The 230,686-nt window shown below is 46.0% G+C and carries 180 protein-coding genes, 1 tRNA gene and 2 pseudogenes (1 of these 183 only partly in view); 104 read left to right on the forward strand and 79 right to left on the reverse strand.

Annotated features, from left to right (window positions below; all coding sequences use genetic code 11):
- From HMPREF0999_RS14990 to HMPREF0999_RS15025, 8 genes are all read right to left on the reverse strand, one after another.
- Nucleotides 1–498, reverse strand: the beginning of a protein-coding gene (locus HMPREF0999_RS14990) for an MFS transporter (RefSeq protein ID WP_005855557.1). The gene continues 882 nt to the left of window position 1, outside the view; 498 of the gene's 1,380 nt are visible here — the first part of the coding sequence; it begins with the start codon at nucleotides 496–498; its stop codon lies off the left edge, out of view.
- A gap of 112 nt (nucleotides 499–610) precedes the next feature.
- Entirely contained in the window at nucleotides 611–1,720 is a 1,110-nt protein-coding gene (locus tag HMPREF0999_RS14995) for a hypothetical protein (RefSeq protein WP_010184701.1), read from the reverse strand.
- Nucleotides 1,717–4,569 (reverse strand): aminomethyl-transferring glycine dehydrogenase, encoded by a 2,853-nt coding sequence (gene gcvP / locus HMPREF0999_RS15000; protein ID WP_009276289.1) that lies wholly within the window; start codon nucleotides 4,567–4,569, stop codon nucleotides 1,717–1,719. Before gcvP ends, HMPREF0999_RS14995 begins: the two co-directional genes overlap by 4 nt.
- Nucleotides 4,570–4,581: 12 nt before the next feature.
- Complete coding sequence (locus HMPREF0999_RS15005) at nucleotides 4,582–5,220, reverse strand: MBL fold metallo-hydrolase (RefSeq protein ID WP_009276290.1); 639 nt, start codon at nucleotides 5,218–5,220, stop codon at nucleotides 4,582–4,584.
- On the reverse strand, nucleotides 5,217–5,909 hold the full coding sequence (rsmG, locus tag HMPREF0999_RS15010) for a 16S rRNA (guanine(527)-N(7))-methyltransferase RsmG (protein WP_011966023.1): 693 nt from the start codon (nucleotides 5,907–5,909) through the stop codon (nucleotides 5,217–5,219). Before rsmG ends, HMPREF0999_RS15005 begins: the two co-directional genes overlap by 4 nt.
- Nucleotides 5,910–5,929: 20 nt before the next feature.
- A complete protein-coding gene (locus tag HMPREF0999_RS15015) occupies nucleotides 5,930–6,781 on the reverse strand; it encodes a DUF3298 and DUF4163 domain-containing protein (protein WP_005855566.1) in 852 nt (283 codons plus the stop codon).
- A gap of 201 nt (nucleotides 6,782–6,982) precedes the next feature.
- The gene (locus tag HMPREF0999_RS15020; RefSeq protein WP_009017719.1) at nucleotides 6,983–7,417 is read right to left on the reverse strand and encodes a hypothetical protein; all 435 of its coding nucleotides are present in this window, start codon (nucleotides 7,415–7,417) and stop codon (nucleotides 6,983–6,985) included.
- A 663-nt stretch (nucleotides 7,418–8,080) separates the two neighbouring features.
- A complete protein-coding gene (locus tag HMPREF0999_RS15025; RefSeq protein WP_009276291.1) occupies nucleotides 8,081–8,539 on the reverse strand; it encodes a Lin1244/Lin1753 domain-containing protein in 459 nt (152 codons plus the stop codon).
- A gap of 395 nt (nucleotides 8,540–8,934) precedes the next feature.
- On the opposite strand from HMPREF0999_RS15025, the gene HMPREF0999_RS15030 reads away from it, so the two are divergent.
- The 8 genes from HMPREF0999_RS15030 (at nucleotide 8,935) to rseP (ending at nucleotide 17,258) form a co-directional block, all read left to right on the forward strand.
- Nucleotides 8,935–10,749: a glycoside hydrolase family 2 protein gene (locus HMPREF0999_RS15030; protein WP_009276292.1), complete on the forward strand. Its 1,815-nt coding sequence runs from the start codon at nucleotides 8,935–8,937 to the stop codon at nucleotides 10,747–10,749.
- A 95-nt stretch (nucleotides 10,750–10,844) separates the two neighbouring features.
- A complete protein-coding gene (locus tag HMPREF0999_RS15035) occupies nucleotides 10,845–11,342 on the forward strand; it encodes a GNAT family N-acetyltransferase (protein ID WP_009276293.1) in 498 nt (165 codons plus the stop codon).
- Nucleotides 11,343–11,408: 66 nt separating this feature from the next.
- Nucleotides 11,409–12,014: a DUF4290 domain-containing protein gene (locus HMPREF0999_RS15040; RefSeq protein WP_008771685.1), complete on the forward strand. Its 606-nt coding sequence runs from the start codon at nucleotides 11,409–11,411 to the stop codon at nucleotides 12,012–12,014.
- Entirely contained in the window at nucleotides 12,011–13,315 is a 1,305-nt protein-coding gene (murA, locus tag HMPREF0999_RS15045; RefSeq protein WP_008780928.1) for a UDP-N-acetylglucosamine 1-carboxyvinyltransferase, read from the forward strand. The genes HMPREF0999_RS15040 and murA overlap by 4 nt, the downstream gene beginning before the upstream one ends.
- A gap of 12 nt (nucleotides 13,316–13,327) precedes the next feature.
- Nucleotides 13,328–13,849, forward strand: coding sequence for a ribosome maturation factor RimM (rimM, locus tag HMPREF0999_RS15050; RefSeq protein WP_008780929.1), 522 nt, complete (start codon nucleotides 13,328–13,330; stop codon nucleotides 13,847–13,849).
- Nucleotides 13,850–13,877: 28 nt separating this feature from the next.
- The gene (locus tag HMPREF0999_RS15055) at nucleotides 13,878–14,741 is read left to right on the forward strand and encodes a M23 family metallopeptidase (protein WP_008780930.1); all 864 of its coding nucleotides are present in this window, start codon (nucleotides 13,878–13,880) and stop codon (nucleotides 14,739–14,741) included.
- Nucleotides 14,742–14,747: 6 nt separating this feature from the next.
- Nucleotides 14,748–15,899: a 1-deoxy-D-xylulose-5-phosphate reductoisomerase gene (locus HMPREF0999_RS15060; RefSeq protein ID WP_009276294.1), complete on the forward strand. Its 1,152-nt coding sequence runs from the start codon at nucleotides 14,748–14,750 to the stop codon at nucleotides 15,897–15,899.
- Nucleotides 15,900–15,929: 30 nt separating this feature from the next.
- Nucleotides 15,930–17,258: an RIP metalloprotease RseP gene (rseP, locus tag HMPREF0999_RS15065; RefSeq protein WP_008780932.1), complete on the forward strand. Its 1,329-nt coding sequence runs from the start codon at nucleotides 15,930–15,932 to the stop codon at nucleotides 17,256–17,258.
- Between the two features lie 91 nt (nucleotides 17,259–17,349).
- Here the strand turns inward: rseP and HMPREF0999_RS15070 are convergent, their stop codons facing one another.
- The 6 genes from HMPREF0999_RS15070 to HMPREF0999_RS15095 form a co-directional block, all read right to left on the reverse strand.
- Nucleotides 17,350–18,093: a tetratricopeptide repeat protein gene (locus HMPREF0999_RS15070; protein WP_005855602.1), complete on the reverse strand. Its 744-nt coding sequence runs from the start codon at nucleotides 18,091–18,093 to the stop codon at nucleotides 17,350–17,352.
- A gap of 155 nt (nucleotides 18,094–18,248) precedes the next feature.
- A complete protein-coding gene (ald, locus tag HMPREF0999_RS15075; RefSeq protein ID WP_005855604.1) occupies nucleotides 18,249–19,343 on the reverse strand; it encodes an alanine dehydrogenase in 1,095 nt (364 codons plus the stop codon).
- Nucleotides 19,344–19,439: 96 nt separating this feature from the next.
- Nucleotides 19,440–22,820 (reverse strand): preprotein translocase subunit SecA, encoded by a 3,381-nt coding sequence (secA, locus tag HMPREF0999_RS15080; RefSeq protein ID WP_005855607.1) that lies wholly within the window; start codon nucleotides 22,818–22,820, stop codon nucleotides 19,440–19,442.
- 132 nt (nucleotides 22,821–22,952) lie between these two features.
- A complete protein-coding gene (locus HMPREF0999_RS15085) occupies nucleotides 22,953–24,539 on the reverse strand; it encodes an alkaline phosphatase family protein (protein WP_009276295.1) in 1,587 nt (528 codons plus the stop codon).
- A complete protein-coding gene (locus tag HMPREF0999_RS15090; protein ID WP_010184683.1) occupies nucleotides 24,536–25,723 on the reverse strand; it encodes a DUF4105 domain-containing protein in 1,188 nt (395 codons plus the stop codon). Before HMPREF0999_RS15090 ends, HMPREF0999_RS15085 begins: the two co-directional genes overlap by 4 nt.
- Before the next feature lie 361 nt (nucleotides 25,724–26,084).
- A tRNA-Gly gene (locus HMPREF0999_RS15095) sits at nucleotides 26,085–26,157 on the reverse strand.
- A gap of 77 nt (nucleotides 26,158–26,234) precedes the next feature.
- On the opposite strand from HMPREF0999_RS15095, the gene argB reads away from it, so the two are divergent.
- On the forward strand, nucleotides 26,235–27,002 hold the full coding sequence (gene argB, locus HMPREF0999_RS15100; protein WP_005855613.1) for an acetylglutamate kinase: 768 nt from the start codon (nucleotides 26,235–26,237) through the stop codon (nucleotides 27,000–27,002).
- A 51-nt stretch (nucleotides 27,003–27,053) separates the two neighbouring features.
- Here argB and HMPREF0999_RS15105 read toward each other — a convergent pair whose 3' ends face one another.
- A complete protein-coding gene (locus tag HMPREF0999_RS15105; protein ID WP_005855615.1) occupies nucleotides 27,054–27,722 on the reverse strand; it encodes a DUF1080 domain-containing protein in 669 nt (222 codons plus the stop codon).
- Between the two features lie 560 nt (nucleotides 27,723–28,282).
- On the opposite strand from HMPREF0999_RS15105, the gene HMPREF0999_RS15110 reads away from it, so the two are divergent.
- The 3 genes from HMPREF0999_RS15110 (at nucleotide 28,283) to HMPREF0999_RS15120 (ending at nucleotide 34,650) form a co-directional block, all read left to right on the forward strand.
- Nucleotides 28,283–31,528: a SusC/RagA family TonB-linked outer membrane protein gene (locus HMPREF0999_RS15110; RefSeq protein WP_005855618.1), complete on the forward strand. Its 3,246-nt coding sequence runs from the start codon at nucleotides 28,283–28,285 to the stop codon at nucleotides 31,526–31,528.
- A gap of 25 nt (nucleotides 31,529–31,553) precedes the next feature.
- Nucleotides 31,554–33,041 carry a SusD/RagB family nutrient-binding outer membrane lipoprotein gene (locus tag HMPREF0999_RS15115; RefSeq protein WP_005855620.1) on the forward strand — a complete coding sequence of 496 codons (1,488 nt, stop codon included), beginning with the start codon at nucleotides 31,554–31,556 and terminating at the stop codon, nucleotides 33,039–33,041.
- Nucleotides 33,042–33,177: 136 nt separating this feature from the next.
- Nucleotides 33,178–34,650, forward strand: coding sequence for an ATP-binding cassette domain-containing protein (locus tag HMPREF0999_RS15120; RefSeq protein WP_010184676.1), 1,473 nt, complete (start codon nucleotides 33,178–33,180; stop codon nucleotides 34,648–34,650).
- A gap of 77 nt (nucleotides 34,651–34,727) precedes the next feature.
- Here the strand turns inward: HMPREF0999_RS15120 and HMPREF0999_RS15125 are convergent, their stop codons facing one another.
- Nucleotides 34,728–36,098 carry a RagB/SusD family nutrient uptake outer membrane protein gene (locus HMPREF0999_RS15125; RefSeq protein ID WP_009276298.1) on the reverse strand — a complete coding sequence of 457 codons (1,371 nt, stop codon included), beginning with the start codon at nucleotides 36,096–36,098 and terminating at the stop codon, nucleotides 34,728–34,730.
- 20 nt (nucleotides 36,099–36,118) lie between these two features.
- Nucleotides 36,119–38,953 carry a SusC/RagA family TonB-linked outer membrane protein gene (locus HMPREF0999_RS15130; RefSeq protein ID WP_080504959.1) on the reverse strand — a complete coding sequence of 945 codons (2,835 nt, stop codon included), beginning with the start codon at nucleotides 38,951–38,953 and terminating at the stop codon, nucleotides 36,119–36,121.
- A 606-nt stretch (nucleotides 38,954–39,559) separates the two neighbouring features.
- On the opposite strand from HMPREF0999_RS15130, the gene HMPREF0999_RS15135 reads away from it, so the two are divergent.
- The 5 genes from HMPREF0999_RS15135 (at nucleotide 39,560) to HMPREF0999_RS15155 (ending at nucleotide 46,191) form a co-directional block, all read left to right on the forward strand.
- Nucleotides 39,560–39,775: a carboxypeptidase-like regulatory domain-containing protein gene (locus tag HMPREF0999_RS15135; RefSeq protein ID WP_009276299.1), complete on the forward strand. Its 216-nt coding sequence runs from the start codon at nucleotides 39,560–39,562 to the stop codon at nucleotides 39,773–39,775.
- Nucleotides 39,776–39,837: 62 nt separating this feature from the next.
- Nucleotides 39,838–42,780: a SusC/RagA family TonB-linked outer membrane protein gene (locus HMPREF0999_RS15140; RefSeq protein ID WP_009017730.1), complete on the forward strand. Its 2,943-nt coding sequence runs from the start codon at nucleotides 39,838–39,840 to the stop codon at nucleotides 42,778–42,780.
- 27 nt (nucleotides 42,781–42,807) lie between these two features.
- Nucleotides 42,808–44,280 (forward strand): SusD/RagB family nutrient-binding outer membrane lipoprotein, encoded by a 1,473-nt coding sequence (locus HMPREF0999_RS15145; protein WP_005855630.1) that lies wholly within the window; start codon nucleotides 42,808–42,810, stop codon nucleotides 44,278–44,280.
- 43 nt (nucleotides 44,281–44,323) lie between these two features.
- Nucleotides 44,324–44,824 carry a lipid-binding protein gene (locus HMPREF0999_RS15150; RefSeq protein ID WP_008780938.1) on the forward strand — a complete coding sequence of 167 codons (501 nt, stop codon included), beginning with the start codon at nucleotides 44,324–44,326 and terminating at the stop codon, nucleotides 44,822–44,824.
- Between the two features lie 188 nt (nucleotides 44,825–45,012).
- Nucleotides 45,013–46,191: a site-specific integrase gene (locus HMPREF0999_RS15155; protein ID WP_005855634.1), complete on the forward strand. Its 1,179-nt coding sequence runs from the start codon at nucleotides 45,013–45,015 to the stop codon at nucleotides 46,189–46,191.
- Between the two features lie 90 nt (nucleotides 46,192–46,281).
- On the opposite strand, the gene HMPREF0999_RS15160 is transcribed toward HMPREF0999_RS15155, so the two are convergent.
- Together HMPREF0999_RS15160 and HMPREF0999_RS15165 are read right to left on the reverse strand one after the other, a co-directional pair.
- Entirely contained in the window at nucleotides 46,282–47,811 is a 1,530-nt protein-coding gene (locus tag HMPREF0999_RS15160; protein WP_009276300.1) for a SusD/RagB family nutrient-binding outer membrane lipoprotein, read from the reverse strand.
- A 15-nt stretch (nucleotides 47,812–47,826) separates the two neighbouring features.
- Complete coding sequence (locus HMPREF0999_RS15165; RefSeq protein WP_009276301.1) at nucleotides 47,827–51,000, reverse strand: SusC/RagA family TonB-linked outer membrane protein; 3,174 nt, start codon at nucleotides 50,998–51,000, stop codon at nucleotides 47,827–47,829.
- Between the two features lie 691 nt (nucleotides 51,001–51,691).
- On the opposite strand from HMPREF0999_RS15165, the gene HMPREF0999_RS15170 reads away from it, so the two are divergent.
- The 8 genes and pseudogenes from HMPREF0999_RS15170 (at nucleotide 51,692) to HMPREF0999_RS15205 (ending at nucleotide 64,867) form a co-directional block, all read left to right on the forward strand.
- Entirely contained in the window at nucleotides 51,692–54,889 is a 3,198-nt protein-coding gene (locus tag HMPREF0999_RS15170) for a SusC/RagA family TonB-linked outer membrane protein (protein WP_005855640.1), read from the forward strand.
- A gap of 22 nt (nucleotides 54,890–54,911) precedes the next feature.
- Nucleotides 54,912–56,480: a SusD/RagB family nutrient-binding outer membrane lipoprotein gene (locus tag HMPREF0999_RS15175; RefSeq protein ID WP_029257228.1), complete on the forward strand. Its 1,569-nt coding sequence runs from the start codon at nucleotides 54,912–54,914 to the stop codon at nucleotides 56,478–56,480.
- A gap of 481 nt (nucleotides 56,481–56,961) precedes the next feature.
- Nucleotides 56,962–58,233: a replication-associated recombination protein A gene (locus tag HMPREF0999_RS15180; RefSeq protein WP_005865358.1), complete on the forward strand. Its 1,272-nt coding sequence runs from the start codon at nucleotides 56,962–56,964 to the stop codon at nucleotides 58,231–58,233.
- A 132-nt stretch (nucleotides 58,234–58,365) separates the two neighbouring features.
- Complete coding sequence (gene serC / locus HMPREF0999_RS15185; RefSeq protein WP_005855647.1) at nucleotides 58,366–59,433, forward strand: 3-phosphoserine/phosphohydroxythreonine transaminase; 1,068 nt, start codon at nucleotides 58,366–58,368, stop codon at nucleotides 59,431–59,433.
- 17 nt (nucleotides 59,434–59,450) lie between these two features.
- Complete coding sequence (locus HMPREF0999_RS15190) at nucleotides 59,451–60,374, forward strand: NAD(P)-dependent oxidoreductase (RefSeq protein WP_005855649.1); 924 nt, start codon at nucleotides 59,451–59,453, stop codon at nucleotides 60,372–60,374.
- A gap of 71 nt (nucleotides 60,375–60,445) precedes the next feature.
- Nucleotides 60,446–61,693 (forward strand): DUF1015 domain-containing protein, encoded by a 1,248-nt coding sequence (locus tag HMPREF0999_RS15195; RefSeq protein ID WP_009276303.1) that lies wholly within the window; start codon nucleotides 60,446–60,448, stop codon nucleotides 61,691–61,693.
- Nucleotides 61,694–61,815: 122 nt separating this feature from the next.
- Nucleotides 61,816–62,447, forward strand: a pseudogene (locus tag HMPREF0999_RS15200) (HAD family hydrolase).
- A gap of 38 nt (nucleotides 62,448–62,485) precedes the next feature.
- Complete coding sequence (locus tag HMPREF0999_RS15205) at nucleotides 62,486–64,867, forward strand: hybrid sensor histidine kinase/response regulator (protein WP_009276304.1); 2,382 nt, start codon at nucleotides 62,486–62,488, stop codon at nucleotides 64,865–64,867.
- Between the two features lie 68 nt (nucleotides 64,868–64,935).
- On the opposite strand, the gene galE is transcribed toward HMPREF0999_RS15205, so the two are convergent.
- From galE to HMPREF0999_RS15250, 9 genes are all read right to left on the reverse strand, one after another.
- Entirely contained in the window at nucleotides 64,936–65,976 is a 1,041-nt protein-coding gene (galE, locus tag HMPREF0999_RS15210; RefSeq protein WP_005855657.1) for a UDP-glucose 4-epimerase GalE, read from the reverse strand.
- 25 nt (nucleotides 65,977–66,001) lie between these two features.
- Entirely contained in the window at nucleotides 66,002–66,574 is a 573-nt protein-coding gene (gene rsxA, locus HMPREF0999_RS15215; protein WP_005855659.1) for an electron transport complex subunit RsxA, read from the reverse strand.
- Nucleotides 66,575–66,586: 12 nt separating this feature from the next.
- Nucleotides 66,587–67,171, reverse strand: a complete 585-nt coding sequence (locus HMPREF0999_RS15220) for an RnfABCDGE type electron transport complex subunit E (protein WP_005855661.1) — start codon at nucleotides 67,169–67,171, stop codon at nucleotides 66,587–66,589.
- A gap of 17 nt (nucleotides 67,172–67,188) precedes the next feature.
- Complete coding sequence (locus HMPREF0999_RS15225) at nucleotides 67,189–67,803, reverse strand: RnfABCDGE type electron transport complex subunit G (protein WP_008771710.1); 615 nt, start codon at nucleotides 67,801–67,803, stop codon at nucleotides 67,189–67,191.
- 2 nt (nucleotides 67,804–67,805) lie between these two features.
- Nucleotides 67,806–68,774, reverse strand: a complete 969-nt coding sequence (locus HMPREF0999_RS15230; protein ID WP_008780943.1) for an RnfABCDGE type electron transport complex subunit D — start codon at nucleotides 68,772–68,774, stop codon at nucleotides 67,806–67,808.
- Between the two features lie 12 nt (nucleotides 68,775–68,786).
- Entirely contained in the window at nucleotides 68,787–70,118 is a 1,332-nt protein-coding gene (gene rsxC, locus HMPREF0999_RS15235) for an electron transport complex subunit RsxC (RefSeq protein ID WP_005855665.1), read from the reverse strand.
- Between the two features lie 11 nt (nucleotides 70,119–70,129).
- Entirely contained in the window at nucleotides 70,130–71,062 is a 933-nt protein-coding gene (locus tag HMPREF0999_RS15240) for a Fe-S cluster domain-containing protein (protein WP_005855666.1), read from the reverse strand.
- 9 nt (nucleotides 71,063–71,071) lie between these two features.
- Nucleotides 71,072–71,488 (reverse strand): SoxR reducing system RseC family protein, encoded by a 417-nt coding sequence (locus HMPREF0999_RS15245; protein ID WP_009276305.1) that lies wholly within the window; start codon nucleotides 71,486–71,488, stop codon nucleotides 71,072–71,074.
- Nucleotides 71,489–71,589: 101 nt separating this feature from the next.
- Nucleotides 71,590–73,134 (reverse strand): DUF3078 domain-containing protein, encoded by a 1,545-nt coding sequence (locus tag HMPREF0999_RS15250; RefSeq protein ID WP_010184649.1) that lies wholly within the window; start codon nucleotides 73,132–73,134, stop codon nucleotides 71,590–71,592.
- Nucleotides 73,135–73,551: 417 nt separating this feature from the next.
- On the opposite strand from HMPREF0999_RS15250, the gene HMPREF0999_RS15255 reads away from it, so the two are divergent.
- From HMPREF0999_RS15255 to HMPREF0999_RS15270, 3 genes are all read left to right on the forward strand, one after another.
- Complete coding sequence (locus HMPREF0999_RS15255; RefSeq protein ID WP_005855672.1) at nucleotides 73,552–75,159, forward strand: CTP synthase; 1,608 nt, start codon at nucleotides 73,552–73,554, stop codon at nucleotides 75,157–75,159.
- 10 nt (nucleotides 75,160–75,169) lie between these two features.
- Nucleotides 75,170–77,071, forward strand: coding sequence for a membrane protein insertase YidC (gene yidC / locus HMPREF0999_RS15260; RefSeq protein ID WP_009276307.1), 1,902 nt, complete (start codon nucleotides 75,170–75,172; stop codon nucleotides 77,069–77,071).
- 248 nt (nucleotides 77,072–77,319) lie between these two features.
- Complete coding sequence (locus tag HMPREF0999_RS15270) at nucleotides 77,320–79,044, forward strand: DUF6057 family protein (RefSeq protein ID WP_009276308.1); 1,725 nt, start codon at nucleotides 77,320–77,322, stop codon at nucleotides 79,042–79,044.
- A 16-nt stretch (nucleotides 79,045–79,060) separates the two neighbouring features.
- On the opposite strand, the gene kdsB is transcribed toward HMPREF0999_RS15270, so the two are convergent.
- Complete coding sequence (gene kdsB, locus HMPREF0999_RS15275) at nucleotides 79,061–79,813, reverse strand: 3-deoxy-manno-octulosonate cytidylyltransferase (protein WP_005865386.1); 753 nt, start codon at nucleotides 79,811–79,813, stop codon at nucleotides 79,061–79,063.
- Nucleotides 79,814–79,830: 17 nt separating this feature from the next.
- Entirely contained in the window at nucleotides 79,831–82,101 is a 2,271-nt protein-coding gene (locus tag HMPREF0999_RS15280; protein ID WP_008780950.1) for a cation:proton antiporter, read from the reverse strand.
- Between the two features lie 70 nt (nucleotides 82,102–82,171).
- On the opposite strand from HMPREF0999_RS15280, the gene HMPREF0999_RS15285 reads away from it, so the two are divergent.
- On the forward strand, nucleotides 82,172–82,807 hold the full coding sequence (locus HMPREF0999_RS15285; RefSeq protein WP_005855682.1) for a helix-turn-helix domain-containing protein: 636 nt from the start codon (nucleotides 82,172–82,174) through the stop codon (nucleotides 82,805–82,807).
- 6 nt (nucleotides 82,808–82,813) lie between these two features.
- On the opposite strand, the gene HMPREF0999_RS15290 is transcribed toward HMPREF0999_RS15285, so the two are convergent.
- Nucleotides 82,814–84,193 carry an NfeD family protein gene (locus tag HMPREF0999_RS15290; RefSeq protein WP_005855684.1) on the reverse strand — a complete coding sequence of 460 codons (1,380 nt, stop codon included), beginning with the start codon at nucleotides 84,191–84,193 and terminating at the stop codon, nucleotides 82,814–82,816.
- A 265-nt stretch (nucleotides 84,194–84,458) separates the two neighbouring features.
- Between HMPREF0999_RS15290 and HMPREF0999_RS15295 the strand changes: the two genes are divergently transcribed.
- A complete protein-coding gene (locus tag HMPREF0999_RS15295; protein ID WP_005855686.1) occupies nucleotides 84,459–84,968 on the forward strand; it encodes an RNA polymerase sigma factor in 510 nt (169 codons plus the stop codon).
- A gap of 50 nt (nucleotides 84,969–85,018) precedes the next feature.
- Here HMPREF0999_RS15295 and HMPREF0999_RS15300 read toward each other — a convergent pair whose 3' ends face one another.
- Entirely contained in the window at nucleotides 85,019–86,677 is a 1,659-nt protein-coding gene (locus HMPREF0999_RS15300) for an AMP-binding protein (protein WP_005855687.1), read from the reverse strand.
- A gap of 140 nt (nucleotides 86,678–86,817) precedes the next feature.
- Between HMPREF0999_RS15300 and mtgA the strand changes: the two genes are divergently transcribed.
- The 3 genes from mtgA to HMPREF0999_RS15315 are packed head-to-tail and all read left to right on the forward strand — an operon-like array spanning nucleotide 86,818 to nucleotide 89,163.
- Nucleotides 86,818–87,618: a monofunctional biosynthetic peptidoglycan transglycosylase gene (gene mtgA / locus HMPREF0999_RS15305; RefSeq protein ID WP_005855689.1), complete on the forward strand. Its 801-nt coding sequence runs from the start codon at nucleotides 86,818–86,820 to the stop codon at nucleotides 87,616–87,618.
- Nucleotides 87,564–88,229, forward strand: coding sequence for a lipoyl(octanoyl) transferase LipB (lipB, locus tag HMPREF0999_RS15310; RefSeq protein ID WP_005855691.1), 666 nt, complete (start codon nucleotides 87,564–87,566; stop codon nucleotides 88,227–88,229). Before mtgA ends, lipB begins: the two co-directional genes overlap by 55 nt.
- A gap of 1 nt (nucleotide 88,230) precedes the next feature.
- Complete coding sequence (locus tag HMPREF0999_RS15315; RefSeq protein ID WP_005855693.1) at nucleotides 88,231–89,163, forward strand: tRNA-dihydrouridine synthase family protein; 933 nt, start codon at nucleotides 88,231–88,233, stop codon at nucleotides 89,161–89,163.
- Here HMPREF0999_RS15315 and HMPREF0999_RS15320 read toward each other — a convergent pair.
- The gene (locus HMPREF0999_RS15320; RefSeq protein WP_009276309.1) at nucleotides 89,120–93,583 is read right to left on the reverse strand and encodes a translocation/assembly module TamB domain-containing protein; all 4,464 of its coding nucleotides are present in this window, start codon (nucleotides 93,581–93,583) and stop codon (nucleotides 89,120–89,122) included. The two genes, HMPREF0999_RS15315 and HMPREF0999_RS15320, sit on opposite strands and share 44 nt — an antisense overlap.
- A gap of 139 nt (nucleotides 93,584–93,722) precedes the next feature.
- Between HMPREF0999_RS15320 and tsaD the strand changes: the two genes are divergently transcribed.
- Both tsaD and HMPREF0999_RS15330 read left to right on the forward strand, forming a co-directional pair.
- Nucleotides 93,723–94,742 carry a tRNA (adenosine(37)-N6)-threonylcarbamoyltransferase complex transferase subunit TsaD gene (gene tsaD, locus HMPREF0999_RS15325; RefSeq protein ID WP_008780953.1) on the forward strand — a complete coding sequence of 340 codons (1,020 nt, stop codon included), beginning with the start codon at nucleotides 93,723–93,725 and terminating at the stop codon, nucleotides 94,740–94,742.
- A gap of 64 nt (nucleotides 94,743–94,806) precedes the next feature.
- Complete coding sequence (locus HMPREF0999_RS15330; RefSeq protein ID WP_005855698.1) at nucleotides 94,807–95,343, forward strand: CinA family protein; 537 nt, start codon at nucleotides 94,807–94,809, stop codon at nucleotides 95,341–95,343.
- Between the two features lie 12 nt (nucleotides 95,344–95,355).
- On the opposite strand, the gene HMPREF0999_RS15335 is transcribed toward HMPREF0999_RS15330, so the two are convergent.
- Nucleotides 95,356–97,095, reverse strand: coding sequence for an SGNH/GDSL hydrolase family protein (locus HMPREF0999_RS15335; protein WP_009276310.1), 1,740 nt, complete (start codon nucleotides 97,093–97,095; stop codon nucleotides 95,356–95,358).
- An 82-nt stretch (nucleotides 97,096–97,177) separates the two neighbouring features.
- On the opposite strand from HMPREF0999_RS15335, the gene HMPREF0999_RS15340 reads away from it, so the two are divergent.
- The 7 genes from HMPREF0999_RS15340 to HMPREF0999_RS15365 all read left to right on the forward strand — a co-directional run bounded on the left by HMPREF0999_RS15340 (nucleotide 97,178) and on the right by HMPREF0999_RS15365 (nucleotide 103,835).
- On the forward strand, nucleotides 97,178–99,172 hold the full coding sequence (locus HMPREF0999_RS15340) for a glycoside hydrolase family 97 protein (RefSeq protein ID WP_008780956.1): 1,995 nt from the start codon (nucleotides 97,178–97,180) through the stop codon (nucleotides 99,170–99,172).
- A gap of 99 nt (nucleotides 99,173–99,271) precedes the next feature.
- On the forward strand, nucleotides 99,272–100,294 hold the full coding sequence (locus HMPREF0999_RS15345; RefSeq protein WP_009276311.1) for a sensor histidine kinase: 1,023 nt from the start codon (nucleotides 99,272–99,274) through the stop codon (nucleotides 100,292–100,294).
- Nucleotides 100,291–101,001, forward strand: coding sequence for a LytR/AlgR family response regulator transcription factor (locus tag HMPREF0999_RS15350; protein WP_009276312.1), 711 nt, complete (start codon nucleotides 100,291–100,293; stop codon nucleotides 100,999–101,001). Before HMPREF0999_RS15345 ends, HMPREF0999_RS15350 begins: the two co-directional genes overlap by 4 nt.
- A gap of 129 nt (nucleotides 101,002–101,130) precedes the next feature.
- Nucleotides 101,131–101,670, forward strand: a complete 540-nt coding sequence (locus HMPREF0999_RS15355) for an NlpC/P60 family protein (RefSeq protein ID WP_009276313.1) — start codon at nucleotides 101,131–101,133, stop codon at nucleotides 101,668–101,670.
- A 47-nt stretch (nucleotides 101,671–101,717) separates the two neighbouring features.
- Nucleotides 101,718–102,992, forward strand: coding sequence for a serine--tRNA ligase (gene serS, locus HMPREF0999_RS15360; protein ID WP_009276314.1), 1,275 nt, complete (start codon nucleotides 101,718–101,720; stop codon nucleotides 102,990–102,992).
- Between the two features lie 138 nt (nucleotides 102,993–103,130).
- On the forward strand, nucleotides 103,131–103,289 hold the full coding sequence (locus HMPREF0999_RS22760) for a hypothetical protein (protein WP_009276315.1): 159 nt from the start codon (nucleotides 103,131–103,133) through the stop codon (nucleotides 103,287–103,289).
- Nucleotides 103,290–103,298: 9 nt separating this feature from the next.
- Entirely contained in the window at nucleotides 103,299–103,835 is a 537-nt protein-coding gene (locus HMPREF0999_RS15365) for a GNAT family N-acetyltransferase (protein WP_009276316.1), read from the forward strand.
- Between the two features lie 104 nt (nucleotides 103,836–103,939).
- On the opposite strand, the gene HMPREF0999_RS15370 is transcribed toward HMPREF0999_RS15365, so the two are convergent.
- From HMPREF0999_RS15370 to HMPREF0999_RS15390, 5 genes are all read right to left on the reverse strand, one after another.
- Nucleotides 103,940–106,408, reverse strand: coding sequence for a DsrE/DsrF/DrsH-like family protein (locus HMPREF0999_RS15370; protein ID WP_009276317.1), 2,469 nt, complete (start codon nucleotides 106,406–106,408; stop codon nucleotides 103,940–103,942).
- A gap of 67 nt (nucleotides 106,409–106,475) precedes the next feature.
- Entirely contained in the window at nucleotides 106,476–106,841 is a 366-nt protein-coding gene (locus tag HMPREF0999_RS15375) for a MarR family winged helix-turn-helix transcriptional regulator (RefSeq protein WP_005855716.1), read from the reverse strand.
- Between the two features lie 209 nt (nucleotides 106,842–107,050).
- Nucleotides 107,051–108,028 (reverse strand): dihydroorotate dehydrogenase-like protein, encoded by a 978-nt coding sequence (locus tag HMPREF0999_RS15380; protein WP_005855718.1) that lies wholly within the window; start codon nucleotides 108,026–108,028, stop codon nucleotides 107,051–107,053.
- Nucleotides 108,029–108,057: 29 nt separating this feature from the next.
- On the reverse strand, nucleotides 108,058–108,726 hold the full coding sequence (locus HMPREF0999_RS15385; protein ID WP_008771730.1) for a YggS family pyridoxal phosphate-dependent enzyme: 669 nt from the start codon (nucleotides 108,724–108,726) through the stop codon (nucleotides 108,058–108,060).
- Nucleotides 108,727–108,730: 4 nt separating this feature from the next.
- Nucleotides 108,731–109,234 (reverse strand): DUF4494 domain-containing protein, encoded by a 504-nt coding sequence (locus tag HMPREF0999_RS15390; RefSeq protein ID WP_005855722.1) that lies wholly within the window; start codon nucleotides 109,232–109,234, stop codon nucleotides 108,731–108,733.
- A gap of 155 nt (nucleotides 109,235–109,389) precedes the next feature.
- Between HMPREF0999_RS15390 and HMPREF0999_RS15395 the strand changes: the two genes are divergently transcribed.
- From HMPREF0999_RS15395 to HMPREF0999_RS15410, 4 genes are all read left to right on the forward strand, one after another.
- Entirely contained in the window at nucleotides 109,390–110,322 is a 933-nt protein-coding gene (locus tag HMPREF0999_RS15395) for a tyrosine-type recombinase/integrase (RefSeq protein WP_009276318.1), read from the forward strand.
- 508 nt (nucleotides 110,323–110,830) lie between these two features.
- Nucleotides 110,831–111,943, forward strand: coding sequence for a transcription termination/antitermination protein NusG (locus HMPREF0999_RS15400; protein ID WP_009276319.1), 1,113 nt, complete (start codon nucleotides 110,831–110,833; stop codon nucleotides 111,941–111,943).
- A gap of 5 nt (nucleotides 111,944–111,948) precedes the next feature.
- Nucleotides 111,949–112,356, forward strand: coding sequence for a hypothetical protein (locus tag HMPREF0999_RS15405; protein ID WP_009276320.1), 408 nt, complete (start codon nucleotides 111,949–111,951; stop codon nucleotides 112,354–112,356).
- Nucleotides 112,353–113,024, forward strand: coding sequence for a sugar transferase (locus HMPREF0999_RS15410; protein ID WP_009276321.1), 672 nt, complete (start codon nucleotides 112,353–112,355; stop codon nucleotides 113,022–113,024). The genes HMPREF0999_RS15405 and HMPREF0999_RS15410 overlap by 4 nt, the downstream gene beginning before the upstream one ends.
- A gap of 2 nt (nucleotides 113,025–113,026) precedes the next feature.
- Here the strand turns inward: HMPREF0999_RS15410 and HMPREF0999_RS15415 are convergent, their stop codons facing one another.
- Nucleotides 113,027–113,473: an N-acetylmuramoyl-L-alanine amidase gene (locus HMPREF0999_RS15415; protein ID WP_008778242.1), complete on the reverse strand. Its 447-nt coding sequence runs from the start codon at nucleotides 113,471–113,473 to the stop codon at nucleotides 113,027–113,029.
- A 33-nt stretch (nucleotides 113,474–113,506) separates the two neighbouring features.
- Nucleotides 113,507–113,602 (reverse strand): smalltalk protein, encoded by a 96-nt coding sequence (locus HMPREF0999_RS22515; RefSeq protein WP_005855736.1) that lies wholly within the window; start codon nucleotides 113,600–113,602, stop codon nucleotides 113,507–113,509.
- A gap of 25 nt (nucleotides 113,603–113,627) precedes the next feature.
- Here HMPREF0999_RS22515 and HMPREF0999_RS23175 point away from each other — a divergent pair, with 25 nt between their 5' ends.
- Nucleotides 113,628–113,756, forward strand: a complete 129-nt coding sequence (locus HMPREF0999_RS23175) for a hypothetical protein (protein ID WP_009276322.1) — start codon at nucleotides 113,628–113,630, stop codon at nucleotides 113,754–113,756.
- A 103-nt stretch (nucleotides 113,757–113,859) separates the two neighbouring features.
- Here HMPREF0999_RS23175 and HMPREF0999_RS15420 read toward each other — a convergent pair whose 3' ends face one another.
- Complete coding sequence (locus HMPREF0999_RS15420) at nucleotides 113,860–114,357, reverse strand: HU family DNA-binding protein (RefSeq protein ID WP_005855743.1); 498 nt, start codon at nucleotides 114,355–114,357, stop codon at nucleotides 113,860–113,862.
- Nucleotides 114,358–114,586: 229 nt separating this feature from the next.
- On the opposite strand from HMPREF0999_RS15420, the gene HMPREF0999_RS15425 reads away from it, so the two are divergent.
- A complete protein-coding gene (locus HMPREF0999_RS15425; RefSeq protein WP_005855745.1) occupies nucleotides 114,587–114,826 on the forward strand; it encodes a DUF4248 domain-containing protein in 240 nt (79 codons plus the stop codon).
- A gap of 133 nt (nucleotides 114,827–114,959) precedes the next feature.
- Here the strand turns inward: HMPREF0999_RS15425 and HMPREF0999_RS15430 are convergent, their stop codons facing one another.
- Both HMPREF0999_RS15430 and HMPREF0999_RS15435 read right to left on the reverse strand, forming a co-directional pair.
- Nucleotides 114,960–116,792: a DUF3987 domain-containing protein gene (locus HMPREF0999_RS15430; protein ID WP_009276323.1), complete on the reverse strand. Its 1,833-nt coding sequence runs from the start codon at nucleotides 116,790–116,792 to the stop codon at nucleotides 114,960–114,962.
- Nucleotides 116,793–116,847: 55 nt separating this feature from the next.
- On the reverse strand, nucleotides 116,848–117,411 hold the full coding sequence (locus HMPREF0999_RS15435) for a BT4734/BF3469 family protein (RefSeq protein WP_005855750.1): 564 nt from the start codon (nucleotides 117,409–117,411) through the stop codon (nucleotides 116,848–116,850).
- A gap of 137 nt (nucleotides 117,412–117,548) precedes the next feature.
- Between HMPREF0999_RS15435 and HMPREF0999_RS15440 the strand changes: the two genes are divergently transcribed.
- The 13 genes from HMPREF0999_RS15440 (at nucleotide 117,549) to HMPREF0999_RS15500 (ending at nucleotide 132,495) form a co-directional block, all read left to right on the forward strand.
- The gene (locus HMPREF0999_RS15440; protein ID WP_005855752.1) at nucleotides 117,549–117,977 is read left to right on the forward strand and encodes a hypothetical protein; all 429 of its coding nucleotides are present in this window, start codon (nucleotides 117,549–117,551) and stop codon (nucleotides 117,975–117,977) included.
- A 69-nt stretch (nucleotides 117,978–118,046) separates the two neighbouring features.
- Nucleotides 118,047–118,340, forward strand: coding sequence for a nucleotidyltransferase family protein (locus HMPREF0999_RS15445; RefSeq protein WP_005855753.1), 294 nt, complete (start codon nucleotides 118,047–118,049; stop codon nucleotides 118,338–118,340).
- Nucleotides 118,333–118,707 (forward strand): DUF86 domain-containing protein, encoded by a 375-nt coding sequence (locus tag HMPREF0999_RS15450; RefSeq protein WP_005855755.1) that lies wholly within the window; start codon nucleotides 118,333–118,335, stop codon nucleotides 118,705–118,707. The genes HMPREF0999_RS15445 and HMPREF0999_RS15450 overlap by 8 nt, the downstream gene beginning before the upstream one ends.
- A gap of 219 nt (nucleotides 118,708–118,926) precedes the next feature.
- A complete protein-coding gene (locus HMPREF0999_RS15455; protein WP_029257227.1) occupies nucleotides 118,927–120,474 on the forward strand; it encodes a lipopolysaccharide biosynthesis protein in 1,548 nt (515 codons plus the stop codon).
- Nucleotides 120,475–120,574: 100 nt separating this feature from the next.
- Nucleotides 120,575–121,513, forward strand: coding sequence for a glycosyltransferase family 2 protein (locus HMPREF0999_RS15460; protein ID WP_009276325.1), 939 nt, complete (start codon nucleotides 120,575–120,577; stop codon nucleotides 121,511–121,513).
- Nucleotides 121,514–121,559: 46 nt separating this feature from the next.
- A complete protein-coding gene (gene wzy / locus HMPREF0999_RS15465) occupies nucleotides 121,560–122,741 on the forward strand; it encodes an oligosaccharide repeat unit polymerase (protein ID WP_005855761.1) in 1,182 nt (393 codons plus the stop codon).
- The gene (locus HMPREF0999_RS15470; protein WP_009276326.1) at nucleotides 122,738–123,820 is read left to right on the forward strand and encodes a glycosyltransferase family 4 protein; all 1,083 of its coding nucleotides are present in this window, start codon (nucleotides 122,738–122,740) and stop codon (nucleotides 123,818–123,820) included. Before wzy ends, HMPREF0999_RS15470 begins: the two co-directional genes overlap by 4 nt.
- 347 nt (nucleotides 123,821–124,167) lie before the next feature.
- On the forward strand, nucleotides 124,168–125,163 hold the full coding sequence (locus HMPREF0999_RS15475) for a glycosyltransferase family 4 protein (RefSeq protein ID WP_009017765.1): 996 nt from the start codon (nucleotides 124,168–124,170) through the stop codon (nucleotides 125,161–125,163).
- Between the two features lie 2 nt (nucleotides 125,164–125,165).
- Nucleotides 125,166–127,283 carry a bi-domain-containing oxidoreductase gene (locus HMPREF0999_RS15480; RefSeq protein WP_029257226.1) on the forward strand — a complete coding sequence of 706 codons (2,118 nt, stop codon included), beginning with the start codon at nucleotides 125,166–125,168 and terminating at the stop codon, nucleotides 127,281–127,283.
- Entirely contained in the window at nucleotides 127,265–128,851 is a 1,587-nt protein-coding gene (locus HMPREF0999_RS15485) for an alginate lyase family protein (RefSeq protein ID WP_008780274.1), read from the forward strand. The genes HMPREF0999_RS15480 and HMPREF0999_RS15485 overlap by 19 nt, the downstream gene beginning before the upstream one ends.
- A gap of 61 nt (nucleotides 128,852–128,912) precedes the next feature.
- Nucleotides 128,913–130,118 (forward strand): UDP-N-acetyl-D-mannosamine dehydrogenase, encoded by a 1,206-nt coding sequence (wecC, locus tag HMPREF0999_RS15490; RefSeq protein WP_008780275.1) that lies wholly within the window; start codon nucleotides 128,913–128,915, stop codon nucleotides 130,116–130,118.
- A gap of 29 nt (nucleotides 130,119–130,147) precedes the next feature.
- Entirely contained in the window at nucleotides 130,148–131,308 is a 1,161-nt protein-coding gene (gene wecB, locus HMPREF0999_RS15495; RefSeq protein WP_010184604.1) for a non-hydrolyzing UDP-N-acetylglucosamine 2-epimerase, read from the forward strand.
- A complete protein-coding gene (locus HMPREF0999_RS15500) occupies nucleotides 131,305–132,495 on the forward strand; it encodes a glycosyltransferase family 4 protein (protein ID WP_009276330.1) in 1,191 nt (396 codons plus the stop codon). The genes wecB and HMPREF0999_RS15500 overlap by 4 nt, the downstream gene beginning before the upstream one ends.
- A 195-nt stretch (nucleotides 132,496–132,690) precedes the next feature.
- Here HMPREF0999_RS15500 and ndk read toward each other — a convergent pair whose 3' ends face one another.
- Nucleotides 132,691–133,152 carry a nucleoside-diphosphate kinase gene (ndk, locus tag HMPREF0999_RS15505; protein ID WP_009276331.1) on the reverse strand — a complete coding sequence of 154 codons (462 nt, stop codon included), beginning with the start codon at nucleotides 133,150–133,152 and terminating at the stop codon, nucleotides 132,691–132,693.
- Between the two features lie 224 nt (nucleotides 133,153–133,376).
- A complete protein-coding gene (locus HMPREF0999_RS15510; RefSeq protein ID WP_005855789.1) occupies nucleotides 133,377–134,006 on the reverse strand; it encodes a master DNA invertase Mpi family serine-type recombinase in 630 nt (209 codons plus the stop codon).
- Nucleotides 134,007–134,214: 208 nt separating this feature from the next.
- Between HMPREF0999_RS15510 and HMPREF0999_RS15515 the strand changes: the two genes are divergently transcribed.
- Both HMPREF0999_RS15515 and HMPREF0999_RS15520 read left to right on the forward strand, forming a co-directional pair.
- Entirely contained in the window at nucleotides 134,215–137,064 is a 2,850-nt protein-coding gene (locus HMPREF0999_RS15515; RefSeq protein WP_009017771.1) for a bifunctional fucokinase/fucose-1-phosphate guanylyltransferase, read from the forward strand.
- Between the two features lie 222 nt (nucleotides 137,065–137,286).
- Entirely contained in the window at nucleotides 137,287–139,845 is a 2,559-nt protein-coding gene (locus HMPREF0999_RS15520) for a DUF5686 and carboxypeptidase-like regulatory domain-containing protein (protein WP_005855793.1), read from the forward strand.
- Between the two features lie 8 nt (nucleotides 139,846–139,853).
- Here HMPREF0999_RS15520 and dinB read toward each other — a convergent pair whose 3' ends face one another.
- From dinB to HMPREF0999_RS15535, 3 genes are all read right to left on the reverse strand, one after another.
- Entirely contained in the window at nucleotides 139,854–140,939 is a 1,086-nt protein-coding gene (gene dinB, locus HMPREF0999_RS15525) for a DNA polymerase IV (protein WP_009017772.1), read from the reverse strand.
- Between the two features lie 66 nt (nucleotides 140,940–141,005).
- On the reverse strand, nucleotides 141,006–141,770 hold the full coding sequence (locus HMPREF0999_RS15530) for a peptidylprolyl isomerase (RefSeq protein WP_005855798.1): 765 nt from the start codon (nucleotides 141,768–141,770) through the stop codon (nucleotides 141,006–141,008).
- A 5-nt stretch (nucleotides 141,771–141,775) separates the two neighbouring features.
- A complete protein-coding gene (locus tag HMPREF0999_RS15535; protein ID WP_005855801.1) occupies nucleotides 141,776–142,447 on the reverse strand; it encodes a peptidylprolyl isomerase in 672 nt (223 codons plus the stop codon).
- Nucleotides 142,448–142,644: 197 nt separating this feature from the next.
- On the opposite strand from HMPREF0999_RS15535, the gene HMPREF0999_RS15540 reads away from it, so the two are divergent.
- The 3 genes from HMPREF0999_RS15540 (at nucleotide 142,645) to HMPREF0999_RS15550 (ending at nucleotide 146,222) form a co-directional block, all read left to right on the forward strand.
- Nucleotides 142,645–143,919, forward strand: coding sequence for an MBL fold metallo-hydrolase (locus HMPREF0999_RS15540; RefSeq protein WP_009276333.1), 1,275 nt, complete (start codon nucleotides 142,645–142,647; stop codon nucleotides 143,917–143,919).
- Between the two features lie 96 nt (nucleotides 143,920–144,015).
- Nucleotides 144,016–145,179: an aldo/keto reductase gene (locus HMPREF0999_RS15545; protein WP_009276334.1), complete on the forward strand. Its 1,164-nt coding sequence runs from the start codon at nucleotides 144,016–144,018 to the stop codon at nucleotides 145,177–145,179.
- A 17-nt stretch (nucleotides 145,180–145,196) separates the two neighbouring features.
- Entirely contained in the window at nucleotides 145,197–146,222 is a 1,026-nt protein-coding gene (locus HMPREF0999_RS15550; protein WP_005855807.1) for an alpha/beta hydrolase, read from the forward strand.
- Nucleotides 146,223–146,424: 202 nt separating this feature from the next.
- Here HMPREF0999_RS15550 and HMPREF0999_RS15555 read toward each other — a convergent pair whose 3' ends face one another.
- Together HMPREF0999_RS15555 and HMPREF0999_RS15560 are read right to left on the reverse strand one after the other, a co-directional pair.
- Nucleotides 146,425–147,327, reverse strand: coding sequence for a nucleotidyltransferase (locus tag HMPREF0999_RS15555; RefSeq protein WP_005855808.1), 903 nt, complete (start codon nucleotides 147,325–147,327; stop codon nucleotides 146,425–146,427).
- Between the two features lie 82 nt (nucleotides 147,328–147,409).
- Entirely contained in the window at nucleotides 147,410–148,945 is a 1,536-nt protein-coding gene (locus HMPREF0999_RS15560) for an alpha-N-arabinofuranosidase (protein ID WP_009276335.1), read from the reverse strand.
- A gap of 182 nt (nucleotides 148,946–149,127) precedes the next feature.
- On the opposite strand from HMPREF0999_RS15560, the gene HMPREF0999_RS15565 reads away from it, so the two are divergent.
- On the forward strand, nucleotides 149,128–151,170 hold the full coding sequence (locus tag HMPREF0999_RS15565; RefSeq protein ID WP_009276336.1) for a M13 family metallopeptidase: 2,043 nt from the start codon (nucleotides 149,128–149,130) through the stop codon (nucleotides 151,168–151,170).
- Between the two features lie 146 nt (nucleotides 151,171–151,316).
- A complete protein-coding gene (locus tag HMPREF0999_RS23180; protein WP_009276337.1) occupies nucleotides 151,317–151,442 on the forward strand; it encodes a hypothetical protein in 126 nt (41 codons plus the stop codon).
- Nucleotides 151,443–151,449: 7 nt separating this feature from the next.
- Here HMPREF0999_RS23180 and HMPREF0999_RS15570 read toward each other — a convergent pair whose 3' ends face one another.
- A complete protein-coding gene (locus HMPREF0999_RS15570) occupies nucleotides 151,450–152,319 on the reverse strand; it encodes a helix-turn-helix domain-containing protein (RefSeq protein ID WP_008778253.1) in 870 nt (289 codons plus the stop codon).
- 195 nt (nucleotides 152,320–152,514) lie between these two features.
- Between HMPREF0999_RS15570 and HMPREF0999_RS15575 the strand changes: the two genes are divergently transcribed.
- On the forward strand, nucleotides 152,515–152,736 hold the full coding sequence (locus tag HMPREF0999_RS15575; RefSeq protein WP_005855817.1) for a winged helix-turn-helix domain-containing protein: 222 nt from the start codon (nucleotides 152,515–152,517) through the stop codon (nucleotides 152,734–152,736).
- Nucleotides 152,737–153,011: 275 nt separating this feature from the next.
- On the opposite strand, the gene HMPREF0999_RS15580 is transcribed toward HMPREF0999_RS15575, so the two are convergent.
- The 3 genes from HMPREF0999_RS15580 to HMPREF0999_RS15590 are packed head-to-tail and all read right to left on the reverse strand — an operon-like array spanning nucleotide 153,012 to nucleotide 158,687.
- Nucleotides 153,012–154,121: a SusE domain-containing protein gene (locus HMPREF0999_RS15580; RefSeq protein WP_005855818.1), complete on the reverse strand. Its 1,110-nt coding sequence runs from the start codon at nucleotides 154,119–154,121 to the stop codon at nucleotides 153,012–153,014.
- A 28-nt stretch (nucleotides 154,122–154,149) separates the two neighbouring features.
- Nucleotides 154,150–155,697 carry a RagB/SusD family nutrient uptake outer membrane protein gene (locus HMPREF0999_RS15585; protein ID WP_008780288.1) on the reverse strand — a complete coding sequence of 516 codons (1,548 nt, stop codon included), beginning with the start codon at nucleotides 155,695–155,697 and terminating at the stop codon, nucleotides 154,150–154,152.
- A gap of 20 nt (nucleotides 155,698–155,717) precedes the next feature.
- Nucleotides 155,718–158,687, reverse strand: coding sequence for a SusC/RagA family TonB-linked outer membrane protein (locus HMPREF0999_RS15590; RefSeq protein ID WP_009276338.1), 2,970 nt, complete (start codon nucleotides 158,685–158,687; stop codon nucleotides 155,718–155,720).
- Between the two features lie 200 nt (nucleotides 158,688–158,887).
- Between HMPREF0999_RS15590 and HMPREF0999_RS15595 the strand changes: the two genes are divergently transcribed.
- Together HMPREF0999_RS15595 and HMPREF0999_RS15600 are read left to right on the forward strand one after the other, a co-directional pair.
- On the forward strand, nucleotides 158,888–159,901 hold the full coding sequence (locus HMPREF0999_RS15595) for a LacI family DNA-binding transcriptional regulator (RefSeq protein WP_005855821.1): 1,014 nt from the start codon (nucleotides 158,888–158,890) through the stop codon (nucleotides 159,899–159,901).
- Between the two features lie 127 nt (nucleotides 159,902–160,028).
- Nucleotides 160,029–161,393 carry an MFS transporter gene (locus HMPREF0999_RS15600; protein ID WP_009276339.1) on the forward strand — a complete coding sequence of 455 codons (1,365 nt, stop codon included), beginning with the start codon at nucleotides 160,029–160,031 and terminating at the stop codon, nucleotides 161,391–161,393.
- A gap of 146 nt (nucleotides 161,394–161,539) precedes the next feature.
- On the opposite strand, the gene HMPREF0999_RS15605 is transcribed toward HMPREF0999_RS15600, so the two are convergent.
- Complete coding sequence (locus HMPREF0999_RS15605; RefSeq protein ID WP_005855829.1) at nucleotides 161,540–161,734, reverse strand: hypothetical protein; 195 nt, start codon at nucleotides 161,732–161,734, stop codon at nucleotides 161,540–161,542.
- A gap of 393 nt (nucleotides 161,735–162,127) precedes the next feature.
- The gene (locus HMPREF0999_RS15615) at nucleotides 162,128–162,529 is read right to left on the reverse strand and encodes a hypothetical protein (RefSeq protein ID WP_009276340.1); all 402 of its coding nucleotides are present in this window, start codon (nucleotides 162,527–162,529) and stop codon (nucleotides 162,128–162,130) included.
- 93 nt (nucleotides 162,530–162,622) lie between these two features.
- Between HMPREF0999_RS15615 and HMPREF0999_RS15620 the strand changes: the two genes are divergently transcribed.
- Nucleotides 162,623–163,513: a 1,4-dihydroxy-2-naphthoate polyprenyltransferase gene (locus HMPREF0999_RS15620; protein WP_008780291.1), complete on the forward strand. Its 891-nt coding sequence runs from the start codon at nucleotides 162,623–162,625 to the stop codon at nucleotides 163,511–163,513.
- On the opposite strand, the gene HMPREF0999_RS15625 is transcribed toward HMPREF0999_RS15620, so the two are convergent.
- Nucleotides 163,499–164,431 (reverse strand): DMT family transporter, encoded by a 933-nt coding sequence (locus tag HMPREF0999_RS15625; RefSeq protein ID WP_005855838.1) that lies wholly within the window; start codon nucleotides 164,429–164,431, stop codon nucleotides 163,499–163,501. The two genes, HMPREF0999_RS15620 and HMPREF0999_RS15625, sit on opposite strands and share 15 nt — an antisense overlap.
- Nucleotides 164,432–164,583: 152 nt before the next feature.
- A pseudogene (locus HMPREF0999_RS15630) lies at nucleotides 164,584–164,811 on the reverse strand (SDR family NAD(P)-dependent oxidoreductase); the annotation flags it as partial.
- 107 nt (nucleotides 164,812–164,918) lie between these two features.
- Between HMPREF0999_RS15630 and HMPREF0999_RS15635 the strand changes: the two are divergent.
- Entirely contained in the window at nucleotides 164,919–165,995 is a 1,077-nt protein-coding gene (locus HMPREF0999_RS15635) for a linear amide C-N hydrolase (RefSeq protein ID WP_009276341.1), read from the forward strand.
- A gap of 127 nt (nucleotides 165,996–166,122) precedes the next feature.
- On the opposite strand, the gene HMPREF0999_RS15640 is transcribed toward HMPREF0999_RS15635, so the two are convergent.
- The 5 genes from HMPREF0999_RS15640 to HMPREF0999_RS15660 are packed head-to-tail and all read right to left on the reverse strand — an operon-like array spanning nucleotide 166,123 to nucleotide 169,452.
- The gene (locus HMPREF0999_RS15640) at nucleotides 166,123–166,668 is read right to left on the reverse strand and encodes a DJ-1 family glyoxalase III (RefSeq protein WP_005855842.1); all 546 of its coding nucleotides are present in this window, start codon (nucleotides 166,666–166,668) and stop codon (nucleotides 166,123–166,125) included.
- Nucleotides 166,669–166,677: 9 nt separating this feature from the next.
- Nucleotides 166,678–167,532 carry an energy transducer TonB gene (locus HMPREF0999_RS15645; protein ID WP_009276342.1) on the reverse strand — a complete coding sequence of 285 codons (855 nt, stop codon included), beginning with the start codon at nucleotides 167,530–167,532 and terminating at the stop codon, nucleotides 166,678–166,680.
- A gap of 5 nt (nucleotides 167,533–167,537) precedes the next feature.
- The gene (locus HMPREF0999_RS15650; protein WP_005855860.1) at nucleotides 167,538–167,948 is read right to left on the reverse strand and encodes an ExbD/TolR family protein; all 411 of its coding nucleotides are present in this window, start codon (nucleotides 167,946–167,948) and stop codon (nucleotides 167,538–167,540) included.
- 23 nt (nucleotides 167,949–167,971) lie between these two features.
- A complete protein-coding gene (locus HMPREF0999_RS15655; RefSeq protein ID WP_005855862.1) occupies nucleotides 167,972–168,682 on the reverse strand; it encodes a MotA/TolQ/ExbB proton channel family protein in 711 nt (236 codons plus the stop codon).
- Between the two features lie 53 nt (nucleotides 168,683–168,735).
- Nucleotides 168,736–169,452 carry a pyridoxine 5'-phosphate synthase gene (locus tag HMPREF0999_RS15660; protein WP_005855864.1) on the reverse strand — a complete coding sequence of 239 codons (717 nt, stop codon included), beginning with the start codon at nucleotides 169,450–169,452 and terminating at the stop codon, nucleotides 168,736–168,738.
- A gap of 84 nt (nucleotides 169,453–169,536) precedes the next feature.
- On the opposite strand from HMPREF0999_RS15660, the gene HMPREF0999_RS15665 reads away from it, so the two are divergent.
- From HMPREF0999_RS15665 to HMPREF0999_RS15720, 12 genes are all read left to right on the forward strand, one after another.
- Entirely contained in the window at nucleotides 169,537–170,196 is a 660-nt protein-coding gene (locus tag HMPREF0999_RS15665; RefSeq protein WP_005855866.1) for a CBS domain-containing protein, read from the forward strand.
- Nucleotides 170,197–170,211: 15 nt separating this feature from the next.
- On the forward strand, nucleotides 170,212–171,087 hold the full coding sequence (locus tag HMPREF0999_RS15670; protein WP_005855867.1) for an NAD kinase: 876 nt from the start codon (nucleotides 170,212–170,214) through the stop codon (nucleotides 171,085–171,087).
- Nucleotides 171,088–171,332: 245 nt separating this feature from the next.
- Nucleotides 171,333–172,295, forward strand: coding sequence for a glycosyltransferase (locus HMPREF0999_RS15675; RefSeq protein ID WP_009276344.1), 963 nt, complete (start codon nucleotides 171,333–171,335; stop codon nucleotides 172,293–172,295).
- Between the two features lie 19 nt (nucleotides 172,296–172,314).
- Nucleotides 172,315–173,004: a hypothetical protein gene (locus tag HMPREF0999_RS15680; RefSeq protein WP_005855871.1), complete on the forward strand. Its 690-nt coding sequence runs from the start codon at nucleotides 172,315–172,317 to the stop codon at nucleotides 173,002–173,004.
- Nucleotides 173,005–173,915: 911 nt separating this feature from the next.
- Nucleotides 173,916–174,566 (forward strand): AraC family transcriptional regulator, encoded by a 651-nt coding sequence (locus HMPREF0999_RS15685; protein ID WP_226769897.1) that lies wholly within the window; start codon nucleotides 173,916–173,918, stop codon nucleotides 174,564–174,566.
- 141 nt (nucleotides 174,567–174,707) lie between these two features.
- Nucleotides 174,708–176,276, forward strand: coding sequence for an ATP-binding protein (locus tag HMPREF0999_RS15690; RefSeq protein ID WP_009276347.1), 1,569 nt, complete (start codon nucleotides 174,708–174,710; stop codon nucleotides 176,274–176,276).
- Between the two features lie 287 nt (nucleotides 176,277–176,563).
- On the forward strand, nucleotides 176,564–177,103 hold the full coding sequence (locus HMPREF0999_RS15695) for an FHA domain-containing protein (protein ID WP_009276348.1): 540 nt from the start codon (nucleotides 176,564–176,566) through the stop codon (nucleotides 177,101–177,103).
- Between the two features lie 339 nt (nucleotides 177,104–177,442).
- On the forward strand, nucleotides 177,443–178,642 hold the full coding sequence (locus tag HMPREF0999_RS15700; RefSeq protein WP_008771772.1) for an MFS transporter: 1,200 nt from the start codon (nucleotides 177,443–177,445) through the stop codon (nucleotides 178,640–178,642).
- A 61-nt stretch (nucleotides 178,643–178,703) separates the two neighbouring features.
- Nucleotides 178,704–180,146, forward strand: coding sequence for a TolC family protein (locus tag HMPREF0999_RS15705; protein WP_009276349.1), 1,443 nt, complete (start codon nucleotides 178,704–178,706; stop codon nucleotides 180,144–180,146).
- A gap of 34 nt (nucleotides 180,147–180,180) precedes the next feature.
- On the forward strand, nucleotides 180,181–181,167 hold the full coding sequence (locus tag HMPREF0999_RS15710; RefSeq protein ID WP_009276350.1) for an HlyD family secretion protein: 987 nt from the start codon (nucleotides 180,181–180,183) through the stop codon (nucleotides 181,165–181,167).
- A gap of 62 nt (nucleotides 181,168–181,229) precedes the next feature.
- Nucleotides 181,230–182,405: an ABC transporter permease gene (locus tag HMPREF0999_RS15715; protein ID WP_009276351.1), complete on the forward strand. Its 1,176-nt coding sequence runs from the start codon at nucleotides 181,230–181,232 to the stop codon at nucleotides 182,403–182,405.
- The gene (locus HMPREF0999_RS15720) at nucleotides 182,389–183,597 is read left to right on the forward strand and encodes an ABC transporter permease (RefSeq protein ID WP_005855888.1); all 1,209 of its coding nucleotides are present in this window, start codon (nucleotides 182,389–182,391) and stop codon (nucleotides 183,595–183,597) included. The genes HMPREF0999_RS15715 and HMPREF0999_RS15720 overlap by 17 nt, the downstream gene beginning before the upstream one ends.
- Here HMPREF0999_RS15720 and HMPREF0999_RS15725 read toward each other — a convergent pair.
- Nucleotides 183,589–184,314 (reverse strand): MBL fold metallo-hydrolase, encoded by a 726-nt coding sequence (locus HMPREF0999_RS15725; protein WP_009276352.1) that lies wholly within the window; start codon nucleotides 184,312–184,314, stop codon nucleotides 183,589–183,591. The genes HMPREF0999_RS15720 and HMPREF0999_RS15725 overlap by 9 nt on opposite strands.
- Before the next feature lie 125 nt (nucleotides 184,315–184,439).
- On the opposite strand from HMPREF0999_RS15725, the gene HMPREF0999_RS15730 reads away from it, so the two are divergent.
- The gene (locus HMPREF0999_RS15730; protein ID WP_009276353.1) at nucleotides 184,440–186,167 is read left to right on the forward strand and encodes a tetratricopeptide repeat-containing serine protease family protein; all 1,728 of its coding nucleotides are present in this window, start codon (nucleotides 184,440–184,442) and stop codon (nucleotides 186,165–186,167) included.
- A 74-nt stretch (nucleotides 186,168–186,241) separates the two neighbouring features.
- Here the strand turns inward: HMPREF0999_RS15730 and HMPREF0999_RS15735 are convergent, their stop codons facing one another.
- The 3 genes from HMPREF0999_RS15735 to HMPREF0999_RS15745 all read right to left on the reverse strand — a co-directional run bounded on the left by HMPREF0999_RS15735 (nucleotide 186,242) and on the right by HMPREF0999_RS15745 (nucleotide 189,321).
- A complete protein-coding gene (locus HMPREF0999_RS15735; RefSeq protein ID WP_008780305.1) occupies nucleotides 186,242–186,952 on the reverse strand; it encodes a phosphatase in 711 nt (236 codons plus the stop codon).
- Nucleotides 186,949–188,568, reverse strand: coding sequence for a ribosomal protection-like ABC-F family protein (abc-f, locus tag HMPREF0999_RS15740; protein ID WP_009276354.1), 1,620 nt, complete (start codon nucleotides 188,566–188,568; stop codon nucleotides 186,949–186,951). Before abc-f ends, HMPREF0999_RS15735 begins: the two co-directional genes overlap by 4 nt.
- A gap of 300 nt (nucleotides 188,569–188,868) precedes the next feature.
- Nucleotides 188,869–189,321: a copper resistance protein NlpE gene (locus HMPREF0999_RS15745; RefSeq protein WP_008771778.1), complete on the reverse strand. Its 453-nt coding sequence runs from the start codon at nucleotides 189,319–189,321 to the stop codon at nucleotides 188,869–188,871.
- A gap of 163 nt (nucleotides 189,322–189,484) precedes the next feature.
- Here HMPREF0999_RS15745 and HMPREF0999_RS22060 point away from each other — a divergent pair, with 163 nt between their 5' ends.
- Entirely contained in the window at nucleotides 189,485–189,661 is a 177-nt protein-coding gene (locus tag HMPREF0999_RS22060; protein WP_005855899.1) for a DUF4250 domain-containing protein, read from the forward strand.
- Between the two features lie 137 nt (nucleotides 189,662–189,798).
- Here HMPREF0999_RS22060 and HMPREF0999_RS15750 read toward each other — a convergent pair whose 3' ends face one another.
- The 7 genes from HMPREF0999_RS15750 to HMPREF0999_RS15780 form a co-directional block, all read right to left on the reverse strand.
- The gene (locus tag HMPREF0999_RS15750) at nucleotides 189,799–190,659 is read right to left on the reverse strand and encodes a nitroreductase family protein (RefSeq protein WP_009276355.1); all 861 of its coding nucleotides are present in this window, start codon (nucleotides 190,657–190,659) and stop codon (nucleotides 189,799–189,801) included.
- Between the two features lie 94 nt (nucleotides 190,660–190,753).
- Nucleotides 190,754–191,755, reverse strand: coding sequence for a GGGtGRT protein (locus HMPREF0999_RS15755; RefSeq protein ID WP_005855903.1), 1,002 nt, complete (start codon nucleotides 191,753–191,755; stop codon nucleotides 190,754–190,756).
- Nucleotides 191,756–191,764: 9 nt separating this feature from the next.
- Nucleotides 191,765–191,956 carry a hypothetical protein gene (locus HMPREF0999_RS15760; RefSeq protein ID WP_005855905.1) on the reverse strand — a complete coding sequence of 64 codons (192 nt, stop codon included), beginning with the start codon at nucleotides 191,954–191,956 and terminating at the stop codon, nucleotides 191,765–191,767.
- Nucleotides 191,949–192,641: an iron-sulfur cluster assembly scaffold protein gene (locus HMPREF0999_RS15765; protein ID WP_005855907.1), complete on the reverse strand. Its 693-nt coding sequence runs from the start codon at nucleotides 192,639–192,641 to the stop codon at nucleotides 191,949–191,951. The genes HMPREF0999_RS15760 and HMPREF0999_RS15765 overlap by 8 nt, the downstream gene beginning before the upstream one ends.
- Nucleotides 192,642–192,765: 124 nt before the next feature.
- The gene (locus HMPREF0999_RS15770; protein ID WP_009276356.1) at nucleotides 192,766–194,721 is read right to left on the reverse strand and encodes an alkyl/aryl-sulfatase; all 1,956 of its coding nucleotides are present in this window, start codon (nucleotides 194,719–194,721) and stop codon (nucleotides 192,766–192,768) included.
- A complete protein-coding gene (locus HMPREF0999_RS15775; protein ID WP_005855911.1) occupies nucleotides 194,711–195,157 on the reverse strand; it encodes an OsmC family protein in 447 nt (148 codons plus the stop codon). The genes HMPREF0999_RS15770 and HMPREF0999_RS15775 overlap by 11 nt, the downstream gene beginning before the upstream one ends.
- 18 nt (nucleotides 195,158–195,175) lie before the next feature.
- Nucleotides 195,176–196,300, reverse strand: coding sequence for a TlpA disulfide reductase family protein (locus HMPREF0999_RS15780; protein WP_009276357.1), 1,125 nt, complete (start codon nucleotides 196,298–196,300; stop codon nucleotides 195,176–195,178).
- A gap of 421 nt (nucleotides 196,301–196,721) precedes the next feature.
- Between HMPREF0999_RS15780 and HMPREF0999_RS15785 the strand changes: the two genes are divergently transcribed.
- The 5 genes from HMPREF0999_RS15785 (at nucleotide 196,722) to HMPREF0999_RS15805 (ending at nucleotide 211,610) form a co-directional block, all read left to right on the forward strand.
- Nucleotides 196,722–201,692: a DEAD/DEAH box helicase gene (locus HMPREF0999_RS15785; protein ID WP_009276358.1), complete on the forward strand. Its 4,971-nt coding sequence runs from the start codon at nucleotides 196,722–196,724 to the stop codon at nucleotides 201,690–201,692.
- 358 nt (nucleotides 201,693–202,050) lie between these two features.
- Entirely contained in the window at nucleotides 202,051–203,694 is a 1,644-nt protein-coding gene (locus tag HMPREF0999_RS15790) for a diphosphate--fructose-6-phosphate 1-phosphotransferase (protein WP_005855923.1), read from the forward strand.
- Between the two features lie 120 nt (nucleotides 203,695–203,814).
- Nucleotides 203,815–206,121 (forward strand): beta-galactosidase, encoded by a 2,307-nt coding sequence (locus HMPREF0999_RS15795; RefSeq protein WP_009276360.1) that lies wholly within the window; start codon nucleotides 203,815–203,817, stop codon nucleotides 206,119–206,121.
- 440 nt (nucleotides 206,122–206,561) lie between these two features.
- Nucleotides 206,562–209,792: a SusC/RagA family TonB-linked outer membrane protein gene (locus tag HMPREF0999_RS15800; RefSeq protein WP_048926868.1), complete on the forward strand. Its 3,231-nt coding sequence runs from the start codon at nucleotides 206,562–206,564 to the stop codon at nucleotides 209,790–209,792.
- Nucleotides 209,793–209,831: 39 nt separating this feature from the next.
- Nucleotides 209,832–211,610, forward strand: coding sequence for a RagB/SusD family nutrient uptake outer membrane protein (locus HMPREF0999_RS15805; protein WP_009276362.1), 1,779 nt, complete (start codon nucleotides 209,832–209,834; stop codon nucleotides 211,608–211,610).
- A 532-nt stretch (nucleotides 211,611–212,142) separates the two neighbouring features.
- Here the strand turns inward: HMPREF0999_RS15805 and HMPREF0999_RS15815 are convergent.
- Both HMPREF0999_RS15815 and HMPREF0999_RS15820 read right to left on the reverse strand, forming a co-directional pair.
- Nucleotides 212,143–212,640, reverse strand: a complete 498-nt coding sequence (locus tag HMPREF0999_RS15815; protein ID WP_009276363.1) for a glucosaminidase domain-containing protein — start codon at nucleotides 212,638–212,640, stop codon at nucleotides 212,143–212,145.
- Nucleotides 212,641–212,681: 41 nt separating this feature from the next.
- Complete coding sequence (locus tag HMPREF0999_RS15820; RefSeq protein WP_009276364.1) at nucleotides 212,682–213,134, reverse strand: DNA-binding protein; 453 nt, start codon at nucleotides 213,132–213,134, stop codon at nucleotides 212,682–212,684.
- A 141-nt stretch (nucleotides 213,135–213,275) separates the two neighbouring features.
- Here HMPREF0999_RS15820 and HMPREF0999_RS15825 point away from each other — a divergent pair, with 141 nt between their 5' ends.
- The gene (locus HMPREF0999_RS15825; RefSeq protein ID WP_005868065.1) at nucleotides 213,276–213,497 is read left to right on the forward strand and encodes a DUF4248 domain-containing protein; all 222 of its coding nucleotides are present in this window, start codon (nucleotides 213,276–213,278) and stop codon (nucleotides 213,495–213,497) included.
- A gap of 301 nt (nucleotides 213,498–213,798) precedes the next feature.
- Here HMPREF0999_RS15825 and HMPREF0999_RS15830 read toward each other — a convergent pair whose 3' ends face one another.
- Nucleotides 213,799–215,955 (reverse strand): BT4734/BF3469 family protein, encoded by a 2,157-nt coding sequence (locus HMPREF0999_RS15830; protein WP_009276365.1) that lies wholly within the window; start codon nucleotides 215,953–215,955, stop codon nucleotides 213,799–213,801.
- Nucleotides 215,956–216,074: 119 nt separating this feature from the next.
- The gene (locus HMPREF0999_RS22525; RefSeq protein WP_005855952.1) at nucleotides 216,075–216,419 is read right to left on the reverse strand and encodes a hypothetical protein; all 345 of its coding nucleotides are present in this window, start codon (nucleotides 216,417–216,419) and stop codon (nucleotides 216,075–216,077) included.
- A gap of 163 nt (nucleotides 216,420–216,582) precedes the next feature.
- Between HMPREF0999_RS22525 and HMPREF0999_RS15840 the strand changes: the two genes are divergently transcribed.
- The 11 genes from HMPREF0999_RS15840 to HMPREF0999_RS15890 all read left to right on the forward strand — a co-directional run bounded on the left by HMPREF0999_RS15840 (nucleotide 216,583) and on the right by HMPREF0999_RS15890 (nucleotide 230,512).
- Nucleotides 216,583–217,275, forward strand: coding sequence for a hypothetical protein (locus HMPREF0999_RS15840; RefSeq protein ID WP_009276366.1), 693 nt, complete (start codon nucleotides 216,583–216,585; stop codon nucleotides 217,273–217,275).
- Nucleotides 217,272–220,025 carry a TonB-dependent receptor gene (locus HMPREF0999_RS15845; RefSeq protein ID WP_009276367.1) on the forward strand — a complete coding sequence of 918 codons (2,754 nt, stop codon included), beginning with the start codon at nucleotides 217,272–217,274 and terminating at the stop codon, nucleotides 220,023–220,025. Before HMPREF0999_RS15840 ends, HMPREF0999_RS15845 begins: the two co-directional genes overlap by 4 nt.
- Before the next feature lie 12 nt (nucleotides 220,026–220,037).
- Complete coding sequence (locus HMPREF0999_RS15850) at nucleotides 220,038–221,198, forward strand: DUF4249 domain-containing protein (RefSeq protein WP_009017809.1); 1,161 nt, start codon at nucleotides 220,038–220,040, stop codon at nucleotides 221,196–221,198.
- Between the two features lie 10 nt (nucleotides 221,199–221,208).
- Nucleotides 221,209–222,891, forward strand: a complete 1,683-nt coding sequence (locus HMPREF0999_RS15855; protein WP_009276368.1) for a hypothetical protein — start codon at nucleotides 221,209–221,211, stop codon at nucleotides 222,889–222,891.
- A gap of 52 nt (nucleotides 222,892–222,943) precedes the next feature.
- The gene (locus HMPREF0999_RS15860; RefSeq protein WP_008771798.1) at nucleotides 222,944–223,192 is read left to right on the forward strand and encodes a hypothetical protein; all 249 of its coding nucleotides are present in this window, start codon (nucleotides 222,944–222,946) and stop codon (nucleotides 223,190–223,192) included.
- Nucleotides 223,193–223,370: 178 nt separating this feature from the next.
- Nucleotides 223,371–224,393 carry a threonine aldolase family protein gene (locus HMPREF0999_RS15865; protein ID WP_005868076.1) on the forward strand — a complete coding sequence of 341 codons (1,023 nt, stop codon included), beginning with the start codon at nucleotides 223,371–223,373 and terminating at the stop codon, nucleotides 224,391–224,393.
- Nucleotides 224,394–224,407: 14 nt separating this feature from the next.
- Nucleotides 224,408–226,294 carry an endonuclease/exonuclease/phosphatase family protein gene (locus HMPREF0999_RS15870; RefSeq protein ID WP_009276370.1) on the forward strand — a complete coding sequence of 629 codons (1,887 nt, stop codon included), beginning with the start codon at nucleotides 224,408–224,410 and terminating at the stop codon, nucleotides 226,292–226,294.
- A gap of 8 nt (nucleotides 226,295–226,302) precedes the next feature.
- A complete protein-coding gene (locus HMPREF0999_RS15875; protein WP_009276371.1) occupies nucleotides 226,303–227,628 on the forward strand; it encodes a nucleobase:cation symporter-2 family protein in 1,326 nt (441 codons plus the stop codon).
- 6 nt (nucleotides 227,629–227,634) lie between these two features.
- A complete protein-coding gene (xpt, locus tag HMPREF0999_RS15880) occupies nucleotides 227,635–228,201 on the forward strand; it encodes a xanthine phosphoribosyltransferase (protein WP_005855972.1) in 567 nt (188 codons plus the stop codon).
- A 10-nt stretch (nucleotides 228,202–228,211) separates the two neighbouring features.
- Nucleotides 228,212–228,625, forward strand: coding sequence for a PaaI family thioesterase (locus HMPREF0999_RS15885; RefSeq protein WP_005855973.1), 414 nt, complete (start codon nucleotides 228,212–228,214; stop codon nucleotides 228,623–228,625).
- Nucleotides 228,626–228,652: 27 nt separating this feature from the next.
- Nucleotides 228,653–230,512, forward strand: coding sequence for a serine hydrolase (locus tag HMPREF0999_RS15890; protein ID WP_009276372.1), 1,860 nt, complete (start codon nucleotides 228,653–228,655; stop codon nucleotides 230,510–230,512).
- The last annotated feature ends 174 nt before the right edge of the window (nucleotides 230,513–230,686 follow it).

Consider the following 230,686-nt stretch of genomic DNA (forward strand, 5'->3'; position numbering starts at 1 on the left):
GATAGAGAAGCCCTTCGCACGGGTTTCCGGCGTAGTCTCTTTAGCGACCGTGCCGGAGATAACGCTCTTGATAAAAGCCCCGCCGCATACGATCAAGGCCATGATAGGGATAATGCCGTACTGAAGATTGCTCTCCAGCAATCCCGTAAAGGTAGTCGTCGTGCTGTATTCAACCAGTCCGGCGGATTGAAGCCAAGTAGGGTAAACAGCCAGTCCTAGATAGCCACAAGTTAACAAAGTGAAAGCCAGTAGCATCGAGTTGCGGAAACCGATCTTATCGGCCAACGCTCCGGCGAATGTGGGCAGCAGATACAGACAAGCGGAAAAGATACCGGCGATGCTGGCGGCCTGAATATCGTTAAAGCCTAAGATGCGGCTAAGATAAAGGGTGATGACGATAAATACGCCGTAATAAGCGGCTCGCTCGAACAACTCGACGGTGTTCGCTACCCAGAATGCTTTACTGAATTTGATTTTCTCTTGTTTCTTAGTTGTCATGATATTATTTATTAGTAAGATAGATTAGATGGATAAGTCAAAGAGGAGGCGCAGGCGAGAAAATGAAGAGCTGCGCCTCCTCGTCTTTGTTTTATCGTATAGTAATTACGAATTAGGGCTTTACGGTATACGGTTGGTGGATCGCCTTATCGAAAGCTTTCCAATGCTCATCCGTCATGTTGCCCGGCGTAAACAACGCCACGCCGGCCGCTCCGTTCTCCATGGAGCCTCTTACGGCCTCCTCGATCTCGGACGGGATCAGTCCATGGCCTTCCGGGTCCTTGATATTCGCCTTGTTCTGCCAATCCTCGCAGATGAACAGACCGCTATAAACCGGCTTCTTGCCTTGCACGGCGGCTACTTCCTCTTTCACGATCGGAGCCAGCCAAGAAGCGTCCTCCAGATAGAAATCGTTATAATTCATCGGGAAGAAAGCGTCGATATTCCATTTATTCCATTCTTGGCGAACCATCCACTTGGCGTGAGAGTCCGGCCCCGGGAATACGGCGGCGCTCACTTTCTTGCCTTTGCCGTGAACCTCGTCAGCGATGCGATTTACCAATTTCGTGATCAGGTCGCAACGGAACTGCGCCCATTCCGCGCATTTGGAAGGATCCTCTACGGATTTGATATCGATACCGGTAGCGGCCTTGAAATCGGCCACGCATTTGTCACAGTAGCAATAGTCCGCCGTAGGATATTCCTCGTCCATCACCAAGCCGTATTTTTCCCAAAGTCCGCGGGCCAGGATGACATCCACGTAACGGATATAATCCAGATGGATATAATCCACCTCCGGGATATCGGCTACCTTGCCATATAGATTCAGCAAGAACTCAGCCGTGCCTTCTTGGTTCGGGCACAGGCATTTGTAATAAGGGACATATGCCTGTACGGAATAGGCCGACTCGCCTTTCCGGTTTACGGCGTAGAGGGTGGAGTCCAATCCATGTTGCAACATGGCAGGAATCCACGCATGGTATTCCATGCCATTGGCATGGGCCGCTTTGGCGGCACGCTGGATTTTCTCCGTGTCGTGGCCGGCGTTGTAGCACATCCCGTCTACACCGTGGGCATGCCATTTACTAAAGTCCGCTTGTAAGGTTTGCTCGGTGGTATTCTCACCTTCGCCTTGCCATGCGTAGACCTTGACTGTTTTCTCGGGCGCCTTGACGCAAGCCGTCAGAGCGACGGCCGCCAAAGCGATAAAGAGCTTCTTCATATCTCGCAAGCGCATAAAGTCGGGATCAAGTTACGATCGCCATAAGCGTTATCTACACGGGCTACGTTAATCCAGAACTTGCTGTCGTGCAACCATTCCAGCGGGAAGGCGGCCTTCGTGCGGGGATACGCGTGTTTCCACTCGTCGGCGGTCACCTCGTATTCCGGATGCGGGGCGTTCTTCAAGACGTTGTCCTCCTTCGAAGCCTTGCCTTCCTCCACCTCCTTGATCTCGTTCCAGATACATTCCATTACCTCTACGAAACGATCCAGCTCGGCCTTGCTCTCGCTCTCGGTCGGCTCTACCATCAAGGTGCCGTGTACCGGGAAAGATAGGGTAGGAGCGTGGTAGCCGAAGTCCATCAAACGCTTGGCGATATCGCCCTCGTCGATGCCCGAACGCTCTTTTACCGTACGGCATTCCAAGATCAACTCATGACCTACACGGCCTGTCGCTCCGGTATAGACGATACCGTACGTATCCTTGAACTTAGCGGCCAAGTAATTGGCGTTCAAGATGGCCGTCTTCGTCACCGTCTCAAGACCTTCCGTACCCAGCAAGCGGATGTAAGCGTACGTGATCGGCAGGATACCGGCGCTACCATAAGGAGCCGCGGATACCGTATTCAAGTCGCTGCCCCAAAGCACCGGATGCTGCGGCAAGAACGGAACCAGATGCTCGGCCACGCAGATCGGGCCTACGCCGGGACCACCACCTCCGTGAGGAGAAGAGAAGGTCTTATGCAGGTTCAAGTGACATACATCGGCGCCGATCGTACCCGGATTTGTCAATCCAACCTGCGCGTTCATGTTGGCGCCATCCATATAAAGCTGTCCTCCGCAAGCGTGAACGATGTCGCACATCTCCTTGATGTCCACCTCGAAGATACCATGCGTAGACGGATAGGTAATCATGCTGGCAGCCAAACGCTCCTTGTTCTCCTCGGCTTTCGCACGGAAATCTTCCAGATCGATATTACCATTCTCGTCGCATTTAACGGTTACGGTCTTATACCCGCATTGGATAGCGCTGGCCGGGTTGGTTCCGTGGGCGGAAGCCGGAAGCAAAACGATATCACGATGGCCTTGGCCGATGCTTTCCTGATAAGCACGGATCACACGAAGACCCGTGTACTCGCCAGCGGCGCCGGAGTTCGGTTGCAACGTACAGCCCTTGAAGCCCGTGATCGTGCATAAGTAAGAAGACAGGTTCTCGATCAGCTCCGTATAGCCTTCCACTTGCTCCTCTGGAGCGTACGGGTGGATATTCATGAATTCCGCACGGCTAAGCGGCAACATCGTAGAAGCCGGGTTTAGCTTCATCGTGCAAGATCCCAGCGAGATCATGGATTGGGCCAAGGAAACATCCTTTCGTCCCAAACGGGTGATGTAACGCATCAACTCGGTCTCCGTATGATATTTCTTGAATACGTCTTGCTGCAAGAAATCGGAGGTACGGGCGAATTTAGCGTCGAAATAAGTCTGGGCGGGGATAGACTCGTCCAGCATATAGTCTTTACCTGCGGCGCCGGCGAAGATGTATAATAATACGCCTATGTCCGTAGGCAATGTCGTCTCGTCTATGCTGACGCCTACTTGTCCGGCCTCGAAGTAACGCAAGTTCACCTTGCACTCCAAGGCGATCTCACGCAGTGCGTTCACCGACACGTGCGCGGGAAGCTGTATCTTCAAGGTATCGAAATAATCCTTGTTTAATTGCGTATATCCCAGTTTCTCCAACTCCTTGGCCAAGAATCCGGCCGTGGAATGAATCCGTCCGGCGATGTTACGCAACCCCTCCGCTCCATGATATACGGCGTAGAATCCGGCCATGGTAGCCAACAACGCCTGAGCCGTACAGATATTGGACGTTGCCTTCTCACGTTTGATATGTTGCTCGCGGGTCTGCAAAGCCAAGCGATAAGCCGGATGGCCGTAAGCGTCCTTGGAGATACCGATGATACGTCCCGGGATCGTACGTTTATAATCGTCCTTCGTAGCGAAGAAAGCGGCGGAAGGACCCCCGTAGAACATCGGGATACCGAAGCGCTGGCTGCTACCGAATACGACATCCGCTCCCCATTCTCCCGGAGGAGTCAACAATACCAAGCTCATCAAGTCGGCGGCTACGCCTACCTTGGTTCCGGCGGCGCCCGCACGGGCTACGAATTCCTTATAGTCCTCGATCGAACCATCCGCGTTCGGGAACTGTACGATGGCGGCGAACACGTCCGGCGTGAACTCGAATTTCTTATAATCGCCCACTACCACCTGGATGCCCTGCGGGATCATGCGGGTGTGGATGACGGCCAGCGTAGAGGCGAACACGTTCTCGTCAACGAATACCGTATTGGCTTCCGCTTTCACCTGCGCACGGCTGCGTGAACCATGAAACATGGTAACCGCCTCGGCTGCCGCTGTCGCCTCGTCGAGTAGCGAGCAGTTCGCCAAGGGCAATCCGGTCAGTTCGCAGATAACAGTCTGGAAGTTCAGCAACGCCTCCAAGCGTCCTTGGGATACTTCCGCCTGATACGGCGTATAGGAGGTGTACCAAACCGGGTTCTCGAATACGTTACGTTGGATCGGGGCCGGGCAAACCGTGTCGTACCAACCCATACCGATATAAGAGGTGAATACCTCGTTCTTGGAAGCCAGCTCGGCGATATGCTCGGCGAACTCACGTTCCGTCATGGCCTCCGGGAGGTTCAACGGCTCTTTCAAACGGATGTTGGCCGGAATGGTCTGATCGATCAACTCGTCCAAAGACTTCACGCCAATCGTCTCCAACATAGCGGGAATATCTTCCGCTGAGATGCCCACGTGGCGGTTTACAAACTTATTTGTGTCCATAATTCTAGTATTTTATAAATAAGGATTATTTAATTTCTCATCAATGATTCGTGTCTCGGGGCCATGGCCGGGGTATACCACGGTCTCGTCCGGCAACGACAGTAATTTGTCCTTGATAGCGGCAAGCAGTATATCTTGGTTGCCTCCCCATAAATCGGTACGGCCGATGCTTCCGGCGAACAAGGAATCCCCGACGATCACGAAACCGTTCTTCTTGTTATAGAAAGCCACGCCTCCGGGCGAATGACCGGGAACGCTCAATACCGCCAGCTCGGATTTCCCGAACTTTATGATTTCCCCGTTTACCAGATATTTCCCTACCGGGACGCTTTTCGCCTTCATCGACAGGCCGAACGCCTTGGCTTGCTCCTCGGGGGAGGGAAGGCCCTCCACGTCCGCTTTATGGGCTTCCGGGCTCAACCCGTAGGTGTTATGGACGAATTCGTTGCCGAATATGTGATCCAGATGGAGGTGCGTACAAAGGTAACGTTTCAGCGTCAGCCCGTTCTGGGCGATAAAGTCGCTTACTTCTTTTTGTTCCTCTTTGCGCAGGCAGCCGCAATCGATAAGGACTGCCTCCTTGGTATCATCGTATAGCAAGTAAGTATTCTCGGAGAAATAGTTTACTTCGAAAGATTTTATCGTAATCATAAGGGTACGTACACTACTTTTTTAGTTTCAAAAAACTCTTCTTTAAAATGGTCTTTCAGATCCATGCTTATCGCTTGGTTCCGGAAAGGCAATATCTCGTGCGCCAGCTCTCCACCTTTCAGACAAATCAATCCGTTGGGCAATGCGTTGATCTGTTCTTTCTTTATATTCTTGCGGACGATCTTTACCAGATCCGCCAGAGGCATCACGGCACGGCTTACCACGAAATCGAAAAGCTGCTTTTCCTCCTCGCCCCGGCAATGGCGGAAGGATACGTTCTCCAGCCCGATCGCCTCGGCCACGGCTTGTCCCACCTTGATTTTTTTCCCGATGCTGTCTACCAGATGGAAATGGGTCTCAGGGAATAAGATCGCCAAGGGGATGCCGGGAAAACCGCCTCCCGTACCCAGATCCATCACCGAGGAACCCGGCTTGAAACGCAGCATATCGGTGATACCCAGCGAGTGAAGCACGTGATGCGGATATAGGTTCTCGATATCCTTCCGTGAGATCACGTTGATCTTGGCGTTCCAATCCGTATATAGGTCATATAGGGCGGCGTATTGCTCTTTTTGCCGGTCGGTGAGATCGGGGAAATAAGATGTGAGAATTGAAAATTGAGAATTGGGAATTGAGAATTTCTCTGTATTTTGTTCCATAGGACATCTGTTTATAGGTTTATCTATCATTAATTTTCAATTTTCAATTTTCAATTTTCAATTAACTGACTTATCGGGCTGTCATCCCGCAGCAAATAGCGGATTTCCTTGTAAGGGAGATGGACGTTCGTGACGCCTACCACGTATGCCGCTATCTCATATTCGTTGAAAGAATAGGTGATGCCCGTCTCGTCTACGAGGAAGTTGCCGTTCGGGAAGATCTCGTCCACGCTAAAGAAACCGATATTTTCCAGTTCCTTGGCGTCGGATACGTTGTTTTGCTTGGCGATCTGATCTACCAATATTCGCGCCAGATTGTCTTGATAGTTGTCCACGAATATCTCCTCCTCGGTGATCGGCTTACCGGTCTTGAGGTTCACTACATGGTTATTGTAGGAATGTGCGCCATGCGCTCCGCCCGTATAGTTCTCGAAGCTTACCGTATAGCTGATGATATCGTCTTGGTTGAAGGCGATATCATCCGACGACATCTCATAGTAAGAGAACCAAGAGCCCACCGGTGTCTCGTCGGATTTCGCCACCTCAGCCTTGTAATCCTCTTCCAGATCCTTATAAGCGGCCAGATAGTCGTCGGTATATTTCCGTACCGCCTCCTCGGGGGATAATTGCTCATAATTCTCGCCGAAATAAGAGGAGACGAACTGTCTCTGTAGATTCTTAAGAACCTCTTTATCCGAATATTTCCGGGGATAAACGAACTTGATCTCTAGATTGCAATTGGGATTATCCGGATTATCTAACAAATGGTAAGTCTTTTCCACGCTGATAGAATCAAACGTGATACTGTTTTCAGAAGCCTTCTTCGTTCCGGTATCGCAACCCGTGGCTAAGATACCTATCAAAAGAAGCGCCAGCATGCTTTCGCGTAAATGCGTTCTCATCGGACTACAGATTTAATTTATTTGTACGCGAATGTACGTTATTAAATTGTATAATCAAATTGCACGATGAAGTTTAATAAGAGGACAATCTTTCCTCGGTGGTTTTCGGGTTGAGTTGTCTATTTGTCCGATACTTTCCGGGTGTTCTCTTGCGTGAGAAGAATAGTTCCCATTTTATATCACCTAGGGGCGTACCCAGCCTTATGAGAATACAAATGTTATTTTCATGCTTTCATCTAGATGAAAGCAAACTGTATAGGTTATCATATTTGGAAAATAAGAGCTTTCTGCCACTATAGACATCACATCCATAGGCTTTAGATCAAAAACAGTCTTTCCTAAATAATCTGTATATAAAACAGAATCTGGCTTAATGACTGTATTATACCTTTTATACTTTAATATTCCATTTCCTTCATAAGATGCAAGGCCACCAAACTCTGTCGTTATATTAATGTCATAATACAAATACACTTTTGCGCCTGCATCAGGTTTTCTTGAGCTTGTACTTTCTTGGTCATAATAAACCTCTATTTCGGCTTGAGGATCTTCTGGTTTTTCCCCTTCATCGATAATGTCATTTTCACTACAACCAATAAAAATGACCATGAAAAATATGAATAAAGAAGTTCTCATGTTTCTGAATCAGTTTTAATTAGTTAACAACTAAAATAGGATTGCCCTAAATGTACAATTAGTTTTTATCATACCATTATAGTTTGAAGGAAATTATGGGTAATGATGATAAAATTTAACTATAGCCTATTGGCACAAGTCTACCATCAATAGGATGTGAACGCATTAAAAAGGTTAAACAATAGTGAGCTACCTATATTCTCACGAACGAGATAGCTCTTTTCTTTATTTAACTAAATAACCAAGCTTTTCCTCCGAAAAGCCATGTTGTTAAATTCGATTAATTATAGGCCAAATGTATAATTATTGGAGAAATAGAGTTTTTATGGGCAGACACAAAAAAAAGCGTGAAGCTGCCGTTATATTGTTATGTGTCTTTTAGGTATCCCCATACCCTTTCAGCCATAACAAACGACAGCTCACGCCTATATTATATTTGAGATAATACAACAGCGTGAGCATGAAGTTTGTTATTCTGGCTGAGTTAAATGGGGAATTTTAAAAGACACAGAATAACACTCGATGCTCTAATACATAATATGTCGCCATGCTTTTCGGCTAACGCTATAGCCACATGACGATGCAAATATAACTATATATTTTGTAAATCAATGTTTTTATTGGCGAATTATTAACAGATAGGCAAGTGTATACTACTCGTTCTTATGCTTTCTCTTTAGCTATCAGCCCATCGAAATACCTCCGCAGCAACCACGCCATGGCTTGCTGTCGCACCATCGTCAGCCGATAGTCCTCGCTGATGGGCAGGTGACCCGGTGGTCTCCAATGGGCGAAGAGGCTCATGGCGTGGCGTTTCTCCTCGGGGGTATCGTGTATCAATCCCCGCTCTTGCAAGGACTGGTAGACACGGGCGGGATAAAGGCGTTCCAGCGGGTAACCGGCCTTGTATTGCTGGAATACCTTGCGGAGGAAGGCACGCTCACGCTCTTCCTTGTAAGCCGTGATATAATAGCCATTGGCATAGATGTCACAAAGCAGGGCAATACATAATAGAAAAGTGTCAGATCCGTATTTGCGCTTTATTTGACGGATTTTACGGTTGCTTAGTAAATCCGTGTCGAGCGGGACATAATCCGGCTCCTTTTTAATAGGTCGTGCCATTACTCCTCCTTTTCCGGGTATCCTTGAATAAGAAGATTTTTACAATAAGCAGAAAATCAGGTCATGTTTTCAAGGGGTTGAAAATCAGAGTCGTAAAAACATCGTAATGTTTGCGTCGAAACACGTACATGTTTTTCCGAAAAGTCGTACGTGTTTTGGGAAATTCACGTACGTGTTTTTCCGGAAATGATATTGATGTAAAATAGGAACATTAAAAAAAGACAATAACCTTACCTTGTGAGATTCTGTCACAAGAGATATTCCGGGTATTTGATGGTTAGATCGATTTGGGTACGGTTCTCCTATTGGTATCCGAGGACGATGTGGATTTTGGATATTTTCTATTATCTTTGTCTGCTGAAAGTGTATTATCAATTCAAAATGTAAATAATATCATGAGAAAATTATTGTTAGCCTTTTGTGCGTTCGCAACGATTTGTAGCGCCGGGGCGCAGTGGAAGCCCGCCGGAGACAAGATCAAGACGGACTGGGCTGAGAAAGTAGATCCCCGGAATGTATTGCCAGAATATCCACGCCCCGGGATGGAACGTGCGGATTGGCAGAATTTGAACGGCGAGTGGGAATACGCTATCCTTCCAAAAGGACGGGCAGAGCCGACGAGTTTCGATGGGAATATCTTGGTGCCGTTCGCCGTGGAATCCTCCTTGTCCGGCGTGCAAAAAGAAGTGGGGGAGAAGAATGAGTTGTGGTATAAACGAACCTTTACGGTGCCCTCCTCATGGAAAGGAAAAGATATCTTGTTGAACTTCGGCGCCGTGGATTGGAAAGCGGACGTGTTCGTGAATGATATCCTGATCGGTTCCCACACGGGAGGCTTTACCCCGTTTTCCTTGAATATCACTCCCTATCTGAATGGCAAAAGTACGCATAAGCTGGTGGTGCGTGTATGGGACCCGAGCGATAAAGGCTACCAACCCCGTGGAAAGCAAGTGGCCAACCCGGAGGGAATCTGGTATACGCCGGTCACCGGAATCTGGCAGACCGTATGGCTGGAGCCGGTCGCTTCCTCGCATATCACCTCTATCAAGGCGATCCCGAATATCGATAATGGCGTGATGAGCGTGACGGTCGGGGCTTGTTCCGACTCCCCGGTGTCGGACATCGTGGAGGTCAGCTTGCTCGATAAGGGGCAGGTGGTTGCTACCGCCAAGGGCGTACAAGGGACAGAATTACGCTTGGCCGTGCAAAATCCTACGTTGTGGGAACCTTCCAATCCTTATTTATATGATATGAAGGTGAGCTTGTCGAAGAATGGCAAGAAGGTGGACGAGGTGAAATCGTACACCGCCTTCCGTAAGATATCCGCCGAGCGTGACGCCAACGGCATCATGCGTATGCGCTTGAACAACAAGAACCTGTTCCAATACGGCCCGCTGGATCAAGGCTGGTGGCCCGACGGGCTTTACACGGCTCCCACGGACGAGGCGTTGCTGTATGATATCGTGAAGACGAAAGCGTGGGGCTTCAACATGATCCGCAAGCACGTGAAGGTAGAGCCGGCCCGCTGGTACTATCATTGCGATAAGGAAGGTATGCTGGTTTGGCAGGATATGCCTAGCGGCGACATGGGTAACCAATGGGCGCCTCATACGTATAACGGTGGAACCGACAAGGAGCGTACCGAGGAGTCTATCCGTAATTATTACAAGGAGTGGAAGGAGATCATGGACCTGTGCGTCTCGAATCCTAGCGTAGTAGTATGGGTGCCCTTCAACGAGGCTTGGGGCCAGTTCGATACCGAGAAGGCTGCCGAGTGGACAAAAACATACGATCCTTCCCGTCTGGTGAATCCGGCCAGTGGCGGTAATTTCCGTGCGTGCGGCGATATCTTGGATTTGCATAATTACCCGGCCCCGGCGATGTACCTGTTCGATCCGGTGCGTGTAAACGTATTGGGCGAGTATGGTGGTATCGGCTTGGCCGTGGAGAACCATTTGTGGTGGAATAAACGCAACTGGGGCTATGTACAGTTTAAGAATAGCGATGAGGTGACCGCCGAGTACGTGAAGTACGCCAAGGAGTTGAAGGCGATGGTCCCGAAGGGTTTCTCCGCCGCTGTCTACACGCAAACCACGGACGTGGAGGGCGAGGTGAACGGCCTTATGACCTACGACCGTAAAGTGATCAAGATCAACGAGGCCGAGGTGCGCAAGGCGAACCAAGAGGTGATCAAGGCCTTGTCTGAGTAGAAGGCTTAGAAAAAATAGTTATTTGACTCGATGATAGATCCGGTCCGGGCAAAGAGAGATTCTTTCCCGGATCGGATTGTTTTAGCGAAATGAATATGATTCGGAATGTGAGTTTGCGAGACGCCAAGGCGATCGTGGATATATACAATGAATATGTCGTGAATAGCGTGGCTACGTTTGAGACGGAACCTTTGCGGGTGGAGGAGATGGAGGGTCGCATAGCCGGGATCTCGGCGAGCTATCCTTATCTGGTGTACGTGGATCAGGATGAGGTCGTGGGATATTGCTATGCCCATACGTGGAAAGAAAAGGCAGCTTATAAATATACGCTTGAGACCACCGTTTATTTATCCCCGAGATACAAGGGCAAGGGGATCGGCCGGCAGCTTATGGAAAGGCTGATCGAGGAATGTCGGGCAGGCGGCTACCACGCCCTGATCGCCTGCATCACTGAGGGGAATGAGGCCAGCTACTCGCTGCATGAGAAGCTGGGGTTCAGAAAAGTATCCCACTTCGAGAAAGTAGGGCTGAAATTCGGGCGGTGGCTGGACGTGGTAGATTATGAATTGATAATTAAGCCTAACGAGAGGTAACTTTCGAATCTCAATTTTCAATTCTCAATTAATATACCTATCTTCGCGATAAACAAAATGTAAAGAATGAAATACAATACAGAAGGAAAAAGATTGACTTTGCCCGAATACGGACGCAATATCCAAAATATGGTGGACTATTGCGTGACTATCCAAGACAGGGAAGAGCGTAAGCGTTGCGCCAACACGATTATCAACATCATGGGAAACATGTTCCCGCACTTGCGTGACGTAAACGACTTTAAGCATATCCTTTGGGATCATCTGGCGATCATGGCCGATTTTAAGCTCGATATAGACTATCCGTACGAGATCATCAAGAAGGAGAACCTGTATAGCCGTCCGCCTCGTATCCCGTACAACAATAACCGTATACGCTACCGCCATTACGGAAAGACCTTGGAGCTGATGATCCGCAAGGCCACGGAGCTGCAACCCGGCATGGAGAAAGACCAGCTCGTGCGACTGCTGGCCAACCAGATGAAGAAATCGTTCCTTACTTGGAACAAGGAAAGCGTGGACGACCGTAAGATCTTCAAGGATCTGGACGAACTCTCCGGCAGCAAGATCGTATTGAGCGAGGAGGAACATAAACTGGCCGAGAGCCGTGATATATTGGCCCGTAATAACAGTGGCGCCCACAAAAGAAACTTTACGCGTAAAGGCAGATGAGCTCGTTCGTTATAGAAGGTGGTTATCGCTTGTCCGGCGAGATCGTCCCGCAAGGCGCCAAGAATGAGGCGCTGGAGGTGATCTGTGCGACATTGCTAACACCGGAGAAGGTGACCATACACAATGTGCCCGATATCTTGGACGTGAATAACTTAATCCAGCTCCTTAGGGATATGAGGGTCAAGGTGGAGCATCCGTCCGCCGATACCTATACCTTTCAGGCGGACGACGTGGACATGGAGTATTTACGTACCGAGGAGTTCCTGCGCAAGAGTGGTAGCCTGCGGGGTTCCGTGATGATCGTAGGCCCGTTGGTAGCCCGCTTCGGCAGGGCGCTGATCCCGAAACCGGGTGGCGACAAGATCGGGCGACGCCGGCTGGATACGCACTTCGTGGGAATCCAGAAGCTGGGCGCTTGCTTTAGCTACGACGCCGAGCGGCAAGTATACGAGATAGAGGCACGCCAGTTGAAAGGCGCTTATATGCTGCTCGACGAGGCTTCCGTGACCGGAACGGCGAATATCTTGATGGCTGCCGTGCTGGCCGAGGGGGTGACGACGATCTATAACGCCGCCTGCGAGCCTTACCTGCAACAACTTTCCACGATGCTGAACCGCATGGGAGCGAGAATCTCAGGTGTCGGTTCTAACCTATTGACAATAGAAGGTGTACGGTCGCTTTCCGGCACGGAGCATACCATCCTCCCCGATATGATCGAGGTGGGTAGCTTTATCGGTATGGCCGCTATGACCGGATCGGAGATCACCATCAAGAATACAGGATATGATAAGCTGGGGATCATCCCGGACGCTTTTCGCCGCTTGGGTATTACCGTGGAGCAGCGAGGCGATGATATTTATATCCCCCGGCATGATTCCTACGAGATCGATACGTTTATCGATGGTTCTATCATGACCATCGCCGACGCTCCTTGGCCGGGGCTTACACCGGACTTGCTGAGCGTATTTCTCGTAGTGGCTACGCAATCCGTGGGAAGCGTGCTGATCCACCAGAAAATGTTTGAGAGCCGCTTGTTCTTTGTGGACAAGCTAATCGATATGGGAGCCCAGATCATCCTTTGCGACCCGCACCGGGCTACGGTGATCGGGCTGGGCAACCGCTTCAAGTTACGGGGCTCTACGATGGTATCCCCGGATATCCGTGCGGGTATCGCCTTGCTGATCGCCGCCATGAGCGCCGAGGGCACCAGCACGATCCATAATATAGACCAGATCGACCGGGGATATCAAGGGATCGATAAGCGATTGAACCGGATCGGGGCACGTATCACGAGGATTTAAAGATTTTAGGCGATGATTAGAGAAGAAGAGGTTTTCAAGATCGGGCAGTTTGCCAAGCCCCATGGCATCAAGGGGGAGTTGTCGTTGGTGACGAATAGCGATGTGCTGGAAGATGCCGAGGACCCGTACATTGTTTGCGAGATGGATGGTATCTTGGTACCGTTCTTCGTGGAGGATTTCCGCTATAAGACCGATACGGTGGTCTTGGTGAAACTGGAGGACGTGAATTCCGAGGAGGATGCTCGTATGTTTGTGGGCAAGGAGGTGTTTTATCCTTTGGACGCCGTGGACGAGGAGGATCTCGTGGGGGATATGACGTGGGACAGTTTTATCGGTTATACCGTGACGGACGTACAGAAAGGCTATTTAGGAGAGATAACAGACGTGGATGAGACGACAATCAACGTCCTTCTGCGTGTCGATCATAAAGGCGAGGAGCTGTTGATCCCAGCCGTGGAGGAGTTGATCACCGAGGCCGACCATGAGGCCCGTAGCCTCACTGTGTCTTTGCCGGAGGGACTGATTGATTTATAATTGAGAATTTATAATTGAAGATTAGGGGTTGAAAAAGAAGAATACGAAATCGTTTTGGCACCGGATCCGGTTTAAATATAAACTTTCCTTCATCAATGAGGGGACGTTGGAGGAGGTGTGGTCTTTCCGGCTTTCGCAGTTATCGGCGTTTGTCACTTTGGCGGTGTTCGCCTTTTTCTTGATCGCCGTTACCGCTTTTATCATCATCAAGACACCGATTCGCAACTACTTGCCGGGTTATCTCGACGTGGAGGTTCGCAAGGAGATTATGCAGAATGCCTTGCGGGCGGATTCGTTGGAGCGTATGATCGAGATCCAGTCCCTTTATCTGGATAACGTGGCCGGAATCATTTCCGGTACGATGCCCTTGGACTCGATCCGCCAGATAGATTCTTTGGCTAGCAACGATATTAACTATGAGATTCCTCGTAGCAAGGAAGAGACTCGCTTCGTGAAAGATTACGAGGAAGAGGAGAAATATAATTTATCGGTATTGACCGACCCGGGCAAGGTCCCGACCGAGGGGGTCTTTTTCTATAAGCCCGTGAATGGCGTGGTCACCTCTCATTATGAGACGGATGTCCATCATTATGGCGTGGATCTGGCCGCGGCCCCGAAGGAGAGTGTCTTGGCTACGTTGGATGGTACGGTGATCTATACCGGTTTCGATCCGAACCACGGAAACGTAATTCAATTACAACATAAGAACGGATTCATCTCGGTTTATAAGCACAACGAATTGTTGCTAAAAGAGGTGGGAGACCATGTGGTAGCCGGTGAGGCGATCGCTTTGGTCGGGAATACGGGAGAGTTGTCTACCGGGCCGCACCTGCATTTCGAGTTGTGGTATAAGGGCAATCCTGTGAATCCGGAAGAATATATAGCTTTTTGATATTCCATGAAAAAAAGACAGTTAGCGATATTAGGCTCGACCGGTTCCATCGGAACCCAAGCCTTGGAGGTAGTGAGCGAGCATTCCGATCTTTTCGAGGTGTATGCCTTGACCGCGAATAACCAAGTGGACTTATTGATCAATCAGGCCCGGAAATATATGCCGGAGGTGGTGGTGATCGCCAACGAGCGGAAATATCCCGAGCTGAAAGAGGCCTTGGAGGACTTGCCGATCAAGGTATGGGCGGGTGCCGACGCTATCGCCCAGATGGTGCAGTCGGAGCCGATCGATATGGTGCTGACGGCGATGGTGGGTTATTCCGGCTTGCGACCGACGATCTCGGCGATCAAGGCGGGAAAGGCGATCGCCTTGGCGAATAAGGAAACTTTGGTCGTGGCCGGCGAGCTGATCATGAAGCTGGCCGCCGAGCATAAGGTGCCTATCTTGCCGGTGGACTCGGAACATTCGGCCATTTTTCAATGTTTAACAGGTGCGTACGATAATTCGATCGAGAAGATCTTGCTGACGGCTTCCGGCGGTCCGTTCCGGCGGAAGACGCTGGAGGAGCTGGCTACCGTGACGAAGGCGCAGGCCTTGAGGCATCCGAACTGGACGATGGGGGCGAAGATCACGATAGACTCGGCCTCGATGATGAACAAGGGCTTCGAGATGATCGAGGCGAAATGGTTGTTCGATGTCACGCCGGATCAGGTACAGGTGGTGGTGCACCCACAGTCGGTGATCCACTCGATGGTGCAGTTTGAGGATGGCGCCGTGATCGCCCAGCTGGGAATTCCCGACATGAAATTGCCGATCGCCTACGCTTTCTCGTTTCCGACACGTATGAGGAGCATGGCGCCCCGTCTGGATTTTAACCAATATTCGACTTTGACGTTCGAGGAGCCGGATATGGAACGTTTCCGCAACTTGGCTTTCGCTTTCGAGGCGGCCCGCCAAGGAGGGAATATGCCCTGTATCTTGAATGCCGCCAATGAGGTGGTGGTGGCTGCCTTCCTGCAAGATCGTATCGGCTTCTTGCAAATGAGCGACGTGATCGAGCGGACTATGCGGAAAGCCTCGTTTATCGTCAATCCCTCGTATGAGGATTACGTGGCTACCGACACCGAGGCTAGGCGGTTGGCGGCCGAGTTATTTTGAAATAATTTAAAACAGAACAAACAATAGTAGATGGAAACTTTTTTGATTAAGGCGTTACAGCTCATCTTGAGCTTATCGATACTGGTGATTGTCCACGAGTTCGGGCATTTTATCTTCGCCCGGATTTTCAAGGTGCGGGTAGAGAAGTTCTACCTCTTCTTCGATCCGTGGTTCTCGCTATTCAAGTACAAGCCGAAAAACAGTGACACGGAATACGGTGTAGGCTGGCTTCCGTTGGGAGGATATTGTAAGATCTCCGGTATGATCGACGAGAGTATGGACAAGGAGGCGATGGCCCAGCCGCCCAAGCCTTACGAGTTCCGCTCCAAGCCGGCCGGACAGCGTTTGATGATTATGGTAGCGGGCGTGGTGTTCAACTTCTTGCTGGCTTTGTTTATTTATTCCATGATCTTGTTTACGTGGGGCGATACGTACTTGCCCTTGAAGAACATGAAGATGGGTATGAATTATAGCGAGACGTTCCAGAACGTCGGTTTTCAGGACGGTGATATCTTGCTGAGAGCGGACAATGAGGAGTTGGAGCGTTTCGGTAGCGACAGTTTCCGCAAGGTGGTGGAGGCAAAGACCGTGACGGTGCTCCGTGACGGGCGGGAGACCGTGATCTCCATACCGGAGGATATGATGCAACGTTGCATGCGTGACGGAAAAGGCTTCGCCGATCCTTTGCGTATCCCGATGGTTGTTCGTGAGCTTCCCGACAAGAATGCCCCGGCGGCTCTTGCCGGCATGCAGCCGAAGGATAGCGTGGTGGCTATTAACGGTGTGGCTACCCCGACGTTTTATGATGCCTCTGGGTTATTGTCAGAGAATAAGGGTGAAGAGGTGACAGTAGATTTCTACCGGAACGGCCAGTTGGAGTCCTTGACCATGAGGACGGACTCGGCCGGGAAAATTGGCGTAGCGGTGATGTTGCCTACGGATCTCTATCAGACCGTGACCCGCAAATACGGTTTCTTCGAGTCGTTCCCCGCCGGTATTAAATTAGGTATTAATACCTTGAAGGGATATGTGAACGACATGAAATATGTGTTTACGAAGGAAGGTGCCTCCAGTTTGGGCGGTTTCGGTACGATCGGCGGATTGTTCCCGTCTGTCTGGGATTGGCGGATTTTCTGGGAACGTACGGCTTTCCTATCTATCATCTTGGCGTTCATGAATATCTTGCCGATTCCGGCCTTGGATGGCGGACACGTGATGTTCTTGATCTATGAGGTAGTGGCCCGTCGCAAACCGAGCGATAAATTCCTAGAGTATGCCCAAATGGCAGGTATGTTTATCCTGTTCGCTTTATTGATCTATGCGAATGGAAATGACATCTTCCGCTTCTTCTTCAAGTAGCGTATGTCTCTACAGCTAGATACAAAAAACCTCCCGGATCACTTTTCTATGTGATCCGGGAGGTTTTTTTGTATGAATAAAGTCCTCTTTCTTATTTCAGGATGTCGTTGATAGAAGCGAGGATCTTCTTGGAGTTCTCGTCTTTCGGGTCGAGTTCGACAGCCTTTGTCAAATATTCTTTCGCTTGCTTGAAGTCTTTGTCGGCTTTCGCTTTCTCGGCGTTGTATTTATCCGGCTCGGAAGTAGCGATCGGGGTAGCGGCCTGTAATATCTTCGCTCCGTTGCCATACAGCATGGCGCCAAGGCTGTAGTAAGCGTTGCTCTGGTAATCCTTGTTCGATACGGCTAGGACCTCTTTGTACATTTTCTCGGCACCGGCCAGATCTCCCTTCTTTTGGGCGGCTTGTCCTTGTTTGATGCAGTAACCGTAAAGCAACTTTTCCAGATTGGTCTTATTCTTGTTTCCATCGGGAATCACTTTTAATCCCTCTTTTACCGTAGTCAGGAATTCTTCAGTCTTGTTTAAGTTACGGTAAGCCATAGCCTCGCCTACATAAGAGTCGTCTACGTTGTAGTTCATCTTAACGGCCATGTCGAAGTATTTGGCGGCCTCGGCGTAGTTCTTCGCTTGATTAGCGGCGTATCCGCAATTGAAGATACGGGCGGTGTCTTGGTAATTGTTTTGTTTCAAGTATTCGCCGTATTTTGTTACGACGGTAGCGTAATCTTTTGCTTTCAAAGCAGCGTCACCTTCATCTCTTAATTTGTCAGCGTCTTGTGCGAATAGGTTTCCGACACATAGGCATAAAGCCACTAATAAAACAATTTTCTTCATGGTAATTATTAAATTTGATTGATTTTGTGCTCTAAGTTAAGGCGTGCGGGAAAAGAAGCCAAGATATTTTACGTTTTTTAGAAAACAATAAAAATAGAAAACATAAAAAAGGGATTGCTTACGGCAATCCCTACTGATGAAAGATTCTTTGAAACTTATGCTTTGAGTGAAGGAAAAGCCTCAGCCACGGCGGGGTAGACAATCTTTCCTTCCACGATGTTTAATCCCAGTTCTAGGCCCGGATCTTCTTCGCAGGCTTTTTCCCAACCTCTGTCGGCAAGCTTGATCACGTACGGCAGGGTAGCGTTGGTCAAGGCTAACGTGGAAGTCTGCGGGACCGCTCCCGGAATGTTGGCTACGCAGTAATGGAGGATATCGTCTATCTCATAAACCGGATTGGCGTGCGTAGTCGGATGGGAGGTCTCGAAGCAACCGCCTTGATCGATGGCTACGTCTACCAATACGCTGCCCGGTTTTAATAACTTCAACATATCCCGGGTGATCAAGTGCGGGGCCTTGGCTCCGGGGATTAATACGGCGCCGATCACTAAATCGGTTGTGGGTAATTCCTGTTCGATCGTATGCGTGGAAGAGAACAATGTCTTCACGTTTTTCGGCATCGTCTCGGACAGATAGCGCAAGCGGGGAAGCGAGATGTCGGCAATCGTGACATCGGCGCCTAGCCCGGCGGCCATCAAGGCGGCGTTGTGGCCTACCACACCACCGCCTAAAACTAATACCTTACCCGGTTTCACGCCTGGCACGCCACCTAGCAATACGCCTTTGCCACCTTGCGGTTTCTCAAGGAAACGGGCGCCTTCCTGTACGGACATGCGTCCGGCCACCTCACTCATAGGAATCAAAAGGGGTAACGTATGATCTGGGTTCTCCACGGTCTCGTAAGCCAGACAGATGGAGCCGCTCTTTATCATGGCAAGGGTGAGAGCCTCGTCGGATGCGAAATGGAAGTAGGTGAAGACAAGCTGTCCTTTGCGTACCAAGGGATATTCGCTGGCGATCGGCTCTTTTACTTTTACGATCATTTCGGCAATTCCATATACATCCTCAATGGCCGGGAGTATCCGGGCCCCTGCCGCCACATAGGCGTCATCGGCGAAACCACTGTTTATACCAGCCGTGTGTTGCACATACACGGTATGACCTCTTTTCACCAACTCTTTGGCTCCGGCGGGAGTAAGAGCTACCCTGTTCTCGTTGTTCTTGATTTCTTTTGGAATTCCAATAATCATAATGGTAGCATTTAATGGGTTTATATGCCTGCAATATACAAAAAAGAGGAACAGATTGGTATTCTGTCCCTCTTTTTTTATCTTATTTCTTGTTCCTTATAAACCTTGTCCGTGGCAGTTCTTGTATTTCTTGCCACTTCCGCAAGGACATGGATCATTGCGTCCTACTCGTTTCTCGGCACGGACCGGAGCTTGCTTCGGTTGAGGTGCCTCGGCTTGGGTGTTGTTTCCGCTCAAGTCTGTTTTCTCCGTGCGGTAACGGCTCATATCCTCGTGCTTCTCCGGGGCGGCCTCTTGTACGGCGATACGTTGACGGGCTCTTTCCTCGGCGATCGCTTGGGCGGCTTGCTGGGCTACGGCCGCTTGACGGGCTTGCATGGCTTGGCGTTGCTCCTCGGTCGGCTCCTCACGTACCGGGATCTGTCCACGCATCAAGATGGCGGCTGTCTTACGGTTCATGTTGTCTACCATTGTCTTGAACAGGTTGTAAGATTCAAGTTTGTAGATCAACAAAGGATCCTTGTTCTCGTAGCTAGCGTTTTGTACGGAGTGGCGCAGCTCATCCATCTCACGTAGATGCTCTTTCCATCCCTCGTCGATCATATGCAATACGATTGATTTCTGGAAGGATTTAACGATTGCCTTACATTCCGTGTCGTAAGCCTCTTTCAGGTTGCAAGATACATTATACATGCGCTTGCCGTCCGTGATAGGGATCATGATATTCTCGTACATCGCTCCTTGATTCTCGTACACTTGCTTGATGACCGGGTGAGCGACTTGCGTCATGCGTTCCATACGACGTTTATAAGTCTTCAATGCCTCCTCGAACAATTTCTCTACGAGTTGCTCCGGTTTCATGCTCTTGAATTCGTCTTCCGTGAACGGGCTTTCCATGGCGAATGTCTTGAACAATTCCAACTTGAAGCCCTCGAAGTCCTCGGCGTGTTGATCGGCGATAGCTGTAGAAGTATCGTAAATCGTGTTCAATACGTCCAGACCGATACGCTCTCCCATCAAGGCGTGGCGACGGCGGGTGTAGATTACGTTACGTTGCGAGTTCATCACGTCGTCGTATTCCAACAGACGTTTACGGATACCGAAGTTGTTTTCCTCTACCTTCTTCTGGGCACGTTCTACGGACTTGCTCAACATATTGTGCTCCAGAACCTCGCCTTCCTTGAAACCAAGCTTATCCATCAAGCCGGCGATCTTCTCGGAAGCGAATAAACGCATCAAGTCGTCTTCCAGTGAAACGAAGAATACGGAAGAACCCGGGTCTCCCTGACGTCCGGCACGACCACGTAACTGACGGTCTACACGACGGCTCTCATGGCGTTCCGTACCGATGATAGCCAAACCGCCTGCGTCTTTCACGTCCTTGGACAGCTTGATATCGGTACCACGACCGGCCATGTTGGTAGCGATCGTAACCGTACTCTTTTGACCCGCCAAGGCCACGATCTCGGCCTCTTTCTGGTGCAACTTAGCGTTCAATACATTGTGCTGGATCTTACGCATCGTAAGCATACGGCTCAATAGCTCGGAGATCTCTACGGATGTTGTTCCCACCAATACCGGACGGCCTGCTTCCGTCAGCTGAACGATTTCCTCGATAACAGCGTTATATTTCTCACGTTTTGTCTTGTAGATACGATCGTTCATATCGTTACGGGCGATCGGTCGGTTGGTCGGGATCACTACTACGTCCAATTTGTAGATATCCCAGAACTCGCCTGCTTCCGTCTCCGCCGTACCGGTCATACCGGACAACTTATGGTACATACGGAAGTAGTTCTGCAAGGTGATCGTGGCGAATGTTTGTGTAGCGGCCTCTACCTTTACACGTTCCTTAGCCTCGATCGCTTGGTGCAGGCCATCGGAATAACGACGTCCGTCCATGATACGACCCGTCTGCTCGTCAACGATCATGACCTTGTTGTCCATAACCACATACTCATCATCCTTCTCGAATAAGGTGTAAGCTTTCAATAATTGGTTGATGGTATGTACACGCTCGCTCTTGACGGAATAGTTCGCCAATATCTCGTCCTTTTGGGCCTGTTTCTCTTCCTCGGTTCCTGTCATATTCTCCAATTGGGATAATTGGGAAGTGATATCGGGAAGTACGAAGAAGGTCGGGTCGTCCGTCTTACCGGTCAATAGGTCGATACCTTTATCCGTCAATTCGATACTGTTGTTCTTCTCGTCGATCACGAAATACAACTCATCGGTCGCCTCGTGCATATGGCGCATGTTCTCGGACATGAAATATTCTTCCGTCTTCAACATTTGGGCCTTTACGCCTTGCTCGCTTAAGAACTTGATCAACGCCTTGTTGCGGGGATATCCCTTGAAGGAGCGGTACAGAAGGATAGAGCCTTCCTCAACGACCTTCTGGTCGTCGCTAGCCATTTTCTTCTTGGCCTCGATCAATAGTTTGGAGCAAAGGTCTTTCTGCGCGTTCACGACAACCTCCACGTTCGGGCGGAATTGCTCGAATAATTGTTCCTCGCCACGAGGGATCGGTCCGGAGATGATCAGCGGCGTACGAGCGTCATCGATCAATACGGAGTCCACCTCATCGACGATGGAGTAGTTATGCTTGCGTTGTACCAAGTCTTTCGGGCTGATCGCCATATTGTCGCGCAAGTAGTCGAAACCGAACTCGTTGTTCGTACCGAACGTGATATCCGCCTCATAAGCCTTACGGCGAGCCTCGGAATTCGGCTGGTGCTTATCGATACAGTCTACGGAAAGCCCGTGGAACATATAAAGCGGTCCCATCCACTCGGAGTCACGTTTTGACAAGTAATCATTCACGGTTACCACGTGTACACCGTTACGTGTCAAGGCGTTCAAGAATACCGGAAGGGTAGCCACCAAGGTCTTACCTTCACCGGTAGCCATCTCGGCGATCTTACCTTTATGAAGAACGACGCCACCGAATAGCTGAACGTCGTAATGGATCATATCCCAAGTGATCTCGTTACCACCGGCTTTCCAGTGATTGGCGTAGATCGCCTTATCGTCCTCGATGCGGACAAAGTCGAAACGAGCGGCCAGATCCCGGTCGAATTGGTTAGCGGTAACTACCACTTCCTCATTCTCGGCGAAACGGCGGGCCGTATCTTTCATGATGGCGAATACCTCGGGCAAGGATTGCTCCAGTACTACTTCCATCTTGTCCGTGATGGCTTTCTCAATTTTATCTACCTCGGCCCAGATCGCCTCACGTTCTTCCAGTTCCTTATCCTCGATGCCTTTGCGAAGCTCTTCCACTTGCGCTTTCTCCTCGGCTACGTAGTCTTGGATACGTTGTTTGATCTCATCTGTTTTCGCACGCAACTCATCGTTCGAGAGTGCCTTGATTGACGGATATACGGCCTTTACCTTATCTACGTAAGGTGTGATTTCTTTAAGGTCACGCTGCGACTTATTGCCGAACAGCTTCGTCATAAACTCATTAAATCCCATGATTCTTATGTTAATGGATAGTTGAGCAACTATCGTCTGTTATTACTTTGTTGTTTGAATAATTAGATAATAATAAATAGAAAGAAGAGCCACAACCCTTGATAATTATCAACTTTAATAATCAATTCTCTATTATATGGTTGTCAGCTCCCAGAGCGGCAAGCTTTGCGTAGCGTTTGGTGGCCTGATTCTTAGCACATGGGTTACCGTGGGGGCTACCTCAGTGGCCTTGACTTCGCGGTAGATATGTTGGGGTTTCAACCCGTTGCCCATAAATACCAGCGGGGTGATAACAGCATTATTGCGTATAATCTTGACTTTTTCTTTCGGATTGTCGAGGTTCACTTTCCAACCGGGTTGCAACTCGATGATCAGATCGCCCCGTCTCAAATGGTGCGTACCTTGACGGAATTTGGCGGTTCCCTCGTTCCAGTCGCCCGTAAGCAAGCTTCTGCCCGTGGTGACGAGTTGTACGCCACTAAATTCCTGTATGAATTCGGCGGCCTTGTTCTGTAAAGTCGTCAAATCCAGCTTGGCGTCTTCTATCGCCTTGCGGTTCAAGTAGATCTGGTTGTTGTAGTATCCTTGTACCCAACTGGTATGTTGGCCGTAAATGGCCATCAAGTACATATTAAGCAGGGCCAGACAACGTTTCGGGTGGAACTCGCCACCGTTCACCATCAGGCCGTCCGGATAAGACTCCTCGCTTTTATAATAACCGGAACCGGTGAAGACTACCAATGTATTGGCCAAGCCCACTTTCTTGTCGATCGTATCCAGTAGCTTCTCGATATCTTGATCGAGTTGATAATACGTATCTTGAATCTCCCGGGTGTATTCCTTGCTCATCGTACCCCGGTAATTGCCCGCGTAGTACGTGATAGACAACATATCCGGGCAACTGCGTGTACCAAACCCTCCGTACTCTAGGAACTGGAGGGCCAAGCGATTGATCTCCTTATTGATGAACGGAGAGGTCTTTAGGTTCGGATAGCAGTTCGCGAACTTCTCGCTGAACGTATAGCGGAAAGGAAGATCATCCAATACGTAAGGAAAGGCATCGTATTTCTCCATCGGAAGGGTAGGAGTCCATACCATGGTTTCTAAGCGTGACGCCAAGGATTCCGGGCCGTTATTATAGCGGTCTACGTACCAAGGGATTCCCTTGTAGTACGTCGTGGTAGCCCATTTCCCGTTGGTGTTATCCATCCAGAAAGCTCCGTTGGCCGCATGTCCGGCGGAAAGGATGGCGCTCTCGGCATCCGGGGCGATGGAATATACGTCGCTTCTTCCTTGAGAGGCGATTTTCAACTCGTCGCCGATCGTGGAACTGAATAAATTCTTGGGCGAATAATTCTCTTTCGTGTAATTACCCAGATATTCAGGATCATTTAAGATCGAGACCTCTTTCTCTTTCTCGAAATCAAACGTCTTATCTCCGGCGATACCGCTGAAGCAAGGGTTGCTTCCGGTAAAAAGAGTCGCGAACGCGCTGGCTTGGTCTATGTCGGAGAACTCGAAGCGGATATTGTTATACACCAACCCCTCGTTCATCAAACGCTTGAAGCCACGTTCGCCAAATGTATTATAAAAGTATTCTATATAGTCGCCCCTTAGCTGATCCACAGTAATACATACCACCAATTTGGGGGTACGTTGCTGCGCCTCAAGGTTTGTTACCACGAGGATAGCGATAAGTGACGTTATAATTTTTCTCATCCGATTCTCCATATCTTTCTGTAAACACCCCAACCCGAACGAACCCAAATCGAGGCTACAAGCGGAATAAAGGCACTGTTTAGATGTTGCGGAATGAAATACCATCCCAGTAACATCAGCGTAAGCGCCGCAAAGTTAATAAAATGATAGTAATATGCAGCCTTCTTCAGCTTTTTTACGCAAAACAAAATAACAGCGATCAAATCGAGCGGCTGTAACCATACCAAAGACCAGTTCGGCCACGTGCAGGGATGGACGGATATGAAGCTAAGAAAGAAGAGGATGACACCTCCGGCTCCGGCTACCGAGAAAAGGACACAATCCACCCACAAGAAGTATTTTTTTTTGCGCCATTCGATCCAAGTAAGCCCTAAAACGATTCCGAACAGAAGCCAAGCGCAGACTAAAGGGGTGAATAAATCCCAGATATCTTTTTCCAGCTCGTCGGCTTCCCCGGCTCCGATCACGTGGGTCTCGCTCACCAATGGGCGGATTGTCCCGTCCGGGCCCGTGATGGTGGCTTTAGAGAACGCTTCTTTTAGATAAGGGGGGAGGAAGAGCATCTCGTGCTGGGTGGCCTCCCGGTCGGTGGGGCTGCCTAGCGCTAGGTCGCATCCGAATGTGAGCCACGGATGGTTTCGGGTACAATAATTAATAAGATCCCGGAAGGTCTGGGATTGATAGGGATACTGATAATCGATGCTCCCGTTGATCTCCTTTTCCAATATCGCGGCAGGGCGGGTAGCGCAATTATCGAAGAAGAAGTTATAACGATATACCCTGTTCTCCGGCCTGTAATTAATAAGCAGGGCATCCCATATATGTTCTTTCTCTTCTTGGGTGAGGTTCAATACTTGTTCCGTGATATCGCTGCCCCGCATTTGGTACTCGATCACGTAGTCTTGGAAATCGGCTACTCCCAGTTTATAATCCGTCTCTCCTTTAGCGAATCGGTAGATAAAATTAGGTTTGGAGAAATCAAATATACCGTAATTGAATATATAATCTATATTTTGCTTGGGATCGTATATGCGTAGAGCGGCATGCCCGTACACGGTGAATACCTCTTCATCGTATGGTGCGCTGGTCATCAGACTGATACGGGCTTCCTCGCTCAGTTTGGGTTGCGCTATCGCCGATAGGGAAAGAATCCCCAGCAGGAATAGAAATATGCTTTTTGTCATTCTCTTCTTGATTATTTGACGCAAAGGTAGATTATTTTTCTTAAACAGTATAGATCGTTTAAGCATAACATATGGCTTTATGTCGAGAAAAGAGATAGCTTTGTTTTTATTATAAAGGGAAAAGGAAACTTGGTTACGTCTTTGATTATAAGAGTGTTGCAGTTTTTGTGGATTTTTTTTAAGAAACTTTAGTTTCTTCTAGGGAAAACAAAAGTTTTCCTATGAGGAAACAGAAGTTTCCCTTGCACAAAACTCTAGTTTCTAGCTAGAGAAACAGACGTTGTTTTTAGAAGGAGCATTGAGGAGATAAAACAAAATTAGGCGACCATCCTTATTTGGATAATCGCCTAATGCCTGATAGAGCGGTAGGCGAGGCTCGAACTCGTGACCCTCAGCTTGGGAAGCTGATGCTCTACCAACTGAGCTACTACCGCATTGCGAGTGCAAATGTATACAAATCTTTCTTTTTTTAGTAACTTTGGCGAGAAAATTTTATAAAAAAGAATTAAGTATGGAAAAACTAGTCTTGATAAAGGTAGGAGGGAAGATCGTTGAGGAAGAAGAAACGCTTCGTCAATTATTGAACGATTTCGCTGCTATCGAGGGATATAAGGTCTTGGTGCATGGGGGAGGACGCTCGGCTACCAAGCTTGCCGCCCAACTAGGGATCGAGAGCAAGATGGTGAACGGTCGCCGTATTACAGATGCCGAGACCTTGAAGGTCGTGACAATGGTCTATGGCGGGTTGGTGAATAAAAACATCGTAGCGGGCTTGCAGGCGTTGGGCGTAAACGCTTTAGGATTGACTGGTGCGGACATGAATTTGATGCGCTCCGACAAACGTCCCGTGGCAGAGGTGGATTATGGTTTCGTAGGCGACGTGAAAGAGGTGAATGCCGATTTGCTAGCCTCTCTTATCCATCAAGGTATCGTGCCGGTACTGGCTCCTCTTACACATGATAAGCAAGGCCATATGTTGAATACGAACGCTGATACGATAGCGGGAGAAGCCGCTAAAGCGTTGGCGAAACATTTTGAGGTGACATTGATGTTCTGTTTCGAGAAAAAAGGCGTTTTGTTGGACGAGAACGATGATGAGAGCGTGATACCGGAAATCGATCGTATAGCGTTTAAGGGATATGTAGAACAAGGAATTATCCAAGGGGGCATGATCCCGAAGCTGGAAAACGCTTACCAAGCGATAGACGCCGGGGTGAAGCAAGTGATTATTACGCAAGCCTCGGAGATTCACCAAGGAAAAGGGACGAGAGTCTTTTAAATAGATGAGGGGCTGTTTATGGCCCCTCACGTACATTATATAATAGGTCTATCAAAGACTCCGAATCTTGATATTACGGAACCAGATTAATGAATCTCCATGTTTTCCTTGTAATCCGATAAATCCTTTGGTCGGTAATTCGGCGAAAGGTTTGGGCAACCAACTTGGGATATCGCTTCCATCCGGGTTCTTGGTGCCGGAAGTCCATTTGCTCATATCCATTTCGGTAACTTTCTTTCCATTGAGGATAACCATGATATGTTGTCCGGCGCATTTGATACGCATATGATTCCACTCTCCGGGTTTTTTGACTACCTTGTCTTGCACGGCGCCTAGATGTCCGTAAATGGCTCCGCATTTCTCATACGGCTTGCCGTTTCCCCATTTTTCACAATGGTCGTCCGCTATCTGTATTTCTACCGAGTTGGGTATCCAATCCTTCGTGTCCGTACAGTAAACGACTACTCCGCTGTTCGTGCCCACGTCGGTCTTAAAATCAAGATCCAGCTCGAAGTTCTCATATTCATCCTTTGTCCAGATAGACTCGTCCTTCACGGCACCTAACACGCCATCAGTCTCGCTCCAAACTTCCGGATTGTAGTTGGCGTTTTCCAGATTTTTACCGAAGAGAGGCTTCCATTTATTGTTATCCGCCGCGAATGAGGAGAATGTACTTGCCACACACCATAAAGTAGCCATGGCTAAAAGAAAATGTTTCATGCTATTAGTTTTAAAGATTTACGTGAGGCAAATGTATTCATTTATTTTGGAAGGAACATAGTCTACGAAGAACGATTTTATTTACAAGTGAAAGCGAAATAGGTTGAAATGCTATGATTCTTAAGGAAATCTTCTTTTTTTTATCAAAGATCAAATAGTTTGTTAAAATGATATTAAAATCTTGTATAATCTTTATTGTTGTAAAATAGATTAACTAAAAAACACCTATTGCTTGATTGGTTTTGTGTTATTATGATATTGCTTATGTGTCAAAATATACATTTAATAGGTCTGGAAATGACGTTATGAAATATATTTGACTGTTTTAATGACACAAAATCATGGTATTATTTGTTTTTAACAGAAAATATTCTTTATATTTGCAGTGTGAGGATTAGGTGTATGTGTGATTGTATGTAAAAGTAAAGTAAATATTTTAATGTAATTTTATATATGTGCATGTATAATCCTGCTGTTTTAAACTAAGTTCTTCGTAAACTATGGTAAGTTATGTGTGAAATTTGATTTAAATAATTAATTGTTAAATAAAAAGCGTGTTTATGAGAAGGTTGACTTTTTTGTTATTATGCTTGTTTATAGGCATAGGAGTCGCAACGGCACAGACGATGAAGATAACAGGTAATGTTATATCATCGGAAGATCAGCAACCCGTGATCGGTGCGGCTGTCGTTGTGAAAGGCACTACGATTGGTACGGTTACGGACTTTGAGGGAAACTTTAGTTTAGATGTACCGAGAGACGCTAAGATGATCTTTATTTCTTATGTAGGATTGAAAACGAAGGAAGTACCTGTGGCATCCGTGATCAACGTTGTTTTGGACTCGGATTCAAAAGCGTTGGATGAGGTGGTTGTAACCGCTATGGGTTTGACTCGTGAGAAGAAAGCCTTGGGTTATGCCCTGCAAGAGGTGAAATCTGATGAGTTGACAAAAGCTGGCCAACAGAGCTTGGCGACCTCACTTTCCGGTAAGATCGCCGGTGTGCAGATTACTTCTCAAGGTGGACAGGTTGGTGCGTCGCAGAATATCGTGGTTCGCGGTAATTCCTCTTTTGGTAATAACCAACCGTTGATCGTTGTGGACGGTGTGCCTATCGCTAATGATAATGCGAAAGGTGCCACTGTAAACTTGGGTTCCGGCTTGAATGATATTAATCCGGAGGATATAGAGTCCATCTCTGTGTTGAAGGGTGGATCTGCCGCTTTGTATGGTATGCGTGCCGGTAATGGCGTTATCTTGGTTACTACTAAATCCGGTAAGAAAGACAAGGGTGTATCTATCTCTTATGAGGGTGATATCACGATTGACCGGGTTTATAATTTGCCTAGATTGCAGAATAAGTACGGACAAGGCTATTACGCTTCCGAGTATGATTGGAAGGAAGCGCAAGCGGGGGGATATTCTGGCGATTATCAAACTTTTGCCTTGGAGAATGGTTACAATTATGTAGATGGTATGGGTAGTGGTATCAACGATAACGCGGATGAGTCTTGGGGACCTCGCTTGGATATCGGATTGAATTTGCCGCAATACAATAGCCCGGTGATCGATGGCGTGCGTCAGGCTACTCCTTGGGTTTCCTGCCCGGACAATATCAAGAATTTCTTCCAAACGGGTTATTCAATGAATCATACGGTGGCTTTGTCTGCCTCTACGGATAAAACGTCTACACGCGCATCTTTATCTTTCCGTGATCAAAGCGGTACGACCCCGAACACTGATCAGAAGCGCTATGCTATGGCGGTGAACACGAAAATGACGTTTAATAAGTATATTGATTTCGACTTGTCTGCGAATTATATTCGCACGAAAAGCGCGAACTTGCCGGGTACGGGATATAACAGTACGAATGCTTTGCAGTCTATCATGCAGTGGTTTGGTCGTCAAGTTGATTTGAAGGATTTGAAGAATAATTGGGATCAAGTGGATGAGTATGGAAAATATACGCATTATAACTGGATACAGTCTTTCCATGCGAATCCGTATTGGACATTGAATAAGAATACCAATAGTTATGATCGTAATCGTTTCTATGGCAAGACCTCTTTGTATATCAAACCGACCGATTGGTTAAAGTTTGAAGGTCGTATGGGCTTGGATCATTACGATTCTAATCAGTTCTCTCGTATTTTATGGAATATCGACTATCCGAATGGATATTTCCGTAGCTTCGACCGTTCGATGACTGAGTTTAACGCGGACTTTATCGCCTACGTGAACAAGAACTTCGGTGATTGGGCCTTGAATGGTTTGGCTGGAGCCAACTATCGTGATTATCAAACAGCTATCATGGGGACAGGTGCGGACGAATTGACCGCAGAGGGGTTGTTTACCGTAGCGAACGCTCATGGAACCCCGTACACCTTGAACGACCATGAGAAACGTCGTTCAAACTCTGTATACGCTAATGCCTCTATCGGCTACAAGAATATGGCTTATGCCGAGGTAAGTGTCCGTAATGACTGGGACTCTACGATCAAGGACGCTTTCTTCTATCCTTCTTTCAGTGGTAGCTGGATCTTGACCGAGACATTCCCCGGATTGCAAAATGGCGATTATTTGAATTTCTTGAAATTGCGTGGTGGTTGGGCAAAGATCGGTTCCGCAACGGACCCGTATCGTTCGAACGCTTATTATTCATTGATCAGTTCTTCGTTCAATGGTACTACATTGTTCTATAATCCGACAATCCTTCCTCCTACAAATCTTCGTCCGGAGAGCGTAAAGACTTGGGAAGTTGGTGTTGAGGCTAATTTGTTCAACAATCGTTTGCATATTGATGCCGCATATTATAATAAGGTGACGAGCGATCAGATCATGAATGCGAATGTGGCTACCTCTACCGGTTATACCTCTATGTATATCAACGCTGGAAAGATCAGCAACAAGGGTGTCGAGTTGCAGGTATCCGGTGATATCATCAAGAATCCGAAGGGATTCAACTGGACGGCTACGTTGAACTGGGCGAAGGATAAGAGCCGAATCGATGAGCTTTATACAGATCCCGTTACCGGACAGTCCTTGGACGCTTACCAAATCGGTAGTAGCTGGAGCGTGAAGAACTATGCTATGGTCGGTAAGAGCTGGGGTACTTTGGTAGGTACTGGTTACGTATATAATGAGGATGGCTCGATCTTGGTAGAGGATGGTATTCCTGTGTACGAGGCCGGAAAAGAGATCGGTGATGTTACGCCGAAGTGGTTGGCTGGTTTCAGCAATGAGTTCTCTTATAAGGATTGGAGCTTCGGTTTCTTATTGGATTTCCGTTTGGGTGGTGACATATATTCTGTTACACAAGCATTCGGTTCTCAGACGGGTATCTTGAAACACACGGCAGAAGGCGATTTGCGTGAGAATGGCGTCGTACTTGGCCAGAATTATATGACGGACAAGGTCTTCAAGACCGCAGATGGTAAGATTAATGATGTCGCTGTCAACGCGGAGGACTTCTTCTATAATTATTATACGATTTGTGAGATGTCTGTATTCGATGGTTCTTACTTGAAATTGCGTGAGGCTCACCTGACATATAATTTCCCGAAATCAATTCTAGAGAAGACTAAATGTATCAAGGCCGCTCATGTATCATTGGTTGGTACGAACTTGGCGTTGCTTTGGGTGCATAAGTCAAATATCGCTCATATTGATCCGGAGTCTACAAGTACCGGTGGTGATGATCCCGAGACTGCGGCTACAAGCAGAGGATTCAACTCTGGTGTAGGTTTTGAGTCCAACTCTTATCCTCCTTCTCGTAGTTTTGGTCTTAAGTTAGGTGTAACATTTTAATCAACATTAATCTGAGGAATTTAATATGAAAAGATATATCAAGAATTTCATGATGGCTATGATGGTCGGCGCTACTGTATTCGGTAGCTCGTGTACCGATTCGTTTGAGGAGGTCAATACAGACCCAGATAGCCCTACGGATGTGCCTACGACGAATCTTCTGGCGTATTCTTTATATTACACATCCTATCGTCTGTATGATCGGTGGTTCGCAATGGATGAGCCGATGACTTTCTGCGGATATGCTTCGAAGATGACTTATATCGACGAGTCCCGCTATAATTTCCGTACGGGTGTACAGGATACGAACTGGGAGTATTTGTATCGTATATTGAATAACCTGAAAGATATCGAGAAGCGTGCCACGTTTAATGAGACTCCTAATATGCTGAACGTATCGAAGGTTATGCAGGTTCATTTGATGCAGGTGGCCACGGATCGTTGGCGTGATGTCCCTTATACGGATGCCGCTAAGATGACGGATGGAATCTTGCAGCCGAAATACGATAAGCAAGAGGATATTTATCCGGGCTTATTGGCTACGTTGAAGGAAGCAGCGGATGGCTTTGCCGATGGTGGTAGTGATGACTTAGGCGAGGGAGACCTGTTATTCGGTGGTGATATCGAGAAGTGGCAGAGATATTGTAATTCTATGCGTCTTCGTTTAGCGATGCGTATCTCAGAGGTTTCCCCGGCGTTGGCTAAGGAGACCGTAGAGGAAGTTATGGGTAATCCCACTAAGTATCCGATCATGGAAAGCAACGATGATAATGCTTTCTTCTGGTGGATCGGAACAGACCCCAACTATTACGAACCGATGGCAGACGGTTATCGTACACGTAAGACGGAGTATTGTGCCGCAGACGTGATCGTGGATCATATGAATACACGTGAGGACCCTCGTCGCTCATCTTATTTCCAACCCACAAAAGAAAGTGTGGAGGCCGGTGAGCCTAAGTATGTAGGTTATACGATCGGGGCGAAAGCGAATGCGGTAGCTTCTAAATATTCCATTTGGGGAGCACGTTTCTTTACGGACTTGGCTGGTTTTTCTCCTTATATGCGTGTCGCTGAGCCTTGGTTCTGTGTCGCTGAGGCATCTATGTTGGGATGGAATACCGGAATCTCCGCAGAGGACGCATACAATAAGGCTGTTACCTATTCCATGGAAGAGAATAGCGTATCTGCCGAAGATATAGCGGATTACCTTGCGAACGCGGGTAAGTTCACGAATGATAAGAAACAGATTTATTATGAGGAATGGGTTGCCATGTTCAAGCAAGGAATGGAAGGTTGGTCATTGTATCGCCGTACAGGCGTGCCAGACAACTTGTATCCGGCTCCGGGCCGTCCGGCAAACTATTCTAATCATAACGTACCTCCATTCCGCTCTCCGTATCCTGATAAGGAACGTAATTTGAACAATGCGAATTGTGCTCCCTTCGATGCGGAAGTCGTGGATAATTTGTGGGGTAAACAAATGTGGTGGGATACACGTACAGGCGTTCATTAACTACTAGTTAACATAGACATACCAAGTGCCTGTATACTATAGAGGGGCTGCTCGTGATGAGTGGCCCCTTTTTTTGTCATTATGCTGTCATTTTTTAATAAACTATGTATCTTTGTCCGGCTTATTTAGAAAAAAGATGGAAAAAGAAGGAATGATGGTGGTCGATATTAAGAATATCGTTACTCGTTTGCCGGAATTGCGGTTTACGGCACCCGTGAATTGGAGAATTGATGAAGGACAGCAATGGGCTGTAATCGGTCCGAATGGCGCTGGTAAAACCTTGATAGCGGATATTATGCAGCGTAAATTCGCTTTTAAGGAAGGTGAGGTCGTGTTCTCCGGGGATGGTAAGGTGAGTGACTTTATCAAGAGCATAGCGTTTAAGGATATTTATTCGTTGGCGGATTGCCGGAATTCTTATTACCAACAGCGTTGGCATTCGACAGAGACGGAGGAGATGCCTATTGTCGAGGAATTGTTGAAGGAATATGCCGGCTCTGATAATTTAGCGAAGATATTGACTCTTTTCGGTATAGAGGATTTATTGCCTAAGCGGTTGATCTTCTTATCAAGTGGTGAATTACGAAAATTCTTGATTGTCCGGACGTTGCTTAGCCGTCCTCGTGTCTTGATCTTGGATAATCCTTTTATCGGCTTAGACGCTCCATCCCGGGATTTATTGGTAGAGATGCTGGGGCAAATGACAAAATTGAATGGCGTTCAAGTTGTCTTGTTATTATCTAACCCCAATGACATACCGGCAATGATCACGCATGTATTGCCTATCCATGATCGTACTTGCCTGCCTCCGCTGACTCGAGAGGAGTTTATGTCGGATACGGAATTAATCGCCCGTCTTTTTCCAACGGAAGGCATTCATGCATGCGAGGAAGTTGGTAAGGTTCGTTTACCTGTGGATATGAACAAGATAGCCTCTTTACATGAGGTGACTTTACGCATGGAGCATGTGAAAATACGCTATGGTAGCCGTACGATCTTGAAAGATTTGGATTGGGAAATCAAGAACGGGGAGAAGTGGGCGTTATTCGGTCCGAATGGCGCTGGTAAATCTACCTTGCTGAGTTTGGTTTACGCGGATAATCCCCAGTCGTATGCGAATACGTTGTATTTGTTTGATAGAAAGAGAGGTTCCGGGGAAAGTATTTGGGATATCAAGAAGCGTATCGGATATGTATCGCCGGAGATGCACTTATATTATAAGGAGAATGTCCCTACCTTGAATATTGTCGGTTCCGGCTTTTTCGATTCGATCGGCTTGTTTCGTAAGTGTAATGCGGAGCAAGAAACGGTAGCCTTGGAGTGGATGAAAGTTTTTGGTATCGAACATTTGAAAGACCGTTTATTCTTGACCTTATCATCGGGAGAACAACGTTTGGCTTTATTAGCGAGAGCTTTCGTGAAAGATCCCGATTTAATTATATTAGATGAGCCTCTCCACGGTCTGGATGTGAGCAATAAGAAAAAGGCGGCTGCTATTATCGAGCAATTCTGCGATCGCCCGGGAAAAACCTTGATTTACGTAACCCATTACCCGCATGAATTACCTGCTTGTGTAGACAAGCGGTTCGAGCTAGTGAAGCACTCGTGAGCGTACAAAGAAAAAGAGGATGTGCCGTGGTGAAGTGGCACATCCTCTAAAATCAATAAATACTTATGGATAAAGGATTAATATCCTGGGTTCTGTATCAACTGACCTCTTGATACGGTGATTTCTCCGATAGGAATTGCCATGATCGTACGGTAATCGCCCGGCTTAACCTCACCTACGAATTTATTGTTGACAGACTTGCCGTTACGCCAAGCGTCCCAAGCGGTATGTCCTTCCGTGAATAATTCTAGGCGTCTTTCCAGTAAGATATCATCCAACGTGATAGAAGCGACACCGGTATAATTCTCAATACGATTCTTGCGTAACGTATTCATATATCCGGCGGCCGCGGAGGTATCCCCTGCTTTTAGTGCGGCCTCGGCCGCTATTAGGTAAACTTCGGAAAGGCGCACGACCTTTGGATTGTTTACATAGATTTGCCCGTCACGTCCCTTATACTTTTGCGGATAGGTCCCGTCATAGCCATTATCGGTCTCTTTTGCGAATAATTCCGTACGGATATCTCCCGGATGCTTAGCCAGCTCTTCCAGGAAAGATTCAGTAGCGGCACATTCACCGTAGCCGGAGGCATGTGTAAAATAACCGATAGAGTTACGTTGCGCGTTATAATTTGGGGTAACTAAGATCTCGAATATAGCCTCGTTCGTTCCTTCCTTATCCCATGCGCCTATATATTCATCCCGTGTGTATAACTTATAAGGAGAGGAAGCGATAATCTCCTTACAGTCAGCCAGTGCCTCTTTATTCTTTTCTAAGTAAAGGTAAGCGCGTGCGCGGATCGCTAAAGCCCCCCAATAATTGATGTGTCCGGTTTGTTTATCTTTACTCAAAAGAGGCAATGCGGTCTCGATATCTTTCAATATCTGGTCGTATGTCTGCTGTAAGGTCGCCCGGGTCCCGATATAATCCGTGGGATAAACCTCTGTGGAGAGTACGATGCCCAGATCGTTCATATCTGTTGTTGATGGTAATTTAGCGAATACTCTGGCTAAATCGAAATGATACAAGGCGCGCATAGCGTATAGTTCTCCTTTCAATATGTCTACATCCGCACCTTCAAGATTCTCGGCGGCGGCTAATACATTATTAAGGCGAGCTAGACTATTGTAGAATAATTTATAGAAACTATAAACCATCTCATCGTTTTTACCTGTTTGGTAACGATACATGGGGCCGGCATGATTCACCGTGGAGATAGATTGGAAATCCCCACTTCGTAAATCGGCCAGCAATGTGAATTCCGCTCCATACGAGCCTACCTCTGTAGCCTGTTGCTCGTATACGCCATTCACGGCATTTGTCAAATCGGCTACGGAAGAGATTGCGTCTATCGTAGGTAATTGGGTAGATGATGTCTTTTCTAGGACATCATCGCAGGAGGCCGTTAATAAGGCGAACGCTAGACCTACTAAATATATCTTTTTCATATAGATTCTATTTTAATAAATTATAATGTGATGTTTACACCAAAGACAAAGCTTTTAGAGACCGGGGTATCTACCTGGCGATAACCATTCAAGGGAACATCCGGGTCGATGCCTTTTGTCTTTGCCCAGATCATGAACGGATTATTCGCACGGAAGTACACACGCAGATTACTGAATATGTTTTTCAATACCGGTACATTGTATCCCAAGGTGATTTCACGCATACGGATATTGTCAGAAGATACGATGGTACGACTGGAGAAGCGATCCGAGCGATATGGATTCTGGTAGATAGGCTTCGGGTATAAGGCGTTGTCGCCCGGGTTCATCCAATAATTACCCGCTACGCTCTTTTCTAGGTTGAATGAACCTAAACGGAATCCGTCATGATGGAAGAAGTAGTTCGGATAATCGAATATATCGCCACCAAATTGATAGGTAATCAAGAATGAAAGATCGAAATCATATAACCGGAACGTGTTTGTCAAACCTCCCGTTACGTCGGGAATGGCTTTGCCTACGATTCCTTTTTCAGCCTCATCGTACTTGTTCACTACTCCTTTGCTATGATCGTTTGGATCTTTCCAGAATTCTCCTAGTCCTGTATCCGGATTCACGCCTTTCCATTCCGGCAGATAGAAAGTATACATGGATTCTCCCTCTCGGTGCAGATACATATCGCCGTCTCCATATTCGATGTCGTTATGGTTCGGCAATTCCTTGATCGTCGCCTTCTGGAATGTAAGGTTGAAATTCGTGTCCCATGAGAAGTGCTGATTCTTGATGTTTTGGGAATTTACCTCTATCTCGATACCGCTATTGCGTAGCTTACCAAGGTTTTGCCAGTTTTTCTCAAAACCTGTGACGATAGAAGTCGGGATCTCGAATAACAGGTCGGTCGTTGTTTTGTTGTAATATTCTACTGTCAGATTTACTCGGTTGAATAAGTTCCAGTCAAAACCCACATTCATGTTTTTGGACTTCTCCCAACCTAATTCCTCATTTCCTGCTTGATTCCAATAGATGGCGGAAGAGGGGCCATAACCACCAGAGAACGCATATAACGCTTGGTTCGCGTAATATGAGCCCGGCAAGTTTCCATTTGTACCGTAAGAGAAGCGAACTTTTAGATCAGAGAACAATTCATTGTCTTTAAGGAAATTCTCGCCACTGATGCGCCATGCGCCAGATACGGACCAGAAATTCGCCCAGCGATTATCGGTTCCCAAGCGAGAAGAACCATCCCGACGGAAACTGGCAGACAGATAGTATTTATTGTCGTAATTATAGTTGCCGGTAGCCAAGTAGGATACGATTCCGGAGCCAAATACTTCGCTGGATGCGCCATCTGGTTGTCCGTTTCCTAATTCCGGTAACTTGTCGGTTGAGTATTGTTTTGCCGTAGTATAGATGGCTGTCAGTTCGTCTTCTGTTACCTCGAAACCACCTAGGATGTCAAAATTATGAACATCGTTCCATGTATTAGCGTAGCGTAACGTGGAAGAACTTGTTAAATTGCGGTTCTCGTAAGTATAGCGAGATCCCAAGCCGCCTACGGCCTTACCGTCCACGCTGTTGGGAGACCAATACTCAAAGTGTTTCGTATCGATATAGTCGTAACCAAAAATCGTCTTGAACGATAATTGCTTGGAGAATTTTACGCCTAAATCAATGTTAGACATACTACGCATTACACGGGATTTAATCCATTGTTCCTTGCCCAACATTAGATGCGGATTGGAAGCGGCACCCCAGTTTGAGTCGGCGTTGTATGTACCGTCCGGATTCTTTACGGGAGCCGTCGGGTCTGAGGAGTACACCAAGCTCAGTGGAGAAGCAGTACCGATACCTTGATCTTGATTTTGCTGATCACGGAAACCATTTTGGGTAGTGAATGCGATCATTTGCTTAACACCGATAGTCAACCAATTATTTACTTGATGATCTAAATTGATACGACCGGAGAAACGTTCGAAATCGCTACCGATTACGATACCTTCCGCATTATTATAACCAAGACCTACATAGAATTGTGTACGGTCGTTACCTCCGTTTACGGATAATTGATGGTTATGCGTCAAGGCTGTACGGTAAACCTCATCACGCCAATTGGTATCCGTGTTACCCGATGGGTCGTTGAAGAATGCTTCCATGTCGCCTTCCTTGTCAATCAAGGCGTATGCTTGATCACGGTTGCCAGCGAGTCCGTTTAGGATATAATAATTGGAAATCGCTTCTTTTCCGTACAGGAGCAATTCGGAGGCATTCATTGTCTCGTACTGTTTTACAGCCATATTGCTCCAGCCGACCTCGCCATTGTAACTTACTTTCGTCTTGCCTCTTTTTCCGGCTTTGGTCGTAATGATGATAACGCCATTCGCTGCACGAGAGCCGTACAAGGAAGCTGCTGCGGCATCTTTCAACACCGTCATGCTCTCAATATCATCAGGGTTCAAGGAGCTTAGCAAACTGGACTGTTTCCCGTAGTATGCCATATCCGAGTCTGATTTTACAGGCACGCCATCCACGACATATAGAGGAGACTTGGCTGCGCTGATAGAGCCGACACCACGGATATTGATATCACCGGGAGCTCCTGGATCACCAGTGTTGGAGGTTACGCGAACACCGGACATCTTTCCAGAAAGAGCCTTATCCAAGGACTCTTTGGAGCCAGCTACGATATCTTCTGCGTTTACCGCTTTAGCGGATCCCGTGAAAGATGATTTTTTCGCCGTACCATAAGCGACAACCATAACTTCATCCAGCTCTGTCGCCGCCGTATTCAAAACAACTTTCATTACATCTTGGATTGGAGCTTCTTTCGCAACCATTCCGACGTATGAAAATACCAGAGTCTTCGCGGAACCTTGTCATTGCTTGTGATTATTCAGTAACGCTCAAGAAATAACTTGTTACAATTTTCATGCGATCATTTCTTTGCGGATCGGATTGCGAGAAGGCATTGGCTACTTATGCGTAAATAATTGAAAATAAGCGAATAATAATAACGACTATCGGCTACTCAAGTGAATAACTAACGGCTATACCTAGCCGCTAACTAACAGCTTGGGAAGTGAATAACTAATCACTTGAAAAGCCTTTCCTAGGTCTTTGGGTGTTGTAGAACTTATGACTTATATCGGAGCCGTCCTAAGTTATTTTTTAATGCATACCTAATATATATTCCTATTTTTCAAAATGTTAAAAATATGGTTCTTTGTTGATGATCTAAGCTGTAATATTTGGTGTACATATTACGGCATTTAAATTGTGGTTGAAAAAGTCTCCATATTTTCTACCCATTAGCCTTTTCTTGTTGTTTTATTGAAATTTTTTAATTATTTATTTGTTATAATAAATTTATTGTTACATTTGCATTCATACGACCCTTAAAATATAAGTCTTTGAATATCTATTGCGAATATATTATATAAGTTAAACAAAAAAAGAGTGTGTCTATGAACAAGTTGACTTATCTTTTACTTTGCCTAGTTTTAGGCATTGGATTGGCCACAGCTCAGACGAGGAAAGTAACAGGTACTGTTATTTCCGCCGAAGACAGTGAACCGATTATTGGTGCGTCTGTAATAGTCAAGGGTACTACTACAGGTACAGTAACGGATTTTGATGGTGTGTTCAGTTTGGATGTACCAAGTTCCGCGAAAACTAAGTAATAATAAAAAATAACCTATTATTCATAGGTTCCGCGAAGACTCTGGTAATTTCTTATGTGGGTATGATTGCTCGTGAGGTTCCGGTACAAGATGTGTTGAGGGTAGTCCTTCAGTCTGGTACCCAGAATCTTGAGGAGGTTGTCGTAACTGCGATTGGTATGAAAAAGCAGGAAAAGGCGTTGGGCTATGCAGCCTCTACTGTGAAGAGTGAAGATTTGAATGCCGCTAAGTCTGGATCAGTGATGTCAGGTTTGACTGGTAAGGTTGCGGGTTTGAATATTACTAGCGGTGGTGCTACAGGCTCTTCTCAGAAAGTAATCGTGCGTGGTATCAGTTCTTTCAGTGCTAATCAACCTTTGTATGTGGTGGATGGTGTGCCTATTATGAATGATTTCCAAGGTGAGGATTCTTTCTCTAACTCCGTGGATTTTGGTAACCAAGCTAATGACATTAACCCAGAGGATGTTGAGTCTGTAACAGTCTTGAAGGGTGCTTCCGCTACTGCCCTTTATGGTAGCCGGGCTGCTAATGGTGTTATCATGGTGACAACAAAACGGGCTGGGGCTGAGAGGCTTTCTGTTACGTACGATGGCTCATTTATGGGATCTAGCGTATTGCGTGTTCCTCAAACACAAGATCGTTTCGGACAAGGATGGGGATCTTTCGGACCTATGGAGAATGGTTCTTGGGGACCGGTTTTGGATGGTCGTGATCATATCTGGGGACCTTACTCAGACGGCTCAGAAGGTTTATTAACTCCGCTTTCTAAGCCTTTCTCGTATGTAAAGAACAATCTTCGTGATTTTTATGAAACTGGTTTTGAGACGAATAATAACGTCTCGATTCGTATGGGTAATGATAAACTTGGTTTTGTTGCCTCCTATGGTAATGTGAAGTCTGACGGTGTATTACCGGGTGACGCTGATTCATATGCTCGTAATACAATCTCGTTAAGAGGTAATATGAAATATAAACGTTTTTCTGCGGAATTAAACTTGAACTATGTCCGTAAAGATATCACACAAGCTGCTGCTGGCCAAGGAGATGATGGTGCAACGATGTTTTCTGAGATTTTGCAACATGCCGTGGATGTAGATATTAGCTCAATGAAAGATTATACGAATCCTTATTTTAATACGGATAACTTCTATACAGCTTATGCGGAGAATCCATATTGGGTGTTAGATCATAATCGTAATAAGTATCAAGATGACCGTGTCTATGGTAAGATCGAGCTTGCTTTTGAGATTATGAAAGGTTTGAAGGCGGTTGGACGTTTAGGTGGTGACTTTACGAACGCTACTCAAAAGAGATGGAATGAAAAAGTGACTTTCGCTTCAGGGTCTTGGAGTGAATTAGGTGGTAAGAAGCAGCAGCCCGGTACTTATACGGAACGTCGTGACAAGGTGGAGCAAATTGATGCGACCGCTTTCTTAAACGCGGATTATAAAATCGGTGAGGATATCGCTTTGAATGGTATGATTGGATGGAACTTGAATCAACAAACGAGTTCTTATTTGAAATCTTATCTGTATGGTTTGGAGCAACCGGGATGGTTTAACTTAGCGAATGGTGTTGATAAGCCCATGACTACGACTTACTCTGATAGACGCCGTTTGGTTGGTTTGTTCGCTCAAGGTGAGTTTGGTTACAAGAATTTCTGGTTTGTGAATGCTTCTATTCGTAACGACTGGTCATCTACTTTACCTCAAGGAAATAATAGCTTTTTCTATGGTGGCGTGAATACTTCATTGATCATCACGGATATGTTTGAGGATTTGAAATCTGATTATCTGAATTTCTTGAAGGTTCGTGCAGCTTGGGGACAGACTGGTAACGATGCTCCGATTTACCGTACTAGCAGTTATTTTACACCGACTCAAATCAGTTTAGGTTTTGGAGATTTATATTTACCTATTAATAATACATTAGGCTTGACAGAGTATAATCGTTTGCCGAGTATGGATCTTCGTCCGGAGATCACGACAGAATGGGAGTTCGGTTTAACAACGCATCTGTTTAACAATCGCTTGGATATTGATGCTGCTTATTATAATAAGAGTACGAAAGATCAGATAATATCTGCTAGTCTGGCTCCGGAGTCTCGCTATACGTCTATGACCCGCAACGTAGGTAAGATTGCGAATCAAGGTGTCGAGTTGGCAGTGAATGGCATTCCTGTTCGTACGAAAGATTTCGAGTGGGGATTAGGTTTTACTTTCAGTAAGAACTGGAGTGAGGTGAAAGAGTTATGGGATGATGTAACTGAGTATAAATTGACAAGTTCCTATCAAGTGGATTTCGTTGCGGAAGTAGGTCAGCCTTTGGGCGTTTTCAAGGTTCCGGCTTTGGCCACGACTGATGATGGTAAGGTGATCGTTGATAATAACGGTATGCCGACAATTGATGCTAGCAAGAAAGAGATCGTAGGAACGTCTACACCTAATTTCTTGATGGGCTTTAATACGCATTTCACATGGAAAGGGATTACTTTATCAGCGGTATTAGATTGGCGTAATGGCGGTGAGTTCTATTCATATACCTCTCAATTGCTTACATTTGCCGGAAACTCTACTTATACGGTGTTTAATAATCGTGAACCATTTGTGGTTCCTAATTCCGTGAAAGTCGTAAATGGTCAATACGTAGAGAATGATATACCTATCGTACATTGGGGAGGTGCTTCTAGCGCTGTTAATACCTACTATAATAACGCCTCCAACTACGCTCAGTATAGAAATTGGATTTTACCTAAAGATTACTTGAAATTAAGAGAGATTACACTTTCTTACTCTTTGCCGAAAGCATGGTTGAAACAAACCCCATTCTCTATGGTTCAAGTTAGTTTGATCGGACGTAATTTATTTATGTGGACCCCGAAAAAGAACAACTACGTAGATCCGGAAGGTACGAATTATGGTAATGACATCTTGTCTGAAATTGGTGAATTTGGTGCGGCTCCGACAAACCGTACGTTTGGTGGTGGTATTAAAGTTGTATTATAATAAGTAACTTTAAAAAGTAAAGATAGTATGAAAAGAAACAATTTAATATATACAGGACTGGTTAGCTGCTTGTTGATGGCGACTACAGCTTGTTCCGATTATTTGGATATTAACCAGAATCCGGAATATCCAACGGAAGCCTCTTCTTCTACTTTGCTTCCTTCTGGTATCGCAGGAGTAGCAAGTATTGTAGGTGGTACTTACGAATTATATGGTAGCATGTGGTCTCAGCAATGTACGCAGGGACATACATCCAACCAGTATAATACATTGGTTAACTATACGATAACTAACGCATCCGATTCTCGTTTGTGGTCTATACCTTATTCAATAGCACTGCCAGACTTGGATTTGGTTATCAAAAGCTCTGAATCGGCTCAAGAATGGAATTATTGGGTAATGGGTAAGACTATGACTGCCTTTATGTATCATATCCTAGTGGACTCTTATGGCTCTATTCCTTTTACAGAAGCTATTCTTGGGAATGAGAATACTACACCGAAATATGATGACAGTAAGACTGTGGTTTATCCGGGATTATTAGCGATGTTGGACGAGATTATCGCTAAAAAAGCGGAAGCTACCGCAGGTGGTTTGCCTTCGGTTACAAAACAAGACTTGGTGTTCGCTGGTGACGTGAATAAGTGGATTCAATTTGCGAAGAGTTTAAAGCTAAAATTGTTGATGCGTGATTTCGATACGAATAAAGCTGCTATCAAGGCATTGCTCGACGAAGGAGATTTGCTGAGTGTAGACGCTAAGATGGACTGTTTTCAAGATTTGGAAAATAAATCAAATCCATTGTATGAGAATGACCGTCGTAAATTGAATTCAACTGTAAATATTCGTGCGTGCGCTACGGTTTGCGATTATTTGAAAAAATATGAGGATCCTCGTTTAAATGATTTTTATTCACCTAATACGGATGGCTCCGGCGAGACAACAGCTTTGAAGTATGGTGACCGCCCAAACTCGGTAGCGGTAACAACTCGTATGATCTCTGTGGCTAAGCTAGGTCCTACAGATCCTGTTTATTTTATGTCTGCTGCTGAGGTAGCGTTCCTGCAAGCGGAAGCTTACGCTCGTTTGAATGATGTGGCTAAAGCGAAAGTGGCTTATGAGCAAGGTGTGAATTATGCGTTTGAACGTTGGGGGTATTCTGCTGCCGAGTTTGTTTCGGAAGGTGCTCCTTATGCTTTCGATAGTACGGACCAAAATTCAATGCTTACCTCTATTTTGACCCAGAAGTGGATCGCTTCCACTCGTTGTCAAGCATGGGACGCATGGTTTGATATCAATCGTACCGGTATTCCTGTTTTAGGGACAAAGCATGTGGATGAGGAAGGATATATTTGGGGGCAGTTGACTCCTTGCATTGGTTCTGCGTTGGCTCCGGGTGAATATCCTCGTCGTTTATTGTATCCGAAGTCATCTTCAGACTATAACCCTAATACTCCGGCGGTAGTTCCGTTAGCGGAAAAACAATGGTGGCATAAATAAATGGGTGTTATAAATGTATATTAATCAGAAAAGCTTTTTGAATATGAAACAGATAAATAAATTACTGGTTATCTTATTGGCGTTGGTCACCTTTTCTTCTTGTGAGACTTATGGTGATTACGAGATAGAATACACGGCTATTTACCCTTTATGTGGCGAATGGGTAGTTAATGTTACAGGTGAGGATGGTGGTGTCTTGGCGGAAGGTGTGACCTGCAATACTTACAATACGACTGATGATGCCACGGATAAGATGTGGATAAAAATGAGTGTTGCCACAAACGACTGGGGAGTACGTGGCAAGATTCATTGCGATGTCACTTCTAAATCTTTTGATGGGGATGGTATCGCTAATCTGCTCCATGCGGATGATGGTATAAATTCTACTGTAACCTTCAATATCTCTGGTAAAGTAATTGTGGATGGTTATACTACTCAAGCCAATACAAAAGTGGATGCCATTGAATTTACCTTGACTCAAAATGGAAAGTCGATGACGGTTAAGGGATTCCGTAAAACAGGTTGGGAAGGTGAAGATTATTGATATGATTTAATATCTCGAAAAGTAGGAGAGGCCTGCCATGTATTTGGTAGGCCCTTTTTATTTACTTGGATATATGGTTTTTTATTAGTAGGTAATCCGTGATAACAAACTTTTAGTTTGTAGATTGTGCTACAAAGAACTTATTATTGTTCCTTCGTGTTTACAATCAGATAATATATAAATGTATCATGGAAAAAGTAATTTACAACTTAGTGTTTAATCGAAAAAAGCAATTGAATGCGGAAGGAAAAGCTTTGATTCAAGTAGAGGCCTATTTGAATAGGCAAAAGAGGTATTTTTCAACGAAGGTTTATGTGAAACCTTGTCAATGGGACAACAAGAGACGTTCCATAAAGAATCATCCGAATATGGATGCGTTAAACCTGTATCTTCAGAACTATGTTATGGAGTTGGAGAGAGATGAGCTGGAGAAGAGACAAGCGAATAACGGTTTTTCGTTGAAGGATCTGCGTGAGGAGGCTTCTTCGACATCTACGTCTTCCTCTTTTCTTGTTTTCATGCGTGAGGAGATTTTACATAGTAATTTGAAAGAATCGACATTAAAAAACCATTTGTCCACTTTGCATGTTCTATCCTTATATAAAAAGGACGTTCTGTTTAAGGATATTAATTTCAATTTCTTATGCGATTTTGAATATTTCTTATTGAAGCAGGAGTATCATCGAAATACGATCGCTAAACATATGAAGCATTTGAAACGATATATCAACTTGGCGATTAATAAGGAGTTGTTCGAGTTGCACAAATATCCATTTCGGAAATATAAGATTAAATATCAAGAGAGTAAGCGTACTCATTTAACGCCTGAGGAGTTAGGTCGTTTGGAAAACTTAAAGCTGGATGGGCAGCGTACATTGCGCCGGTGTCTGGATATGTTTTTATTTAGTTGCTACACGGGATTACGTTTCTCAGACATAGTAAGTATAACGAAAGAGAACTTTTTGATTATTGATGATAAGGTTTGGCTGGTTTATTCATCGGTGAAGACAGATGTGAGTGTCCGTTTGCCGCTATTCCTCTTGTTCGAGGGTAAATCTTTACCTATCTATGAGCGATATAAGAATGCGCCGAGAACCCTGTTTGGTGTTCCCTTATCCTCTAATTCAAACGTGAATAAGCAATTACGCCGAATCAGCCAATTGGCAAGTATTGATAAGAAGGTATCTTTTCATACGGCTCGGCATACAAATGCTACCTTATTATTATATAATGGAGCGAATATAACTACGGTACAAAAGTTGTTAGGGCATAAAAGTGTTCGTACTACCGAGATCTATAGCAATATCATGGATATGACGATTGTCCGCGATCTTGAGAAGATTGAGACACGATTGAAGTTCGGCTAGAATGTGGATTTATAAGAAAGGAGAAAAATATCATTAAGATATTCTTCCCCTTTTTTGAATGTTGTCACTCGTTATGCTTTTATATATTGATTAGCGAGTTCCGCCAGCCCACCATACGTTTTCGGTAAACACATACTGACCATCACCATAAGCAGCTTGTATATTAGGATTAGTCGTAGTATCATCATTACCATACGGACATCTTAACGGGAACTTACCCGGATTTTGCAAGCCATAAATATCCTCACCCAAGCTCTTCAAACGACGTACGTCATTATAGCACTCGGTAGACTCTCCATCTGCGTTCCAGAAAGAAATATATTTCTGAATCATCGTCTCTTTCAAAGGATTAGCATCGAATAAGGGAACGACATTCTCATCAAAGTAAGAAGCGGCCTCCTCCGGTGTCACCTCGTTTGTTACATTCAAGAAACCTCCCCAATAATCAGAAGCGAGGGCAGACTTGATATTAACCTCCATATTAGCCATACCTGCGACAACAGCCTCTTTCAACACTGCTTTTGCCTCATCCTTACGATTTAAACGACACAAAGCCTCTGCCTTCAAGAACAATACCTCATGATAACTTAAGATGTGAGTCGGAGCGGTTTGAGCTGCACAGAACATGGAAACAGTATATTCTAACTGACTTTGCACTAAATCACCATTATGAGCAAGATTCAATAATGGATCATCCTTAGAAGCAATCATCGTTTGGCTGTTAGCCTCCACATAGCAACGTCTGATACGCGGATCATTACGCTCATTCAATTTATCAAACATACTTCGGCTGGCTACTTCACCTAAACGAGAATAGAATACTCCGAAAAATGGGTTGATATTAACACCCACACCATACATAGCATAGCTACATTGCTCGGCTGCCGAGGTGTACGACTTGGAAATATAATCCAACACCTTTTCCATATCGCCCTTAACATCAGCGCTACGTCCCATCAAGCGCATCGTATAACGAGCCTTCAAGCCATAAGCTGTCTTTAGCCAAGCCGAAGCGTCACCTTTATAAATCAAATCTTGATTAGACAGGCTCGTCAGATCTGATTTCTGAAGATCTTCAATTGCGGCATCCACATAGGCCATGATATCCTTATAAATCTCCTCTTGTTTATCGATAGCGGGAGTCATAGATACTGTATAGTCACAAGCCTCTTTCCAAGGTGTATCACCATACATATCTGTCAAGATCGCCAAATTGTAAGCCACGAAAAGTTCCGCAATGCCTTTTGTTATGAAGTTCTGCTCTTCTTCTGCGACTTTGACAGAGATCAAAGCATCTTTCAGTGTCGAATAGGTTCCCCCCCATGAGTTATTAAAGGTAGAAGCCGATGTACAAGAAGAACGGGTTTCCGCATAGTAGAATTGATTATGCGAACCTGTCTCATGTTCCACATACATACCACCATATAAATTGAAATCGCCGCTAACCACGCTAAACGCAGTCGAAGTCATGACATCCGTAAGGATCATCCTTGCGGGAACTGCTGTGGTATGATTATGATCTTTGTTGATCTCATCCATCTTATCCTCAGAGCAAGAGACCAAGGCTGCGGTGAAAACAACTCCCGTCAATAATTTTTTTGAGATATTTTGAAGTTTCATCTTTTGTTTCCTTTATTAGAATTTCACATTTAAACCGAAGCCATAGCTCGAAGCACCCGGCATAGAAAAGCGCTCGAAGCCACCGCCCATATTATTATTACCTTGAGAAGCCTCAGGATCCAAACCTTTCAACTCAGACCAAAGAATGATATTTCTGGCAAAAACATTTAAGTTCACGTTGATTCCATTCTTATCCCATATCGGATAACTAACGGACAACTCACGTAGTTTCAAGAAACCACTGTCATAGATACCAGCTTCGGAAATAAGCGTCATGCGGTCATAATATGATAAAGCGTCTTCGCCTTTGATATCTATGTCATTAGCTACATAGGAACCATCTTCCAACTGCTTTACAGCCGGATGACTAAAACGGAAAGTCTCGGCCGTACGACTTTCAACAGACTCCATACTTGTACCATAATAGTTCAACGTGTTCAATGTACCGCTATACATCTGTCCACCACATTTCCAATCGAACGTAGCGCCGATACGGAATTTGTAGATCTCAAAATTAGTATTGAAACCCAAGAGGAAATCCGGGGAAACCTTACCGATCACACCCTCACTACCGATCTGAGGCAAGCCATCTTCGTCTACGACAATGTCACCGTTGTCATTACGCAAGAAAGTCGTACCATAGATTACAGGGAATTTATCGCCAATATTCGCACGTACCTGCGGATCAACGAAACCTCCCAAGAAAATACTCTCTACACCCGGAGCCAGCTCATCCACGTAGTTATCGATCTTAGAGAAGTTAAATGCCATATCCCATTTAAAATTCTTCGTATTGATCGGATTGATTCCCAACGTAATCTCATGAGCGTTCGTATGGATAGCGCCACCATTGGTTACTAATTCTGCAGAGCCTGTAGAACCAGCCAAAGGAACCTCAAATATCTGATCTTTCACATTCTGCCGAGAGAAGGTATAGTTCAATGAGAACAGACCATTCAAGAAGGTCAAATCCACACCTAACTCATAAGACTTCGTGTTCTGAGGTTTCAGATTCGGATCATACACACGAGCATATGGAGTGAACGCCGTAATTCCACTCATAGGATATTGTATAGGCGTAGAACCATAAAAACCACCACCGTAAACAGGTGTAGTATAATAAGAATCATAATAATCTCCAGCCTGTCCTACTTCGGCGTAAGAAGCACGTAATTTACCATAAGTCAAGACATTATTCTTCAATGGTTCTAATTCTGTGAAAATCCAGCCCAAGGAAACAGATGGATAAGTGAATGAGCGGTTGTTACGAGGCATATTAGATACGATATCGTTACGAACAGTTGCGTTGAAGTAAACCATGTTAGCGTAAGACAATGAAATGCTAGCAAAGTTACCAACTGTGCGTTTCCGGCGTAATGACTCGGATGCTACCATAGTTGTAGCATTATCTATATGATTCCAACCCGGGAAGTTATAGTTCGCTCCATAAGACTCGTAAAATTTCCGCTGATTCTCTACCAATTCATTACCAACAAGGGCATCGAACAACCAATCTTCATTGATATTCCAAGTATATGCAGCGGTCAACAAAGAGTTCAACTCCGTGATTGAATATCCATAGTGATCAATCTCTCCATAACCATTTGCATGTCCATAACCCCAAGAATCCGTATAATTAGTCGTATAAGAGTCCACACCCAATTGATACTTGACATCCAATTTGTGATTATCGGTATTGAACTTCGTAGAATATTTCAAATAAGTATTTCCAAAGAAACGTTGTGAACGTTCCAAGAACTCGTTGTTATCTACCGCCCAATAAGCTCCGTCAAAACCTGATGTGCTACGGAATGTATTTTGTGTATACGGGTCACCCTCAACATGACTTGGGATACCGGCTAAATCGTAGCTAGAAGGAGCTCCGTAAACAGTAGCTAAGATTCCATTATTGGCACTAGACTGCTTGCTGATCTTCGAATTTACATAGGTACCGGTAAATCCAGTAGACCAGTTCTTGTGTAATTGAGCTTCGGCACTCATTTTTGCGTTGTATCGGTCCATGCCTGTATTTGGAATAATACCATCTTGCGTAGTATTACCGATCGAGAAGGAATAGTTACCTTTATCAAAAGCTTGAGCTACATTCACGGAGTTACTCCATGTCGTACCCACGTTGAAGAAATCCTTGATATTGTCGTAAGCTTGTGGTTGAGCCCAAGGGTCTAATCCCGCAGCGGCCCGCTGAGGTACATAATACATACCTTCATGCTTACCATATTGCTTGGTAAACTCATTATCCGTATTTCCTCCATAAGTCGGATCGTTAGGCAATTCGCTGATTAGTGGTCCCCAAGAAGTTGAAGCATACGGGCTATACTTACCATTTGTACCCTGCGCATACACTTTTTGGTATTCAGGCATCGTTGAAACCTTATCAAAAGATAAGCTGGTATTAAAAGCGACCTGAGGTTTACCTTTACGGGCTCCCTTTCCACTTTTGGTCGTAATGACAATTACTCCATTTGTTGCACGCATACCATACAAGGCAGATGCGGCCTGTCCCTTTAATATATTAATGCTTTCAATATCGTTTGGGTCGATATCCACCGCACGAGATGCAAAGTCCGTGCCGGAAACAGAACTACCGGTGTCCACATCAGCCGTTGAAGCGACAGGCATACCGTCAATCACATACAAAGGAGTATTATCCCCTGTAAAAGATCTGGAACCACGAATCGTGATCTTAGAAGAGGCACCCGGCATACCGGAAGAAGGAGAGATCTCCACTCCAGAAACCTTACCTTGTAATGCGCCAGACAAACTAGTATTAGCTCCTTTCGTCAACTCATCCGCTTTCACATCTTGAACCGCATAACCTAAAGCTTTCTTTTCCTTTGAGATACCCATAGCCGTAACCACGACCTCATCCAAGTTCTGGGTATCGGCTAATAGTTTTACATTTACATTAGAAGTGGCCGCAACTTCTTGAGATTTCATACCGATGTATGAAATAACCAATTGTTTACCATTCGCAGGTACTTCTAGTTCAAAGTTTCCATCAAAATCCGTGACTGTTCCCACGGTTGTCCCTTTTACGATAATAGAGGCACCGATCACCGGCTCTCCATCTTCCCCAATTACCTTACCGGTAACCTTCGAGGTCTGTGCCGAAACTACTCCTACGCTCATCGCAAGAAATAGTAGCACAGAAGTCAACTTTTTCTTCATAAACACACTTATTTATTAACTATATACTTAAAAATGTTTTCTCTGCATTTTAATGGTTGATTAACTAAGTTCATACAGAACTACTCCATTTTATGTTTTACGACATACCTATTAAATGAAAAACAATTACCATACAAGTTATGATACATTAAAAAAACGACATATTTTTATTAGTTTTAAGAGTTTCCTTTGATTTCTTAATTTGGAAGTATGAGAAAAGCCAACATAATCTCTGAAATATTCGCATAAGGTAAAATTATAAATACTTATATCAATAAGTTATATGCTCCAATATATCCTGTTTAAGTTATAATAAAATTCAATATAATTTCTATATAGCGTAACAAAACGTGTTGTTACGATTTAATTAAGATATAAAGAATTTTATTTCTAGTCAAAATGAAAATTTCATAACATATAGCTCATTACTAAGTAAATCGATCATTTCACTTGAGTTAGTTAAGAGTGAAGTTCTGTTGGCTATTGATATATTTCAAATTTAGCAGAAAAAAGATATTTTTCCACAATAATAAAATTATGTCAGTTTTTTCATATATAAAATATAATATTGTAATTTTTTTTCATTTGATTAGTATAACTAAAATATTGAAAATTGGTAGTTCTGTATGAACTATAGTCCACGAAAGCTTAATTGAATTTCTAGTTTAGTTTAAATAAAAAGAATGTGTCTATGAAGAAAAAGTTGACTTCTGTGCTACTATTTCTTGCGATGAGCGTAGGAGTAGTTTCGGCACAGACCTCGAAGGTTACCGGTAAGGTAGTCGGAGAAGATGGTGAGCCGGTGATCGGTGCGTCCATTATCGTAAAAGGAACGACTGTGGGAACAGTTACGGATTTTGACGGTAATTTTACTTTGGATGTTCCTAGTGATGGTAAGCAATTAGTTATTTCATACATCGGTATGAAATCCAAGGAGGTAGTTGTGTCTCCCAATGTAAATGTAACATTGATGTCTGATACCCAAAACTTGGATGAGGTCGTGGTTACAGCGATGGGTATCTCAAAGGAAAAGAAAGCTTTAGGTTATGCCGTGCAAGATGTAAAATCGGATGAGTTAACACAAGGTGCTAACACTAGTTTGTCTGGGGCTTTGCAAGGTAAAGTATCCGGTATCGATATCGCTTCCTCATCGGGTATGCCAGGCGCATCTTCCAAGATCATGATCCGTGGAGCCCGTTCATTTACAGGGGATAACTCTCCTTTGTATGTGATCGATGGTATGCCGATCGCATCTACGGCGGATGTTAATACGGATACTATGAATAATGGTAGTGTTAGTGGAGCTGACTATGCGAACCGTGCCGTAGACTTAGATCCGAACGATATCGAGAGTATCAACATCTTGAAAGGACAAGCCGCTTCTGCGTTGTATGGTATGCGTGCTTCTAATGGAGTGATCGTTATTACTACAAAGAGCGGAAAAGGTGCTCGTAAAGGAAAACCTCAGATCTCATTCAACACGAATCTTGCGTTTGATAAGGTTTCTACATTACCTGAGTTACAAACTGAATATGGACAAGGTAATGAAGGTGCTTATAACCCATATTCGGGATTTAGCTGGGGACCGTCTATCTCTGACTTGGCGAATGATCCTGTATATGGCGGTAATGTACAAAATGAATATACGGAAGGTGGATTGCATAATGGACAATACTATGTGCCTCAGCGTGCTGCGGCAGGATTGGATCCATGGGCTACTCCCCAAGCTTATAATAATGCGAAAGATTTCTTCCAGACTGGCGTTACTTGGAGTAACTCCGTGAATGTAGCTCAGTCTTTCGATAAAGGAAACTATTCATTCTCTTTGGGTAATACGACTTCTGATGGTATCGTTCGTTCTACGGGAATGGATCGTTATAACGTGAAGCTGTCGGGTGAGGCACAATTGCATGATAACTGGACGACTGGTTTTAACGGAAACTTCGTGACATCAAAGATCAAGAAGCAAGGAACCGCTAATGACGGTGTTACCGCTACGGTTTATACGGCTCCTATCAGTTATACTATGGCGGGCATACCTTCCCATATCGAAGGTGATCCTTATACTCAGAATACGTTCCGTGAGAACTGGATCGATGATGGAAACTGGGCGTGCGACAATAATAGCTTTACGGAGAGATCTCAACGTTTCTTCGGGAATGCGTTCTTGAAGTATTCTACTAAATTTGGTACGGACAATCATAAATTGGATGTGAAATACCAAATTGGTGATGACGCTTATACGACCAATTACTCTGATATTTACGGCTACGGTACAACTGGTTATGCGAATGGTTATGCTAGCGAATACGGTTTTACGGTAAATGAGATGAACTCATTGTTGACGTTTACGTATAACTGGAATATCAATGAGGACTTCGTATTCGATGCTTTGTTGGGTAATGAGCTTGTAGATAAGCGAATCAGTAATACTCAAGCCGTGGGATATAGCTTCAACTTCCCGGGCTGGAACCATTTGAACAACGCTTCTGTATTCAACAGCTCTCATGAGTATAAGAGAAAACGTACGGTAGGTAACTTCGCTAGCTTATCTTTGGCTTGGAAGAATATGCTTTATTTGAATGTTACGGGACGTAACGATATCGTGTCTTCTATGCCGAGAGATAACCGTTCGTTCTTTTATCCTTCCGTATCCCTTGGATGGGTATTCACGGAAGTGGAAGCCTTGAAGAATGATATCTTGACATTTGGTAAGATCCGTGGCTCTTACGCAGAGGTAGGTATGGCAGGAGAATATGTGCCGTCTTATTATTATACGCCAAGTTATGGTGGTGGTTTCTTCCAGGGAACACCTATTATGTATCCGATTAATGGAAATATGGCGTATATTCCTTATTTCGTGGTTTATGATCCGAACTTGAAGCCTCAGAACACGAAGTCTTATGAGCTTGGTGCTGACTTGACTTTCTTGAATGGTTTAGTTTCATTGAATTATACGTATTCTCGTCAGAACGTGAAAGACCAAATCTTCGAGGTGCCTTTGGCTGGCTCCACAGGTGCTTCCAGTATGATGATGAATGGTGGAAAGATGCACTCAAACGTACATGAGATTACATTAGGTATCTCTCCGGTTGATACGAAGAATTTCAAGCTGGACTTCGCTTTTAACTTCTCAAAGATCGACAATTATGTAGACGAGTTGGCTCCGGGCGTAGAGAGCATTATGTTGGGTGGTTTCGTGACTCCTCAAGTACGTGCAGGTATCGGCGATAAATTCCCGGTAATCTATGGTGTTGGTTACAAACGTGATGGCGAAGGACGAATTGTAGTAAACGAAAAAGGTATACCAGAGGCTGGTGAGACCCAAGTAATCGGTAAGGTTTCTCCTGATTTCCGTTTGGGTTTCAATACGAATATCGAGTTGTATAAATTCCGTTTGGCTGCTGTATTTGACTGGAAGCAAGGTGGACAAATGTATAGTGGTACGGCTGGTGAGACTAACTTCTACGGTACAAGTAAGTTATCTGGAGAGGTTCGTAAGAGTGATAAATATCATTTTGACTATGCTGCTGTTGAACAGAAGGGCGTAGATGCGGATGGTAAACCTATCTATGTTCCCTATACGGGTGGAGTGAAAGGATCAGATGCAGAGGAGTATTTCAAAAGCGTGAGGGGCATTGACGAAGCCTATGTCTATGACAACTCGTTCTTGAAATTGCGTGAACTTTCATTGTCATATCCTGTATATAAGAAAGATAACTTGAATGTAAACGTGAATGTTTTCGCCCGTAATATCATTGTATGGTCTGAGATAAAAGGCTTCGATCCGGAGGCTACTCAAGGAAATAACAATATGGCTGGCGCTTTCGAGCGTTTCTCCTTACCGGGTACATCTAGCTACGGTTTTGGTGTCAACGTAAATTTCTAATTTATAAAGAAGACAGATATATATGAATACAATAATAAAATCATTTAAAGGGTTGGCTGTTATGTCGGCCGTATCCTTGGCATTGGCTGGATGTTCCGAGGATGTAATGGATCGAATTAACCAAGATACGAGCCATACAAATAGCGTGGATGGCAAATTTATCTTGGCCGACTTGATTACTTCTACTGCATTTTCCAACGTTAGCGGAGACTTCAATACCTATTCATCTTCCTACGTGGAATATGAAGTGGGTATCGAAAACCAGTTATATAACGCGGAAATTCGTTTGAATGAGCCTTCTGCCTCTTCTACGTTTGAGAATACGTGGGGAAATGTTTATACAAGCTTGAAGAACGCTCGTGTTATTATCGGTCAATGTCAAGAAGGTAAGCGTGATGAGGGAAATTTAGTGACGAGAGGTATCGCTGAGGTCATGGAAGCTTACAATGGCGCTCTATTGGCGGATATATTTGGAGATACACCTTATAGTGAAGCTTCTTTATTGGATGAGAATGGCTCACCGGTGAATATGAATCCTAAAATAGATAAGCAAGAGGAGATTTATGTCTCTATAATGGCCTCCTTGGACAAGGCGATCGAGGATTTGAATCAGTCTGATCGTTCACCGGTTGGTACGTATGATTATTTGTATAATGGAGATGCCGAGAAATGGATTAAATTCGCTTATGGTTTGAAGGCTCGTTATACGATGCGTCTGATCAATCGTTCCACGGATAAGCAAGCTGACTTGAATAAGGTTTTGGACTATGTATCAAAATCTTTTACTTCTGCGGATGACGAGGCTGCATACGCTGTCTATGATGCGAATAATATCAACCCATTCTTTGGTTACTTCGATTCTCGCGCTGGTTTTGCCAATAGCCAGAGCTTGACGGACAAGTTGATTGAGCGTAAAGATCCTCGATTGGAAAGAGTGATGCTTTCTCCTACTACGGCTGACAAGAAACGCATACAGGTTACAGGCTCTGCTGATAAGAACTTAGTTCCGGCCCCGAATGGTACTCCTGAGCAGAATATGCAGAAATATGGTGTTTCCGCCTTTGTATATTCAAACACGGCTCCTACGATGTTGATGAGTTATCATGAGTTGAAATTCTTGCAAGCTGAGGCGTTATGTCGCTTAAACCGTACGTCTGACGCCGAGAAAGCGTTGAAAGAGGCGGTAGCTGCCGGAATCGCAAATGCTGAGAGAAGTGTCTCTTCTGCTATCACTTATATGGGTAGCAAAATGGTCGTGAATTCAGAAAAAATGACAGAGGAGACGGCCAATACATATTTCGATAACCAAGTTAAACCGTTGTTTGCTGTAAATCCTTTGAAAGAGACCATGATCCAGAAATATCTGGCTTTGTGGGGGGCATCGGGAGAGGCTACCGAGACTTTTAATGATATCCGTAGAATGAAAGGATTAGGAGAGAATTTCGTGACATTGGCGAATACGAAAAAATTCCCTCTTCGTATGCCTTATGGTAATAGTGACGTGGTATCAAATCCGGAAGTAAAAGCCGCTTATGGCGACGGTCAATACGTATATTCAGAGCCTGTATGGTGGGCTGGCGGAACTCGCTAATCTAACATATATAATATAATGTATAGGGTGCCTCTCCGATTATGGAGGGGCATCTTTTTTTGTTATATATCTTACATGTTTTGATAGCTTCCCTTATCCCATTTCCTTGGAAGGCTTATTGGTTTTATATGGAAATATAGATCATCTAACAATTGGTGCATGATCATCTAACAGACGTTGCATGATCATGCACCAACTGTTGGACGATCATGCACCAGTTGATAGATATTTAATGCTTCAAGAAAGAAGGTATAATGTGTTAAGAAGATATCGCTAAAAGTATGGGATAAAAAGGATAGGGAATTAAGGAAATGTTAAATTTTCATTGTCATAATGTTAGTATATTATATGAGTAAAAGTGTATTTGTAGTGATTGTTCTTTCATTATGTCACTATTTCCTGTTGTTTAACATTCTTTTTATACGATAAATTTCTTGACTTATCCTTTGAAAAGTAAATAAAATATCCGACTTTTGCTTCCATGATGAGTCAACCATTAGCAGAGAGATTACGTCCGAAGACGTTGGATGATTATATCGGACAGAAGCACCTGGTAGGCCAGGGAGCTGTGTTGAGGAAGATGATTGATGCGGGACGGGTTCCCTCTTTTATATTGTGGGGGCCGCCGGGAGTCGGGAAGACTACCTTAGCGCAGATCATAGCGAATAAGTTGGATGCGCCTTTTTATACGTTAAGCGCGATCAGTTCGGGAGTGAAAGACGTGCGGGAGGTGATAGAGAAGGCCAAGAGCAACCGCTTCTTCAATACGGTATCACCGATATTGTTTATTGATGAGATACACCGGTTCAGTAAGTCGCAGCAAGACTCATTGCTGAACGCCGTGGAGACGGGCGTGGTGACGCTGATTGGGGCAACCACGGAGAATCCCTCGTTCGAGGTAATCCGTCCTTTGTTATCCCGTTGTCAGGTGTACGTGTTGAAATCGCTGGACAAGAATGACTTGCTTACGCTATTGCATAAGGCGATCGCCGAGGATGTCGTTCTGAAGGATAAAAACATAAGGCTGACGGAAACGGATGCCATGTTACGTTACTCGGGAGGAGACGCTCGGAAGTTGCTGAATATTCTGGAACTGGTGGTGTCTGCCGAGGAGAGTGACGATATTGAGATTCTGGATGAGAAGGTAGTGGAGAGGTTGCAGGAGAACCCTGCGGCGTATGATAAGGGAGGGGAGATGCATTACGATATAATCTCCGCTTTTATCAAGTCGATCCGGGGTAGCGATCCCGATGGCGCCATTTACTGGCTCGCCCGTATGGTGGCCGGGGGAGAAGACCCTGAGTTTATCGCACGGCGGTTGGTGATCTCCGCTTCTGAGGATATCGGATTGGCGAATCCGAATGCGCTTTTGCTGGCGAACGCATGTTTCGATGCCTTGAAGAAGATCGGCTGGCCGGAGGGCCGGATCATCCTGGCCGAGACGACCGTTTATCTGGCTTGCAGCCCGAAAAGTAATTCGGCCTATATGGCGATCAACGACGCTTTGGCACTTGTTAACCGGACTGGGAATTTACCCGTACCGCTTCATCTACGCAACGCGCCTACCAAATTAATGGCTGAATTGGAGTATGGCAAGGAATATAAATATGCGCACGACTACGAAAATCATTTTGTAAAGCAGGAGTATCTTCCGAAGGAAATTTTGGGCGAACGTTTGTGGAAAGGACAGGAAAATCCGGCCGAGCACAAACTAATTGAGCAAATGAGGCGCCTTTGGGGAGATCGTTTTTAATTGACATATTCTGATTGTAAATTAAAAAATGCTCGAAAAGTGTCGGCAAATGAGAAAAAATAGTTACATTAGCCGCCTGTTTTTGAAAAAATAGTTACTTTATTTATAATAACATTCTAAAAAGACATTGGTATGAAGAAGCACAATTTTTATGCAGGTCCTTCTATCTTGAGCGAGTATACAATTAAGAATACAGCCGCTGCGGTAGAAAATTTTGCGGGTATGGGGTTATCACTTCTTGAGATCTCTCATAGAAGTAAGGAGTTTGTAGCCGTAAACGACGAGGCACGTGCGTTGATCAAGGAATTACTGGATGTTCCGGCAGGCTATGAGGTTGTATTCATGGGCGGTGGCGCCAGCATGCAGTTCTGTATGGTTCCTTACAATCTGTTGAATAAGAAAGCCTCTTATTTGGATACCGGCACATGGGCTTCGAACGCTATCAAGGAAGCTAAGTTGTTTGGGGAGGTAGATGTTGTCGCTTCTTCCAAAGACAAGAACTATACTTACATCCCGAAGGGTTATGCGATCGCTGATGACTCGGATTATTTCCATTTTACTTCTAATAATACGATTTACGGAACAGAGATGCGTAAGGATCCGGATGTGAAGCAACGTTTGGTTTGCGATATGTCTTCCGATATTTTCTCTCGTCCGATCGATATTTCCAAATATGATATTATCTATGCGGGTGCTCAAAAGAACTTGGCTCCTGCCGGCGTGACTCTGGCTATCGTTCGCGTGGACGCTTTAGGACATGTAGACCGTCCGATCCCGACCATGTTGAACTACGCTACCCATATTAAAAAGGATTCCATGTTCAATACACCTCCTGTATTGCCTATTTACGCGGCTTTACAGACCTTGAAATGGTATAAGGAACAAGGTGGTATCGCCGCTATGGAGAAGAAGGATCTTGAGAACGCGGCGATCTTATACGATGAGATCGATCGCAATAAGTTGTTCCGTGGTACGGTAGCGGAGGAAGATCGTTCGATCATGAATGTTTGTTTCGTGATGAATGATGAGTATAAGGAGTTGGAGGACGAGTTCAGTAAATATGCTACTGCCGCTGGTATGGTAGGTATCAAGGGACACCGTTCTGTAGGTGGTTTCCGTGCCTCTCTTTATAACGCGATGCCGAAGAGCAGCGTGGAGGCTTTGGTAGCTTGCATGAAAGAGTTCGAGAAACAACATTAATTAAGGAGGATTCAGACATGGCAAAGATATTAGTTGCTACAGAGAAACCTTTCGCCGCTGTCGCTGTGAAAGGCATCCGGGAGGTAGTGGAAGGCGCTGGTATGGAACTGGCTCTTTTGGAGAAATATACAGAGAAGGCGCAATTGCTGGATGCGGTTAAGGATGCCGATGCCGTGATTATCCGTAGCGATAAGGTGGACGCTGAGGTATTGGATGCCGCTAAGAACCTGAAGATCGTGGTTCGTGCCGGTGCGGGGTATGATAACGTGGACTTGGATGCGGCTACTGCCCATAAGGTATGCGTGATGAATACGCCGGGACAAAACTCTAACGCTGTCGCCGAATTGGTATTCGGTATGTTGGTGTACGGGGTTCGTAATTTCTATAACGGAACTTCCGGAACAGAGTTGAAAGGAAAGAAATTGGGTATCTTGGCTTATGGAAACGTGGGCCGTAACGTGGCTCGTATCGCTAAAGGCTTCGGTATGGAGGTTTACGCTTATGACGCGTTCTGTCCGGCTTCCGTGATTGAGGCCGATGGTGTGAAGGCTGTAGCTTCTACGGCGGACTTGTTCAAGGCTTGCCAGATCGTTTCCTTGCATATCCCGGCTACGGCCGAGACGAAGGGTTCTATCAATTTCGAGTTGATGAATTCCATGCCGAAGGGAGCTATCGTAGTGAATACGGCTCGTAAGGAGGTGATGGATGAGGCTGGCCTCGCTAAGATGTTGGAAGAGCGTCCGGATTTCAAGTACTTGACAGATATTATGCCCGCTATCCATGCGGAATTGGCCGAAAAATATGCCGGTCGTTATTTCAGCACCCCGAAAAAGATGGGTGCCCAGACCGCCGAGGCTAATATCAACGCTGGTATCGCCGCCGCCAAGCAGATCGTTGATTTCTTGGTGAATGGCAATGAAAAGTATCGGGTTAATAAATGAGAATATCCGGTTGTAGAGACGGGTACGCCCCGTCTCTACATTGATACATAAACCAATTAGATTTAATTACCATGGCAAAAATAAAACCTTTCAAGGGAGTTCGTCCACCAAAAGAATTTATAGAGGAGGTGGTTTCCCGCCCCTATGACGTATTGAACTCGCAAGAAGCTCGTGCGGAAGCGGAAGGAAACGAGAAATCCCTTTACCATATCATTAAACCGGAAATCGATTTCCCAGAAGGGACGGATGAGCATGATCCGGCTGTTTACCTGAAGGCCGCCGCCAATTTCAATAATTTTCAGGAAAAAGGTTGGTTGGTTCAGGATCAGAAAGAATGCTATTATGTTTATGCCCAAACCATGAATGGCAAGACTCAATATGGGTTGGTAGTCGGGGCTTATGTTCCCGATTATATGAATGGCACGATCAAAAAACATGAGCTGACCCGCCGTGACAAGGAGGAGGATCGCATGAAGCACGTACGTGTCAACAACGCTAATATCGAGCCGGTATTCTTCGCTTATCCCGACAACTCAGAGTTAGACGCTATCGTAATGAAATATACGGCTCGTGAGCCTGAATATAATTTCGTGGCGAAATTAGACGGTTTCGGCCATACGTTCTGGATTATCGATGAGGATAAGGACATCGCTCGCATCACGGAGTTATTCGGGGAGATGCCTGCGTTGTATATTGCCGACGGACATCATCGTTCCGCCGCCGCTGCTTTGGTAGGAGCGGAGAAGGCCAAGCAAAACCCGGATCATAAGGGAGACGAGGAGTATAACTATTTCATGGCTGTTTGCTTCCCGGCCAACCAATTGACCATTATCGATTACAACCGTGTGGTAAAAGACTTGAACGGCTTGACCGAGGAACAATTCGTTGAGAGATTAACGAAAAACTTCGTGGTAGAGGAGAAGGGCTCTGCTATTTACAAACCGGGTGCCTTGCACAATTTCTCCCTGTATTTAGGAGGGAAATGGTATTCTTTGACCGCTAAGCCCGGTACGTACGATGACAATGACCCGATAGGCGTATTGGATGTCACGATCTCTTCGAACTTGATTCTGGATGAGATTTTAGGCATTAAGGATTTACGTTCGGACAAGCGAATCGATTTCGTGGGAGGTATCCGTGGCCTGGGTGAATTGAAACGCCGTGTGGATAGCGGTGAGATGAAGGTTGCCTTGGCTTTGTATCCCGTTACGATGAAGCAATTGATGGATATCGCCGATACGGGTAATATTATGCCGCCGAAGACGACGTGGTTCGAACCGAAGCTTCGCTCCGGTTTGGTGATCCATAAATTGGATTAAGTCTTATATACATAAATATAGCTTTGGATTGGGGTATAATCGTTGAAGATTATACCCTTTTTTATCCTTGTAACCTAGATATACGGAATAAATTGTATCTTTAGGACTTAAATAGTATCGCAATGGGTAAAATAAAAAATATAGTATTCGATCTGGGGGCGTTATCATAGATTTGGACCGGGATGAACCTGTTCGTCGTTTAATAGAGATTGGGGTCAAAGATGCCGATGGATTGATAGATCCTTACGAACAAAAAGGGGTTTTTCAAGATCTGGAGACCGGAAAGATCGGAGTAGAGGAGTTTTGTCGCTATTTACGGAAGCATACGGGTAAAGACCTTTCTTATGAGGATATTTGTTGGGCTTGGTTTGGCTTCATTGGTGGCGTTCCCCAATATAAATTGGACTACATATTAAAACTCCGTGAGAAATATCAAGTCTATTTATTGAGCAATACAAATCCGATCATACAGCTTGAATGGGCACAGACAAAAGAGTTTACGCCGGCGGGCCGTCCATTAAATGATTATTTCGATAAATTGTATCTCTCTTATGAAATCGGTGTCACTAAGCCAGATCGTGAAATTTTTGATCGCATGGTCTTGGATTCAGGAATCAGACCAGAGGAAACATTATTTGTAGATGATGGTAAGAATAATATCGTAGTGGGGCAGGAACTGGGGTTCCATACCTATCAGCCTTTGAATGGAGAGGATTGGAGAGGGAGGCTCGATGAAATACTCTCAAAATCATAGGATCTCTATTCCTCTTAATTAAATCTATATCATTGAAAATGACAAATACTACTTTAAATTTGGAAGAACTACTCTGTGGTGTAAACGAGCTAGTCGATACGCTTTGGATCGTCACATTAGGTAATGAAAAGGTTGAGATAGTCAAAGATTCGATGACTCCCGAAAGGGAAGGAGAATGTTTGGATTATACAGAACTTTGCCAGACTTACATTCAAGAATATGTATATCCTGCGGATTTAGGGAAATGGGAGGAGATCTTATCCTTGAATTCATTGCGGCAAATGGCGGCTAGCGGCGTAGCAAATAAGAAGTTCGACATGCGTTTCTGTAATGATTTGTTGGGTTTTGAGTGGCATGAGGCTTTTATTCGTATCTTGAAAGATAAGAGTGGAATTCCGGATCGTGTCATTCTTTTCAGCCGCTATGTGAATCATTGTCGCAAGGCACAGATCGTAGAGGCTGCCGTTCAGACTGAGTATGATTATGTCGTTTATATAGAGGCAAATACGAATAGCTATGTCATGTATACTTCCAATCGTGAAAGTGGGACGCCGGTCCCCCCGATAGCGAGTAATGACTATGAAAAAGAGGTAGCCGAGTTCCACCACAAATATGTGCCGGAGGATCAGCGAGATGAGTTAACCCGAAATCTTTCCCTAGATCATGTCTTATCTATCTTACAAAATTCCCGTGAGTATGTCTTGTTCTGTCAGGTGATGGAGAATGGCGTTTTTAGGGATAAGAAGTTGCGTTTTAGCTTTTTCGATAAGGAGAGGAATATACTTCTTTTGACCCGGACCGATATTATGGAGGTTCGTGAGGAAGAGCGGCAAAGGCAATTACTTCAAGATGCCCTACAAGTGGCTAAATCGGCAAATCAGGCTAAATCGGATTTCTTATCCCGTATGAGCCATGATATACGTACTCCGATGAATGCCATTATCGGTATGACCACTATCGCCAGTATGCATATCGACGATCGGGAGCGTATAGTGGATTGCTTGAAGAAGATTATGGTTTCTTCCAAATTGTTATTGAACTTGATCAATGAGGTCTTGGATATGTCTAAGGTAGAGAGCGGACATATTTTGCTGACAGACGAGGAGTTCGATATGGGCGAGTTATTGCAAAGCGTAATTACTATGGTTCAGACTTCGGTCAGTCAGAAGTTTCAGGATTTCCGGGTTCACTTGTTTCAAATCAAACATGAAAAGCTGATTGGCGATGTGCAACGGATTCAGCAAGTATTGTTGAATTTGCTGTCAAACGCCATAAAGTATACGCCGGACTATGGGAAAATAACACTTGAGATACGGGAAAAGCCAATTAAAAATGGTAATTATGGTTTATTTGAGATTACGGTTATAGACAATGGTATCGGGATAAAGCCGGATTTCTTACACAAGGTTTTCGAACCATTTGAACGTGCGGAAGACGCAACCTTGCGGAATATACAAGGAACCGGCTTAGGCATGGCGATAAGCCGTAATATCGCTCATATGATGAATGGTGAGATTCTGGTGGAGAGTGAATATGGCAAAGGTTCCGTTTTTACATTTACGATGCAGTTGAAATTGCAGGATCAAGGGTGTTTTGAGGATGATCATTTAAGGGATTTACCGGTTCTCGTGGTAGACGATGATATCGTGTGTTGCGAGAACGCATGTATGAGGATTAACGAGATCGGTATGAAAGGTGAATATGCCATTTCTGGTGAGGAGGCTATCGGGAAAGTAGAGAGGGCACATCATCTTAATGATGACTATTTTGCCGTTATCCTTGATCTGAAAATGCCGGGAATGGATGGAATCGAGACCGCTACCCGTATCCGAAAAGTCGTTGGCCGGGATATTCCGATCATTATTCTTTCCGCTTATGATTGTCCGCATTTTGAGGAGATAGCCCAACGAGCCGGTGTCGATGGATTCATAAGTAAGCCGTTGATGAAATCCAAGTTATTTTATTTGATGAAAAGTTTCGCTATCAAGCAAGAGGAAAAAGAGGAAGAGACGGAGAAGCCTCAATATCCTTTCGGTAACTTTGAGGGTAAGCGGATCTTGCTGGTGGAAGATAATAGCTTGAATAGGGAAATAGCGACTGTGTTACTAGAAGAGACCGGTGCGGTGGTAGAGGAGGCGGAAAATGGCCTTGTCGCGGTGAATATGGTAAAAAACTCTAGTCCGGGATATTATGACTTGGTATTTATGGATATCCAGATGCCGGTCATGAACGGGTACGACTCTACTCGCCATATTCGGGCATTAGAACGTCCGGATATCAAGTCCATGCCGATAATAGCCATGTCTGCGAACGCATTTGCGGAAGACATCAAGTTGTGTAAAGAATCCGGAATGAATGAGCATATCGCTAAGCCGATCGATTTCGGGAAAGTTCTTGAGATCTTAGAGAAATACTTGTAGATATAAGGATATAAAAAAGGCCATATCTTAGCTAAGCGCTATCAGATACGGCCTCTTTTTTGTGTTATTTACTGGATGCCACGTTCTCTCAAACGTTTCTGCCAGTTCCATGCGGATTGCAGGGTGTCGGCTAAAGTCTCCTTGGCGGTCCAGCCTAATACCTTATTCGCGTGCTCCGGATTGGCCCATACCTTCTCGATATCACCTTCACGACGGCCCACGATCTTGTGCGGAACCTTAACGCCTGTTGTCTGCTCGAAGGTATTGATCAGTTCAAGGACAGAAACACCATTGCCGGTACCTAGGTTGAATATCTCGATATGCTCATCAGACTTATTCTCAAGCATACGGTCCATAGCGATTACATGCGCTTTCGCCAAGTCTACGACATTGATATAGTCACGGATGCAAGAGCCGTCTGCCGTATCATAATCATCGCCGAATACGCTTAATTCCTTGCGGATACCCATAGCCGTCTGTGTCAAGTACGGGATCAAGTTCTGGGGAACACCATTTGGCAACTCGCCGATCTCTGCGCTTGGGTGAGCGCCTATCGGGTTGAAGTAGCGCAAGATGATACTCTTGAAAGGCGCTCCCGCATGGATCGTATCCCGGATAATCTCCTCGTTGATCTGCTTCGTGTTTCCATAAGGAGACATAGCGGGTTTGATCGGGGCATTCTCGGTTACCGGCAAGTTCTCCGGATCCGGTTGTCCGTATACCGTACAAGAGGAAGAGAATACGATACCTTCGATATTGAATTCAGGCATCATCTCCAACAAGTTCACCAAAGTGACAATATTATTGCGATAATACTTCAAAGGCTGCTGTACGGATTCTCCTACCGCCTTGCTAGCGGCGAACAAGATAATGCCTTTGATGCCCGGATGAGCTTCCAATGCCTTGCGAGTACCTTCCTTATCCTTTAGATCCAATTGGATAAACTCCGGACGGATGCCCGTGATTTTCTCGATACCATCGAGCACCTCGATATTCGAGTTTGACAAATCGTCGATAATGACTACCTCATATCCGGCGTTCTGCAATTCTACTGTGGTGTGTGAGCCGATATAACCGGTTCCGCCCGCTACTAAAATCTTCTTTTTCATTCTAGTGTTCATTTAGATAAGTTTGTTATACGATACCCGAGAATCCCATAAAAGCCATAGCTAGCAAACCGGCCGTTATCAAGGCGATAGGAGTGCCTTTCATGCCTTCCGGAACATGCGTCATGGCTAGTTGCTCCCGAATACCCGCGAAGATAATCAAAGCTAGCGCAAATCCAATAGCGGTCGAGATAGCATATACCACAGATTCTAATAAATTATACTCTTTTTGGATTACAAGGATCGCCACACCCAAGATACAGCAGTTCGTGGTGATCAACGGAAGGAATACGCCCAACGCCTGGTAAAGGGCGGGAGAGACCTTCTTCAATATGATTTCCACCATCTGAACCAAGGCGGCGATGATCAAGATGAAACTGATCGTCTGCATGAACCCTAATCCGAAAGCGTCCAATATGTATTTTTGCACGAGGAATGTAACAATCGTGGCGATCGTAAGCACGAACGTAACGGCGGCTCCCATGCCTGCGGCAGTCTCCACTTTCTTAGATACCCCCAAGAACGGACAAATTCCCAAGAACTGTGCCAGTACAACGTTATTAACGAATACGGCGGCGATAAATATCAATATATATTCCATATGATCCGTTTATTATGCTTTACGCAGTTTGTTTACTATTGCTACCAGATAACCCAAGGCGATAAACGCTCCCGGAGCCAATACGAAGATCAGCGAACCATATTCCTCGGGCATCAAGGTTACGTTGAATAACTTACCGGTTCCCAAGAACTCACGGCAAGCGCCCAGCAGCGTAAGAGCCATCGTAAAGCCCAGTCCGATACCGATTCCGTCGAAAGCGGATGGGACTACGCCGTTCTTCGCAGCGAAAGCCTCGGCACGTCCTAGTACGATACAGTTTACCACGATCAACGGGATAAATAATCCCAAGCTAGCGTATAAAGCCGGGACGAACGCTTCCATGCACATCTGCACTACGGTCACGAACGTCGCGATCACAACGATATATCCCGGGATACGCACCAAGTCGGGGATTACGTTTTTCAAGGCGGAAATCACGATATTCGAGCAAATCAATACGAACATCGTAGCCAATCCCATACTCATGCCGTTGATGGCCGAAGAGGTCGTTCCCAAGGTAGGACACATACCTAACAGTAATACAAATGTCGGGTTCTCCGTGATGATACCATTCATCAATATTTTTAGATTACTCATTGTTCTGTCCTCCCTTTTTATTTGTTATCAGTTGAAGTGGCACCCGTTAGTCCGTCTACGCCAGCGAATGCGCTATACGCACGGTTCACGGCATCGAGGAACGCACGGCTGGAGATTGTCGCTGCCGTGATAGCGTCCACATCGCCACCATCTTTTGTTACTTTTAAGCCTCCGTCCGGAATCGTACGTCCCAAGACACTTTGCTTGTTCTTGTCCGCACGGAACCATTCTTGCATCTTGGCTCCCAAGCCCGGAGTCTCGGCGTGTTGCAATACGGAATAGTTCAAGATCTTGCCATCCATATCGAAACCTACGATAACCCGTATCTCACCGCTAAAGCCTTTTTTCGTATTACTCTCTACAGCTCCGCCAACGACTTGTCCGCCTTTCTTGGCAGGATAAATCTTGAGGGAATCACCATCGGAGGAGACGGCCATATAGACGTCCTCAGTCGGTTTGTTGTCGAACTCGGGAGCAACGGCTTTAATCGCTTCCTCCAAGGCGGTCGCTTTGGCTACCGCTATAGGGCCGGCGGTAAACTGGTTCACTCCGGCTAGGATCGCCCCTGCTACCAAGCAAATGCCTGTTAGTGAAAGGAGCATATTGGGTAATGTTGATTTTAATTTTGCCATGCTTACTTTCCTCCGAAATGTTTAGGTTTGATATAGCTGTTGATTAGCGGAGTAAATGCGTTCATGATCAGGATAGCGAACGACATACCTTCCGGGTAAGACCCGAACAAACGGATCACCGTGGTAAGGATTCCGATTCCCACGCCGTAGACAAGCATTCCGTTCTTGCTCATCGGCGAGGTTACGTAGTCGGTCGCCATAAAGATGGAGCCTAATAACAAACCACCGGATAATAAATGAACGAACGGGCTGGCGTATTGTACCGGATTCACCAAGTGCATGATGCCCGTGAATACGAATACGGTAGCCAAGATGGATACCGGGATCTGCCAAGTGATGATCTTTTTCCATAGCATGAATAAAAGACCGAGGATCAAGGCCAGGGCGCTCACTTCACCGAGACTACCTCCCATAGCCCCTACAAGCATATTCCCGTAAGACGGAAGCTCGGTCACGCCCTCGTTCATCAACGACAGTACCGTCGCGCCGGTCTGGGCGTCCGTATAAGTCATCGGGAAAACGTTCAAGGCATCTACCACCGGCCAAGTCGTCATCTGCGCCGGGAAGGAGATCAATAAGAATACACGTCCGACCAACGCCGGATTGAAAATATTATTACCTAATCCACCGAAAGACATCTTGCCGATGCCGATCGCCGCCAACGCTCCGATAATAATGATCCAGACCGGAAGGTTGGAAGGTAGGTTGAAGGCCAGCAATACACCCGTCAGGATAGCGGAGCCATCGCAAAGGGTCGGTTCCTTTTTCATCAGGAATCGCTGGATCAAATACTCGAATATCATACAGGCCAGAACCGATACGACCGTAACGATCAACGCTCCCAGACCGAAGAAATAAAGGGATACCAAGAAAGCCGGGATAAGGGCAATCAGTACACCATACATATTTTTGCTTATGCTGTCGCCACCATGGATGTGGGGCGAGGGCGATACGTATAAATTATTTTCCATGTTGCTCTTGTTTTATGACTTTCTAGACCGGATAATACCCATAACTTTTCCTTTACCCAACCGGATCTGATCCAGCAACGGACGGTTGGCCGGACAGGTATAACTACACGACCCGCACTCGATACAGTCGGTGATATAGTTCTTCTCCGCCAATTCCCAATTCTGGAATTCCGTGGCGTTCATCAATAGGGTAGGGTTCAATCCCATCGGGCAGACACCTACGCATTTGGCGCAACGGATGCAATCCCGGATCGGCTTGCGGACAGATTCCTCCGTCGTCAGTAATAAAACACCGGAGCTTCCTTTGCAAACCGGCACCTCGGCGCTGATCAACGCTTTACCCATCATCGGTCCGCCACCGATAATCTTACCCGTATTCTCGGGCAGGCCACCTGCGGCCTCGATCAAGCAACTGATCGGTGTTCCCATACGAACCAAGAAATTGGAAGGATTAGCTACCGCCTTACCCGTGATCGTCACCACACGCTCGAACAACGGTTTATTCTTTTGTACCGCCTCGTAAACGGCATAAGCAGTTCCTACGTTCTGTACCACGGCACCCGCCGAGATAGGAAGCGCACCACTTTTTACCTGACGGCGAATAACGGCGTCGATCAATTGTTTCTCGCCTCCTTGCGGATATTGTACCTTAAGCGGCATGATCTCTATACCTTTATAATTTACCGCCAACTTTTGCAGATGGGCGATAGCGTCCGGCTTGTTATTCTCGATACCGATCACGGCCTTGTTCACGTTGACCGCTTTCATTAGGATCGTGACACCGACTAGGATTTGCTCGCCTTTCTCCAGCATCAACGAATGGTCGGAAGTAAGATAAGGCTCACACTCCACGGCGTTGATGATTACGATCTCTGCCTTGTTTCCGGGAGGCGGCATCAATTTCACCTGCGTAGGGAAAGTTGCTCCACCCAGACCGACGATACCGGAAGCGGCGATCTTATCCACGATTTCCTTGGAAGACAGCGTGCACTCCTTCACTAAGGTCTCGCTGCGGTCGATCGTCTCTTCCCATTCATCACCTTCCACATCTATATAGATAGCGGGACGTTTGTATCCGCTAGCGTCGAGAGCGTTATCTATCTTGTTCACTTTGCCGGATACGGAAGAGTGGATGTTCGCTGATACGAAACCACCCGCCTTGGCTAGCAATGTACCCACCTTTACCAGATCCCCTTTCTTCACCACGGCCTGCGCTGGGGCACCGATATGCTGGCTGAGGGGGATAATCACCTGTTTAGGCGTAGCGAGAGCCGTAATTTTCTTACCGGCAGACAGTTTATTCTCGGGGGGATGTATACCTCCGATTCGAAATGTCCTTAGCATACTATTAGATTTTAATTTAGATTTGTTTTTTCTTCACTTGTAGCTTTCGGTGTGGCTTCCGGTTTCACGGTAGCCTCTGCCTTCGGCGCCGGTTTCACGGTCTCCGCTTTCGGAGCGGGAGCGGCTTCCTTGCGAGGAGGGAAATTCAGCTCATGAATAGCTCCTGTCGGACATACAGCCACGCATTTGCGGCATAAACGACACTTCGTATAATCGATATAAGCTACGTTATTTGTTACGGTGATTGCCTCGAACGGACATTCCTTGGCACATTTGCCACAGCCGATACAAGCGTTGGCACAAGCCTTGCGAGCGGCGGCTCCCTTGTCCTTATTTACGCAAGACACGTAAATCCGGCGTGATTTAGGTCCTTTCTTTCTTAGCTCGATGATATTCTTCGGGCAAGCCTTCACACAAGCACCACAGGAAGTACATTTTTCCTCGTCTACCTCGGCGATTCCCGTAGCCGGGTTGATGTGGATGGCGTCGAAAGCGCAGGCGTTCACGCAGTCGCCATAACCTAGGCAACCGAAAGAACAATTCGTCTCGCCTCCGTAAAGGGTAGAGGCGATGGCGCAACTTTTCGTTCCATCATAAGAGTTTGTACGTGGGCGGGCCTGACAAGTTCCGTTGCAACGGACAACGGCTACCATGGGTTCGGCTGTACCCGCCTCTTTACCCAGTATTGTAGCGACCTTGGCCATGACCGGGCCACCACCAACGGGGCAGAGCAATCCGTCTAATGAGTCAGCTTTTACGCAAGCGCCTGCGAATCCGGCGCAACCCGGATAACCGCAACCTCCACAGTTCGCCCCGGGAAGGACTTCCTGTACTTGTGCGATGCGAGGATCTTCGTAGACTTCAAATTTCTTGGAAGCAGCGTAGAGGAAAACCGCTCCGACCGCCCCGATTGCTCCTAATGAAATAACGGCAATTAAAATCATGATATATTATCAATTAAGTTTTTTCAAAGTAAATATAAATCGTCTTTTTAGTTTGTCACGCATTAAGTATAGTATACAGTAATAAGGCAGTAAAAGCGATAAACCGGTTAACCCGCTCGTGGTCTCGTCCCATTGTAGATTCGTCCCGATTACGATGGCCCCCACGACTATCACCAAAGGAATGACAAATGCCAGCAATACGGCCTGAAGTCCCATGGAATTTTGTCCGCATATTATCACTTCCTCGTTTACGTGAAACCGTCCCGACCGATCGGGTATCTCAATGATCTTATCCTTTTTCTCGGATGCCGAGCACATAGACTGTGCGTGGCATCCCGAGCATGCGGATTGTTGGGTAATGCGGACGAAGACGGTGTCGCCATCGATCTTCTCTACAAATCCTGTATGATTTATACTTTCGCTCATATTTGTAATCTCGACATTGCAAAATCAAGGCAAAAGTAAGTATAATTTAGAAACTATGTCACGATTAACAAAGTTTATTATTCGAAATCTTAAATCCTAGCTTACCATTTGTAATTAAAACCGAAACTTAACAACTCATTAAGCTGGAAATAACTCTTGTTATCCTCTGTTTTTTCCACTCCATCGTCGTATCTAAGGTGAAAATAGATACGTGTGGAGAAAAAGCGGCTGATGGCCAGAACCAAGGTATTCTCGAACTCCCCGATGGTATGATCGCCGTAAGTGGTAAAGAAATAAAGACGGGATTGCCAGCTTACGTTACGGTTGAAATCGAAGGCGAGGTCTGTGCGGATCGTGGAACCTATTTGGCTTAGCTTGTTATTGAACTCACCGGTTTCCTCGTTTTTCTTGAAACCGTGACGGCTATAATCGATCTCTTGTGTCGTATACATATATGTATAGGAGATCGGCGCCAAGTTGGTGCTGAATTTAATCTTCTTATGCTTGTCGGTAAATTGTTTTTCCAGCTCGTATTTCATACCGAGACCGAAGTTGATAGAGAACGGGGCTAGGAATGCGGCCTGTTTGATGCGCTCGTTCTCTTGGTAGTTGGTGAAGAACTGGGTCTTGAACTCAGCGTCGAACGTATAGTACCATTTGTTGAACGCTTGGTAGCCGACGTTGCTGTGTATACGGAATACGTCGTCACCGATCTTATAGTTCCTTAAGGTATCCTTCGGTGCCGTATATACGCTGGCTTTGAATTCCAGTTCGTTCGTTACTTGTACCTTATCTTTCTTATAGTCGTATTTTAAATTGTTCTTGGTGAACAGGTTCAAGTTGCTACTTCCACCTTTATACCAGTTCTCCGAAACGTAGTTCTGGGAGAATTGGACGGCGCTCTCGAAGGCCGATATCCAGTATCTCCGCTCCGGGATAAAGCGGGCGGGAGCGTCTACGTCCTCAAAATTGGCATCAGCCTCCACCTTGATCGGCAAGTCCTCATAAATATTCTTCTTGATGAATTTAGGTTTGATTACCTCATTGGGCAGATCCCTCTCGGAGTAGCGGAAATAAGTCGGGTAATTGTTCTGTACATATTTGTAAGCCATCTCCTCGAATTGTTTGTTTCGTTCCAGATCTTTGAAAATGGAATCTGCCCGGTATAGGTTATCATAGGGAGTCCTCTCCTTCAACGAATCGAAGTTGTAGAATATCAAGTTCTCGGGTAAATAATCTCCCCGGAAAACGATCGGCATGAACAAAGGGTTTACGATCACGGTATCCCGGAAGGTCATCGTATTATCGAAAATCGTGGAGGCGTCTCGTACCAGACGGGCCCAATACATCGCCTCGTCCGAGATTTCCAGCTCGTCTTTCTTCAAGAAACGCAGTAAATTCGTGCTTGGGGCCAAGGGCGCCGAGTAAGTCTTGTTTTGCTTCTCGAATTGCTTACGAATGTCTACGATGTTGTCTAATTCCTCTTCGCTAAGATTGATCGCGGGAATCGTATCATCCGATACGACTTGCTGTGCGGGACGTTGAACTATCGTTCCGGTAACTAGCTGGTTCTCTTGACTGTATGCCGAGCCTCCAATTAGTGAAAGTAATAATAGCGCATACACACCATGCCTCTTCATCATCATAATACCTTATTTACATCTATTAGTTGTAGTGGTCGCAAAATTAGCTAAAAAGAATGATATATAACATACGATTTGATATTTATCTGGGCAAAAGTTACGATCACTGAGGCAAAGCAGGTGTGTCTAACGAGGCTTATACGGACTTGCCTCAGTACTCCGCTGGAAGTACTGGAATACTTCGCTCAAAGTACTTCAGTACTTCCTGCGTAGTACCGAAGTAATTCCATGAGAAGTACTGTCTTTAGTGCCGGGCTTCGGGTCGGGAATCGGAAGAGTCCTGCCGAAGCCCGGGTCAGTTCTGGAGATATTCAGCGAGAAATAAAAACATTAAATTTGGCATGTCTCGATGAAAATCGCTAACTTTGCGGTTTCGAAATGCAGGTGTGCAATTAAAAAGATAACTAAAATATTACTATCGTGGCAGATACAAAGTACATTTTCGTTACAGGCGGCGTGGTCTCTTCCTTAGGTAAGGGTATTATTTCCGCTTCTTTAGGTAAGCTCCTTCAAGCAAGAGGTTACAAGGTTACTATCCAAAAATTTGATCCTTACATCAACATCGACCCGGGTACGTTGAACCCTTATGAACATGGGGAATGTTACGTGACCGTCGATGGACATGAGGCTGACTTGGACTTGGGCCATTACGAGCGTTTCTTGAATGTCCAGACTACCCGTGCGAATAATATCACTACCGGACGTATCTATCAAAGCGTGATCAACAAGGAGCGTAAGGGGGATTATCTGGGTAAGACGGTGCAGGTGGTGCCTCATATCACGGATGAGATCAAGCGTAACGTGAAATTATTGGGTAGCAAGTATAAATTTGACTTCGTGATCACCGAGATCGGTGGTACGGTGGGTGATATCGAGTCTCTGCCTTTCATAGAGAGCGTTCGCCAGTTGAAATGGGAGCTGGGTAAGAACTGCCTTTGCGTACATCTTACTTATGTGCCTTATATCGCGGCGGCGAAAGAGTATAAGACGAAGCCTACGCAACATTCCGTGAAGCAATTGCAGGAGTTAGGCATCCAGCCAGACGTGTTGGTTTTACGTACGGAGCATGAGCTGAACGCGAACTTGTTACGTAAGGTGGCGTTGTTCTGTAACGTGGCCGAGGATTCCGTGATCCAGTCGATCGACGTACCGACGATCTACGAGGTTCCTTTGGTATTGCAACGCCAGAAGATGGACGAGGTGGTCTTGCGTAAGGTCGGTATGGAAGTCGGCCCGACTCCGGAGTTGAAGCCTTGGAAGGAATTCCTTGCCTTGAAGAGCACGGCTACGGATACGGTGAAGATCGGTTTGGTTGGTAAATACGTGGAATTGCAAGACGCTTATAAGTCGATCGACGAGTCTTTGTTGCAAGCCGCTATTTACAATCATCATAAACTGGATTTGCATTTGTTCCATTCGGAGAAATTAAATAACGAGAACGCCGCCGAGCAATTGAAGGATATGGATGGTATCTTGATCGCCCCCGGATTCGGGCAGAGAGGTATCGAGGGCAAGTTTGCCGCTATCAAATACGCTCGTGAGCATGATGTCCCTTGCTTGGGCATCTGCTTGGGTATGCAGTGCATGGTGATCGAGTTTGCGCGTGACGTGTTAGGTTTGGCGGATGCCAACTCTACGGAGATGGAGCCGAATACGGCACATAAGGTGATCGACTTGATGGAGGAGCAGAAGAACGTTACCAATATGGGAGGTTCCATGCGTTTGGGCGCTTACGACTGTATGCTGAAAGAGGGCTCCAAGGTATTGGAGGCATACGGCAAGGAGCATATCCAAGAGCGTCATCGCCATCGTTTCGAGTTCAACAACGAGTATAAGAAGCAATACGAGGCCGCCGGTATGATGTGTACGGGTGAGAATCCGGAGACAAATCTGGTAGAGGTGGTAGAGATCCCCGCCTTGAAATGGTTCGTGGGCGTTCAATATCATCCGGAGTACAACAGTACCGTGGTGAATCCGAATCCTCTTTTCCTCAGCTTCGTGAAAGCTGCTATCGAAAATAAAAAATAATTGGTGATAAATGGATAAAAACACATTAATAGGTTTTCTGCTGATCGGTGTCGTATTATTCGCGTTTAGCTGGTTCAACCGGCCAACGCCTGAGCAGTTGGAGGCACAGCGCCGTTACCAAGATTCAATTGCGAAGATTGAGTATGCTCAGCAACTGGAGTTGCAGAAACAAGAGAACAAGAGTGCTTTAGTGGAGGATTCGTTGGAGAACCTGCCGGACTCGGTACGGGCGCAACGTTTGCAGCAGAGCTTCGGCGTATTCGGCGACGCTATGGTGGGCACGGAAGATTACACGACCCTGCAAAATGACGTGGTCGAGCTGCGTATCAGCAATAAGGGCGGACGTATTTGTTACGCACGCTTGAAGGAGTATGATACGTATAATGACGAGCCTCTCGTTTTGTTCGACGAGAAAGAGTCTAATTTTAATTTCACGTTGGTCACGGCAACGAACCGTGTCGTGAATACGAGCGATTTGTATTTTACCCCGGTTAAAGGTAATGACCCGAATTCCGTGATCATGCGTTTGAACACCGGCGAGGGTAGTCATCTGGATTTTACCTATACCTTGAAACCGGATGATTATATGGTGCAATACCAGATTCTGGGTACGGGATTGAACGGTGTCTTGGCACCGAGCACGAATGCCTTGGATTTGTTGTGGGAGCAGGATATCCGCCAACAGGAAAAAGGACGTAAGTTTGAGGATCGCTACGTGACCTTGAACTACAAGTTCATGGCGGACGACGTGGAACACCTGAGCGAGTCGAAGAGTGACAGCAAGCAGATCCCGAACCGCTTGAAATGGATCGGTTATAAGGATATGTTCTTCTCTACCGTATTGATCTCGCAAGAGGGCTTTGAGGCTACTACCTTAGACTCGAAAGCGATTCCGGAGGGGGATGTGTTGAAACAATTCAAGACGACCGCTTCCGTACCTTTCGACTTGCAAGGTAAGGAGGCCACGAACCTGTCCTTTTATTTCGGACCGAATAAGTTCGCCTTGTTGAAGTCCTTCGATAAGGGAGTCTCTGCCGAGCAGCAACTGGATCTGGAGAAGTTGGTTCCGCTAGGCTGGGGTATCTTCCGCTGGGTGAACCAATATTTCGTGATCCCCTTGTTCGACTTCTTGGGTAAGTTTATCCATAATTATGGTATCTTAATTCTTTTGATGACTATCATCGTGAAGATCATCCTTTTCCCGTTGACGTATAAGTCTTATATGTCGTCCGCCAAGATGCGTGTATTGCGTCCGCAAGTGGAGGAGATCAACGCTAAGTATCCCGGACAGGATAAGGCTATGGAACGGCAGAAAGCGACGATGGAGCTATATAGCCGTGCGGGGGCGAGCCCGATGAGTGGTTGCTTGCCGATGTTGTTGCAGATGCCGATCTTAATCGCTTTATTCATGTTCTTCCCGTCGGCGATCGAGTTACGTCACCAGAGTTTCCTTTGGGCGCACGACTTGTCTACTTACGACGCTATCTTTAGTTGGAATAAATATATTCCGATCATCACTCCGTATTTCGGAAATCACATCAGTTTGTTCTGTTTGTTGATGACGATCACGAATATTTTTTATACCAAGTATAATATGGAGATGACGAATACTGGGCAGCAACAGATGCCGGGCATGAAGGCCATGATGTACATGATGCCGTTGATGTTCTTGGTGTTCTTCAACCAGTATGCTTCCGGTTTGACGTATTACTATTTCATCTCTACGTTGATCACAATCGTGCAGACATTGATCTTCCGCTATACGATCAATGAGGATAAATTGTTAGCTAAGTTGGAAGCAAACAAACGGAAACCGATGAAGAAATCCAGTTTCATGAAACGTCTGGAAGAGGCTCAACGAGCACAGCAGGAGACGTTGCGTAAACAACAAGAGGCTAAGAAAAAACGATAGGATAATAGTAATTGTTGTCCTTGAAAAAGGTCCCTTTATCTGCTTATTGGTAGATAAAGGGACTTTTTTGTATATCTTGGCTCCTCTACTTGAAAAACAAGACGTCTTGATCATGATTCTATTTGTTTATTTGTATTTATTCAAAACTTTTTGTTTGTTTGCATTGTTTTGTATTCAAAAGATTGATGAGGAAATTGATTTTTTCTATATTGAGGAAATAGGGAGGTTATAAATAAGGGATTTTGTCAATGACAAAAAATGAACGATCGCTTCAATGGGTAATAGCGGGAATATTCTTCGTAGTATGCTTTGCTTTCTTTCAATGGATTTACCCAAACCATTTGTTCTTCAAAGAGCAGATGAGGATTTTTTTGTATACCACCGATTATTTTATCTCGTTCTGGGATGAGCCGGCTTGGTTGAGCTGTTATGTGGGGAATTTCTTGATACAGTTCTTCCATTTGACTGTGATAGGCCCGTTAATCGTGACGTGCGTGTTGTTGCTCTTATGGTACTACTCTATGCGGGTTTTACGCAAGTTCGGGAATGGTAATATGGTCTCCATATATGCGTTGTTTCCGGTAGCGTTAGAGTGGGGATTGATTTGCCGGTTGTCGTATAGTATAGCGTCTACGCTTACGTTGATTTTCGTGCTATGGCTCTTCTTGGGATACATCCGGATTAAGAATAAGAGAACGTCCGTTTGGGTGGCTTTTATACTTCTTCCCATAATTTATAGCATGGTCGGTAGCCGGCTGTTTGTCTTCTCCTTGATGGTGATATTCTATGAGGGAGCCAAGAATAGGAAACGGTGGTGGTTCTGGCTTTCTCTTTTGTTATCGAGTTATTTATATCCGTTGTTCATGCGTCATTTTTATGGATTGAGCATTGAGGAGGCCTATAAATATTCCCATGTGGATGGCTTGAGCGTATATTTCCCCGCTTTAGCGTTGATTCTAGAGATATTCGCTTTGGAGATTAAAAGTATACGTAGGATACGTCTGAACCGGCATAGCTTGCTTATTACCTTTTTAGTCGTATTTGGATTCTTTTCATTTGTTATAGCGGGTACGAACCGGAAGCGGGAAAAGGTTCTGGCAGTAGACCAAGCGATCTATAGGGGTGATTGGGAGCGAGTCTTGGATTTGTCTGCCGGATTTGATTCTCCCGATATCTTGGTAAGTTATTATAGGAATATCGCTTTCTCCAAGAAGAACGAGTTGCCCCAGAATTTGATGGATCATTATCAACGAGGGGCGGACGCCTTGTTCTTACCGATCGATTTGAGGTCTTCTATACTTCCCGTGTTTTTCAGTAATGAGGTGTATTATCAATTGGGAGATATGGATATGGCCCGTCACCGGGCGATCGAAGGAATCTTGTTCAGCCCTAAACAAAGAAGCGTACGGCAGATCAAGCGGCTGGTGGAGATTGATATGCGGCGAGGGGATATTGAGGAGGCTAGAAAATACCTGAACCTATTGGACGCGACGTTATTTTATCACTCATGGGCAAGGTCGAAGGAGGAACAGTTGAAGGGTGAGGAGACCTTGTCGATGGAGAAACGTTTGCCGAGGAAAAGTGATTGGGAGCGAGAGCACGACATACTAATGTCCATATCCGATTATCCGGGCGTACTGTCAAGTTTGGTGGCGGAATATCCGGAAAATAAACAGGCATTGGATTATTTGTTGTGCTATTATTTACTGAACGAGAATTTGAATAGTTTTAAGAATGCGTTCGATACTTATTATAAAGGAAAATTTGAGGTTGTACCCCGTTTGTACGAGGAGGCTTTGGTACAAGTCTTATCTAAAAGCTCGGACGAGGAGGTGGACGGTTATCAGATACCTCAAGATGTTATCGAGGATTACCAAGATTACATCCATTGTAAATCGGGTAGAAAAGCAAAGGAGGAATTACGAGAACGTTATTCCTCCACCTATTGGTACTACTCTGACTATATTCATTGAATAATAGTGTAAGTGATCAGCGGTTCGCAAGGAAGGCTAAGGCTTTCTCCATGTCCTCCGGTGTATCTATACCGATCGTTTCTTGCTCTGTGATGCCGACCTTGATTTTATATCCGTTTTCCAACCAGCGTAATTGCTCAAGGCTTTCCGCCAGTTCTAAAGCGGATTGAGGTAATTGGGTGATTTCTTTCAGCACTTGCGCACGATAGGCATATAACCCGATATGTTTGTAAAAGGTATGACTCGGCAACCATTCCGTATATTTCTTGCCCCGGATATAAGGAATAATAGATCGACTGAAATACATAGCCTCGTTGTTTTTGTTGAGTACGACTTTCGGGGAATTGGGATTGAATAGGGTACTCTCGAAATCATCGTCCGAACGGAAAGGCTTTACCAATGTCGCTATTTGCGTGTTTGCGTCGGCGAAGCAGGTTTTGATCGTCTGGATTTGCTCGGGATGGATAAAAGGCTCGTCACCTTGGATATTGACAATCACATCATACCCTTCGCCTATTTTCTGATAAGCCTCGTAGCAACGATCCGTACCGCTACGATGTTGATCGGAGGTCATGACGACTTGGCCACCGAAGGCTTTAACCGCATTCTCTATCCGGATATCGTCGGTAGCTACGCAAACGGAGTCTAAGACATCCTTTACTTGCTCATATACACGTTGTATCATGGGCTTTCCGTTCATATCCGCTAATGGCTTCCCCGGAAAACGGGTAGAGGCGTATCTCGCCGGAATAATTCCTATAAACTTCATCATTCTATATCGTTTTGTTAACTGGTTACTACTTTTCCTTCGCTTAACTGGATCAACTTATCCCGTTCGCCTACGATCCATACGATATCTCCTTCCTCGAAAACCGTACTAGGAGGCGGATTCTTGATCGAGCTACTTCCACGTTCGATACCGATTACCAAGCAAGCGGCTTTATCACGGATACCGGACTCTATGATGGAGCGGCCGATCAATCGGGAACCTTCCGAGATAATGATTTGCTCCATATTCATCTCTTCCTTTCTTGTGTTCGATTGCTCGGCGTATGATTTCTTGTAGCGTTCCTCCAGATATTTCCTAAAGTGCTCCAGATCATCATCTGCGCCAACTACTACCAGTTTATCGAACGGGTAGAGCCGCTCGTCTCCTCCCGGTATGTTGATTCGCTTCTCTCCCCGGATAATCGTTACGATATTTACGTTGCACTTTTGCCTGAAGTTTAATTCTTTCAGGCTTTTTCCCATACTGGGGGAATTCTGCTTCACCTCGAAATCTGCTAAATGGAGATCTCGTTCTAATAAGTGGTTCGCGAAACGCTGGTTAATCGGGGCTTTTCGCTCTTGCTCCACTTCTCTCGCTACAAGGTTACTGAAAAAATGCCGTTCCATCAAGATCGACTGCCTCTTTAGCCGTTTGGAGAATATCATTAATACGATAACAGCGGAGGCGACCGCCAGCATAATTCCTAGCGCAGCATTCAATAACCGTGCGACAGGAAGCATGACGAGACCGATACAGAGCAGGATTCTGAGGATCACGAGTGATACTAGGGGACCCCGGTTATATTTATTATCGTTCCATAATTGCTGGAACTCCACGGAATGATTCTTTTTCATCATGATCGCCCGCAACATCGGGGAGATCAGAGCTAGGATTAAGATCAAGGAGATTAGACTTCCTTGGATGCCGGGCAAATGTTTACAGATGAACGGAGTCACGATTTGTAGCCATAAAAAGATAAGTACTAGGCAGACGGCGGTATAAGTACCGACGATGCGGACCAAGGCTTTTAGTAACTTATTCCATGCGCTTTTTTGACGGATCGTATTGGAACCGGATGAATATCGCTCCAAGAACTGTTTCCAATTCTCCGGTATGATCCGCTCCGCCCATTTGTAGGTAGGTTCCGCTAGCCGGATCATATAAGGTGTGAAGAATGTCGTGATCACGGATACGGCGACAACGATCGGATACAGATATTGATCCGTCACGTTTAATGATAGTCCCAAACCTGCGATGATGAAGGCGAATTCTCCGATCTGCGCTAACGAGAAACCAGACTGGATGGCTATTTTTATCGGTTGTCCGGACAGTAATACTCCGAAACTGGCGAAACAAATCTGTCCGGCCATGACTACGAGCGTGATAATGAAAATCGGGATTTTATACTCCCAGAGCATCTGAGGATCGATTAACATGCCTACAGACACGAAGAAAATCGCTCCAAATAAGTCTTTTACGGGTTTTACCAAATGCTCGATCCGTTCAGCGTCAATGGTCTCGGCCAAAATAGAACCCATGACAAAAGCTCCGAGAGCCGATGAGAATCCGGCTTTTGTGGCGATCATAACCATACCAAGGCATAGCCCGATGCTCACGATCAACAGAGTCTCCTCATTTAGGAAGCTTTTTGCCTTTTTCAGAAAAGAGGGGATCAAATAGATCCCGACAACGAAACAGAATAAAAGGAAAATGCCTAATTTGACCACGCTATCCAGCATCTCCATGCCTTCCACGTGTTTACTTACCGCTACGGTAGAAAGTAATACCATTAATAATACGGCGAATAGATCCTCCACCACCAAGATACCGAATACGACACCGGCGAATCGTTGGTTACGCAATCCCATGTCGTCGAATGCCTTGAAGATAATCGTCGTGGAAGACATCGATAACATACCTCCGAGGAAAAGACTGTTCATATGTCCCCAACCCAGTGATAAGCCCGTGATATATCCCGCTGTCATCATACCTATAACAACGGTTATGGCTCCAATGACGGCGGTTCCTCCCACCTTCATCAACTTCTTGAAACTGAAATCGAGCCCCAAAGCGAATAACAGGAAGATAACGCCTATATCAGCCCAGATACGGATACTTTCCACATCTGTAACTGTCGGTATTTGCTCGATGGAAGGTCCGGCGAGTATTCCGGCTACGATATACCCCAATACGACCGGTTGCTTTAACTTTTTGAATAACAGGGTAACCAACCCGGCGGATATGAGTATGACCGCAAGATCTGATATTAGCGCAGGTATCTGAGACATCGTTTATTGTTTTTTCGATTGCCAAAGTTAGGTATTTATTTTAATTTTGTGTCTCAAAACAGAAGCCAAAATGAAGAAGAAACATCCGATTGAAGCGCTTATAGAGCAAGGGGAACATCAACAACTTGATTTCAAGTTTGAGGTGAGCGACAGCAAGAAGATTGCCCGGACATTGAGTGCGTTCGCGAATACAGATGGCGGGCGGCTGCTGATTGGAGTGAAGGATAACGGCGCTATTTCCGGTGTGAGAAGTGAGGAGGAATATTATATGATCGAGGCTGCTTCTAAAATGTATACGCATCCCGAGGTGCCGTTTACAGCTAAGCGCTGGGATGTCAACGGGAAGACCGTATTGGAGGTCTATATCGCCCCAAGCGATGAGAAACCGCATACGGCACCGGATAAAGACGATAAATACAAGGCCTATATCCGGGTTGCAGACGAGAATATATTAGCGAACGAAGTCCTCATGCAAGCATGGAAGAAGCAGAAAACCAAAGAAGGTACATTGCTGAAAATAAGTAAGCCCGTCGAGATCCTGTTTTCTTGGCTCGACGAGCATCCTTATATCAGCATAAAGCAATTTTGCCGTATCGCCCATATCAATTATTATGCGGCCCGTAACATCCTAAGTGATTTGATGGCTATGGGAGCGATGGAATATGTCGTGATCGATAAATGTATTGCCTATAAACGGATCGCATAGACTCGTTTATAGGTTGATTACATAGACTTGCGCGCTCTCGAATCTGACGACTTTGATAGGAGTCCCTTTCTCGATGAAGCCAGACTCCGATACGCCGTCATACAACTCTCCCTCGATAGATACTTTACCCGAAGGACGTAAAACGGTAGCGGCCGTGCCCTCTTTTCCGATCAGTTGTGTCAAATTGGGGCTGGATACCGCTTTTTCCAAATCAGCGTTTAATGCCATTTTCTTTAGCGGTCCTTTATGTCCTATTTTGTTGGATAACCATATCACTAACGTGAATCCGATACCCAGACCTAATAGAACCGTTAAGGCGGCTCTGCCCGTATCCATTCCAGATACGTTTTGAAAATCAAAAACAGTATTGTTCAGTAAGCTCATCGTAAGTCCGCCGACCACGAGAATAATTCCACTTATCCCCGCTATGCCAAAGCCCGGGATCACGAATATCTCCAACATTATTAATATAACGCCGAGAATGAATAACAGGATTTCCCAGTTTTCAGCCAACCCGTCCATATAGAGAGGAGCGAAGTAAAGGATAGCCGCTATTATCGCGGCGGCGGATGGAAAACCAAGCCCCGGGGTTTGCATCTCGAAGTAAATACCACCGATGATAATAATGATTAATAAGCTCTGTATTACCGGACTCATAAAGAAACCTTTTACATTATCGAACCATGAGGGTTCATAACTTTTAATCTCATAGTCCTTACATCCGATATATTCTGTGATTACTTGATCCGGACTCTCGGCGATGCCATCGCAATAACCCCATTTGAGTGCTTCTTGAGAGGTAAGTGTCAATACCTTACCGCTATCGATGAGGTTGGGGACGATCACTCTGTCATCGACCATCGCTTCGGCGATTAAAGGATCTCTTTTCCATTTATAGATCGTGTCGCCGTTTTGTATAAGCGTATCTTTCCCTTGTGCCTCAGCCGTCGAACGGATCATGGAACGCATATAAGATTGATATTTATCAGGTAGAGCCGCACCCGTTTGATTGACAACCGTTGCCGCACCTATATTCGCCCCTTTCCGCATATAGATTTTCTTGCATGCTATGGAAATTAAAGCACCTGCTGAAGCTGCGTTATTATCGATAAATACATATACTGGTATGGGACTATATAAAATAGCCGTTCGCATAGAATCGGCAGATTCCAGTAATCCGCCGTATGTGTTCATATGCAATAAGATGGCATCGGCGTTCAATTGCTTAGCCTCTGATAATCCGTTATGGAGATAAATCCACGTGGTGTTATCGATCTCTTTTTTTATATCAATCGTATATATTAAGGACTTCTCTTTAGCCTCTGATTGAAGAGAGATTGCAAGTATTAATACTATAGCTGTTAATATTGTTAATAAACGTTTCATCTTGTTTGTATTATATTCGTTTTTAATATTTGGTTGAAAATTGTAACTGGCTTGTTGTAAATGTTGATTTTTGTAACTTGTGCAACTTGTAAATAATACTCATTTTCAGTAAGATTTACAACAAAAATATTAAGTTACGATTTTTAATATTAATATTTATCAAAGAACTGTATATCTCCATTTTTAATTTATATATTTGTTGCATCCTTCAATGTTTGAGGGATAATACTTATACAGTATTAAACTTTATTTAACTAGTAAAAATATGAATGCGTTGCAATTTCAGAAAAAATTATTGAGCATGCAAGAAAACATGATGAATTTTGCGCTTATGCTTACAGCGAATAGGGATGATGCCCAAGATCTGATGCAGGACACAACGCTGAAGGTTTTAGACAATCAAGAAAAATTTGTAGACAATATCAATTTTAAGGGCTGGGTCTTGACTGTGATGCGTAACATTTTCATTAACAATTATCACAAGATCGTTCGCACGCAAACTGTCGTAGATCAAGGTGTCGACTTATATAACTTGGATGTCGTGAACGATTCAGGTTTTGACTCTCCGGATGGCGCTTATCAAATTCAAGAGATCACGAAAGCGATCAACGGTTTGAACAATGAGTTGAAGGTTCCATTCTCTATGTTTTTGAGCGGCTATAAGTACAATGAGATCGCTGATAAACTGGATGTTCCTCTGGGGACGGTTAAGAGCCGTATTTTTTTCGCTCGACAAGAATTACAAAAAGTTTTAAAAGATTTTCGTCAAGGATAAAATTTACTTTATATAAAAGAAGCCGTCTTTAACAAAAGACGGCTTTCTTTTTATTCGGCCGGTTGGTATAAATATCTCTTGATGCTTCTTTTGGGTGTTTTCTCGAATTCTTCTTGATACAGCTTGAAACAGGTGATTTTACTGTAATTCGGCATCTCCTCGTTTACTTGGTCAATGTTGGTCTGCATCAACTTCTCGATTTCGGAATGTTGTATACCTGCCTTATCTACTTGCTCCCAATCGGGATAGATGAGGGCGACTAGTTTACCTCCTTGGGAGATGATGAGCGATTCCGCTACATATAGCATATTATTCAAGCGATCCTCGATCTCTTCCGGATAGATATTTTGTCCGCTGGGGCCTAGAATCATGGTTTTACTACGGCCGCGGATATATAAAAATCCATCTTTATCGAGGGTTCCCAGATCGCCGGTACGCATCCATCCGTCAGGCATCATAACGGCTTTCGTAGCCTCCGGATTCTTGTAATAACCGAGCATCACGTTCATACCCTTCACCAATATTTCTCCCACCTTGTTTTCCGGGTCCTCTGAATCGATGCGGACTTCCATACGGTCGACGATACGTCCTACGGAACCGGGCTTAAACTCATCCCATTGCGCATAGGAGACTAGCGGGCCACATTCGGTCATCCCGTAGCCTACGGTATAGCGGAAATGGATGGAATGAAGGAACGTTTCCACTTCTTTATTGATAGCGGCTCCTCCGATAACGATCTCCCCGAAGTTCCCTCCGAAAGACGCCGTTAACTTGGCGGAAATGGTATCCAGCACTTTCTGGTCTATATAGGGGACTTTCAAGAGCAATTTAATCAAAGGCTTCTCCAGTTCGGGGAATACCTTGTTTTTGATGATTTTCTCGATAATCAGAGGTACGGCTAGGATCAGCGCCGGCTTGATCGTCGTGAAAGCTTCCGCTATGATTTTCGGGCTGGGGGTACGTGTGAGGAAGTGTACATGGCAGCCTTTATTCACGGAATTCAATACCTCGAATGCCAATCCGTACATATGGGCCATCGGAAGCATACATACGATATTATCACCCGGATGGATGAACGGTAAATTGTCGTAAGCGAATTGCGTATTACTCCATAAGCTCCGATAGGGGATCATAACCCCTTTCGAGAAACTGGTGGTTCCGGAAGTATAATTAAGTACCGCTAATTCTTCCGGCTTTTCCACGTGATACCGAACATCGTTCGACGTGAATGAACGAGGGTACTTTTTACCGAAATATTCATTAATCCGATCTCTTACTACCCGGACTTCTTTGCTTTTACTGTGAATGATCGAGAAGTTATCCAGCATCATGAACAGTTTCACGTCAGGCATCATGCGTTCATTCATATTCTCCCAGTTGCTGGAAGCGGCAAGGACTGCCTTTGCCTCGGAATGATTTACGATATGATGTATATTATCCGGTTTGAATTCATGTAGGATAGGCACGGCTACGGCTCCATAAGCCAAGATCCCGAAGAAACAGATCGCCCAGTTGGAGGAGTTCCGTCCAACTAAAGCCACCTTATCCCCCTTTTTAATGCCGGCATGCTCTAGGATAATATGAAATTTCTCAATTCGACGAGCTACATCTTTATAATGGAAGGTATGTCCATTATAATCGGAGAACGCCGGGAGATCCCAATGCTCCTTGATGCTATTCTCTATGAGTCCTAAAAAACGATTCTCCATACTAATTTATTTATCAAATAACCATATGATAGGGTGGAAAGTTGTCAAAAGCCAAAGATAGTGCCTTTTCTGTAAATTATGAGTTTCAGTCTGCCGGAAACTGAAATATTCTTTACCTTTGTCTCTCCAAATAGAAGAATATGGTAGCACCTCTGGTAAAACGGATATGGATCTGGTGCAGGAATCTGTTGATCTTCCTGTTTGTATCCAGTATATTGGCGGTAGTGGTATATAAATTTGTACCCGTATATTATACGCCATTGATGTTTATTCGTATGTATGAGCAGCATCAGGATGGGAAGAAAATGAAACTCGGTCATACGTGGGTTCCTATATCCAAGATCGCCCAGCCTTTGGTTCAAGCGGTCATAGCGTCGGAGGATAACCTGTTCATGGAGCATAATGGCTTTGATGTGGAACAAATCCAGAAGGCACGGGCCGAGGCCGAGAAAGGTAAAAGGGTAAGAGGTGCCAGCACGATTTCCCAGCAGACCGCTAAGAATGTATTTCTTTGGCCGGGGAAAAGTTATTTACGGAAAGGTATCGAGGTCTATTTTACCTTCTTGATCGAATGGATATGGGGAAAGGAACGTATTATGGAAGTCTATCTGAACTCGATAGAGATGGGGGAGGGCATCTATGGCGCGGAGGCGGTAGCGGAGGCTCATTTCGGTAAGCATGCCTACCAATTGACCAAAAGCGAGGCAGCCTTGATAGCGGCCACACTTCCAAATCCCCGGAAGTTTAATTCTGCTAAACCGTCACCTTATATGCTGAAACGACAAGCGAAAATAATTTCCTTAATGGGAAAACTGATAAAAGTAGAAATGGGATATGGTGCCGGGCAAGTTGATCCCGGTACCGGAAAGGTTAAAAAAAGAAAGAAATGGAGAGCTTCCGTTATCATGACTTGGGACGAATCGCTTATGCCGATGCGTTAGAATATCAGACAGCTGCTTTCGAGGTCTTATTGGATGCGAAGGCAACGGGAAAGAAAGAGGATAATCAATTATTCTTTTGTGAGCATTTACCGGTCTTGACGATCGGTAAAAGTGGCAAGGACTCTAATTTGCTTATTCCCGAGGAAACTTTACGGGAACGAGGGGTCTCGTTTTACCATATAAACAGAGGGGGGGATATAACGTATCACGGGCCGGGACAGATTACCGGTTATCCGGTATTTGATCTGGAATATTGGAATCTGGGATTGAAACAATACATCCATATGCTGGAAGAGACGATCATCCGTTTCCTATCGCTTTACGACTTGAAAGGGGAACGTTTGGAAGGGGCGACGGGTGTATGGCTAGACCCTGAAGTACCGGGGCGTGCCCGTAAGATCTGTGCGATTGGCGTGAAAAGCAGCCGGTTCGTTACGATGCATGGCTTTGCTTTGAATATAAATACGGATCTGAGTTACTTTTCATTGATCAACCCTTGTGGTTTTACGGATAAAGGCGTTACCTCCTTGGCTATGGAGTTGGGGGTACCCCAAGACTTTGAGTTGGCAAAAAGTCAATTGAGATCGATTTTCATGGAAATCTTCGCTTGATATGGCAGTCATTCATTTCGCTCCTTTGCAAGGATATACGGATTCGGTTTATAGAGAGGCGCATACCCGAGTATTCGGGGGCGTAGATACCTATTATACTCCTTTCGTAAGGATAGAGAAAGGTGGTTTCCGGAATAAGGACTTGAAGGATATCGCTTGCGATAGAAATAGGCAGGTACATGTCGTACCGCAATTGATCGCTTCCACACCAGACGAGTTTCGGCCGATCGTGCGTTTATTCCAAGAGAATGGATACAAGGAAGCGGATATTAATTTAGGATGCCCTTTCCCTATGCAGGTCCGTGCGCATAGAGGCTCGGGACTTTTGCGGTACAAGGAAGAGGCCGAGTCTTTATTACGTACGATTGAGGAGTTCCCGGATATTTCTTTTTCTATGAAAATGCGTTTGGGGTGGGAGTGTACCGACGAGTCATTCGTGCTTCTTTCCTTATTAAATAAGTTACCTTTGAAGCATATAACCTTGCATCCCCGGTTAGGGATACAGCAATATAAAGGAGCTATCGATTGGGATGGATTCTCTCGTTTTTATGATGAATGTGAACTTCCCTTATATTATAATGGAGATTTAGTGGGGCTGGAAGATATCCGAGGAATAAAGGAGCGTTTTCCGGGGCTTGCCGGGATCATGCTGGGACGAGGGTTATTGGCCTCTCCTTGGCTGGCCACTGAGTTTGTGTCCGGACAGGTCTTGACCGTGAATGAGAGGCGGGATAAACTAGTCATGTTCCATGAGTCGTTGATGGATGAATATGCTGCCCGGTTGGAAGGTGGCGAGCATCAGGTATTATCTAAAATGAAGACAATCTGGGATTATCTTTTGCCGGAGGCCGATAAAAGGCTTCGCAAGAAAGTATTGAAAAGTACTTCCCTTACTTCTTATCAGTCGGCAGTGAAAGATTTGTTGAGTCTTTGACTACGGGAGGGACATTCGTAGAGTCTTTGGGGATCAAGGGTAAAAGAGGCCTCTTTCTTCTCCTGAAAATCTCAGAGAAGTTCGTGAAGTCTTTCCGGTACATGATACCTACACCTTGTATGGTTAATGCTTGCTTCAGGCCGAAATACATATCTCTGGCATGGTTATAAGCCTTTAGCCGGATCTCACCGGAGGGGGTCAACTTATATTCTAGGTCGAACTCTCCGATAAAAGTGTTATTTTTGCCTGTAGTGACCGTATTTCTCATACCGAAATTACCATTGATCAATAAGCGGTTGTTTAGCAACTGGCTGGATAATATCATCTCATATTCCGTGTCTTCCTTGAAACCGTCCTGTCCCGCTCGTATGTTTGTCCCTATTTGTACTTTATCCGTGAAACTACCTAATAGATTGGATAATTGCGCTGAGATAGCGGATGAAGCCACGGCGTTTAACTCGCTAGACTTATAACTCGTTTGGGCATATTCTGGTGTGTAGAATTTATTTAACACCAGCAAATAAACAATTTGCCGAGTCATCATATCCTCTGTGTCTATAAACGCTTCGACTTGACGCTCTAATTCCTCGTTAGAGTTCGGAAATTCTAAGTCGAAGGAAATAGACGGGCTGCGCAATGCGCCTTTAAGGTTTAAGACGCAATTGACGGGTATGTTTGTTCGAGAACTTTCTTGTAAGAGACTCTGATCCAAGTCTCCGATATTTGCGGTCAGATTGTAGATCGCATTGATATCCATATGGGCATTAAAGGGATCGCCACGGAAATTGATCGTGCTACCGTCTCTGATCTTAAAGTCTTTATGGATGATTTGCTGTAAGCTGAAATTATAGTTTCCTTGTACGATATTCACGTCGCCATACATACGAAGATCACTTCTTGTTCCATATTGTATTTGTAAACTTCCACTGGCGTTTCCTTTGATACGGTCTCCCGCTATCGGGTCCATGATTAGCTCTATATCGGCATCGGGTGTGATATCAAGGAGGAAGTTCATTCGTAGCTCGGCTCCCTCGTCTGTCTCGTGTACGATATTCAATGGGTGTGTGGACGTGGAATCTACGTTAGCGGCCAACTTGCTTTTATCGACGAACGTGATAAAATCATAGTCCGTAGCCGAGTTCTTATTCATGAAGTCCAGATAAATAGCGGTCTTAGGTTCGCTTTTCATATTAATATCAAAGTCGATCAACTTACCGTTACCCTTGATCTGCGCCGTTCCACTGGCGAATACAGTTCCGTAAATCAGCGGATTCTTTTTCTGGTTGGCGTTATACATCAACATATTATTGCCTTGCACGTTTACGAGGAAGCTATAATCCCGGAAATGCAAATGGTTGAACTTGAGGCTGACTTTCCCTAGGTTGCCGAATTGATCCTTGACCGTGATATTCCGTAAATTGACGGATGTAGAGTCAAGGTGGACGGAATCGGAGAAGGTATAATACGTATCCAAGAAATCAACGCCTACCCCTCCATCCATGACATAGGCATCTCCCTCGACATTCAGCTCCTTAAAGGGGCCGTGCAAATGTATACTTCCGAATCCCCGGCCTTGCAAGTTCTTTACGACCGTATCGACAAAGGGCTGCAAGAAAGCTAGATTGATATCATTGGCATCGAAATACAAGGATAGCCCCGCATTGGGTCCGACCGGGAATACATAGCCGTTTACATCCGTCCAAGTGCTGTCGTTCTTGTAGATGCTTCCCAGCATAAGGATACCTTTCTGTGCGTCGTCCCATTCGCTGAAGAGATTGAGGCGACCCAAGGGGGTTTGGTTGAATGAGAAATTCTTTACTTCCAGATCCGTGTTTAGCATACGGCTATTGAATAAATCATTCACGTAGAACTTACCGGTAGCCTCACCTCCGAATTGCAAGACTGGGATATTCAATACGTCGAAGACATAACTCAGCTCTATTTGCTTCAAGTCTACCAATAAAGTATCTGCCGGATCTTTTGAGATCGTCCCTTCCATAGATAAATACTGGGTCTCATGATCTACCCGGAAATGCTCGATACCGATCTTGCCCTCACGAATCGTTATATTCGCCGGATTGATGGTCCAGAGCGTGTCTTTAATAATGAGGGGGCTTTTATTCAACGTGACTTCCGTACGTAACTTGGCCGGCCCTTTCTCGCTTTCCTCTTCGACAAAAAGGGTAGAGGCGGAGATGTCGGCCTTAAATAACCGCTCTTTATTATTCGCCCAGCCAATCAGGGTGTTCACCAGATTATCTTTAGCGTCTGCTTTGATATCAAGGTAGTTACGCAGTCCCTTGTCGTTATAATTAATCGTTTTTAATTGTAGGTTTACCTTATCGTTCGGATTGTCGCAAACCAAGTAGCCGGATTCGAACATGGATTTCCCGAGATTGAACTTCGGAAGCCACGCCTCGATACGGAACTTATTATAAATATTATTATAATGTCCCGTGATCCGTCCGGGTTGCACCATCGTGAACGGTAGTTTTAATGTCGTAGAAAGCGCTTCCGTATTCTCGATCGTTAATAGGAGGGCGAAGTTATTCTCTTTCACGATTTGTTTTTTCTGGGTCGTGTTGATCAAGGCTGGCACATATCCCTTGAACGTATTCATAAGGCTGGGGATTAGCGTGTTGAATGAGTAAGACCCGGTGACCTCTCCATTCAAGATATCGGACGTTATGGTTAATTGCCGGTCGAGACTATGCCCCGAGGCAACTACTTCGAATTTCTTAAGGAAGAAGCTGCTGGGAGTGGTCTCGAAAGAAAGACTGTCCAACGTGATGCTACCTTCCAGATTATCGATATTATCTCCGGTGAAATCCGCGTTTAAAGCCAAGGAGATATTCGGCGCCTCATATTTGTCTGTCAGGTTCAATCGGTCCGGCCGGAAATGATCGAGGCGGGCGGTGAAATTAAACAAGGAGTTTTGCCCTTGGTGCTGGAAGATGCCTTGGGCGTGTAACTCGCCATTGGGATCGTTTACATGGATAGTCCCATCGAAACTACTCTTCCTGAAATTACCGGAAAGATTTATATCCTTGTATTTATAAGCTTTATAATCGAACTCCTTGACTTGTGCTTGGATATTTCCGGAGAAATTTCCGCCAACAGGTCTACGGGTATCGATATTGATGTCGAAGCGAGCCTCCCCGAAAGGATTATTCTCACCAAATAACTCATGGAGCCGCAAGTTGCTGGAGGCGATGCGTCCCCGTAGGTAAGCGGCTATATTCTTATCCTTGTTGCTACCGAATATCAAGTCTGTCTGTATGGAGCCGATGGAAGACGATAATTTTCCGAAAGCGACTAGGTTATCAAAAAAGCCTGATATCTCGCCCGTGAAATTGATCGTCCCCAATTTGACGACCGGGGCCGGGAGACTCTTCGGACGCTCATTGAAGTTATTGGCCAGACTGGAGATGCCGTCTGTCGTGATATACATCTTATTCACCTTCCCTAAAAGATACGTTTCCTCAGGATAGGTGATGTTTTTCAGTTCCATCTGGCCGATAAACAGCATCTTATCGCTATACTTCAAGGTGAGGCGCTTCAAGTTAAAATTATTGATGTAGCCGTTTGCCTCGGCCGATAACTCAATCGTGTCGGCGAAGTTCTTGAACGCCGGGACGAAAGGGGATAAGTCTTTCAGGCAGATTTGCGAAGGTGTTATATTCAAATCGATCGGAGCGTTGTTCAAGAGAGCGGGAAGGCTATCGATCTCGCTTAAATCGATCCGGGCACGCCCGATCTTCAAGTTTGTCTGCGGCAAGCGTACCTCGAAGTCCTGCACGAAAGCGCTATCCCGGTTCCCGACCACGTTCAGCGATAACTTATTCAAGGAGAAACCGGATGCCTCATCGAAACTCATCTTCTTGATATGGGCGTTCACGCTGTCCTTGTTAAAAGCCTTGAGGGATATCTTGGCACTCAGGTTCTTGATATCGATATGCTTGGCGTTGAACTTTCCCGGGGTCTCTTTCTCGCTATCCACGTTATAGCTGAAATTACCTCTTCGGATCATGATGGAGTTGAAACGGAGATCGATATTCTTCTCTTTCTTTATCGAATCCTTGCTGGCGAAAGCGTCGATGACGAATTGCAGGTTCAAGGGGCTTTCGGGCGTATGTTTTCGTAGGTTGAAGGAGAAACCGAACAAACGTACCGTCGTGAAGACGAACTTCCCTTCCAGTAACGGCATGATCTCGAATCCCGCCGCCACATGGTTCGCCTCGAACATGACTTTCCCGTCTTGGTCTTCCAGATAAAGCCCTTCCAGTACTAGGCGATTGAACCATTCGATATCCACGTTACCGATCTTTACGGGCACACCGAGGTGGCCGGATAACTGGGTCGTGGCTACTTCTGATACTTTGTTTTGAATATAAGGAATTCTCAGTAAGATGCCCGGCAACGCATAGAATATCCAGAATAATGTAAGCAGGGTAATGATTATGTATTTAAGTCCTCTGATATCTTTTCTATTTATTTAGCGCAAATCTACAACAATATCGCGATAGATTTCGTTAATTCGCGGAAAAAAGAATGAAGATATGAGTATAACGATATTAGGAATCGAGTCTTCTTGCGATGACACTTCCTCTTCGGTGATCCGTGACGGCGTGATGCTGTCCAACGTAATAGCCAGTCAAGCCGTTCATGAGGCCTATGGCGGGGTTGTCCCCGAGTTGGCTTCCCGTGCCCATCAGCAGAATATTATTCCGGTAGTAGCCGAGGCCATCAAGCGTGCCGGCATTGATAAGTCCGAGTTGAGTGCCGTGGCGTTTACTCGTGGACCGGGTTTGATGGGTTCTTTATTGGTCGGGACCTCGTTCACCAAGGGTTTGGCCGCTTCCTTGGATATCCCGATGATCGAGGTCAATCACTTACAGGCTCACGTGTTGGCTCATTTTATCAAGGAGACTCCGGACGATGACCATGCTCCCTCGTTTCCTTTCCTTTGCTTGTTGGTTTCGGGCGGTAACTCGCAAATCATAAAGGTGAACGCTTATAATGATATGGAGGTGATCGGCCAGACGATCGACGACGCCGCAGGAGAGGCTTTCGACAAATGCGCTAAGGTGATGGGACTGGGTTATCCTGGTGGCCCAGTCGTGAATCGTTTGGCGAACGAGGGTAATCCGAATGCCTTTACGTTCAGCAAGCCGCATATCCCCGGATATGATTATAGCTTCAGTGGCCTGAAGACCTCCTTTTTATATACCTTGCGTGATCATTTGAAAGATGATCCGGATTTTATTGAGAAGAACAAGCGAGACCTATGCGCTTCCTTGCAAGCTACGGTAATCGATATCTTGATGAGTAAATTGCGTAAGGCTGCGAAGGATTTGCATATAAAGGAAGTAGCTGTCGCCGGAGGTGTATCGGCCAATTCCGGTTTGCGTGAGGCATTCTTGGATCACGCAAAACGTTATGGCTGGAAAGTGCATATCCCGAAGTTCTCGTTCACCACGGATAACGCCGCTATGGTAGCTATCACGGGATATTATAAGTATATGGATAAGGAGTTCTGTCCGATGGATGCCGCTCCTTTTTCTAGGGTTGTCTTATAGGAAAAGATAGTTTTGCTATAGAGAAACAAAAGTTTCTTCTAGGGAAAACAAAAGTTTCTTCCTAATGAAACTATTGTTTTCCCATAATGAAACTCCTAGTATCATTATAACAATGGAAGTAGATGATTTACCAATAGAGTTAGAGGTAGCGGACGCACTCAAATCAGGACACCTGATGATGGGTACGGCAGAGAGTTGTACAGGCGGAAAGATTGCCAGCATGATAACCTCCATGGCGGGCAGCTCGGAATACTTCACCGGGGGCGTGGTAGCCTATTGCAACGAGGTGAAGCATCATGTGCTCGGTGTCTCCGAGGCGGACTTGAACACTTTCGGGGCCGTAAGCCAGCCGGTCGTGGAGCAGATGGCCCGTGGGACTATGCGGGTATTGGGATGTGATTGTGCCGTCGCTACCTCCGGGATCGCCGGGCCGGGAGGCGGGACTCCCTCGAAACCGGTGGGAACGGTATGGATTGCCGCCGCTTATAAGGAGAGGATTCTCTCCGAGTGCTATCATTTCGGGGAGAATCCTCGTATGGAGAACATTCGCTTGTCGGCAGAGGCGGCGTTGCGTATGTTGCTCGGATTGATTCGTGAGTAAAGGGACTATCGCTTAATGGGCGATCTCGTCCACGATTCGTTTATAGCCTTCCTCGTTCGGGTGTAATCCGTCTGAGAATAAGGATTCGTTTATCTTGCCGTCTTCCTGAAGCAACTTCGTACCCGGGTTCTTGAACGTGTACCATCCGGTCTCGGCTATTTGACGGATGCGGAGATTGAGATTCCTTACCCGTTCTTCTTGGTTACGGCGGGGCAAGATGCCGATTACCTTGATCTTGGCCTCCGGCTGCCGTTGCCTGATGGCGGAAAGCAAGAAACGAATGCCTTCCACGATCTCGTTGTCATTGTTGATTCCGATGTTATTCGTGCCGATCATCAATACTACTTCCTCAGCCTTGTATCCATCCAATTCACCATGATAGACTCTCCAAAGTACGTTCTCGATACGGTCGAAACCATATCCGAGATTGTGGAACCCAGCCGGACGCATGATTTTCTCCCATGTTTCCATACCTCGCACGGACGGTCCTTTGGGCTCTCCTCCCCAGAAATGCGTGATGGAATTACCTAAGATCACCCGTCGAGGCGGGTTGCTTTGATTCAGCGAGAGAATATCCCGGTGACGTTTTTGCCATTCGTAATTATTGGGTTCCCGGCGCTGGGTGACAGGCATTGTGGTAGAGAGGTCTCCTTTGGGGATGCGTAATATCTCCCGTACTTTCCGCTCTACGGCGTTCGCCTGTGTTTCCATGCCCCAGTCGGAAGGATGGACGTAATCTACCCAAGCATCCGGGTGCAGTCCCAGCTCTTCTCGTGTAAGGTAGTAGATATCTTTTATCCCTTGTGCCTGCAATTCCTCGAATGCTTTTTTAGCTCCTTCGTTCATGCGCACATAATCTTGTAGCTTCGTATCGTCGGCGAGTGCGTTGCTATATCCGGCATGCTCCACCAATAAGATCGGAGAGGAGTGGGTGGCACGTATTTGCTTGACTGCGTCCGATACGAGTTGCGTGATCTCATCTTTGCTCTTTGGCGTGAGGTTGGGCAGGCAGTCAAGGATATAAAGGCGTGCGTCTATCTCACAAATAAAATCCAATACCTCTTTCTCTAAACGTCCGTTACCGGAGAAGCCTAGGTTGATAAGCGGATATCCCAGTGAACGCTGCAAGATCGTGCCCCAAGTCATGCCCGGACGGGAGGCGCATGCGCCTTGGGCGATCGAGGTTCCGTATAAAAGAATCGGTTTCTCGGGCGATACGGGGATAAACGTAAGCTCATCGTTTTCGGGCACGCCGATTTCCAACCACTTTATCGTATTATAAGGAGGCAGGTAGAGGCGGAACTCATAGCCCCTGTCATGATATATATCTTTGCCTATGTTCGTATAATGGTATTGAAGCGTATCTCCGGAAGGATAACCGCCGAAATAAAATCTCCATTGGCCATCACTATCGATACTATATATATCTACACCGGATACGCCTGTCGTGGGCATATGTGGCATATTCAGCGGTCCGCTTACTTGATAGCGTACTTTTAGTTCAGGGGCGTTGCTGAAAAAATGAATCGCCAAACCGGCGGAATTGCGGGATAAATCCCAGACGGGTTTACGTACCTTGCCTTCGGCTCTTTGGGGAAGCCGGACGTAGCTGTCTCCGATCTCTTCGGTCCATCCTTGGTTTTGTATGACAGGGAATCCGCATTCGAGCGGGTTGAGCCATTTCCATTGTGCGTGGGCGGATAGAGCCGTGAGGCATACGAGCGTTAAGAAGATTTTGTGAAGTCTCATCATTCTGGTATTATTTGTTTTTTGTTATGAATATGACAAAGATAATATATATTTGTATTCATAAACAAACTTAAATCAATAAACCATGAGTAAAAACATTCTATTTGCTTTTCTCTTTTTAATGGGCGCTATCCCGTCGATCGCCCAGAAGAATTACCAAGTCCAGTCTCCAAACCGGGATATAAAGGTGGAGGTTACGGTAGCCGATAAAGTCACTTTCGCTATCGTACAGGATCATTCGGAGGTGATGAATTCTGCCGTATCTATGACTTTACAAGGAGGTGAGGTACTTGGCGCTAACCCGAAAGTCTTGAAAGTGACGAAGACCTCGGTAGACAAGGAGATACCCTCTCCGTTCTATAAGAAGGACGTAGTAAAGGATATCTATAATGAGATGCAAATCTCGTTCCGGGGAAACTACGGGCTGGTTTTTAGGGTGTATAACGATGGAGTCGCTTACCGTTTCACGACGAAAAGAAAGGAACCGATCGTTATTGCCGATGAGGAGGCCGTCTATAATTTTCCCTCGGATTATAAGACATTCACCGCTTACGTGAATAGTACGAAGCCGACGTTCGAGGAGCAATTTTTCAATTCCTTCGAGCAGCCCTACGCAAACGAGACGATCACTGGCCTGAATGATAAACGCCTGAAGATCCTGCCTCTTTTGGTGGATCTGGGAGATGGTCGCAAGATCTGTATCACGGAAGCCGATCTGGAGGATTTCCCCGGGATGTTCTTGAATAACGAGACGGGAAAACCTTCCTTTAAAGCGGTTCATGCGCCTTATCCGAAAGTGAAGGAGCAAGGTGGCCATAATCAGTTACAGATGTTGGTGAAAGAGCGTGAGAACTATATCGCCAAAACATCCGGAACCCGTTCTTTCCCTTGGCGTGCGTTTATAATCTCCCGGAATGATAAGGAGTTGGCCGATTGCGATATGGTCTACCGTCTGGCTTCTCCCTCCCGGGTAAACGATATCTCTTGGATCAAGCCGGGTAAGGTGGCTTGGGATTGGTGGAACGACTGGAATCTATACGGTGTGGATTTCCGTGCCGGAATCAATAATCCCACCTATAAATATTATATAGACTTCGCCGCCGAGCATGGTATCGAGTACGTAATCTTGGATGAGGGCTGGGCCGTGAACCTGCAAGCGGACATGATGCAAGTAATACCGGAGATCGATCTTCAAGAATTGGTGGATTACGGTAAATCCAAGAATGTCGGTATTATCCTTTGGGCAGGTTATTGGGCTTTCGCCCGTGATATGGAGAATGTCGTGAAGCATTATTCGGATATGGGCGTGAAAGGCTTCAAGGTGGATTTCTTGGATCGTGACGATCAGGAAATGGTGAACTTTGTTTATAAAGCCTCCGAGGTATGCGCTAAATATAAGATGCTAGTGGATTTCCATGGCGTATTCAAGCCGACAGGTCTTCAACGGACCTATCCGAACGTGTTGAACTATGAGGGTGTGAATGGTTTGGAGCAAATGAAGTGGTCTTCCGAGAAGGAGTTCGATATGGTGACGTATGATGTCACGATCCCATTTATCCGTATGATCGCCGGCCCGATGGATTATACGCAAGGTGCTATGCGTAACGCCGCCAGAGGTAATCATCGGTCGGTAAACTCGGAGCCGATGAGCCAAGGAACCCGTTGCCGCCAGTTGGCTACTTACGTGATCTTCGAGTCTCCTTTCAATATGCTGTGCGATGCCCCGTCTAATTATAGGAGGGAAAAGGAATGTACGGAGTTTATCTCTAACATTCCGACCATCTGGGATGAGACGGTCTCATTGGCTGGAAAGGTCTCCGAGTATGTAGCGATCGCCCGCCGTCATGGTAATGATTGGTATATCGGGGCGTTGACCAACTGGACGCCGAGGGAGCTGGATTTAGACCTGTCTTTCTTGGGCGAAGGTGATTATACTTTGGAATTATTCAAGGATGGCATAAATGCCGATCGTGCCGCCCGTGATTATAAGAAAGAGGTAATCCCAGTCCCGACAGATCGCAAATTAAAGATCCATATGGCTCCCGGTGGAGGCTATGCGGCTCGTATCCAGAAACGATAATTCTTTTTTCGTCTAAAGCGACCCTGCCTTTCGTCGAATAAACGCTTGCGTTCATAGGCGCAGGCGTTAGATTCGTTTACTTTTATAAAAAACGGTATTATGAAACTCACGAGGCAAGATTATATATTGGCGGGAGGACAGGCTTTATTGTGGATCACCTTATGGCTGATTCCTCCTGCGATCGATTTTTTCATACGCTTTAATCCGAGCTCGGCTTTCGAGGTGTGGAAGATTAATACGGGGTTCATTACTCCGTTGGCTATTGTTTTCACCGCTAATTTCTATGTATTGGTTCCCTATTTGCTTTATCGGGATCGGAAGATGCTCTTTGGTTTGATGAATTTGCTATTGATCACGGGGGCTAACCTATGGATATTTTCTTCTAAGGCGGATTTCCCGGACGAATGGCGTTCGGGAATGTATATGGTCGCTTTCGGAGCGTTCTTCTTACATTTGCTAGTGATTGGATGTGCCGTGGGGTTCCGTTATATCGTACGCTGGGGCGATATGCAGATGCGTTTGAAAGAGGAGCGGCAGAAAAACGCCGAGGCGGAATTGGCTTGGCTGAAGAACCAGTTGAATCCGCATTTTCTCTTTAATACCTTGAATAATATATCCAGCTTGGTCCAGATAGACCAAGATACGGCGCAAGAACGTATCGGGCAATTGAGCGATTTGCTGCGGTATACGCTCTATGAGTCGAACCATGAGCTGGTACCGGTGGAAGGCGAGATCGAGTTCATGAGCAATTACATCGAGTTGATGAGATTGCGCTGCAATGAGTTGGCTACCGTGGAAGTTGATCTGCGGATCCCGCCTAAACCGATGAGGATCGTTCCGCTCTTGTTCATCTCTTTAATAGAGAACGCCTTCAAGCATGGCGTGAATAGCCGTAAGTCGTCGTTCGTACGTATTCGCTTCAAGGCGGAAGGAGATGACCTCGTCTTTACCTGCGAGAATAGCGACCATCCGAAACCGGACGTGAACCGTAGCGGATCGGGGATCGGGATGGAGAATCTGAGGCGTAGGCTGGATCTGGCTTATCCCGGTCGTTACCGATATGATCAAGCGCTTCGGGAAAATAGTTACTTTGTTCAAATAACACTTCGAGACTGCTTATGAAAACACTGACTTGCATGATCGTAGACGATGAGCCCTTGGCGGTGAAGATGCTGGAGGACTTCGTAAGCCGTACGCCTTATCTGAGGCTGGCGGCTTCCTTCAATGATCCGGTACTGGCGCTCTCCACGTTGTGCGAGTCTCCGGTGGACGTGCTTTTCTTGGATATTCAGATGCCGGATCTGGACGGGCTGAACCTCTCCCGGATGGTACCGCCCAGTACGAGGGTGATCTTCACGACCGCCTTTAAGGAGTATGCCTTTGATAGCTATGAGGTGAATGCCCTCGATTTCCTGCTGAAGCCCATCCGATACCATAAGTTTCTCGGAGCTGCGGAGAAGGCCCGCCAATGGTTTGAGATGAATAGCGTGAAGGAGGAGAGAGGCAGCCTTTTCGTGCGGGTGGATAGCCAGTTGCGGCAGGTGGAAATCTCCCGGATATTATACGTGACGGGCTTGAAGGATTACGTGATGATCTATCTGGAAGGGGAGGCCCGTCCGCTTATCACCCACGTGACGATGAAGGCCATGGAAGAGATGCTGTCTACCGGTCGCTTTATGCGGGTACATCGTTCTTATATCGTGGCGTTGGATAAGATCCGTTCCGTTGATCGGAATAATTGCGTTTATATCGGAAAGGAGATCATCCACGTGACGGATGCCTACAAAGAGGCGTTCAACGCTTATCTGAAAGCTGCTCAACCTTCTTGAACTTGGATGCCCATTCAAAGCTCCTTACGATGGGCATTCTAACGACCTTACAATGCCCATTGTAGGAACCTTATAATGGGCATTCTAAACTTTATGTGTATATTCGTGCCTTAATTAAGAGAAAACGATATGAAGAATAGCATTCCTTTAGGGTTTATCCGGATCTTTATCCTGCTTATATGTCTGACCTCGTGCGGTAGCAAAAAACAACAAAAAGTAGCTTTGCCCGCCGATTTCAAGGGACCGAAGGAGTTGGCTCGCTTATATGGGGTACGTATCACACCGGAAGATAATATATTCTTGTACAACGAGGGGGCCCGTTGGTTGGGTGTACGTCATAAATTGGGAGGGAGTACGAAGCGGGGCGTGGATTGCTCCGGTTTCGTATCGATCGTTTATCGGGAGGTATACGGAAAACAGCTGGCTCGTTCCTCGGCGGATATGCTGAAGTATAATTGCAAGAAAGTGAGTCGTGCCAAATTGCAGGAAGGAGATCTGGTATTTTTCAAGACGGGTTGTGGCGGGAAGCGTGGCGTTCCGAATCACGTGGGGATTTACTTGAAAAATGGGCGCTTCATCCATACCAGTACTTCTAGCGGCGTGATGGTAAGTAGCCTTAGCGAACCTTATTATACAAGAACTTGGTTAACGGGTGGTAGGGTAAAATAAAATTACTAAATTCGCGTCTTAGAAAAACTATTAAACATAAATAGAATATGTTGACAATCAAATTAATCACTGAAAACACGGATGCCGTAATCCGTGGACTGGAAAAGAAACATTTTAAGGGTGCGAAAGAAAGCATCGATAAAGTGTTGGAATTGAATGATAAAAGACGTATCGCACAAAATCAATTAGATAAGAACCTAGCGGAGGTAAACGCAACCTCGAAGTCGATCGGACAATTAATGAAAGAGGGCAAGAAGGAAGAGGCGGAGGCCGCTAAGAAACATGTTTCCGAGATCAAGGAGGTGAGCAAGGCTTTGCAGGTTGAGATGGATCAGGCTGCCGAGGAGCTGCAGAACTTACTTTATACGATCCCGAACGTACCTTATGATGAGGTGCCCGAGGGTACCTCTGCGGAGGACAATGTGGTAGAGAAAATGGGAGGTATGGAAACGGAACTCCCAAAGAACGCTCTTCCGCACTGGGAATTGGCGAAGAAATATGATTTGATTGATTTCGATCTGGGTGTTAAGATCACGGGAGCAGGTTTCCCGGTCTATAAAGGACAGGGCGCTCGTTTGCAACGTGCGTTGATCAACTTCTTCTTGGATGAGGCTCGTGACGCCGGTTACTTGGAGATCATGCCGCCTACGGTGGTGAACTCGGCTTCCGGTTATGGTACGGGACAGCTTCCAGATAAGGAGGGACAGATGTATCATTGCGAGGTAGACGACCTCTATTTGATCCCGACGGCGGAGGTGCCCGTGACAAATATTTACCGGGATGTCATTCTGGATGAGAAACAGTTACCGATCAAGAATTGCGCTTATACACAATGCTTCCGTCGTGAGGCCGGATCTTATGGCAAGGATGTACGTGGTTTGAATCGTTTGCACGAATTTTCTAAGGTGGAGTTGGTTCGGATCGATAAACCGGAGCACTCTAAGCAATCTCACCAAGAGATGTTGAATCATGTGGAGGGATTACTTCAGAAGTTGGAGTTGCCGTATCGCATCCTTCGTCTTTGTGGGGGTGATATGAGTTTCACGGCTGCCCTTTGCTTTGACTTCGAGGTGTATTCCGAGGCACAACAACGCTGGTTGGAAGTTAGCTCCGTGTCCAACTTCGATACGTATCAAGCCAACCGCTTGAAATGCCGCTATCGTGACGAGAATAAGAAAACGCAACTTTGCCATACCTTGAATGGTAGTGCTTTAGCCTTGCCTCGCATCGTAGCCGCCTTATTGGAAAACAACCAAACCCCCGAAGGTATCCGCATCCCGAAAGCGTTGATCCCTTACACTGGGTTTGATATGATTAAATAAGAATGAGTGAGGCCATGTTAGGATTTTGATCTTAACATGGCTTTGTTTAAAAATCAAAGAAAGTTATTGTAAGTATATGATGCTTATTTGATTGTTATTACCTATCTTTGCCGCTATAGGACTAAAACATATAAAGCTATGGCACGACCGATTAAAGAAACTCCCGTTTTATACGGTGATGACGCTAAGCGTTTTGATGAACGAATGAAATATAATGAAACGCATAAGGCAACGGAAATAGAGAAAGAACGTATCCGTAAAGCTTATGAGTATATGAATTCAATCATGATTAAATAATTTACTACTATGCAACCAAAACATCTTAACTTGCAAATCCTTTCTGAACAGGTAGATCTACACTCTTTTAACTGTGGCGATGAAGATTTAAATGATTTCTTGATTAATAATGCGTATCAATCTATGATACACAGAATGTCATTGACTTATATACTGAAAGAAAATGAGCAGGTAGTTGCTTATTTTAGTTTGCTCTTTGATAAAATATCAAAGGAAGATACTAGGAATACGACTTCTTTTATTGAATTTAAAAGTAATAAAGGGCCCATTATGGAAGGTAAGGACTTTAAAAGTTATCCGTCACTGAAAGTTGGACGTCTAGGGGTTAACATTAGTTGCCAAAAACGTCAGTTAGGCCATTTGATACTGGATTATATAAAAAGGCTCACATTGACCCAGCAATTAGCCGGATGTCGTTTTATCACTGTGGACGCTTATCGAACAGCCTTTACTTTTTATGAGAAAAACGGCTTTGAATACTTAACCTTAAAGGATGTAAATGATCATACGAGACTGATGTATTACGATCTGTATAGGTTGCTTTGATTAAACTGTTTGTATTTTGAAGGATGAAGATAACATATAAATACGCCAATGTGACTCTTCGCTAAATATATACTGATTTAAAGGAGAGCACATTGGCGTATTTTTTAGATGAATAAGTTTACGTTCGCATCTTCCGCACGTTCCAGATAGGTGGCTACGCCTCCTAGGACAACGTTATCCATCAGTTCTTCTTTTTTGACGCCCATTACGTCCATACTCATCGTGCAGGCGATCATCTCGATACCATTCTCTACGGCTTGTGCCATAAGGCTTTCCAAGCTGTCGATCCGTTTCTTCCTCATGATAAGGCGCATCATCCAACTGCCGGCTCCACCCATATTCATTTTAGATAGTTTCAGCTTTTCGCTATTTGCCGGAAGCATCCAGCCAAACATCTTGCCGAAGATATCTTTTGATACGGCAGGTTTTTCCCGTTTCTTAATCACGTTAAGCCCCCAGAAAGTAAAGAACATAGTCACCTTCTTTCCGGTGGAGGCAGCCCCGTTCGCTATGACGAATGAGGCCAACGCCTTATCGAGGTCATCGCTGAAAACGATCAATGTCTTGTTGTCGGCACTATTACCACCTGTCGCTATTTTGCATTCAGCTTTTTTTTTTCGTACCGTGGCGGCGATCGTACCTCCCTTATTTTCCAGAGAGACTAACTCTGCCCCGGTTATCTTGCACCATGAAGAGACATCTTTCCCGAAAGCCTGATCCGTTGCGGTGATTTCCAAAGACTCATCTTCCCGCAAGTTCTCATAGTTTTTTTTCAGCTGCATGATCGGTCCCGGACACATTAATCCGCAAGCGTCTACCTTAATCGCCGTAGCTGCCGGAGTCGATTTGCAAGAGCTACTTTTACCAGATGCCTTATCAGAAACAGCTTCGGACGAACAAGGTGCGCAGGCTGGCTCATTCTTGATCTTTGCTGTCGCTACATTCCAAGTCTTGTAACCACCGGATAGATTTCGGACATTCGTGAAGCCATTTTGAGTCAGGATGCGATAAGCCAAATAGCCCCTTAATCCAACAGCGCAAGTTACTACGATCGGTGTATCCTTAGGCAGTTCCGCCAAATGTTCTCTTAACTCATCAACCGGTATATTGATGAAGCCGGGGATTGTCCCTAAGCTGTACTCGTCACGGGTACGGACATCGATACGTACGGTATCTGGCGATAAGTTCTGGATCTCTCTCCACTGGATCGCTTTCGCTTTTCCCGTAAGTAGGTTCTCCGCTACGAACCCGGCCATATTTACGGGATCTTTAGCGGCTGAATAAGGAGGAGCATACGCATGTTCCAACTCCGTCAGGTCATAGACCGTACCTTTCCGCTGGATAACTTGCGCTAACATCTCGATCCGTTTGTCTACGCCTCCGAAACCTACGACTTGCGCCCCTAACAGTCGTCCGTCTTCCGGTGCGAACAATATCTTGATCGATAAAGGCACGGCTCCCGGGTAATATCCCGCATGCGAGGCTCCATGCGTATAGGAGGATTGATAAGCGATTCCTTCCCGTTTCAACAGCTTAGCGTTAGCTCCCGCCGTGGCGACCGTCAAGTCGAATACCTTGGCGATAGAGGTTCCCATCGTCCCGTCATAAGTTTCCTTATTGCCGGATACGATATTATCGGCTACGATACGTCCTTGCTTATTCGCTGGACCCGCCAATGGGATCAAGGCTGGTTTGCCTGTCACGAGGTGGCGTACTTCCACGGCATCTCCCAACGCATAAATATCCGGGTTCGAGGTCTGCATATATTCATTGACAGCGATACCGCCGAGTGCTCCGATCGTAAGTCCCGCTTCCTTGGCCAATCGGGTTTCCGGACGGACACCGATACTCAATAAAACCATATCCGCCGGGATTTGCTTCCCACTTTTCAAATGAACGGTCACGCCTCCAGAAATCTCCTCGAAACGAGATACGCCATCTTCCAGCATCAAGCCTACCTGCTTGCCGATCAATTGCTGATGTACGATAGCGGCCATGGAATAGTCGAGGGGTGCCATCACTTGGTTAGCCATTTCCACGACGGTGACGTGGATACCCAGCTCATGCAAATTCTCCGCCATCTCCAAGCCGATGAAACCACCCCCTACAACAACGGCGGTACGGGGCTTTTCCGTGTTCACGTAATTCTTGATCGTGTCCGTATCCGGCACGTTACGTAACGTGAATATCTTTTTACTCTCGATTCCTTCGATGCGTGGACGCAAAGGCTCCGCACCGGGAGAGAGCACTAGTTTATCGTAAGTCTCCGTGTAGGTTTCTCCTGTGCCGAGTTTCTTTACCTCCACTTGCTTGGATTCGGGAAGGAGTCGGGTTGCTTCCTGCTCCGTACGGATATCGATGCGGAATCGATCCGTGAAGCCTTTCACGGTTTGTACGAATAATTTATTCCGGTCGTTGATCGTGTCTCCTATATAATAAGGTAATCCACAGTTTGCGTAAGAAACATATTTTCCACGTTCGAAAAGGATGATTTCCGCTTTCTCGTCCATTCTACGCAGCCGGGCTGCTACGGTAGCTCCACCGGCTACACCTCCAATAATCAAGTACTTCATATCTGTTTTTATTTAATTTGTATTATACATATTTGTTAGTAGACAATAATTAGTTAAAAAAAGGGATTCATCCCTTCTGTATGTATTCTTTGAGTTGATTGAACAGGCTGTCCATGTTTAGCTCGGCCTGCATCATCTGTTGTATTTTCTCTTTCCCTTTTGGGGTGAGCGAGAAAAACATTTGCCGCTTATCCTCTTTATTGATGTTCCTGCGGATAAACCCCTTGTTCTCGACGGAGGTGATCACCTTTGAGACCCGGGAGTTTGAAAGACCGATATAATCGCAAATCATTCCCGCCGACTTTGCCTCATTATCCTTTAAGCAACAAAGCAACATGGCCTCGTTGATGGTGATAGCATGTACTTCCGAGAAATTTTTCTCGAACTGGTACAGTATCTTATAGATATCCTTTATGGCGCAAATTGGTTCCATATTTCTTTATAACTTGTTTGATGATGCAAAGATATAACTATTTTTCAATAAAAATACTTTCTAGTAGAAAGTAATTAAGACTATTGTATATTATCCTATAGTAGAGACGGGGCGTGCCCCGTCTCATCCCAGCTAAATGGTAACTTAAAGATACTATTCAGACGGTGATGAGACGGGGCACGCCCCGTCTCTACTACTAGGTATTTCTTTTAATCTCTGTTGGAGAAATATTTCATGAATTGTGAACGCTCATACATCGCCGGGTTCGGGATATTGGCGTAATTCAATTTGCCTTGGAATTGGGAAAGGGATTGGTAATGTGCTTGATGCATCCACTCTTCCACGCAAGTCAATACTTGGGAGATGATTTCCGCTCCATGTGTATAGACAGCGCTACACATCTGTACGGCGGAAGCGCCGGCCAATAGACATTTAACGACATCTTCCCAATCATGCACACCGGTAGAGGAAGCGATACTGATTCCCGGGATCTTTCCGGATACGATAGCCGTCCAGCGAATCGTGTCACTCAAATCGGAATGATTGCTAAATACATTACCCGAAACGATCTGCATATTATTGATGTCGATATCCGGCTGGTAGAAACGGTTGAATAGCACGACACCATCAGCACCGTTTACTTTCAACAAATTAACCAGTGAAGGAATATTGCTGTAATTCTTTCCGATCTTCATGATAACCGGAATCGATACGGTCTCTTTTACCTTGCGGATGATACTGACATACGTATCCCGGATACTCTCGAAATCTTCGGTCAGCTCGGTTTCCATGAAGAACACGTTCAATTCCAAAGCGTCCGCTCCCGCTAACTCAATTTGGCGGGCAAAGTCGATCCAAGCGTCCGCCTTATAGCAATTGATGCTGGCGATAATGGGGATCGTACATAATTCCTTGCTCTTCTTGATCAGTTCCAGATAATCATTTACTTGATTCGCTTTTACATAACCACGGATATAATCCGCCGCTTCGGGGTAATCGGAGTCTTGCATCAAAGCCTCGCTCTGCATCTCGATCTGCTCTTCGAAAAGAGATTTCAATACGATAGCTCCAGCGCCTGCTTTCTCAAAATCCCTGTTACGTTCCGCCTTATTGGTGAGTCCGGAGCTCCCTACGATAATCGGATTGCGAAGTGTCAACCCCGCGTATTGGGTTTTAATGTCAATCATGTTGCCTATATTTAGATTTAATAATTACTTTAATATTCCCGTTCGCCAAAGATACTGGTACCCACCCGTATCAAGGTACTTCCTTCTTGGATAGCGATCGGGTAATCATGGCTCATCCCCATGGATATCTCCTTGAAATCGACATTATCTTTACAGAGCGTCTCTTTCAGTTCGATAAATAAATCATGGATCTTGCGGAATTCTTCCCGTATCAACCCCGTATCATCGGTATTGGTAGCCATGCCCATCAATCCGCAAATACGAATATGCTGGAATTCAGCCAAGGACTCGTCACGCAACAACTCCTTGCATTCCTCAGGACTGAGTCCGTGCTTGGATTCCTCTTGCGCCACATGGATCTCCAATAATACCCGGATCGTGCGGTCGTATTTTTTCGCTTGTTTATTCACCTCAGCCAAAAGCTTCAAGGAGTCTATGCTATGGATCAAATGAATAAAAGGAGCGATATCTTTTACCTTATTGCTTTGTAACGGGCCGATAAAATGCCATTCGATATCCTCAGGTAGTACTTTTTGCTTGGCGCTCAGTTCCTGTGCCCTGCTTTCGCCAAACACCCGCTGTCCGGCGTTGTAAGCCTCCCATAGAGCCTCCACCGGGTGAAACTTAGAGACGGCAACCAACGTCACCCCTTGCGGGAGCGACGTTTTCAGTTGTACTATGTTTTGAGCGATACTCATGTTTTTATCCTCTTTGTTCAGCTTGTTGTTTTTGCTCCGCTATCAGTTCCTCGCCACTTTTCTTCTCGCCGGGAATACTGTTCGCATCGAATGGGAATACATCCATCAACTGGGTTTCCGTTACCGAGGCGATGGTATAATCCGCCAATGTACCCTTCATTCCATCTTCCAATACGGCGATGGCCTCTTTCAGCGTAGTGGCTTGGGCAAGCATTTGTGCGGCGGTTTTCTTTTCCGCTCCGCTCTTCTCGTCCAACGTGATAAAATAAACCTTGATCTTATAGAACCGATCACCATTCTCGTTGAAGAATAATTCGGATAAACGAGCTCGTTTGATGTCTGTTACCGTGAATTCACCCGTGATGAAGGGGCGGATCTCCTCGATGATGCGAGCTTCCGCTTCCGTAAAAGACAGGGCGTCTACCAAGTAAGGCTCGGTTACTTTTTTCTGCATGCCATTTTCCAGCATTTTCTCGTAAGAGACCTTACATTCAAACCAATTGTGCATATGCTTTACTTTTTAATTTAGTCTGTACTCTGTTTAAAACAACGTACAAATATAGTGGCTATTCGTCAATAAAACAACTTGCCGCAAAAGATATAATTTGTCAGGATGTCTAATTTTGCGTGTTTGTTTTCAATTGGAATTTAAAATAGAGAGATATGGATGAGAAAGATTTGGTGGAAGGGATGCGAGAGTATATAAGTCTGTTACAAAAGGAAGGACGGTATTCCTCGGCGAAAAGTTATCAGGATGCGATGAACTCTTTTATACGGTATAGCGGGACGGATCGTATCCCATATACATATATAAATAAGGATACTCTTCGCCGGTACGAGGCTTATTTGCTGGAGAAAGGCTGCATGCGTAATACGGTCTCCACGTATATCCGCCGTTTGCGTTGTATCTATAACAAGGCGGTGGAGAATGGCGAGGCGGCGTTTATCCCCTCTTTATTCAAGGGGGTTTTTACGGGTGTGGAAAGCCAGCGCAAGAAGTCCTTGCCTCTGGGAGATTTGAATCGCTTGATGACTGTCCCGGTAAAAGGAGAGAAGTTGAGGAAGACACAGCTGACGCTTTGCTTGATGTTTCAATATGGGGGGATGTCGTTCGTTGATTTCGCCCATTTGAATAGGGGTAATATCAAGAACGGCATATTGGATTACAATCGCCAGAAGACCGGGACCTCTATGCGGTTGGAGGTCTTGGATACGGCGGAGGCTATGTATAAGGAGCTGGCAGGTGAGAGGGGTGGAGGCTCCGGCTATTTATTTCCCTTTTTAAGTGGGACGAAGAACGGCCATGAGGAATATCTCGAGTACAATGCGGCCTTGTCCCGGTTTAACCGGAACTTGAAGACGTTGAAGGAGGTTGCGGGAATAGCCTCGGATGTGACTTCCTACACGATCCGTCATTCCTTTGCCATGGCATTGAAGGAGCAAAATGTCCCCATTGAGATGATCAGCGAGTTATTGGGGCATAAATCCATCAAGACAACCCAGATTTATCTGAGAAGTTTCTCGTTGGAGAAAATGACGGTGGTAAACAAGTCTTGCTTTGAGAATGTATATAATTATATGCCAGAGGTGGGTTGAGGCTACTTGGGGAGTAGCGTTCATTTCACGGTGCAAATGTAGCAAAAAATAGCAAATAACAAGCAATCATTAGTTTTAGTTTGTGCTCCGGCCTTGATTCTCCTTAAATCTTCGTTCTTATTCCTAGTGTATAGACATGGCAATAGAGACGAAATGATCTCGTATTTCCTACATCATCACGTCCCTTCTAAAAATCGAACATACATTCCTGTAGAGACAGGGCGTGCCCCGTCTCATCCCCTCCAAATGGTAACTTAAAGATACTATCAGACAGTGGGAGACGGGGCACGCCCCGTCTCTACAACCGGGTGATAACCGTTCTCGCACCTTTAGGCTACTCCCCAAGTAGCCTAAGATTTCAAGAGATGGTAATTTTCAGTAATGCCATATTTGAAAATATAAAGTACTGTTTATCAAGATGATATAAATGATTCTTGGTAGGGCTCTGAATTGCCGTGGGGTCTGTTTTCGGGCCACGGGATAACCACTAGAAAAGATAATCATAGAGATGGATATATTGACAGGCAAGTGCTCGGATAGGTTCATGGCGCATGTTCTGAAGCGACGTGATCAGGAGGCTGTCCGCTGGTACGTGCTCACGCTTCCTACCGCCGGTGGCGGGCGTGACAGGATCAGCCCCTCGAAGGGGCTGGACGCTGAGCTTTCCCGCCGTGAGCGTCGTGGGGAGGCCTTGTTCGAGTATTTCTCCCCCTCGTATGTCGAGGCGAGGAAGGTGGGCGGCAAGATGGTCAACACGAAACGGCCCCTGTTGTACAACTACGTGTTCGTCCACGCCTCGGAGGACGAGATCTTCCGCCTGAAGCGTACGCTTCCCCTGTATAATTTCCTCCCCCGGGTTTCCTCCGGCGGGCGGTCCTATTTCCCGTACCTCTCGGATCGTGAGATGGATACCTTGCGTTGGGTCGCGGCGTCTTACTCCAACGAGCTTCCCGTGTATGTGCCAGATAGCGGCCGCTTGTTGAAAGGCGACCGTGTGCGTATCACCTCCGGCCCTTTTACCGACATGGAGGCGGAGGTGGTGGTGCAGCCGGGCGGTGGGCATAAGGACGTGATGGTGCGTATCCTCGACTGTCTGTGGGTCCCCTTGTTCGAGGTGAGAGCGGGGGAGTATGAGTTGATCGAGCTGAACACGGGGGGCAAGCACGTGTATACCCATTTGGACAACGACCGTCTGTCGGAGGGCTTGCACGATGCCTTGGGGCGTTACCATGCCTCTGGCGTGGTAGTGGATGAGGATGCCCGTCTGGCCCGTGAGGTCCTGCGTGGCTACGCCTCTCTCCGTGCTGAGACCGACGTGATCCGTTGCAAGCTTTACTCGTTGCTCCTTCCTGCTTATAGGTTGTTGGGCGATGAGGATGAGTTCGATCGTTTGCGCTCCACGATGCGCAGCATGCTCCCGGTGATAAAAGCGCTGCAATCGCATGCCTTGTTGCTGGTCACGCTGTACGGCTGTACGGACAGCAGCCTCTATCAGCGCATGGCGCACGAGCTGGTTGACCCTTGGCAGGACGAGGCCTCGCCCAAGAGGAGCAAGACCGTGTTGATACGTCGTTTACGTGATTACGACCGTTGGTTCGGGCACGGGAACGGCGATAAATAAAAGATATGAGAGAAGAGAGAGAGACATGCGGCGTTCCTTCGGGCATCCGGCTGATGAACCTGTTGCGTGAGCATTTGACAGAGATCATGGATCGTGAGCGTGCGAACCAAAACTCAATACACCTGTATTGTACGGGGGCTTACTGGGTGGCTTTTGAGTGTTCGGGCTATCAGTTGTATCGTGCGTTTCCGGATAGCGAGACCATGCCGCTGCGCCTGTTCGCCTACCCGTTCCCGATCGTGATGGTGTCCGTTACGGATCGCTCGCTCCGCTCGTACGCCCGCAAACATATCTTGAGAAGAGACGAGTCGGATTACAAGCTATTGACCGTCCCCGGATTTTCCTTGGCCGACTACCGTGAATGGCACGCCGGCGAGGTGGAGGGACTACCTTTATTAAGTGAGAGAGTATGAGTGCTGAAAAAAAGAAAACTACACCATTAGGAAAAAGTGAGGGAGAGGAACCGGAGCGATTCATCCCGGATGGGATGGGTATGTTCCAACGTAATGTAAAACGTATAGGGGATTGTGCGTTGGCGTTTTTGGCCTTGATCGTATTCTTCCCGCTGTTTTTACTTTGTTATATCGCCGTAAAGCGGGAGGATGGAGGCCCGGCGATCTTTAAGCAAGAGCGTATCGGTCGTTTCGGTCGCCCGTTCAACATCTATAAGTTCCGCAGTATGCGTCTGGATGCGGAGAAGTTCGGTCCGGCCCTTTACAAGGGTGGGGCAGATCCCCGGATGACCCGTGTCGGAAAATTCCTCCGGGTACATCACTTGGACGAGCTGCCCCAGTTATGGAATGTCTTCGTGGGAGACATGTCCTTTATCGGTCCCCGTCCCGAGCGTAAGTTCTACATCGACCAGATCATGGAGCGTGATCCCCGTTACCGTTACCTCTACCAGATCCGTCCGGGGGTGACCTCTTACGCCACGCTCTACAATGGGTATACGGACACGGTCGATAAGATGCTCCGCCGCTTGCGTTACGACCTGTTCTATCTGGAGCATCGCTCTTGGCTGTTCGATTTCAAGATATTGGTGAAGACCTTCTTGAATATAGCCTTTGGTAAGAAATTCTAATGCTAGATCTCCCCGTATTCCTCCCTTGCGTCAAAGCAGGGGCAAGCCTTACGGATATAGGGGCTAAGTTGGTAATGTCCTAGGATGCGTGCCTCCGGGTAATCCCTTCGTAATTGCCGTAGCAGATCCATCAAGGTACAGCGCTGGGCGTAGGTCCGGGTATCGGCTGGACGGCCTTGTTCGTCGAGTCCTCCCTCGTAACATATACCGATACTTTTGTCGTTCCATCCGGCTGCGTGCGCCCCGATCTGGTTGACCGGTCGGCAACGATGTAGCTCCCCGTCCCGTGTGATATAGAAATGATAGCCGATATCGGCGAATCCCCGTGCCTTGTGCGATGAACGGAGCGCCTCCACAGGAAAATCCCTGTCATATCGTGTAGCCGAGCAATGAATTACAAGGAGGCGAACCTCCCTGTAATTCTGGTAGAAACAATAAGCCTTACCCATGATAATTGAAGATTGATAATTGGAAATTGAAAATTAGAGAATACAGGATTGGATGCCAAGTGCCCCTGCGATGGCGGTAGCTACGGCGATGATCACTTTGATAATAGTACTCCATACGGACTTTTTCATGATAATTAATAATTAATAGTGAATAATGAATAATGAATTGAATAATGATATCCCGGCTGATATAAGAGGAAAGCTTCGCTTTCCTTCGGACGGCCTCAGCGGACGGGCGTCAAGCGAAGAGACCGTAGCGAGCGTGAGGAGCATCCCTGTCTGAGCGAAGCGAGTTGGGATGCGACAGCGAGCGTAGGTCTCGAAGTAGCCCGTCAGCGTCAGCCTTGACCTTTTGGTTACTTTTGGGTCAAGCCAAAAGTGACACGTTAGATCTCATCAGGCGACTCCGAATCCCCACCCCCAGCAGCCGGCTTCTTCGAGATATCCACGGTAGTCTCCCCAGCCTTCTCCGCACGGAGCACCGCTTGCTGAGCCTTGCGAGTAGCCACAGGTTGGAACTCTAGCCCGGCGAAGACATTCTTCAAGTCCTCGCCCGGTATATACTGGATACTAACCCCGGTGATGTTTGTAGATGTGAATTTCTCAAGACTCTCCGCACCCTCGTTGAGGATATGGAGCCGGAATTTACCCAGTTCGCCGAAATCCACCTGTTTCCCCTCTTGGAGGGCATCGAGCAGGTTCTCGACAGTGGAGATCAATACCGCCACCACATCCGCCCGGCTGACGGTGGTTTGCATGGATACCCGGCGGCTCAGCTGCTTGAGCGATAGCTCACCATTGATCTGTGCCGTGGCGTACGCTTTCGCCGGCTCGTCTTTCTTGATAGGGTTGGTCCGAAGGGACACGCTGTAATTTAAAGCCATAGATTTGATAATTAAAAATTGATAATTGAAAATTGAAAATGAAATCGATTTGTTTTCGATAACGAATGTACGACATTCGGTTTCCTCTGAAATGAATACCGCTGACAGTGGATGAATAAGGGAGATAAAAGAGGAGATATACTGAAAAATAGACCTCCGTATAGTTGTTCGTGTCGTATGTTTTAAGTATCTTTATACCAATAAGATAAATCTTAAAAATGCGAACGATATGCGAACAGGATATACACAAATCGACGAGTGGCCCGTGCGGCCCTATTCCAAGCGGGAGCTGGCCATGGCCTACGCCCCCGAGATCAGCCCCGTCTCGGCCCTGAACCGGCTGGCGGAATGGATGCGGTATAACGATCGGCTGACCCGGGAGCTTGGTGATACGGGCTACCGCCCGAGGCAACGGGTCTTCACCTCCCTCCAAGTGGAGCTGATCTTCCGTTACTTGGGTCGTCCTTGAGAGGAGACACCGCCACCCGTCGGTATAGGCGAGCGGCGATGCCGGTACTGGCATCAGACAACGCCAGTACTGGCGTAGGGCTGCGACGGTAGTGCTTACGGGCGATGACAGTAGAGGCATTTCCTTCATTCCTTCATTCCTTCGGGCGTCTCTCACGCACACACACGTGCGAGGAGAAAGCGTACTCGCCCCGTGCGGTCTTGATCAGTGTTCCCTTCTCCAGCATCCGTTTGAGGGAGGAGTCGAGTGTTTTCTCGGGTATGCCGTTCTTCGCTGCCACGTCCACGGCCTGCCGACGGCAGAACATCATTGGGAGGGCATTGAATAAAGCCTGTTCAGGAGAGGTCTGGACAGGGACGGCCTCGGAGGTAGGCAGGAAGCCCAGCACATAGCTCGAATGGCGGTAAAGAGGCTCTATGAGCGTGAGTACGGCTTGGAAATCCTCGTCGGTGACCCGCAGGTCCAGCTTGGGGACGATACCATCCTTGATATTCTCGATGGGGATCTCCGGGGCGGGGGAGAGACCGGGGGAATTGAAAATGGAAAATTGAGAATTGAAAATTTTTTGTTGGGGAGGGAGGAATTTCTCCAAGGCTCTCAACAGGGCTACTATGCTCAGGATCCGGCAGGTATTGATGGCGATACGGGCCACGGCGCTTCGCATGGAACCTCCATGGGCGTAACCGGCGTGGGAGAATAACTGGGCGAACCGTTGGTTGAACAGCTCTTTCTGTTTCTCGGATAGCCTTAGCTGGATCGTTTGGACCGATCCGTTAATCAGGTCCAGTACCTGTTTCCATTGTGTTCCCCATGTGGCGAAGCGTAGGCCGTAATCCTCGCTTTCCGAATCGAATTGGTCCATCCACTCATTGATGGGTGGCATGAAATAGAATAACTGGCGAGAGAACAGGCCGTTCTCCGCCGAGGGGATCAGCGGCTTTACTTGCGCAGGGGTTCCACTTAGCAATACGCTGAGATAAGACTCATCGCATTCCCGGTACTCATGATTGGTACGCCGGTTGAAAGCCAGTCGCTCATGGTCGTGGCATTTACGCAAGGTATCGCTCCAATGGCCGTGATCCGCTCCGATGGCGGTACTCACGGTATCCGCCTCGGTCTCGCAGATCAGCCCCACGCCGTCGGCCTCTATGAGGTTCTCTAGGATACCGGTACCCGAGTTATCGCCGGCTATGAGGAACATCTTGAGGGGCGGTTGTTCCGGCTCGAGCGTCTCGGAGCGTTTCTTGCCGAGTGAGTCCCATCGGTTCTTTTCCTCCCGATAATTCTTTAGGCTGTCTTTGTAGCGGGCCATCATCTCCTCGTGAATAGGTTCAGCTAGGCGCCTGACCCATGTCAAGGCTCCTTTTCCGGAGGCGGGAGGCGCTACGATGAAGGTTTGTAGGCATGGATACATGTATTTTTGTCCGTATAACACCCGTACCCGCTTGTTCAAGGTGCCCCCGAGTACGGTGAATACTCCCAGCAGGAGTATGTCACGCTGGGCGATGGAGTTCCCGCAATCGATCATCTGCTTGATGAACGGGGGCCACGGATAATCCGGGAAAGCGGGTGGCAAGTCCTCACGTGCGTACGTATGTGCGTGTGTGGGTGTGAGAGGGGCTTGAAGGTTTGAAGGATTCTTGTTCTCCCTCGGGTATTGGCGGAAGGTGTCGGCCAGTTGCTTGTCCGTTTTTACGCCGGCAATCTCGGCCCAGTGGAAGACGGAGCCTAATCCGTTGCGCCCGTTGCCCGCTTTGAGGGCGTGGTCGTATAGCTTGTCCGCTTCTTCGTAGAGGTATTTCTCGGACAGGCGGCAGATGCGATGAAAGAACGTCCTTCCCGCTTCCCCGCAATCGTTGGCGGTGGCGAAGGCGATCGGCATATACTCTTGGTAAGTGGGAGCGATGTTCGCCCCTTGGTGTTCGATGGCGGCGACAAGCCGCTCTAAATCTGATAATGGATTCATTTGATTTATAAGTTATAATTTATGATTTAAACTGTCAACTGTCATTTGTCAACTATCAACTCTCCCGCAGCTTAGCGGAGGGATCATGGCAGAGGAAACACGCCCGTGAGAGATCGGCGTTTGAGGCATCCGCATTCAATCCGTATTTCCATTTCAGGTATTCCCATGCTGATAGCCGTGCCTTATCAAAAGATTCCTCTATGGAAGCCTTGGGTGAGAGCCGGTAGGGGACGAGCAGTTTCACGCCTGTGGTGCTTGGGCTGACGAAAGCTAGGTCCGGTCTCAGTTTATTATCGGCGAACAAGGTGTCTCGCCAGTGGAGGGTTTCCTCCGGCGAGGGGAGATGGTCGATATCGATGACAAACTCTCCGGAAAGGAATAACAGGCGGTCTTCCTTGCGATAGGAGAAGACCCCGGCCGGTGTGACGTATGGCAGTAAGTTTTGCTTCAGTTTGCGGAACCGTTTCTCGTCGCTCAAAGCGTCCTGTACGCTGAGCGTTCGTTCTTTCAGCCACTCGTTGGAGGTGATATAGGTATGCAACTGTTTGACACTGGTCACGCCACTCGGCACTTGATTGGAGATGGGGGCGTTGAAAAAGGACATGATACATTCTTTCATTAACTCGTTTGATTTAAAGTTTAGGCTGGTAAAGGAAAGGTAAAAGAGTGAGAAAAAACGGTCCGGTAAGTTATTTGCACCTATCGGTAAGTTATTTGCGCATAAAAGTAATTCGGTGACAGGAAAAAGAAGAAGATATGAGTGAAGAGAAAGCGAGCCCGTGTGTGCTGCACATCCATGGCGAGAACATACAGGTGCTGCCCAACGCCATGTTTGCCATTCAATATATTTGCTTGGACCCGGGAGAAAAGCCGGAGGTCGTTTCGGAAAAGGACGTGAGGCCGGATCCGGAGCCGTGTGATTTATTAGCCTCCTATATCCAAGACGAGGAGGTACGTCACGACTTCGTAAAGCGAATCGCCCAATGCCCGGATGTGGCCACCCTCTGCCAAACGGTGCTGACCGACCTTTTCAACGAGGTCTTTTGCGACTGCGTGGAACCGGCCAAACTTATCAAGAGCAAGGAATTCATCAACGCCATCATCCCCCTGCTCCCCTTCAAGCAAGGCAAGAGCTTGCGCAATATCCGGCGGGCGATTGTGAAGTATGTGCTGGGGGAAGGGTAGGTGTTTTGGTTTATGAATGATTGCATAATTGGATATTTATTTGTTTCTTTGTCAATATTCTATTTTCTTATGAAGTCGAGACAAGAGATCCTAGCGTTATTAAGAGACTTCAAGGTTCGTAAAGGCAAAAAGTACGGAATCTTGAAGATGGGTATCTTTGGCTCTGTAGCTCGTGATCAACAGACGGAAAGCAGTGATGTGGACATTTATTACGAGGGTGAGGCGCAAGGGCTTTTCTCTCTCTCCCATTTGAAAAATGAATTGGAAGAATTGTTGGGAAGCCCGGTGGATATCATCCGTCTTAGAGACCGGATGAATCAGTTGCTTCGTAAACGAATCGAGAGGGAGGGAATCTATGTTTGATACGGAGTTGGCCTTGGATACCTTGTCGCAGATAAAGGATACTCTTTCAATGATAATGGCAAGAACTTCGCATATTCATAAGGTTGATGATTTTTATATGAATGAGTCTGGTATGATTCTATTGGATAGTGTTTGTATGAAACTTGTCGCTGTAGGTGAGGCAATCAAAAATCTAGACAAAATAACGAATAAGGAATTACTTCTTAAATATCCGGCTGTAAACTGGAAGGATATTAAAGGGATGAGAGATATCATTGTCCATCATTATTTTGATATTGACGCAAGCGTGATACTTTATAGTCTTCAAAAGGAGGTTCCGGATTTGTACTCCACTATTTGTGTTATGCTGAGGGATTTGTCTCGGTGACTTATCACGATAAATATAGTTTAAACTCATTTTAAATCAAGACACTCGTTTTTTGCCCTACTGGTTTACCGGCGGGATGGGAGTGGTTTGTGTACTTGTCTTTATTCCTAGTAAATCAGAGAATAATAAGCGGATAGCGAAGAATACGCTGTTCCTCTACGTGCGTATGCTCTTTATCATGGAGAGCAATTTTTGTATTAAACACAATTCTTTGTAGCAATGGTAACAGACTCACGAACTTCGAAAAGTATAAAAAATAGTTTGGTAGCCTTGGCTTTTTATTTTATTAATCTGGTTCTTCAATTTTTCTCCCGTAAGGTATTCTTGGATTATCTTGGGGCAGAGATCTTGGGACTGAATACTACGGCTACCAATTTGCTTCAGTTCTTGAACCTTGCGGAATTAGGAATAGGATCAGCCATTGCTTGTACATTATATAAGCCTTTATTAGAGAAGGATACGGTTGCTATCAATGAGATTGTTTCCTTGCAAGGCTGGTTGTATCGGCGTATCGCATGGATCGTGATAGTGGGAAGTCTCGTGTTGATGGCGTTTTTCCCTTGGATCTTCGCTAAGATGCCGTTACCCTTATGGTATGCGTATGCTTCTTTCGGAGTGCTGCTAGTTAGTGCATTGCTGAGTTATTTTGTTAATTATAAGCAGATCGTTTTATCCGCTGACCAGAAAGAGTATAAGATCCAGTATAGCTATAAGGCCTCGATGTTGATTAAAACCCTTTGTCAGATATTGGCGATTCGATATTTGAGAGACGGTTATGTATGGTGGTTGGTATTGGAGATTGTGTTTGCGATCGTAGCTTCGTTGGTGTTAAATAGAATGGTCTGGCAGACTTATCCATTTCTAGAAACTAAATTAGGACGAGGTCGGGAATTATCGAGAAAGTATCCAGCTATTATTAAGAAAGTTAAGCAATTGTTTTTTCATAAGATCGGTAGCTTTGCTTTGACACAAACTAGTCCGATCATTATTTACGCCTATACTACACTAACTGTAGTGGCGTTATATGGCAATTACATGTTGGTTATCCTTGGGATTCAAACTTTGATGACTGCCATTTTTAATAGCATGAACGCAGGAATTGGGAATTTAGTGGCAGAGGGAAATCGTAAACAGATTATGTCGGTGTTTGAGGAATTATTCTCTGTTCGTTTTCTATTCACTTGTATAATGTGTTTTGGAGTGTTTATGTTGACTCCTTTATTTATAATACTTTGGGTGGGTAATGAATATGTGATGGATACCATGACATTGCTATTGATGACTGTTACTTTGTTTATTCAATTAAACCGTACGACCGTGGATGCTTATATCAATGCTTATGGTTTGTTTGGTGATATTTTTGCTCCAGTTACGGAGGCTTCTATCAATATCTGTTTGTCTGTGTTATTAGGATATTTTTGGGGGTTAAATGGTGTATTGTTGGGTGTGTTGATAAGTTTATTTCTTGTTGTTTTTTGTTGGAAACCTTATTATTTGTTTCGAAAAGCTTTGAAACAACGATTGAAATTGTATATAATTATGTACGTTAAGCATTTAAGTGTTGCAATTGTTAGTATAATACTTATTTATTTTGTATTGAAATTTGTCCCAATGCACTCATTTGAAAGTGCTTTATCTTCTTTTGTATATGGAGTGTTTATTACGATTTTGTATACACTCATTCTTTTATCTATGTTTTATTTTTTAGGACTTGGTTTGAATCGCTTTATTCGAAGAATTCAAAGTATGATGAATGGGAGAAAATAGTATAGTGATATATAGGTTGTATGATACATTAAAAAGTTAGCTAAGATAGGCTGTATGGTTTATAATATTCAAAGTAAAAAATGTTTAATAAATATAACAAATGACACCTGTAATTTCTATTATTGTTGCTGTTTACAAAGCGGAATCCTGCTTGCGGCGTTGTGTAGACAGCCTGCTAGCACAGACTTTTCAAGACTATGAAATATTGCTGGTAGATGATGGGAGTCCCGATCGTTCCGGAGAAATTTGCGACGAGTATGCCCGGAAGGACAATCGTGTCCGTGTATTCCATAAAGAGAATGGTGGAGTAGCGTCCGCTCGACAGTGTGGAATGAACAATGCAAGAGGCGAGTACGTGATACACGCTGACCCAGATGACTGGGTGGAACCGAATATGCTGGAGGAACTATACGGAAAGGCAAAAGAAGAAAATGCAGATATGATAATTTGTGATGTATGGCGGGATACTTCCAAGAAATCTACTTACGTGAAGCAACGGTTATTTATATTAGAGCATTGTGTGATGCTAAAAGATGTGTTCCAGCAGCTGCATGGCAGCTGCTGGAACAAGCTCGTTAAACGAGCTTGTTACAGCAAATATGATGTGAATTTTCCGGAAGGGTTGTCATATGGAGAAGATACTTATGTCAGTGTATGCCTGTTGGCACATCCTATAAAGATGGCATATGTACCAAAAGCATTTTATCATTATGTCCAAAATGTAAATTACAGCTCGTTAACACGTCGTCCTGTGAAAATTTTGGTAGAGCAATGTGAAAAACTCTGCGATTTACTTCGTTGCAAATTATCAGAGAATCAATTTAAAGAAATTTATCCTGCTTTACGATATAGGCAAGCATGTGTTATCCTAACATCTGCAGGAGAAAACCCATACATCGTAACATTTAAAAAAGATTTTGAAGGTGTGAGAAAAGCTATTCTTCATCAAAACTTCTCTTTTAAGAGGAAGACTCTTTTTTGGATAGCATTCTATATATCACCTTATATTGCACATTTTTTTTATACTTTTTGTCGTTAACTATTGTTGAATCTTATCATAAACAGTTAGCAATTTTATTAGTTTTATGTCTGATGTCTCAAGAATAGATACATATGGTGCAAAGCTGGTTTTACTGCCATATATGTTGGCAATAATTGGCAGTTGTTTGTATACCATTATATTGGGAGTGTATAACGGGGATTTCATACAACGTGATGTGTTATTTCCGTTACCTGCTTTGTTGGTTATAGCTGTATTGACTATCATTCCTTATATAGGTATATATGGATTGTATAAACGGTATAGGTCTAAAGAGACAGAAAATGTACCCGATAAGTTCAAGGTTGCGATAATTCGCAATATTACATGGCTTTTATTGTTGGTTCATATAGGTCTACTCTTTACTGGATATGGCCAAATGGGAACTTCGATAGAAATAGACGGCGGATTTTTTTCTTATATCCGTTCGGCTTTCTTCAAGTTGATGGTACGTCCATGGGTTATTGCTTATTTGCTGATTTCCAATAGCCGTAAAAATCTTGCTGTAACTGTTCTTTTGTTTTCTATTCACACGATTCTTGCTCATTCTTTAGGAGGGTTCTTTATTCTATTACTCATCTTATTGTTTAGGCAAGGCAAGAAGGTGAAATCTTTTGTGAAGCGAAATTTCTTGTTTGTATTAGCGATACTCTATTTGGTTCCGATTGTTGTCTCTTCCGCTTATAATGTTCGTGCACAATTAAGGGGACAAGGAGGGATGAGTGAAACTTCAAACATGGATATAATGGTTGGGAAATTATGTGGACGAATAAGTAGTTTTTCCAACAGTGCCTATATTTTACAGAACTCGTCACAAAATGTTTATGATTTGGAATTAATCCCCGATTTTTTTTACTTTTATGATACATTACATTATTGGGGATACAGACCTGAGTTTAAGAGTACTGGATTCTATGTGGAAGAGCAAATAAAGCATTCAAAATTAGAAAACAGTTCAACTATGCCTGGTGTCATAGGGGTTTTAATAATGTCATATGTTAAATCTCCTTACATATTTCTTTTTAACCTGTTTCTGATGACTTTTCTTCTTATTATAATATTTAATCTAACAAAGAGGATAGGATTTCCAAATGCTTCTGGAATTGCTTATATTTTAACAATAGAGTTTGCTACAAGTGGAGATATTTCAGCTCTTTCTAATACTATATATACCCTGCTGATAATATGGTTTACATTGTCTATATCAAACATAATAATATGGAAATGAAAAAGAAAAAGAAAAAGAAAGTACTTGTGTTATATCCATCGGGGAATTATCTATATCCTACGACAGGAGGAGAGTTATATGATTCTTATCTTTTTAAAAGAATACTTTTTTCAGGACAGATAGATATGTCCTTTTTTACAAAGGATCATACTAGACGCATTAATAAGTGGTTGTTGCCTGCATACATACTCTGGTCGTGTAGGAGAATCGGTTCATACGATGCTGTATTCTTAAATAGCGGTTGGTTTGCTCAATCTATTTGGCTGCTTTATTTTTTCAGAATATTTTATCCTAAGTTGAAAGTCTATGTTATTCATCATCATTTTCGGTACCAAGAAATGTCTGGAATAAAAAGACAATTACAGTACATGTTGGAATGGCTGGGATTGGGTGTGTCTTTCGCTATTATAACTCCCAATCCATATACGCATTCCTTGATAAAGCAGATGAGACCAGATAGTCGTACTGTTTTTCTCGAAATGGCATTCAAGAAAGATGTTCCAACATGTTCTTGCTATGTGTTGAAACAGTTATTATTTGTAGGTACTGTATATCAACGGAAAGGACTTTTATATTTACTGGAGGCAATAGGACAGATGTCTGAAAAGGAAAGATCTGGTATTCATTTGGATATTGTGGGGGATCTTTCTCAAAAAAAATACTATAAATGTCTGTTGTCTTTGGTTCACTTATATGGGCTGGAGGATATTGTAACTTTTGTAGGGCGTATATCAGATGAAGAATTGAGGTCATATTATTCTCGAGCATATTGTTTTGTATTTCCATCTTTACTGGAAGGTTATGGTATGGTATTAATTGAGGCTATGTCTTACGGACTACCGGTTATAGCGTTTGATAATTCAGCTATACCTTTTACAGTAAAAAATGATAGGAATGGCATATTAGTGAGGAATAAAAGCATATTGGATCTAAAAAAAGCCATTTTGAAACTGTGTGTAGATACAGATTACCATCGGAAATTGTGTGATGGTGCTCTAGATACTTATCGCAATGCTCGTTCTCTTTCTGATTTGGATATAGATATAGAAAATTTTGTAATAAAGGAACTAATAAACTAAATCAATATGGAAGTAATGTTGGAGTATTAAATTTATTATAGTATAATGGTGATTGTGAAATTATAAGGCAATTATGCATGAAATTTTATTGGCGTATGTTTTTGAGAAAAACTTTAAAAATTGCATGAGAAGTCAGAATTTTATTATCGATAAAATTATATTGGATACCTGCTAATATTAAAATTATAATTGATTTTTAATAGAATTTAGTTTAGGGCATAGTAAAGTGCTCTTTAAAAAGGGTGTTACTTAATTTAGTACTAACGTAAAAGTGTCTTTAAAAAGAGGTGTTATCTAAATTGAATATTAACAAATAAGTGATGATTTGAATTTATTAGAACGGAATTATGAAAATATGTTTCTTTTGTAAGATATCAGATAAGAGTAAGCTATTTATAGTCGAATTCTATAATCAGGATATTAAAATCTTAAAAAAAATAGATCCCAGTTTGACGATAGCTACTAAATATAGCGAAATAGATTGGAGTGCAGATGTAATTTTTGTTTGGTGGTGGACATATGCCTTTTTTCCTGTATTTGTTTCAAAGCTGTTGAGGAAAAAAGTTGTAATAACAGGAACTTTTAATTATAAGTGTCCAATGGTTGCTTCGGATTACTATAGAAGACCGTTATTAGAAAGGTTATTGATTAAATTTTCTATTAAATATGCAAATGAAAATATTCTAGTCTCAAGAAATGAGTATGAACAAATTTATAAAGATTGGAATCTTAAAAATATAGTATATTCTCCACATTGTATAGATACTGTAAAGTATTCAAGGGGAATGTATTGCAATAGAGGAAATGAATTGTTTACTATTTGTTGGACAGGAAAAGAAAATGTGAAACGAAAATGTTTGTATGAGATTATAGATTCGGTTGAATTATTGAAAGATAAGTTAGATATGCATCTTAATATTGCAGGACATAAAGGAGATGCTTTTGATGAAGTGAAGAAATATATATCAGAGAAAGGTTTAAATGCTTATATTAGTATTTTAGGTGAAATCTCAGAGAAGGAAAAATTGTGTTATTTGAAAAGCTGTCGTTTCTATTTACAACCTTCACGATATGAAGGGTTTGGGTTAGCTATTGCGGAAGCTATGAGTTGTGGGACTGTAGTCGTAACAACAGATGTTGGAGAAGTTCTAAATGTTGTTGGAAATGCAGGAATAATAATAAGGAATACATTACCGGAAACTATTGCTAATGTTATAGAGGATTATTGGAATAATGATTTAGAGAGTATTAGTATTGCGGCTCATAGTAGGATTGAAACATTATTTTCAATGGCAAGAAGAGAAAAAGATATAATGAATGTTGTGAAAAAGTATAAAGAATAATTATGAAACAGATTATTCAAGATATAAAATCAGGGCGAACTGTGCTTGAAGAAGTACCAGTTCCTCAAGTAAGAGCAGGTTATGTTCTAGTTAAAACGTCTCGTTCTTTAGTATCCTTGGGAACGGAGCGTATGCTCGTGGAGTTCGGAAAGGCGAACCTGATTGATAAGGCACGGCAACAACCGGATAAGGTGGAGCAAGTTTTGGACAAGATAAAGACGGATGGTTTGCAACCGACACTGGAGGCCGTGTTCAATAAGCTAGGGCAACCTTTGCCTTTGGGATATTGCAATGTCGGACGTGTGGTAGCTGTAGGGAAAGGTGTCGCGGAGTTCAAGGTGGACGATCGGGTGGCCTCGAACGGGAACCATGCGGAGTTTGTTTGCGTGCCGAAGAACTTGGTAGCGAAGGTGCCGGATGATATAACGGATGAGGAAGCGGCCTTCACGGTGATTGGCTCGATTGGCTTGCAAGGAATCCGCTTATTGAATCCTCAGTTGGGAGAGACGGTCGTGGTGGTCGGTCTGGGATTGATCGGTCTGGTGGCGGCGCAGTTGTTGAGAGCGAACGGCTGTAAGGTTATCGGGGTGGATTTTGACCAGCAGAAGGTGGATATGGCCGCCTCGAAGGGAATCGTGGCCGTTAATCCGGGCAAAGGTACGGATCCGGTAAGGTTCGTGGAGGATTATACGGGTGGTATCGGTGCGGATGGTGTCTTGATCACGGCCTCCACGCAAAGCCATGAGGTGATCCATCAAGCGTGTGAGATGTCCCGTAAGTGGGGACGGATCGTGTTGGTGGGTGTTATCGGATTGAATATGCGAAGGGATGACTTCTATAAGAAGGAGTTGAGTTTTCAGGTATCTTGCTCGTACGGGGCCGGACGTTATGACGAGGAATATGAGAACAAGGGGCATGATTATCCGTTGGCTTATGTCCGCTGGACGGAAAAGCGTAATTTTGAGACGATACTCCACGCGATCTCTTCCGGATCGTTGGATGTCAAGTCGTTGATAACGGAAGAGGTTGACTTGGTGGATTATGAGGAGATTTACGGCGATATGCGCAAGAAAGGATCGATCGCCTCTATATTGCGGTTTCCCGCTGATTCAAAAATGGAGTCTGTTGTCTCTATCGGCAATAATACCTTTGTGAGTGGAAAGGGCAAGATCGGGATTATTGGGGCGGGCAATTATACCTCCGCCATGGTCATACCTTGCTTGGCTAAGGCCCACGCTAGAATCAAGTATATAGCGAGTGCCCAAGGATTGTCCGCCAAGATATTGGCGAGGAAGGCGGGGGCGGAGAACGCCACGTCGGACTATCAAAATATATTGAAAGATCCGGAGGTGGATTTGGTGATGGTCACGACACGCCATAACCTGCATGCCCGGATGGTGATAGAGGCTTTACGGAATGGGAAAAGCGTGTTCGTGGAGAAACCGTTATGCTTGAATGAGACGGAATTGGATGATATTATACGGGCTTATCAAGGGGCTCCTGAGGGCACGACCTTGACGGTTGGTTTTAACCGGCGTTTCTCTCCGTTCGCCGAGAAAATGAAGCGATTGCTAGGTGACGGACCTAAAAATATAGTGGCGACGATGAACGCCGGATTTATCCCGCAAGAAGTGTGGGTACACGATCTAGAGATAGGTGGAGGGCGGATCATTGGTGAGGCTTGCCATTTTATCGATCTATGTTCCTTCTTGGCGGGCTCGGAGGTCGTGGCGGTCTGCATGAATGCGTTAGGCGAAAATCCGGAGGAGAATACGGATAATGCCAGCATATTGCTTCGTTACGCAAATGGGACGAACGCCGTGATCAATTACTTTGCGAACGGCTCGAAATCGTACGCGAAGGAACGTGTGGAGGTTTTCTCTCAGGAGAGGGTCTTGGTCTTGGATAACTGGCGTAAATTGACCGGGTATGGTTTTAAGGGTTTCTCTTCGATGAAGGCCGGTATGGATAAAGGGCAAAAACGTCAATTTACGTTGTTGAATGAACGTATCCGGGAGGGCGGTAAGCCTTTGATTCCATTTGGGAGTATATTGAATACGACGAAAGCTACTTTCGCTTGCATTACGAGCTTGAAAGAGAGATGTTGGGTGAATCTCTAAAATTATATATTTCTACTCTTCGGAACTTGAGATCTCGCCAAGTTCGTTATCAAGTCTGGTATAGGCTACGGGCATATATTAGGAAATACAGGAGCTTTCGGTATGTATTGTCATTACCGAGAGTGGGACATCCTTTGTCTTTTAAACTTTTCATCTCGAAATATACGGACTTGGATAGTGTTACGGGGCATTTCTCTTTCTTGGGTAAGGAATCCGCTTTTCTAGGATGGAACGATGAGAGCTTTGGTAAGTTATGGTCCTATAATCTAAATTATATGGACTACCTTCATCAAGAAACTATATCTTTCGAACAGGCCGTTTGCTGGATCGATAAGTTTGTCGATGAAATAGAGGGGAATAGGAATGGTCTGGAACCTTATCCGATCGCTTTACGAGGCATCAATTGGATCAAGTTCCTGTCGAAATATCATCCTTATATTCCGGCAGAGAATAAGCGAGAATGGGACTCCTCCTTGTATGCCCAATATAAGATTTTACTGGATAATCTGGAATATCATCTTTTAGGGAATCACTTATTGGAAGACGCTTTCTCCTTGTTATGGGCCGGGCTTTATTTTAAGGATGAGTCGATCTATCAAAAGGCGAAAGACCTATTATTTAAAGAGCTGGAAGAACAACTCCTTCCGGATGGTGCTCATTACGAGCAATCACCGATGTATCATTGTATATTGTTGGATCGGTTGCTGGATTGCTATAATGTCTCTATGAATAATTTGCGGTTTATAGGGCAGGAAGGTCTGAATGAACGCTTACGGGAGAAGGCTAGTAGCATGTTGGGACATTTAGCCTCTGTCGTTTATAAAGATAATACGATACCTCTCCTGAATGATTCCGCTGAGGGAATCGCGCCTTCTCCGACTCAATTGTTTGCATACGCTAAGCGATTGGATATGGATTGGGAAAAGCTTCCGATGGAAGCGTGTGGCTATCGAAAATTGATGGCGGGCCATTGGGAGGCTATCGTGGATGTTGGAGACATAAGGGCCTCTTACCAACCCGGCCATTCGCATGCGGATATGTTCAATTATGAGTTGCGGATAGGGGGTAAGCTTTTCGTTATAGATACCGGAATTTCTACGTATGAAAAGACAGCCCGTAGGCAATACGAGCGTGGCACGGCAGCCCATAATACGGTGATGATAGGGGATAAGAACTCTAGCGAGGTATGGGGAGGCTTTCGTGTGGGGAGGCGGGCAAGGGTGACGCTTCTTAAAGATTCTCCGAATGAGGTGGAGGCTTGGCATGATGGCTTTGGCTCATTGGGTAGGCATCGGCGAAAATTTACGATTGATAAGGATTGTTTTAGGATAGAGGACTCTGTCTCAACTGGCGTGAAAGCCGTAAGCTTGATCCATCTGGCTCCGGATGTGGAGATCATGTCTTGTTCACGGACTGAGATCGTGACGAATATCGCAGCGATAAGAGTGGCCGGCGCATCCTCTGTCGAGATTGTAGATGACCAAGTGTCATTTACGTATAACCGTTTTCACCTATCTAAGACAATTCGTATTCATTTTGTGAAGAGACTTTCTTATACAATCGGTTGATCGTTGTTGGACCATTCTTGATCTGCCTAATATCTTACTTAAAAAATAATACATAATTCTTATGAAAGCATGTTTCATGGGTTTGGGCTATATTGGCCTGCCCACGGCTATTATTGCCGCAAAGCACGGGGTGGATATCGCCGGCGTGGATATCAACGCCCAAGTGGTGGAGGTTACCAACCAAGGGAAATTGCATATCATCGAGCCGGGTATGGAGGAGATGTTGCGGGAGGTGCTGGCCTCCGGACATTTCAAGGCTTACACCGAGCCTCGGGTGAGCGACGCTTATTTCATGGTGGTACCCACTCCCTTCAAGGGGGATCATGAGCCGGACGTATCGTTCGTGGAGTCGGCTACCCGTATGGTGCTTCCTTTGTTGAAGGAGGGGGATTTGTACGTGATCGAGTCTACCTCGCCGGTGGGGACGACCGAACGGATGGCTAGTTTGATTTTCTCGGAACGGCCGGAGCTGGAGGGCAGGATCTATATCGCTTATTGCCCGGAGCGGGTGCTTCCGGGTAACGTGATCCATGAGTTGGTGCATAACGACCGGGTCATCGGCGGCATGGACGAGGCCTCTACCCGTAAGGCGATGGAGTTCTACGGCCAGTTCGTGAAGGGTACGCTTCACCCAACGAATAGCAAGACGGCCGAGATGTGTAAATTGACCGAGAACTCAAGCCGGGACGTGCAGATCGCTTTCGCCAATGAGCTGTCGTTTATCTGCGATAAAGCGGGAATTAATGTGTGGGAGCTGATCGATTTGGCGAACAGGCATCCCCGTGTGAATATCTTACAGCCGGGTTGCGGTGTTGGTGGTCATTGCATAGCGGTGGACCCTTATTTCATCACGGCGGAGTTTCCGATGGAGAGCCGTATGATCTCGACGGCCCGTGAGACGAATAATTACAAGGCTTTTTGGTGCGCTGAGAAAGTGAGGAACGCCATGCTACGGTTTGAGCTGAAGCATGGGCGTAAGCCGGCGGTGGCAATGATGGGCTTGGCTTTCAAGCCTGATATCGATGACTTGCGCGAGTCTCCGGCCAAGGGAATAACGACGAAGGTGCTGCAATCGTGTAACAACGCTGATATCATGGTGGTGGAGCCGAACGTGTCGGAGCATAAGCTGTTTAAGCTGACCCCTTATAAGGAGGCATACGAGAAGGCGGATATAGTGGTCTTCTTGGTGAATCATAGGGAGTTTGCGGGGTTGAATTATCGGGATGACGTGGAGGTGCTGGACTTTTGCGGGACATTCAAGAAATAATCGTTCGCTAAATAGAAGAATACGCAGTAATGAGAAAAATAATGTTAGTATTCGGGACCCGTCCCGAGGCGATCAAGATGGCTCCGCTGGTGAAGGAGTTCCAAAAACATCCGGAGTCGTTCGAGACCATCGTGTGCGTTACCGGACAGCATCGGGAAATGTTGGATCAAGTGTTAAAATTGTTCGAGATCACGCCGGATTATGATTTGAATATCATGAGGCAGGGTCAGGACTTATATGACGTGACCGCCCGTGTCCTTACCGGTATGCGTGACGTATTACGTGAGGCGACACCCGATGTCGTGCTGGTGCATGGGGATACCACCACGAGCACGGCGGCCGCCTTGGCCGCATTCTACCAACAGATACCTGTAGGTCATATAGAGGCCGGCCTTCGTACCCACAATATCTATAGCCCATGGCCGGAGGAGATGAACCGGCAGGTCACGGGGCGTATCGCCACGTATAATTTCGCACCCACGCGGTTGAGCAAGCAAAACTTGATGCGAGAGGACGTGAATCCGGACTCAATCTTGGTTACCGGCAATACGGTGATAGACGCCTTACGGCAAGTGGTGACTAAGATAAAGACGGACGCTGAGCTGGACAAGGAGCTGGAAGGCGTGCTTTTACGTTCTGGGTATGACGTGAACCGTCTGGTTGAGGGTAAGAGACTGGTGTTGATCACGGGTCATCGCCGGGAGAACTTTGGTGATGGATTCATCCATATGTGTACCGCTATCAAGGACTTGACGAAGATGTATCCGGAGGTGGATTTTGTCTATCCTATGCACTTGAATCCCAATGTGCGCAAGCCGATTCACGAGGTATTCGGCGAGGATCTTTCTCATTTGGAGAATATGTTCTTCATTGAGCCATTGGAATATCTGTCGTTTGTCTATCTGATGGAGAAATCAACGATAGTGCTGACCGATAGCGGCGGTATCCAAGAGGAGGCCCCCGGCTTGGGCAAGCCCGTGTTGGTGATGCGTGATACGACCGAGCGTCCGGAGGCTCTCGCGGCAGGTACGGTGAAACTGGTCGGAACGGACTATGACAAGATCGTGAGCGAGGTCTCGGCGTTGCTTGATGATACGGCTTATTACGATGCGATGAGCAAGGCGGTCAATCCCTATGGCGATGGATTGGCTTGCGGAAGGATCGTGGAATTTTTGAACCGGAAGGAATGAGGGTCTTGATCGTTTCTCCCTCTTATCTTCCGGAGATCGGTGCGGCACCCTCACGCATTACGAACATGGCGGAGGGACTGTCCGGCTTAGGGATCAAGGTGGATGTGTTGACTTGTTTACCCAATTATCCCAAGGGACGTATCTTTGATGGATATAGGGGGGCTTTTTCCAAGACAGAGGATGTAAACGGGATAACGGTCTTCAGGTACTGGACGTATGCCTCGATCTCGAGGAGGCCGTTGGTCCGTCTTGCCAGTATGTGCGCTTTCGCCACGACCCTTTGGTGTTTCGCTCTCAAGCGTAAGCGTATAAAATCTTATGATAAGGTGATCATCCAGACCCCTCCTGTTTTGGCGGCGGCCTCGGCCATGTTGCTTTTTCGTTGTTGCTACCGGAAAAAGGTGGTACTGAACGTCTCAGACCTTTGGCCATTGTCGGCCGTGGAGCTGGGGGCCATGAAAGAGGGTGGCGTTTATCATAGGGTGATGGGGCGTATCGAGCGGTTCCTTTATCGTAAGGCCACGGCCTGTCAAGGGCAGAGTAAGGAGATCGTGGATTATATAAAACGGTATGAGCCGGGCAAGGCCTCGTTCTTGTATCGGAATTTGCAGCATCGTTTTGTTTTACCGAATCAACCCCCTTCTTCTCGAAAGCCTTTCAGGATCGTCTATGCCGGTTTACTGGGCGTGGCGCAGAATATATTGGAGTTGATAGAGCGTGTCGATTTTAAAGGGATGGGAGCGGAGCTTCATTTATTTGGAGGGGGCAACCAAGCCGTGGAGATAGAGGATTATGTGAGAACACATGATAGAGGTGTCTTTTATCATGGCTCTTTGCCCAAGGAACGGATGCGTGAGGAGCTTATACGCTACCATGCCTCTATTATCCCCTTGACGGTTCGTATAAGGGGGGCGGTACCTTCTAAATTATTTGATTTGCTGCCGTTAGGCGTTCCTATCTTGTTTTGCGGAGGCGGCGAGGGCGAGGAGATTGTAAAGGAGAATCAGTTGGGCCTTGTCTCGGCCCCCGGAGATTATGAGGGACTTTCTAAAAATATACGGGCCATGAGCCACTTACCGGATGAGGAGTATCGACAGCTAAAAGCGAACTGCTTAAGAGTATCTCAGACAACTTTCTGTTTTGAAAGGCAACTGGAGGTGTACAAACGTTTTTTATCGGCTTTCTAATTTCAGGATGAAATCCCTTAAACATTTTGCGGGGATGCCCTGTTATAGATATAGTAGTGTGTTTTTCATGGTATTAGATTTTTAGATTAGTAATTAGGTTGTTCATTCAGTTCGGGAGAATAGGATGTTGGTATCTAAATATGAGAGCCGGAAAGGTGAGAATGATTTCTCTCGTTTCCGGCTATTCTTTTTTATTTAAAACTCGTCATTGGCGTAAAGACTCAATAGGTTTTTCAGCTCATAATCGAATATCTCGTCATCCTTGAAGAAGCGTTTCAATTCGATCTCGGCTGTCTCCGGTGAGTCTGATGCGTGTATGATATTCTCTTGTACGCTCATACTATAATCTCCCCGTATCGTACCGGGAGCGGCGTTTCTACCATTGGTAGCGCCGGCCAAGGTTCTTACTACATGTATGGCATCTACCCCTTCCCAGCAACATACAATTACCGGGCATACACTCATCGCGTCCTTGATACGTTGGAAGAAAGGCTTTTCTTTTAGGTGGGCGTAATGCTCACTCAAGATCTCGTCAGTCAGCCAAACCATCTTCATGCCGGCCAGACGGAGTCCCTTCTTCTCGAAACGGTTTACGATTTCACCGATCAGCCCTCGCTGAACGGTACAAGGCTTTAAAATAACCAATGTTTTTTCCATAAGATTTATATTAAAAGATTAAACAAATGTTTGATGTCTTGAATACATGTTAACCTTGCGGCGTTTTATGAATGATAGAGGAATAAAGGATGAAATGTTTTTTAGGATATTTCAAGTATATTTCTATCTTATTCCTCCGCAAGTTAATGGGAATAAACAAATAAACGAGCGATAAGTCTGCTAAACTAAACTAATTTAACATACGTTAATTATTGCTTGAGTTGTTAATCCTTCTGTATTCTTTTCCATTTCCGTGGAATTTCCGGATGAGTCTTGAGAAATTCCCTCAAGGTTTGCCGGTTTACTCCCAGTTTCTTACTGATATATACTTTAGTCTTATGTTCTTTAATATACTGCAAGATCATCTCTTCCTTACCTTTTAGCTTACAGGCTTCCGGTCGCTCTCCTTTTGGACGGCCCAGTTTGGCACCTTGCACTTTTTTCCGAGCCAACGCTTCTTTCGTTCGTTGCGAAATCAGGTTGCGTTCAATTTCGGCGCTTAGGCTAAATGCGAATGCCAAGATTTTACTGTTAATGTTATTTCCGAGTTCGTAACCTTCCTTTACCGTAAATACAATGATGTCTCTTTCCATACATTGATGAAGGAAGCTCATAACTTGCATAAGATTACGTCCGAGACGTGACAGTTCCGTCGTGATCAGGATGTCGCCTTTACGTATTTGCTTTAATAATTTACCAAGTTGGCGATCGGCGATTACTTTTGTCCCGCTGATCGTCTCATCTACCCACCTGTCGATTCTCATGTTCCTCGATTTTGTGAATTTCTCAATCTCGAATCGCTGGTTTTCAGTAGTTTGTTTGTCTGTACTGACTCTTACATAACCGTATACCATATGTCCTATATTTAATTAAACAACAACCAAGATACTGGAAACGGATTGATTGATAGTGTGTTTTAGTAAAAACAAACTTTTTTATGGGTGTGTTAAAGAAGTTGAGTGGGTTTGAACTCCATACAAATTGTAATAAAAAGGGTTAATGGATATCCGTATAGAAAATTTAAGTTACTTTTGCTTTCGAAAAATAAGAAGGAGTCTTAGAATGATCATGGGTATGAAAAAGTTATTGTCTTTACCTCCAAATTTGGTTGATTGTTTCCATGCGATAGAGCATGTAAGTACAGAGGAATGGTTTTGCACCTCGGATCCGGTAGGTGCCCGCTTGGGATCCGGGGGAGGAACGACTTGGTTGTTGGAAGCCTCCCGGCGAAAAGAGGCCCCTGATGTATCCGTGGAGGAGTGGTTGGGACAGGAGAAGCGTATCTTGTTGCATGCCGGAGGGCAAAGCCGCCGTTTGCCCGGATATGCGCCATCCGGGAAAATATTGACTCCGATCCCTGTGTTTCGCTGGGCAAGAGGGCAGAGGTTATCCCAGAACTTATTGTCTTTGCAATTACCTCTTTATGAACGGATCATGAAAAAGGCGCCGGAATCGCTTCATACCTTGATCGCTAGCGGTGACGTATATATCCGTGCTAACCAGCCTTTGCAGGAGATTCCTGAGGTAGATGTGGTTTGTTACGGTTTATGGGTCGAGCCTTCGTTGGCCAAGAATCACGGGGTTTTTGTATCGAGCCGTAAGTCTCCGGACACTCTGGACTTCATGCTACAGAAGCCTTCGTTGGAAACTTTGGGGGAATTGGCGGGTAGTCATTTATTCTTGATGGATATCGGTATCTGGCTGCTAAGCGACAAGGCGGTGCGGTTATTAATGAAACATTCCTATACCGAGGATGGCAAGGCGATGAAGGCGTATGATTTATATGCTGAATTCGGGTTGGCCTTGGGGAAGAATCCACGTATCACGGACTCGGAGTTGAATCAGCTTTCAGTAGCGATTCTGCCGCTTCCGGGTGGAGAGTTCTATCATTATGGAACTAGCCGTGAGTTGATTTCCTCTACATTGGCGGTACAGAACTTAGTTAGGGATCAACGTGCGATCATGCAGCGTAAGGTGAAACCACATCCCGCCATGTTTGTGCAGAATGCGGTGTTACACCAGAAATTGACCGCTGAGAATTCGGAATTATGGATAGAGAATAGTTATATCGGTGAGAATTGGACGTTACGTGGCCAGCAAATTATAACGGGTGTTCCGGAGAATAATTGGAACTTATCCCTGCCGGAAGGTATCTGTGTAGATGTTGTCCCGGTAGGGGAAACCAATTGGGCGGCAAGGCCCTATGGTTTTAATGACTTGTTTAAAGGGGCCTTGTCTGATGTGTCTACCTTGTTTATGGGGAAACCTATCTTGACTTGGGCGATGGAGCGAGGTATCACCTTGGGAGGGAATGAGGATATACAAAACGCACCTTTGTTCCCTGTTTGCCAAACCGTGGATGAGCTGGGAAAAGTGCTGCGCTGGATGATTACGGAGCCGGATAGGGAAGAGGGAAAGCATATTTGGCTTTCCGCCCGAAAATTATCGGCGAATGATTTGTCCGATCAAGCGAATTTACGCCGTTTAGTAGCTCAGCGAGAAGTTTTCCGTAAAAAAGACTGGTCATTATTGGCCGCTAATCATGAGAAAAGTGTATTCTATCAATTGGATCTTTCGGATGCGGCGGAAAGCTTCGCCAAAGACAAGATTGTCTTACCGAAAGCCCTTCCCGAGGATAATCCGTTGATGAAAAGGATACATAATCATATGTTCCGTTCTCAGGTGATGAAGATCTCGGGGGTAGCGTATAAGGAGGAGGAGCAAAAGGCTTTCGCTTTGTTGCGGGAGGGGCTGGTCGGTTCCGTCCTCGGAAGTAAGCAGCAGCCGTGTTTGAATGTCTATCGGGACCAGATCGTATGGGGACGTAGTCCGGTACGTATCGATTTGGCAGGTGGGTGGACAGATACGCCGCCCTATTGCTTATATGCGGGTGGAAACGTGGTGAACGTGGCGATCGAGTTAAACGGGCAACCACCACTACAAGTCTATATCAAGCCTTCCGATACCCATAAGATTATCCTTCGCTCGATCGATCTGGGAGCGATGGAGGTTATCTCTTCATGGGATGAGCTTCGTGATTATAATAAGGTAGGATCGCCGTTTTCCATCCCGAAAGCGGCTTTGGCCTTAGCGGGATTTGTCCCGGAATTCTCGGCGGAGGCTTATGCTTCTTTGGATGTCCAGCTGGAAGCTTTTGGTAGCGGGCTGGAGATTACCTTGTTGGCGGCGATACCGGCGGGTTCCGGTTTAGGCACTAGCTCGATCCTCGCGGCTACCGTGCTGGGCGCTATCTCTGATTTTTGTGGCTTGGCTTGGGATAAGAATGAGATCGGAAACCGCACCTTGATTTTAGAACAATTGCTGACTACCGGCGGGGGATGGCAAGATCAATACGGTGGTGTATTGCACGGTTTGAAACTCTTGCAAACGAACGAGGGTTTTAATCAGAATCCTTTGGTACGTTGGCTGCCGGAATATTTGTTTACTGATCCGGAATACCGGCCTTGTCATCTTCTTTATTATACGGGAATTACTCGTACGGCGAAAGATATTTTGTCGGAAATCGTACGGGGTATGTTCTTGAATAGCGAGGCGCATTTAGGTCTTTTGTCCGAGATGAAAGCCCATGCGCTCGATATGTACGAGGCGATCCAATGCGGAGACTTCGTGACTTATGGTAAATTGGTCGGAAAGACTTGGGAGCAAAATAAGGCACTCGATTCCGGAACGAATCCGGCGGCGGTGGAAGCTATTATCTCCAAGATACAGGCTTATGCCTTGGGATATAAACTTCCGGGAGCAGGCGGTGGTGGTTACTTATATATCGTAGCGAAAGACCCGGGTGCGGCCCTGCAAATCCGAAAGATATTGACTCTTTCTCCACCCAATTCGAACGCCCGGTTCGTGGAGATGAGCTTGTCGAATAAGGGGCTTCAGATTAGTCGTTCGTAGGTTCGTGCCACGCCGGTATAGGCGAGGGCACACGCCAGTATAGGTGTTGGCTTACGCTGGTATAGATACAGGCCTATGCCTATACTGCTGAGGGGCGTTGCGTATATACGTGTGTATTTTTGCCTGTTTTGTTGCTAATTGGAATATATTGCATGTGTTTTGGAACATTTATATAAATGATCCTGTTGTACTTTTGCGGAGTTTAATGAGGTGTCAGATCTGATGGGGAAGAGAATTGTTTTTATATGGCTTTTATTGGCGTTCGCTTGGGTAGCGAAGAGCCAGAACTACATGATAAAAGGAATCGTGACTGATTCCATTACGGGAGAACCTTTGCCTTATGTGGCTGTGATTTTGAAGGGAACTACGATAGGTGCTACGACAGATCTGGATGGGGCTTTTACGCTTTCCTCTTCATCTAAGGTACGTACTTTACAGGTCTCTTATTTGGGTTATACGGAGAAAGAATTGAAATTCGTTCCGGGTAAAGCGGAACATTTGAAGATTCAGCTAGCTCCGACAAGTATTAATTTGTCGGAGGTGATCATCAAGCCGGGAAAGGAAAGATATCGGAAGAAGGATAATCCTGCGGTTACCTTTATCAAAAACGCTATCGCACGTCGGGAGAGCAACGATCCTCGTAATCATGATTATTTTCGGTATGATCAATACGAGAAGATGGTCTTCGCTATGAACGATTACCAACCGAAACCGAAAAAGGATGGAAAGGCGGGAAAGTTTGACTTCTTGACTGAGTTTATCGATACGTTGGAGGTGGGAAAGACGATCTTGCCGGTATCCGAACGTGAGAAAATCCAGACCGTTTATTATCGTAAAGACCCGAAGACGGAAAAGAGGGTCGTTCAGGCTACGAAAGCGGCTGGTGTGGATGAGGTCTTCTCACGAGACGGTATGCAACAGTTCTTGAATGAGGTATTCCGGGAAGTGAATATCTTCCAGAATGATATTCCTTTGTTCTTGAACCGTTTCGTAAGCCCTATGTCTACGATGGGACCTAACTTCTATAAATATTATTTGCTAGACACGGTGGAGGTCGCCGGACAGAAGTGTGTGGATTTGGGTTTCGCTCCGTTTACTCCGGAGACGTTCGGCTTTACGGGACATCTTTTTATCACGTTGGATTCTACTTATTTCGTGCAGAAGGTTAAGTTGAATGTCCCGAAGAAGATCAACTTGAATTTTGTCGGTGGAATGACGATCGAGCAGACTTTCGACCGTGCCCCGGATGGGACTCGTATCATTACGAAAGATGATATCAACGTGGACTTCAAATTGACGGAGAAATCGAAAGGAATGTATGCCCGCCGTTTGAATATCTATTCGAATCAAGCGTTTGAGGGACCCGATGATCCTAAAGTATTCGAGGAGAGCGCACCTATTATTATACCGATGGAAGCTTATCGCCGTTCGGCGGATTTCTGGGAGGAGAATCGTCCTACTGAGGCGGGAACTCGCAAGCAGAATAACGTGGAGTTGCTAATGGCGAAACTTCGTTCCGTTCCTATTTTCTATGTGACGGAGAAGGTTGTTTCGATCCTTACCTCCGGTTATATCGCGACGAATAAGATTCCGGCGAAGAGCAAGTTCGAGTTTGGCCCGATGAACACCTATATCAGTGGTAACGCGATTGAGGGGGCCCGCTTCCGTGTCGGTGGAACCACGACAACGGCGTTCAGTAAACGTCTTTTCTTGGATGGTTATTTGGCTTATGGATCGAAAGACCGCAAGTTGAAATATGATGGTATCGTAGAATATTCTTTTATCGATAAGAAGGATTATCGGAAAGAATTTCCCGTGCATTCTATTCGCTTCGAGTACCTATATGATATCAACCAGTTAGGTCAGCAGTATATGTATACCAACAAGGATAATATGTTCTTAGCCTTGAAGCGGCAGAAGGATACACGTGCCACCTATTTAAGGAATATGGAACTGACCTATTACCGTGAACATTATAACGGCTGGGCTTATGGGGCGGTACTTCGGAATTTTAAGGAATACTCAACCGGTTACGCCGCGTTCGACCGTATCGGTCCGGATGGCCAGATCACGGCTACCGATTCCTACCGGATGTCGGAAGTGGAGTTTAAGTTCCGTTTTGCCCCGAATGAGAAATTCTACCAGACTCGTAATTACCGTTATCCGATTACGCTTGACGCACCGGTATTCACCTTGAACCATACGATGGCTTTCCAAGATGTATTAGGTAGTTCGTATGATTATCAGAAGACGGAGATCGGTATCCAGAAACGCTTCTGGTTCTCTGCTTTCGGTTATGTGGATATTCTCGCTAAAGCAGGTAAAGTTTGGACAAAAGCCCCTTATCCTTTGTTGATCTTGCCAAACGCAAACTTGTCGTATTTGGTGCAACCGGAATCTTATACGAATATGAATGCGATGGAGTTCATCAACGATGAGTACGCTTCGTGGGATATTACTTATTTCATGAACGGAGCCTTGTTGAACCGTATCCCGCTTATCAAGAAGTTAAAATGGAGAGAGGTCTTTTCTTTCCGGGGTATGTTCGGACACTTGACGGATAAGAATAATCCGTATATCAGTGAGCAGAATGAGGGCTTGTTCTTATTCCCGCAGGGCTCTTACCTGATGGACCCGTCTACTCCTTATATGGAGGCGGGTGTCGGTATCGAGAATATCTTTAAGTTCTTGCGTTTGGATTATGTATGGCGTCTGACCTATAAGGATCATCCGGGCATCCAGACAAAGGGTATACGTTTTATGATGAAGCTATCCTTCTAGGGCAAGTATTATTTCCAGTCGCTGAACTCAAAACTTAATTGTTCCCAACGGTCTTTCGTATGAGGCTCCTCTTTTACGGGATTAGATACGGATAGGCCGATCAGTCGGATGGGATGCTCGGTATATTCCACTTCTTTCAGTAATTCCTTGGCCAAGGGAAGGATCTTATCTAAGGTTGTTAACTCTTCCGGACGGCTGAGGCTTCTCGTGATTTGGTTGAAATCATGGAACTTGACCTTTAAGGTCAGTGTGTTTCCCTTGAATCCGGAACGTTCCAGCCTGCCGATAAGTTCGGTCGCTACGTGATAAAGCTCGATGATAACAGAGGATTTGCGGGAGATATCTTTTTCTAGCGTATGCTCGCAACCTACCGACTTCCGGATTCGTACCGCTTCTACGGGACGGTTGTCTATACCTCTGGCAAACTCATAATAAAGTATTCCCGCCTTTCCGAACTGGCGGGTAAGCATCTCCCCCGAACATTCCCGTAATTGCAGTCCGTTGTGGATACCGAGCGTATGCATTTTTCGGGCTGTTACGGGACCTACTCCCCAGAAAGACTCGATGGGAAGACGGGCTATGAAATCGAGGGCTTGGCTTGGGTGAATGGTACATAATCCATTGGGTTTTCGATAATCCGAGGCTATTTTCGCTAGAAATTTGTTGTAGGAGACTCCCGCTGACGCTATCAGGTTCAAGTTTTCCCAGATCCGTTTCTTGATCTCCTTGGCGATATCTACAGCGAGAGAGATGCCTTGTTTATTATCGGTGACATCCAAGAAGGCTTCATCCAAGGAAAGGGGTTCTATGATATCCGTATAATCGTGGAAGATCTCGTGGATCTGGCGTGAGACGGATTTATATACGTCCATCCTTCCGTGTACGAATATCAGGTCCGGGCATAAACGTTTGGCTTTTTGAGACGCCATGGCGGAACGTACCCCATATTTCCGGGCCTCGTAGCTAGCGGCGGCTACTACGCCTCTCTGCTCCGCATGCCCGACCGCTAGGGGTTTTCCTCGCAACTCCGGATTGTCTCGTTGTTCCACCGAGGCATAAAAGGCATCCATATCGATATGTATGATCTTTCTCAAGATAGCTCTTTTATTACTGATATTCGCGATAAGCCCCTTCGTCGGTTTATGAAGCCGATAACCGCATTATAAGATCTCTACGGAGTTAATGACGATATTCTCGGTCGGACGATCTTGCTTGTTGGTCTTGGAGGACTGTATGGCGTCTACGACATCCATGCCTTCTACCACTTCGCCGTAAACCGTGTATTGATTGTCGAGGAACGGTACGCCACCTACATTCTTGTAAGCCTCACGGAGTTCCGGGTTTAACTTTACCTCGTCTTTCCGCTTCTCGGCCTCCAGCTCGGTCTTGCCGATCAAGGTATCACGAAGGATCGCCAGTTCTTCCTTGTTACCACTGCGATAGAATTCCATGATCTTAGGCTTGTTCTCGTTTTGCAGGCGGGCGAATATCTCTTGTTTCAGACGGCCTTCCAGTTGCTTTTCCATCTGGTTCAACTCTTGTTCCGAATACTTTTTCCCCGTTACGATATAGAATTGGGAGGCGGAAGAGGCCTTTTCCGGGTTCACTTCGTCTCCGGTACGTGCGGCGCAAAGGGCTCCTTTCTTATGGAAATATTTCGGGTAACGGAATTCGGCGGGAACGGTATAGCCCAGATCGCCCGCTCCCAGTTGCTTGTTCATTGGGGCATCCTTGGAAGTTACGTCACCTCCTTGTATCATGAAATCCTTGATCACACGGTGGAACAGCAAGCCGTTATATTGCCCTTCTTTTACCAACTTGATAAAGTTATCACGATGTAATGGCGTGTCGTTATATAATTTCAGCTTTATATCTCCTTTGTTGGTGTGCATAAGCACCCTTGTCTCAGTTGCTTGATTTTCCATTTTACTTATTTTTCTATGAGTTTCATTGACTTGATCTTTATGTTCTTCGTGGGCCTGTCTTCGGCGTTCGTCTCGACGAACTGTATCTTATCCACGACTTTCATACCCTGTATAACCTCTCCGAACACCGTATAGTTGCCGTCCAGATGAGGCGTTCCGCCTTCCAGCATATAGGCTTCTTTTTGCTCCGGCGTAAACTCGATGCCTTTCTCCTTGGTCATCTTATCTAGCTCCATCTCCGTAAAGAACTTTCCGGTCACGATATAGAATTGAGTCGCTGATGAGGCCTTCTCGGGATTCTCCTCATCCGGGGTACGTGCGGCACAGAGCATTCCCCGCTTATGGAAATATTTCGGATACACGAACTCGGCGGGGATGGTGTAATCTAGATCTCCGTCGCCCAGATGTGCGTCCAAGGGAGCGTCTTTCGAGTTGATATCGCCTCCTTGTATCATGAATTGCTTGATAACCCGATGGAACAATAATCCATCGTAACGGTGTTCTTTTACGTTCTTGATAAAATTATCCCTGTGCAACGGCGTGTCGTTGAACAGTTTCACCTTAATCTTACCCATATCCGTATCAATCAGCACCAATGTCTCAGTCTCTTGCGCATGCAGCGGGCATAGCGAAAGCATAAATACCGAAACAAACAACATCGTAAGAATCCGTCTCATATTTATTTCTATTAGTTTTAGATGGACAAAAATAAGAATAAATATCGATATCTATGATCAAAGGAATAGGTCTAAACATGATTTCTTTGGTAGGAAACCGTAATAGCGTTACAAACATCTGTAATATATGCACATCGTTTTATGTTGAATCTAGGTAATTTTGTCATAGAAATTTAAAACTCTAAATTCAATATACTATGAGAGCAAGTATCTTAGCTATTTTAATTTTAGGGGGGATTGTCTTAAACATAAAGGCTCAGTTTTCTTATAATGAAAAGGGTCAAGCCATCCCTCCTGCATCACAACCTTTCGGCAAAGAGGCTTTTGAGTCAACCGGGCATACGGTTATACGCTGGTTGGGGAACGCTGGCTTTCTGATTAATAGCCGTGGTACGTGTTTGATGGTCGATCCTATGTTGAAGGGATTTGATATGCCTTTGTTAATAAATATGCCGATTGCCCCTAAAGATGTTCCCCATTTGGATGCGGTATTGATCACTCATTGCGACAATGATCATTACAGTGTTCCTACTTGTACGGAAATGTCTTCTGTATGCCGGGAATATCATTCTACATTCTACATGGATTCTTTGATGGAAACACAGGGTTTGAACTCTTTCGGACATCGTATCGGGGAGACTTTTAATGTTGGTCCGATTTCTATCAAGTTAACTCCGGCTTACCATACGTGGCAAAATGAGTATCCGGGATATACGCGTGAATTTAAGGTTGAAGATTATTGTGGTTTCCTCATGAAAACACCGGATGGCTTAATTTGGGCACCGGGAGATTCCCGCTTTCTTCCTGAGTTCTTGGAATTACCTGCCCCGGACGTGATTTTCTTTGATTTTTCGGATGATTCATGGCATATAGGATTGGAGGGAGCCATAAAGATCGCAAATGCTTATCCTAAAGCGCAGCTTCTCCTGTCTCATTGGGGAACGGTGGATGCTCCCGATATGAAACCATTCAATGCCGACCCTAAAATGCTAGAAGAGCGTATCTTCAATCCGGAACGTGTTCATGTCTTAGCCCCGGGAGAAGCTTTTGACCTTGTAGCTCTCAGATCTAGCGAGGGTGAACAAAGTGCCGAGACATTGATTTTCCCTGCTGACGCAAAGGCTTCGTCGGAGTATAATACGGGGGATGTCTATGTCTCCTTGTTGAAGGAGTCTGGTAATACGATGATCGCACATTTTATATTCAAACCTAACAGCCGTAATTTCTGGCATTACCATCCGGATGCCGAGCAAACCTTGTTAGTACTTGATGGAGAAGGATATTATCAAGAGGAAGGAGGAGAGAAACGTGTGATCCGGAAGGGTGATGTGATCGTGACACCTCCTAATGTACGCCATTGGAATGGGGCGACACCGGGTAGCTCTATCGTATGTATGACCGTTACGGAACATGCGATCGAGAATCATGCCGTACAACTTCGGGCTGTGACGGATAAGGAGTATGACCGATGAAATTGGTATATCTATCTGTGGTTTTGATACATGTTTGGATGTAGGAACGTAGTATTTTTGCCGTGAATGGAATATTAATTAGAAAGGTCATAAGTTATGAGAAAGTACAATGAGATAAGCCGTCGGGGATTTTTGAGGTCGGCGGTATTGGCAGGAACAGGGATATGTGCTTCTTCCGTATTCAATGGAATGGTTGCCTGTGAGGGCGTGAACAGGCAAGGACCCTCGGCCTTGGATTGTAAAACTAATGCCGTGGTCGGTGTAAAGCGGACATTGGGAAGTGGTACGGCTTCCATGGTTGTATCGGCTATGGGATTTGGTTGTATGGGATTGAATCATCATCGCGGCCAGCATCCCGGCAAGAAGCAAGTAATCGCTTTGGTACATGAGGCCATCGATCGTGGTGTTACTTTGTTCGACACGGCAGAGAGCTATGGTTATCAAACGAATGAACGATTAGTTGGCGAAGCGTTGAAAGGTTATTCGGACCGGGTATTTGTAACTACTAAATTTGGGCATAAGTTTGTGGATGGCTTACAAATCAAGACAGAGGAAGATAGTTCTCCCAACAATATACGTAAGGTGTGCGAGAACTCGCTTCGCAATCTTGGAGTAGAAACTCTCGGTATGTTTTACCAGCATCGTGCGGACCCGAACACTCCGATTGAGGTCGTCGCTGAGACCGTGAACGAATTGATCAGAGAAGGCAAGGTATTGCATTTCGGACTTTGCGAGGTGAATGCCGATACCATCCGCCGTGCCCATAGGATCTGCCCTGTTACGGCTATACAGAGTGAATATCATTTGATGCATCGTGCCGTGGAGGAGAGCGTATTGCCGTTGTGTGAGGAATTGGGTATTGGTTTTGTTCCTTATAGTCCGATAAATCGAGGCTTTTTGGGAGGCTTGATTAACGAGTATACTCGATTTGATCCGGAAAACGACAATCGTCAAGATTTACCTCGTTTTCAACCGGAAGCTATCCGTGCCAATATGCGGATCGTGGAAGTGCTGAATGCTTTTGGGAGGACACGGGGGATCACGCCCGCACAAGTTGCCTTGGCATGGTTAATGAATAAGAAACCTTGGATCGTAGCTATACCGGGGACTACGAAGCTGTCTCATCTGGAAGAGAATTTACGTGCTGCGGATATCATTTTCACCGCCGGTGAGATGAGGGAATTGGAGGATGCGGTTTCCGCTATCCCTGTAGTGGGAAGCCGTTATAATGCGCTACAGGAATCAAAAGTACAGAAATAGATTAAGCTATCGGAAATATGAGACCTGTTTTTATACTTGGTATCATTCTCTTGCTTGTTGGATGTAAACAGCGAGATGAGCGTGTTCTGATGGTGGATGAGCAAGGCAGCTTCGCTGTTGGAGGTACGGTCTTGGTTGATTCATTAGGGCATACTTTTCATGGCGACCATGCGTACGTATTTTATCAAAAGCCGGTCGGAGCGAGGAAATACCCATTGGTATTCGCCCATGGTGTAGGGCAGTTTTCTAAGACATGGGAAACCACACCCGACGGGCGTGAGGGCTTCCAGAATATTTTCTTACGTCGCCGGTTTAGTGTCTATCTTGTCGATCAGCCTCGTAGAGGGAACGCCGGTAGAGGTACGGAGAGCGTGACAATTTCTCCGGCGTTTGACGAGGAGGTTTGGTTTAACCGTTTTCGTGTAGGTATCTGGCCGGATTATTTTGAAGGAGTACAGTTTAAGCGGGATAAGGAAACCTTGGACCAATACTTTCGTCAAATGACGCCGACTATTGGCACGACGGATTTTGAGGTCTATTCGGATGCCTACGCCGCTTTGTTCGACAAGATAGGCCCGGGCGTATTTATTACCCATTCGCAAGGCGGGCCCGTTGGATGGAATACATTGCTTAAGACGAGAAACATTAAGGCTATCGCGTCATACGAACCGGGTGGAGCGGTTCCTTTTCCGGAAGGGCAATTGCCGGAGGAGGCTAAGTTTATTACGCTTTCCAAGAAAATGGAAGGCATTGAAGTACCTATGTCCGTATTCATGGAATATACCAAGGTCCCTATCGTCATTTATTATGGAGATAATTTACCCGAAACCGATGAGCGTCCGGAGTTATATGAATGGACACGCCGTTTGCGCTTGATGAAGATATGGGCAAAAATGCTGAATGATCAGGGTGGGGATGTCACCGTTATTCATTTACCGGAGGTAGGATTACATGGCAATACCCATTTCCCTATGTCGGATTTAAATAATATAGAGGTTGCGGATTTGCTTTCTGAATGGTTACATACAAAAGCTTTGGACTAGGTCTTTTGGGTAATGGAAATATATATAGTATCGTTTTCATTAGGAGGTATTGATCTTTTCACAGAGGTGAAAAGATCGTATCACCCCCGTGAAAAGATCGCTTCACAGAGGTGAAAAGATCGCTTCACAAGGGTGATACGATAAGAGTCTTAGGCCACGACTGTTACTTCCTGCTGAGAAATCAGCCATAAGAACCTTATAATCAGAATAATTTGCTTGGATACTCGCCTGCGTCTACCAAGGCTTGGATCTTATCCACAACGCCTTGACGATCCGCCGCATAAGTTACGCCGAACCATTTGGAGGTTGTATCCAATACTTTCACACGGGCTGTTCCTTCCGTGATCAATTTATTTACCATCAACGGGATGAAATATTCACTCTTTAAATTACCCATATTGGCTTTTAGGAACTCCTTGAAATATTCCTCGGAATACTCGAAGTAATCGGGAGTGAAGCCCCACATATTCATGGATACCGGCGTATTTTCTTCCAATACGACCTTCTTTCCGTTCTCGTCTACAAACTGGATATCTCCGTCGATACGTTCGATAGCGGTACGCTCCACGACGCCTGTCAGATAACCTTCCTCGTTCGTGGCGCAAACACCACGTGCTACGGAACCGCTCTCGCTCAACGTATTACCTACACGGTAGCCTACCATGCAATAATCATTCTTCTTGCCATCCATCTCAGACAATTGCTTGCCTAATACGGCGAAGCTGTCACGTCCGTAGAAATCATCGGCGTTGATTACGGCGAAAGGCTCATTGATAACCTTCTTGCCCATCAATACGGCATGGTTGGTTCCCCACGGTTTCTCACGTCCCTCCGGGCAAGTGAAGCCCTCCGGAAGATCGTTCAAATCTTGGAATACGACTTCAACCGGGATATGGTTCTCATATTTGGAGATGATTTTCTCACGGAAGTCTTTCTCGAAAGATTTGCGGATAACGAATACAAGTTTACCGAACCCGCCACGAATAGCATCGAAAATAGAATAGTCCATGATGGTCTCGCCATTGGGACCTAGGCCGTCCAATTGTTTTAATCCTCCATAACGACTACCCATTCCGGCTGCCAATACAAATAATGTAGGTTTCATAATGCGTTTCTTTAATGTGTTTTTTAATTCTTCGGGCAAAGTTAATAATTATAGAAACATTGCCATGTTATTGTCCGTCTTTTTATAAAACTTCTAATACGACGATCGACATGGGAGGCAGGCTGACGCTTAACTTTCCCTTTTCCACCTTGGCTCCCTTGAAAACTTCCGGCTTGACCTTCTCCGGCGAATCGAATGTGTTATAGTCGTTTATGGAGGACGCTGTCAGGATACGCCCGTTCACGCTCTTTATCGTTACGTTTTGCTGGTCGATATGGATGTTCTCGCTTTGCCGGGGATCTACGTTCGCCAACGAGATATGGATTTTACCCTGCGAGTCCCGGGATGCGGAGGCGCTTACGACCGGCACTTCCCGGTTGTCTCTTACTTTCTCCTTGTCGCAGATTAGATCCATCGGCAAAAAGGTAGCGTCTTGATGAACCTTGTACATCTCGAACACATGGTAAGTAGGCGTAAGCACCATGTCCTTGCCTTTCGTGAGGATCATGGACTGCAATACATTGACAATCTGTGCGATATTGGCCATTTTCACCCGGTCCGTATATTTGTGGAAGACATGTAGGGTAAGAGCGGCTACGAAAGCGTCGCGCATCGTGTTTTGCTGGAACAGATGGCCGGGGATCGTACCGGGTTCCACATCCCACCAAGTACCCCATTCGTCTACCATGAGGGCTATATTTTTCTTCGGGTCGTATTTATCCATGATAGCGATATGCTTTTTAACGACATCCTCTATCTCAAGGCATTTTCCTAAGGTCCAGTAATAATCCTCCGTGTTGAAATCGGTAGCGGAGCCTTTATTGTTCCAATCTCCTACTGTATAATAATGTAAAGAGATACCATCCATGCGTCCGCCGATTTGTTTCATCAGCGTCTCGGTCCAGTTGTAATCATAATCGCTGGCACCGCTGGCGATCTTGAACAAGACATTGCTATCATAGTTACGGCAATACGTAGAGTAACGACGGTAAAGGTCGGAATAATATTCCGGTCGCATACTGCCCCCGCATCCCCAACTCTCGTTCCCAACGCCGAAAAACTTGACTTTCCATGCCTTATCCCGGCCATTTTTCCGGCGTAGGTTGGCCATAGGGCTGTCTCCTTCCGAGGTCATGTATTCCACCCATTTAGCCATTTCCTCAACCGTACCGCTTCCCACGTTTCCGCTGATGTAAGGCTCACAACCTAATAACTCACATAGATTCAAGAACTCATGGGTTCCAAAACTATTATCCTCAATCGTCCCTCCCCAGTTATTATTCACCATTTTCGGGCGATTTTCCTTGGGGCCGATTCCATCCATCCAATGATATTCGTCGGCGAAGCAACCGCCCGGCCAACGTAAGTTCGGGATCTGTAGTTTCTTCAACGCGTTTAAGACATCCGTACGGTATCCTTGGGTATTAGGGATGTCGGACTCTGGTCCCACCCATAAGCCACCGTAGATACAACTCCCTAGATGTTCGGCGAATTGCCCGTAAATATGTTTACTGATCTGTTGGTTACCTTGCTCCGGATAAATACGGATATTCGCGTCTCGCTGAGCGAATAAGGGAAGGACGATAAATGCACAAACGCTGATTATTAGTTTCTTCATGATATAAATGATTTGTTGGCAAAGATACACTTATTCTTGAATACATGAATCCTTTTATCGTCCGAAAAACACGTACGTGTTTTCGTAAAAAGTCGTACATGTTTTAAAAGAAACACGTACATGTTTTTCTTTTGCGTATTTATCGTATCTTTGTAAGGTTTTAAGGCAAAAGACTAAACAAAATGAGAAAGAGAAAAATGTTTCCGTTTTTAGCGGCTGGGATAGTCGCTTTAGCGAGTTGTAACACTCCTCAGAAAGAGGTAGTGAAGATCGCTGCTATTAATCCTGCGAATATGGATACCACGGTTGCCGCAGGTACGGATTTTTATGAATACGCTTGTGGTGGATGGATTAAGAATAATCCTTTGAAACCGGAATACGCTCGTTTCGGAACTTTCGACCAATTACTAGAGAATAACCAAGAGCAGCTCCGGGTATTGATCGAGGAACTTAGCGCTACGCCCCATGAGGCGGGTAGTGTCGCCGGGAAGATCGGCGCTTTGTATGCGATGGGATTGGATAGCACGAAGTTGAATGCCGATGGAGTGGCTCCTATCAAAGAGGAACTGGCCGCTATCAATGCGCTGGCGACGAAATCGGATGTCTCTAAGATGGTGGCTACGCTTCATAAGGAAGGCATGGCTCCGTTCTTCGCTTTGTTCGTGGACGCTGACGAGAAGAATAGTGCCATGAATATCGTCCAGCTGTATCAGGCTGGTATCGGAATGGGCGATCGGGATTATTATTTGTTGGAAGATGAAGGTTCCGCTAAGATGCGTGACGCTTACAGGGCTTATATAAATAAGTTATTTACGTTGGCCGGCTCAAGCCCGGAACAGGCGGATGCGGCGGTGGATGCCGTGATGAAAATAGAGAAGGCTATCGCTGAGATCTCTTATGGCCGTGAGGATTTGCGTGACTCCCAGAAAAACTATAATAAATTGGCTTACGAGGATTTCAAGCAAATAGAATCCCCGTTGGATTGGGATGTATATTTTGAATCCATGGGATTAGCTGGGCTGAAAGAGTTGGATGCGAAGCAAATCAACTTCTATAAGGATATGAATAAGGCTTTGCAGAATACGACGGTCGATGAGCAAAAATATTATTTGGCGTTTAATTTATTGAGCGCGGCGGCTCCGTACCTAAGTGATGATTTTGTAGACGCTGATTTTGAGTTCTATGGAAAGGTAATGTCCGGAAAGCAGGAACAACAACCTCGTTGGAAGCGTTCGTTGAATACGGTAAACGGTGCGTTGGGCGAGGCTGTCGGCGAGATGTATGTAGAGAAATACTTCCCGGCTTCTTCTAAGGAAAAGATGTTGACGCTAGTGGGGAATTTGCAGACTGCTTTGAGCGAGCGGATCAATGGCTTGGAATGGATGAGCGATACGACTAAGGCGAAAGCGCAAGAGAAATTGGCCGCTTTTACGGTGAAAATAGGTTATCCGGACAAATGGCGTGATTATAGTGGCTTGGAGATCAAGGACGATTCTTATTGGGCGAATGTCCGCCGTTCTAACATCTTCGATATGGCCTATCAATTGGCGGACGTGGATAAGCCGGTCGATAAGTCTCGTTGGCATATGAATCCGCAGACCGTGAACGCTTATTACAATCCGACTACGAATGAGATCTGTTTCCCGGCTGCGATCCTTCAGCCTCCATTCTTTAATCCGGATGCCGATGATGCGGTGAACTATGGCGCTATTGGCGTGGTAATCGGCCATGAGATGACGCATGGATTCGATGATCAGGGACGTAACTACGATAAGGATGGTAATTTGATCGATTGGTGGACTGCCGAGGATGCTGTTCGTTTCAAGGAGCGTGCTGATAAATTGGTTGATCAATATGACCAGATTATCGTAATAGATACGCTTCATGCCAACGGACGTTTTACGTTGGGTGAGAATATCGCCGACCACGGAGGTTTGTTGGTCGCTCACCAAGCTTATTTGAATAGCTTGAAGGGCAAAGAGACTCCGGCCCCGATCGATGGCTTCACGAATGAACAACGTTTCTTCTTGGGATATGCGACGTTGTGGGGACAAAATATCCGTCCCGAGGAGATCCGTCGTCGTACCAAGATCGACCCGCATTCATTGGGAAAATGGCGTGTGAACGCTGCCTTGCGTAATATCGCCCCGTTCTATGCCGCTTTTGACATTAAAGAGGGTGATCCGATGTTTATGGCTCCGGCTGATCGGGTAGTTATCTGGTAACCCAAATACAGAGTTTATATAAATGAGGGAAGTATGTCACGTCAAAAAGGCATACTTCCCTTTTTTCGTTTATCCCGATTTGGCGGTCTGATGCACTTTTCTTATTTTTGTTTGATTAAGAACGTTATACATGAAAATTTTATACCATGCGAAACTATATATCAATCGCCTTACTTTTCTTGGCATCTTCTGTTTTTGCGTATGATCCTCCCACGATGGGATGGAGCTCATGGATGCCCGATATCGATGGTATGGTTTTACTAAAGAAGTGATTGCTGGCTACGTGCTTGAGGGAATTTTCATTCTTCTATATTCTTGAGGTGTCATTCCCGTATGCTGCCTGAAATATTTGTTGAAAAAAGACAGGTTGTTAAAGCCTAAAGAGAAAGCGATCTCTTTTACGGTTAAGTCTGTTGATCTTAATTGTGCCTTGGCATCCATCGTGATAATGGAGGAGATGATTTCCAAAGGAGTAAGTCCGATCGCTTTCTTAATAGTCGTGCAGAAATGAGGTAACGACAAATTTAATTGAGCGGCGTAAAAAGAAACGCTGTGCTCGGTGGTATAATGCTCTACGACAAGTTGGATAAACTTACGGTAAATCTCATTGGTGCGCGTACGGATTCCATTTGTCCAATGGCTATGATTTTTATATAACTCAGCCGTTCCTTGCATGAATATCGTGAGATAAGCGATGACTAGGTTTTTATTTACCATAGAATAAGACGGGGATAAGGATTGCGCACGTATCAATAAACGGTATCCGTCAATATATAATTGAGCTACAGATTCTTCCAGCGGCATGATCGGATGTTCCGTGATAACGGGAAGAAAGCTCATGGTTGATTTAATAAAATTGATGTTTGTCATAAACTCCGAAGAGAATCCGGCGAAATAGAAACGTGCGTCGTCCGATATTTCATGAAACTGGATAAAATTGCTGGGCACTAAGGTCACGAAATCATATTTGTTAATCGTATACTTCGCTAGATTGATAGAAGCCTGCACGGAACCTTCTACACAAAGGAGAAACAAACCTGCCTTTATCTTATGAGGCAGCTTGCTGTATTTGTTTAGCGTCTCTTTTGTGATACGATCTCCGACGATAAAATCGTTCGTGATATCGAATGTGAGCATTTCCTTTTCCATATCTAATCGGTAATTCGTCTCAAATATAGGAATTAATAAATACTTATTATTCAAGATAATAAAAATAGAACATAGAAACGAAAGAATGGATATTGATTCCCTAAAATTTAAGGGCGAACTTTACAAATGACTACTAATCGTAGGAAAGAGGAAACAAAAAGAATATAGTTTGTTTACTAGAAAAATATTTTGATTATGGAAAAAGGAAGAATTGGACTAAACGCAGGAAAAGTGTGGCATGCGCTAAACGAGGTAAATGAAATATCTACGCAAGAGTTAAGCCGTAAATTGTCTTTAAGTATTGAGGACCTAGCCTTGGCTATTGGCTGGTTGGCTAGAGAAAACAATATTTATATCACGAGAAAGAATGGTTTGTTGTATGTCAGCAATGGCATCAAATCCAATATGTACTATTAAAAGGAAACAAAAAAAGGCTATCCATCACGGACAGCCAATCTCAATTGTTAACCTTAAATCTAATACCATGAAAAACACAGTGCAAATATAGAGATTTTATGTTATGTAGCATAATGAATAGTTTGGAAATCTCATTTGCTTAACTTGATTTAACAAAATCATGTTCTAAAACATATCTTTTGAGGCATAATTCATAAACACAAGCGTTACTTTTATCTATTACCACCTTTACTTGACTTTTAAATCAAGTAAAGGATGGTAATTTAAGTAATGCCTTATTCGGCTAGTAGAATGATATGTTTCGTTAAGTCATTAAACTTGATAAAATAGGTACCGGCGGAAACCTTTACATTATCACCTCCGTCAAATTTGGCGAATTGTCCTTGTTTATCGTTCCATAAACTATTGCTGCCACCGAAACTTACGGCCCAGTCATGATCCGCACGTAATTTCAAACCGCCATCGGACGGAATCTCTATTTTCTCGCCGATCCAGATGTGCTTGTCGTAACTAGCCTGTTGTAAATCTAGATCACCACCCCAATCATTGAAGTCTCCAATCAGGGAGATTTGTTTGTATTCGGTTGTCGCTCCGGTATAAGGTTCGATGCTGTATTTGTTACCAGCCAAGTCTAACGTGATCGTATAATAGCCATCCTGCGTGAAGCCTTCGATATTACCGCTACCGCCGTCATTGCTTAATGCTCCGTCGCTGTCGTAACCCCATTGAATGCCCCAATCACCCGGGGTTTGAATGATCTTGAATGCGCTACCGGCTTTTACGAAACCTGTGTAAGTGAATAACATATTATTGACATCGTCATCAGCGAATATACGCATCGATGGGTCGTTATTGTTCCATCCGTTGTCGAATATGTCACCCACGAAATAAACTTGGGTACGGGCGCCACTATATGGAGTGATCGCCATGTTTACCGTGTTCGAATAAAGTTCGGGAACACTGTCGTTAATAAATGCTTTAAGACGGAAGTCCACATTATAAGCTACGGTAGGATTAACCATTCCCAAATTGTTCATGGCATCATTCAGCTCGAATGTCTTGATCAAGACTTTTTCGCCGGAACCGGTAGTTGGCAGCGACTCGAATTTCTCGAATTCAGTTCCTCCTTCACAGACTTGTACGGTATACGTTACACCTGCCGCAAAACCGTAATCCGGTTGTTCACAGGTAAAAATATCGATGATACTACTGGCATTTTCCGGCATTAAAGTATATGAGCTATTATTCGGAGCATTGAGGGTAAAAGATATATTATTACCTTCTGAGTCCTTTAGGTCATTGATAACCGGATCTTTATCGTCCGTGCAGGCAGAAAAAGCACAGATGCCCGCAAACACGATGGATAATATATTGACTTTATTCATAATTGTTACTTATTAATAGGTTTTACGATTAATAACCCGGATTTTGTTTCAAGTTACTGTTTGCCACGAGTTGGGTCGAAGGAATCGGTAACAATGAGAAGTGACTGGAGATTGAAGTACCTCCCGCTGTCTCGCCTTTCCAATCCCAAGTATAATTGGAGGTGAACTTATTGTAGCGGATCAAATCCGTACGGCGTTGCGCCTCAAAATAGAACTCACGGGCCTTCTCATCAAGCACAAAATCCAAAGTAAGATCGGTTGCCGTAATTTCCGTGGCTTTCGCTCTTTTCCGTAGCTGGTTAATAGCGCTTAAAGCGGCTTGTTTATCGCCTCCTGCCCGTAATGTGGCTTCGGCGAAGGTCAGATTAGCCTCGGCTAAACGGAACAATGGGAAATCCATATCCGGGAACTGCTGATTCGGATCGTGACCGATTTGTCCGGATTTCGTGATATTCTTGAATTTAGTTACAGAATAACCTTCTGTAAACTCGGTCGGCTTATTGATCTCGAATGTACGGTCTGTAGTCCAGAAAGAGGCACGTGTATCAGTTGTTTTCGATAAGTCTCCGTCAGAAGCGAACTTTTTCACCAATGCCATGCGGGCACGGTTACCACCCCATGCTTCTTTAGTCCCGAAATCAACCAGTGCGTTCATGTCACCACTGATAAAGCTGGCGATAAAGAACAATCCGGACCAAGAGCGAGTCTGTACGCCATCATAACAAATCGGCAGGATCATCTCGGGAGAGGTGTTGTTATCTGCAAGGAAATTATCTCCATAATTAGGAGCCAGAGAGAAACCGGCATCCATGACTTTCTTTGAGTATTCAGCGGCGGCAGACCATTGAGGGGTACCTGTATATACTTCTGCGTTCAGATATAAGCGGGAAAGTAGCATCCATATGGCGGCTTGATCGGCACGTCCATATACATTTGCACGGGGAGCCTTCATTTGTGGCTCGATTTCTTTCAACTCTTTCTCTATATAGGTATAGAGATTCGCCCGGGTAATCCGTTCGGGGACATAGGTACCGATACCCGTGTTCTCATCAACGAACGGGACATTGCCATATAAATCAATCAAATAATAATAATCCAAGGCACGGATAAAACGAACTTCAGCACGCTGTGTAAGACTTTCCTCGTCATCCTTGCCCTCTGTCTGTATTAAGAAGTTATTACACTGAGCGATTTGGATGTACAGACGGTTGAACATATTCAATACCACACCGTTCGAGGCGGTAAACTTAGCGAAGTTCAAGGGATATACATCCACGTCGCCAGACCAAGCGCAAATAGCCTCGTCCGTAGGAAGCTCATTTAGGTTGAATAGCATACGCATCAAACCCGACGCTCCCTCATCCGTGTCGGCGATATCTCCTTGTCCGTCGGGACCTTTATTTCCTGTGATGGCTAATCCCGCATAGATCTTGGCGAAATTGGCGTTCTGATCGAACTCTACGTTTAGGTTCGGATCGATAGGCGTAACATCGAGATCACCTAGGCAAGAGGTGAAGTTTACGCTAAAAACCAGCGATAAAGCCGGTATTATATATTTAAAGAATTTCGTATTCATATAGATATCCTGATTTAAAATTAGAAGTTAAGACTTACACCGAGTATACCTACCAATGGGCGAGGATATACGTTCTTATCGATACCGAAGGTCTTATCAGCTGCGTTCGCTACCTCCGGATCCAATCCTTTATATTTCGTGATAACAAAAGGATTCTGTACGGTTCCGTAGATGCGTCCGCCCAATACGCCGAATAATTTGTTGAAAGAGTAACCCAACGTGATATTATCGCAGCGTAAGAAAGATGCGTTTTGTACATAATAATCGGACAATACGTTCATGTTCTGGAAATTCGTATCGAAAGCGGATAGCGGACGGTTGGATAGATAGCCTTTATTGTTAATACTACCTTCACTTAATGCCGCATTGGATGAGGCTACATTATTATATACATAGTTCCCGAGGTTGGAACGAAGTGAGAAACTGAAATCCCATGCTTTCCATACCAATTTAGAAGTAAAGCCCATCGTTACATCGGCCGCCGGTTTATGGCAGAAATAACGGTCCTCGTCATTGATCACGCCATCTCCGTTGCGGTCCACGTATAATCCTTCGATCGGATTTCCCTGTTGATCATATACCTGCTCGTATACATAGAATGAGTTCGCCGGGTGATTCACGCCTTGTGCCTGTATCATGGTCCCGGTACCACCTTCTACGGTTCCTGTCAATACGATGGATGAGGCGTCATCCTGTGCGGTTAGCTTCGTAATCTCGTTGTTGTTCCAAGCGACATTAAAGCCTAGGTCCCATTTCCAATCAGAGGTTGAGATCGCTTTAGCGTTGATGGAGAACTCAACACCTTGATTTCTCAAAGAACCGATATTGCTGACGATACGGTTCTTGAAGTTTGTTCCGGCAGGTACGTCGATCACATTGATCAAGTCCTTAGTTTCCCTGTAATAATAGTCCAAGGATGAAGTGATACGGTTATCTAAGAATCCGAAGTCGAATCCGGCGTTCCAAGTAGTAGTCTCCTCCCATTTCAAGTTCGGGTTGTAACCGTCGGGACGGGCGATAGGAACAAATTGGTCGCCAAATTGATAGTAGGCTCCGTCTTGTCCCGCGAAATAAGTCGCCATATACGGGTAGTCTCCTTGCGAGATATCCTGTTGACCAGTAATACCATAACCCAAGCGTAGTTTTAAATCCGATACAGCGTCCACGTCTTTCATAAAGCCCTCTTCCTTGATCTTCCATCCTAAAGCCACGGAAGGGAACAATCCCCAACGGTTGTCTTTAGAGAAGCGGGAAGTGCCATCGTTACGTAAGGTAGCGGTGATAAGATAGCGATTCATGAATGAATAATTGACACGTCCGAAGAAAGAGATCAAATAACTTTCTGTCTTGAAAATATAAGAAGTCGGGTTATCTCCGTTCAAGTTATTGTATGCGTTCTCTGTGGAACGATGGAAATGTTGCCAAGAGTAACCAGCCATGATATCAAAATGATGCTTTTCATTGAAATCCTTAGCGTATTGCAAATAAAAATCCAATAGGTGATTGTATTTGTCGATCGTCTCATAACCTGTTTTGCCGTTATCCACGTAACCTAATGGAGATTCTTTCGGATAGTAAATATCTTGTGTACCGGTAGCCATATCCATACCTAAATTCAAGTTCGCACGTAATTCGGGAAGGAAATGGAATTTATAATCAACTTGGATATTACCGACCAAGTTTTTAGAATTAGCCTCTTCTTTTTTCTGTTGAAGCATCGCTACCGGGTTTTTTGTAGCGATTGAGATAAATTCACCGGCATTTTCCCAAGCGAAATAACCTCCGTATTTACTGTTGCCGTTCATGACTGGTTGAGTCGGGTCGAATGCGATTGCCGCTCCGATAGCTCCCGTATCGGCGAAACGATTATTTGAGATCATTCCCTTGGCGTTGAAGTTAATATTTAAATGATCTTCGAAGAAACTGGGAGCTAGGTTTACAGATCCAGTATAACGTTCGAACTTAGAGGTTTTCAATATACCATTTTGGTTTGTATATCCGGCGGATACACGATAAGGCATATTATTCAAGCCTCCGGATACCGTGATATTATGATCGGTTCCCACGGCTGTACGGAAGATCTCTTTCTGCCAATCCGTATTTTCTTTTCCTAATAACTTAACGGCGCTTGATTCCGCCCCAAAACGATCCGTTACGAAATTACGATATTCGTCAGCTCCCATAACATCGATTGATTTGGTCTTCGTGCTGATAGAAACGTTTCCATCGTACGTAACCCGTGGGCGGGAGCCTTTTTCACCTTTCTTAGTGGTAATAAGAATCACACCGTTAGAGGCACGCGAACCATAGATCGCTGTGGCGGATGCGTCTTTTAATACGGTGAATGTTGCGATATCGTTCGGGTTGATCGTACTCAACGGGTTGGATACCCCTTTGATACCGTCATTGTCGATCGGAAGTCCATCGATAACGATCAGCGGGTTGTTGCTGGCCGATAAGGAAGAACCACCACGGATGCGGATACTGGCTCCCGAACCCGGAGCTCCACCGTCAGTCGTGATATTTACGCCGGCGATTTTACCGTTGATCATATCGGTTGCGGTGGTGGTCAAACCCCGGTTCATCTTATCTGGCTTAATGGCCGTCACGGAACCGGTAGCGTCATCTTTCTTCACCGTACCATAACCGATTACGACAATCTCGTCCAATACTTCCGTATCTTCTTGTAATACGACAATTAAATTACTTTGTCCTTGGTTGATAATGTCTTGTGATTTGTAGCCTATGTAAGAAATACCGATCGTACTTCCTTTAGGCGCCGAAAGCATAAAGTTACCGTCGAAATCGGTAACAGTTCCATTCGTAGTTCCTTTTTCAAGGATACTAGCCCCAATGATGGGTTCACCTTTCGCATCTTTCACGTTGCCTTTGATCGTGACGTCTTGTGCGAAAACATTGCAGGAGAGAAACAATCCTATCAAGATAGATAAGATTACTCTTGCGTCGCAAGAATACATTTTTTGTTTCATGCATTAGACAGTTTAAGATTAATACTCTATTATATTTATTGAATTTTAGCCATAGTATGTGAATGCAAATGTATGTTTATCAAACCTCTCATGTTGTTAAAATGTTTGTCGATACCCCTATAAATTTACGCAAACGTTCTCGCAAACGTTTGCATTGTATGACCTAAATACATATCTTTGATTTTATAAAAAAGAGAACCATGAAAAAGCGTCAAATCACGATAAAGGATATAGCGAAAGCCTTGCATATTTCCCCGTCAACAGTCTCTCGTTCCTTGGCTGATCATCCGGATATCAGCCAAGAAACCAAGAATATAGTGAATGCTTACGCTCGTGAACATAAATATAAGCCCAATGCCTTAGCCTTGAGTTTACGGACAAATAATACGAAAACAATCGGTGTTATTTTACCGCAGATCGTACATTATTTCTTTTCTTCTGTTTTATCCGGTATAGAGGATGAGGCGGAAAAGGGAGGGTATCGTGTTATTATTTGTCAAAGTAATGAGAATTATGAGAAAGAAGTAAAAGGTGCGCAAGCTTTATTGGAAGCACGTGTTTGCGGTGTCTTGGCTTCTGTCGCTAAAACAACGACGATCTACAATCATTTCCAAGAACTAATCGATAGCGATATACCTATGGTGTTTTTTGATCGTATATGCACGGGGATCTTGACAGACCGGGTGGTCGTTGATGATTATGCCGGGGTTTGTTCCGCTGTTGAATACTTGATTCGTAGCGGTTGCCGGCGAATCGCCTTTTTCGGATCTCCTTCTCATTTAGCGATCTCTAATAATCGTAGGATGGGATATGAGGATGCTTTGCGTAAAAATGGATTACCGGTAGATAAAGAGTTAATTAAGATTTGTGATAATTATACCGAGGCGCTTCGGTTGACCCCGGAATTATTGTCGTTGCCCAATCGTCCGGATGCGTTCTTCGCCGTAAATGATGAGACTGCTATAGGGGTGCTGAATGTTGTCAAGGCCAAGGGATTGAGGATACCCGATGAGGTTTCGATTTGTGGGTTTACGAATAATAGCTTAGCGGAAGTTAGTGATCCCCTGCTGACCTCCGTGGATCAACATGGTTATGAGTTGGGAGCTATCGCTATGCGTTTACTGATAGAACGTTTGAATGGCGTGCGTGACGGGGATCGTATCGTGAGCAAGATTATCAAGACAAATCTGGTGGTGAGACAGTCTACCCGTTAAAAAAGTAGCTTCCGAAAACGTTTGCTCTACTTCTTTGCATGAATTTGAATAGGGACGACGTCCTGTTTCGGAATAATTCCGTATGTTTGTCACCAAACAAATAAATACCTTAAAAAACATAATTCTCATGAAAACAAAACCATTTTTGAGTTTTTGGCAAATTTGGAATCTAACTTTCGGTTTCTTGGGCATTCAATTCGGTTTCGCCCTTCAGAACGCAAATTCAAGTAGAATACTTCAAACCTATGGAGCGGATGTAGAGCAACTATCCTTATTTTGGTTAGCGGCTCCGCTGACAGGTATGATCATACAACCTATCATTGGTCATTATTCCGACCAAACATGGTGCCGTTTAGGACGTCGGCGTCCGTTTTTTCTGGTAGGAGCTATCTTTACGACGATTGCCTTGATATTGATGCCGAATGCGGGATTGTTCTTGTCACCCGGTACAGAGACGGCTATTTTATCTCCCGTATTGATTGGTGCGGGTATGTTGATGATCATGGATGCTTCCATCAATGTAACGATGGAGCCTTTCCGTGCCTTGGTAGGGGATATGCTACCCGATGAGCAGCATACGACCGGGTTCTCGATCCAGACTTTCTTGATCGGTATCGGTGCTGTCGTTGGTTCCTTGTTGCCGAGTATTATGAATAAGGTGTTTGGTTTATCTAATACGGCGGTTGCTGGTGAAGTTGCCGATAATGTTAAATTCGCCTTTTATGCAGGTGCGGCGATTTTATTAGCGAGCGTATTATGGACGATCTTTAAGACAAAGGAATATTCCCCGGAAGAGATGGCTGAGTTTCGGCTTTCCGGTGGCGAGGTCATCGAAAAAAGGCGGGATAGTAATGGCTTTATGGAGATCATACATGATATCTTTCATATGCCTAAAATAATGTTACAGTTAGGTTTATGTCAGTTTTTCGCTTGGTTTGCCTTGTATTCCATGTGGGTTTATTCTACACCTGCTATCGCTGAACATGTATATGGGACGACCGATCCTGCTTCCGCCGAATATGCGATGGCTGGCGATAAGGTAGGTGAGTTATTCAGTATCTATAATTTTGTGGCGATGTTATTCGCTTTATTGTTGATCCCGATTGCCCGTCATTTCGGTCGGAAAATGACTCATGCCCTCTGTTTATGCCTAGGAGGGGCAGGGTTGGTTTCTCTCTATTTGTTGAATAACACAGGAATGATGGTCTTTTCTATGATTGGCATCGGTATAGCGTGGGCAAGTATATTGGCGATGCCTTATGCTATTCTTTCCGATAGTCTTCCCGCTGATAAGATGGGTACTTATATGGGTATATTTAATTTCTTTATAACGATACCTCAGATCACGAATGGAATCATTCATGGATGGATTGTACGTAATGTTTATCATGGGCATGCTGTGTTCGCTTTGTTAACGGGAGGTGTTTTCTTGTTTTTCGCCGCCGCCGCAGTTAGTCTTATCAAAGAGAAAAAGTTCAGTAGAAAAGTGTAAGGTATATAAGTCCGGTTTCCTGTTGTCAAGCGTAAAAACGCTATACCCAAGTCAAACAGCAAGTTATTATAATGTAGGTAGAAAAACGTATCTCAGATAATCCCGGGTCACCCCGGGACAACAACAGGAAACCAATGGACTAACTACTAAAAGGCTTCTTCCTCTTCCTTTTGGCGTGATCCTATGACGCGAAGAACTAACATCGCTACCGTAATCACACCGAGGGATCCCATGGTTACGTTTTTAGTAACCTCATTGTCAAATGTTGTAGTTCCGACTAATACCAATACGATAAATGAAACCATCATGATTGCATCAGCCAAATCCTTATTTATTCTCATGATCTTCTTATTTTTTTAGGATTCGATAATTGTTGTATTTTATTATTCTTTTTCCAAGACTTCCTCTTCCGATGACGTCCCGGTACTACTCAGTCCTTTCATTATGCCATATAGACCAACACATAGAGTACCCATAACTACTACTAATTTAATATAGTCGTTAGGGATGATAGAACTGCATGCGAATACACAACCTGCGATTGTTAGAAGAACATAAAGATATATACGTATTTTACCTGATTTATTAGTTGTCATAATTGTAATTTTTAATTGTTTATAATAATGTAAATGGGCAATAACTCCCCGGAAATATTGATTTAATAAATGCAATATTCCTACCGATAAGACATATCAATGACTTACCGAAAGATACAAATATGAAACAATTAAAAACTAAATAATGAGTTTTCGTAGGGCAAAGACATGCTCTCCCATACGACACAGAAGTGTGGATAAATTTATGATCTGATAAGTGGATATATGTTGAGATACTCTATGAAGTTGATTTACTCCTCTCAAACGCATGTCTTGAAGGGATTTCTCCATATTTTTCCATATCCGTATTTCGATAGTGTTGTTTGCCGTTTGTGAAATCCTGCGGGGAGTTAAGCAGTTACTGCTTTTCAGCTCGTTACTTAATACTTCGAAACGACGTTGGGCATCTGCCGTGTTTTTTTCTTTCATAACGGCCTCTTTAGTCGCAGACATAACCTCATCCATACTCTTTGTTCCTTCTTCGGGAGCAAACAGCATGAAGCTCATCAACAGACCTAATATGAATAGAAAATTCTTCATGGCGCAAATATACAAGTATTTCTTTAGATAATAACAACAGTATATGTTATTTGTTTTTTATTTTTGTAGTTATTTTAAGAATAAAACAATAGAATGGAGAATAACAGATCGAGAATTCAAGCTTGGTTAGAGGCGGCACGTCCGAAAACGTTGCCGGCATCATTTAGTCCGGTATTAGTTGGGTGTGCGCTGGCTTACAGGGATGGAGTATTTAAATTGGCTCCGGCGATCCTTTGTGTTTTGGTGGCTTTACTTGCCCAGATAGCCAGTAATTTTGCCAATGATTATTTTGATTTTAAGAAGGGGGCGGATAAGGAGGACCGGTTAGGCCCGGAGCGAGCGGTGGCTTCCGGTTGGATAACTCCTAAGGCAATGCTATGGGGGACTTTTATCACGTTGGGGCTTTCTTGTCTATGTGGCTGTTTCTTGTTGTTCTTTGCCGGCTGGGAGCTCATCGGTGTAGGAATTGCTATTGCGATTTGTGTCTTGGCTTATTCAGCAGGGCCATTTCCTTTGGCTTATAACGGGCTGGGGGATGTGTGTGTCGTATTGTTTTATGGGATTATTCCGGTTTGTTTTACGTATTATGTACAAGCATTATCGTTTTCCTTATTGTCATTCTTGCTTTCGTTGTCATTGGGGCTGTTGTCCGCTAATATTTTGATCGTGAATAATTACCGGGATTATGAGCAAGATAAGGCGGCTCGTAAACGGACTACGATTGTGCTATTCGGGCGTACGTTCGGGTTGGTAACTTATTTGCTGAACGGTATATTGGCTTTTTTGATCACGCTGCCTTTATTGATGGATGCCTCACCTTGGCTTGTTTGTTTATTCGCGGCTTTTAGCGTGCTGTTTGCCGCCACATGGCTGGAGATGAAACAGTATCAAGGCCGTGAGCTTAATAGAACTTTAGGGCATACGGCACGGAATGTATTTATCTATGCCGTGTTGCTTTCAGTTGTATTGTTATTTGGTTCTTAAGATGTGCCGTGCTTTGAACAATCGCTTGGCCTCATGGAGATTTTTCTGTATGTATTTGGACAGGATAATCAATGTAACCGCTACGATAATCAGTAAGATTCCTAAAGCGAGGTGAGGGGTGAAAGGCTCTCCAAAGACTAAAACACCTACGCAGACGGCTGTCACGGGTTCTGTTGCTCCCAGTACGGAAGTTAGGGTGGAACCGATATGGTGTACGGCTTGTACCAATGTAATGTTAGATACTACGGTTGGCAAGAAGGCTAATAAGACGAGGTTAATAAAAGAGGGCAGGTCTGGAATGGGTTGGATTCCTGTTCCTGCCTGTGCTTTTATGAAAAATAAAGAGGTACTGACGATAAATACATAGAACGTAAGTTTTCGTCCCGGCATATCATGTACCCTCGATTTATTGACGGTGACGATATAGAGGGCATAAGCGACGGCGGAAAGTAATACGATGATTACGCCTAGCCCGTTTAATCGCATCTCTCCTCCATCAATGGATAGACGGGCTACTCCACAAATAGCGAGCCCGATCGCCAAGAGCGTAATCCATGATGTTTTTTCTTTGAATACAAACAGCATGAATAGGGTTACGAATATCGGATAGGTGAAATGTAGAGTCGTGGCGATTCCCGCCGCCATAAAATTATAGCCCCAAAACAGGAACATTGCCGAGCCTGTATAAAAAGCACCCAATAAAATCAATATCGGTAGGTTTCGCATCTCTGTTCTGAAAGATTCCTTTTTTGCTAGAAGCATACCCGATAAGGCGATGGCCGCGAATAAGAAACGATAGAACAATATCGAATCAAACCGCATACCCTTCTCCATAAGAGGCAATGTAAACAAAGGGATTAAACCGAATGTAACAGAAGTCGCTATTCCATAAGCGAAACCTTTTAGATTATTATTCATATTATACTTTTTGATAAAATGACCGCAAACATACAAAAAAGTCTTGAAATAACATGGGGTTAAAATGCCCCTGCTACTTTTGTGGCATTATATGCTAAATGTATAAAGAGAAGGAATCGCTCTTTTACTAATAATGTAAATAAGAACTTTCATCAATGTGAAATATCCTCTATCGTCGGATTATGGCAAGTCATACCTCCATCAGAGATGATAGTCTGTCCGGAAATGTAACGGGTTAAATTGATGACGCCAGCTTTGCTCATACCATAAAGAGTTCCCCGGAAATCTCCTGTCAATCCTCCAATGGAGGCTACGTTTACGATGCTTCCTTTTCCTTTTGCGGTCATTGAAGGTAAGGCGGCACGTAGGGTCGCTAAGATGCCAATGCCGCTTGCTCCGCCGGTAATAAGTGCTGTTTGTCTATCTAAAATTTCTTTTCTTGAAAACATCCTTTTCCTGTCGCTTGTTTTTATCAAAAATGATACTTATGAGACATTTCTTTATTTTATTTGCGATTGCCGGCTTGCTTATTAATCCTTCCGCTGCAGAGGCTTGCACCGGTATTACCTTAAAAAGCAAGGACGGTACGACTATTGTAGCACGTACGATAGAATGGGGTGGAAGTAATTTGAACAGCCAGTATGTCGTGGTTCCAAGAGGATACACCGAACGATCGTATACTCCGAATGGGGTTGATGGAATGACTTTCACGGCACGTTATGGATATGTGGGCTTGGCAGTGGAGCAAAAGGAATTTATCGCCGAAGGACTCAATGAGGTTGGGTTATCGGCTGGATTGTTTTATTTTCCAAAGTACGGTGAATATGAGAAATATAATGCCGCAGTTCGGGATAAAAGTATCTCTGATCTGCAATTAGTGTCTTGGTTGTTGGGGGAATGTTCAAATGTAGAGGAGGTGAAAGAGGCTGTTAAGAAAGTGCATGTTATCAATATAGATCCCCGTGCGTCTACCGTTCATTGGCGGTTTGCCGAGCCGTCGGGACGTCAACTGGTTCTTGAGATTATTAAGGGTGAGCTACACTTCTATGAGAATACGTTAGGAGTTCTGACTAATTCTCCCAGTTTCGAGTGGCATCTGACGAACCTGAATAATTATGTTAATCTTTTCCCGGGTACGGCCCCCAATCAACAATTAGGAAATATCGAGTTGTCTTCATTTGGTGCGGGAAGCGGTTTCCTTGGGATTCCGGGTGACGTAACTCCACCGTCACGTTTCGTTCGTGCGGCTTTTTACCAAGCTTCGGCCCCACAACAAGAAACCGCATTGGAAACGGTTTTCCAGTGTTTCCAGATATTGAATAATTTTGATATTCCCGTAGGGATCGAATTCCCATTAGGGCAAGTACCTTGCGATATACCGAGCGCTACTCAATGGACTTCGGTTACGGATATGCGAAACCATGTGATTTATTACCGTACGATGTACAATAGCGTTATTCGGAATATAGATTTACGTTCCATTGATTTCTCCACGGTTCGTTATCGTGCGGTATCCATGGATGGGACGAAGCGACAAGCGGTTGAAACGATCAAAATAGAATAGGGCAGTGAGCTCTTTGGGGGATATCTCGTAAGTCAATAGGATAGGTGATAAAACTCAATGGAATAGGAAACATAACTCAATGGATTACGTTCCCTATTCTATTGGGTTTCGACTGATGATCTAAATCTTATAATAGTAATCCGGCCGCAACTTCCTCCGCAACCGCGTCACCTTTTAGTACAGATACTAAAGCTAGGCCAAAATTGAATACCAAGCCCGGTCCTCTACCGGTTACTACATTTCCATCTACCTCGACAGCCTCGCCTGTTACGGTGGCACCAATCAATTTCGGTTCGAACCCGGGATAACAAGTGGCTTTGCGACCTTTTAACAAACCTAGACCGCCTAATACCATCGGAGCTGCGCAGATAGCCGCTACGATACGTCCTTCACGGTATTGTTGTAATAAGGCTTCTTTCACCGGTTCCGAATTGTTCAAGTTGGATGCTCCGGGCATGCCTCCGGGTAAGATCAAGGCATCAGCATCCGAAAGATCGATTTCGGTAAATGTGGCGTCAGCCGTATATTCCATATTGTGAGCGCCAATCACTTTACGGTCGTCTGTGATGGAGACTGTTTTCGTGTCTATACCTCCGCGACGCAAAATGTCTACGGTTCCCGTGGCTTCCATTTCCTCGAAGCCATTCGCTAAGAATACGATCGCTTTCTTCATAAGATTCAATTATTTAAATTTGTACACGTAAGTAATAGTACCACTCTGGTTATTAGCGCCGCTGATACTGTTGAACTTCGCCTTTCGAGCCGCGTCCAAAGCGCTTTTACGCATGGAGGCGTTGTCGATATTAGTTCCCCGGCCTACCTCGGCAAATATAACGTTGCCTTTCGGATCTACGGTTATATTGATAACAATACGCCCCTCCTCTTGGATCGTATAAGCGGGACGGGGGAGACCTCCGGCACCAATGGAACGGCCGTTCAAATTAAATGATCCGTAACCGCCTACGCCTTCATTCGCCCCGTGATCAGAGTTACCGAACGGACTTCCTTGGTTACCGGTTCCGCTTTCAGCGTCGCCTTGGCTGTTACCCTCGGCGTTTCCCATACCAAAAGCTCCGGCCACCTTGTTGCTAATGGCTTGTTCCTTCTTGCGGCGTTCCTCGGCCAGACGTCTCTTCTCGGCTTCTTCCCGGCGGATACGTTCTTTCTCCTCCTCTTCTTTCTGTTTCTTCTCAGCCTCTTGTTTCTTGCGTTTCTCTTCCTCATTCTTCTTTTTAGCGTCCTCAAGGGCTACGCTTTCCTCGATATCTTGAGTGATGAGTTCCTGCTTGGGTGTTTCCACTTGCGGCTCCGGTACGGGAGGAGGGGGAGTGGTCGTTTCCTGAGGCGGTTCTTGCCCGGTATATTTGGGCTCGAACATTCCGGCGGCGGCATCTACATTCCCGAAATTAACGAGTACACCCCCGTCTTCATCCGGTACCTCGGTTTTCAATACGGTAAACCAAAGTATCAGTAGAATGACACCGTGAAAAGCAACGGTACCGATCAAACTGTATATGTCATCCTTATTCAGTCTCATATCTGTTATTTCTGCGGACGGGTGGCAAGCACCATCTTGAATTTATTCTCGTTCGCTATATTCAGTATCTTTACAATCTCTTTGTAAGGCACGGTCTCGTCGGCATATAAGGCGACGAACATCTCCGGTTCCTTTGCGTAACTATCTTGCAAGAAAGGAGTGATCTCATCAAATGAGACCTGTACCTCTTTTTGCTTTCCAAATGCCACGTAGTAATTCAAGTTCGCGTCTATCGTTACCCTCGTAAGAGGTTTCGCCGCTGTTTGCTTTTGCGCTTGCGGCAAGGTAACCTTGATGGCGTTCGGGATTACAACGGTAGAGGTAACCATGAAGAAGATCAGCAAGAGGAATATGACGTCGGTCATAGAGGCCATGCTGAACGCTTCGTTTACCTTTGTTCTTCTTTTTAGAGCCATAATTTTCAATTCTCCATTTCCAATTAATTAGCCGGTTCATTTAATAAATCCATGAATTCCATCGTACGAGCCTCCATCTTGTTCACGACGTTATCTACTTGAGACACCAGATAGTTGTACGCGAACAATGTAATGATACCAACTACCAGACCGCCAACGGTTGTTACCAAGGCCTCATAGATACCGCCGGATAATAGGGAGACATCCACATTGGTGCCTGCGTTTGCCATATCGAAGAAGGCACGTACCATACCGGTTACCGTCCCAAGGAAACCAAGCATGGGAGCGCCGGCGGCGGTCGTAGCGATCAAGGGAAAACCTTTTTCCAGCTTAGCGATCTCCAAATTTCCCACATTCTCGATGGCTACAAGTACGTCGTTCATCGGACGGCCCAAACGGGTAATGCCTTTCTCGATCATACGGGCGGAAGGCGTGTTGGTGCTCCTGCATAAATTGAGAGCCGAGTCCACTTTTCCCTCGTGAATATAGTCTTTGATACGATTCATGAACGTCTCGTCTTCTTTTCCCGCACGGCGAATGATGATCAGACGTTGAACAAAAATATAAATAGCCATCAGAGAGAGCAGTAACAATACCACCATAATCCAACCTCCCTTAAAGGCAAGGTCTATCACATTGATTTCCGCTTCCGTAGGAAGGGTTACAGCCGTTAAATCCGGCATTTGATCTGCCGCCTGAGAGCCCACGGCCTGTAGTGAAAGTAAAATACTCATCGTTTCGAATTATGAATTATAATTTATGATTTATAACTATAAACTGTCACTTGTCAACTATTCAAGCATGCCTTGTATAAAGCGATCGTCTCTTGCAAACCATGGTAGAGCGCATCACAAATCAAGGCATGGCCGATAGAAACCTCCTCCAGCCAAGGGATATTCTTGTTGAAGAAAGCCAGATTTTCTAAGTTCAAATCGTGTCCGGCATTTACGCCTAATCCTAAGTTTTTAGCTAATTGCGCGGCCTCGACAAAAGGAGCGATCGCTTTGTCACGATCTTCCGGATAATAGGTCGCATAAGGTTCCGTATATAATTCAATACGGTCCGTACCTGTTTTCGCCGCTAGTTCGATATTCGCCAAGTCTGTTCCGACGAAGATGGATGTACGGATTCCTTGTGAGGTAAAGGTGTCTACCAATTCGCTTAAGTAATCGAAATTGTCCTTTACGTTCCAACCTGAGTTCGACGTGATGGCATCCGGAGCGTCCGGAACCAGTGTGACTTGGGTCGGTTTTACCTTCAATACCAAGTCGATGAATTTATCACAAGGATAGCCTTCTATGTTAAATTCTGTCCGGATAAGAGGTTTTAGTCCATAAACATCGCTATAGCGTATGTGTCGTTCATCCGGACGGGGATGAACCGTAATTCCTTGTGCCCCGAATAATTCACAGTCTTGCGCCACTTTCAGCACGTTTGGCATATTGCCACCTCTCGCATTACGAATAGTAGCAACCTTGTTAATGTTTACACTTAAATTTGTCATTGTATATCGTATATCTTTTTTCTTTCATTACATTTGCACAAAAGTATCGGCAAATTTAGCAGGATTTAGGGAATTAACAGAATAATGTTGGTGAAAGATTTCATAACAAAGGAAATTCCGGTGTTAAAAAGTTTTGACACAGCGGAATATGCGTTGGCATTAATGGAGGATTTTAAACTCAAGCATCTTCCGTTATTGAGTGATAGCGCATACCAGTGTTTAGTGTCGGAAAAAGACTTATTGGCGCTGCCGGATCCTTCGGCTACGATCGGTGAGCCGGTTTTATTCGCTCCGGCGATTTCGGAAAATAGACATTTACATGAAGCGTTGGCAATGATAACCCGATATGGATTGAGCCTGTTGCCTGTGGTTTCCGTGGACGGAACTTATTTGGGGGCGATTACCCGGGATCGTTTGGTGGATGCTTTATCCGAGCTATGTAATGCGGAGGCGGCTGGAAGCGTGATCGTATTGGAAATGATGCCACAGGATTATTCATTAACGGATATCGCCCGTTTGGTAGAGGCGAATAATGCCCATGTCCTTAATTTGCTATCCCATCAAGATAAAGATACGGGCCGTCTGCTTATAACCCTTAAGATCGATTTGGAAGATGCCTCTCCCGTGATCCGTAGTTTCGAGCGTTTCAATTATACGGTGCTTTATCATTTTATGGAGAAGGGGATGGTGGATGATATGTTGCGGCAGCGGATGAATGAGTTATTACATTATATGAATATGTAAAGTAAGGAGCGTAGAATGAAAGTTGGAATATTTGGAAGTGAATATCAGATCGAGAGACAGAATCTGATTAAACGCCTGTTTGAGAAGCTTCGTGAACAAGAGGCTGATATTTATGTGGACAGCCCTTTTTATACATTCCTTACCGATGCTTTTGGTTTTGAGCCAGTGGTGAGCGGGCTATTAGTGGGTGATGAGTTTGATCTGGATATAGCCCTTAGCGTGGGAGGAGATGGTACGTTCCTTCGTACGGCGGCCCGGGTAAATAAACAGGATATCCCTATTTTAGGCATTAATACCGGACGGCTGGGTTTCCTTGCGGATGTCAGCAGTAATGAGGTTGAGGATACGCTGGATGAGATTTTTAAGAATTACTATAAGGTAGAGGAACGAACCCTCTTGCGTTTATATACGGAAGACCGTGCGTTTCGCGGATATAATTATGCCTTGAACGAGATCGCCGTGCTGAAGCGTGATAGTTCCTCGATGATTACGATTCATACATTCTTGAATGGGGAATATCTGACTTCTTATCAGGCGGATGGTTTGGTAGTGGCTACACCTACCGGTTCCACGGCCTATTCGATGAGCGTAAATGGGCCGATTATCGTCCCGCAAAGTAATAGCATTGTCTTGAGTCCGGTCGCTCCGCATTCCTTGAACGTGCGTCCGTTGGTGATTCCGGATTCAGATATAATAACGCTTCGGGTAGAGAGCCGGAATAAATATTTTCTGATCTCTTTGGATGGACGTTCGGAAATATTCCCGGCAGGTATCGAATTAAAGATGAGCAAGGCCGATTATACGACGAAAGTCATCAAGCGCTATAACCATACTTTTTATCAGACGCTTCGGGAAAAATTAATGTGGGGGGCAGATGTGCGAATGAAATAATATTGTGTGCGTCCAGTCTTTGTCCAAATAGTAGCGGATAGTATTGTATTTTGTAAGCTATTGATAAATAGATTATTCTGCATGAATGAACTGAACGTGTCTTATGTCTTTTGTCCAGTTTTTCTATTATGGGGTAAAAAATAGGGGGTATTCGATGTCCAGCTATGTCCTCTATTTGTCCAGTGCCCTTTTTTGATACACGCTTTTTAACTCTTTACTTTTGTCGGCAGATTAAATCTAGCTTAATGGAAGTATTTTCAATTATTATTCCTGTCTACAATCGTCCGGAGGAGATAGACGATTTATTAAACAGTCTTACCCGGCAGACATATGTACATTTTGAGGTTATCGTAGTGGACGACGGTTCTTCTATACCTTGTGAGCCCGTAGTCAATGCCTATAATGACCGCTTGAGGATTCGCTATTTCTATATAGAGAATTCAGGCCCGGGCTTGGCTCGCAATCAAGGGGTACGTTATGCGGAAGGAGAGATCGTGATTGTCTTGGATTCGGATTGTATCGTTCCGGCCAGCTATCTGGAACAAGTACACGAGTCCTTGATGCGTTATAAGGTGGATGCCTTTGGTGGTGCCGACAGGGCGCATTCTTCTTTTTCCGCTATACAGAAAGCGGTCAATTACTCGATGACTTCTTTCTTTACGACAGGAGGGATCCGAGGAAGCCGGAGACATTTGGATACATTCTATCCTCGGAGTTTTAATATGGGAATGCGGAAAGAGGTGTATGAAGCCTTGGGTGGTTTCTCTGATATGCGTTATGGAGAGGATATAGATTTTAGTATCCGGATTTTTGCGGCAGGCTATAAATGCCGTTATTTTCCGGGCGCTTGGGTCTATCATAAGCGAAGAACAAATTTCGTCCAGTTTTTCCGGCAAGTATGGCATTCGGGGTACGCTAGGATTATCTTGTACCAGAAGTACCCGGAATCATTGAAATGGGTACATTGCCTGCCGGCCTTATTTGTGGTAGGTCTGCTGGGGGTATGTATTTCCGCTTTTTTCGTTCCAAAGGTATGGGGGCTATTGTTATTTTATATTTCGCTGATCTTTTTTGACGCTTTAGTGAGAAATAAGAACGGAATCGTTGCGTTGTTATCTATCATAGCGGCTTTTGTCCAATTGATCGGATATGGGACAGGCTTTTTGGAAGCGATTTGGAGAGAGGGAATTCTAAGAAAGAAGTATTAAGATAATAAATACTATTTATATGAAGTTTGCGCTGCACACATCTACTGCCATAAGCTCGGTTCTAAAGGAGCCGGAGCATTTCTATGTAGATATTTATTATCTGATCATTTTAATCATCGTCGCTTTTACCCTGCTTCTGTTATCTTTTTTGCGTTATCACCTTTATAAGACAAAAAAGGAGAAAGAACTGAGAGAAATAGCGAGTCTTGTGGATAAAAATGAAATCTTGATACAACGTTATAGTCGTGAGATGTCGCACATCAAGGAGCAATTGGAAGCGAAGGAGAAATGTTTGAAGGAATACCAGCATGCGGCTCAGTGGAAAGCGCATCGTGACGTGGAATCCTTGATCAAGGAAAAGGAGCGTTTGGCGAAGTGTTTGCTGGAACAGTTGGATACGTTCAAGAAGCTGAAGATACTTTCTAAATCGGAAACGATATTGCCGGATTCAGATTGGAGAAACTTGATCGAGATCGTAAATACTCTTTATGATGATTTTATAAGTCGTTTACGTGTCGCTTATCCGGATTTGACAGAGGATGCCATTCGTTTTTGTTGCTTGATCAAATTGCGGCTAACCTCGGCGGAGCTGATGTCAGTCTTGAATGTGACGAAGGACGCTATCTATAAACGCAAATTTCGTTTGAAAAAAGAATTGATGCCAGATGATGATCCTCGTTCCCTCGACGATTTCTTGGGAAGCTATTAGATCTGAACGAATAGTTTTCTTGTTAATAACTATGTTTTAGGGCATGATTTCGTTAAATCGAGTTAAGCGAATGAATTTTGCAAATAATTCAGTATGCTACATAACATAAAACCACCTATATTTGTACTGTGTTTTTCATGGTATTAGATTTAAGGTTAACAATTGAGATTGGCTGTCCGTGACGGATAGCCTTTTTTTGTATAGAGGCATGAATACACGAATTTTTGAGAACACTGCTTAAGCGCCCCTTTCCGAGGGTAACATCCATACTTTCAAAGTAAGCTAATTTCATCGGCAAAGTAAGTTAACTTGCTTTGGTATTTCAGCTAACTTACTTTGTCAATGAAGCTAATTGTATTTTTATGATCTTTTTCGGTTATTCTTTGTCTGTTTCGATTTTGTATACAATTGATGTGTTTTTGTACGCTTTTAGTTTAGTTATGCATTTAATAGTCAATTTTTTATTATATAATTTTGTCTTGTGTTTTTTTATGATTTCCTTGGTTAGCTGTTAGCACCAATTGATATATAAGGTTTGATGGCTAATAGAAGAGGGGGTAAGGAAAGAAAAATATCAAACGAATATACTTGGGACCTTAACGGACAGAACAAAATATAATATTATTCTGTTGATTGTTGTTGGAGGTAAGATTTCGTATTCCCTTAATTTATAAGAGTATATGCAAGAGAATAGGTATAATACATGTGATCGTTTTTTAGGCGGATTAGAAAAAGACTTTATTATTACGGAACAGATTGAAGATAGTCCATTGACTTCAGAACCTTCTTTTTTGGATTACGGGATAATAGCAGTATGTAATAGAGGTAGTGCGATCATTCATTTGCTTGATAATAAGCATGTATGGAATAAGAATGAATTGATTTTCTTATTTCCGAGACAGTTATGCTCAATGCGGAACGTGAGTGAGGACTTCTCGGCGAAGTTTATCATCATACCACATGTACTACATGGGGATGTATTAAGTTCCTTACGTCATTTTGATCCGGGATTTCATTTTTTCGTGAAGGATCATTTTTACTATAATATAGAGGATAATAATGGTATTGAGCGTTTTCAATCATTTTGCAAATTGATAGAGAATGAGCTTGAGCGGTATCGGGGTAATGGGCTTCTGAGGGAGCGGATTATATGTTACTTGGGGATTTTTTACATGGATGTTTACGACTATTATGTGAAAGTGCGTAAGAAAATCCCTTTCAGGACTAGTTTGAGAAAAGAGCAATTGATCTATGATTTCTGTAGTCTCGTGGCAGAGAATTTCAAGAATCACAAGAATGTCGGATTTTATGCGGATAAATTGAATATAACGACAACTTATTTAAGTGCGATCATGAATGAAAGGTGTGGCATTTCAGCCAAGGAGTTTTTATCTATCTATATAGTGTTAGAGGTAAAGTCGTTGCTACGTGACTCTCGATTAAATATACAGGAGATCGCTATATTGACTAATTTTCCGTCTCAATCGACATTGAATCGCTTCTTTCGTCAACGGACGGGAATGACTCTTTCTCAATATCGAAAACATATATTTTCAACATGATTATGTTTGATTTTCATATTATTTCTATAACTTTAAACTTCTGCTGCAATCGTTATTATCGTTCATTTGTTGTATAAATAACAGAGGAGATTGCTTGATTGATTTAAAGTAGGGAATTAGTGGTTATAATTTAATATGACGATGGGACAATGTAATAAAATGCTAGAGGAAATGAGCTTTAATGCCCTATTCCAGAAATTACCTGTTGGAATTGAAGTTTATGACGAGAGGGGGCAGCTAGTGGATCTCAATAGGACGGACGAGAATTTGTTCGCTATAAGCCGGAAGGATATTATGGGAATAAATCTTTTCGAGAATCCTAATTTTCCAGAGGACAAGATCGCTCGTCTGAAACAGGGAGAAATGGTTGTGTTCGATTGTAATTATGAATTTGATAATATACAAACGAATGAGTACTATAACATAGACCCAAAAAAGGAAGGTATAAATTTACGTCTGTCTATTAAATGTGTGCCGTTGAAAGGAGAGGCTGAAGATATCTGTGGATATGTACTAATGTTTACGGATGAGACGGAAGAATATCAAAAGTCGGAGAAAGTAGAGGAACTGTTCACGAAGTTGAAAACGGTTATGCGTTGCAGTGATTCCTTGCTGTGGGAATATGATGTTAAAACCGATAAGATGCATATCGATCTGGATTTACGTGTTTTAGGTAATAAATCCAGATTGAGAGCAAGTAACTTGACAACGAAAAAAGATTTTTGTGAGATCGTATATCCGGAAGATCGGGAAAGGGTACTTGTACAAGGCTTTGAAAAGATTGTTATGGGTGAGATCGGTGAATATAGTATTCAATACCGACAGCTTTTTGAGGGGCAATATGTTTGGGTGAGAGCGTATGCGTACCCTTATAAATATGATGAGGCGGGAAGACCTGCGAAAATCCTTTATTACTTGATGGACATAACGGATGAGATCGCCATGCAAGATAAATTGCGCTGGGCGGAACGAGAGCGTCAACGGAAAGAATATGAGTTAGTTAAGGCTAAAGAGGCGAATCGGCTTAAGTCTATGTTCTTGGCGAATATGAGTCATGAGATCCGCACGCCTTTAAATGCTATTGTTGGTTTCGCGAATATACTGGCAGAGACCAAGGAGATAGAGGAGGAGGAACGAGAGTTTTATGTGGATATCATTGACAAGAATAGTGAATTGCTTCTGCAATTGATTGAGGATATCCTTGATTTCTCAAAGATTGAGGCGGGAACCTTTGACATTACGAAGAGAAATTTCGATTTTAAGGAGATCTGTGAGGAAACCTATGCGGTACATGCCTTGAAGATTCCGAAAAACGTTCGATTTGTTTTCGATCGGGGCTCACAACCCGTGACTGTTTTCTCAGATCCGAAACGAGTCGTGCAGGTTATTTCTAATTTCTTGACAAATGCGATTAAGTTTACTTCGGAAGGTGAGATCAAATTAGCCTATAAGGTATCGAAAGATGAAATACGAGTTTCGGTCTCGGATACGGGAATGGGAATCTCGGAGGAAGATTGTAGAACTATATTCGATCGCTTTGTTAAGTTGAACGCTTGCAAACAAGGTACCGGATTAGGATTGGCGATTTGCAAAAATATTATCGAGAAACTAGGGGGACGAATCGGGGTAGAATCTACATTGGGAGTAGGTTCCACTTTTTGGTTTACCTTGCCTTTGAAGGAGATTAAAGAGAATGAACCTAAGTTCTAAGGGGATATATATTGTTTACGGATATGTTTTAAAGCATAGTTTTGTTAAATCTGGTTAAGTAAATGAGATTTGCAAATAAAATATTATGCTACATAACATAAAACCGCTATATTTGCACTGTGTTTTTCATGGTATTAGATTTAAGGTTAACAATTGAGATTGGCTGTCCGTGACGGATGGCCTTTTTTGTTTCAAAAAATCATAACCATGAGATTTTAGGAGTGTAGCTGAAGGTTTTTTCGTAAATTTGCGCTCCGTTTGTAATACTAGATCCTGTATTTAAGTGTATGAAAAGAGTATTCTGTCCAAAATGTGATAATCAGTTGTCTTTTGATGAGACCAAATATCCGGAAGGGAAGGTATTAGCCTTCGTCTGTCCGCAGTGTGGAGCGCAATTTAAGATTAAATTGGGCCGAAAGGTGGTGAAGACGGCTACCGGTGAGGAAAAAGAGGTGAAGGAACCGGATTTCTCTTGTGGTTATATTACCATTATCGAGAATGGTTTTGCTTTTAAGCAAGATCTACCATTAGTGATAGGAGATAATGTGATTGGTCGCCGTAATAAGGATACGGAAGGTGTAGATGTCCCTATTATCACGAGCGATCCAAGTATGGGGCGTAAGCATTGTGTGATTAATGTAAAGAAAGACGCTAATGGCAAGTTCGTTTATATGGTGCGTGACTTTCCTAGCTTGACCGGGACTTTTGTGAAAAATGTGTTGGTTGGTAAAAAAGAACAAGTACGTATCGGGGAAGGTACGATCGTAACGATTGGCGCTACTACTTTTATCTTACATTCGGCGAACGAGGGAGAAGAAGAGGAATAAATATAAAAAACTTCAGAGGCTGTTCCCGTTAATGATCTCGATCTTTAACTTCGGGTCGGAATGATGGCAGATAAGGGATTTTGGCGTTTGTTTTGGGAGTGAGTTATAAGATATATGCTCATTCCGGGATACAGCTCTGAAGTATCACTGAGAAAACAAGGCTCATAGGTATTAAGATTAAGGCGATTAACATAAAGAAATGAAAAGAACCGAAAGAATAGTTGTATTAACTATAGTTAAAATAGGCTCTTAGGGTTTGTTTTTCTAGAAATTAGCTAACTTTTTGTGCGGTTTTTGAAATGTTAATGAGCACGAGGTGAAATAGAAATATAGATAGTTATGGAGCAGGTTTCTAAACAACAGCCGGTAAATAAAACAGCATTCCGGGTATTGGTGGCGTTAAGCGTTACGCATTGTTTGAATGATTCGTTGCAATCCGTTATCTCGGCGGTTTATCCACTTTTCAAGGATGATTTAGCGTTGAGCTTCGCCCAAATCGGGTTGATTACGCTTGTTTATCAATTATCCGCTTCTGTTTTCCAGCCTATAACCGGTTTGGTTTTTGATAAGCGTCCCGTGGCTTGGTCGTTACCTATTGGTATGAGTTTTACGTTGGTCGGCTTGTTGAATCTCGCTTTTTCCTCTACGCTCCATTGGGTCTTGATCTCCGTATTCTTGATAGGTATCGGGTCTTCGGTTTTGCATCCGGAAGCGTCCCGGATCACCTCGCTAGCGTCGGGAGGGCGTAGGGGATTGGCGCAATCGCTTTTTCAAGTGGGTGGTAATTTGGGCGGATCGTTAGGTCCGCTACTGGTTGCTCTATTGGTGGCGCCTTATGGACGGACTCATATCGCTTTGTTTTCTATACTAGCATTCGTCGCTATTTTGGTGATGATTCCTATCTGCCGTTGGTATAAGGCGTATTTGAGTCGGGTGAAATGGCAGAAGAAGTCGGGTGAGACGCATGTGGAGATGCCTCTTTCTTTGGGAAAAACAGTCTTTTCGATCTCGATATTGCTGACCTTGATTTTCTCTAAATATATCTATATGGCTAGTTTGAATAGCTACTATACCTTTTACTTGATCCATAAATTCGGGGTGAGTGTACAGACTTCGCAGATCTGTTTGTTCGTCTTCCTGATCGCTACGGCCATAGGAACCTTGGCGGGTGGTCCTATCGGTGATAAGATAGGACGGAAATATGTGATTTGGGGATCGATTCTAGGGGCAGCCCCATTTAGCTTGTTGATGCCGCATGTGGGATTCGTTTGGACGATCGTGCTTAGTTTTTGCGTGGGGTTGGTCTTATCATCGGCGTTCCCGGCTATTTTGTTGTATGCGCAAGAGTTGCTTCCTTATAAATTAGGTCTTATCTCGGGACTTTTCTTTGGATTTGCTTTCGGTGTGGCAGGTATAGCCTCGGCCGTATTAGGAAATATGGCGGATCATTATGGAATAGAGGCTGTCTACAACGTATGTGGCTTCATGCCTCTTTTAGGACTGGTTACTTGGTTCCTTCCCAACTTGAAAAAGAAGTAAAAACAATCCTCCCTTTTTCGCTGTTATTACTCCAACTGAACGTCAATTACTAAATGAGTTTATGGTGAGTAATATAGTATCTTACAGTATTCTTTTGCTGTATCTTCTTCCATGTGCTTCATGGAGCCAAGGGAACGATGTGGATTTAAGCTTGGAACAATCTCTCGACCTGCTTCATAAGGAAAATAAAAGCTTGAAAATAGCAGGGAAAGAAGTGGAATGGGCTCGGAATGAGCATCAAAAGCTAAACGCTTTTTGGTATCCATCGGTGAACGCCGCGGGTGCTTTCGTACATATGTCGAATCCGATAGAGGTACGGCAGTCGCTGAGTAAATATACGGAACCGGCGAAGGAGTTTGTCCATAATTATATCCCGGATAATGAGCTGATCATGTCGGTATTGGATAAGATCGGGCAAGGTACTTTCTCGCTTCCGCTGATCTCCCAAAACATCACTTCTATAGACGCTACGGTGACGTGGCCTGTTTTCACGGGAGGAAAACGTATCTATGCGAACAAGATCGGAAAGACGATGGTCTCTATAGCGGAGGTGAATAGGAATCAAGTGGATGCCAACCAACAAACCTTATTGATCGAGGCTTATTTCGGGCTTCGTCTGGGACAAAGTGTGGTGGACGTAAAAACGGAAGTGTATAATTCTTTGAAAACCCATTATGACCAAGCCCTTAAATTAGAACAAAACGGGATGATCAATCGGGCCGAGCGTCTGTTCGCTCAGGTAAGTATGGACGAGGCGAAACGAGAACTGGAATCGGCCCGTAAGGATTTAGCGGTCGCTCAACAGGCGTTTAAAAGCTTGATTAATATGGAGGAGGGGAGTGACGTACGTACCACGACTCCTTTATTCATTAATGAGGCGCTTCCTCCGGCTCAATACTTCAAGGATCTGGTTCCGATGAATAATTATATAGTCAATCAATTGAAATTGCAGCAGGTTGTAGCCGATAATCAACTAAAGATCGGCCGGTCCGCTTATGTCCCGAATATCGCTTTATTCGGCAAACAGACTTTGTACGCTGATGGACTGGATAAATATTTGTTGCCTCGTACTATGGTGGGAGTTGGTTTTACGTGGAATATTTTTGATGGCTTGAACCGGGAGAAAACCATCCGGCAGGCAAAGATCGCTAGTCAGTCGCTTCGTTTGGGTAAGGAGAAGGCGATTACGGATCTGGAGGTCGGTATCGATAAATTCTACAGCCAGCTACAAAATGCCTTGGATAACGTAAAGGCTTTGGATACGACGATCGAGATGAGCCGGGAACTGGTCCGGGTGCGGAAGAAATCTTTCCAAGAGGGAATGGCTACTTCTACGGAGGTAGTCGATGCCGAGGTTATGCTGGCGAAGGTGAAGACCGCTTTTCTTTTGGCTTATTATCAGTATGATGTAGCCTTGATTAATCTGCTGTCTGTCTGCGGTACGCCGGAGCAGTTCCACCAATACAAGATGGAGGGAAAGACCGAGGAGCTTTTGGGGAATTGAAAATTGAGAATTGAAAATTGAAAATTTAGGAGTTATGGATAAAACTAAGAGATATTTGAGTGTGGCCTTCGTCGCAGTCTTGGCGATTGTTATAGTTGTCTCGTTGATCGGGATGATCTTGTTGAAAAAGAAGCCGGTGATCTTGCAAGGGCAGATCGAGGCAACGGAAATACGTATCTCCGGCAAGTTACCGGGGCGTATCGATACCTTTCTGGTAAAAGAGGGACAGAATGTACGCCAAGGCGATACCTTGGTCGTCATCAATAGTCCGGAGGCGTTGGCTAAATATCAACAGGTGAACGCCATGGAGAACATTGCGAAGTATCAGCACCAGAAAGTGGATGAGGGTACACGAAAGCAAATCATCGCTTCCTTGCAACAATTGTGGAATAAATCCAAATCGGATTTACAATTGGCGAAGATTACCTATGATCGGGTCAATGCCTTGTATAAAGATAGCGTGGTAACCTCACAGCGTAAAGATGAGGTGGAGGCCATGTATAAAGCGGCTGAGGCCGCCGAACGTGCCGCTTATAGCCAATATCAAATGGCGGTAGACGGGGCGCAGATACAAGATAAGGAGAGCGCCCGCTCGTTGGTGACGGCGGCGCAAGGAACCGTGGAGGAGGTGGCGGCTCTCTTACAGGACGCTCGGTTGACGGCTCCGGAATCCGGACAAATCTCCGCTATTTTCCCGAAACGGGGAGAGTTGGTTGGGGCCGGGATGCCAATCATGAACTTAGTCGTATTAGATGACGTGCATGTGGTATTGAACGTACGTGAGGATCGTTTGCCTTTATTTAAGATGGGAGGAACGTTTGTCGCCGATGTACCGGCGATCGATCAGAAGGATATTGAGTTCAAGATCAATTATATCAGTCCGTTGGGCAGTTTCGCTACTTGGAAGTCTACCAAGCAGACAGGTAGCTATGACTTGCGTACCTTCGAGATACATGCCTTGCCGGTGGAGAAGGTGGAGGGATTGCGTCCCGGTATGTCCGTACTCTATCAACTCCCTTGATACTATCCAGTTGTAGAGACGAAGCACGCTCCGTCTCTACAACTAAATAATTTATTGTCGCTATGCTAAAGAAGAGTCCTTTCTATATGGTTTTACGTCGGGAACTGGATCGCATGGTTTCCCGGAGATTATATTTCGGGGTGTGTATCGTGTTGCCTTTGTTCTGTATATTCTTCATGTCTACGATTTTCGGAAGCGGGCAGATGGAGAATATACCGATAGCGGTAGTGGACCAAGACAACACCTCCATGTCTCGGGAGATCATCCGGCAGGTAGAGGCGGTACCGACTTTCCGGGTAACCCGGCATTATACGGACCAAGAGACCGCTCGCCATGCTACCCAAGCAAAAGAAATCTACGGTTATTTAGTGATCCCCAATCAGTTTGAGGCGGATGCCACGGCGGGGCGTGACGCTACTTTATCGTATTATTACCACTATGCCTTGTTGAGCGTGGGCGGTGAGGTACGTGGGGCCTTCGAGACCCTGCTGCGTACGCTTTCGCTCGCCCCGGTGGTTGTGCAAGCTACGGCGATGGGGGTGGGGGAGAATCAGATAACCACCTTCCTATTACCGGTACGATCCAGTAGCCACCCGCTGTTCAACCCGGATCTGGATTATTCCGTTTATCTGAGCAATCCTTTTTTCTTTGTCTTTTTCCAAGTGATCATTTTGCTGGTTACGGTGTACGCTATCGGTAGCGAGATCAAGTTCCGGACAGGCGATGAATGGCTGGAGGCGGCACGGATGAATATGTTCGTGGCGGTGGTGGGCAAGCTGCTCCCTTATACGATTATCTTTTGTATCATGAGCGTCTTCGCTAACTATATCATGTTCGGGGTCATGCATATTCCTTTCGCTTGCGGTTTCTGGCCATTGAACTTGACGGCGATCTTGTTCGTGGTCGCTACGCAAGCGTTGGCGGTATTCCTGTTCTCGTTGTTTCCCGCTATAGCGATCGTGATTAGCGTGGTGTCTATGGTCGGTTCGCTGGGGGCTACTTTATGCGGCGTTACTTTCCCGGTCGATTCCATGTACGCTCCCGTACATTACGCCTCGTACCTGTTTCCGGTACGGCATTTCGTGGAGATCAACCAGAACTTATTGTATGGCGATTACGGATTTCCTTATACATGGGTAAACGTAAGTTCGTTGTTTGCGTTTATGTTATTGGCATTGGTGCTGTTGCCACATTTGAAAACCGCTATTTTAAGTCATAAATATGAGAACATCCGATAATATGAAAGGAACCTTGGCGGATATCGCTTCCTTGGTCAAGGACGAGTTTAAGACGATCTCCACGAGCTACGCTATCTTGCTCGTCTTGGTAGGAGGTATATTTCTCTATGGCCTGCTGTATAATTATATGTATGCCCCGGATCTGGTGCGTAACGCCCCGGTGGTAGTCGTCGATGACTCAAAGACCGACTTGAGCCGGGAGTACATCCGTTTACTGAACGCCACTCCGCAAGTCTCGGTAATCGCCGATGGTTTAGATTACGCCGAGGCGCAGGAGTGGATGAAGGAGGGGGATGCCGTAGGTATCTTGTATCTTCCCTCTGATTTCGAGACCCGGGTGGCACGAGGGAATGAATCCCTGTTTATCATGTACCAGACGACAAGCGCCTTCCTATATTATATGGCGATGCAGGAGGCGTCCAGCGGTGCCATGTTGGCGTTGAACGATCGGTATCGTCCGGAGATGTTGGTGTTCTTGCCCCAGCAAGACGCTTCCAAGATCGTTTCGGCGCAACCCATATCAGTGGTCGGGACGGCGTTGTATAATTTTACGGAAGGATATGGAACCTATTTGATCCCGGCGGTATTGATCGTCATTATGTTCCAGACCTTGTTGATGGTGATCGGTATGATAAGCGGGGAAGAGCGGGATTCGGGTACCATCGTTCGTTTCGCTTCCGAGGGATTATCCTTTGGCCGGATCGCTAGGGTGATAATCAGCAAGACCTTTGTGTATTGCGTATTGTATACGATTTTCGCTTTGTTCTTGTTGGGCTTGATACCGCTATTGTTTGGCCTGCCGGATATCGGTAATTATCTGAACACCTTGATCCTGCTGATACCCTTCTTGCTGGCTACCAGCTTCTTTGGGCTGGCCGCCTCTTATTTCTTTACGGACTCGGAGGCTCCGTTATTGATGATCGCCTTCTTCTCGGTAGGCTTGATCTTTCTTTCCGGAGTCTCTTATCCCTTGGAATTGATGCCTTGGTATTGGCAAATGGCCCATTATATCATTCCGGCGGCTCCCGCTACGCTGGCCTATGTACAGCTCAACTCGATGGGAGCGTCGATTGAGCAAGTCGGTGTGGAGTACGTGACGTTGTGGGTGCAATGCGTCGTTTATTTCCTCTTGGCTTGCTGGGTGTACCGGCGGAATATCTTAAAGGCGAGCCGTGCCTTGTCGTCATTGTAGCTCCCGTATCCTCACGTCGATGCCGCTACCTTTCAAGGCATCTTTCAACTCGCCGATCTTCGTATCCCCGTAATGGTAAGGGTATAGGATTTTAGGCGAGAACATCTTGGCCGCTTTCGCCGCTTGCGGGACGGTCATGGTATAAGGCTGGTTGACGGGAAGGAAAGCGATATCGATGTCTTTCAGGTCTTTCATCTCCGGGATGTCTTCTGTATCGCCGGCTATATAGACTCTTAGTCCGTCGAACGTGAGGATATAGCCATTATCCCGGTGGCGGGGGTGATATTTATCCCGTCCGGGTGTGGTGTTATAGGCGGGGACGGCCTCTATCTTCATATAGCTGATGGAGGTATCCGTATCGCCGTTTTTCAGGACCTTCCCTTTTCCCAGCTTCTTTTGGCTGTTCTCGTTGGCGATGATTTCCGTATCGCTTTTCTCGACAGCTTGTATCGCTTTCGGGTCCAGATGATCGCCATGCTCGTGGGTGATCAAGATGATATCGGCTTTCGGGAAAGTCGTATAATCGGCGTATTCGGAGACAGGATCTACCTGTATCGAATGATTGTCGTACGTAAGCATCAGGCTGCCGTGCTTGATGAACGTGATGGTCAGTTCTTTTCCGCTCTTGGTCTTGAAAGAATCCGAGGCGAAGTTACTAGCGGAGGCTAAGCTCGCCATGAATAAACTACACATAAGCATACATGATTTTAGTCTCATAATCTCGCGGTTTTTTATAAGTGTTTCCGCAAATATACTCATAATAGATTAATTCCCTAATTTGTTCGCCTATCCGGTATAAATATTTACATTTGCGACGTATATTCTGATAACATGAAAACGAAATGAGAAGAATTGTTCTGTTGATTACGATTTGTTGCCAAGTATTTTGGGTGGCGGCGCAAAAGAAAGCGCCCAAATGGATGGATAAGCAACGAAAGGCGGTGGTTACTGTCACTACCTATGGAAAAGATAACCAGAAGAAAGCGTCCGGTACGGGATTTTTCATAACCGAGACCGGTGAGGCGTTGTCCGGCTATTCCTTGTTTAAGGATGCGGCGAGGGCGACCGTGACCGACGCCGACGGAAAAGAATATCCGGTAAGCCGCATCTTGGGGGCTGATGAATTATATGATGTGATCAAGTTCAAGGTAGAGGTTCCGAAGAAAGCTGTGTTCTTGCCGATCGCCCGTGAGCCGATCTCGCAAGGAGTTATCGCTTATCTGATGCCTTACTCGACCGGTAAGATCACGAAGTTCGGGGAAGGACCGGTCTCGGAGGTCAGTAAGTTGAAGGAGCCGTTCAGCTATTATAAATTGTCGATGGCGCTGGAGAGCGGGCAGGTAAACGCTCCTGTATTGACGGCGGACGGCGAGGTGTTCGGCTTGGCGCAGGAAGATGCGTCGGGGAAGAAAGAAGATTCCTATGCGGTCTCGGCGGGATACGCGAATAGCCTGACGATCCAGTCGGCGGACGCCTTTAATTCCACCTATAGCCGGATTGGTATCCGGAAGGCGTGGCCGTCGGACGCGAGCCAAGCGCAGGTTTCCTTATATCTGATGGCAAGCTCGCAAGACCCAAAGACGTATCTGGCTACCTTGAATGATTTCATCGCCACTTTCCCGGATTCTCCCGACGGGTATTTGAACCGTGCCAATCATTACGCTTACCACCGTGCGGATCTGGCTCCTACGGAGGCCGAGCAGGGGGCTTATCTGGATAAGGCGTTGGAAGATATAAACACGGCTTCCCGCTTCAGCGAGCGGAAAGGGGATATCTGGTTCAACCGAGCCAAGCTGATCTACGGCGTGGCCGCCGCGGATACGACCTTGAATAAGGAGCAGTGGACCGTCGATGCCGCTACCGAGGCGATACAAAAGGCGATCGGGGAGGAGGACTTGCCGGTCTATCGCCAATTGGAAGGGGACATCCATTTTTATAAAGGAGATTTCGAGCAGGCGTTCGCTGATTATATGAAGGTGAACGATAGCGATATGGCTTCCTCTACCTCTTGGTATTGGGCGGCGAAGGCGAAGGCGAATATCCGGGGCGCTAACTTCGGGGATATCATCGCCTTGCTGGATAGCGCCATCGCCAAATGCGGGAACCCGCCAACGAACGAGGCCGCTCCCTATATCTTGGAACGGGTGGATCTCCGCTTGAAACTGATGCAATACAAGGAGGCCGTGGACGATTATGATTTATACTACGATCTCTTGAAAGGACAGGTCGGCGACCGCTTCTTCTATTACCGCGAGCAAGCGAAGTTCCGCATGAACGATTTCCCCGGCGCCTTGGCTGATATCCAATCCGCGATCCGCTTGAATCCGGGCGACCCGACTTATCCGGCGGAGGAAGCGTCCGTATATATTCGTATGGAAAACTATGATCAGGCGTTGAGGAGCTTAGAGAATGCCTTGCGGATCGCTCCGGATTTCGCCTCTTGCTATCGTTTGCGAGGCATCTGCTACGTCCGTCAGGGTAAGAAGGCGGAAGCGTGCGAGGCTTTCAACAAGGCGAAGGAGTTGGGTGATCCTGTCGTGGACAAATTAATAAAGGAACATTGTAAGTAAAGATGCACCCGGGCGGGTACGTACGTGTATCTGCCCGGCTACAGGAATGTATCTGCCCGGAGGTAAGGCACCGCTTATCTCCCTATGAACTTCTTGAACGCCTCTACCTTGTCGTTCAATATCAATTCCTCCGGAAATCGTGTCTCTTGCAATAACTCGTAGATATGATCGTACCGGGCTATATCGAAAGATATATGCGCATCGCTACCTAAAATCACAGGAACCTCGTATTTCTTGCATAGGCGCAAGATCGTGAGGTTATTATCTCTGGCGGTGAGTTTCTTGCGGACCGGGTTGAGAGAGCTGTTGTTGATCTCCAGCAACGTGTGATGCTCTTTGGACGCTAATACGATAGGCTCGAAATCCACCTCTGCCGTACCGTCTCCCGGGTGACTGATGATGTGGACATGCGGGTTGCGGATCGCCCCGATCATCGCCTCCGTATTCTGCTCGACCGTTCCCGGTTTGTAGCAAAGCGAGTGGATGCCTGCTATCCGGATATCCAGCATCGGGAAGTACTCCTCGCCCATATCGATCGTACCCTTATAGTCGATGATGTTCAATTCCGCTCCGAGCAATAACTCGACACCGTATATCCGGCGGGGAACCACATGTAGGTTGCGGAAGTAAATCGGGGAGCATGTCCCCGGTATGCCGGGGGCATGCTCTGTTATACCTAGTAACTTCAATCCTTTCTCGGAGGCGGCCACTGCCATTTCTTGCAGGGTGCTAAAGGCATGCCCACTGGCTACCGTATGGGTATGCACGTCAAGTAACGTCTTCATAAATTCGTCTTTAACCTACCCGCGAAGGTAGTTATTATTTGGTGGATACCCAATTCCCGGATAAAATAAGCGTCGTGCGAGATCAGCAAGATCGTGCCCCTGTACGCACGGACCATGGAGGTGATAATCTCGATGCTTTGGATGTCGAGATTATTGGTCGGCTCATCTAGGATAAATAGGTCCGGAGTCTGGTTACTGATCATCAAGCAACAGAATGCCAACCTCATTTTCTCGCCTCCGCTCAGCTTCCCGCAGCTCTTCTCCCACGTGTCGTGCGGGAAGAGGAAACGGTTTAGCAAGGTCTTGATCTCGTGCTCTTGGAAATGACGCTCGTTGAAGGCTTGCGCTTGCTCGTACACCGTCCGGTCGTTCCGGACGATCGAGTACTCTTGGTCGATATAGATAGAGGAGAAATCCGCACGGATCAAGGAACCGCTACGAGGCGGTAACTGGCCGGTAATCAACTTCAGCAAAGTCGTCTTGCCGGAACCGTTATCGCCTTGTATCAGCCATCGTTCCCCACTCTTGATCTGGAAGCTCATCGGGGAGGGCCATAGATCGCCGGCCTCGGCGTAACCGAAATTGATCTCCTTGGCGGTAACCAATATCTTGCCTTCGTGTAAGCCGGATGCGCTGAAATCCAGTTTCATGCCTTGAAGGTCGGGTAGGGAGGAGCGCATTTGCTTTAGCTCGTTGGCAAGGTTCTCCATCTTGTCCTCGTGAACCTCTTTTAGTTTGGAGGCGCTTTTCTCGGCGTTCTCCTTCAATCCGCCCATCATGATCCGGGGGATTCCTTTCCGGACGCTTTGCTTCTCTCCCCGGGATTCATGCTTTTGTTTTCGCTCGGCTACCTCACGGGCGGTTTTCCTGACCCTGCGAAGCTCTTTCTCCTTCGCTTCCAGTTTCTCTTGCATGGAAGCCTGTTCCTGTTCTTTTTGTTCCTTGTAGAAATCATAATTACCCCCGTAAAGGGTGATCCCCCCGATGGATAATTCCGCTATGGAAGCTAATAGGTTCAATAAGGTACGATCGTGGCTGACGACCAACAAGGTGATACGGCAAGACGTGATGAAATCGTATAACTTCTCCCGGCTACGCTTATCCAGATGGTTAGTCGGCTCATCCAATAGTAGGATCGAGGGTTGGTGGATCTCGATTCCGGAGAGGAAAACCTTGGTTTTCTCGCCGCCACTTAATGTGCGCATCGGTTGGGAGAGGAGGATATGCTCCAAACCCCAAGCGTGCAGGGCGGCGAGGCTCCGTTCCTCGATCGTCCAGTCATCCGCCAGCGTATTGAAATTAGAGAGGGAGGCGTCGCCCTCAGTGATCGCCCGCAAGGCTTCTAGTTTGCCGTCGATACGTAGGGCCTGGGCCACCGTCAGGTTATCATATTGCCCGAAATGCTGGGGTACGTAATAGGGTGGGGTCGGATAGATAATCTCCCCTTCCTGCGCTTGCAAGGTTCCAGCCAAGATACGGAGGAAGGTAGATTTTCCCGATCCGTTGTTCCCGACTAAGGCTACCTTTTGCCCCTTGTTGATCGTCAAGTCGATCCCCTTGAATAAGACTTGATTGTCCGGATGTATATACGTGATTTTTTGCGCTACGATACTCATAGTGTGAACTGATTTAAAATGTGAGATACTAAAATGGATAAGAAATACCGATGATGATCGGTTTCACTATAGCCTCGAATCTGTCGTCACGAAATCAGCCCTATACGGATAGAGGGCTTTCCGGATGGAAAGAACGACATCTTGAGATAAATTAAGCGGCTATTCTCATTGGAGTAATTATATAGTTATATAGGGACGCAAAGTTAGGAATAGTTTTGGGTTTAGGCAAATGAGTATATACTTTCATGTACAAAAGGGTATGCTTTTGCCCTTGAAAGTATATACTTATGGGGATAAAGCCTAGAATTTCTTTGTTTGCTTAAGGATATAGAACTTGGCTAAGTCGCCCGTGATGGGTTGCTTCTGCTGGTCCAGCATTTTCAGTTGGCCTTCCTCTACCTTATAATACGTGATATCTCCCCCTTCTTGTTTCGTTGTCAAGACGTTACCGTCCAGCGTGTAAGTTCCTTTATCATTAAAAATACCGTCTTTCTCGTCAATATATTCGGAGCGGAGGGTAAAGGTTTTATCCTTGTTCAATGTCAAGGTCGTTTTAATACCCGGCGAGCTGGCGGCCGGTAATGTCCCTTCGTAAACACCCCAGTAATCCAAGGAAGTCTCTGCGTTGTGCATATCCGGTACTTGGGCGGTTTCCTGCTTGTTCTTGTCTGTTTGCGTGGCGTCTGCCTTTGGGTTGCCGCTACAGCTGAATAGGGCTGCAGCTACCGCTACTACTAATACATATTTTTTCATGTCATTCAATTGAATTATAAGTTCTCGTTATTTAAAACCAGTTTGTAGGTTGTTTTGTTGCGTACCGATATTCAAATAATAAGGATCGTGTCTGGGTTCCATCTGGCGAAAAAGCATTATCTTTGTGTTGTAAAACATAGATAACATTTTTATTCGTAAGATTATGTCATTACCAAACGATCCGATGATGCTATTCAGCTTCATCAATATGAAACTTCGTGACAATTATTCTTCCCTCGACGATTTATGCGAGGATTTGCAAGTGAACAAGAAATCCCTTCTTACAAAGCTTAAAGACGCTGGTTTTGAATACAGCCCGGAGCATAATAAGTTCTGGTGATCGGGAGTGATCCTAGCCCGGTAAACCTATGAGATTCGAACCATAAGTCAATGACTTACGTATCGTAATCCATTGACTTACGATGCGTAATCCAATGGATCGCATACCCCGGTCGACAAGGTTGTCTCCATCAAGTCTCACTCGATATAGTTCTTGACGATCTCTTTCCGGTCCGTGTACTTCGGATACTTAAAAGCCGGTATGCCGAGCGCCATGATCGCTTGTATCTTGCCGTCGATCCCTAGCGTCTTGGCGAGCGTATCTTTTCCTTCCTGCCGGATGGCGGTGAGCACAAAGCCCATATAGATCTGGCTTACCCCAAGCGATTGCGCCATCAAGGAGGCGTTTTGATAAGCGAGGTTAGCGTCCTCACTTCCGAATCGGTTGGACTTCGGTGTATGGATCAGTAGCAGGGCGGTGGCTTTCCGGAGAATCGGATCTTTACCCGCCTTGTGTTCCTCTTTCAACCGATTGAATACCGGTACGTATTTATAGACATCCTTCATAAACGGCTTGACCACACATTTCACGACGGGATTCAATAATAGCTTCGCCAAGGAGTCGAACACGCCTATCGTATAATCGCTCACCTGCCGTAGCTTTCGCGGATCGGTGACGACGGTGAACGAGAGACTTTGGGAGTTTGTAGCCGTCGGCGCAGAATGAGCGGCCTCCACGATCTTGTCCAGCATCTCCTTGGGGACGGGCCTCGAGGTCAATGTCCGGTTGGAACGGCGTGACTTGATCAGCAACATCACCTGCTCCGGCGTAGGCATTTGGCTGTAATCGATCGTATGCGTTTTCTCCGGCGGGAATTCGCTGTGCGACACGGAGCCCGTCGGACATACGTCCACGCAATGCCCGCAAACGATGCAGCTTTCCACACGTACCAGCCCGATCGTCTCTCCGGCCCTTTCTTGCGTGAATATATCCGAAGGGCATACCCGTACGCATTTCCCGCATTTGATGCAACTCTCTTGGTCTATGTTTAGTGTCATCCTTTTCCTCCTTTTGATAAGTAAAATAAAAACTCCTGCAACCATCAAGATTACAGGAGTCTATATATAAACAATTATTTTATTGTTTAGTTGATTACTTCTTCATAGCTTCCTCGATAGCAACCGCTACGGCAACCGTAGCACCTACCATCGGGTTGTTACCCATACCCAAGAATCCCATCATTTCTACGTGAGCAGGAACGGAAGAAGAACCAGCGAACTGAGCGTCACCGTGCATACGGCCCATTGTGTCCGTCATACCATAAGAAGCAGGACCAGCGGCCATGTTGTCCGGGTGCAAAGTACGGCCCGTACCACCACCAGAAGCAACAGAGAAATACGGGTGACCGTTCTCCATACATTCTTTCTTATAAGTACCGGCTACCGGGTGTTGGAAACGAGTCGGGTTTGTAGAGTTACCCGTGATAGATACGTCAACACCTTCCTTACGCATGATAGCTACACCCTCACGAACGTCGTCAGCGCCGTAGCACTTAACTTTCGCACGAAGACCGTTAGAGTAAGCTTTCTCCTCGATAACGTTCACCTCACCTGTCATGTAGTCGAACTGAGTCTGTACATACGTGAAACCGTTGATACGAGAGATGATCTTAGCGGCATCCTTACCTAAACCGTTCAAGATAACACGCAACGGCTCTTTACGAACCTTGTTTGCCATCTCGGCGATCTTGATAGCGCCCTCAGCTGCGGCGAAAGACTCGTGTCCAGCCAAGAAAGCGAAACACTTCGTCTCCTCACGAAGCAAACGAGCGGCCAAGTTACCGTGGCCGATACCCACCTTACGGTCATCCGCAACAGAACCAGCGATACAGAATGCCTGCAAACCGATACCGATAGCCTCGGCAGCCTCGGCAGCGTTCGTACAACCTTTCTTGATAGCGATAGCGGCACCTACTACGTAAGCCCAGCAAGCGTTCTCGAAACAGATCGGTTGAGTTTCCTTACACATTGTATAAGGGTCGATACCCTTAGCATCGCAGATAGCCTTTGCGTCTTCGATACCGTTGATACCATATTCGTTTAATACCGCGTTGATATGATCAATACGACGGTCATAACTTTCAAATAAAGCCATATTATTTTTTTACTTTTTAAAATTCTTATTTACTAGGAATAAAGATATCAGAAAGTTGAAAACCAATACACCGCCACAACAAGCCACGTAAAACGCCAACCACGGTTTCTCCGGTTTCATCACGAAATACGTGATAAGCGTAGCCACAGCCGTGATAACACTCAGCCCGATGAGGACACGTGTAAATGTTTTCTTATTCATTACGAGGATCGATATATTTTACAGCTTCTTTGAAACGACCGTAAGAGCCTTTCGCCTTTTCCAGTGCCTCGTTAGCGTCCATACCCTTCTTAACCATATCCATGAATTTACCCAAGTGGATGAATTCATAACCGATTACTTCGTCATCAGCGTCTAATGCCATGCGCGTGCAATATCCCTCGGCCATCTCCAAGTAGCGGGGACCTTTAGCCAATGTACCGAACATCGTACCCACTTGGCTACGCAAACCTTTACCAAGGTCTTCCAAGCCAGCGCCTACAGGCAGACCTCCCTCTGAGAAAGCGGACTGTGTACGACCGTAAACGATCTGCAAGAACAACTCGCGCATAGCGGTGTTGATAGCGTCACAAACAAGGTCTGTGTTCAATGCTTCCAAAAGAGTTTTACCCGGAAGGATCTCAGAAGCCATAGCCGCTGAGTGAGTCATACCGGAACAACCGATTGTCTCTACAAGAGCCTCTTGGATGATTCCTTCTTTAACGTTTAATGTCAGCTTACATCCACCTTGTTTCGGCGCGCACCAACCGATACCGTGAGTCAAACCAGAGATATCAGTGATCTGAGTTGCTCTAACCCACTTTCCTTCTTCAGGAATCGGAGCGCACTGGTGGTTAGCTCCCTTCTTTACAACACACATGTGTTGAACTTCATGTGAATAAATCATAATCGCTAATTTATTATATTAAAGTGTAATAAAACCTTATGCTAATTTTATAGTAATATCGCTTTCTCTAAAGATCGCACAAAGATAGATTTTTTAATCCAGCCATGCAAGAGGCGGGAAAGGTTTAAGGCTCGATGATATTAAAATAAGCGTCCGGAGCCTCAAAAGTGGAGAATAGCTCTTTTAGGCTTTCAAGTTTCCCGGTTACCGATAACTTATGGTTTTGCAGATTTGCCGCTATACTCTCCGGCTGCATGAGGCTTGCGTAGATGACTTGTTTGTCTCCTTCCAAAGTTACGGTAGGGGCCGGATGGAGCCGGCCGATACGGTTCGATAAGGCGCCGTTCTTTAAGATCAAGGTGGCCTGTTCGTTCGTATCGGTTAAGATAATATTTATTATTAAGTCTTTATCGGCCGCTTTTTCCCCGTTTATTTGGATAGCGAGCAAATCGAATAGCATTTCGGGACTTAGGTTCTGGGACATACGTGCCCGGTTTGAGTTGGCCTTGCCTTTACCAGCGATGCCTTCGGTCAGTTCCATAGCTCCGGTCAGGTAGAAATTACGCCACGGGCCGCTTTCCGCTTGGTAGCCCAATTGGGCGTACGTGTCCGCAAGTAATTGGCGGGCGGGTTTATGCTTTGGATTAGCGAAAACGAGATGGTTCAGCAAAGTAGCCGTCCAACGGTATTCTCCTTGATTGTATGCCTCTCGTGCCTTTTTCATTATCTCGTCCTCTCCTCCGATAGCCTCTACGTATTTTTTACCTTCTTCTACCGGCGGGAGTGGGTTCAGATGGGCGGGGATGCCGTCGAACCAGCCGAAATACATTTGATATTGGGCTTTTACATTATGGCTAACGGTTCCATAATATCCCCGGTTGGCGAACTCGTTGGCGATAGAGCTTGGTAATTTAATCATCTCCGCTATTTCTCGAGGTGTATATCCTTGGTTGGCGAGGTGAAGTGTCTGGTCGTGTAAGTAGCGATATAGATCTCGCTGCTTTTCCCAGTAAGCGACGATGTTCTTATTGCCCCAAGTCGGCCAATGGTGGGTAGAGAAGGATACCTCTACCTGATCGCCGCACTCCGTGATCGCCCGGTCGATATATTTGCTCCATAATTGGCCGTTCCGGACCTTCGCCCCTCGTAAGGTCAGCAGGTTGTGCAGGGTACGGTTGATTTCCTCGGCTACGCAGAAAGCTTTCATCCCAGGGAAGTACATCATGATTTCCGAGGGAGCCTCGGCGCCGGGTACGGACATGAATACGATCTCGACACCATCAATTCGTAAAGTCTCGCCCTCCTCGGATATCTCACGGGTAGGAGGGACCAAGCCCGTAGTTCCTGCCGCGGTAGTTTGTCCTAAACCAGTACCTATATTTCCTTTCTCATTTTTAGGTAGACTGCGGCCATACATATAGGTCGCTCTTCGCCCCATGGCTACACCCGCCATCAGGTTCTCGCTGACGGCATCTTCAAAGAAACCCTTGGGGCCAATGATCTCGATCGCTTCGGGCTTATTGGGGGCGTTCTCCAATATGGCGTCTATTCCCGCGAAATGGTCCACATGAGGATGCGTATAGATAACCGCCTTGACCGGAAGATCTTCTACATGTTTCTTCAGAAGATTATAACCTGCTAGGGCCGTCTCTTTCGAGAGCAATACATCTATGACGATCCAACCGTTATCACTACGGATAAACGTCATATTTGCGAGGTCGAATCCTCGTATCTGGTATATTTTACCGGGTAATACCTCAAATAAGCCGTGTATGCGGTTGAGTTGCCCTTGTCGCCAAAGACTAGGGTTGGCGGATGCCGGAGCCTCTTGACGCAGGAAATCCCAGACAGTTAATCCATACACCTCTTTTCCTGTCTCGTCGGTAATGGAAGGTTCGTCTATCGTGGCGATAAAGCCACGGGTAGCGTCTTCAAAATCTTGTTTGTTATCAAATGGGAGTGATTTCACCACTTGTTCGTTAGCCTCTTTCGTAAACATTGAAGGTTCCGTGTTTTGCGCATATACGAACAAGTGACTGGTAGAGATAAATAAAAGTAAGAACTGTTTTCTAATCTTCATGTTTTTGTGGTTTAAGCGGTTCGCCGTTCAGTAAGATATCGTAGGTAATCGGGCCTATCTTTTTCATCATAAGTCCTACGCCACAGTATTTTTCCTGTGAAAGGCGAATCGCTTTCTCTATTTTGGCGGCGTCCCCGATGTTCCCGTCGATATGGTATGTAGCGTGGAATGCGGTATATACCATCGGGATCGTATCCGAAGTCTCTGCGGTTACGTCGATAGAGATTTTGTCGAAACGTACTCTCATTTTAAGGAAAAGGGAGATTACGTCCATTGCGCTGCATCCGGCCAAGGCGACCAGCATTAAAGCCTTGGGACGGGGGCCTTCATTATTACCCCCGTTCTCGGCTGTTGTGTCGATCGTAACCTTATGGCCGTCCAGCAAGGTCTCGAAAGTCGAGTCCTTCGTCCAGTTTAACGTGATTTGGGCGGACATATCGTGTTATTGTTATTATTATTTCAATATTTCTTGAAGTTTAGCGTCGATCTCCTCGCCATGTAGGTTCTTGGCGATGATCGTTCCGTCCTTATCCACCAATACGGTGTGAGGGATGCTGTTTACCCCGTATAGTTGAGCACCGGAGTTTTTCCAGCCTTGCAAGTCGGAGAGTTGGGTCCATGTGATATTCAGGTCCTTTACGCCTTTCGCCCATGCGTCAGCCTTGCTATCCAAGGAGATGCCAACTATCTCGAAACCTTTGTTCTTGTATTTCTTGTAAGCGGCTACCAAATTCGGCATATCCCGGCGGCAAGGAGGACACCAGCTTGCCCAAAAATCGATCAACACGATGTTCTTGCCATTGCCTACGAACTCGGATAACTTGTGCGTCTTACCGTTCGGGTCGGCCATCTCGAAGTCCACGAACTTCTTGCCTACGGCTACGGTTTTCAGTACATCTAGGTGAGCCATGAGCTTATCGATGTTCGGAACGGCCTTGAAAGCGGAGTCCGCCTTGGCGATAATCTCGTTCTGGACCGCCTCGTCCAAGCTGTAACGGAAATCGTATAATAACTTGGCGGCGGATTGCTTGGTCGTATTATTCAATATGTAAGTCTTGACGGCATCGGTTACCTTTTGGTCGATCTCGTCATATTTCTTCTCGGCGGCGCTTACGACTTCCTTATCCTCTGATTTCATGTCGGCGGAAAGCTTCTCCAGATCCGCACGCAAAGTCTTCATTTGTGCTTGCAGGGCTTTCAGGCCGTCATTCTCCGGTGTTCCGGAAACGGCGGAAGCGGCCTCGTCAAGAACAGCCTGTAATTTACCGTTCTCCAGTACGAATACGCTTGTAAAAGGAGCGTTCTCGCCGGAAGCGGCACGTTTGGGTTCCACGACATCCTCGGCGAAGGCGAGTTTGCGTAGGGCAGGGGCGTTCTGTGTTCCTTTGAACGTGAACGTGCCGTTCTGCACCAATGCGCTATCCATTGGGGCGGCGTCTTGTACGCCATATTCATACAGGTAAACGTATTTTCCGTTTAGATCGGTGTTCGCTACGGTACCGTTGATCTCGTAACCCGGTTTTTCGCTGCATGCGGCTAGGAGCAGAGCTGATGCGGCAAGAGTAAGATACTTTTTCATTTTGTATTTGTGTTATGTAAGTAATGTATTAAAATATGGAATATTGACTTCGCGAATATACGAAGTCTTTTGGGAAAAAACGTTGCCCGATGACATTTACATAAGGCTTTGCTCCGAAAAAAGAAATATTCTCGCTTATCTTATCTGTAGAAGAGTGAATTTTTAAGTATAGTGTTGTTTTTCAATTTATTGCAGTTTTGTTGTTTTTTATGCTTAGGAAACTTTAGTTTCTTCTAGGGAAAACAAAAGTTTTCCTATGAATAAACAAGAGTTTCTCCCGTATAAAACTCTTGTTTCTATCGGAAGAAACAGATGTTTCTTTTAGAAGGTCGGCTATGTCTCCAATGAAAATCTGTCCGAGTTATTGAAATAAGTGGAGTTTTATGTACTTTTGAGGACTAAACAACGGACGATTGAGACAATGACATTTAAAGAAGTACTTCAAAGATTCCGTACCGGATCTTTTACCGAAAGAGAAAAGGGAGCGAAGTTTGAGAAACTGATGAAGAGATGGTTCCAAACGGACCCTCGCTATGCGGATAAATTGCAGGAGGTTTGGCTTTGGGAGGAATTTCCGGGAAAAAAGGATTTCGGCGGGAAAGATCTTGGTATAGACTTGGTGGCGAAAACTGATTTGGGTGATTATTGGGCCATCCAGTGTAAATGCTATGACGAGAAGGCCGTCATAAGCAAGGCGGTCGTAGACTCCTTTATATCCACCGCTCATCGTGCGTTTATAGATGATTTAACCTTGAAGACCACGTATTTCAGTAACCTGATCTGGGTTTCTACCACCTTGCGCTGGGGAGCGAATGCGGAAGAGACGTTGAAAGGTCAAGACATTTCGGTGACTCGTATCAATATGCATGAGTTGGAGGCTTCTCCGGTTGATTGGGATAAACTCTTGAAAGGGGATACGGGAAAAGCGGCTTTACGGGAAGGTAAACAGCCTCGCAAGCATCAGTTGGAAGCGATGAAAGCGGCTCATGAATATTTTAGGGTACATGACCGGGGAAAACTAATCATGGCTTGTGGAACGGGAAAAACGTACACCTCCTTGGAGATCATAGAGCAAGAGACCGGGGGCAAGGGACTGATTTTATTCATGGTCCCCAGTATCGCTCTTTTAGGACAATCGCTGAATGCTTGGATGACAGATACGAAATACAGGATGAAGGCTGTTTGTATTTGCTCGGATTCCAAGGCTTCCAAAAGGAACGATTTCGATAATGACGAGACGAGTATCATCGATAACCCATTGCCCGCCACGACAAATATCAACTCGATAAAACGGCAATTATTAGGCTATAAGGATACGGACGGACTGGTTGTCGTATTCTCGACCTATCAAAGTATAGATGTCTTGGCCGAGGCGCTGCGAGCGCTATTGGAGGCTGATCCGTCTTATGGTATATTCGATTATATCGTTTGCGACGAGGCGCATCGGACAACCGGTTTTAAGCAAAAAGGTCGTGATGAGAGTCATTTTACTAAAATACATGACAATGACTTGATCCGGGGGAAAAAGCGTCTTTACATGACGGCTACCCCACGTTATTATAATGACAATGCCAAGGCGACGGCTAAAGACAAGGATTTAGTGTTGTGGAGCATGAATAACCCGGACTATTATGGCGAGGAGTTTTTCCGGATCGGATTCGGACGTGCCGTGCGTGAGGGACTGCTGACGGACTATAAGGTATTGGTGCTGACGATTAGCGAGGATGATATCCCGGATTCTATCCTAGAGGATGTCAAGGATAAGCAACAAAAGGAAATAAAGATGGACGACGCCAGTAAGCTCATCGGTTGTATCAATGGCTTGTCCAAACGTATAAAAGGAGATAAGGGGGTTACGAAGGAGGCGGACCCGGTATTGATGCGGAGGGCCGTGGCGTTTTGCTCGACCATTAATCCGAGTGAGCGGGGGAGCGGTATCTCTTCCAAGGGGTTTGCTGCCGTGATGCCTACGATGGTGAGAAAATATAAGGAATCCTTGTCGGAGGAAGTACGGGAAGAGGTCGTGGATATCGAGGTTCAACATATCGACGGGGCGATGAATGCCGCTACACGGGAGGAGAAGATCGCTTGGCTGAAGGAGGAGACCGGCAATCCGAACGAGTGCCGTATTCTATCGAACGTGCGTTGCTTGTCCGAAGGGGTGGATGTGCCGGCTTTGGACGCTGTTCTTTTTGTCGCCGCCCGTAATAGCGAGGTGGATGTCGTGCAGAGCGTGGGGCGTGTGATGCGTACGTTCCACAAGGGGGCTTCGGATGAGAAGAAATATGGTTATATCATTGTCCCGGTAGTCGTTCCGGCGGATGTGGAGCCGGAGAAGGCGATGGAGGATAACGAGCGTTTTTCCGTGGTCTGGAAAATCTTGAATGCCTTGCGTGCCCACGACGATGAGTTTAACGCTACGGTCAATAAGATACATTTGAATAAGGTGAAGCCTCCCAAGGTGGTTGTCGCCGGGATACCGCAAGGCTCGGGTCGGATGCACGGGAAGGATTGGATGCCCGATCCGCAGGATCAACAGACGGGGGCGACCGAGCTAAGTAATGAGGAAATCGCTCGCCAGTTGGAACTTCGTTTCGGTTCTTTGCAAGATGGGATCTATGCGAAGATGGTCGAGAAGGTCGGAGATCGCCTGTATTGGGAGAACTGGGCGAGGGAGATCGGCTTGATCGCCCAGAAATTTATAGAGCGCATCGCCCGTGTCGTGAAAGAGGGATTGCACAAAGAGGCTTTCGTTGAATTCTTGAATGGCTTGCAAAAGAACTTGAACCCTTCCATTGACGAGGGACAAGCGGTGGAGATGCTGGCGCAGCATATGATTACACGTCCGGTATTCGATGCCTTGTTTAAGGACTATCAGTTTGTCAAGAATAATGCGGTCAGCCGTAGTATGCAACGTATGTTGGAGCTACTGGAGAGCGAGGCCATGGAAAAGGATACGGAGGTATTGAATAAATTCTATGAGAACGTGCGCATGAACGTAGGCGATATTGACAATCTGGAAGGAAAGCAGACGCTTATCAAGAATCTGTATGAGAAGTTCTTCAAGGGTGCTTTCCCGAAGACCGTGGATAAGCTGGGTATTGTTTATACACCCGTGGAATGCGTGGATTTTATTATCCATTCCGTTGACGATATCTTGCGCAAGGAATTTGATTGCAGCCTTTCGGATGAGAATGTGCATATCTTAGATCCTTTCACGGGGACAGGTACTTTCATTACCCGTTTGCTACAAAGCGGTTTGATCCGTCCGGAGGATCTGGAACGTAAATATAAGAATGAGATTCATTGCAATGAGTTGGTCTTGCTTGCTTATTATATCGCTGATGTCAATATCGAGAGCGTCTTTCATAGTCTCGTAAAGCGAGATACTTATTTGCCGTTCGAGGGCATTTGCTTAACGGACACTTTCCAGACAACCGAGAACGAGGAGAATGTTTTGGATCAGACTTGGTTTCCCGAGAATGCGGCGAATGTGGATAAGCAAAAGAAAGCTCCGGTACGGGTTATAATGGGTAATCCTCCGTACTCGGTCGGACAGAAATCGGCGAATGATAATGCGCAGAATTTGAGTTACGCTCATTTGGATAAACGGATTGCCGAGACGTATGCCAAAGCCGCTCAAGCGACTAATAAGAACTCTCTTTATGATAGTTATATTAAGGCGTTTCGTTGGGCGAGTGATCGTATTGCGGATTGCAAGGATGGGGGTGTGGTAGCTTTCATTAGTAATGGGGCTTGGATTGATGGAAATGCTCAAGAAGGATTTAGGAAATGTCTTGAGGATGAATATTCGAGTGTATATGTGTTTAATTTAAGGGGAAACCAACGTACGAGTGGTGAGTTGTCTCGTAAAGAAGGCGGTAAAATATTTGGTTCAGGTTCTCGTACGCCTATATCAATTACTCTTTTAGTAAAGAACCCGGCAAAGAAAGGGAAAGCGACGATTTATTATCATGATATCGGTGATTATTTATCACGTGAGCAGAAGCTTAAAAAGATTAGTGAGTTTGGTTCCGTTGATTCTAGTGAATTACAGTGGGAGATTGTTGCTCCGAATGAGAAAGGGGATTGGATTAACCAACGAGGAGGTATATTTGATTCATTGATAATCTTGGGAGACAAAGAGGATAAAAATAATAAACAAGTAGTGTTTGTTCCATTTTATAGTAGAGGACTGGCCACTGCGAGAGACGCATGGTGCTATAATTCGTCATCCGAATCATTGAATGCTAATATTAAACGGTCTATGGATTTTTATAATGATCAGAGATATCAATTGTCAAAAGGATTTATAAAAGATGTAGAATATGACTTAACACAAATAAGTTGGACTACCAGTGTCTTGAACTTAGCTTTAAAAAATCAGGAAATAACCCAAGATAAAATTGGAGAAAAGGTGATAAGTCTTTATAGGCCTTTTTTTAAACAGATAGGATATTATTCTCGTTTTTGGAATGAGCGTGTTTATCAATTGCCTAAACTTTTTCCAACATCTAAATATAAAAATTTAGTGATTTGCGTGAAAGGAATCGGAGACAAAGATTTCTCTTGTTTAATTGCTGATTGCATTCCTGATCTTCAAGTTATTTTTAATGGTCAATGCTTCCCTCTCTACTGGTACGAAGAAAACAAGAACAAGCAGCAAACCTTGTCCTTATTCGATACCGAATCAAGCGATGATTACATCCGTCGAGACGGAATCACCGACTGGATACTGAAAGAAGTCCGTACCCGTTTCGGTAATGCCCGGAAGATCACGAAAGAAACCATCTTCTACTATGTGTATGGCTTGCTTCATTCCCCGAAATACCGGGAAGCCTTTGCGGCCGATTTGAAGAAATCCTTACCACGTATCCCGATCGTGGAAGATATAGACGCATTCCTCGATTTCTCCTATGCGGGTAAGCAACTGGCTAATCTGCATCTGAATTATGAGGAAATACCTGCGTATGAGGGCGTGACAGTCATTGGCGACAGGCAAAAGGAGGAAGCCCCGGATGGTCGTATGATTGCCGGAACTACGGATCTATATGCGGTCAAGGTGGATTATAAATACTATGAGGTAGAGAAAATGCGATTCCCCAAAAAGGGGCAAAAGGATACGATTATCTACAACAGCTCGATTCGCATAGAGAACATACCCGATGAGGCGTATGAGTACATCGTGAACGGTAAATCCGCTATCGAATGGATCATGGAGCGCTATCAAGTGAAAACCGATCCAAGTAGCTTGATCAAGAACGATCCGAATGACTGGAGCCGTGAGCATGATAACCCCCGTTATATCTTGGACTTGCTACTCTCCGTAATCAACGTGAGCGTACAAACCATGGAGATCGTCAAAAAGTTACCGGATTTAAAGTTGGAATAAGAAAATAGTAAAAGGGGCTTCTTGTGAGGAATTGATATTTATTATTTTATAATCTAGAGATACACCTAGGGATAAAGCTTGCATGCATATAAAGTCTTTATGTAAAGGAGCTAAAAAGGTGTGTTTATACGATAAAGTATTATGTATTTGGGGCGGACGATGAAGGAGTTGATCTATATTGTCAGACCTGTTTTAGGAAATCGGCTTGTAAAGTGTTAATCATTCCTTCGGAACCAATTTTAGGGTGATTTTTCAATGAACATATCCCCTTGTCTTTTTATTAATACGGATTTTTTTCCTTATATTCGCGTCACTTTTGAACACGTATCAAATAATTTCTAAATAAATCAATTAAGAAATGACAAAGAGTGCATTACAAATCGCAAGAGCAGCTTACCAACCGAAGGTACCCGCTGCGTTGAAAGGTGCAGTGAAAGCCGTTGACGGCGAGTATACTCAATCAGTAGCCGATCAGGAAGAAATCAAGAAATTGTTCCCGAACACTTACGGAATGCCGATCGTTACATTCGAGAAGAGTAACGAGGAGAAGGCTATGCCTGTCATGAACGTTGGTGTGATCCTTTCCGGTGGTCAAGCTCCCGGTGGTCACAACGTGATCGCTGGTTTGTTCGACGGTATCAAGGCTCACAACGCAGATTCTCGTCTGTATGGTTTCATCTTGGGCCCGGGCGGTTTGATCGATCATAAATATATGGAATTGACGGCTGATATTATCGACGAGTACCGTAACACGGGCGGTTTCGATATGATCGGTTCCGGTCGTACGAAATTAGAGACGAAAGAGCAATTCGATAAAGGTCTTCAGATCTTGAAGGAACTTGATATCAAGGCTTTGGTTATTATCGGCGGTGACGATTCTAACACGAACGCTTGCGTATTGGCCGAGTATTACAAGGCTATCGGCGCCGGCGTACAGGTAATCGGTTGCCCGAAGACGATCGACGGTGACTTGAAGAATGCCCAGATCGAGACCTCTTTCGGTTTCGACACGGCTTGTAAGGTTTACTCCGAGGTAATCGGTAACATCCAACGTGACTGTAACTCCGCCCAGAAATACTGGCACTTCATCAAATTGATGGGTCGCTCCGCTTCTCATATCGCTTTGGAGTGCGCTTTGCAGACTCAACCGAACGTTTGTATCATCTCCGAGGAGGTTGAGGAGAAGAATATGTCTTTGGACGATATCGTTACTTACGTGGCTGGTATCGTGGCTAAGCGTGCCGCTGAGGGTAACAACTTCGGTACGGTATTGATCCCTGAGGGCTTGATCGAGTTCGTTCCGGCTATGAAACGCTTGATTGCCGAGTTGAACGACTTCTTGGCTAAGCACGATGCTGAGTTCAAGATGATCAAGAAGAGCGAGCAACGTGCTTATATCATCAGCAAGTTGACGAAGGAGAACTCTGATCTGTACGCTTCTCTTCCGGAGGGCGTAGCTCGTCAGTTGTCTTTGGACCGTGACCCGCACGGAAACGTACAGGTTTCTTTGATCGAGACTGAGAAGTTATTGTCTGAGATGGTTGGCAAGAAATTGGCTGAGTGGAAGGCCGAGGGCAAGTACGTAGGCAAGTTCGCCGCACAACACCACTTCTTTGGTTACGAGGGTCGTTGCGCCGCTCCGTCTAACTACGATGCGGACTACTGCTACTCTTTGGGTTACACGGCATCTTGCTTGATCGCCGCCGGTAAGACAGGTTATATGTCTTCCGTACGTAACACGACCGCTCCCGCTGATCAATGGATCGCCGGTGGTATCCCTGTTACTATGATGATGAACATGGAGAAACGTCATGGCGAGATGAAGCCGGTTATCCAGAAGGCTTTGGTTAAGCTTGACGGCGCTCCTTTCAAGGCGTTCGCCGCTAACCGTGACGAGTGGGCTTTGACTACTAGCTATGTATATCCGGGTCCGATCCAGTACTTCGGTCCGACGGAGGTTTGCGACCAGCCGACTAAGACTTTGCAGTTGGAGCAAGCTTAATACAGACTTATACATTATATAATATATAAGCTAGAGAGGATGTCATTTATTTGGCATCCTCTTTTTATTTACATACATTTGCCACGAGATCTTAAACCTAAAAATAAATCTTTATAACACATGGATTCCATGAAAAAGAAAATCGCCTATCTATTGCTCCTTTTGATGCTGATACCTGTCGGCTCGTTCGCCAAGGAGAAACGTACGTTCGAGATCAAGGACGGTCATTTTTATGTAAACGGGAAGGTAACCCCGATCCTCTCGGGTGAGATGCATTACCCTCGTATCCCTCATCAATATTGGCGGCATCGCCTTCGGATGATGCGAGCGATGGGCTTGAATACGGTCGCTACCTATGTCTTCTGGAACCTGCACGAGACGGAGCCGGGTAAATGGGATTTCGAGGGAGACAAGAATCTGGCCGAGTATATCCGGATAGCGGGAGAGGAGGGATTGATGGTGATCCTCCGTCCCGGCCCGTACGTATGCGCCGAGTGGGAGTTCGGTGGTTATCCGTGGTGGTTGCAGAATATACCGGGCATGGAGATCCGCCGGGATAACCCGGAGTTCTTGAAACGCACGAAGCTTTATATCGATAAGCTTTACGAGCAGGTCGGCGACTTGCAGGTATCGAAAGGCGGCCCTATCATCATGGTGCAGGCCGAGAACGAGTTCGGCTCTTACGTGGCGCAACGTAAGGATATCCCCTTGGAGGAGCATCGCCGCTACAACGCCAAGATCAAGCGGCAATTGGCGGACGCCGGTTTCAACGTGCCTCTGTTCACCTCGGACGGAAGCTGGTTGTTCGAGGGCGGTTCCACCCCGGGAGCGTTGCCTACGGCGAACGGGGAGAGTAACGTGGAGAACTTGAAAAAGGTGGTGAACGAGTATCACGGGGGAGTAGGCCCGTATATGGTAGCCGAGTTTTATCCCGGTTGGCTGATGCACTGGGCGGAACCATTCCCCGATATAAGCGATTCCGGCATAGCGAGGCAGACGGAGACGTACCTCCAAAACGATGTCTCTTTCAATTTCTATATGGTTCATGGCGGTACGAATTTCGGTTTCACCAGTGGCGCCAATTACGACAAGAAGCATGATATCCAGCCGGACTTGACCAGCTACGACTACGACGCCCCGATCAGCGAGGCGGGTTGGGTGACCCCGAAGTTCGACTCGATCCGCAACGTGATCCGGAAATACGTCACTTATGACGTCCCCGAGGCCCCAGCCCCTATACCGCTGATCGAGATCCCGTCGATCTCCTTGACGAAGGTAGCCGATGTGTTGGCCTTGGCGAAAGAAGGGGAACCGGTAGCGTCTCCGACACCTCTCACGTTCGAGCAATTGAACCAAGGATACGGCTACGTCTTGTACTCTACCCATTTCAACCAACCCCTGAAAGGCCGTTTGGAGATACCGGGCTTGCGTGATTACGCTACGATCTACGTGGATGGCGAGCGTGTCGGCGAGTTAAACCGTTGCTTCAACCAATATGCGATGGAAATCGATATCCCGTTCAACGCTACCTTGGACATCTTGGTGGAGAACATGGGGCGTATCAATTATGGCGAGGAGATCGTACGCAATACGAAGGGGATCATCAGCTCGGTCAAGATTAACGGCAGCGAGATATCGGACTGGAAGATGTACAAGCTCCCGATGGACCGGATGCCGGCTTTGGTCTCCGACGAACCTTATGTCTATAAGAATGGCTCGCCCGAGGTAGCGGCGTTGGGGAATAAGCCGGTTCTCTACGAGGGAACCTTCCACCTGTCCGATACCGGCGATACGTTCATCGACATGGAGGATTGGGGAAAGGGCATTATTTTCATCAATGGCGTCAATATCGGCCGCTATTGGTATGCCGGCCCTCAGCAAACGCTTTACATACCGGGCGTATGGCTGAACAAAGGAGAGAATAAGATCGTTATTTATGAGCAGCTGAATAATGACCGGAAGTCGAGCGTACGGACGGTCAAGACTCCTGTCTTGACAAAACTAAAGAAAATTGCAGCCATGGAGAAAAAGAATCGTTTGATGGAAAAAACAGTAAGCCCGTTTAGCGTGGATGAGACGATGCGGCGGATCGAGGAGATTATCAAGTCTCAAGGAGGTTCCGTGTTCGCCATGTTCGATCATGGGCGAAACGCTAGCGAGGTAGGGATGAAGCTGCCTCCGAATAAGGTGATCGTCTTCGGCTCACCGAAAGTCGGGACTTTATTGATGCAGCAAGATCCGTCTATCTCTTTGGAGCTGCCGCTACGTATCTCCGTTTGGGAAGATGCGGACGGCAAGGTTTGGGTCGGTTCCCCGAATCTGGAGACGATCGCCTCCGAATACGGGATGGAAAACAGCGGCGTCATCGAGAAGATGCAAGAGGCCGTAACGAATATCGTGAGTAAATCGATAGCTGGTAGCCGGTAAGGCTCATGGATCTAATGCGATAAGAGCTTAGGAGGATGTCGGTAAAACGGCGTCCTCTTTTCTTTTATATGGCCCAAGAGACTCATTTACCGTGCTGTAGATTGATAATAAGGTTTAAAAGTCTTCGGAAAAATTAGGAATAGATTGTATTTTTTATGCGGTTTTTAACATATTGTTGATTCTTGTGAAGGTGTCTTTTTGTTAACAAGAATAAGCCTTATTGGGTCTATAATAGCTATTTGTACGAACACATATCCGCAAGTTCAAGGGAATGTGAAAAAAATATGCATACTATTGTTGTTTATTGAGAATAATAATTTATATTTGTACCCGTATCCGAAGAGTGGATATAATTATTAATGTTAACCTATTTTTGTGTTATGATGAACAAATAGTTGGCTTTTGTTAAAAGCGGGCTGGGTTTGGCACTTTGTTTCCTTATGGTCGGTGCGGGTGTAACCCCTCCAATCCATGCGTCTAACGCGAATGTGTCCATCTCCCAACAAGCTAAGAAAGTTACCGGTACGGTAACTGACGCAAAGGGTGAACCCCTTTTGGGTGTGAATGTTGTAGTAAAAGGTACTACAAACGGTACGATTACCGACCTTGACGGTAAGTATTCCTTGGAAGTTGAGCCCAACTCCATTTTAGTCGTTTCCTACATTGGTTATGTATCCCAACAAATTCCGGCTTCGGGAGAAGTGGTAAATGTGACATTGAAAGAAGATACGCAAAACCTTGATGAGGTCGTAGTAGTAGGTTACGGTACGCAGCAGAAGAAAGATATCACAGGCTCCGTGGCAGTAGTCGATACGAAGGACCTTTTGGCATCTTCCGGATCTTCCGCTACCCAGCAGTTGCAAGGTAAGGCGGCCGGTGTATATATCGGTCAGACCGGTTCTCCGGGTTCTCCTTCAATGGTTCGTATTCGTGGTATCAATACGGTTAATGATAATGGCCCATTATACGTAATTGACGGCGTGTCAACACGTAATCAGGATCTAAGTACTTTGAATCCGAACGATATTGAGAGTATGCAGGTATTGAAGGATGCCTCTTCTGCCGCTATCTATGGTGCGCAGGCTGCGAACGGTGTTATCTTGATCACGACGAAGAAAGGTACGAAGAGCGGGCAACCGAGATTAACGTACGACGGTTATATTGGTGTCCAGAAGACGGGTAAGAAATATGACGTGTTGAATTCTATGGATCGCTTGAACCTAGATTGGGAGGCGCAGAAGAATAATATTGCTATGCGTGATATCGGAGGTTATCCAAGTAATCCTCAATTTGGTACGGGGGATAGACCTTCTATCCCGAATTACTTGACACAATCAGGTGCTCAGGGTTCTACTACAATAGATCCGAGCGACTATGATTATCCTACTACAACTTACGCACCATTCTCAGATACGGACTGGTGGGATGAGTTAGATCGTGCCGCCATGATTCAAAATCACCAGATCGGCTTGTCCGGTGGTACGGAAAAGGGACAGTATAACTTAAGCGCAAACTATTTCAAACAAGACGGTACGGTAATTGATTCTTACTATCAGCGTTATCAAGTGCGTGCGAATACCTCTTTCAATGTACGTGACTGGTTACGTGTGGGTGAGAACTTAACGTATGCTTTCACGAAAGATAATGGCTTGAGTGCGAATGGAGCGGAATCTAATCCTTATTCGTGGACATATCGTGCTTCTCCTTGGGTTCCGGTATATGATATCGCAGGTAATTTCGCTGGATCAAAGTTCTCCGGTACGGGTAACTTCCAGAATCCGGTAGCCAATCAAGTCCGTAATAAGGACAACTATTATACTCGCAACCGTATCTTTGGTAACTTATGGGCTGAGGCGGATATTTTCAAGGACTTGACATTCCGTACGAACTTCGGTATCGACTATACGAACCGGTATTATTATCGCATGGAAAAGAAAAATCCGGAGTTCTCAGAGTCTATGGGACAGAATAACTTTGAGGAACAAAGTGAGTTTAATTATCGTTGGGTATGGACGAATACGTTGACCTATAACAAGACTTTTAATGATATCCATAAACTTACCGTTCTGTTAGGTACGGAGGCTATCCGTGACGGTCTGGGACGCAAGTTGACCGGTCGTCGTTACAATTATTTGTTTGAGGATAATACGAATAGTTGGGTGCTGAATATGGGTGAGAATAACAACCAGCGTTTGGCGAATTCCGAATATAAGGGTGAGTTTGCTTTGTTTGGCTTGTTCGGCCGTGTAGATTATTCTTTCAATGATAAATATTTGTTCACAGGTATCATCCGTCGGGATGGTGTATCTCGTTTCTCAAAATCTAATCGTTATGGTGTGTTCCCATCCGCTTCTTTAGGTTGGCGTATTTCCCAAGAGGATTTCATGGAAAGTACGAGAGATTGGTTGGACGATTTGAAGTTGCGTGTCGGTTATGGACAGACAGGAAACTCTGAGGTTCCTCGTATTACGAACTATGCTATGGAACTTGCAACTTACCCGAAACGTTCTGACTACGATTTGAACGGACAGAATAATTCTACTACAACAGGTTTCATCTTAGATAAATATGGAAACGAGGATACCAAGTGGGAGTCTACAGAGATGTGGAACGTCGGAGTGGACGCTACTTTCTTAAATGGTAAATTCAATATTGGTGCTGAGTGGTATTGGAAGAAGACAACGGATATGTTGATCGAGGCTCAATATTCAGCGTTTGCTAACCCGGAGATCAAGAAACCATATATCAATTTCGGTGATATCAAGAATACGGGTGTCGATTTGAACTTGAATTATAGAGATTCAAAAGGTGATTGGTCTTGGGACGTAAGTTTGAACCTTTCCCATTATAAGAATGAGGTACTGCGTATCTCGGAGTCGGATGATGCCTCTTTGTGGGGAGCGGGAACTCGCTTGGATGGAAACGTGACCCGTACGACGAAAGGACATGCTATCTCTGAGTTCTATGGTTACAAGGTGAATGGTTTCTATGAGAACGTTGACGAGGTTTTGGCCTTGCCGCCTCTAGGACAATCCGGATTGAACGCTGAGTCCGCCAAGGCTTGGGTCGGTAAATTTAAGTTTGATGATGTGGATAAGGATGGTAAGTTGACGGAAAGAGACCGTACGTTCATCGGTTCTCCCCATCCTGATTTGATCGCTGGCTTAAACGCTACGGTTACTTGGAAAAACTGGGACTTCACGATGTTCTGGTATTCAACTATCGGCAATGACCTGTTTAACAATACGAAATATTTTACGGACTTCTGGATGTTCAACGGTAACAAGTCTGAGCGTATGCGTGATCAATCTTGGACTCCCGGTGCTGATAATAGCAATGCCATTTTGCCGATCTTGGATTCGAACGATGGTTATTCTGGTAAATTCTCGAACTCTTATTACGTAGAGAATGCTTCGTTCTTGCGTTTGAAGAATGTGGTTTTGGGTTATACGCTTCCGAAGAGCGTGTTATCTAAGGTGGGTATCCAAAACTTACGTTTGTATGTACAAGCCGAGAATTTGCTGACTATTACCGGTTACTCTGGATTGGATCCGGAATATACGAATGCGGATATGGGCAAAGAAAGTGGGGGAGACCTACAGAGAGGTGTTGATATGGGTGGATGGCCTTCAACGATGCGTTTCTTGTTCGGTGTAAATTTCGCTTTCTAATGTTTAGGGATTTGATTAACTTTTAAAATGAATTTTATTATGAAACACAACAAATATATATTAGCGTTGGCTTTTGCCAGTATGCTGACTTTAGGGTCTTGTGGCGATGATTTCTTGGGAAAGGAGCCGCAAGGAGTTTTGACCCCGGAGGCTTTGGCGAATGCTCAAGGTGTGGAGTTGCTGGTTACTAGTGCTTATGCGGGTTTAGCCTCTCCTGTGGAAGGATACGATCCCTATCAAGCTTCTCCGTTTAACTGGGTATGGGGTGGTATTTATGGGGGTGATGCCAACAAGGGATCAGACCCTAACGACCAATCTACGGTGAATGAGATAGAATTGTATAATACATTGTCGACCAATGGCTATATCAAGCAAAAATGGGTTTGGGTGTATCAAATGAGCAAACGTGTTAACTTGGCTCTTCAGGTCTTGGAAAAAGCGGAGGATATGAAGGAGGAAATTCGCCAAATGCGTAAAGGCGAGTTGAAATTCTTACGAGCCTTGGCTTATTTCGAGGGAATGCGTGTGTTTGGTGTTTATCTCCCCTATATTGATGAGACTAATCAAGAGAATGACCCAAAGGTGCATAATGACAAAGATATCTATAGTTTGGTCGTTGCCGACGTGGATGATGCTATAGCGAATTTATCGGATGATCCTAAGGTTGTTGGTGAGGTTGGTCGGGCGAATAAATCCGCAGCGAAGGCTTTGAAGGCTAAGATCTTGATGTGGCATGGTGATTTGGCGGAAGCGCAACCTATCTTAGCGGATGTGTTGACAAATGGTGTTACGTCTAAGGGTATGGCTTATGGACTGGAAGATGATCTGGACAATAACTTCAATGCTTTGACAGAAAATGGTAAGGAATCCGTTTTTGCGGTACAATACTCAAATGCGGCAGAGAATATGGGGGGGGCTCCCTTCTGTTTAGCTTATCCGCATAATACAGGTCCCGGTGGATGTTGTGGTTTCTACCAGCCTTCTTTTGAGTTGGTGAATTCGTTCCAAGTAGATGCGAATGGCCTTCCTTACTTGAACGGTGAATATCGTACGAAGAAGAGTGTATCAGTTCGTAACTCCGATAGTTCCCAAGATGCTGTGCTAGCCGTTAACGATAATAACATTGCGGTCGATCCTCGATTGGATTTTGCTGTAGGTCGTTTTGGTATTCCTTATAAGGATTGGGGATTCCCAGAGAATGGTTGGGTACGAGATGCTACGAATGGCGGTATCTTCATGCCGAAAAAGCATGTATATAGCAAGGCTGAGGATGCGGCTGGTATGAAAGCGTTATATGGTGGTTGGGCACCGGGTTCTGCTATGAACTTGCAATATTTAAGTGTTCGTGACTTAACTTTATTATATGCTGAATGCTTGGCTAACGCTGGGAATCTGAAAGGTGCGATGGAGCAGGTTAACAAGATTCGTCGTCGTGCGGCTTTGGATGTTAATATTGTTAAGTTAGATGATGGGACTCCAGCCGCTAATTATAAGATTGCCGAATATCCTTCTTCACATGCCGCATTCTCAAACAAAGATGTTTGTATCAAGGCGATTCGCATGGAGCGTAAGTTAGAGTTGGCTATGGAAGGTGAGCGCTGGTTCGATTTGTCCCGTTGGGGTGGTGATGTGATGGCTAGTGAGTTGAAAGCCTATGTGGACTATGAGAAACAGTATATCTCTAAGTTTGCGGGTGCCTCTTACCTGCCGGCAAATAAGACAATGTTGCCCGTTCCTGACGATGAGATCTTGACTTTGGGTACAGATCCGGAAACAGGTACTCCGTACTTGGTACAGCCGGAAGCTTGGAGAAACTAAAGGTTTATGGCGATAAGGAAGGCAGGGGACTTCCTTATCGTTTTTATTTTGAATGGTGCTTACAGATTCTTGCTCTTAAAGAGTTTGTCTTGAATAATTGATGGTTATATGTTCTTTTATAACCACAAAAGGAATAGATGGTTTAATAAAAGTTAAAGGGTATGCATCACGGCATACCCTTTTTGCTTGAAGAAAATAGTATTCTTCAAATTCCCATTTCCTCTAATAACCCCAGTACTTCAAGAGGCACCCTGCGCACCCCGCTATGAGGAGGGTGTAGCCGGAGATACCCAGCCAGTCCGCCCCGGGGGGCGGTGGGGAGGAGGGGGATCGTGGTGGCGGAAGAGCGTCAGCGAGGCGCCGATCGCCGCTAGCGTCACCTCCGTCTCCCGCATGAGGAGGGAGAGGAGGGCTAGCAGGAGAAGGAGCAGCGCCGGTAGCGTCTGTCGTTTCGGGAACAGGGGGATGCTGCGGGAAGATGACCCGGAGGAGTGCCGTGAGGCAACGGAGGATGAGTTCAAGGTATTTCATTTTAGTTGACAGTTGATGATAGGGGCGGCATCTGCCCGCCCTTTGGATTAACGATTGATAGTTGCGAGCTGATTTTTCGGCAAAGCTGGACGATCAGCTTACGATAGGCTTCCCGGTTATCGCCGTTCACCTCGCTGATGTAGGGGCTGTAAGCGATCTCCTTGGCGAAGGCCGTAGGGTTGGCGCTCATGTCGGCCGCCCGGGGATAGGCCGAGCGAAGCAGGCGGCAGTAATCCATGAACGAGCACTTATCGTCCGGGTAGATCCGGAAACGTAGCGAGCGGGGCGACAGCTCCGTCCACCGGCCGGTCCACCATACGTTGGGCAGCCCGTAGGCCGTGATGCCGAAAAAGTTATGATACTTCCGGCAGAGCGTACTCTCGCCCCAACCCGTCTCGATGGCCGCCTGTGCCAAGATCACCACCGGATCGATCCGGAACGCCCGCCCGGCCTCCCCAGCCAGCGGAGCGTATTCACGTATAAAAACAGAAATCTCCATACCACTTAATTTTCAATTTTCAATTCTCAATTCTCAATTCCCTAAATCTCGTCCGGGCTCTCGGAATCGCCCCCGCCCGGGGTCACCTCTCCGTTCGAGTACTCGGTGTACTCACGGAGCTTGGCCGTCAGCTTGAGCGAGGCGCTGGAGAGGTTGCCCGTGGCACGGGCACGAAGGCGTACGCCGATGATATTGCCTTGCGTGGAGAAATCCTCCGGCGTGACGGCCCCCTTCGAGCGGATGTCCACGCTGAAGATGCCGAGGTCGTCTATCTTCACGTTCTTGCCGTCCATCAGCAGCTCCTTGATACAATTCACCATGTCCTTCAGCATGCCGTGGATGGCGCCGGTGGAGAAGGGGGTGTTGTGGGTGGACATGTGCTCGGCCAAGGCGGCGATGTCTACCGTCTCCTCGCATACGGCACGGGCGTACCACTTGTTGAAGGTTGTCACGTTCTTCTCGTTCTTGTTTTGATACTTCTTGTAGCGGATCATAATGTGTTGTTTTTTAATGTTGATACAAAGATACGGCAGGGCATGGGGGCTTTGTCGCTTTGGGTGACTTAGGGTGATTTCGGGTGAATTATTTCTCCGGAAAATGATGGATATATGCCGGAGATTCACTATCTTTAGGATATGGAAACGACATTCAAGATACGAGCATACGGGCGGATGGAGCTGGCCGAGGTCTACCTGCCCGACCTGCATCCCCGCTCGGCCCACCGCAAGCTGCAACATTGGATAACGATCTATCCCGGCCTGCCCGGTCGCCTCCTCTCGCTGGGTTATCACGAGGGCGAGCGGGTCTATTCGCCCGCCATGGTGCGGGCCATCATCGAGTCGCTCGGCGAGCCGTGAGAGCCGGATGGTATCCGGGTGGAATAGGGGCGCTAAGTCAATGGAAAGCGAGACGGATTCCATTGACTTAGCGACCGTATCTCATTGGTTTTCCGGTCATGTTTCTTAATCCCGACGAATATCGGTGCCGGGGTTAGGGCGCAAAAGGCGCATCTTTACGTGCCTATATAAAACTTTTCTTGTAAATATATTTTTTCATCACACTGCTATAGTGTGATATATATTTATTTTTTTGTAAAATGTTTTTCCAGACACTGTTTTTTGCGCCTTTTGCGCCCTGCTCATTTTAGAAAGTCAGTTTTTATTCCGGCTTATCTTCTTGACCCTTAAAGATATCATTCTCCTTTTGGGCTCTATCCTCTTCCTCTTGCCTAGGGCGCAAAAAATTGGCTTTTACCTGTTCCGAGGTGATCTCGGCGACCTCAAACAGTAGTTTTCCTCTAGTTTTCGTGAGCTTAAAACCGTGTTTTTTCAGCACCTTGCTCAACGTAACTATATTGGAACGTGTCGGCGTGATACGTGTAAATACACTTAGTTTCGTCATAATATCGCTCGCCGTAAGATACTGTGGCGTGTCGAAACGCTCCGGTTTGCGGAAATAGGTGAAGAACAACTCCTCCTCGGGGCTTCGCTGGCGGAAGGTCTCGTTGTTCTCGTTGATCTTCCGGATGTCTTCGCCGGAGAACCAGTATTTCTCGCCCCGGCGGAAGAGGGCGAGAGCTTGGGCGTAGATGTCGGCGTGTCGCACGGGCGACTGGTAATCGATCCGTGTGGCCTCGAAGCAGAGGAAGCGGCGAGACTCGTTATCGTCCGGCAGCGATTGCAAGTCGTTCACCGTGGCGGCGAAGGAGGCGTGGCGTATCTGCGTCTCGGCATAGTGTCCGTACGGGCGGCGCAGGTAGATGACCCCGGTGGAGGTGAGCGCCTTGAGGCGGTTCAGATCGGCGTAGCTCTGGCCGGACATCTCGTCGATGACGATCAAGAGGCAGTCCACCATCATCTGCGGGAAACCCTTGCTATAGGGATTGACATTGCCCGTGAAAAGATAGTCCCGCAATTCGGGCGGCACGAGGTTCCGCAGCCACGAGGTCTTGCCCAGCCCCTGCCCGCCGGCCAGCAGCAGGATGGTATGGTTTTCCACGCCTAGCTCCATGGATCCGGCCACCCCGGCGATAAGCCAGCGCTTGAGGCAACCCCGCCAGAAGGCGGGCCGGGTGGTGTCCACGGTATCGGCCAGCTGCCCGATCCAGTCCGTCACCCCGTCCCACGGGGCCAGCCCCTCGAAATACGCGCGGAAAGGGTGGAACGTCTCGCTGAAGTCCGACATCAGTATGGCCCGGATGTCGTTATGCGAGCAGTAGTGGCCGTCCTTCAGGAGACTCCGCCAGAGCGAGTTCACCCAGTAGTCGGTCACCGGCTTGAAGACCGGCTTTTGGCCGTTCCGCTTTTTCTTCGAGGCCACCTCTACGTACCCCCTCACGCCGTTCTTGCGGGTGAGGAAACGCTCGGATATATAGGCCTCCACGGCGACCACGTCCAGCGGGCCCCCGCCCTTTTTCCGGGAGGTGGCGGCGCTCGTCTCGGCGGCGTGCTCCTCCACGTGGCTGTAGGCGCTCTCGATGGCGGCGAGGCGTTCCTCCGCCGGCAAGTCGGCGAAGGCGGTAGCGGCGTAAGCCTCCATCTCGGCCCGCTTCACGCCCAGCCGGTTCGCTCGTGCGGCCATGACGAAGATGAAGTTATTACGGTTGCCCTCGGCGTAGGCGCCTTTCCGCTCGGCGGTCCGGCGTGCCTTCTCCAGTGGCGAGGCCACCTTCCTTTCCTTCGCCCCGGGAGCCGTCTCGCTAACCTCCTCCTTCCAAGTAAGGGGTAGCGGGGCGAGGCCCTCCGGTAGCTCGCCGGTACCCTCCAGCCAAGGGCGGTAGGCAGGCGAGAGGTATAGGGCGGGATCGTCCGATACGAAGCAAAGCCGCCCGATGTCGCTGCCCGAGGTATCCAGCTCCACGCCGAGCCGTGCGGCGTACCAACGGCTCACGGCCTCGTAGACCCTCCGGTGATTGCCCGGCGTGGCGGTCTCGTCCGTGGCGGCGTAGGCGATGAGTTTCGCCCCGTCGCCGCTGGGACTGCGGAAATACGCCACGGTGTAGGGCGCTTCCGTGGCGAGCGGGGTGATACGCTCCAGCTCCCGTTCCCCTACGTGGTCGATGTCGAGTACCACCAATTGGTTATAGCGGGTGATGTGAGGGTCGAGGCGTTTCCCGGAGTAGGTGGCCTGTGGGGTGAAAGCGGGCAGTTTTTTCTTTAGCTTGGCGGCCAGTTCCTTATCGCCCGACGCTAGCGCCTCCCGCGTCTCGTCGATGAGCTGCTTGTACGTTCCTCTTTGGATGTTTTCCAGTACGCCCGCTAGCGAGGCGTCTCCTTTGTATCGTCCGAAAAGGGCGAATAATGACGTGTTTATCATACTATATTTTTAAGTGATAAAAAAAGAGCCAGTGTCTCTGGCTTGATGCCGCTAAGGTAGGGAGGCGCTTTGGGACGCCTCCCAAGTTTTAACTTTTGTTGTGAAAAACGGGAAGCTTGTTATTCATGCGCTTTCCCGTATTCCTCCTGCGCCGTCGAGAGGATGCTCCGGAAGCTCCTTGGCTCCGGGCAGCCGTTGGGGTGTATCTCGAACACCTCGTCCAGCGCCCGTATCATGGCTTCCCGGTTCGTCTGCCCGTTCACCCGGAAACGTTGGTCATCGAGGATGGGCAGCGTCAGCCGCACGAAGTCTTTCACAGAGCCCGTGTAGATGATCTTCTCCCGTTTAACCAGATCCTCCTCCGGCTGGTAGTCTTTAAACAACTTATGCGCCCCCTTCGCGTCTTTTTTCAAGTCCACCCATGCCTTTTGGGCATTTTCCAAACTATCCAGCAGCTTTCTCACGCTTGTTTCCGCTTCCCGGAAACTGATTTTTTTTCATATATGATTAATTGTTAAAGTTAAAAACGTCGCAAAGGTATATTATCCACGTGATAATTCCTCGGAAGTTGTTGGTTTGTCGGATATATATGCTTACATTTGGCATGAAACTTTAAATCTGGATCTTATGAGAAAGCTTCTGGGGTTTTTATGCGTATGCGCGTTGGCTATCGTTACGGCTAGGGCACAAGATGCGGTGGATGACTATGTCTCTTCCGCCGCCGGCCAATCCGTGATCTACCATGGGAAGGAGCAATTAAAATATCCCACCTCGATAAGAAATCACCCCTATTTGAAGAGCGAGAAATACGTATCCGGGGATCTTAGCTTCGAAGGCATTCTCTACAAGGGCGTGAAAATGCGCTTAGACCTGTACAAGAATGAGTTATTACTGCTCTCTCCGGACAATCGCTATAATATCGTCTTGCCGAGCGATCGGGTAGACTACGCTGAGTTTCATGGCTATCCTATCTTCTACAGGTATCCGGACGAGCGGTCGGGTAACCTGCCGGAAGGCTATTACCTACGGTTGCATGAAGGGAAGTGTACCGTGCTGGGGAAATGGTCTTGTATATTATCTAAGACGATAAAAGATATGCAGGTCGATGAATCCTTCGATCAGTCCGTAAAATATTATATCCGGAAGGAGGGTGTTTACTATACCGTGAGGAGCAAAGGCTCCGTGTTGAAGGTCCTCAAGTCCAAGAAAAAAGAGCTGGCCCGGTATATCAAGCGGCGAAAGCTGGATTTCAAGCACGCTCCCGAGGAAGCCATCGTAGCCGTGGTGAGACAGTATGAACAGTTAAACGAGATCCCATGAAAAAGAGCCTATATATCGTTATGATGATGTGCCTGCTGTCCGGTTGGACGGCGAGGGCGCAGCGGACGGTCGATCTGGATTTCCGGCAAGTAACCTTGAATGTCGTGTTCGACGCTATCGAGCGGCAGACCGGACAGCCCGTCTACCGGCAACCCTTGGAGACGGACTCCATGGTCGTTAGCGTACACAGTGAGAAGGAAGAGCCCTTGGTGGCGTTGCGGCGTGCGTTGGAGGGGACTCCCTTCCAAGTATCCTCGTATGGCGGCGCCTTCTTTGTATTGAGAGATAACACCTTGATGACCTCCCTGCCCGAGAACTTCTTCCTGCGGGAGAAGCGGAGAGAGGGCGATGGCGACGAGGAAGGCTCCGGTATCTCCCTGATGGCGGGCCGGAAGCAGCAGAAGGCTACCTCGGAGAACAAGGTCTACGAGATCGGCGACGCCTCGGGCAAGGCGGCGGACCGGGTCACGGTGACCGGTAATATCAGCGATTTCAAGACCGGCGAGCCGATGGTGGGCGTGGCCGTGTTCGTGAAGGACCCGATGATCGGGGCTACTACCGACGCTTACGGCTATTATACGCTGCGCCTCCCTCCCGGACGGCACGAGCTGTACATACAAGGCATGGGCATGAAGGACACCCGGCGGCAGATCATGCTCCATTCCGACGGCAAGCTGGATATAGAGCTGGAGGAACAGGTCTACACCTTGAAGGAGGTCACGATCTCCTCCGAGAAGATCGCCAACGTGCGGAATACGACGATGGGCGTGGAACGCCTGAAGGTGAAGGATATAAAGAATATCCCGATGGCGTTCGGCGAGGTGGATATCATGAAGGTAGTCATGTCGCTCCCCGGCGTGAAGGCGGTGGGCGAGGCCTCTAGCGGCTTTAACGTGAGGGGCGGGGCGACGGACCAGAACTTGATCCTCTTCAACGACGGGACGGTCTATAACCCGACCCACCTGTTCGGCTTCTTCTCCGTCTTCAACCCCGACGTGGTGAAGGACATGGAGCTGTACAAGAGCAGCATCCCCGCCAAGTATGGCGGACGTATCTCCTCGGTACTCGACATCAACAGCCGGGAGGGTAACAAGAAGGAGTTCAAGGGATCGGCGAGCATCGGCTTGCTGACCAGCCGCCTTACCTTGGAGGGGCCTCTCTTCTCCGAGAAGACCTCCTTTATCGTGGGTGGACGTACCACTTACTCGGACTGGATCTTGAAGAAACTCCCCGAGAAGAGCGGCTATAAGGATGGCAACGCCGGTTTTTACGACCTGAACGCCACGATCAACCATAAATTCGACGAGCGGAACAACCTCTATCTGAATGGCTACTACAGCCACGACCGTTTCCGCTTTAACGTGGATGAGCGGTATGCCTACGAGAACGCCAACGCCTCGGTGAAATGGAGGCATATCTTCTCGGATCGTTTCACGGGAGTCCTCACCGCTGGCTACGACCATTATGGCTACAATACCCGTAATACGGATAACCCGGTGAACGCTTATTCCCTCGCTTTCCGTATCGACCAGATGTACGGGAAGATGGACTTCACGCATTACCTGAGCGATAAGCATACGCTGGATTTCGGCGCCAGCTCGCTGTTTTACGACTTGGAGCCGGGGAAATACCTTCCCTATGGAGGGGAGTCGTTGGTGAAGGAGGACCGGATGGAGAAGGAGAAAGCGGTGGAGTCCGCTATCTATGTGGGCGATCGTTGGGATATCACCTCCCAACTCTCCTTGAACGTGGGGGTCCGTTATTCCATGTTTAACGTATTGGGGCCCCGTACCTATAATCTCTATGCCGACGACCAACTGCCTTCCTTGGCTACCGTGACGGGTACGGTGGATAAGACCGGGGCGTTCAAGACTTACCACGGGCCGGAGTTCCGGGTATCCGCCCGTTATGCCTTTACCGAGGACTTCTCTGTGAAGGCCGGCTTTAATACGATGCGCCAGAATATCCATAAGCTATCCAATACGACGATCATGTCGCCCACGGATACGTGGAAGTTGAGCGACGCTAACATCAAGCCGCAGACGGGTATGCAAGTGGCCGCCGGGCTATACCGGAATTTCTTGAGCAATACAATCGAGGTCTCCTTGGAGGGATATTACAAGACGATGAAGGATTACCTAGATTACCGGAACGGCGCCGAGCTGCTGATGAACCACCACATCGAGACGGACGTGCTGAGGACCGAGGGGCGTGCCTATGGCGTGGAGCTGATGGTGAAGAAAACGCAAGGGAAGTTGAACGGCTGGGTAAGCTATACCTACTCTCGCACGCAACTGCGGCAGAACGACCCGATGATCGTGAATCCCGTGAACAAGGGGGATTGGTACGCCGCCGACTTCGATAAGCCGCACGACCTGAAGTTCGTGGGCAACTATAAGTTCACGCATCGTTTCAGCTTCTCGCTGAATTGCGACTATAGCACGGGACGGCCGATCACCTTGCCGGTCTCCAAATATCATTACGGGGGCGGTGAGTTTGTCTACTATTCGGACCGTAATCAATACCGCATCCCGGACTTTTTCCGGATGGACGCCTCGTTCAACATCGAGCCGAGCCACCACCTGACGTTGCTCACGCATAGCACGATCTCTTTCGGGGTCTATAACCTGACGGGGCGAAAGAACGCCTACTCGGTGTATTATATATCGGAGAACGGGAAATTAAAGGGATATAAGATGGCGATATTCGGGGTGCCTATCCCGTTTGTCTCTTATAATATTAAATTTTAGGGGGGAGTTGAGATGAGGAAAGAAGCGAAGATAAAAGATTCTATAAAAGGCTTTCATTGGTGGCTGGGGGCTTTGCTGTTGTTATTGTCCGCCTGTGTCACGGATTACGAGCCGAAGGGCTTGGAGCAGGTACGGGATTTGTTGGTCGTGGATGGTATCATCACGAATGGCGAGACTACGATAAAGCTCCGGAGAAGCGTGGGCCTGACCGACGATTTCACGGAGGATGAGTTCGTGAATAACGCCAAGGTGGTGGTGGAGCGTGAGGATGGAGCTGTTTTCACTTGCGCTAATTCTTCCGGGAAGGGAGAGTATAAGGTGGATATGGGAGAGCTGGACCCGGGTAGCCGGTACCGGCTACATATCTCGCTGGATGGGCTGGAGTATGAGTCGGACTATCTGGGACCGGAGATAACGCCTCCGATCGACTCTCTCTCCTTGCTGAAGAAGGGGCCGGGAGAGGAGGTCCGTCTCTGTGTGTCTACGCATAATGCCCCGGATCGATCCTCTTATTTCCGCTGGATGTATAAGGAGAATTGGGAGGTGAAGGCGGAGATCTTCATGGCCGCCGAGAAAATGGGTAATACGGTCGTAATATATGATTTACTTACATCGAATAATTGGTATTATTGCTGGGGGAAGGACAGCTCGAAGGTGATCTCCCTAGGCAGTTCCGATAGGCTGACGCAGAACGTGATCGCTAACAAAAGTATCGCCTCGTATCATCCCAGCGATCGCCGTTTCTCGATGTTGTATCATGCGGAGGTGGAACAATATGCGTTGCACCGGGAGGCTTACGACTACTATTTTAATTTGCAGAAGAACATAGAGGAGTCTGGTAGCTTGTTTGCCCCTATTCCTTCGGAGATGAAAGGGAATATCCGTTGCGTGACGGACCCGGAGGTTCCGGTGATCGGTTTCGTGGAAGTAGCGACAGTGACTCGCCTCAAGCGTTTCTTTCCGGAGATAGAGAAGGTATATGAGGCCGAGGTTACGGGCTGCGCAAGCACGATCGTACAGGGATCGGAATATGATAATAATCCGGATTACGGATATGTTTCCTATAATCCGATGAATGCGGAGAGTAATACGTATGCGCTGAAACGTTGTATGGATTGCGGCCGTTTTGGTTCGAAACAGAAGCCCTCTTGGTGGCCTACCAGTCATTTATAATTTAGTTGCTATGAAGAAGTCTATGATAAAACAATGTATCTTGTCGCTCCTCTGCCTTTTATGGGCGGGGCAAACGCTTCTCGCAGGGGAATTGCGAGAGCGGGTTTACCTGCAAACGGATAAGCAATTTTATCTGTCGGGCGAGCTTGTATGGATGAAATTCATTGCCACGGATTTGGACCAACGGTTATCCGACGTGAGCAAGGTCGGGTATGTGGAGCTTCTGGATAGCGCCTCGGCGGTCGTGCAAGCCCGACTCGTGCTGGAGAAGGGGGTGGGCGATGGTTGCCTGCAGTTGCCTTCTACCTTGCCGACCGGAAACTACCGGCTGGTGGCCTATACCCGTTATATGCGGAACGAGGGGGAGGAGGTCTTCTTTGAGAAGCCGCTGGCGGTGGTGAACACCTTCGTGACGAACGAGACCCTGCTGACAGATACTTTATTGCCCGCTTACTCTTTTACGAGGCGAGAGGGCCCGGTTTCCGTATCACCGGACCGTATGACCTATGATACCCGTTCAGGGGGGGAGATCCGGATAAACGGCCTGCCCCCGGATCTACAGACCCTATCGGTCTCTATCGCCGGGATTGACTTGTATAAACCTTCCGCCCGGAGCGGTATCGTTGATTGGATACAAAGCATGCCTACTACGGGATCATCGCCTGCCGATCGTAAATTCTTGGCGGAATACGAGGGGCCGATCCTGACGGGGAAAGTGATCGATCTGTCTACGGGCGAACCTTCGTCTAAAGAGGCGGTGAGGCCTTTATTGGGCTTTTCCGGGGGTGAGATCCGTCTTTTTGGGGGGCAACTGGGCCCTGCCGGGGAGGTGACTTTCTTTACGAGACACATATCCGGGACGCACGAGATCGTGACGGTGGCTTTATCCCCTTCCTCTTCTCGCTACCGGGTGGACATCGAATCTCCTTACGCTACGCATCCGGAGAAGGAGCTTCCCGCCTTGAGATTGAATCCCGCTTGGCAAGACGAGTTGGTGAAGCGGAGCGTGGGGCTACAGGTGTTGCATGCTTACCGGTCTGATTCCTTGGTTCGGGAAAAAGCGGAGAAGCCTTGGTTCCAGTGGCAACCGGATTGGAGTTATCTTTTGGACGAGTACACCCGTTTCACGACGATGGAGGAAGTCGTTATCGAGTTTATCCCCGGCCTTCGTTTCCGTAAGATGGATGGGGTTCGCCGGCTGGCTGTCTTGACCGAGGAGCGAATCGGGTATACGATCGGTAACTCATTGGTTTTACTGGATGGTATCCCCATCGTCGATCACGAGATCATTTTTAAGTACGATCCCCTAAAAATCCGGAAGATCGATGTGTATAAAGGTAAGTACGTATTCGGTGGGCAGATATTCGACGGTATCGCCTCCTTCTCCTCTTACGAGCATAATTACCCGGGTCTGGTAGTCGATAACTCCACCCAGTTCTTTGATTATGAGGGCACGCAAGCCCAGCGCATCTTCTATATGCCCGCTTACCGGACAGAGGCCGAGAAGCGATCTCCCGTTCCGGATTTCCGCCATACCTTACTTTGGCGACCCGATATCCGGACAAACGGCGAGTCCTCTATATCCATCCCCTTTACCACCTCCGACCTGACCGGTGATTTCACCATCACCATCGAAGGCCTGACCCAAACCGGCGAGGCCCTCTACGCAACGGAACAATTTCAGGTAAAATAACGTGCGGTATGGATTATTCTATTTATCTTTGCCTTGACAAACAAATCTTACTATGGGAAACTGGAACGAAACACAGGAGAAGAAAAAGGAAACGAAGGAGAAAGATAAGGCAAGGAAAGATAAGCTTGCTGTATTCTTTTTTAATTTGGCACAAGTATCTTTTACCATATTGGTATTAGGACTTCTTATAACGTTGACTAAAGAGGAACTTTACAATAACTATTTCTTGATGTTGTTGTCTTTGTTTGGCATAGTACTTACGATTTTGTTTGCTAGGATAGGTAATAATATATTAAAATAATATTCATGGTAGCATTAGTAGGTTTTGGTATTATAACGACTATAGTGGTTGCTTTCTGGATTTATACGGAAACGAGAGCCGGAAAGAAGTGGATAAAAAATTTGTAATAAATCATACTGTTGATTTATCCTCATTCTCATCTTAAATCCGTACTTTTGGCGAAAAATCAGATTTGAAGATGAGAAGTTTCGCTAGTGACAACAATTCCGGCGTGCATCCCCGGGTAATGGATGCGATCATCAAGGCAAATGATAATCATGCGGTTGGATATGGTGATGATCCTTGGACAGAGGCCGCTACGAGTAAGATACAAGAAGTGTTCGGCAAGGATGCTTCTCCTTTTTTCGTGTTTAACGGGACGGGGGCGAACTCCGTGGCCCTGCAAGCCGTGACCCGTCCGTTTAATAGCATCCTGTGCGCCGAGACCGCTCATATCAACGTGGATGAATGTGGAGCTCCCGCACGAATGACCGGCTGCGCCATCGTCACGATCCCTACGACGGACGGTAAGCTGACACCGGAATTGATCCGTCCCCATCTGAAGAACTTCGGGGTTTGCCACCATTCGCAACCCAAGGCCGTTTATATCTCCCAAGTATCGGAATTAGGTACGATCTATACGATAGAGGAAGTGAAAGCGATCGCCGATCTCTTACATTCGTACGATATGTATCTGCATATGGACGGAGCACGCTTGGCGAACGCCTGCGCTTACCTGAATTGCACGATGCGCCAAGTGACCGTAGACGCAGGCGTGGATATCTTGAGCTTCGGAGGCACGAAAAACGGTATGATGATGGGAGAGGCCGTGGTCTCGTTCCGCCCGGAGATCACGGAGAACCTGCGATTTTACCGGAAGCAATCCGCCCAGCTAGCCTCGAAGCTACGTTATCTCTCCGCCCAGTTCATCCCTTATCTGGAAAATAACCTCTGGTTGGAGAACGCTATGAAAGCGAATATCAGCGCCGCCAAGCTAGCGGACGTGCTACGACAATACCCGGAAATTCATTTTACGCAGAAGATCGAGTCCAACCAGCTCTTCTTCACGATCCCTGCCGAGGCGTTGAGAAAGTTGCAAGATAAATATTTCTTCTATATGTGGAACGAGGAGATCAACGAGGCCCGTCTCGTTACCTCTTGGGATACTTCCGGCGAGGATATCGCTGAGTTCGAGCAGTCATTGAAAGAGATATTCGGTTAAGGTATAGATATAAAATGAATATAAACATTAGATCGAATCCTATGAGGAAATGGTTTATTTGGGCGATCGTTATGATCGGATGCTTGCCCATAAATAAGGCATTGGCACAGCAAAGCGGCGATGCCGAGCGGAATACGTTGCGTATCATGAGCTATAATATCCGCAACGGAAGGGGCATGGATGAGGTGACGGACCTCGGGCGTATAGCGGACGCTATATGTAAGGTAGCCCCCGATGTCGTCGCCGTACAGGAGGTAGATAGCGTGACCGTAAGAAGCGGCGGGATCGACGTGCTCCGGACGTTGGGAGAACGCACCCTGATGTTCCCTACCTACGCCCCGGCCATCGACTTCGATGGCGGTAAATACGGAGTAGGTATGCTGAGCAAGGAGAAGCCGGTGAGCTACCGCTATATAGCCCTTCCCGGACGGGAGGAGGAACGGGTCTTGCTATGGGTCGAGTTTGAGAGATATATCTTCTGCTGCACGCACCTTTCCTTGACACCGGAAGACCGGATGCTCTCCTTGCCGATCCTTCGGCGGGAAGCAGCTTTCGCTCATAAGCCCCTGTTTATCGCCGGGGATTGGAACGCTACGGCGCATTCCCCCTTTATCACGGAAATCAGCAAGGATTTCCAGCTATTGAGCAATCCTAAACAGGCTACCTTCCCGGCTTCCACGCCGGATAGCTGTTTGGACTATATTGCGGGTTATGTAAAGAATGGACAGCCCTTTACCCGTTTGTCCGCATGGGTTCCCGAAGAGGCGGTGGCATCGGATCATCGCCCGGTCGTAACGGAGGTTCGCTTGAAGGCCAGGCCGGAAGAGATCTTTTATGCGGCGCCCTATCTGCAAAATCCTACGGAGGGCGGCATAACGGTGATGTGGCAGACCCGTGTCCCTACGTATAGTTGGGTAGAATACGGTACGGACACGCTGAATTTGAAGAAGGCCCGCACCATCGTGGACGGTCAAGTGATATGCAACGGCTTGCATAATAAGATTCGGCTGACGGACCTACGACCGGGGCAAACCTATTACTACCGGGTATGCTCGCAGGAAATCATGCTTTACCAAGCCTATAAGAAAGAGTTTGGCGAGACGGCGGTATCCCCGTTCTACACCTTCACGCTCCCTTCCGCATCCCAAAAGGATTTCACGGCCTTGATCTTTAACGACCTGCATAAGCATATCCCGACCCTAGACGCCTTATACGGGCAAGTGCGTGATATCCCTTATGATTTCGTGGTATTTAACGGGGATTGTATAGACGATCCCGCCAATGAGAAAGAAGCTTTGTATCATTTGGCTTATTTATGCGGGAAGGTGGGCGCCAGTCATGTACCCGCTTTCTTCCTAAGAGGCAACCACGAGATACGCAACGCTTACTCGATCGGTTTGCGTGCCTTGTTTGACTATGTGGGCGATAAGACATATGGGGCGTTCAGCTGGGGAGATACCCGTTTCGTCATGCTGGATTGCGGCGAGGATAAACCGGATAGCACATGGGTGTATTATGGCCTGAACGATTTCACCGGTCTCCGGAAAGATCAAGTGAATTTCCTCTCGAAAGAATTGAACGGCAAGGAGTTTAAGCAAGCCTCGAAGCGGGTTTTATTGAACCATATCCCTATCTACGGAAACGGAGATGCCTATGAGCCTTGTCCGGAGCTTTGGGGAAGCCTGTTGGCGAAAGCCCCTTTCAACGTGAATATATCCGCCCATACGCATCAATACGCCTTCCACCCGAAAGGCTCGTTGGGAAACAACTTCCCGGTGATCGTAGGCGGGGGTTATAAGCTCGATTCGGCTACGGTGATGGTATTGCGGAAGAAAGGAGACGAGATGAGTGTACGAGTGTTGAACGCAAAAGGGGAGACCTTATTAGACTTGAAACTATAAGAGACAGGATGAATACGGATTTGATTTACGGGATCGATGACCGTCCGCCTTTGAAAGAGACGCTTTTTGCCGCCATCCAGCATCTGCTGGCTATTTTCGTGGCGATCATAACACCTCCCTTGATTATCGCCGGGGCGCTGAAACTGGATCTGGAGACGACCGGTTTCTTGGTTTCCATGGCTCTGTTTGCCTCCGGGGTATCCACATTCGTTCAATGTCGTAAATTAGGACCGGTCGGGGCGGGGCTGCTATGTATCCAAGGAACCAGCTTCTCGTTTATCGGCCCGATTATCACGGCTGGTTTGGCGGGAGGGCTTCCCCTAATTTTCGGCGTTTGTATCGCCGCCTCTCCGGTAGAGATGATCGTGAGCCGTACTTTTAAATATCTGCGCTCGGTGATTACTCCCTTGGTATCGGGTATCGTGGTGTTGCTCATCGGCTTGAGCTTGATCAAGGTAGGAGTGGTCGCTTGCGGCGGGGGGTATACGGCTATGGATAACGGTACGTTCGGTAGTTTGCGTAATGTCGGAGTAGCTGTGTGCGTCTTGTTGAGTGTCTTGTTCTTCAACCGTTGTAAGAACAAGTATTTGCGGATGAGTTCCATCGTACTGGGGTTGTGTATCGGTTACGCGATCGCTTTCGCCATGGGGATGGTGGATATGGAGGCTGTCTCCTCGCAGAGTTTGAGAGGGTTTAATATCCCGGTTCCCTTCAAATATGGATTGGATTTTAATATCTCTTCATTCGTGGCGATCGCATTGATCTATCTGATCACGGCGATCGAGGCTACGGGGGATATTACGGCCAACTCGATGATATCGGGAAAATCGATCGAGGGAGAAGGGTACCTGAAGCGAGTCTCCGGCGGGGTGCTGGCGGATGGGGTGAACTCGTTTATCTCCGGTGTTTTTAACTCTTTCCCGAACTCTATCTTCGCCCAGAATAACGGGATCATCCAGCTGACGGGAGTCGCCAGCCGGTACGTGGGGTATTATATAGCGGGTATGCTGATCCTGTTGGGATTATTCCCGGTTGTCGGCGTTATCTTCTCCTTGATGCCCGATCCGGTGCTGGGAGGAGCTACCCTGCTGATGTTCGGTACGGTGGCGGCGGCAGGTATCCGTATTATCGCCGCCCAAGATATCAACCGGAAGGCCACGTTGGTGTTGGCGGTTAGTTTGTCCTTGGGGTTGGGGGTGGAGCTGATGCCGGATATTCTAGGGGCCGCTCCTCAAGTGATCCGTGGCATTTTCTCCTCCGGCATAACGACGGGTGGCTTGACGGCCATTCTGGCGAATTTATTTATACGTGTAAAAGAAGATCAAACAGAATAACAAATTATGGAATTATTGAAGCAACGCATCTTGCAAGACGGCCGCTGTTATCCCGGCGGTATCCTTAAAGTGGATAGTTTTATCAACCATCAAATGGACCCGATGTTGATGTATAAGATCGCCGAGGAATTTATCCGTCGTTTTCAAGATCGTAAGATAAACAAGATCGTGACCATCGAGGCGAGCGGTATCGCCCCGGCCATTATGGTGGGTTATATCATGCAGTTGCCGGTGGTCTTCGTAAAGAAGAAGAAACCGAAGACGATGGAGAACATGCTCTCTACCGTGGTCCATTCCTTCACGAAGGATCGTGACTATACGGTATGTATCAGCAATAACTTCTTGACTCCGGAGGATCATATCCTGTTTATCGATGATTTCTTGGCTTACGGAAACGCCGCCATGGGAATGGTCGAGTTGGCGGAGCAATCGGGAGCCGTGATCGAGGGTATGGGTTTTATTATAGAGAAGGCGTTTCAAGATGGCGGGAACCTGCTGCGTGAAAAGGGCATACGTGTGGAGAGCCTCGCCATTATCGATAATCTGGATGATTGTAAGATAACGGTTCGTTAATAGAAAAGATATGGATGAGAGAATAAAAGAAAAGTTGATTAACCGTGCGAAGACGAATCCTTATGTGAATTTTCTGGGGATCGACTTCACGGTTATCGAGGAAGGTCGTGTGGAGGCGCATATGCCCTTGCATGACGAGCAGAGACAATATAGCGGCGTGACGCATGGGGGTGTCTTGGCTGCTTTGGCGGATACGATCGCCGGTTTCGCCGCCTATACGATGACCCCGCTGGAGAAAGACGTGCTGACGGCAGAGTTGAAAATGTCTTTCTTACGGGCCGCTTGGGGCAATGAGCTGATCGCCAAGGGTACCGTGATCAAGGCGGGACGGAATATACATTTTTGTGAGTGCGAGATTTATTGCGACGATAAGTTGGTGAGCAAATCTTCCGGCACCTTCTGTGTGGTCCATCCCCAAGTATAGAAAAGATGTTACTTATTTATCAATATCATGAAGACTTCAAATGTAAAAAGAATCCTTTGCGGCTGCCTGTTGTTCGCCGCTACGTGGCCGGCATTCAGCCAGCCTGCCACGAATCCCCGCCTGATCATCCGTGCGGATGACATGGGGTCGTTCCGTTCCGCCAATATAGCGTGTATGGAAGGGTATAAGAATGGGGTGGAGACCTGTATAGAGGTTATGGTTGTCACCTCGTGGTTCCCCGAGGCCGCCCGGCTGTTGAGGGAGAACCCGGGGATAGATGTCGGGCTTCACCTGACGCTGACCAGCGAATGGGATAACGTGAAATGGCGTCCGCTGACGCATTGTCCCAGCTTGACCGATAGCAATGGCTATTTCTTGCCGATGATGTCTCCGAATCCCGCCTACCCGGGTCTGGCCATTCTGGAGAATACATGGAGCTTGGCCGAGATCGAGCAGGAGGCCCGGGCCCAGATAGAGATGGCCTTGAAGAACATTCCCCAGATCAGCCATATCTCCGGCCATATGGGATCGACCGGTTTCGATCCGGAGGTGGTGAAGCTGATGCGCCGCTTGTCCGAGGAATATCATCTGCCGGTCGTGGATCGGGTAGAGGCGATGCAGGAATACGATTTCACCTATTCCGGATATGATGGAGCCTCCAAGACTCCGGCCGAGAAGGAGGCCAGTTTCATCCGGATGTTGGATAAGTTGGAACCCGGTAAACGCTATATGTTCTTGGATCACCCTGCCTTGGATAACGAGGAGATGAAAACCGTCGGGCATATCGGCTACGAGAACGTGGCGATGGACCGTCAAGGCGTGACCGATCTTTTTACCAGTCCGAAGGTGAAGCAAGCCTTGAAGGATAAGAACATAGACTTGATCAGTTATAACGATCTGACCAAGGAGCTTCCTCGTGCGGAAGCCTCGAAAACCTTGGATAAGGCGTTCGGCAATTATCTGCGGGCGGTGAAAAAGGCGGATCAAGACTTGCATAGTATCATGATCCTCCAGCATGGAAAGGTCGTAAAGGAACAATGGCTGGGTGAGGGCGACCGCCATACGCCGCACGTCTTGAACTCCGTCAGCAAGACCTTTACGGCTACGGCTATCGGTTTCGCCGTCGCGGAGGGTAAATTGAAGGTCACGGACAAGGTGATCTCCTTCTTCCCCGACCAATTACCGGCCGAGGTAAGCCCTTACTTGAAAGAGCTGGAGATACGTCACCTATTGACCATGTCCTCCGGCCATGATGTCGATCCCACCGCTTTAGTACGGCAGAAGGGGAACGAGAAGGCCGATTGGGCAAAGCTCTTCCTCTCGGCGCCGTTGGTACATAAACCGGGAACCTATTTCGTATACAACAGCCTCGGCACGTATATGCTTTCCGCTATCATCCAGAAGGTGACGGGGGAGAAGGTGATCAATTATCTCTATCCACGCCTGTTCCGTCCGCTGGGTATCGTCGGCGCTACTTGGGAAGAGAGTCCCCAAGGCATCAATTGCGGCGGTTGGGGTTTGTATCTCAAGACCGAGGATCTAGCGAAAATGGGTCAGTTTTTCCTGCAAAAGGGAAAATGGAACGATAAGCAATTGCTTCCCGAAAGCTGGATAGAGGAAGCCACCACCTCCAAAATAGCCTCTTTGCCCGCCGGTATGAGACCGGAGAACTTGAAGATGAAGCCGAAAGATAGCGACTGGTTACAAGGCTACGGTTACCAGATGTGGCGTTGCCGCCATAACGCCGTTCGTGCCGATGGAGCCAATGGACAATACATTATTATATTGCCCGAGCAAGGTGCGGTAATCGCCATGACGGCGAATATCGGCGATATGCAGGCCGAGATCGACTTGATATGGAAATATATCTTGCCTGCCTTGAGATAGGAACTGTAGGACCTACGTCCGGGAAACCAATAAGAGACCCCGGACGTAAGCCTATGACTTGTTGGGCGTAAGCGAATGGTTTACGGTACGTAAGTCAATGGATTGCGGGAAAAACTCAATGATTTCCACCCCGTAAACCATTGGGTTACGAAAAAAGAAAAGCCTTCTGGTCAC

It is taken from the genome of Parabacteroides sp. D25, from assembly GCF_000307475.1.
Lineage (GTDB): Bacteria > Bacteroidota > Bacteroidia > Bacteroidales > Tannerellaceae > Parabacteroides > Parabacteroides distasonis.

Excerpts from the sequence above, each read along its gene's own strand:
- HMPREF0999_RS15160 (WP_009276300.1), bottom strand. The coding sequence starts at position 47,811 with ATGAAACTTCAAAATATCTCAAAAAAATTATTGACGGGAGTTGTTTTC.
- HMPREF0999_RS15765 (WP_005855907.1), bottom strand. The coding sequence starts at position 192,641 with ATGATTTATTCACATGAAGTTCAACACATGTGTGTTGTAAAGAAGGGA.
- HMPREF0999_RS15180 (WP_005865358.1), top strand. The coding sequence starts at position 56,962 with ATGATGAGTCAACCATTAGCAGAGAGATTACGTCCGAAGACGTTGGAT.
- HMPREF0999_RS15670 (WP_005855867.1), top strand. The coding sequence starts at position 170,212 with ATGAAAGTTGGAATATTTGGAAGTGAATATCAGATCGAGAGACAGAAT.
- argB (WP_005855613.1), top strand. The coding sequence starts at position 26,235 with ATGGAAAAACTAGTCTTGATAAAGGTAGGAGGGAAGATCGTTGAGGAA.
- HMPREF0999_RS15595 (WP_005855821.1), top strand. The coding sequence starts at position 158,888 with ATGAAAAAGCGTCAAATCACGATAAAGGATATAGCGAAAGCCTTGCAT.
- HMPREF0999_RS15355 (WP_009276313.1), top strand. The coding sequence starts at position 101,131 with ATGAAGAATAGCATTCCTTTAGGGTTTATCCGGATCTTTATCCTGCTT.
- HMPREF0999_RS15380 (WP_005855718.1), bottom strand. The coding sequence starts at position 108,028 with ATGATTGACATTAAAACCCAATACGCGGGGTTGACACTTCGCAATCCG.
- HMPREF0999_RS15650 (WP_005855860.1), bottom strand. The coding sequence starts at position 167,948 with ATGGCTCTAAAAAGAAGAACAAAGGTAAACGAAGCGTTCAGCATGGCC.
- HMPREF0999_RS15660 (WP_005855864.1), bottom strand. The coding sequence starts at position 169,452 with ATGACAAATTTAAGTGTAAACATTAACAAGGTTGCTACTATTCGTAAT.
- HMPREF0999_RS15300 (WP_005855687.1), bottom strand. The coding sequence starts at position 86,677 with ATGGAGAATCGTTTTTTAGGACTCATAGAGAATAGCATCAAGGAGCAT.
- HMPREF0999_RS15815 (WP_009276363.1), bottom strand. The coding sequence starts at position 212,640 with ATGGAGATTTCTGTTTTTATACGTGAATACGCTCCGCTGGCTGGGGAG.
- galE (WP_005855657.1), bottom strand. The coding sequence starts at position 65,976 with ATGAAAAAGAAGATTTTAGTAGCGGGCGGAACCGGTTATATCGGCTCA.
- HMPREF0999_RS15450 (WP_005855755.1), top strand. The coding sequence starts at position 118,333 with ATGTTTGATACGGAGTTGGCCTTGGATACCTTGTCGCAGATAAAGGAT.
- HMPREF0999_RS15230 (WP_008780943.1), bottom strand. The coding sequence starts at position 68,774 with ATGGAAAATAATTTATACGTATCGCCCTCGCCCCACATCCATGGTGGC.
- HMPREF0999_RS15805 (WP_009276362.1), top strand. The coding sequence starts at position 209,832 with ATGAAACACAACAAATATATATTAGCGTTGGCTTTTGCCAGTATGCTG.
- HMPREF0999_RS15475 (WP_009017765.1), top strand. The coding sequence starts at position 124,168 with ATGAAAATATGTTTCTTTTGTAAGATATCAGATAAGAGTAAGCTATTT.
- HMPREF0999_RS15225 (WP_008771710.1), bottom strand. The coding sequence starts at position 67,803 with ATGGCAAAATTAAAATCAACATTACCCAATATGCTCCTTTCACTAACA.
- HMPREF0999_RS15155 (WP_005855634.1), top strand. The coding sequence starts at position 45,013 with ATGGAAAAAGTAATTTACAACTTAGTGTTTAATCGAAAAAAGCAATTG.
- HMPREF0999_RS15710 (WP_009276350.1), top strand. The coding sequence starts at position 180,181 with ATGGATAAAACTAAGAGATATTTGAGTGTGGCCTTCGTCGCAGTCTTG.
- HMPREF0999_RS15685 (WP_226769897.1), top strand. The coding sequence starts at position 173,916 with ATGCGGAACGTGAGTGAGGACTTCTCGGCGAAGTTTATCATCATACCA.
- HMPREF0999_RS15655 (WP_005855862.1), bottom strand. The coding sequence starts at position 168,682 with ATGAGTATTTTACTTTCACTACAGGCCGTGGGCTCTCAGGCGGCAGAT.
- HMPREF0999_RS15580 (WP_005855818.1), bottom strand. The coding sequence starts at position 154,121 with ATGAATAAAGTCAATATATTATCCATCGTGTTTGCGGGCATCTGTGCT.
- HMPREF0999_RS15870 (WP_009276370.1), top strand. The coding sequence starts at position 224,408 with ATGAATATAAACATTAGATCGAATCCTATGAGGAAATGGTTTATTTGG.
- HMPREF0999_RS15615 (WP_009276340.1), bottom strand. The coding sequence starts at position 162,529 with ATGAAGAATTTTCTATTCATATTAGGTCTGTTGATGAGCTTCATGCTG.
- HMPREF0999_RS15755 (WP_005855903.1), bottom strand. The coding sequence starts at position 191,755 with ATGGCTTTATTTGAAAGTTATGACCGTCGTATTGATCATATCAACGCG.
- wecC (WP_008780275.1), top strand. The coding sequence starts at position 128,913 with ATGAAAGCATGTTTCATGGGTTTGGGCTATATTGGCCTGCCCACGGCT.
- HMPREF0999_RS15600 (WP_009276339.1), top strand. The coding sequence starts at position 160,029 with ATGAAAACAAAACCATTTTTGAGTTTTTGGCAAATTTGGAATCTAACT.
- xpt (WP_005855972.1), top strand. The coding sequence starts at position 227,635 with ATGGAATTATTGAAGCAACGCATCTTGCAAGACGGCCGCTGTTATCCC.
- HMPREF0999_RS15165 (WP_009276301.1), bottom strand. The coding sequence starts at position 51,000 with ATGAAGAAAAAGTTGACTTCTGTGCTACTATTTCTTGCGATGAGCGTA.
- HMPREF0999_RS22760 (WP_009276315.1), top strand. The coding sequence starts at position 103,131 with ATGGCACGACCGATTAAAGAAACTCCCGTTTTATACGGTGATGACGCT.
- HMPREF0999_RS15120 (WP_010184676.1), top strand. The coding sequence starts at position 33,178 with ATGGAAAAAGAAGGAATGATGGTGGTCGATATTAAGAATATCGTTACT.
- HMPREF0999_RS15295 (WP_005855686.1), top strand. The coding sequence starts at position 84,459 with ATGAATGCGTTGCAATTTCAGAAAAAATTATTGAGCATGCAAGAAAAC.
- HMPREF0999_RS22060 (WP_005855899.1), top strand. The coding sequence starts at position 189,485 with ATGTCATTACCAAACGATCCGATGATGCTATTCAGCTTCATCAATATG.
- HMPREF0999_RS15035 (WP_009276293.1), top strand. The coding sequence starts at position 10,845 with ATGATTCGGAATGTGAGTTTGCGAGACGCCAAGGCGATCGTGGATATA.
- kdsB (WP_005865386.1), bottom strand. The coding sequence starts at position 79,813 with ATGAAGTTTATAGGAATTATTCCGGCGAGATACGCCTCTACCCGTTTT.
- serS (WP_009276314.1), top strand. The coding sequence starts at position 101,718 with ATGTTGACAATCAAATTAATCACTGAAAACACGGATGCCGTAATCCGT.
- HMPREF0999_RS15515 (WP_009017771.1), top strand. The coding sequence starts at position 134,215 with ATGATCATGGGTATGAAAAAGTTATTGTCTTTACCTCCAAATTTGGTT.
- HMPREF0999_RS15270 (WP_009276308.1), top strand. The coding sequence starts at position 77,320 with ATGACAAAAAATGAACGATCGCTTCAATGGGTAATAGCGGGAATATTC.
- HMPREF0999_RS15350 (WP_009276312.1), top strand. The coding sequence starts at position 100,291 with ATGAAAACACTGACTTGCATGATCGTAGACGATGAGCCCTTGGCGGTG.
- HMPREF0999_RS15820 (WP_009276364.1), bottom strand. The coding sequence starts at position 213,134 with ATGATCCGCTACAAGAAGTATCAAAACAAGAACGAGAAGAACGTGACA.
- HMPREF0999_RS15145 (WP_005855630.1), top strand. The coding sequence starts at position 42,808 with ATGAAAAGAAACAATTTAATATATACAGGACTGGTTAGCTGCTTGTTG.
- HMPREF0999_RS15370 (WP_009276317.1), bottom strand. The coding sequence starts at position 106,408 with ATGAAGTACTTGATTATTGGAGGTGTAGCCGGTGGAGCTACCGTAGCA.
- HMPREF0999_RS15365 (WP_009276316.1), top strand. The coding sequence starts at position 103,299 with ATGCAACCAAAACATCTTAACTTGCAAATCCTTTCTGAACAGGTAGAT.
- HMPREF0999_RS15440 (WP_005855752.1), top strand. The coding sequence starts at position 117,549 with ATGAGTGAAGAGAAAGCGAGCCCGTGTGTGCTGCACATCCATGGCGAG.
- HMPREF0999_RS15250 (WP_010184649.1), bottom strand. The coding sequence starts at position 73,134 with ATGATGATGAAGAGGCATGGTGTGTATGCGCTATTATTACTTTCACTA.
- HMPREF0999_RS15775 (WP_005855911.1), bottom strand. The coding sequence starts at position 195,157 with ATGTCCGCCCAAATCACGTTAAACTGGACGAAGGACTCGACTTTCGAG.
- HMPREF0999_RS15850 (WP_009017809.1), top strand. The coding sequence starts at position 220,038 with ATGAGGAAAGAAGCGAAGATAAAAGATTCTATAAAAGGCTTTCATTGG.
- secA (WP_005855607.1), bottom strand. The coding sequence starts at position 22,820 with ATGGGATTTAATGAGTTTATGACGAAGCTGTTCGGCAATAAGTCGCAG.
- HMPREF0999_RS15135 (WP_009276299.1), top strand. The coding sequence starts at position 39,560 with ATGAACAAGTTGACTTATCTTTTACTTTGCCTAGTTTTAGGCATTGGA.
- HMPREF0999_RS15390 (WP_005855722.1), bottom strand. The coding sequence starts at position 109,234 with ATGCACAATTGGTTTGAATGTAAGGTCTCTTACGAGAAAATGCTGGAA.
- HMPREF0999_RS15425 (WP_005855745.1), top strand. The coding sequence starts at position 114,587 with ATGCGAACAGGATATACACAAATCGACGAGTGGCCCGTGCGGCCCTAT.
- HMPREF0999_RS15540 (WP_009276333.1), top strand. The coding sequence starts at position 142,645 with ATGAGAGCAAGTATCTTAGCTATTTTAATTTTAGGGGGGATTGTCTTA.
- ndk (WP_009276331.1), bottom strand. The coding sequence starts at position 133,152 with ATGGAAAAAACATTGGTTATTTTAAAGCCTTGTACCGTTCAGCGAGGG.
- HMPREF0999_RS15535 (WP_005855801.1), bottom strand. The coding sequence starts at position 142,447 with ATGAGACGGATTCTTACGATGTTGTTTGTTTCGGTATTTATGCTTTCG.
- rimM (WP_008780929.1), top strand. The coding sequence starts at position 13,328 with ATGATTAGAGAAGAAGAGGTTTTCAAGATCGGGCAGTTTGCCAAGCCC.
- HMPREF0999_RS15140 (WP_009017730.1), top strand. The coding sequence starts at position 39,838 with ATGATTGCTCGTGAGGTTCCGGTACAAGATGTGTTGAGGGTAGTCCTT.
- HMPREF0999_RS15335 (WP_009276310.1), bottom strand. The coding sequence starts at position 97,095 with ATGATGAGACTTCACAAAATCTTCTTAACGCTCGTATGCCTCACGGCT.
- serC (WP_005855647.1), top strand. The coding sequence starts at position 58,366 with ATGAAGAAGCACAATTTTTATGCAGGTCCTTCTATCTTGAGCGAGTAT.
- HMPREF0999_RS15375 (WP_005855716.1), bottom strand. The coding sequence starts at position 106,841 with ATGGAACCAATTTGCGCCATAAAGGATATCTATAAGATACTGTACCAG.
- HMPREF0999_RS15715 (WP_009276351.1), top strand. The coding sequence starts at position 181,230 with ATGCTAAAGAAGAGTCCTTTCTATATGGTTTTACGTCGGGAACTGGAT.
- HMPREF0999_RS15485 (WP_008780274.1), top strand. The coding sequence starts at position 127,265 with ATGTTGGGTGAATCTCTAAAATTATATATTTCTACTCTTCGGAACTTG.
- HMPREF0999_RS15205 (WP_009276304.1), top strand. The coding sequence starts at position 62,486 with ATGACAAATACTACTTTAAATTTGGAAGAACTACTCTGTGGTGTAAAC.
- wecB (WP_010184604.1), top strand. The coding sequence starts at position 130,148 with ATGAGAAAAATAATGTTAGTATTCGGGACCCGTCCCGAGGCGATCAAG.
- HMPREF0999_RS15085 (WP_009276295.1), bottom strand. The coding sequence starts at position 24,539 with ATGAGAAAAATTATAACGTCACTTATCGCTATCCTCGTGGTAACAAAC.
- gcvP (WP_009276289.1), bottom strand. The coding sequence starts at position 4,569 with ATGGACACAAATAAGTTTGTAAACCGCCACGTGGGCATCTCAGCGGAA.
- HMPREF0999_RS15315 (WP_005855693.1), top strand. The coding sequence starts at position 88,231 with ATGGCAGTCATTCATTTCGCTCCTTTGCAAGGATATACGGATTCGGTT.
- yidC (WP_009276307.1), top strand. The coding sequence starts at position 75,170 with ATGGATAAAAACACATTAATAGGTTTTCTGCTGATCGGTGTCGTATTA.
- HMPREF0999_RS15695 (WP_009276348.1), top strand. The coding sequence starts at position 176,564 with ATGAAAAGAGTATTCTGTCCAAAATGTGATAATCAGTTGTCTTTTGAT.
- HMPREF0999_RS15030 (WP_009276292.1), top strand. The coding sequence starts at position 8,935 with ATGAGAAAATTATTGTTAGCCTTTTGTGCGTTCGCAACGATTTGTAGC.
- HMPREF0999_RS15845 (WP_009276367.1), top strand. The coding sequence starts at position 217,272 with ATGAAAAAGAGCCTATATATCGTTATGATGATGTGCCTGCTGTCCGGT.
- HMPREF0999_RS15555 (WP_005855808.1), bottom strand. The coding sequence starts at position 147,327 with ATGAAACCTACATTATTTGTATTGGCAGCCGGAATGGGTAGTCGTTAT.
- HMPREF0999_RS15785 (WP_009276358.1), top strand. The coding sequence starts at position 196,722 with ATGACATTTAAAGAAGTACTTCAAAGATTCCGTACCGGATCTTTTACC.
- rsxA (WP_005855659.1), bottom strand. The coding sequence starts at position 66,574 with ATGGAATATATATTGATATTTATCGCCGCCGTATTCGTTAATAACGTT.
- HMPREF0999_RS15645 (WP_009276342.1), bottom strand. The coding sequence starts at position 167,532 with ATGAGACTGAATAAGGATGACATATACAGTTTGATCGGTACCGTTGCT.
- HMPREF0999_RS15415 (WP_008778242.1), bottom strand. The coding sequence starts at position 113,473 with ATGGGTAAGGCTTATTGTTTCTACCAGAATTACAGGGAGGTTCGCCTC.
- HMPREF0999_RS15115 (WP_005855620.1), top strand. The coding sequence starts at position 31,554 with ATGAAAAGATATATCAAGAATTTCATGATGGCTATGATGGTCGGCGCT.
- HMPREF0999_RS15410 (WP_009276321.1), top strand. The coding sequence starts at position 112,353 with ATGAGTGCTGAAAAAAAGAAAACTACACCATTAGGAAAAAGTGAGGGA.
- wzy (WP_005855761.1), top strand. The coding sequence starts at position 121,560 with ATGTCTGATGTCTCAAGAATAGATACATATGGTGCAAAGCTGGTTTTA.
- HMPREF0999_RS15340 (WP_008780956.1), top strand. The coding sequence starts at position 97,178 with ATGAGTAAAAACATTCTATTTGCTTTTCTCTTTTTAATGGGCGCTATC.
- HMPREF0999_RS15060 (WP_009276294.1), top strand. The coding sequence starts at position 14,748 with ATGAAAAAAAGACAGTTAGCGATATTAGGCTCGACCGGTTCCATCGGA.
- HMPREF0999_RS15195 (WP_009276303.1), top strand. The coding sequence starts at position 60,446 with ATGGCAAAAATAAAACCTTTCAAGGGAGTTCGTCCACCAAAAGAATTT.
- HMPREF0999_RS15520 (WP_005855793.1), top strand. The coding sequence starts at position 137,287 with ATGGGGAAGAGAATTGTTTTTATATGGCTTTTATTGGCGTTCGCTTGG.
- HMPREF0999_RS15480 (WP_029257226.1), top strand. The coding sequence starts at position 125,166 with ATGAAACAGATTATTCAAGATATAAAATCAGGGCGAACTGTGCTTGAA.
- HMPREF0999_RS15005 (WP_009276290.1), bottom strand. The coding sequence starts at position 5,220 with ATGATTACGATAAAATCTTTCGAAGTAAACTATTTCTCCGAGAATACT.
- HMPREF0999_RS15385 (WP_008771730.1), bottom strand. The coding sequence starts at position 108,726 with ATGAGTATCGCTCAAAACATAGTACAACTGAAAACGTCGCTCCCGCAA.
- rsxC (WP_005855665.1), bottom strand. The coding sequence starts at position 70,118 with ATGCTAAGGACATTTCGAATCGGAGGTATACATCCCCCCGAGAATAAA.
- HMPREF0999_RS15020 (WP_009017719.1), bottom strand. The coding sequence starts at position 7,417 with ATGAGAACTTCTTTATTCATATTTTTCATGGTCATTTTTATTGGTTGT.
- HMPREF0999_RS15885 (WP_005855973.1), top strand. The coding sequence starts at position 228,212 with ATGGATGAGAGAATAAAAGAAAAGTTGATTAACCGTGCGAAGACGAAT.
- HMPREF0999_RS14995 (WP_010184701.1), bottom strand. The coding sequence starts at position 1,720 with ATGAAGAAGCTCTTTATCGCTTTGGCGGCCGTCGCTCTGACGGCTTGC.
- HMPREF0999_RS15865 (WP_005868076.1), top strand. The coding sequence starts at position 223,371 with ATGAGAAGTTTCGCTAGTGACAACAATTCCGGCGTGCATCCCCGGGTA.
- HMPREF0999_RS15590 (WP_009276338.1), bottom strand. The coding sequence starts at position 158,687 with ATGAAACAAAAAATGTATTCTTGCGACGCAAGAGTAATCTTATCTATC.
- HMPREF0999_RS15705 (WP_009276349.1), top strand. The coding sequence starts at position 178,704 with ATGGTGAGTAATATAGTATCTTACAGTATTCTTTTGCTGTATCTTCTT.
- HMPREF0999_RS15725 (WP_009276352.1), bottom strand. The coding sequence starts at position 184,314 with ATGAGACTAAAATCATGTATGCTTATGTGTAGTTTATTCATGGCGAGC.
- HMPREF0999_RS15280 (WP_008780950.1), bottom strand. The coding sequence starts at position 82,101 with ATGTCTCAGATACCTGCGCTAATATCAGATCTTGCGGTCATACTCATA.
- HMPREF0999_RS15110 (WP_005855618.1), top strand. The coding sequence starts at position 28,283 with ATGAGAAGGTTGACTTTTTTGTTATTATGCTTGTTTATAGGCATAGGA.
- HMPREF0999_RS15445 (WP_005855753.1), top strand. The coding sequence starts at position 118,047 with ATGAAGTCGAGACAAGAGATCCTAGCGTTATTAAGAGACTTCAAGGTT.
- HMPREF0999_RS15730 (WP_009276353.1), top strand. The coding sequence starts at position 184,440 with ATGAGAAGAATTGTTCTGTTGATTACGATTTGTTGCCAAGTATTTTGG.
- HMPREF0999_RS15680 (WP_005855871.1), top strand. The coding sequence starts at position 172,315 with ATGAAGTTTGCGCTGCACACATCTACTGCCATAAGCTCGGTTCTAAAG.
- HMPREF0999_RS15040 (WP_008771685.1), top strand. The coding sequence starts at position 11,409 with ATGAAATACAATACAGAAGGAAAAAGATTGACTTTGCCCGAATACGGA.
- HMPREF0999_RS15190 (WP_005855649.1), top strand. The coding sequence starts at position 59,451 with ATGGCAAAGATATTAGTTGCTACAGAGAAACCTTTCGCCGCTGTCGCT.
- HMPREF0999_RS15435 (WP_005855750.1), bottom strand. The coding sequence starts at position 117,411 with ATGAAAGAATGTATCATGTCCTTTTTCAACGCCCCCATCTCCAATCAA.
- HMPREF0999_RS15795 (WP_009276360.1), top strand. The coding sequence starts at position 203,815 with ATGGATTCCATGAAAAAGAAAATCGCCTATCTATTGCTCCTTTTGATG.
- HMPREF0999_RS15420 (WP_005855743.1), bottom strand. The coding sequence starts at position 114,357 with ATGGCTTTAAATTACAGCGTGTCCCTTCGGACCAACCCTATCAAGAAA.
- HMPREF0999_RS15395 (WP_009276318.1), top strand. The coding sequence starts at position 109,390 with ATGGATGAGAAAGATTTGGTGGAAGGGATGCGAGAGTATATAAGTCTG.
- rseP (WP_008780932.1), top strand. The coding sequence starts at position 15,930 with ATGGAAACTTTTTTGATTAAGGCGTTACAGCTCATCTTGAGCTTATCG.
- lipB (WP_005855691.1), top strand. The coding sequence starts at position 87,564 with ATGGAGAGCTTCCGTTATCATGACTTGGGACGAATCGCTTATGCCGAT.
- HMPREF0999_RS15170 (WP_005855640.1), top strand. The coding sequence starts at position 51,692 with ATGAAGAAAAAGTTGACTTCTGTGCTACTATTTCTTGCGATGAGCGTA.
- HMPREF0999_RS15840 (WP_009276366.1), top strand. The coding sequence starts at position 216,583 with ATGAGAAAGCTTCTGGGGTTTTTATGCGTATGCGCGTTGGCTATCGTT.
- HMPREF0999_RS15345 (WP_009276311.1), top strand. The coding sequence starts at position 99,272 with ATGAAACTCACGAGGCAAGATTATATATTGGCGGGAGGACAGGCTTTA.
- HMPREF0999_RS15770 (WP_009276356.1), bottom strand. The coding sequence starts at position 194,721 with ATGAAGATTAGAAAACAGTTCTTACTTTTATTTATCTCTACCAGTCAC.
- HMPREF0999_RS23180 (WP_009276337.1), top strand. The coding sequence starts at position 151,317 with ATGCGAAACTATATATCAATCGCCTTACTTTTCTTGGCATCTTCTGTT.
- HMPREF0999_RS15175 (WP_029257228.1), top strand. The coding sequence starts at position 54,912 with ATGAATACAATAATAAAATCATTTAAAGGGTTGGCTGTTATGTCGGCC.
- HMPREF0999_RS15800 (WP_048926868.1), top strand. The coding sequence starts at position 206,562 with ATGGTCGGTGCGGGTGTAACCCCTCCAATCCATGCGTCTAACGCGAAT.
- HMPREF0999_RS15760 (WP_005855905.1), bottom strand. The coding sequence starts at position 191,956 with ATGAATAAGAAAACATTTACACGTGTCCTCATCGGGCTGAGTGTTATC.
- HMPREF0999_RS15220 (WP_005855661.1), bottom strand. The coding sequence starts at position 67,171 with ATGAGTAATCTAAAAATATTGATGAATGGTATCATCACGGAGAACCCG.
- HMPREF0999_RS15330 (WP_005855698.1), top strand. The coding sequence starts at position 94,807 with ATGAAACTATTGTTTTCCCATAATGAAACTCCTAGTATCATTATAACA.
- HMPREF0999_RS15575 (WP_005855817.1), top strand. The coding sequence starts at position 152,515 with ATGGAAAAAGGAAGAATTGGACTAAACGCAGGAAAAGTGTGGCATGCG.
- HMPREF0999_RS15460 (WP_009276325.1), top strand. The coding sequence starts at position 120,575 with ATGACACCTGTAATTTCTATTATTGTTGCTGTTTACAAAGCGGAATCC.
- HMPREF0999_RS15565 (WP_009276336.1), top strand. The coding sequence starts at position 149,128 with ATGAGAAAGAGAAAAATGTTTCCGTTTTTAGCGGCTGGGATAGTCGCT.
- murA (WP_008780928.1), top strand. The coding sequence starts at position 12,011 with ATGAGCTCGTTCGTTATAGAAGGTGGTTATCGCTTGTCCGGCGAGATC.
- HMPREF0999_RS15405 (WP_009276320.1), top strand. The coding sequence starts at position 111,949 with ATGAGAGAAGAGAGAGAGACATGCGGCGTTCCTTCGGGCATCCGGCTG.
- HMPREF0999_RS15070 (WP_005855602.1), bottom strand. The coding sequence starts at position 18,093 with ATGAAGAAAATTGTTTTATTAGTGGCTTTATGCCTATGTGTCGGAAAC.
- rsmG (WP_011966023.1), bottom strand. The coding sequence starts at position 5,909 with ATGATAGATAAACCTATAAACAGATGTCCTATGGAACAAAATACAGAG.
- HMPREF0999_RS15890 (WP_009276372.1), top strand. The coding sequence starts at position 228,653 with ATGAAGACTTCAAATGTAAAAAGAATCCTTTGCGGCTGCCTGTTGTTC.
- HMPREF0999_RS15545 (WP_009276334.1), top strand. The coding sequence starts at position 144,016 with ATGAGAAAGTACAATGAGATAAGCCGTCGGGGATTTTTGAGGTCGGCG.
- mtgA (WP_005855689.1), top strand. The coding sequence starts at position 86,818 with ATGGTAGCACCTCTGGTAAAACGGATATGGATCTGGTGCAGGAATCTG.
- HMPREF0999_RS15125 (WP_009276298.1), bottom strand. The coding sequence starts at position 36,098 with ATGAAAAAGATATATTTAGTAGGTCTAGCGTTCGCCTTATTAACGGCC.
- ald (WP_005855604.1), bottom strand. The coding sequence starts at position 19,343 with ATGATTATTGGAATTCCAAAAGAAATCAAGAACAACGAGAACAGGGTA.
- HMPREF0999_RS15830 (WP_009276365.1), bottom strand. The coding sequence starts at position 215,955 with ATGATAAACACGTCATTATTCGCCCTTTTCGGACGATACAAAGGAGAC.
- HMPREF0999_RS15780 (WP_009276357.1), bottom strand. The coding sequence starts at position 196,300 with ATGAAAAAGTATCTTACTCTTGCCGCATCAGCTCTGCTCCTAGCCGCA.
- HMPREF0999_RS15745 (WP_008771778.1), bottom strand. The coding sequence starts at position 189,321 with ATGAAAAAATATGTATTAGTAGTAGCGGTAGCTGCAGCCCTATTCAGC.
- HMPREF0999_RS15550 (WP_005855807.1), top strand. The coding sequence starts at position 145,197 with ATGAGACCTGTTTTTATACTTGGTATCATTCTCTTGCTTGTTGGATGT.
- HMPREF0999_RS15150 (WP_008780938.1), top strand. The coding sequence starts at position 44,324 with ATGAAACAGATAAATAAATTACTGGTTATCTTATTGGCGTTGGTCACC.
- HMPREF0999_RS15530 (WP_005855798.1), bottom strand. The coding sequence starts at position 141,770 with ATGGAAAATCAAGCAACTGAGACAAGGGTGCTTATGCACACCAACAAA.
- HMPREF0999_RS15640 (WP_005855842.1), bottom strand. The coding sequence starts at position 166,668 with ATGAAGAAAGCGATCGTATTCTTAGCGAATGGCTTCGAGGAAATGGAA.
- HMPREF0999_RS15560 (WP_009276335.1), bottom strand. The coding sequence starts at position 148,945 with ATGAAGAAACTAATAATCAGCGTTTGTGCATTTATCGTCCTTCCCTTA.
- HMPREF0999_RS15470 (WP_009276326.1), top strand. The coding sequence starts at position 122,738 with ATGAAAAAGAAAAAGAAAAAGAAAGTACTTGTGTTATATCCATCGGGG.
- HMPREF0999_RS15245 (WP_009276305.1), bottom strand. The coding sequence starts at position 71,488 with ATGAGCGAAAGTATAAATCATACAGGATTTGTAGAGAAGATCGATGGC.
- HMPREF0999_RS15455 (WP_029257227.1), top strand. The coding sequence starts at position 118,927 with ATGGTAACAGACTCACGAACTTCGAAAAGTATAAAAAATAGTTTGGTA.
- HMPREF0999_RS15790 (WP_005855923.1), top strand. The coding sequence starts at position 202,051 with ATGACAAAGAGTGCATTACAAATCGCAAGAGCAGCTTACCAACCGAAG.
- HMPREF0999_RS15635 (WP_009276341.1), top strand. The coding sequence starts at position 164,919 with ATGAGACATTTCTTTATTTTATTTGCGATTGCCGGCTTGCTTATTAAT.
- HMPREF0999_RS15735 (WP_008780305.1), bottom strand. The coding sequence starts at position 186,952 with ATGAAGACGTTACTTGACGTGCATACCCATACGGTAGCCAGTGGGCAT.
- HMPREF0999_RS15720 (WP_005855888.1), top strand. The coding sequence starts at position 182,389 with ATGAGAACATCCGATAATATGAAAGGAACCTTGGCGGATATCGCTTCC.
- HMPREF0999_RS15665 (WP_005855866.1), top strand. The coding sequence starts at position 169,537 with ATGTTGGTGAAAGATTTCATAACAAAGGAAATTCCGGTGTTAAAAAGT.
- HMPREF0999_RS15825 (WP_005868065.1), top strand. The coding sequence starts at position 213,276 with ATGGAAACGACATTCAAGATACGAGCATACGGGCGGATGGAGCTGGCC.
- HMPREF0999_RS22515 (WP_005855736.1), bottom strand. The coding sequence starts at position 113,602 with ATGAAAAAGTCCGTATGGAGTACTATTATCAAAGTGATCATCGCCGTA.
- HMPREF0999_RS15690 (WP_009276347.1), top strand. The coding sequence starts at position 174,708 with ATGGGACAATGTAATAAAATGCTAGAGGAAATGAGCTTTAATGCCCTA.
- HMPREF0999_RS15860 (WP_008771798.1), top strand. The coding sequence starts at position 222,944 with ATGGGAAACTGGAACGAAACACAGGAGAAGAAAAAGGAAACGAAGGAG.
- HMPREF0999_RS15430 (WP_009276323.1), bottom strand. The coding sequence starts at position 116,792 with ATGAATCCATTATCAGATTTAGAGCGGCTTGTCGCCGCCATCGAACAC.
- HMPREF0999_RS15620 (WP_008780291.1), top strand. The coding sequence starts at position 162,623 with ATGGAGAATAACAGATCGAGAATTCAAGCTTGGTTAGAGGCGGCACGT.
- HMPREF0999_RS15625 (WP_005855838.1), bottom strand. The coding sequence starts at position 164,431 with ATGAATAATAATCTAAAAGGTTTCGCTTATGGAATAGCGACTTCTGTT.
- HMPREF0999_RS15855 (WP_009276368.1), top strand. The coding sequence starts at position 221,209 with ATGAAGAAGTCTATGATAAAACAATGTATCTTGTCGCTCCTCTGCCTT.
- HMPREF0999_RS15675 (WP_009276344.1), top strand. The coding sequence starts at position 171,333 with ATGGAAGTATTTTCAATTATTATTCCTGTCTACAATCGTCCGGAGGAG.
- HMPREF0999_RS15510 (WP_005855789.1), bottom strand. The coding sequence starts at position 134,006 with ATGGTATACGGTTATGTAAGAGTCAGTACAGACAAACAAACTACTGAA.
- HMPREF0999_RS15500 (WP_009276330.1), top strand. The coding sequence starts at position 131,305 with ATGAGGGTCTTGATCGTTTCTCCCTCTTATCTTCCGGAGATCGGTGCG.
- HMPREF0999_RS15570 (WP_008778253.1), bottom strand. The coding sequence starts at position 152,319 with ATGGAAAAGGAAATGCTCACATTCGATATCACGAACGATTTTATCGTC.
- abc-f (WP_009276354.1), bottom strand. The coding sequence starts at position 188,568 with ATGAGTATCGTAGCGCAAAAAATCACGTATATACATCCGGACAATCAA.
- HMPREF0999_RS15585 (WP_008780288.1), bottom strand. The coding sequence starts at position 155,697 with ATGAATACGAAATTCTTTAAATATATAATACCGGCTTTATCGCTGGTT.
- HMPREF0999_RS15290 (WP_005855684.1), bottom strand. The coding sequence starts at position 84,193 with ATGAAACGTTTATTAACAATATTAACAGCTATAGTATTAATACTTGCA.
- HMPREF0999_RS15240 (WP_005855666.1), bottom strand. The coding sequence starts at position 71,062 with ATGATTTTAATTGCCGTTATTTCATTAGGAGCAATCGGGGCGGTCGGA.
- HMPREF0999_RS15700 (WP_008771772.1), top strand. The coding sequence starts at position 177,443 with ATGGAGCAGGTTTCTAAACAACAGCCGGTAAATAAAACAGCATTCCGG.
- HMPREF0999_RS15400 (WP_009276319.1), top strand. The coding sequence starts at position 110,831 with ATGGATATATTGACAGGCAAGTGCTCGGATAGGTTCATGGCGCATGTT.
- HMPREF0999_RS15025 (WP_009276291.1), bottom strand. The coding sequence starts at position 8,539 with ATGGCACGACCTATTAAAAAGGAGCCGGATTATGTCCCGCTCGACACG.
- HMPREF0999_RS15015 (WP_005855566.1), bottom strand. The coding sequence starts at position 6,781 with ATGAGAACGCATTTACGCGAAAGCATGCTGGCGCTTCTTTTGATAGGT.
- HMPREF0999_RS15605 (WP_005855829.1), bottom strand. The coding sequence starts at position 161,734 with ATGAGAATAAATAAGGATTTGGCTGATGCAATCATGATGGTTTCATTT.
- HMPREF0999_RS15090 (WP_010184683.1), bottom strand. The coding sequence starts at position 25,723 with ATGACAAAAAGCATATTTCTATTCCTGCTGGGGATTCTTTCCCTATCG.
- HMPREF0999_RS15105 (WP_005855615.1), bottom strand. The coding sequence starts at position 27,722 with ATGAAACATTTTCTTTTAGCCATGGCTACTTTATGGTGTGTGGCAAGT.
- HMPREF0999_RS15875 (WP_009276371.1), top strand. The coding sequence starts at position 226,303 with ATGAATACGGATTTGATTTACGGGATCGATGACCGTCCGCCTTTGAAA.
- HMPREF0999_RS15750 (WP_009276355.1), bottom strand. The coding sequence starts at position 190,659 with ATGACACTAAACATAGACCAAGAGAGTTGCATCAAATGCGGGAAATGC.
- HMPREF0999_RS23175 (WP_009276322.1), top strand. The coding sequence starts at position 113,628 with ATGAATAATGAATTGAATAATGATATCCCGGCTGATATAAGAGGAAAG.
- tsaD (WP_008780953.1), top strand. The coding sequence starts at position 93,723 with ATGAGTATAACGATATTAGGAATCGAGTCTTCTTGCGATGACACTTCC.
- HMPREF0999_RS15285 (WP_005855682.1), top strand. The coding sequence starts at position 82,172 with ATGAAGAAGAAACATCCGATTGAAGCGCTTATAGAGCAAGGGGAACAT.